Source organism: Pseudomonas syringae group sp. 26L6 (assembly GCF_032587815.1).
GTDB lineage: Bacteria > Pseudomonadota > Gammaproteobacteria > Pseudomonadales > Pseudomonadaceae > Aquipseudomonas > Aquipseudomonas amygdali.
On the sequence record NZ_JAWHPJ010000009.1, the window covers coordinates 57,672 to 288,357 of the forward strand.

The following is a 230,686-nucleotide window of genomic DNA, read 5'->3' on the forward strand; positions in this document are numbered from 1 at the left end:
TAACCGGTCCCCTGACCATGAACAATAATAAAGAGGTGCATATGTCTACCGAATCCAGCCTGCAGGCTCCCCGTCAGGGCATGAACCTGCGTCGTTTTGCCGATGACTGGGTGATGCTCCTGGCTGCCGTGGGAATCTTCCTGCTGTGCGCCGTGTTCATCGACAACTTCATGTCACCGCTGAACATGCGGGGGCTAGGCCTTGCGATTTCCACCGTGGGCATTGCTGCCTGCACCATGCTCTTTTGTCTGGCGTCCGGGCACTTCGACCTTTCGGTCGGTTCGGTGCTGGCCTGTTCCGGGGTCATCGCCGGGATTGTTATCCGCGACACCGACAGCGTGTTTCTCGGTGTTTCTGCCGCGCTGGCGCTGGGGCTGGTGGTTGGTCTCATCAATGGCATCGTGATTGCCAAGCTGCGCATCAATGCCCTGATCACGACCCTGGCGACCATGCAGATCGTGCGCGGCCTTGCGTATATCTTCTCCAACGGCAAGGCCGTCGGCGTCTCCAACGAGGATTTCTTCATCTTCGGCAATGGCCAGATATATGGCGTGCCGGTGCCGATCCTGATCACCATCGCCTGTTTCATATTCTTCGGCTGGTTGCTCAACTACACCACCTACGGGCGCAACACCATGGCCATCGGTGGCAACCAGGAAGCTGCATTGCTGGCGGGTGTGCATGTCGATCGCACCAAGATCATCATCTTCGCGGTTCACGGGCTTGTCGGGGCACTGGCTGGCGTGGTGCTGGCTTCGCGTATGACCTCCGGGCAGCCAATGATCGGTCAGGGCTTCGAGCTGACCATTATCTCGGCTTGCGTACTGGGCGGTGTTTCGCTGAGCGGCGGCATCGGCATGATCCGCCATGTAATCGCTGGTGTGCTTATTCTGGCGATCATCGAGAATGCGATGAACCTGAAGAATATCGATACGTTCTACCAATACGTGATTCGCGGCACGATTCTGTTGCTGGCGGTGATCATCGACCGACTGAAACGTCGCTGAACCTGTTGGCCGCTGTTATGGCATTGCTGTTTAGTCGCGAGGGCATGAGCGACATGGATGGAGATGCAAGTAGCGGCTGAGTTCAGGGGGCTGATCACTTGCAGAGTGGACAGGTAACAACGCTATTGTTCTATAACAGTGCAGCCGCAAAGTGACTACTTTGCGGCTGTTTTTAACCGGTGCTTTTAGCCGCGAGGAGGGCAAGGGAGGCCGGTATCGTCACAGGCGTTGTTGATACGGAAGCCGTTTTTCAGCCTTGTCGCTACTTGCAGTGGTGCAGATGTGGTGCGGGTGGCTTCAGTCTTGCCGGCCTCTTGCACGAGCGCATGTTTGCCATCGACAGCTGGTGCGGTTTGTATACCGGTGGCGGCAAATGCCGTGCCCTGCAGGCCGATGATTGCAATGGTTGTCACAACGAGAGCTTTCAATGCGGACTTTGCTGTTACTCGGTTCATGATGTTTTCTCTGCGTGGCTTAATGATGGGGTGGCTATAAATAACTGCATTAAAGTTGCTGAATAGCAGGTTATTGGCCACGTGAATAATGTATATTTTTTTTATGACGGTAAGGCTGTTTTTTGGCCTGTGAAAAAAATTTAACTTAGCGTGCTTATTAATAGTGTCGCACCGTTAATCTCATGATGTTTCTCATGCCATTCATGACGCTGAAGTTATAGAGGCTTGCTGTCGAATTTACCGGTACTGCACTAGCCGAGTCCGGAAATCCAGCTCCGCTCTGGTGCCTAGCGTCGGCATCGACTCCAGGGTCAGCGTCCACCGAAATCGTTCGCAGATGCGCCGCACCAGAAAAAGCCCCAGGCCTTTCCCGGTGCCCGCTCTGGTCGAGTTTCTCAGCAGAGACAGGTAATGGAGGGACGCCTGCGCAGTGTCGAAGCCTTCGCCCGAGTCGGTCACGCTCAATACACCGTCCTTGAGGCGCACGGTGATTGTTCCGTCATAGGTGTTTTCGGCAGCGTTACGCAACAGGTTGCCGATGGCAATGCGTAACATCGCCTCGGGCACTTGCAGGCAAAGCGTCTGGTGGATGTGCACCGAAAACTGCACGGGTTTGCCGTCCAGAAGGTGTTGGTGGTCCTTGACCAGGCCTGGCAACAGGCGGTCCAGCTCGACGGGGTCGTCCGGCGCTGAGGACATGGGCTCGCGCGACAAATACAGCAGCGCGACCATGATCTCGGTCAGGTTATCCACGGTTGCCCGCATGCGTTGAATCGGTGGCGCTGCACACGCGGGTAGCGCTTGCCTGGCCAGCACATCCAGCGCGCCGCTGATCACCGCGATCGGCGTACGAAACTCATGACTGGCCTGATCGAGAAGGGCGCGTTCCCGGGCCATGAATTGCTCGACCCGTTCCAGATGTGCGTTTATACCGCAGGCAATGTCTTTGAGTTCTTCCTGGTCGTATTGCACTGGCAGGCGTTGCGAAAGGCTTTCCGGATCGAGTTGCTTCATGCCTAGCGCAAGCGCCTGAACCGGGCGGTGCAGGCGCACGTATAGCCAGGCGATTACGGCAATGATCAGTATCAGGTTCATGATCAGAAAAATGCCACCGATCAGCGCGATGAGGTTCTGCTCCTGCTCCAGATCACTGATGTCGATTGCTGCTACCAAGCGTTCATTGCCCAGCGACGTCACCAGCACGGCATAGTCGGGATCGGTGAAACTCGAAGCCCTTCGATCCATATCGCCCTCGTTGTAGAAGCCTGGGGCGAGTGAAGCCAGTAAGGGCGGCATGCCGGGCGCGGGCGTTTCGCCCGACAGTCTCCAGACCTGAATCCTTCCGGCTTTCTGTGGCGCTGGCTGCAGCGAGTTTTCGAGAGCATTGTTTGTCGCAGTTTCAAGCAGCTCTTTCCAGATCGGGTGATCGACGAGTTCCTGGCTCATGAACGCCTGAGTGGTCAGGCCGATGGTCATCAACAGCCCGAAGCCGAGCAGAATTGCACTGATCAGGCGATGCAGGCTGCCTCGACGACCGGGAAGATTGATCATGGGCACACGCACAGGCGAAAACCGACGCCCGGCACCGTGTGGAGTAGCTTTTGCCGGTTGACCCGGTCGCCATCGATGGTCTTTCTGAGTAAATGCATGTGCGAGCGCAGCAGGTCGCCGTCGGGCACGCTGTCGCCCCAGATGAGCGACTCCAACTGTGCGCGCGTCACGACGTTTGGAGAGTTGCGCATCAGAACTTCCAGCAGGGTTCGTCTTATCGGCGAGAAGGGTAACGGGACGCCGCCACGCATGATGGTTTGGGTGCTCAGGTCGAAGCACAGATCGGCGACTTCCAGCACCTGCCGTACATCCGAGCGCTTGTGGCTGCGTGCGGCCAGCACCCGCAAACGAATTTCCAGTTCAGGCAGAGCCAGTGGTTTGACGATGTAATCGTCCGCGCCCGATTCAAAGCCTTGCAGCTTGTCGTCCAGTTGATCCTTGGCGGTCAGCAACATCACCGGCACCGGATTGCGCAGTTCAGTGCGCAGATGACGCAGGAGACTGATGCCGTCCATACGCGGCATCATCCAGTCCAGCACAATGACGTCGTAATGGTTTTCGGTAATCAGGCGCATCGCGGACTTGCCGTCGGGTGCGGCATCCAGAGTGTGTCCGCATGCTTCCAGGTAGTCGAACATGTTGGCGGCCAGCGCCAGGTTGTCTTCGACGATTAATACACTCAGTGACCGTTCGATCATAATGGGCTCACAGTGAGTCAACTCCAGGCGCTGCACAGACAGTTTTCGGCATCAGAACTTTCTCGAAATACCGATGAACATCGAGGTAGAGCTGTCGGTATCATGCTCTACCAGCGGGCTGTCGCTCAGTTCATCCGGCAGGGCGCTGTAGCGCAGGTTACCCGAGACTTCCCACTGTTTGCCCAAGGGTTGGGAAAAACCCAGACCGACATAGGAAACCGTAGCGCTGCCAGGACGGTATCGGGCAATCCCGCGTTGCTCTTCTTCTTTCAGCGTGCCGTAATAGTAATCCACCAGGTTGCCGGACATATGGGTAACACCGATGTTGGGTTTGAAGCGCGTTTGGCCCCAGTTGAAGGGGTACGCATATTCGAGGTTCATCGAGTAGCCGTCGCTCGCACCGCTGATGTCGTTTCTGGCGACCGCTTCAAGCTGCCCTGCAGTGCCACGCAGTTTGGCTACCAGCCCTGCGTCGATACCATTGTCGCGGTCTTCCAGCAGATCGCTGTTGATGCCGTTTCTGGCCAGTTCGCGGCGACCAAAGTCGTCACGGTCAATGCCGTCCATCTGCAAGGCGAGAATGGCATCCAGGGAGAACGATCCGGTGTTGATCAGGTGGTAACCCGCGGTTACACCTTTCACGTAAAAGCGCTCGCCTTCATAGTTGATCAACGGGATCGGATTGACCTGTGTACCGACACCGGCATAAGGGCTTTTGCTGATTGCAGCGCCCAGGCCCAGGCTGAAATCACCCGGCTCGGCATGGGCGAACTGCAACGACAGGGCAGGCAAGGCAACAACGGTCAGCGCGGGAAGGAAAAGCGGTTTCATGGCGGCGGCTCTCTGAGTGATCTTTCTGACGTGCATCAGTGTGCGATGGCGTGTGTCGTCTGCATGTCGCTGTCGGTGATCTGGCCACGTGTAACGCTCATCCTGCTCAGACAGCTCTCTATTGCCGCACCTTTGCTTTAGCCGGGCAGGCGCTGAAAAATGCTGGCTATGCGTCGAAAGCTGGTATTCATTCCTGCCATCATCTATCAGTTGGCGCGGCCCACTTCCTTGCAATCAGGCCTGAAAAGATAGTTTTCAAGCAAAGTCACTACCTCTTGAACGAATCCTGGTTGTGCGAGGAGCTTCGGCCGATCAGCTGTGACAGTGTGGATAATTGCGTGTACAGCGATACCCATCAGATAGATCGAGAGATCCGGATCAGGAACATTCTTCATAAATGGCCTTAGCACCTGAGCAAACTGGTGTTGTAGAGCATCCTTATCGTCCTCCAGCTGCCGGATCGTACGTGGCAATTCCTCATGAATAGCCTTGTGCAGGGCCGGCGCAACACGATGCTCAGCGACAATCATCTCGATGATCATGGTCAGTGCCTCTCGAAGCGACGGCTGATCAGGCAGAACCTGTAACGCGTTGAGCAGATCTGTGCGCGTGTCGGCGGCGTGCCGTCTCTGTAATTCAGCGATGACTGCTTCTTTGTTCGGGAAAAACTGGTACAGCGAGCCGATGTTCACGCCTGCGCGTTCAGCAATCGCGTTGGTCGTCAGTCCCTCCCAGCCGACCTTGGTCAAAATGTAAGTCGCCGCTTGAATAATTGCGTCAACTGTCGCGCGAGAACGCGCCTGAGCCGGGATTTTCCTGGGGTTGACGGGTGTTCGGCTTTTACTCACGGGCAGCTCCAGAACATGAGTTTTTAAAATATAAGCTTTAACTTACGATTTGAATTGTGACAACACAACGTTGATCACGAATCGAGAACTCATGACCATGAACACACAGGAATATTTACTTCCCTGGGATGGCTTTCAGGCAGCCAATCGCTTTCGCCGGGCCATACGCAAATTCAACTCGAACCCCATTGTCCCTGGCGACATTCAGTTGCTGCTTGCAGAAGCAGCCTATGCCCCCTCCAGCGGGAACATGCAGCCTTATCAACTGCACTGGGTCCGCGATCCTGGGCTCAAAGCGAATTTGGCGGTCGCTTGCAACGGCCAGAAAGCTGCAGCATCAGCGGCCGAGCTCATCGTGATCGTGGCGAGTCCTGCGCTGGGGCTGCGTACAGCCAACGCACAACTTGACCACGTTGAAGGTTCGTCTGTGTTGGGAACAGATTCGAAGGCCTACTACCGCAAACAGATAGGTATGTTTCAGAAGGTTCTCGGAGTGGGATCTTCTGTCTTGTGGTCGCCGATTGTTGCGCTTGCAGCGCTGATCCGACCGACCCTCTCGCTACTCCCCATCGGCCATATCGGCGGTCGGCAATGGGCGGCACGCAATGCCATCTTCGCAGCTCAAACCATCATGCTTGGCGCAGCCGCGAAGGGCATCGATACGTGCCCGATGGAAGGATTTTCAGGCGCGAAAGTTGCCAAACTTCTCCAGCTGCCACGTGGTGCCGTCATACCGCTGGTTATCGCTCTTGGCTATCGAGCAGACGATGCAAGAATCGAAGAGCGGTGGCGCAATCCGATTTCAGACATCGTCGTTACACACTGAAGTAAAGCCTGACTCACGCGCGTGGCATGCATCACAAATGCCGTTCAGCGCGGGTGTGAAACCAGCACTGAACTGCCTAATCGGGTCAGTCCATAAAGCGCGGCTCCGACAGCGAGCATCATGCCGGCACGCAACCAGGTTTCAGGGCCTTGCTGGGTCAGCAAAAGCAGGCAGGAAAGAATCGCCAATACCGGAATGACCCAGTGAACCTGAAAATGGCCGGCTTCGACCTTGTCACGCTTGAGCACCAGAACCGCGATATTGACGCTGAGAAACACGAACAGCAGCAATAACACCACGGTTTCAGCGAGCGTGGTGAGGGTGCTGGTAAAGGACAGCGCGATGGCAACCACTGTGGTTGCGAAAATGGCCACGCCGGGTGTGCGCCGTTGAGGCAGAACCGAACCCATCACCGCGGGCAACAGTCCTTCACGAGCCATCCCGAAGGTCAGTCTGCTGGCCATGATCATGGTCAGCAGTGCGCCATTGGCAACTGCAATCAGCGCGATCACCGCGAACCATGGGGCAGGTATCCCCAACCCTGAAGCACTGACGACATCCATCAGCGGGGCCTGCGAAGCTTTCAACTGTTCGACGGGCAGCACCATGGCCGCGCCCACGCCGACCAGCATGTAAACCACGCCTGCAATGAGCAGTGCACCGAATAGCGCCCGTGGATAAACCCTGCGCACATCCTTGATCTCTTCGGCCAGGTTGGCAGACGTTTCAAAGCCCACAAATGAATAAAATGCCAGTAGCGATGCGGCAAGAATCGCGGTGGCGGGTGAGGTAGTGTCCAGTTCGAATACACGTTGCGGCACACCATTGCCCTGACTGACAAACCAGACTGCGGCCGCAATCACCATTGCCAGCCCGCTCAGCTCAATCAGGGTCATTACCAGATTGGCCGACAACGACTCCTTGATGCCACGCGCATTCAACAGCGCGACAATCACCAGAAAGCCCACACATACCCACTGTGCGGGCCAGCTTACCAACGCCTGGAAGTAGTCGCCGGCAAACGCGACCGCCAGCCCGGCAGCACTGGTGACACCTGCCGCCACCATGGAAAAGCCGACCAGAAACGACAGCAGTGGCTTGCCAAAGGCTTTTTCGGCGTACACCGCCGCACCGCCCGCACGAGGGTATTTAGTCACCAGTTCCGCGTAGGATGCAGCGGTCAGCAAGGCGAAGCACAGGGCAATCAGCAGGGGTGCCCAGATGGCTCCGCCGACACGTCCGGCGATGGTGCCTGCCAATGCATAGACGCCAGCACCCAGCACGTCACCGAGGATGAACAGTGTCAGCATCGGTGCCGTGATTGCCCGGCGCAGCGACGGAGTTTCGGGAGGAGTGGCCATGGTGAAAGAATCCTTTCTCGGCAGTTACAGGAGGTCTGTAAGGAAGATCGTGATGGTCCGGGTAAATTCAACGTGATCGCGAGAGGCCCGGATCAGCGGTGCTTTTTGCCGGAACAGGCATTTGAATAACCACTGCACCTGAACATGCAGCATGAACCAAGAGGCTTTTTCAGGGTCCTATTCGGGCCTTGAAATTCATGGCGTGCCTTTTCCTTTTCGAGTCTGTGTTCATGCCTGAATCGCACCGTTATTTCTGGCGCATGTGCGTGTACCTCGTGCCTCTGCTGCCCATGTACGCCAGCCATGCCAGTGCCAGTGACGAGCGACAACTGGTCCAGGCCATTAACGATTTTCGGGGGCAACCTCAGCGCTGCGAAGCACGGATGACAAAAATCTCCAGGGCGCTGACGCTCAACACCAGCGTAGCGTTGCCGATCAATTTCGCTGGCAGTTCACGTGATGCGCTCAAGGCATCCGGTTACCAGGCGGTCACCGTCCGGACCATACGACTTGCGGGTGCGCAGAGCGCTGGTGAGGCGTTCGGCATGCTCGAAAAACGCTATTGCGGCGCTTTGCTTGACCCGCAATACGCCGACATCGGTATCACTCGCGAGCGTGGCGACTGGCGTGTGGTATTGGCGAAACCGTTGATCGACGAAAGCCTGGAAGATGCACGCTCGGCTGGCCGCATACTTCTGGCGCAGGTCAATGCCGCGCGAGCCAAGCCGCGCATGTGTGGCAAGCAGCCGTTTCCTTCGGCCAGACCGTTGAGCTGGAACACGACCCTGGAAATGGCTGCACAGGGGCACAGCCAGTCGATGGCCAGCGAGAATTACTTCACGCATCGCGGCTTTGATAACGACTCACCGGCAGATCGCGCCCGTGCGGCAGGTTACGGCGGACGGCAGATCGGTGAAAACATCGCAGCAGGGCAGAGCACCGTCAGCAAGGCAATGGCCAGCTGGCTGGCCAGCCCGGGACATTGCGCCAACCTGATGAACCCGATGTTTACCGAGGTCGGCGCGGCCTATGCGACGGCTACCAACGCCGATTACGGTGTGTACTGGACCATGCTGTTTGGCGCTCCCTGATCAACCGAAAAGCCGCCTGAACGGCGGCTTGTCGAACATGCATGAATGGCTCAGACCTTCGAGCCGCTCCAGCGCGGTGCTTCTCTCAATTCGTCACGCTTCTGTTGATCCGGCGATTTGTGTGGCTCGCCGTATTCCACGTGTAACGTGTCATCAAGGCGGTTGGTGGAAGAGCCGCCTTCCTGCGGCGTTTCGTCGAAATGCTTCCACTCGGCACTCTGGAAGCGGAACAGGCTGTCGTCTTCAGGCGCTTCGCGTTCGCGATAGTGGTGGATCGAGTAGTGTGCATATTCGACCTTGTCGCCCCAGTCGGACTGCAGCAAACCGTCTGCCGCCAGATCGCGATACCAGTCGTTTTCCTTTTCGGATGCTTTCTGCTTTTTGTTATGGTCGACGAAATAGCCAATGATCCCGCCAACGACAGCAATCACAACGCCGACGAGGAAGAATGGCCCGGCCAGCGCGGTGGCCGCCGCGCCGCCTGCACCCACCAGCGCCGCGGTTCCCAGTACGCCGGCTGACGCGCCGAAGGCACCGCCGGCAATCTGCAGGCCGCCTGCGGCCTGAGCGAGCTTGTCACCTGACTTCACGCCGTCCTTGATGGTGAATGCACCCAGTACGATATCGGCAAAACCACCAGCCAGATCCGTTGCAGGCCCCAGCACTTTGACGACCGAGCCTGCGATTTTATTGGCAGTTCCAGAGGGCAGCTTGGCCCCTGAAGCCTGCACGGCGTCATCCAGCCGCTGGGTGATGCCGCCCATGGCCTGGCGTTCCGCTTCTGCACCGCCAGCCATGTCGCCCAGCGTCGAATTGAGCCGATATTCATCAGTCGCATCCAGTGCGGTGCGGATCTCGCTCAGGTTGCTTGCGGAAATGCCGCTGACCCTGACTTCCTTGGCCTTGCCAAAGCTTTCCTTGCCCCAGATCTCCGGTAACGTCTTGTCCAGCCCCAGCATGTCCACCAGGCCGCCTTTGCCCATCAGGTCGCCAACCTGATCAGCCAGACGTACAAAATGGCTGGCACCGCCGGCAAAGCTCAGAAAGTCCTTGGCAATGCCCAAGCGCTGAATCGGTGTCTCGCCTAGCTTGCCGCCGTTACCGACCAGTTGATAAATCGCCGAGAACAGCGACACGCCTGCTGCAACGGAGCCCATGACGCCTTTGCTATTGAGCGTATTGAAGATTTCGCCCAGTTTGCCGCGATCAGCGACCGGTATGTAGGGTTTGGAAAGGGCTGTCTTGATGTCTGCCTCGCTGACCTTGCCGTTTTTCTGATAGGCATCACCGACCTCCTTGAGCGCCTTTGCGATGTCTGCGGGCTTGGCGTTGCCCACGACACCTTCCTGAAGGAATTTTTCGAAGGTGGGCTGCAGGAAGCGCGGCATATCGACCAGAAAGCCCTTGAGCTCTGCCTTGAGCAGGCCGAACAGGTCCTTGGTGGCGAGGGCGTTATTCTCGTCGCTGATCTTCGACGGATCGGCGACCAGATCGTTGAGATCGCTGGTCAAACCGTCGGCCTGAATAGACTGTGCCGCCTTGCTGGCGCCTTCTGGATCGACCAGCGCAAGTGAGGACAAGGTGTCGCTCAGGTCTTTCTGCGCCTCTTGGCCAAGGCCCTGCTTTTTCAGGTCCTTGAGGTAAAGTACGTAATCGGGATTGGCGGTGAGGTCGAGCAGCTTCTGCTTGATTTCGTCCTTGTTGGGCACTTTGCCCAGTGCATCGGTCATCTTGCTCTGGTAGTCCTGCTGCACGGTAGGATCAGAGAACAGTGTGGTCAGTTGTTCTTGCAGCTTGCCGCCATCAATGATGTCGTGCATGTCGGCCGAACTGAGTTGGGTCTGTTTGCTGTCGAATTCGCGCCAGGTGCCGCCGAAAGCGCCTTTGGCCTCTTCATAACCGGTCAGGCCGCGACCGTTGTCATAAGCAGCCTGCGCCTCGATTGCCCTGACCAGTTTTGCGCGAGGGTCATCCTTGGCAATATCCCCTTTGTTCACACCGTCGCGGTATTGGTCGAGCAGTTCCTTGGTCGCCAGTTCGCCGACGTTCAGCTCTTCGGAATTCTCGTCATCCTTGTCGGCTTTCACGCCGGTTTTCTGCCCCATCAGATCCAGCTCGGCCACGGGCGGCAAGTTATGCCGACTGCGGGTTTCACCGATATTGCCGGTGCCCAGCTCATTCCATTTTTCCACCACGTCATCGTACAACTGCGGGCTGGAATCCTTGGAGACGATGAACTTGCCATCGCCGTTCTCGAAACGAATCAGACCCGCGCCTAATTCGTCCGGTGAACCGATGGTTATGTCCTGATTCTTCAAAAAGTCATGAGGCTCTGCCAACGTGTAACCTTCTTCCCGGCTGCTGTTGATCTTGTTCCAGGCGTCATGGAGGGTGGTTACTTTGTCGAATAGTTCAGGGGTCAATGCTTCAGTGACGACAATCCGCTCACCGCTCTGATTCTGATAGCTGATCTGGCTTCCTTCCTGGCCAGACACCCAAGTGAACTGTGTAATGTCGTTCAAGCTGGGAATGGGGGTGTTGCGGTCAGCAAGAATCTGCCCTTCGTTGACTGCTGTTTCCATCGCAGCTCTTTTTTGCGGGTCCGACACTATGGTTTGCAGCGCTGCCAGATAATCGAACAACTTCGGATTGTCGTCACGGGTGACCACGACCTTCTCTCCGTTGTGCTCATAACGGATAGTGTCCGGGCCGACCTCATTCAACGGGCCGACGGTGGTGCCGAATACGGGTGGCCATACTTCGGTGTCACCCGCCCTGCGATAACCTTGCGCTTCGCTCGTGTTCAGCCCGGTCAGGGTATTGAAAGCGTCTTTGGCCGCGCTGTACAGCTCAGGATTGTCGCTCTTGGCCACGACAATTTTATTGCCGTCACGGTCGACATAACGCATCACGCCCGGCCCGACTTCATCCACCGGGCCGACCACTGCAAAGCCTGCAATGTTTTCCGGCGGCTTTTCGTCCGCGCCTGCCACCCTGTAGCCTTCGCGCTGACTGCTGCCTACGCCGGATAGCGATTTGAACTCCGATGCCACCTGTTTGAAGAGTTCCGGGTTCTGTTGCTGCGAAACGATGACCTTGCTGCCATCGGCGGCTTCATAGCGAATCAGCCCCGGCCCCATTTCGTCCGGTGCTCCGATACGGGCATAGCCGCTCAGCGTCGCTGGCGCGGCAGCATCAGCCTTCGCTGGGGAGTAGCCAGCAGCCACACTGGCCCTGAAGCCTGCCACTCGGGGTTGGTCTTCGACGACCTGACGATAGAGCTCCGGGCTGGTGGATTTGCTTACCAGTACCTGATCGCCTTCCTGGGTGATGTAGCGCACTGTGTCAGCCGCCACAGTGCCGGGCTTTTCTATCGATGCGTAACTGCCCAGCGCAGGTGCCTTTTCGTCTGCGCCCGCTGGCCGGTATTGGCCGCCATTGCGGTTGCTGGTCTGCAGCACCTGGTTGAATCGCGTTCGGGCATTCGCGCCCGGTGCGGGGGGCGGAAGAGGGCCAGGCGCCGGGCTGATCGTGGACGTCGACATAGCATATAACTCCTGTTGTTAACCGCTGGACGTGGAGCAGGCGACTCAATAATTGAGTGCCGCGAGGCGAACGAAACCCTGTGTTCAATGACGAACTCTTTATTCGTGTGAATAGTTTGAACGGCGTCTCGTTTTCAAATCAAAAGAACAGGGCTTATGGGCCGACACTATCATTCCGACAAGTGAAGTGGCGGATCGCTAATCTCTTTTCACAACAATTCACACGCGTCGATAAATAATAACGGCTCTGGCGAACACCCCGTAAACGTTGGAGCCCCGTCTCGTGGTACATAAAAAATTAATATCACCAGAAATAAACCAGAAATAAATATCACTTTGATATCACCTTGGATTTACGGTATTAATTCGTTGTGAAATCTGATTTCACAACGTTTCACAGCATCGAACAAGTTTCGCTGATTACTATTAATTGGCAGCGCGGCAATTAGCTTAGTGTCTCTGCACCGTGTTGTGTAATGGCACATTGACCTGCTCTTGAGCCGGTTGTTAATCAGCAGATAGATCCCTACTCGAAGCAAGGAGAAACAACATGAGTTCGACTCCACCCGTAAGCTCCGGCAATTCAGACGCAGCAATCGATAAAATGTCGGCGACCTTTGATATGGCTATCGAGAAATCGGCCAAGATCACTGAAATCTCCACTGCCAAGAAAGCAGAGCTGGATGCTACCAAGCAACGTCCACAGAACTGACGTTGTCATGCAGGCAGCGCTACAGCTGCCTGCATTCACTGCGCATCGAAATTCTTCCGATCGACAGTTTTGCCCGGCTTTGACATGCCGTTTCCGGTAGATCACACGGTGGTGACTCGATCATGACAGCCTTGATCTCATTGAGCGGAACGCCCGACGCTGCTGTGCAGGAAAGCGGCGTAGCCCGGCTCGAAATTCTTCATGGTTTGCATCAGGGCGTTTCGCTGCTCCTGGACAATCCTGTCTATGTGATTGGCAGTGCTGTTCCGGCCGACCTTGTGCTGGGCGATGCTGATGTGGCCGAGCAACATGTTCGTCTGCGATTCTCCGTCGAACACGTCGCAATAGAAGCCTTGGGCGACGATGTGACGGTTTTCGACAGCCTTGGCCAACGTCGGGTTGTCAACGTCGGCCATGGTCAGCGCATCTCCTTGCCTGTCGAGTTGCTGGTCGGACAGAGCAGGCTGTGCTTGCGCAGCACACGAAGTGCCCGACCCATCCCCGCTGTGTCCCGCCGCCTGGCGCTGCTTAAATGGCCAGCACTGGCTGCACTTTTGTTGCTGGTGACATGTGCCACTGCATTTGCCTTTCGTGCACCTGCCGAGTCGGTCCGGCACTCCATTGCAGATTCCGTCCCTGGTTCGTCAGTGCCCGGCAAGAACGCCCCTACACTTAGCCAGGCCCGAAGCTGGCTTGAGGGTGCGCTACAGGACGCCAGGCTCACGCAATTGCGGGTTGAGGAACGGGGCGGGCAGCTCAATGTTGAGGGCGCTTTTCCCGCTGCCCAAAAAAGCAGTTGGCTGCAGATTCAACAGGCCTTTGACACTCGGTTTGGCCAGCATATTGTCTTGACGCCCAACGTGCAGGCAAGCACGGCGCTTGCGGCACCTCGCGTGCGTTTTCAGGCGGTGTGGTTCGGTCGCAATCCCTACGTGATCGATGAGCATGGCAAGCGTGTCTACCCCGGCGCACTGTTACCAGACAACTGGAGGCTGGAGAGTATTGAGGGCAATCAGGTCCGTCTTGTACGCGGTGATGAACGGTTTGCCTTCACCTTATGAAAGTCGATCTGCGGCCCGTAGCGCCGCCTTCAGCCGACTCTTTGCCCGCTGTCGAGCGTGTTGCTCCGGCGCAGCCGCGTCAGGGAACCCGTTTCGAAGCGCTGCTTGATCAGCGCGAGCGCAAGGTTCGTCGGTCGTTGCGCGGCGAGCTGGAGCAGACCGGGCAGGCTTCTGGTGTCAATGCGCAGCTTTTTGGCACAGCGCGTTCGCTACAAGTACTGCGCTATGTGCTGGACGAAGTGTTACCGGCACTGGACGCCGAACCGGAGATCCGCGAACTCGCCGAAGACGTGATTCGTGAAGAGATCGACATGCGGCTGCTATTGGAACAGCAACGCGCCGAGGTGCAGTCATGAGCATCAGTCAGGATCGCGAATGCATAGAGTTGCTCCACGGTATGGGTGATCTGTACCGGCGCAGTGGCCAGCCACAACGTGCACTGGTGATGTTGCTGATTGCGATACAGCTGGCACCGACGAACAGCGCGCTGCTGCACAGCCTGGTGCTGGCGTTCACCGACAGCGGAGACACCGACCGGGCCATTGCGGCACTGGACAGGCTGGTCGAGCAGCAAGGCGAGAGCGCCGCGCTGCTTCTGTTGCGTAGCCGCGCGTTGTGGAAGGCCGGCCGCAAGGACGACGCGCGGCAATGCTTCAGACGCTACCTGGAAGCCCGGAGGGCTGCGCAATGACCCTCATGAATGCTCTGAATCGCCTGGCGGTAACTGCGTCTAAACGCACCGATGTGATCATCGTTGCGTTCATGCTGATGGCTATCGCGATGATGATCATTCCGATGCCGACCTATTTGGTGGACGCGCTGATCGGAGTCAACATCGCCCTGAGCCTGCTGATTCTCATCGTCGCGTTCTACATCAACCACTCGGTGGAGTTTTCCGCGCTGCCGCCGCTGATCCTGCTCAGCACGCTGTTTCGTTTGTCGCTCTCGATCACCACCACTCGCCTGATTCTGCTGGACGGCAATGCTGGTCATATCGTCAAGGCGTTCGGTGATTTCGTGATTGCCGGTCAGGTCGTTGTGGGTCTGGTCGTATTTCTGATCATTACGGTTGCCCAGTTCGTGGTCATTACCAAGGGTGCTGAGCGGGTCGCTGAAGTCGCTGCGCGTTTTACCCTGGATGCGATGCCCGGCAAGCAGATGAGCATTGATAACGACTTGCGCAACGGTGACATCGACCAGTTCGAGGCCAGACGTCGTCGTTCACGCCTGGAGCGTGAAAGCCAGATGTTCGGAGCTATGGACGGCGCCATGAAGTTCGTCAAGGGTGATGCCATTGCCGGGTTGGTGATTTTGTTCGTCAACCTGCTGGGCGGCATGATGATCGGCATGGTCCAGCGCGGTATGCCGTTCGCCGAAGCCGCGCATGTCTATTCGTTACTGACCGTCGGTGACGGGCTCATTGCGCAGATCCCGGCACTGTTGATTTCCGTAGCCGCAGGGACCGTGGTGACCCGCGTCAACAGCGACGGCGAAGAGCGTGACCTGGGCACCGAGATTGTCAGGCAACTGAGCGCCAGCCATCGTGCGCTGGGTCTGACTGCGCTGATCCTGCTGGGCGTAGGCATGCTGCCGGGGTTTCCGTTGCTGGTGTTTGTCGGTCTGGCCGCCGTGCTGGGCGGCAGCGCGTTTGTGCTCTGGCGCCGGGATCGTCGTGCCGCCCGGTCACTGGTCAAGGACGAGCTGCAAGAGCATGAAACGATGGCCGAGCCCGGGGCATCCTCTGGAGCTTCCGGGGCTTCGAACGATGCCGCGGAAGATGCCTTGGAAAGCGCCGAGCGGCCACGCGACAGCCAGGTGCTGCTGAGTATCGGAACCGGATTGGCCGAGGCCGCCCCGTTGCAGCCCCTGCGTCAGCGTATCGAAGCGTTGTGTCACGACATTCGTATCAATCTGGGTGTCGAGGTGCCGCTGCCCGAGGTTTATCTGGACCGCAGCCTGCCAGCCGATCGTTTCCAGGTCGAGCTTGAAGGTGTACCCGTCAGTGAGGGCGAATTCAGCGGCATGGCGCTTTTGCTGCAGGACGATCCGGTGCATGCACAACTGGTTTCTGTCGAAACCTTTGAGGCGCCTTCGCCGATCGGTTCCCGTCCCGGCCGCTGGGCAGGGCGCGAGCATGCGGAACGTTTGCAGGATGCCGGTATTGGTTTTCTGTTCGCCGATGAAGTGTTGCGCGAAGTACTGGACCGTACGTTGCGCCGTTATGCCGCCGACTTTCTGGGTATTCAGGAAACCCGCCTGATGCTGGAACAGCTTGAGGGTAAGTACGGTGAGCTGATCAAGGAAGTGCTGCGCATTCTGCCGCTGCAGCGTATCGCAGAGGCCTTGCGTTTGCTGGTCTCTGAAGGGGTATCGATACGCAATCGTCGCGGCCTGCTGGAGTCGATGGTGGAGTGGGGCAGTATTGAATCTGACGCGGGCAGACTGACCGAGCATCTGCGCGCAGGACTTGCGCGGCAGATCAGTCATCAGTATGCCGATCGCAACCGGGTGATCAGCGCCTTTGTACTGGCACCTGCGCTTGAAGAACAACTGCGCGCCACGCTGGCTCGCCAGGAAAAGAGCCGTGATTCGCTGCCCGATGACATCGGCCGGACCGTACTGGTACAGCTGCGTCGCCTGTGCGACATGCTGCCGGAACATGATTTGACGGTATTGCTTGTACATTCGGAGCTGCGTCGGTGTATGCGCCGTCTCATCGTGCGCGGCGAGCTGCAACTGGCGGTTCTGTCCTTTCGTGAACTGGCCAGTGAATACAACCTTCAAGCGGTCGGCACTGTCAGCCTGACCGATGTCCTTGCACGCCCGGCATCCAGGGCCGGTGCTGTCACTCCTCTGGCGACTGCCTCATGACCTCAGTAAGCGTAATCCGGATGTTTCTCGTGGGTGTGGGCGCGTTGCTCATGGGCACAGGTTCGTTTGCCGAAAACATTGCCAAAGGAGCCAAAGGCACAGTCGATCTGGCCATCGGTGAAGGCCGCGTTCTGCATTTTTCAGCCCCCGTGGACTCGGTGATGGTGGCCGAGCCGGGTATTGCCGACTTGCAGGTGGTGTCACCCGGCGTGATCTACGTGTTCGGCAAGGCCGCAGGGCAGACCAGTCTGATTGCCCTGGACAGCGAGGGCCGGGAGACCGCTGCGTTGAGTCTGGCGGTAAGCAGCGGCACTGCTGCTGTGACACGCCCGCTCAAGGCGTTGCACCCGCAGAGTCAGGCGCGGATCAATGCCTCCGGCAGCCGGGTGATTGCCAGTGGCTCCGTGCAGGATGTCGGTGAAGCAACCGATCTTAATGCCTTGCTGAGCACCGAGGGGCAGAACTTTCAGTCGACGGTAAACAGTGCCACTTACGCAGGGTCGGCGCAGGTGAATATCCGCGTGCGTTTCGCCGAAGTCTCGCGCTCCGAACTGTTGCGCTATGGCGTGAACTGGAATGCCTTGTTCAATAACGGCACTTTTTCATTCGGCTTGCTGACGGGGGGCGCTTTGGCCGCCGATGCAGCGGGCGGCGCATCGAACGTAATCAGCGCCGGGCTTGCGTCGGGCAATGTCAACATCGACGCGATGCTGGAGGCGCTGCAAAGCAACGGAGTGCTCGAAGTTCTGGCCGAGCCGAACATTACCGCCATGACCGGGCAGACTGCGAGCTTTCTGGCTGGCGGTGAAGTGGCGGTGCCGGTGCCGGTCAACCGTGAAGTCGTCGGTATCGAATACAAGCCTTACGGCGTGTCGTTGCTGTTCAGCCCGACGCTGCTGCCCAACGGGCGCATTGCGTTGCAGGTGCGTCCCGAGGTCAGCAGCCTGATGAGTACCACCACACTGGACGTTAACGGCTATCAGGTGCCGTCGTTTCGGGTACGGCGTGCCGACACTCGTGTGGAAGTCGGCAGTGGTCAGACGTTTGCCATTGCCGGGCTGTTCCAGCGTGAAAGCAGCCAGGACATGGACAAAGTGCCGATGCTGGGCGACATGCCGATTCTGGGCAATCTGTTCCGCTCCAAGCGCTTTCAGCGCAACGAAACCGAACTGGTGATTCTGATCACTCCGTATCTGGTCGAGCCGGTCAAGGATCGCGTGGTGGCGACGCCGCTGGACAAACAGCGCGCCGCCAGCACCGCGTCGGCAGGTCCGCGCAGTGGTGGCGCATTCGGCTTTTACATGAACTGAAAGGGAATGGCCATGAACCTCATCTGCGCTATGTCACGCCCGCCGGTTCTGATGCTTTTGTGTCTGCTGGCAGGCTGCAAGACCCACCTCGACCCAGTGAGCTATTCACCGGATTATGCAGCGATCACCCGTGCCGATGGCCGTGTGGAGCTGGTGCCCCAGGCCTGTGTGCAACCGGCTGCACAGGACGAGATCGGTGTAGGTGAGGATTTTCAGCCATTGTTGCCGCCGGGCTGTGCCAGCAACCTGATTCTGCTGCAAATGGTCGAGCAGCGCGCAGATGTCATGCACGGCCGTGACACCGGGCCTGTCATGGCTGCACCGGTCGGGCGCGCCGCGCAGGTTTACATCGACGGGTATGACCGCGAAGAGCTGCGTCGGCGTCAGGCAGAGCAACAGGCCAGTACTGACACGCAGGAGGCCCGATGACCTCAGTTAGCGTCAATCAGCCCCAGTTCACGAGCCTGCTCGGCGCGGTCCGGTATGGCCTTGACACGCCGGGCTTCGGCGATCAGCTTGCCGCGTTCGGCCTTGGTGATATCGTCGAAGGTCATGTTTTTGAGATCTTTCTCTTTTCCGGCCAGGACCATGACCAGCAGCTGGTTGCGTTGATGCCGCGGTTGCGCAAGGGGCGACTGGCTGACGCTGCGGATGGTCTCCAGGGCCTTCTGGTCGTCATCGCCCAAGGCGTATGCCAAGGCCAGATTGCATCGGGTGTCGAGGTCGTTCGGGGCCAGTCGCAGGCTGGTGCCGAAGGCGCTTTGAGCAGCGTCGGCCTGGCCACTCAGAATGTGCGCGATGCCCAGACGGTTCCAGGCCTGTGGCTGCTGCAACGCGTCGGCGGCCTGGGTCAGCGCAGTGATGGCGCGTTCCAGCTTACCCTGACGCAACTGCGCAGTACCCAGGCCCAGCAGCGCATCCGGGTCGTCGGCTTTCAGCTCAAGCGCCCGCTGATAAGCGCGCTCTGCGCCACGCGTGTCGTTGCTGACGAGCAGGGCTGCACCGAGTTTGCGCCACGCCTCGACACCCGCTTCGGGCTGCTGCGTGGCGCGCTGGTAGAACGACGCTGCCGTCGTCGAGTCGCCGCGTTTCTCCAGGTCGGCGGCCAGTTGCATGAAGCGCTCGTAGCTGGCGTCGGATTTGGGCTGAGTCGAACACGCCGCCAGACTCAGGCAGCCGAGCAACAACAACGTGGGGACGGAACGAGGTGGCATGGGCAAGGCTCTTGTGAAAGGGGGCGGGGCGAGGCGTATCAGCCGTCGACAGCCTTTGAGGGCGAGCGCCATTTTATAGCCCCTGCGCTGAATAGCGACCGTTTTCTGAAGCCTGTCTGCCAGCGGCCGTCGCATTGTCACGGAGGGCGCCATGAAGCACTTCAGGGCTGACCCGCCAGTTTCAAAATTGCTGATGCTGATCCTGCTGTGCCTGTTATCCGGCGTGCTTAAGGCCGCCTCGGAACGTCAGCCCGACTGGTTCTCAGAGCCTTACGCCTACGTGCTGGTCGACCAGGATATTCGCGGTGCGCTGACTGAGTTCGGTCAACACCTTGGCCTGATCGTGGTGTTTTCCGAGAAGGTCCGGGGCAACGCACGAGGCACGGTACGTGGCGAGGATGCCGGTGAGTTTCTCACCCGCTTGTGCGATGCGAATCAACTGAGCTGGTACTTCGACGGCAACGTACTGCACATCGCCGGTGCCGATGAGGTCACCACCCGTGTGTTCGACCTGCAAGGGCCGCGGCTTGAAGAGTTGCAGCGTTATATGGCGCGGCTGGAAGTGTCCGGCCAGCCGATGTCCAGCCGCGTCAGCCCCGATAGCGACAGCCTTTTTGTTTCAGGGCCGCCAGCCTGGCTGGCGCAGATTCAGCACCATGTGGATCGTCAACCTGCCGCCGAGGTCGCGCCTGTAGTGCGTGAACGCGGCGTGCGGGTGTTTCGTGGCGGTGTCGTCACTCAAGTCGCTACCGACCGTCAGTAAACCGAAGAAGGAGCACTACCCATGTCCATCAACGCCGTAGACAGCAATGTAGACATCAATGTTTCCAGTCAGGAATCGCGCTTCAACGCCGCCGTCGAAAATGCCGAGCAGGCTGCCAGCGACAGTGAGTTCAACGATGCCCTGATTACCCAGGCGGTCACCATTGGCGGGCAGTTCATTATCATGCCGCGCGCTCAGGAAATGCTCAACGAAGCCCAATCTGACGACGACTCTGAATAGGTTCCGACCATGACCGTCAATCCAGCTGCATCACCGGCGGCGGCTGCCTTGCCTTCGCCGGGAGGAGGCGGGGTTCCGCAGGCTTCCCAGAACCTCTTCGAACACATGGCCGAGACTTCCAAAGGCATGCCGCAGGGTGCCAGCCCGCATCAGATCGGTAGCAACCTGATGGAGCGACTGGATGGTTTTATTGACCGCTCGCGGCAGTTCTCAGAGCGGGCCGATGCGCTGACCCAGGGTAATGCGCTGCAGTCCGCCAATCATGCTCCGAGCCCAGCCACCAGCGCTGTCCAGGCGCCGGGCAAGGTAGGTGAGCCGCAGGTCGATCGCATCGTCCAATCGCTTGGACGGATGTTCGATTACTCCATCGAAACCCAGATGGTGGTACGCGGGGCAACCCAGATATCCGGCTCTGCCAACACCCTTCTAAAAGGTCAATGAACCATGCCCAAACGCCGCCGTGTCTTGCGCCTGTTGATAGTGGCGACGCTTGCAAGCCTGTTGCAGGCCTGCGATATCGATCTTTACACCAACCTCGGCGAGCGTGAGGCCAACGCCATGCTGGCGGTGCTGTTGCGTGATGGCATCCCGGCGTCACGCAAGGTTCAGGACAACGGTCAGCTCAAGGTGATGGTCGACGAAAAGCGCTTTGTCCAGGCGATGGCGGCGTTGGACGACGCAGGCCTGCCAGGGCAGAGCTTTTCCAATATGGGAGAGATTTTCAAAGGCAATGGCCTGGTGTCCTCGCCAGTGCAGGAGCGCGCGCAGATGGTGTATGCGCTGAGTGAGGAGCTGTCCCATACCGTTTCGCAGATAGATGGCATTCTGTCCGCGCGGGTGCATGTGGTGCTGCCTGACAATGATTTACTCAAACGGGTGATTTCGCCGTCCTCGGCATCGGTGCTGGTCCGTTTTGACCCGCGAACCGACATCAATGTGCTGATCCCGCAGATCAAGACGCTGGTTGCCAACGGCATCTCCGGGCTGGGCTACGACGGTGTTTCAGTCACGGCGATCAAGGCAGTCATTCCCGACAAGGCCAGTGCCCAGCCGCAGTTGGGCAGTTTCCTGGGCCTGTGGATGCTTGAAGATGACCTGCCAGCGGCACGCTGGTTGTTTGGCACTCTGCTGCTGGTTGCGCTGGTGCTTGCCGGACTGCTGGGCCGACAGTTCTGGCAGCGACGCCGGGGCGAGGGCTCATACGTGTTGAGTGAAGCGTCATGAATACGGCGCTGACCAGCCAGTGGCACGCACTGGCCGAACGTCCCTTGGCCTTTGTCCGCGAGCGCTGTCTGGCCGAATGCCTTGAACGTGACATTGATGCTGCCCGACTTGCAGCGTTACGCGATTCACCGCGCTTTACCGCACGCCTTGAACAATTGCTGACCGGACATTTCAAGCTACAGCCGCTGGCGCAGTTGGACCTGCCTGCGGAACAGGATCTGGCTGTACTGCTGCTGAGCGAAAGCGATTTTTCGCGTTTGACACGCCTGTGTGGTGCGGTCTGGCACGCAGCAACGCTGAGTCGGGAAATTCGTGGCGAAGTGGTCAGCGAGTACCGTCGTCTGCTGGGTAACGACACATTTTCGCTGGCCCTCACTCATCGGCATCTGGCCGGTGCGGCCAATCTATTGCGTACACCTGCCGAGTTGCTCCAGGCCATCGATCGCGATGGTGCTGCCTGTGTGGCCGCCTGGCTACAGTCCTGTCCTGCACAACTGCAGGCCTGGCTGCGGCTGCGTCTGGCTGAACCTGTGCACGCTGCACCGGATGATGCGAAACAGGTGACGGTGGTGCAAACCGTTGCTCGACACCTGACGGAGATCAGCAGCCATGAGTGATCTGCCAACACGACCAGGCTCCCGGGTGTTGCGTGCTGCCGACGCCGCTCGCTGGATCGACGGATTTGCCTTCATCGAAGCCGCGCATGAAGAGGCACGTTGCGTGCGGGAAAACAGCGCGCGATGGCTCGAACAGGCTCGCGCCGAAGGCTTCGAGCATGCCAGACAGGAGGGCGCCGAACGGGCCGCTGCATTGCTGGCACAGACCAGCGCCGAGGTCGACCGCTACCTTGCCGGCCTGGAAACTTCGTTGGCTGAACTGGCACTGGGTATCGCCCGACAGGTACTGGGAGAGATTGACGAGCGCGAGCGGCTGTTACGTTGTGCTGCGCAGGCGTTGGCAGCGTTTCGTCAGGATCAGGCGTTGACTCTGCATGTACCCGGCGCTGAAGTCGAAGGTCTGCGCCAGCACCTGGCCCATGCGCCGCTGCCCCTGCATTCGCTGAGTATCGAAGGCGATGACCAGCTCGAAGCAGGGCAGGCGCGGTTGGGTGGCCCGGCGGGGTCCGTGGAACTCGGGCTGGAGGCCCAGCTGGATAATCTGCGCCGTGCGTTGTTGCCGCTGGCAGAAGGTGATACGCGATGACTGAGGCTCTGACGACGCTGCTGCCCAACCTCGGGTTGCGCTTGCAATTCGCCCAGCCCAGGCCCATGCGTGGGACGCTGCGCAGTATTCGTGGCGTGTTGCTGCGCGCCAGCGTCGCCGGCGTAGGCATCGGAGAGTTATGTGTGCTGCGCGATCCGGGTAACGGCCGAGAGCTGTCGGCGGAAGTTATCGGCTTCGATGAAGATGACGCGATCCTGTCGCCTATCGGCTCGATGGAGGGCCTTTCGACGCGTACCCAGATCATCGCCACAGGCCAGGCGCTCGGCGTGCAGGTTGGCGATGCCTTGCTGGGTCGTGTGATCAGCCCTATGGGCGAGTTTCTCGACGGGCCTGCGCCGACTGCCACGCTCGGGATGCAGCATTATCCGTTGCATGCAGAACCTCCGGCGCCCTTCAGCCGCCAGCGAATCGTCAAGCCACTGTCATTGGGCATACGAGCTATCGACAGCCTGTCGACCCTCGGCCAGGGGCAACGCATGGGTATTTTCGGCGAGCCGGGGGTGGGTAAGTCTTCCTTGTTGGCGAGTATCGTTCGCAATAGCGATGCCGACGTGATCGTCATCGGGCTGATCGGCGAGCGTGGCCGTGAAGTACGCGAACTGCTTGAAGGGCAACTCGACGCCATGGCCCGTGCACGTACCGTGGCGGTGGTTGCCACCTCTGACCGGCCCGCCGCCGAGCGGGTCAGGGCGGCTTACGTAGCGACCACTCTGGCTGAGTATCACCGTGATCAGGGGCGCAATGTGCTCTTGTTGATGGACAGCCTGACCCGTTTTGCCCGTGCCCAGCGCGAAATTGGTCTGGCAGTGGGGGAGCCGCCGACCCGGCGCGGTTATCCGCCTTCTTTTTTCTCGGCATTGCCGCGCCTGCTGGAGCGCGCCGGCCCTGGCCCGCAGGGCAGCATCACGGCGCTTTACACCGTATTGACCGAAGGTGATGCGGCCATGGACCCGGTGGCCGAGGAGACTCGCTCAATCCTTGATGGCCATATCGTGCTGAGCGCCGAACTGGCGCAGCGCGATCACTTTCCGGCAATCGATGTTTTACGCAGTCGCAGCCGCTTGATGGACCACATTGCGACTGCCGAACACAGGCACCTGGCATCACGGCTGCGTGAGTTGATTGCCCGCCGTCAGGAAATCGAACTGTTGATTCAGGTGGGTGAGTACGCGGCTGGCAGTGACCCGATAGCCGACGAGGCAATTGCCCGCCATTCGCCGATCGAGGCATTTCTGCGTCAGCCGCCCTCCGAACATGACAGCCTTGCGCAAACTCTGGCCCGCCTGCGCAAGGTGCTGGCATGAGCCCGTTTTTCGATTCGGCTCCTGATTCACTCTACGACTCGACGCCGATGGGTCTTTGCTATGGAAAAAAACGATGAAGAAGGCCGACCTGTACAGCCTGCAAGCCTTGCGTCTGTTGCGTGAGCAGCGCGCTGCCGCTCATCTTGGCGCTCAACGGGAGCGCTGCCGTGATAGCCACACCGAGCTGGATCAGGCACGGGAAAAGTTACGCCTGCACCGGGAACAACTGGCTCGGGAGGCCGAGCAGGCGGTCGGCCAGCTCGGCGAGGGCCTGTCGGTCAGCGAGTGGAAGGTCGTTCAGGAGCGCTTGAAGCAACTGCATGACGAACGCAAGGCATTGCAGGCCGATGCCGATAATGCGGTGTTGAACCTTGAGACTGAAGAGCAGGCACGCAAGCGGCTCAGGCAGGCGCACCTTGAACAGCTGAAAAAGTCCCGAGCCTGGCAGAACCTCGTCGAACAGCGTATGCGCAACGATGCGCGGGCCAGTGAGCAGCGCGATGAGGCCGATCAGGCAGACCTGCCCGTCAAAGGGTCCCCACCTGGAGACGAGCAATGACGGTGTGCGTACAGCCAATGCCTTCGCCTCCAGGCATTGGTTCAGTCCGAAGCCGACTTGCCCGGTTCGATGCTGATCTGCTGAGTTTGCATAACCTGTTGCATCGCCAGACAGCATCGTGGCGGATCGTTCTTGGGCAGCGCGTCATGCACGTGAGCTTGGCCAGCGCAGGTGGCGAGTGTCGCCGACCGGTGAGGGTGGCCATCAGGTTCGGACAGGCCTACCTCGAACTTGTTGTTCCGTCGCGTCTTTTCGAGCTGTCAGGGCTGGGCTGGCTGCCAGGTGCGTCAGTCGATACCCAGACCGACACCTTGTTACTGGAGCAGGCCTGGCTGAGCTGGATCGAGCCTCTGGAAACATTATCGGACGAGCCTGTTCAGGTGCTCCCGTGGCCTGCACATCCGCTCGAAAATCCACTCAGGCTCGCGTTGGAAGTGCGGCCTGATGAGGGGCAGGCACAGACGCTGGAAATACATTTGAATGCTGACAGTGCCCGGCACGTCATCGCGCTGCTCGACCGTAACGCTGTTACAAGACCGCAGCCGCTTGATGCATTGGTACTCACGCTGAGTGTCGAGGCCGGGCAGGCACCATTAACCACCGCAGAGCTGCACAGTCTGGTGCCGGGCGATGTGGTCATGCTCGACACCCTGGCCGACACCCAGGTGCTGCTGCGACTGGGCAAGCGCTACCGGACGGTTGCCAGGCACCAGGGTGAAACCCTCGAATGGCTGGGTCCTCTGCGCACCGTCAGTCCCCATTATGTTTCCCACACTTTCAACAGGAACGATTCGATGAGTGAAATGACCGACGGTTCCGATCTGGATACTTCGCTGGATGAGCTGCCGCTTACGCTGGTCTGCCAACTGGGCAGCGTTGAACTGACGCTGGCGCAACTGCGCGAGATGGCGCCGGGCAGCCTGTTGCCGCTGGCCGGTTCGAGGCACGATGAGGTGGACCTGATGGTCAATGGCCGCCGTATAGGCCGTGGCGAGTTGGTGAGTATCGGCGACGGTCTGGGTGTGCGACTGCTGGGTTTCACTGCCTCATGAACGGTTACCAGCCGAACCTGATCGAAATCATTCTGGTCGTCGCTACTATCGGTTTGATTCCACTGGCCGTCGTGACGCTGACAGGATTCATGAAGATATCCGTGGTGCTGTTTCTGATCCGCAATGCGCTGGGCGTGCAGCAGACGCCGCCCAATCTGGTGCTTTACGGCATTGCGCTGATTCTGTCGGTATACGTGACCACGCCGCTGATCGGTGACATGTACCGGGAGGTGCAAGGCCGCGATCTGAGCCTGCAGAATGTCCAGCAACTGGAGGAACTCGGCAGCGCCTTGCGCCCGCCATTACAGGCGCACCTTTCGAAGTTCGCCAATGAAAGCGAACGCGGTTTTTTCGTCCAGGCCACTGAAACCATATGGTCGCCCGAAGCGCGAGCCGATCTGCGCGATGACGATCTTGTCGTGCTGATTCCGGCGTTCGTCAGCTCTGAACTGACCCGTGCCTTCGAGATCGGTTTTCTGCTCTATATCCCGTTTCTGGTCGTCGATCTGTTGGTCTCCAATGTGCTCATGGCGATGGGCATGTCGATGGTCTCGCCCACCTTGATTTCAATTCCGTTGAAGATTTTTCTGTTTGTGGCGCTCAGTGGCTGGTCACGACTGATGCACGGTCTGATCCTGAGCTACGGAGGCTGACGCTGTGGGCCAGGATGTTTTTCTCTCGCTGATGAACAAGGCGCTGATGACTGTCTTGCTGCTCTCCGCTCCGGCATTGGTCGTGGCCATTGTCGTCGGCCTTAGTGTGGGACTGTTACAGGCGCTGACCCAGATTCAGGACCAGACACTGCCGCAAGTGGTCAAGCTGGTAGCGGTATTGCTGGTGATCGTGTTTGTCGGGCCGTTGCTGGCCGGGCAGGTGGCAGAGCTGGGCAATCAGGTGCTGGACAACTTTCCCTTGTGGACCCGATGAGTCGTCATGGGCGCTGATCTGACCAATGCGTTCATCGAAATCGCTTATCCGGTGATCAGTTCCGCATCGCTGGCAGCTTCGCGGGCGATGGGTGTGGTGATCATTACCCCGGCATTCAATCGTCTGGGCCTGACCGGCATGATCCGTGGCTGCGTGGCAGTGGCGATCTCGGTGCCGATGATCTTGCCGGTGTTCTCGGCGTTTACTTCTATGCCCGAGCACAGCGGTTTTTTCCTCGCGGGGCTGATGATCAAGGAGTTGCTGATAGGGCTGCTGATCGGCCTGTTGTTCGGCATACCGTTCTGGGCTGCCGAGGTGGCTGGTGAACTGATCGACCTGCAACGGGGTTCGACCATGGAACAGCTGGTCGACCCTTTGGGGCAGGGGGAAGCGAGCGTGATGGCCACGCTGCTGACCGTCATGCTCATTACACTGTTTTTCATGTCGGGCGGCTTTATTCTGATGGTCGACGGTTATTACCACAGCTATCAGCTCTGGCCAGTTACCGAGTTCACGCCGTTGTTCAGCAGCGCTGCTCTGACCTCCATTCTGGCCATTCTCGACCAGGTGATGCGCATTGGCGTGCTGATGGTTGCGCCCTTGCTGATTGCGATGCTGATCACTGATCTGATGCTCGCTTACCTGTCGCGCATGGCACCCAGCCTGCATATTTTTGACCTTTCACTGCCGGTCAAAAATCTGTTTTTTGCGGTGTTGATGGTGGTTTATATCGGGTTTCTGATTCCGGTCATGATTGACCAACTGGCGCAATTTCGAGGAACGGTCGAGGTTCTGAAAACGCTGGCCAGCGAGGGCCCGGGATGAGTGAGTCAAGCGAGGAAAAAAGCCAGCCGGCCTCGGACAAGAAGCTACGCGATGCACGCAAGAAGGGGCAGGTTGCCAAGAGCCAGGACCTGGTGTCGGGCATGGTCATCCTGATGTGTACCTTGTGCATCTCGGTGCTGCTGCCCAAGGCACGTGCGCAGGTCGAGGCACTGATAGATCTGACCGCACTGATCTATATCGAGCCGTTTGCAGAGGTCTGGCCACGGCTGCTCGATCATGCCGAGCAGATTGTCATCGGCATTACAGTGCCAGTGGTAGCCGTGACTGTCAGCGCGGTGATCCTGACCAACATCGTGACCATGCGCGGCGTGGTGTTTTCGATCGAGCCGATTCAGCCGGATATCAAACGTATCAACCCTACCGAGGGATTCAAGCGCATTTTCGCGATGCGCAACCTGATCGAATTTCTGAAGGGGCTGGTCAAGGTTGTGTTACTGGCGCTGGCATTCTATGTCGTCGGCCGCCAGGCGCTGCAGGCCCTGATGGAGTCATCACGATGCGGCGAAGGCTGCATCGAGTCGACGTTCTATCTGGTCCTCAAACCACTGGTATTCACCGTGCTTGCAGCGTTTCTGCTGGTCGGCGCGGTAGATGTGCTGATGCAACGCTGGCTGTTCGGCCGTGAAATGAAAATGAGCCATAGCGAACAGAAACGCGAACGCAAGGACATTGATGGCGACCCCATGATCAAGCGCGAACGCCAGCGCCAGCGTCGCGAAATGCAGGCACTGGCCACAAAGCTTGGGTTGGGGCGCGCCTCCTTGGTGATTGGCGACAGCGGAGGCTGGGTGGTGGGCGTACGCTATGTGCGCGGTGAGACACCGGTGCCGATAGTGGTCTGTCGTGCCTCCTCACAGGATTCGAGCACCTTGCTGGCAGAGGCCTTGTCGCTGGGCATTGCCCGCTGGCCCGACGCAAGTCTCGCCGAAATGATCGCCCGGCGCAGCGTAGCTGGTGATCCGGTGCCGGAAAATACGTTTCAGGCAGTGGCCGATGCGCTGGTGGCGCAGCGGCTGATCTGACGCCTGACGCGGTGTTTCAATGCACCGCCGGGCAATGGCGATGGGCTGGTGTGCCGGGGGCGATTTTCAGCCGGTTGAGGTCAGCGTTGATGCGCCACGCCCAGAAATGTGTACCGTCCTGCCGAGCGATGTCCAGTGCCTGGGTCAGCATCTTGCGTACGTCTTCCAGCGCATGAATGTGTGGTTGACTGAGCATCAGCTGTGCCTTGACTCTCATGATCTCCGGCAAATACCAACGATCATGGTGTTCAACAGCGTTGGTGTGAATTTCATCCAGCGTTTCCAGCGCAAGGGGTTCAAGCCGTAGCGCGGCCAGACCTGATACGTACTCGGTATGCAGCATTGAACACAGCGGCGTTTCCACATGGTTGCGCAGCTGTTGAAGCGCTTCTCCCAGCAATGGCACGCCTGCTGCCGGGTCGCCTTCACGAATCAGCAGGATACTCTCATAGCAACTGGTCAACTGACGCCAGATATGCAGCGGTTGCCGTTCGCTGCTTTTTTTAAGCACATCCAGAAAGTGACGTGTCTTGTGCAACGTGCCTGCAATCAGCGTTGCGGGGATCGCACTGATGGCCAGGGTATACCAGAGCGTCGCGGGGTGACTCAGGGCAATGGCCTGCTTCACGTTGGTGTCCAGGGCAACCATCGCCTGGCCGGTATTGCCAACCAGCAACTGTACCTGGGCACGCAATGATTGTGCGGCAATTCGCTGGTCGAAATGCATGTCGATGATATGTGACGAAGCAGACCTTGAAGCGCCCAGAGCTTCTTCGATCGCCTGCCCGGCGGTTTTCATATCGCCCATGTAAAACGCGCTGGTGGCGCGCATTCGCCTGCCCAGCAACTGGCAGTCGGCGATTCTGTAATCCTTGCCCAGCGCGAGGAATCGCAAGGCTACTTCCTTACCCTTGCTGTGCCTGTTGCTGCAGGTGTGGTCGTTCCACTGGCCCCACAAAGCGCGCAGGCGGTACTCGGAGTCGTTGAGCTCTTCGGCATCCTCACTGACCTGTTGCCAGACCTCGCGCATTTTCTGCCCGGCACCGTAGGTAAGCATCAAAATACTGCCGGACATGGTCAACAAGCGCATACGCTGACGACGATCCATCTGTGCCTTTTCTTCGACGTGGCGCGGTGTACCGAGGCTGACCCAGTCCTGGTACTCGCGCACCAGTGACAGCCTGAGCCACAGGGGCGAGCTGCTCAGGGTCAGTTCTACACCAAGTTGTCGATCACCCTCGGCTGAAAAGGCCCAGGTCAGTGCTGCGCGAATAGTGTCGATCTCTGCGGCGTAGCGCTGGGTCCAGACGTCTTGTGTCAACTGATCGAGATCGAGTCTGGCCTGGTTGAGCAGGCGCAGTGCCCACTGGGCGTGGGCGCGGCACAAACGCGGCACATCATCGAGCTGAACGAGCTTGTCATGAGCATATAGACGCGTGGTTTCCAGCAGCCGAAAGCGCTTGCCCTGGCTGTGGTCAAAGGTTCCGAGAAGGGATTTGTCGAGCAGGCTTTCCAGCATCGGTAGCGTCATGCGTACATCCGGCAAGCCGATATTGACGATTGCCATGACGCCATCAAGCGTGAATGAGCCGTTGAAAATGGACAGTTGACGCAGGAGTGCCTGCTCGTGCCCGGTGAGCATGCCGTATGTCCAGTCCAGCGTGGCGCTTAGCGAACGCTGACGCGGTAACGCGGTGCGCAGCCCGGTCATCTGCAAGCGAAAACTGCCGTCCAGCAGCCCGACCAGATCGGCAATGCCGAATGTCCTGACGCGTGCAGCGGCCAGCTCGATTGCCAACGGATTGCCGTCCAATTTGCGGCAGATGGCTGAGACCGCTTCGGTATCGTTGTCAGTCAACACAAATGCGGGGTCCTGCTCTCGGGCACGTGTGACAAACAGTTCCACACCCGAGTAGGCAATGGCAGTCTCGGCGCTGACAGTCTGGTTTTCGTCCGGTACTTGCAGGGGGCTGAGTTCATGCACCCATTCGCCTTGTACGCGTAATGGCTCACGGCTGGTGACCACTACGCAGCACAGTGGGGCATTGGCCAATAATGCTTCTACGGCAGAGGCGGTTTCATCAAGTACATGCTCGCAGTTATCCAGTACCAGCAATTGCGGCCGCTTTGCCAGTGAGGACGGGATGTCACGCAGTGGCTGTTCGTTTTCAGTGCTTAAACCCAGGGCGAAGGCAATGCTGCCCACGACAGGCTGAGCGCAGGTGACCGGCGTCAGGTCAACGAACGCCGTGCTCAACGAGGCATGTGCAGCCAGGCTATCTGCCAGCGCCAGCGCCACAGTGGTCTTGCCCACGCCGCCAGGACCGGTCAAGGTCAGCAAGCGACGCTTCAGCGTCAGTTCATGCAACTGCCGGACCAGCGCGTCACGGCCAAGCACCTGGCGCTTTATCGCCGGTGCCGCAGCAAATGTGTCTTTTGCAGGTGCAGGTGCAGGTGCAGGTAGCGCAGGAGCGGTTGCTGGTTGAACGCTCACCGGGGCGCTGAATCGATAACCCCTGCCTGGCACGGTGACGATATAAGTGAAATCGTCCTGCTCTTCCAGCGCTCTGCGCAACGTCACGATCTGAGCGCGCAGGTTGCATTCTTCCACCACCGCCTTGGGCCAGGCCAGTGTCAGCAATTCGGCCTTTTCCAGCAGTTCGCCGGGGCGTGTTGCGAATGCCACCAGCAGAGACATGGCGCGACTGCCCAGCGGTACCGGCTGCGAGTGCCTGAACAACAGCTGCTGTTGCGGGTGCAGCACAAAAGAGCCGAAGCGGATAGCTTCCTGCCCTTGGAGAGCGTCACGCGTTCTGATATCGACCATTGTACCCGGGCCGCCTGTTTCAAAATCCATGCTTAGACCTGTATCAGAAGTAACAACTGTGCTACCGCACCTTGCAGGAGCATGAAGTATTGATCTTTAAACGGTTTTTTTGATCTGCTTACATCCCGTAACGTCAGCTCGATGAGCTAGACGCGGCTGTTCGGCTGGGACGCTGAATCTTAATTAGCTGATGTGACCGTTTAGTTAGCTATGCATAAACCACGCCCGTAGTAATGGACACCATTTGCCGGTCAACCCGAGTACCGTCTGTCGACTGAGCGATAATTTTCTACAACCCTCATAAAGCGTCTCGGTGAGTTCGACGACTTCGGGCCCTGGGCCGTTGAGATATTCATGCGAAAAACCGGCAATGTGCTGTATTTGCCGTGCCTTCAAGGCTGTATGACTTGTCAGCGTGTCATCAGAAGTAAACCGTCTTGTTACCCGTAACGCGCTGCGTAATGAGGGCGCTGAGACAGCTGTTCGAGGTAACTTTCCGGTCTGTGTCATCCCTTCTTAACGCAAGTCCGATTTAATCGAGTGTGATCGCGGATGCCTGGTCTTTGATCAGGTCCCGTGCCTCTGCCTTTTAGTCAGGCCCAGCTCGCACCAGTCTGACTCATGGCGCAGCTCGTTCTTTTGCGCGGGCAGCAGTTGTCGCTGTGATTTTTCTGGTGACCAATGGAAGGATAAAGACAATGACCTCCGTCAGCAAAATCACCACTGAAAAGCCAAAAGACCCGTTAGACGCCAAGGCCTGGGAGCAGGCCGTGCAGCAGTCCAGGGATGCCGGTATCCAGTGGGAGTTACCTTCAGATGACAAGCGCTCTGCACAGGAAATCATTGACGACAACCCGTTGCTCAAAAGTCTGGGCGGACGAGGCGACCGTGGCGAAGCCAAACAGAACCTGATCGCTCAGGTGGGCGATTACACCAAGGATTCGAGCGCCGCATTCCGAGCTGTGCAACTGCTTGAACACATTGAGACCTTTGACGCCAATGGTAACCGTCTGGCCAGTAACGACATCGGCAATAATCGCATCGACGGGTATACCAGCAGCAGCGACGCGAAGCATGGCAGCGAAGCGGGTCGTTTGAAGGATTTCGGCAAGTTCGGTTTTTCCAGTCTGAAAGGCAAACTGCATGAGGTGCGATCCCCGGCTGACGACCCTGCCATCCGTGAGCAGGCCGAGAAACTGGGCATTCAGTGGGAGCGACCGAAAGGCGACGAGCGCGACGCGCAGGCCATAATCGACAGCGACCCGTTGTTGAAAAATCTGGGTAACCAGAGTGACGTCAAGGACATGCTCAAGGAGCAGGTCGGCGATTTCGAGCGCGATGCCGACGCAGCCTATCGCGCGACCCAGGTGCTGGCTCACATCGAACAGTTCGATGGCAACGGCGTGCGGATTGTCGGTAGCGATGTAGCGAACGGTAGCATCAACGGTTTCACCAAGAGTGGCGAGGCGAAGAACGGTACTGAAGCCGGTCGCCTGCAGGACTTTGGCAAGGACGGGTTTGCAAGCCTCAAGGGCGAGATGACCAATGTGTCATCAGTGGGTGACAACAAGGAAGCACGTGAACAGGCCGAGAAACTCGGTTTTTTGTGGGAGTTGCCCAAGGATGACAAGCGTTCGGCCGAAGAGATCATCGACGCTAATCCGTTGTTGAAAAATCTGGGAAATCAGAGCGGCGTCAAGGACATGCTCAAGGAGCGGGTCGGCGATTTCGAAAAAGATGCCAATGCCGCGTTTCGTGCGGCTCAGGTGCTTGACCGAGTGACCCTGTACAACGAGAAGGGCGAGGCTCAGTCAGGTGGCCAGGTGTTCAACAGCAGCATTGATGGCTTCACCAAGGGCGCCGAGGCAAAGCATGGCACCGAGGCCGGACGGTTGCAGGATTTTGGCAAGCTGGGCTTCGCCGCGCTGCCCGAGCTGAAAAAGACCGAGGAGATCGGTAGTTACAAGGATTTTCTCAAGGCCAACCCTGACGCCGATGAGGCTTCAAGGCAGATCGCCAGATATGCGGTGATCATCGACGAAAATTACGACGCGATCAAAGGCAAGACCGGCTCTTCGGATTTCAACGCTGAAGCACTGACAGCCTACAAAGAGAAAAACCCTCAGTTGAGTGATGAGGTCAAGGAAGCGTTGGACTTCTGGTCGCAACCCGGTGCCTTTGCGTTGCTCGACAATGCGAAGAGTCCCCTGGAGCAGGGCACAGATGGCAAGGCCAGCCGCGGTGACATTCAGGCCTTCATCAGGACGGCTTCGCCGAAGGACGTCGGGGCGGTAGGTACATTGCTGGAAGCCGTTGCCGAAGGCAATCTGCTGGACAAGGTCAACACCGACCCGCTCAACAAGGATGTGTTCGATAACCCGCAAAATTACAGCGCAGAGCAGAAGGCTGCCGTACTTCAGGAACTCAAGGCTGCACAGAGTCTGATCGTGCAGGGCAGCGGTGCCGGGATGTGGAAGGACGACAAATCCAAGGTCCAGATCGCCAACAATGTACGCAGTCATCCCGATGCGCAGAAGCTCCTCGATGATGTCAACAAACATGTAGCGATGCTTGAAAAGGATGCCGCAGTAGTCAAGTTCTATAACGAGAATGCCACCAGCGAGGCAAGCAAGGTGCTGGAGGGCAGCGACGGGCTCAAGCGCGCGCTGCAAAGTACTTACGACAACGATATCAAGACCGGTGCTGCGCTGGACAAGCTGTGGGACGCCAATACCAAGGATGGCAAGACCGACCAGCAGACAGCGCTTGCTCAGTTCTACAGCTCGGCGCAAAGCGTTCAGGGCGCGCTGGGTTTCAGCAAACCGGGCGAAATTCAGGAAGCAGTGCAGAAATCCTCGCATAACAAGGATTTCGAGGCCTTCTATGAAAAATCGCTGGTGTCCGGTGAGCGCCTCAAAGAGCTGCTGAAAACTGAAAGCTTTGAAGTGGCGACCAGCCAGTTCAGCATGGAAGTGGCGATGTACAACGCCGCGCTGAACCCAGAGTTCACGGGTAAATACGACGACAAGCTGACAGAGAACTACACCGCGATTGCTCAGGAGAACGTCTTCAACGATGCCAGCTTCGAGGACCTGAAAAAAGCGTTCGGCAAGGAAGGCAGTGAAGCGCTGGATGAGGAGAAGGTCAAGGCACTGATCGATGAGATCAGCAAGAGCAACCCCGAACTGCTGATGCATGCCGATGGCAAACCCGCTACGTCTGACCAGATTCTTGGCGTTTTCAGAGGCAATTGGGATTTGCTGCGTCAGGGCACCAAGTCCATTTCCGAGCTGGGCCTGTTCAGCGATAACTCGTCGATAAAGGCCGCTTCCGGTGCCGGAGTCCTGCATGGCGTCAGCGGCCTGTTCATGGCCGGTATCACCATTGCTAAAGGCGCAAATGGCGCGGGGGGCCTGACTGATCGGCAAATCGTCGACATCACTACCGGTTCGGTACAAAGCGCAACGTTGCTGGTCGAGGGCGGCATCAAGAACGTCACGACCATGTTCAAGGACATCAAGGACGTATTGGAGCCGGACGTTTACAAGGACATCACGACTAACCTGTCGAAATTGGAAAACGCTGCGAAGGGGCTCGGTGGACTTGCCGGTGTGGCTGCGGGTGCTTACGGCATCTTTGATGGAGTGAAGTCGATCAGAAGAGGCGAGCTGGTTGCCGGTGGCATGAGCATCACTGCCGGATCTCTTGGCGCTATGGCAGGTCTGGCATCTGCAGCTGAAGGCGCTGCGGGCGTTCTGCAACTGACGGGCAGCGTGGTCCGTGCCTTGCCGCTGCTCGCTGGCAGCCTTGGTATTGCCGCAGCCGGCGTGGGCGCTCTGGCGTTGCTGATTCCCGGTCTGATCGAGGAGGGCAAGCAGGAAACGCGCGTTAACCGCTTCTCCGATCACCTCAGGGACTACCTGACCCAGTACGAGATCGACGGCGTCGAGAACGGCGACATCTATGATGTGCCGGACAGCGAGTGGCCCGGCCCAGAGGAAACCACGATCGCTTCGTGATGTGAGCAGGCTGGGGTAACCCGGCCTGTTTTTTTATGCGAATCCCTGCCTGCTTCAATCAGTTTTTCATTTCGGCCTCACACATTTCAAACATCTGGAGCCTGATCATGGCGACATTCGCGCTCTGCGAAACACGCCTTTATTGATCATCCAGGTAGACACAATGAACAAGCTGCCCCAGATAACCCTGGCCTTCTGGATCATGAAGATCTGCGCGACCACACTTGGTGAAACAGCGGGCGACTTATTGTCGATGACGCTTGATGTCGGGTATGCGATCAGCTCTCTGATACTGATAAGCCTGTTTGTAGCCACGCTCGTGACACAGCTCGCCGCAAAACGTTATCACCCGATGCTTTACTGGTTGGTCATTCTTTCCACCAGTACCGCAGGCACCACGATGTCGGACTTCATGGACCGGACACTCGGGCTTGGCTACGCAACGGGTTCTGCAATTCTGATTACCCTGCTGATGGTCATTTTTTGCGCGTGGTATGTCAGCGAGAAATCGTTGTCGGTAGACAGAGTCTCAACGCTGAAAGGTGAGCTTTTTTACTGGTTCGCGATTCTCATCTCCAACACGCTGGGCACAGCGCTCGGCGATTATCTGGCCGACGACTCGGGGCTCGGTTTTGCCGGGGGGGCAGTGCTGATCGGTGCTGCGATAGCGTTGGTCGTCGTCCTGCATTTCACTACCAGACTGTCCTCGATCATGCTTTTCTGGATAGCCTTTGTGTTGACGAGGCCATTCGGGGCAACGCTGGGTGATGTGCTGACCAAGCCCTACGAGAAGGGCGGGCTGGATTTCGGCACGATAGGGTCGTCCGCAGTGCTGCTCGCGGTGTTGCTGGTGCTGGTGGTGGTGGCGACTTACCGTGAGCGTAAACCTTCGCCAGCCGATAACAGGCTGATTGAGAGCTGACCCGGTCAGGCCTGAAGCAGTTCGCTCAAGGCCTCATTCAACTGCTCTGCACTGAACGGTTTGGCGACGCAGCGCCGGTCAACCCATACCTCGGGGATGCCCAGTCGCCCATACCCGGAGCAAAACATGAAGGGTATGCCGCGATGGGCAATGGCCGCTGCTATCGGGAACGAGTTACCGCCGATGATATTGATATCCAGAATGGCGAGGTCATAGTCGCCGTTGCGAGCATATTCAATGCCTTCGCCAAGCGAACTGGCGTGGTAGGCGGTAGCGAACCCCAGGTCCTCAAGCATCATTTCCATCAGCATTGCGAGCATTGTCTCGTCCTCGACCAGCAGCACTTTGGGGAGCGAGGTATGGTCGTCTGATTCTGAACTCATAAGCTGCCTTCCGGTTTGTCTGGCCAAGGGATCAGCATCGACCAGATAATGCCTGTGCTGGCGAACTGAATGTCGACCTTGCCTTTGAGTTCTCGTTCGATACTGCGGCGTATCAAGCGAAAGCCAAAGCCTTTTACCGTGCTTTCGGCAATCGGCGGGCCGCCTGTTTCACTCCATTCGATCTTCAGCGTGGGAAGATTGTGCCCGGCATCCAGGGTGGAGATCACCGTCACCTGGCCTGCTGCTGATGAAAGTGCACCATGCTGCACCGCGTTAGCCATCAGTTCGTGCAGAACCATTGAGAGCGTCAATGACACGCGCGGCTCCAGAGTTACCGGATTGCCTGTGAAGCTGATCTTGTGCGCCCCCGCGTTTACCGCTTGAAGTTGCTCGATCAGGTCGACCAGTTCAGTGGATATCCACTCTGCCCGGGCCAGGGCATCATGCGCCTGGCTCAGTGCAAACAGACGTGCATCGAAGCTTTTGCGAAAGGACTCCAGTGAGGCAGAGCTGTTGACCGTGAGAGAGGCGATGGCCTGAACGGTTGCCAGGGTGTTTTTGACCCGATGGTTCAGTTCGTTCTGCAGCCCCGCGCGGGTCAGGCGATCTTCCAGTTGCTGGCGCTCCAGTTTGCTGGAGATCGATTGCGCCAGTCGATGAGTCGTGCCGCTCTGTTTTAAAAACGTCGCCTCGCCAATGACATCCTGCCCCTGATGCATAGGCAGCGTGAAGGAAAATACACTTCCCGAATCGAGTGAGCTTTCGGTCCACAAGCGTCCACCGTGGGCGGTGATAATACCCTGGCATATATAAAGACCCAGGCCGTTGCCTCGCGGGTTGCCTTCCTTGACAGACCAGTAACGCTGGAAAATATAGGGCAAGTGTTCCGCCGGGATACCTATCCCGTCATCACTGACCTTGAACAGGACTTCATTTTCACTGGCGACCGCATTGATGTTGATTCGGCCACCTTTGGGGGTGAACTTAATGGCGTTACCCACTAGGTTGGAAAGCACCTGAAAGATTCGCTCCGGATCCGCATTGATGACCAGACCCTGCGCGGCTGTGCAATTGAGTTCGATATTCTTTTCAGTGGTCAGCATGACCAGAAGGCTGCATGCCTCTTCAAGCAGACTGGTGACACCCAGCGGCAAGCGTGAGAGCTGATAACGGCCTGCTTCAATCTGTGCGGTATCGAGCAAGTCTTCAAGAAGACTGTTCATGCGGGTTGTCGCTTTCTCGATGGTGCCCAGTGCGCGCCGGATGTTGCGGTTTTCAGAGTGTGTATCGCCGATTGCCCATCGCTGCATCATGCCGCACTGCATGATGATGATCGACATCGGGTTGCGCAGGTCATGGGACACCACCGCGACCAGCTCATCGCGCAAACGCACCGCCTCCTGCTCGCGCTGAACCTGGCGCTCCAGGTCGTTCTCCAGCGCTGAGCGGCGTATGTCTTCAGCACCATAAAGATCGCCCCGCGACCAGGGGCTGGCGATGCCTGTGACCTGCTGTTCCCACGCGTCGAAAGACTGTCTCGGGCGCAAGCGGTGGCGTGCGGAGCCTTCCGGGCTGGTACTCACATGGTGGGCCGGGTTTCCGCTCCAGTTCATTGTCGAGGTGAGCTGAGCACGAAACCACATGACCGCGTTATCAATCGGCTTGGGCAATGTAAAGGCAATGACGCCGCTCGCGACATCTCTGTAGGCCGCGCTTTCGGGATACTCCTTGTGCATGGAGTGGGTATGAAAAACACCCAGACCCTGCAAGCCTGTCGTTCGCTGCGTCGACCGCTGGCGTGCCAGCCCTGTGTCCCGAATCCAGAGGTACAGCGCTTGCACCTGCTCGGTCGTAGGGCATACGCCGAACAGGTGAACCCGGTCGTCAATCAGAACCGCGACGCCGTCCGCCAGTGTCAAGGACTGAAGCAGTTCGGGTCGGCTCACCAGGCCGTCGAGGATTTCATGGTCGGCGCGACTCATTGCGTCTGCCAGTTGCCCGAGCAGGACAACTTTCTCTTCCCGTTCGCGCTGAATATCAGTTGCAACAATTGCGGAAATTTTTACCGACAACAGTTGCCCGATCATTGCACAGGCATCGCGCAGCTCTCTGGACACCAGCAGCGGTTCAGGATGCCCACAGGCGATAAGACCCCAAAGTTCGCCGCCGTCCAGCAGCGAGATGCTCATTGATGAGCGCACGCCCATGTTCTTGAGGTATTCGCAGTGAACAGGGGACACGCTACGCAGCGTCGAGAAGCCCAGATCGAGTGGCTGGCCTGTTGCAGGTCGCAGTGTCGGTATCAGGGGGACGGGAACGTAGGTTGCGTCCGGAATCACCCGAATCCAGTTCAAACGATACAGCTCTCGCGCCTGGGCAGGAATATCCGAGCCTGGGAAGTTCAAACCACTGTAACTGGGTAATAGCCCGGTCAACGCCTGGGCAACGACTTTGCCATGCCCCTCGGGCTCGAACCGGTAAATCATCACCCGGTCGTAGCCGGTAAGTGCCTGAATCTCGTGAACACTGATATCGAACAGCGTTTCCAGCGTGGTCGCTGCCTGCAGGTTGCGCAACACACGGGTAATGATTCTGGACTGTTCGTGGCCGGCTTCGACGAAGGGTTCCAGTTCGATAATCAGCACGTCATCGGTACGGTGCAGCGAAGCACTGTAGTGAGCGCTTCCCAGCGTCAGTCGTATCGGATCAATGTGTGGAGCAGCAGGGTGGTGGTACGCATTTTCGATAATCGTCGCCTGCTCGGGCGATAACAGCAATGACAGGGGCCTGCCCAGCAACGCGTCGCTGTCCAGCCCAAGCTCATTTGCGCAATTGGCGCTGACTTGTTCGATACACAGCGGGTTGCCTGCAACGCTCAGCAGCACGCCATGAGGCTGGATTGCGCCGGGCACCCGAATCGGTTCACGGGCACACTCGGCAAGCGCGGCTTCAAGCGCTGCATCTGGGCCTGTAGCCAGCATGGGCTCGATCATTTGCGTGAACTCCATAGGGTATTTCAACCGGAAACAGCCTGCCGCTGCCTTGGTACGACATGCAGTCGTTAAGCACAAAGAGCGATTCGGATAGTTTTTGTCAGCCGCGACAAAACTTTGAGCGACCAACAGCCCGGATGGACAGCGCAAGAAAATGCGAGGTTGCCGCGAAGGTGCGGCGTGGAGACCTGGATAATACAGCTCTGCTGATACAAGCCAGAGAGTGAAGGAGGTGTGCCACCATAACAGGTGCCAAGAGGACGCGTGGCTTTAACTGTTTTTTCGGCCAGAAGGCGCCAATTACAAAAAAGCCCCGCCAGACATTGTCTGGCGGGGCTTTGCTTCAAGCTGTGAAAGCCTTAGAGCGCCATGTCACTGGCTGGATTGCTTTTCGCTGGCTGTGCAGCAGGTGCAGGTGTTGGAGCATTACCTGTCTTGTTCACCGGCGGCGGCGGAGTCAGTTGCAGGACTTCGGCTGTGTAAGCCCATTCCTCGGCAACGCGATCCGGGTTGTTGTTCAGCTTGGTGCCGTAGCTAGGCACGATCTGGCGCAGTTTTGCCTGCCATTCCGGAGTCGCTACCTTGTCCTTGAAGACTTTCTCAAGCACGCCCAGCATGATCGGCGCTGCAGTCGAAGCACCTGGCGATGCGCCCAGCAGACCGGCGATGGAGCCGTCCTTGGAAGCAACGATTTCGGTACCCAGCTTCAGAACGCCGCCTTTCTCTTCGTCACGCTTGATGATCTGCACGCGCTGACCGGCTTGCATCAGGCGCCAGTCTTCTTTCTTGGCGTTCGGGAAGTACTGCTGCAGAGCAGCGAAGCGATCGTCGTCAGACATCATTACCTGACCTGCCAGGTATTCGATCAGCGGGTACTGTTCGATACCAACGCGAGTCATCGGCCACACGTTGTGAGTGGTGGTGCTGGTCAGCAGATCGAAGTAAGAACCGTTTTTCAGGAACTTGGTCGAGAAGGTCGCGAACGGGCCAAACAGGATCACGCGCTTGCCATCCAGAACACGGGTGTCAAGGTGCGGAACCGACATGGGTGGCGCGCCAGTCGACGCGATACCGTAGGCTTTGCCCATATGCTGCATGGCCAGAGTCTGGTTGTCGGTGACAAGCCACGAACCGCCGACCGGGAAGCCGCCGTATTCTTTGGCTTCAGGAATACCGGATTCCTGCAGAAGGTGCAGGGCAGCACCGCCAGCGCCGATGAACAGGAACTTGGTGTCGGTCTCGGTGACAGTACCGTCTTTCAGGTTCTTGTACTTGACGCGCCAGGTGCCGTCGTCGTTGTGATTGATGTCTTCGACTTCGCTCGACAACTGCAGATTGAAATTCTGCTTGGCTTTCAGATTGGCGACGAACTGGCGGGTGATCTCGCCGAAGTTGACGTCGGTGCCAATCGGGCTCCAGGTCACGGCCAGCTTCTGCGCCGGGTCACGACCTTCCATCATCAATGGAACCCACTTCTTGATCTGCTCGTGGTCTTCGGAGTACTGCATGCCGCTGAACAGCGGGCTGGCCTGCAATGCTGCGTAACGCTTGCGCAGGAACTGGATGTTGTTGTCGCCCCACACGAAGCTCATGTGCGGCGTGGAGTTGATGAACGAACGCGGGTTCTTCAGAACGCCGGTCTTGACCTGCCACGACCAGAACTGACGGGAAATCTGGAACGCTTCGTTGATCTCGATGGCCTTGGAGATATCAACGTTGCCGTTCTTGTCTTCCGGGGTGTAGTTCAGCTCGGCCAGGGCCGAGTGGCCGGTACCGGCGTTGTTCCAGCCGTTGGAGCTTTCTTCGGCCACGCCATCGAGGCGCTCGACCATTTCCATCGACCAGCTCGGCTCCAGCTCGTTGAGCCAGACCGCAAGCGTTGCACTCATGATGCCGCCGCCGACGAGCAATACGTCGACTTTCTTGGTTTCAGCCGCCTGCACGGGCATCAGGCCCATGGAAATGGCCAGACCCAGCAGGGCCGTGTTCACTTTTTTAAACATTCTGTCATCCATCTGATAAACGCCATCCGCCGACTACTCCTGAAGAAACGGCCTGTCACATGCATCGAAGCCTGCGACAAACGCTCGCACCCACAGGGACTAGAGGTGGACATACAAGGCCAATATAATACCGCTCGAGACCTCAATTTATGTCCTGCTGCGCTGACTTCTTATCATCATTGGATTCAGCGTCATGAGTGACATTTGCTCTGTTGGTGTGCGGCGACGCCCGGGAATATCACCCCTCGGCATCCTCCAGAAAACACACCTGGTCAGCCTGTTCACGGAGTCTGAGACGCCGCATCGGGGCATGGAGGCACGCCTGATGTGCAATTTAATGCACGCGTGCTGCGACATTCCCACGGTGGCATACCGGCAAAGACGCGGCATTTTCGCATAATGTGCACCTCGGTTGCGAGATGCCATCATCAAATCGGGCGCGAATGCCTTGATTTAGACGCTTCACAGCCTGCCCCCCATCTATATCGTCGTTTATGCGCGGGTCTTTAGCCGCTTGCCAGAATGTGGCAATCCGCCGGACCCCGTCGCACGCGCACATTTTTAACTGCCGCACGGCATTCATGAGCTAGTTTCACAAGAGTGTGTGGATTTGCCTGGCTAATCAGCATCCCGACCACCTGCTAGTGTCAATACACGACTGTGGTGTGTGGTGGCTGCAATCTCCGGATACAGACGCCCGTCAAACAGTTGGAACTTTACCAGCGCTGGCCAGTTAAACACTTAACCGGTGATAGCGTTTTGGCTCTGATCACCCATGAAAGCCCGATGAAAGATCAAGGCAGCACGCCGTTGAGCAGGAGTACGCCCAGGCGGCTGACCACACAATAACGCCCGACGCTTTACAGCAGCGTCGGCTATTACCGAGTGACCCTGATGAGTGAACCCAAAAAGCACAAGGATTCTGCTGTGGACAGCAGTGCCGTGCAGCCTTCGCGCCGAAACTTTTTGAAGTTCGGTGCTTCCGGCATTGCTGCGGCCACGCTGTCTACCTGGATACCCTCCGACGGCATGCTGCAGGCAGCCCCGGTGGCTCCTGTAATCGAAGACAGTGACGCGCCTGCAGCGGGCGAGCAGCGCATCCAGTTGAAGGTCAATGGCCAGGTTCATACCCTGAACGTGCCGGCCAACGCCGTTCTGCTCGATGTGCTGCGTGACCGCCTGCAACTGACGGGCACCAAAAAAGGCTGCGACCATGGCCAGTGCGGTGCTTGCACGCTGCTGGTCAATGGCGTGGCGATCAATTCCTGCTTGTCCATTGCCGTCCAGCATCAGGGCGACAGCATCACCACCATCGAAGGCCTGGCCGAGAACGGCAAGCTGCACCCGGTACAGGAAGCCTTCTGGGAACACGATGCCTATCAATGCGGTTATTGCACGTCTGGACAGATAATGAGCGCGGTCGCGATTCTCCAGGACCCGAACATCCCTTCCGATGACGCCAGCGTCAGAGAAGCCATGAGCGGCAATATCTGCCGCTGCGGCGCCTACAAGAACATTCTCTCGGCCGTGCAGTCTGCGCGTTCGAAGATGGGAGGAGCTGCCTGATGCGAACGTTCGATTACGCTCGGGCTGCATCGCCCGCGCAGGCATTCAGCACTGCGTCGGGTGAGGGGCAGCGCTTCTATCTGGCAGGTGGCACCACGTTGCTTGATCTGGTCAAGCTGGATGTGATGCAACCGCAGCAACTGGTGGACATCAATCATCTGGCGTTGAAACAGGTCGAGTCGCTGCCCGATGGGCGTCTGCGCATCGGCGCGCTGGTGAGCAACACTGATCTGGCCAGGCATCCACTGGTGCAGCAGCGCTATCCGGTGTTGTCTGAAGCGATTCTGGCAGGTGCTTCGACCCAGTTGCGCAATAAGGCCACCACCGCTGGCAATGTCATGCAGCGGGTGCGCTGCCCGTATTTCCGCGATGGTATTTCAGCCTGCAACAAGCGCCAGCCGGGCTCCGGTTGTGCAGCTATCGGCGGCATGAACCGCAGTGTGCATGCGGTGCTGGGCACCAGCGATCACTGCATTGCAACGCATCCTTCGGACATGTGCGTCGGCATGGCGGCCATCGGCGGGCAGGTAACCGTTCAGGGGGCCAATGGCTCGCGAGATATTCCTTTTGCCGACTTTCATCTGCTGCCCGGTGATACGCCGCAGCGTGAAACTGCGCTGGCGGCCCACGAGCTGATCACCCACGTGACGCTGGATGCACCGCTGGCAGGTGGTCGTTCTTCTTATCTCAAGCTGCGCGACCGTACCTCTTACCAGTTTGCCCTGGCGTCCAGTGCAGTGATTCTGGTGATGGACGGCAAGCGAATCACCGATGCGCGTATCGCGCTGGGTGGCGTGGGTACCAAGCCGTGGCGGGCCGTGGAGGCTGAACGTGCACTGATCGGTCAGCGTGCTGACATGGACACCTTTGCGCGGGTCGCAGCGCTGGCTATGAAGGGCTCCCGGGCCTATGAACATAACGCCTTCAAGATCCCGCTGGGTCAGCAGGTCATTGTCCGCAATCTTCGTGACCTCACGGCCTAGGAATCTCTCATGAGCGAAAACATCATTGGTGTGCCGCAGCGTCGTGTCGACGGCGGCAAGAAAGTCAGTGGTCAGGCGCGCTATGCCGCAGACCATCCGATGGGCAAGATGCTGTATGCCTATGGCGTCTACAGCACCATCGCCAACGGGCGCGTGGTTGCCGTAAAGGATCAGCAGGCCAAGGCGATGCCTGGCGTTGTCGATATCTTCCATCATGGCAATTTTCCTGCTTTGCACCGTACTCCGAACACCAAGCTGAGCTTCGCCAAGATGCTTTCGGCCAGCAAGGCGGACGAGCATCGCCTGCCGTTTGAAGATGACCGTATCTATTACCCCGGCCAGTTTGTCGCTCTGGTGGTTGCCGAGAGTTTCGAGCAGGCGAGGGCGGCTGCCCACCGCGTGACGGTCGAGTATGACGAGCGCCCGGCGGTCAAGGACCTTGACGAAGGCATGCGGGTCAATGGTGCCCGTGATGGCGGTGCCGGGCACAACCGGGGTAAGCCGGACAGCGCGTTTGACAGTGCAAAAGTCAAAGTCGATCAGACTTACACCACGCCGGTTGAAGTGCATAACCCGATGGAGATGCACGCCAGCACGGCGTGGTGGCAGGACGGTAAGCTGTTTGTTTACGAAAGCACTCAGGGCGTGGTCAACCACCGCAACCTGCTGGCCAACGTTTTCGACCTTTCGCCCGACCGCGTTGAAGTGCGCGCACCGTTCATAGGCTCGGGCTTTGGCGGCAAGCTGTGGCCATGGCCGCACTCCGTGGCAGCCTGCGCCGCGGCCAGGGTTACCGGTCGCCCGGTGCAACTGGTGTTGCCACGCGCGCAGATGTTTACCACCGTGGGCCATCGTCCGGAGACCCGCCAGCGCTTGCGTCTGGCCACCGATGCCAGCGGCAAGCTGGTGTCGATCCGTCACGAGTCGTTCAACAACACGTCGATGCTGGATGATTACACCGAAAACTGCGGTGGCGTGACCAAAAGCCTGTATGCCTGCGACAACGTGCTGGTCAGCCACAAGATCAGCTCTATCAACCGGGGTACGCCGACTTCCATGCGCGCGCCGGGTGCGGCACCAGGACTGTTTGCGTTGGAGTCGGCCATTGATGAGATGGCGTTGGCCAGTGGCATGGACCCGCTGGCATTTCGCAAGCTGAACCTGGCCGACAAGGATCAGAGCGTCGGCTTGCCGTGGTCCAGCAATCACCTGCCGGAAGCTATCGACAAAGCCGCCGAGCGATTCGGCTGGCACGCGCGCAAGGCCGATATCGGCTCGATGCGCGAAGGCGATGAAATCATTGGTTACGGCATGGGCGCCTGCAACTGGGAAGCCTATCAGGTGCCCACCGATGCGCGGGTCATTCTGCGTTCTGACGGTACGGCGCTGGCCCAGTGTGGCTTGCAGGACATTGGCACCGGCACATACACCATCGTGGCGCAGACTGTCAGCCAGTTGACCGGCATTCCCGTTGAGCGTGTTGAAGTGGAGCTGGGCAGTTCGTCATTTCCGGCCGGCCCCGTTTCCGGTGGTTCATGGGTGACCGCCAGCGTAATGCCGGCGATTGCCGGGGCCACGCGTGAAGCGTTGCAGAAGCTGCGCCAGTACGCTGTCAGCAAGGATGCGGTGTTCGCCGGGCAGGACGCCGAGTCGATCAAGGTCGAAAACGGGCAACTGGTGATCGGCGAACAGCGCGCCAGCTTTGTCGACGTGCTGAAGGGGCAGCGCCTGTCGCGCGCTGAGGGTAATTTTCAAAGCGGCATGCCGGAGGCGGGCAAGTATTCCTTCCGCTCGTTCGGTGTGCATTTCGTCGAAGTGCGCTGGGATCCGGGCATTTCCAGCCTGCGCGTCTCGCGGGTGGTCAGTGCCATTGACGTGGGCAAAGTGGTCAACCCGCTGGCAGCACGCAATCAGGTGGAAGGCGCAATCGTGATGGGTATCGGCATGGCGTTGTTCGAAGCCGGTGAATATGACCCGCGCAGTGGCATGCCGGTCAATAACAACTATGCCGAGTACGTCGTGCCGGTGCATGCGGATCAGCCGGATATCGACGTCTTGCTGCTCGATTATCCGGACTACAACCTGGGTGAGTTCGGTGCGCGGGGCATCGGCGAAATCGGTGTGACCGGGCTTGCAGCTGCCGTGGCCAATGCGGTGTATCACGCGACCGGCAAACGGGTGCGCAGCCTGCCGATCAGCAAGGAAAAACTGATGGCGGGGTTGTAGCAATGAAACAGCTCGATTTGCAGGTGGTGCAACAGGCTCGTGACTGGCTGGCTGGCGGCAAAGCCGTCTGGCTATGCACGGTTCTCTCTACGTTCGGCTCGGCCCCACGCGGGCCCGGGGCAATGCTGGTGGCGCTGAGCAGCGGTGAGCATCGCGGTTCCCTGTCTGGCGGCTGTGTGGAGGAGGACTTTCTCGAACGGGTCGCTGCAGGGCAGTTTCAGCCCGTCAATCAGGTCGTTCGCTACGGCGACGGCGGCTTCGCACCAACGCGGGCCCTGCCGTGCGGTGGTGTGCTGGATGTATTGATCGAGTTCATTGCACCGAGTCCGCAAGCGGATGCACATCTGGGGGCTATCGAGCAGGCGCTTGCCGGACGCGAGCTGGTCAGCAGGCACGTGCAGTTGGGCGGTGGGCAGAGAGAAATCGGACCTGCAACGATGGGCGAGGCGCGGGTGCAGGTGGACGGCGAACGCATCAGCATTCGTATGGGGGCGGTGTATCGCGTGCTGCTTGCCGGGCTATCGCCGGTGGCGGAGTTCTGCGCCAGCTTTGCCGTCGCGATGGGCTATGAAGTCATCGTCTGTGACCCGCGTGTCGAGGTCACCTCAGGGTTTTCGATGCCGGGTGTCGAGGTGCGCGGTGTATTGCCTGCGGTGTTCATTGCCGAAGGTGGCTGTCACAGTTCGACGGCGGTACTGGCGTTGACCCATGATCCGAAACTGGACGATCTGAGCATGCTCGAAGCCGTACGCACTGAGGCGTTCTACATAGGCGCGATGGGTTCGATGCGCACCAGCAGCAAACGTCTGGAGCGTCTGGGCCGGATCGGCGGGCTGGATGCCAGGGTGCTGGAGAGAATCCATGCCCCCATCGGCCTGAACCTGGGCAGCAAGACGCCTTCCGAAATCGCCATTGCGGTGATGGCTGACATCCTGCGCGTGGCCAACGGTGTCAGTCGTGCCGAGGTTTAAGGTATTGCGCACAGGCTTGCGCCAGCGCTGACGGAGTGTCGGCGTCGCGCAGAATGCCTGGGTCATCGCAATTCAGTACGTCACACACCTCCGGGTTGTTCATGATCAGGGCTTTAGCGCCCTGATCGCCTTCCAGCGTCAGCAGTGTCGGCCAGAACTGCCGACCAATGATCACCGGATGGCCGCGCTGGCCGCCATGCATTGGCACGGCAATGCGTTGAGGATTGGCCATTGCGGCCAGGTCACGCAGGGTCTGCGGCTTTATCCAGGGCATATCTGCAAGCAGAATGGCGACGGCCTCGGCAGCGGATTCCATTAAGGCGGCAATGCCGCTGGCGAGACTGTGGCCCATTCCCAGGTCGGCATGTTCGCTGCGGATGATTGTTACGTGTGCGGGAATACCCAGTGCTTCAGCGTCATCGTCCGTACGCAGTACCAGCCCCACATTGCAGAATTCGTTTCTAGCGTTTTCAAGACTTGCGGTCAGCAAGGTACGTCCACAGGGCAATGCTGCCTGTCGTTTATCGCCACCAAAACGCCTGCTTCGGCCTGCCGCCAGTACCAGGGCGAACACTTTGGGGTTCTGGCTGTCTATGCTGCTCAATCCGATGCCTTATGAGTCGTGAGAGGGTTCGCGTGCAACCACACCATGCAGTACGGCTGGTGTACGCAGAATGCCTTATTTCGCTGCTCTGCCGGTAGCGGTACGAATCATGTTTTCGAGGGTTTCAAGTGGACAATCACATTCGTCCTGTCGAGCTGGAAAAAGCCTACCGTCTGCTCAATCACGGCCCGACTGTGCTGGTGTCCTCCAGTCATGAAGGCACTCACAACGTCATGTCTGCAGCATGGGCCTGCGCGCTGGATTTCTCGCCGCCCAAGGTGACCCTGGTGATCGACAAGATGACCAAAACCCGCGGGCTGGTGGAGAAGAGCGGTTATTTTGCGTTGCAGGTGCCCAATCTGGATCAATTGCAGATGACCTTCGACGTCGGCACCCAGAGCAAGGTCTTCACCCCGGACAAGCTTGATAAAGCCAATGTCGACCTGTTTCTGATTGAAGATCATGTCACGCCGCTGGTTGTCGGTTGCTCTGCCTGGCTGATCTGCAAGGTCATCCCGGAGCCGCACAATCAACAGACCTACGACCTGTTCATTGGCGAAGTCATCGGCGCCTGGGCTGACACCCGTGTGTTCAACGACGGGCACTGGGAATTCGAAAAGGCCGACCCGAAATGGCGCAGCCTTCATTACGTGGCGGGCGGGCATTTCTATACGATTGGTGAGCCTGCGGTGGTGGAAACGGGCGAGGAGTAATCGCCCTGGACGCTTGGAAGACTGGACGCAGAGCGTCCAGAACGGCATGCCGACGCAGAGCGTCGCACGATAGTTGAAGTTCACGCACCCAGAGGTTCTTGTGGGAGCGAGCTTGCTCGCGAAGAGACCCGCATGACCGCCAAAGATTTATGCTGATGTGAGTCCGCCTTCGCGAGCAAGCTCGCTCCCACTGGGACATGTGTACTGGTGTTTCCCAACCCTCAGTGCCGATCGCGCCATACGGTCTGTGCATTGCAGAACTCGCGTACACCGAAGTGCGAGAGTTCACGGCCAAAGCCGCTTTTTTTCACGCCGCCAAACGTCACGCGCGGGTCTGAAGCGCTGTAGCCGTTGATGAACACACCACCGGTTTCCAGTTCTTCGGTCATGCGCTCTGCCAGTTGCAGATCACGTGTGTAGACCGTCGCGGTCAGGCCGAATTCGCTGTCATTGGCCAGCTCCAGAGCGTGCTGCGCGTCGCGGGCGGTAATGATTGATGCTACCGGGCCGAACAGCTCCTGCCTGAAGGAAGTCATCTGGTCGGTCACGTCGCCCAGTACGGTCGGCTCGTAGTAGTTGCCTTGGCCATCAGCCTTCTTGCCGCCCAGCAACAGTTTCGCGCCTTCGGCAAGGGTGTCCTGAACCTGAGCATCCAGTTCATCGCGCAGATCGAAGCGTGCCATCGGACCAATGTAGGTCTCGCCGGACAACGGATCGCCGATCACCAACTGGCGAGTCTGCTCAACGAACCTGCGCGTGAACTCCTCGACCACACCTTGTTCGATGATCAAACGCTTGGCCGCGGCACAGACCTGCCCAGTGTTCTGGAAACGACCGATGACAGCCGCTTTCACAGCCTGATCCAGGTCTGCGTCATTGAGCACGATGAACGGGTCGGAACCGCCCAGCTCCAGCACGCACTTCTTGAGCGCCGCACCGGCCTGAGCACCAATGGCCTGGCCAGCGCGAACACTGCCGGTCAGCGTGACGGCCGCAATGCGTGGGTCGGCAATGGCCTTCGAGACGCCCTCGGCGGTCACGTTGATGACTTCAAACACGCCCTCCGGAAAACCGGCACGCTTGAAAGCTTCCAGCATCAGGTAAGCGCAACCCATAACGTTGGGTGCATGCTTGAGCACGTAGGTATTGCCTGCCAGCAATGTCGGAATTGCGCCGCGCAATACTTGCCAGATCGGGAAATTCCACGGCATCACCGCAAGAACAGGGCCCAGCGGACGGTACTCGATGCGTGCCTTGTCATGCTCGACCTGAGTCGCCTCGGCCATCAGCATTGCCGGGCCTTGCGCTGCATACCAATCGCATAACTGCGCGCATTTCTCGACTTCGCCTCTGGCCTGCGTCACAGGCTTGCCCATTTCCCGGCTGATCATCTGGGCAATGTTTTCGGCGTCGTCGCGCAGGGCCTGGCCCATGGCGATGATCAGTTGCGCACGTTGCTGGACAGGCGTGCGCTTCCAGCCTGCAAAGCCGGCCGTCGCACGCGACAGGCTGCGATCCAGCATGGCGTCGGATTCGAAGGCGTAGTGGCCGATCTGTTCGCCTGAGGCGGGGTTGATCGAGATTGCGTGGGTGTTGCTGGTGACAGTAGTCATTGCGCCATCCTGTTGAGGTGGGAAGTGGGACCAGAATATAGGCGTGCAATGCTTTCTAAAACTGAATAATAATGATCGCATCGTTCATGATTGGAGAATGAAATGGATCTGGTTCAGCTGGAGATGTTCAAGGCGGTGGCTGAACACGGCAGCATCAGTGCCGCCGCGCAGCACATCCACCGGGTGCCCTCGAACCTGACCACGCGCATCAAGCAGCTGGAGCAGGATCTGGGCGTCGACCTGTTCATTCGCGAGAAGCACCGCTTGCGCCTGTCTCCCGCAGGCTGGAATTTTCTCGACTACACGCGACGCATCCTGGATCTGGTGCAGGAAGCGCGGCTGGCGGTTTCTGGCGAAGAACCACAAGGGCCTTTTTCACTTGGCTCGCTGGAAAGCACGGCGGCCGTGAGGATTCCGGCGTTGCTGGCGGTCTACAACCAGCAAAACGCCAAGGTCGAACTGGACCTGTCCACCGGGCCGTCCGGCACCATGATCGACGGTGTGCTTGCCGGGCGCCTGGTTGCCGCGTTTGTCGACGGGCCGGTGCTGCATCCATCACTCGAGGGTGTGCCGGTATTCGAAGAGGAAATGGTCATCATCGCGCCACTCAACCACGCGCCGGTCAAGCGCGGGCGGGATGTGAGCGGTGAAAGCATCTACGCGTTTCGTGCCAACTGCTCGTACCGGCACCACTTCGAACGCTGGTTTACCGAGGACGCCGCAGTACCGGGCAAGATCCACGAAATGGAGTCTTACCACGGCATGCTGGCCTGCGTCAGCGCCGGTGCCGGGTTGGCGCTGATGCCACGCAGCATGCTGGAAAGCATGCCCGGTTGTGCCATAGTCAGTGTCTGGCCCTTGTCCGAAAAGTTTCGTTACCTGCACACCTGGCTGATCTGGCGTCGAGGCACCGTATCGCGCAGCCTGACCCGCTTCGTGGAGTTGCTGGAAGAACAGGCCAGACCGCCGCAAGCCGGATGAGGTAACGTCAGCACTACTGCGCGGCAGATACCCGTCCGGCAATCGCTGCACCCACTTCCTGGGTCGAACGCATGCCGCCCAGGTCCGGTGTGACGTCGCCACTGGCAATCACTTGCTCGATAGCAGTGATGATCTCGTCATGAGCCGCCGTGAAGCGTTCATCGCCCTGGCCGAGGAATTCCAGCATCAGCGCGCCGGACCAGATCATCGCAATCGGGTTGGCGATGTTCTTGCCGAAGATGTCGGGCGCCGAGCCGTGCACCGGTTCGAACAGCGACGGGAAGTTACGCTCCGGGTTGAGGTTGGCCGACGGCGCAATGCCAATGGTGCCGGCACACGCCGGGCCGAGGTCGCTGAGGATGTCGCCGAACAGGTTGGATGCCACCACCACGTCGAAGCGCTCGGCTTGCAGCACGAAGCGCGCGCACAGAATATCGATGTGTTGCTTGTCCCAGCTGATGTCCGGGTACTGACTGGCCATCGCCTCGGTGCGCTTGTCCCAATAGGGCATGCTGATCGCCATGCCGTTGGATTTGGTCGCGGAAGTCACGTGCTTGCGCTCGCGTTTGCTGGCCATCTCGAAAGCGAACCTGAGAATACGGTCCACACCGCGACGGGTGAACACAGATTCCTGCAACACGAACTCGTTTTCGGTGTTTTCAAACATGATCCCGCCCAGCGACGAGTATTCACCTTCGGTGTTTTCCCGCACCACGATGAAATCAATGTCGCCCGGTTCGCGATTGGCCAGCGGGCAGGGCACGCCGGGAAACAGGCGCACCGGACGGATGTTGGCGTACTGATCGAACTCGCGGCGAAACTTGAGCAATGAGCCCCAGAGAGAGATGTGGTCTGGCACTTTTTCCGGCCAGCCCACGGCACCGAAAAAGATCGAGTCGAAGCCTTTGAGCTGTTCAAACCAGTCGTCCGGCATCATCTTGCCGTGCTTCAGGTAGTAATCGCAGCTGGCCCATTCGAAGTATTCGAACTCCAGCTCCAGACCGTACTTCGCGGCGGCAGCCTGAACCACGCGTACGCCTTCGGGCAGTACTTCAAGGCCGATGCCGTCACCGGCGATGGCAGCAATACGCAGTTTCTTGTTGTTCATGTCGGGCACTCTTGTCGGACGGCTTGTCAGGGATGAGTCACACAGGCCATCCATGCTATAAGCACACGATATAAAGATAATCAGTCGATTAATGGATTAAGAAAATACGAATCGTGAATTATCCAAACCTTGATGACCTGAACGTGTTCATCCACGTTGCTCGACGCTCGAGCTTCGTGGGTGCTGCCAATGAGCTGGGCATGTCCGCTGCTTATGTCAGCAAGCGGGTCAAACTGCTGGAGCAGAATATGAGCGTGGTGTTGTTGCACCGCTCAACGCGGCAAGTGTCGATTACCGAAGACGGCGAGCGAGTCTATGAGTGGGCTAAAGGCATTCTGGAATCGGTGCAGCAGATGGGCGACGAAGTTGCCGCGCTGCACGGCGAGCCCAGTGGCTTGCTGCGAGTGGTCAGCAGCCAGGGCTTCGGTCGCCGTTTCGTAGCGCCTGCCTTGTCGGAGCTGGCGGCGCTTTATCCGAAGCTGGATATACGTCTGGATATCCAGGACCGGCTGGTCGATCTGATCGAGGAGGGTGTCGACCTGGACATCCGCGTCGGCAACGAAATTGCCCCGCACCTGCGTGCAAGACACCTGGCCAGCAACTGGCGCGTGTTGTGCGCGAGCCCCGCTTACCTGAAAGATCATGGGGTGCCATTGAGTATCGGTGAGCTGGCCAACCACGATTGCCTGGTGATCACGGAGCGCGACCGTCCGTTCGGCATATGGCATCTCAATGGGCCGCAAGGCGCTGAAACCGTCAAGGTAACCGGCAGCCTGTCCACCAACCACGGCGAAATCGCCCGCCAGTGGTGCCTGGACGGGCGCGGTGTGTTGCTGCGTTCGCTCTGGGATGTGCGCACTGACCTGGCCGAGGGTCGGCTGGTCCAGATGCTGCCGGAATACCGTCAGGATGCAGACATCTGGGCGGTGCATACCTCGCCGCTGATGAGTTCGGCCAAGGTCCGCGTCACGGTGGAGTTTCTGCGTGACTACCTCGCGCTGCATCCCTCACCGGCGAACCACTGACGCGTGCTCACCGGCGTCAGTGCGCTCCCGCTGCCTTGTTCAGGTCGCTGTCCGTCCATTCAGTGTAGATACACGCGTCGGCAGCGGCCCAGCGTACCCGCACCGGTTCGCCAGCCCTGAGCCGCATGCCGGTCGCTGAAAGCGCTTTGACAGTCATGGCAGTACCGCCTGTGGTGACCACCGAGCAGGTCTGGCTCTCGCCGAGAAAAAGCACCTCATTGACCTTGGCACTCACTTCGTTCCAGCCTGCTTCCAGTGGTGTGCCAGCAGCCTGTTCAACGCTCAGCGCCTGGGCTTTCTCCGGGCGAACCATCAGCAGAACGTCCTGATCGGTCTTCAGGCCCGGGGTCAGGCGAATCGCCAGCGCAAGGCCTTCAAACGTAGCTACGGCGTTGCCCTGTGCTTTGAGCCTGAGGAAGTTCGAGTTGCCGAGAAACGACGCAACGAAGGCATTTGGCGGGTCCTGATACAGGTCATAACCCGAGCCCAGACCGACGATTTTGCCGTGGCTGAAAATCGCGATGCGCTGGGACAGGCGCATGGCTTCTTCCTGATCGTGGGTCACATAGACGATGGTGATGCCCAGCCGACGATGCAACTGACGCAGTTCGTCCTGCAGGTCTTCACGCAGCTTCTTGTCCAGTGCGCCCAGCGGCTCGTCCATCAGCAGGATGCGTGGCTCGTAGACCAGCGCCCTGGCAATGGCGACTCGTTGCTGCTGGCCACCGGACAGTTGCGAAGGGCGGCGGTGAGCAAACTCTTCCAGCTGGACGAGCTTGAGCATCGCATCGACTTTCTTTTCGCGTTCGGCCGCAGGCAACTTGCGGATCGCCAGCGGGAAAGCAATGTTGTCGCGTACCGACAGGTGCGGGAATAGCGAGTAGCGCTGAAACACCATGCCGATGTCGCGCTTGTGCGGCGGCACATTGACCAGCGATTTGCCACTGACCAGAATCTCGCCCGAACTGGGCGTCTCGAAACCGGCGAGCATTGACAGCGTGGTGCTTTTACCCGAGCCACTGGAACCGAGAAAGGTCAGGAATTCGCCGTCCTGAATATCCAGGGAAATGTTGTCGACGGCGGCGAAATCACCGTAGTGCTTGTTCAGGTTGCACAGGCTGACCAGCGTTTTCTGATCCTGATGGGCGGGGTCTTTGATCACGGCACTCATGAAGTACTCCTGGCTTCGTTGCGGCGACGCAGGGTCGCGGCGATGAACATGATCAGCACCGACAGGGCGATCAGCAGCGTTGAGGCAACAGCGATGACCGGCGTCAGGTCCTGACGCAGGGTGGTCCACATTTTTACGGGAAGGGTTTGCAGGGTCGGGCTGGCCATCATCACGCTCAGCACCACTTCGTCCCACGAGACCAGAAACGCGAACAGTGCGCCAGCCATCATGCCCGGACGGATGCCGGGAAAGGTAACTTTGTAGATCGCCTGCAGGCGTGACGCGCCACAGATTACCGCGGCATCTTCAATGGACTGATCGAACAGTTTCAGCGAGTTGATGATCGAGATGATGGTGAACGGCAAGGCGACGATCACATGGCTGACGACGAAGGAAAACAATGTGCCGGTGTAACCGAGTTTGAGAAACAGGGCGTACACGGCAACAGCGATAATCACCAGCGGCACAATCATCGGCAAGGTGAAGACGCCGTACAGGAAATCGCGCCCGGGGAAACGGCCGCGCACCAGCGCGAAAGCGGTGGGCAGGCCCAGCGCCACCGAGGCAATGGTGGTCAGAATCGCGACCTTGAGGCTGGACATGGCGGCGGCTATCCAGTCCGGGTTGGAGAAAAACTGCTGATACCACTTCAGTGTCCATCCGGGTGGCGGAAATACCAGCCACTGTGATGAACCGAATGACAGCAGTACGATGAACAGGATCGGCAGCAACAGAAACAGCGCGATCAGGCCAGTGGTCAGGTACAGACCCGTACGCAGGCCTGGGCTCATGGCATTGGGTGTCAGGAGCATGGCGGTTTACCTCGCGTTACTGGCACCGACCGGCGATTCCGGCTGGAGCTTCAGGTAGAAGTAGAACAGCACCAGCGTAATCAGCACCAGCAACGCAGCGGCGGCACTGGCCAGCCCCCAGTTGAGGAACGACTGCACCTGCTGGACGATGAATTCGGGCAGCATCATGTTCTGCGCGCCACCCAGCAGCGCCGGGGTAACGTAGTAACCGAGCGACATGACAAACACCATCAGCCCCCCGGAAAACAGTCCCGGACGGCACAGCGGCAGGAATACCCTAAAGAAGTTGGTCCATGGGCTGGCACCGCAGATCGAGCCGGCCTGCAACACCATCGGATCGATGGCTTGCATGGTCGCCTGCAACGGCAGGACAATGAACGGAATCATGATGTAGCTCATGCCGATCACCACACCGGTCAGGTTGTGCACCATCTCCAGTGGCTGATCGATGATGCCCATCGCCATCAGCGCCTTGTTGACCACCCCGGACGCCTGCAACAGCACCAGCCACGAGTAGGTGCGCGCCAGCAGGCTGGTCCACATCGACAACAGCACAATGTTCAGAATCCAGCGTCCCCAGCCACGCGGTACCAGGGTGATGACCCAGGCCAGCGGGAAGCCCAGCAGCAGGCTGAACAAGGTCACCAGACCAGCGACGGAAAAGGTATTGAGCAGCACCCGCGAGTAAGCCGAGTTGGCGAACAGTTGTTCGTAGTTGCCAAGGCCCGGCACCGGCTCAAGCACACCGCGCAGCAGCAGGCCGATCAACGGGGCGAAGAAAAACAGTCCGAGAAAGATCAGCGCCGGAAGCAGATTGCGGCTGCCACGCCAGCGCTGAGCGAGGGAAGGGGATCGCTGCATGCTCGTCGCCTTGTCGTGTGCCGCACCGGCGGTGCGCGGAGCACCACCGGCCGGGATGGGTTGACGAGGAGCGACCGCTGTCATTTTTACTTGACCAGCCATTCGTTCCACCGTGTCGCAATGTCTGCGCCATTCTTGGCCCAGTATGCGAAGTCGAGAGTGATTTGATCGGCAACATGGGCGGTCGGCAGGTTAGGTGCCAGTGTTGAGTCCAGGCGCGCAACGCTCTGAGTGTTTACCGGGGCATAGGCACTGAGGTTGGAGAAGTCTGCCTGGCCTTTGGCGCTGGTTGCATTGGCGATGAATTTCATCGCGGCATCCTTGTTTTTTGCGCCTTTTGGCACGACCAGAAAATCAGCCATGACCAGGTTTTGTTTCCAGCTCACACCCACCGGTGCGCCGTCCTGTTGCAGCGCATAGACCCGGCCGTTCCACATCTGGCCCATCGCCACTTCGCCAGAGGCCAGCAGTTGTTGAGACTGTGCGCCGCCGCCCCACCAGACGATGTCCTTCTTGATGGTGTCGAGTTTCTTGAAGGCGCGGTCGAGGTCCAGCGGGTAGAGCTTGTCGGGGGCTACGCCGTCGGCCAGCAGGGCCAGTTCAAGCACGCCGGGGCTTGGCCATTTATACAGCGAGCGTTTGCCGGGGTAGGTTTTGGTGTCGAACATGGCGGCCCAGTCGACGGGTGGTTTGGCACCCACTTTGCTTTCGTTGTAGCCAAGCACGAAGGAGAAGAAGAACGAACCGGCACCGTGGTCGGTGACAAAGCGCTTGTCGATCTCGTCGCGTTTGATGGTGTTGAAGTCCAGAGGCTCCAGCAGGCCTTCGCTGGCGGCACGCAGGGCAAAGTCGGCTTCGACATCGACAACATCCCACTGCACGTTACCGCTTTCGACCATGGCCTTGAGTTTGCCGTAGTCAGTGGGACCGTCCTGTACGACCGTGATCCCGCTGGCCTTGCTGAACGGAGCTGCCCAGGCTTCTTTCTGGAAGTCCTGGGTGGAACCGCCCCAGCTCACGAAGTTGACGCTCTCGGCGGCGCTCGCGGCGACACTCGAGAGAGCCAGCACGCCGGCCGCCAGAACTGCTGCTGCACGTTTGTTCAACACCATTTTCACGCCCTCATTTGTTGTGTTTTGAGCGGGCTTTTCTTGCCCGCGTAATCGGGAGCAGTAGGTCCAATGGGCCTTGAAACCTGGTACAGGTCAGGAGCTGTTATTAGTGCTGTCCCTTGGCGGGCGCGCCTGACTAAATCGTGTTTTTATGGAATGTCATATTATGGTATTCCAAACTTTCTGCAAGCGTTTTGCCCTGTCAAAATGCCTTCATCGAGTGTTTTTGCGGTAAACCCATGCGGTTGCCGAGCGGAGGCCGTGGGGCGTGCCCGTGGTACTTTTGCCGGTCAGCCGGGAAACGGAATATTTTCAATCACTTCCAGATCGTAGCCGGTCAAACCTGCGTATTTCAGTGGCGGGCCGAGGTGGCGCAGTTTGCCGACACCCAGATCCTGCAAGATCTGAGCGCCAGTACCGACCTCGGAATAGATACGCGATTGCGAGCGAGTGTATTGGCGCGGCGGCTGGGTAAGTTGCGGAATTCGCTCCAGCAACGCCTGTGAGGACTCGTGATTGGCCAGCACCACGACCACGCCGCGACCTTCTTGCGCCACCCGTTGCAGCGCGGCCCAGAGCGTCCAGTTCGACGGGCCGGTGTATTCGGCACCGACCAGGTCGCGCAACGGGTCGACCACATGCACGCGCACCAGAGTAGGGTCGTCGCGGCGGATATCACCCATCACCATGGCCATGTGTACGCCACCTTCGATGCGGTCTTCGTAGCTGAACAGGCGGAAGGTGCCGTGTACCGTGGGCAGGTCGCGCTCCCCAATTCTGACGATGGTGTGCTCGGTGCTAAGCCGGTAATGGATCAGGTCGGCGATGGCACCGATACGGATTCCGTGTTTCTCGGCGAACAGTTCCAGATCAGGGCGACGCGCCATTGTGCCGTCGTCATTCATGACCTCGACAATCACCGAGGCGGGGGAAAAACCAGCCATACGTGCCAGATCGCAGCCCGCTTCAGTGTGCCCGGCGCGGGTCAGAACACCGCCGTCACGCGCGCGTAACGGGAAGATATGACCCGGCTGCACCAGGTCTTCCGGTACTGCGTGCGGGTTGACGGCGGCCTGAACGGTACGCGCACGATCTGCCGCGCTGATGCCGGTGGTCACGCCCGTTGTCGCTTCAATGGACACCGTGAACGCGGTGGCGAAGACACTGCCGTTGCTCGGTACCATTTGCTCCAGGCCCAGACGCTGACAGTGTTCATCGGTCAGCGTCAGGCAGATCAGCCCGCGTGCTTCGCGAGCCATGAAGCTGATTGCCTGTGCTGAACAGCAATCAGCGGCAAGCAGCAGATCGCCTTCGTTTTCCCGGTCTTCGTCATCAACCAGCAAAACCATCTTGCCCAGGCGGTAGTCTTCAATAATGTCTTCGATGCGGTCGAATGCCATGTTCAGTATCCCGGTTTTATGGGTAAACGAATCGTGGTATACCATAAGACAGAATATTTCACAGATTCCCCATCATTGAAACAGTGAGATCAAGATGAAGGCTTATTGGATTGCACACGTCGATGTAACCGACCCTCAGCAGTACACTGAATACACCCAGCGTGCCCCCGCAGCGTTCGTGCTGTTTGGTGGCAAATTTCTGGCGAGGGGCGGGCGTTCCGAAGCGCTGGAAGGGCGTGCGACGCCACAACGCACGGTGATTATTGAATTCGAGTCGTACGAGCAGGCAGTTGCCTGCTATCACTCGCCGCAATACCAGAACGCCATGAGCCATCGACAGGGCGCAGCCAAGGCCGAAATCGTGATAGTCGAGGGGCAGCCTTGAGCAGCAGACAAAATCCAGGTGCGGCCCGGACTGCTTCGCCTGGAGCTGCACTTAACGAATAAAATGGACCTTGCCGGTGTCGTCGTTGCCGATGTAGATGCCATACACCCCCGCCTGACGCTCTTCGATATAGCGTTCCAGTATCTGGCGGATGGCGGGGTAATAGATGCTGTCCCACGGGATGTCTTCAGGGGCGAAGAATTGGTAGTCCAGGGTTTCCGGGCCGAACTGGCCGGTGACTTCCAGGGCGATGGCACGGAACACGATGTAGACTTCGCTGATCCGCGGCACGCTGAAGATGGAATAGGGCGAGACGATTTCGGCACGCACTCCGGTTTCTTCCCAGACCTCACGCAGCGCCGCCTGCTCGGTGGTTTCGCCGCTTTCCATGAACCCGGCAGGCAGTGTCCAAGTGCCGGGGCGCGGCGGTATGGCGCGTTGGCACAGCAGATATTTGCCTTCCTGCTCGATGATGCAGCCGGCAATGATCTTCGGGTTGACGTAATGAATGTACTGGCAGCCGCCGCATATCAACCGCGCGTGGGTATCGCCCTCGGGGACGCGCTGAGCCAGGTCAGCGCATCCGCATTGAGGGCAGAAGCGCGGTGTGACCATGTCAGCGCCCTATGCGGGGTTCTTTGAGTGCCACGGGCGCGATGATTTCGCGGACTTTGGTGTCTTCGTCCTGCTTGGATTTCAAATATTCCAGTGCCACGCGTGCGGCGTTGCGCACGTGATCGACCGAGGCCTGATGCGCGGCCATCGGGTCGCCGCTCTTGATGGCCTCGACCATCAGTTCCATTTCCTTGTTGCTCGCACCGCGGCGGTTTTCCTGGGAGACCGATGTGGCGCGTAGATAGCTGATGCGCGCCTGCAACTGACGCAGCTGTGTTGCGGCGACGTGATTACCGGAGCCTTCCAGCAGCACGTCATAGAAACCCTGAACCGAATCGATCACTTGCTGCAGCTCGCCTTCCTTGAGCGCCTGGCGATTTTCCTCCAGAGCTTTTTCCAGGGCGCGAATGTCCTTGGGCTTGGCGCGCAGGGTGAACAGCTGAACAATCAGGCCCTCCAGTACGCACCGCAGCTCGTAGATATCGCACGCGTCTGCCAGGGTGATAATGGCAACGCGCGGGCCCTTGGCATCGGCGAACTCGACCAGGCCTTCGGATTCCAAATGGCGCAGCGCCTCGCGCACTGAGGTGCGGCTGACGCCCAGACGGTCACACAGATCACGCTCGACCAGACGATCGCCCGGCAGCAGCTGAAAATTCATGATCGCGCTGCGCAGCTTGTCCAGCACAATCTCCCGCAGGGTGACGGGGTTGCGGTTGACCTTGAAGGTGTCATCGAGTGGCAGGCGTTTCATCGGGTGTGCTCGGAATGGGGCTGTCAAAGTAAAAACGTGACTGGAAACCGTGGCTGGAAACAAAGTCTCGCTCATGTCGGCAGCCCACGAACCACGCGGGCTGCTGCATGGCCCGGACGGATGAACCCGGGTCGCGGCCGAGTTTATCACGCCGATGCCTGCAACCACCAAAACCGCCCGGCGCAGCCTCAGACGATGGCTGGCAGTGCGCCCATCTTGCCGCGGTGATAAACCATTGGTGTGACTGGTACAGCGGGCAGGATCAGGTTTTTCACTGCGCCGACAATGATTGCATGATCGCCACCGTCGTATTCGCGCCACAGCTCGCATTCAATGATAGCGGTTGCCTTGCCCAGCAGCGGGTTGCCCAGCTCGCTCAAGTGCCACTCGATGCCTTTGGTCTTGTCCTTGCCCTTGCTGGCGAACGCATAGGCTTCGACCTGCTGGTCGGCAGACAGCAAGTGAATGGCGAATTTTTTGCTGTCGCGCAGCACCGGGTAAGTGTCCGATGCGTAGTTGGGGCAGAACAGCACCAGCGCCGGGTCGATGGACAGCGCACTGAACGCACTGGCGGTGATACCGACCAGATTGCCCTCGGGGTCCAGCGTGGTAACAATCGTGACGCCTGAAGGAAATGACGCCATGACTTCTTTGTAGATACTCGGTTCGATCATCGCAGCGGCCTCGTTAACGCATGACAAATGGATCAGGCATGGGCGCCTGCGAAAGGTTGATCCACACCGTTTTCAGTTCGGTGTAGGCCAGTACGGAGTCTATCCCGCTCTCGCGGCCGTAGCCGCTGTTTTTGAAACCGCCGATAGGCGCCATGGCCGACACGGCACGATAGGTGTTGACCCAGATGATACCCGAGCGAATATCCCGCGCCAGGCGATGCGCACGGCCCAGGTCACGGGTCCAGATTCCGGCAGCCAGGCCGAACTGTGAGTCGTTGGCAATGGCCAGCGCCTCCGCTTCGTCCTTGAAACGAATCACCGATGCCACCGGGCCGAACACTTCTTCCTGCATGATTTTCATCGAGTTGCGGTCGCATTCTAACAGCGTAGGTTCATAGAACCAGCCTTTGCTGTCCAGCCTCGGGCGCTTGCCGCCCAGACGCAGGCGTGCACCTTCGGCCAGCGCGTCCGCCACCAGGCCTTCTACCACGGCCAGTTGCTGGGCTGTGGCCATCGGCCCCATTTCGGTAGTTTCATCCTGCGGATTGCCGATCCGGATACGACTGGCGCGCTCGGCCAGGCGTTCAATGAACTCATCGTAGATTTCGTCCTGCACCAGCAGTCGCGAGCCGGACACACAGCTTTGCCCGGACGCTGCATAGATGCCTGCGACCGCACCATTGATGGCACTGTCCAGATCGGCGTCGGCGAAAATGATATTCGGTGATTTTCCGCCGAGTTCCAATGACAGTTTGGCGAAATTCTCGGCGCTGCTGCGCACCACGTGGCGAGCCGTGGCCGCGCCACCGGTAAAGGCAATCTTGCGCACCAGCGGGTGGCGGGTCAGTGCAGCGCCTGTTGTCGGGCCGTAACCGGTGATGACGTTGACCACGCCGGGCGGGATACCCGCTTCAAGCGCCAGCCGCGCCAGCTCAAGCACGGTGGCCGAGGCGTGTTCCGATGGCTTTAGGACGATGGTATTGCCAGCCGCCAGCGCCGGGGCCAGCTTGATGGCGGTCAGGTACAACGGGCTGTTCCACGGAATGATTCCGGCGACCACGCCCATCGGTTCATGCACGGTGTAGGCGAACAGGTCCGGCTTGTCGAGGGGCAGGGTGCCGCCCTCGAGCTTGTCAGCCAGCCCGGCGGTGTAATGAAAGAACTCCGGCAGGTAACTGACCTGACCACGGGTTTCGCGAATCAGCTTGCCATTGTCGCGGCTTTCCAGCTGCGCCAGATTCTCTTTGTTTTCGGCGATCAGGTCGCCCAGTTTGCGCAGCAGCTTGCCGCGTGCCGTGGCAGTAAGGCCTCGCCACGCTGGGCCCTCGAAGGCTTTCTGAGCAGCCTGCACAGCACGTTCGACATCGGCTTCGTCGGCGTCGGGCAGTTGCGCCCACGGTTCAGCCAGCGCCGGGTTGAGGCTGTCGAAAGTCTTGCCGGACAACGCATCGACCCATTGGCCGTCGATGCACATCTGAAAGCGGGTAAGGCTCATGCAACTATCCCCTTGATCGAGTTGTGGGCAGTCGCCAATTTGTCGAGACCGGTTTTTTCAAAGAAGTCGAGTAACACCTGGTTGACCAGGCGCGGCGACTCAACCGGCATCATATGGCGTTGATCGGGCAGTATCGCGACTTCGGCACCGCTGATGCGCATGGCCAGCTCACGGGCCATTTCCGGCGTTGATCCAGGGTCAAGTTCGCCAGTGGCAATCAGGGTCGGTGCGCGAATATCGCCCAGATCTTCGGCGCGGTACATATCCTGGGTAGCAAACAGCTTGTAGGTAGTCAGGTAGCCTTGCGGATCGTTACTGGCCAGATTCTGCCGAATGGCCGCAATCTGCGCCGGGTTGGCCGCCTGATACTCACGGCTGAACCAGCGTGACAAAGCTTCGCCTGCGTTGGCGTCCGGCCCGTGCTCGGCGGCCTGGCTGGTGCGCGCAATGACGCCTGCACGCTGTTCAGGGCTGCGGTTGAACACGCTGTTGAGAATCACCAACCCGGCGAGAAGCTGCGGAAACTCCAGCGCGAATGCCCTAGCCACCAGCCCGCCCATCGAGAAGCCGACGACCGTCGCCTGGGGCAGTTGCAAATGCTCGAGCAACTCACGAAGTTGCTCGGCATAGCCCGGAAGGCCAGTGTCCGGGTCCGGACGCGGGCTGGCACCATGGCCGAGCATGTCATAAGCGATTACCTGATAATGCGTAGCCAGGCCAACGATCTGGCCGCCCCACATTTCCTTGTTCAGGCCCACCCCGTGAATCAACACCACGGGGTGACCTTGGCCGGTAGCCAGATAGCTGGTACCCGCCGGGGTGTGTTCAGCGGTGAGCTGAATCATGGATCGCTCCTGCGCAGAGGTTGGAAGATTGATCGCAGCTTTTATGGATTACTGAGCCTTTTCGGCGGCCAGTTCTTCCAGGTCGATATAACGATTGCCGATCCGCGGGTGCAGGCGTCCGCCGTTGGCGGCACCGAGGACTACGATGATTTCGTCGGCACGGGGCGAATCTTCGATGTGCATCTCCAGCGTGATGTAGTGCGAGCGCAGGCCTTCATCATCCTTGTGCATCATCGGAATCTGGATGGACGTGCCTGGGCCACCGCGCTTATTGGTAAAGCTCAGGTAGCTCTTGGCCTTGACGGCTTCACGGTAATGATTGCCAAAGCGCAGGGTATGGATCACCGCCGAAGCGTGTTCGATTTCGCCTTCCGCCCCGACCACTGCAGCCTTGCCATAGGCCTCGATGTTCTGCGCGCCGCCAATCGCATCGGTGAGGCGCTTGACCATCAACTCGCCCAGTGCGGAGCAGTTGGCGCGAATCTCCGGTTTCAGGTCTTCGACGAAACCACGGCCCAGCCAAGGGTTCTTGATCACGGCCGCCAACCCGATCATGGTGACCGGCTTGTCGGCGGCCTTGCCGCCCTCGATAAAGGTTTCTTCGGTGTACGTGACGATCTTGCGAATTTCAAAACTCATGAACGACTCCCGGAGTAAGTGCTTTTGTATTTCGTATGATGGTATACCATAAGATTGGGTGTGCAAATGCTTTCTTTGCAGTGAATACAGGGGCCGGGACTCATTTCATATTCCCGGATCAATACGCACGAACCGCTCTGGCTCGCGCTCATCAATGACCACTCGTCAGGTATGAAGGCAATCACTTTGAACAGGCGTCTTCTGGTCGTGACAGATATTCGGTGAGCCTTAAAAAGCCCTACCGAATTTTTCACCTAAGGAGACTCAGAACATGAAAGCCATCGTCTATGGCGGTCCGCGTGACGTCAGTGTCAAAAACGTACCGGATGCGAAGATCCAGAAGCCAACAGATGCTCTTGTCCGAGTGACCTCCACCAACATCTGTGGCTCGGACCTGCACATGTACGAAGGCCGCACGTCTTTCGAGACCGGGCGCATTTTCGGCCATGAGAATCTCGGCCAGGTGATCGAAGTCGGCGCCGGCGTCGACCGCATCAAAGTGGGCGACTGGGTGTGCCTGCCGTTCAATATTGGCTGCGGCTTTTGCGAAAACTGTGAGAAAGGCCTGACCGGTTATTGCCTGACCGCCAACCCGGGCAGCGCGGGTGCGGCTTACGGCTTTGCCGACATGGGCGATCATGAAGGTGGCCAGGCCGAGCTGTTGCGCGTGCCGTATGCCGACTTCAACTGCCTGCTGTTGCCTGAAGATGCTGCCGAGCGTGAAGAAGACTACGTCATGCTCTCGGACATCTTTCCTACCGGTTGGCATGCCACCGAGCTAGCCGGCCTGCTGCCTGGCGAAAGTGTTGCCATTTACGGTGCCGGTCCGGTTGGTCTGATGGCTGCGCACTCGGCAATGATCAAGGGTGCTTCGCAAGTCTTCGTGGTCGACAACCACCCGGATCGCCTGGCACTTGCAGCGAAAATGGGCGCGACGCCGATCAATTCGCTGGAGCAGGGTGCGGTGGATCAGATTCTCAATCTGACCAATGGCAAAGGCACTGATCGTGGTTGCGAGTGCGTGGGTTATCAGTGTTGCGACCGTCATGGTCATGAGGCCAATCACGTCACCATGAACAACCTCGTGGCCTCGACCAAGGCCACTGGCGGTATCGGTGTCGTGGGTGTTTTCGTGCCACAGGACCCGGGCGCGCATAACGATCTGGCGAAGGAAGGCAAAATGGCCTTCGATTTCGGCTCGTTCTGGTTCAAAGGCCAGCAGATTCGCACCGGACAGGCCAACGTCAAAGCCTACAACCGTCGCCTGGCCGAGCTGATCCACCATGATCGGGCCAAGCCTTCGCAGATCATTTCCCATCGTCTGAAACTTGAGGAAGGTCCTGCGGCCTATCAGCATTTCGACGCGCGCGATGAAGGCTGGACCAAAGTGGTTCTCAAGCCGAGTGCCTGATTGCTGCAACTGATCAACCCCCTTGTCGCCTTTGGCCGTGCCCGGCGACAAGGGGCAGCGCTATTTTTATTCAGTCAGTTTTTATTGAGCCAGGGAGATTTATTCAGATGAACGAAGAATACCCAAAGCCACCGTTTGCCAGTCAGCCGCAAGAGGTTCCAGGGTTGCAGGGTAAGATGGACCCTTATCCGGATTGCGGCGAAAAAAGCTACAAGGGCTCCGGGCGCCTGCAGGGCAAGATTGCATTGATCACCGGTGCCGATAGCGGCATCGGTCGCGCTGTCGCCATAGCCTTTGCACGAGAAGGCGCGCAGGTTGCAATCTCGTACCTGAACGAGCATGAAGACGCGGAAGAAACCAAGCGCTGGGTCGAAGAGGCCGGTATGAAGTGTCTGCTGTTGCCGGGTGATCTGGCTCAGAAGCAACAGTGCGAAGACATCGTGAGCAAGACGGTGGCTGAATTTGGCCGTATCGATGTGCTGGTCAACAACGCCGCGTTCCAGATGAATCACGAGACGCTGGAAGAAATCTCCGACGAAGAGTGGGTCAAGACCTTCGATATCAACATCACTGCGATGTTTCGTATCTGCAAGGCCGCGGTCCCGCATATGCCGAGGGGTGGCTCGATCATCAACACCAGTTCGGTCAATTCGGACATGCCCAAACCGACGCTGCTGGCGTATGCGACCACCAAAGGCGCGATTGCCAATTTCACCGGTGGCCTGGCGCAGTTGCTGGGCGACAAGGGTATCCGCGTGAACAGCGTGGCCCCCGGCCCGATCTGGACCCCGCTGATCCCGGCGACCATGACCGACGAAGACGTCAAAAGCTTCGGCAGCGAGACCCCGCTGGGCCGTCCAGGTCAGCCGGTGGAAGTTTCGCCCATCTACGTTTTGCTGGCCTCGGACGAAGCCAGTTACATTTCCGGCTCGCGCTATGCAGTGACGGGCGGCAAGCCGATTCTGTGAATTCATAGAACGTTAGTGCGGTTGAAGCGGTGCCTGGAGGGTGCCGTTTCTCCCGCATCAGGCGTGATATTTCTGGCGCGATGTATGGTCCGGTGCCACTGCGGATACACACCTTTCCGGGTTTGAATAGGCATTGAAGCCTGTCAGTAAGCTGAACGGATCCAACTGTTGCAAGAAATTTCAATGCGTTAGCGGTGTCCATGTAAGACATCCCGTGTTCAGGCAGTTGTTAATGAAGTTCTCCAGATTTTCTCAATCCCTTTCGAAATGGGCCGGCAGCCCGGCCACTTTTGCTTCAGCAGTCGTGCTTATTTGTCTCTGGGCATTCACCGGTCCGTGGTTTCACTACAACGATACCTGGCAGTTGATCATCAATACGTCGACTACCATCATTACCTTCCTTATGGTGTTCTTGATCCAGAACACGCAGAACCGTGACAACGACGTCCTGCACCTGAAAGTCGACGAGCTGTTGCGCGTGACCAAGGATGCGCAGAACTCGTTGCTGAACCTCGACGGCCTCACGCAGAAGGACCTCAGGGCCCTGCGCAAGAAATACGAAGCCATGGGCGGCGAGCACGATATCGAGGCCCCTTTGCCAATGGCTGGTGCCGAGCAGCGAGTCTGATCGCTCAGTAACGCCGTTTTTTCAATTACCTATGGAGATTTTCATGTATCCAGACGTACAGCTTTATATCGATGGCCAATGGCGCGCGAGCCGCGATGGCCGTTCCATTCCGGTCATAGACCCTGCAACCGGCCAGTCGCTGGGCAGTGTTGCACATGCCGGTATCACCGACCTTGACGAAGCCCTGGCGGCGGCCGAGCGTGGCTTTGCCACCTGGCGCGCCACCTCGGCCTATGATCGCTACAAGCTGATGCAGAAAGCCGCGAACCTGATTCGCGAGCGTGCCGACAACATTGCCCGGATCATGACCCAGGAGCAGGGCAAGCCCTTGGCCGAGGCGCGGATGGAAACCCTTTCTGCCGCTGATGTCATCGACTGGCTGGCCGAGGAAGGGCGTCGCAGCTATGGCCGTATCGTGCCTTCGCGTGGCGTGGCCATTGAGCAGAAGGTCGTCAAGGAGCCGGTCGGTCCTGTTGCGGCGTTCACACCGTGGAATTTTCCGATCAATCAGGTGGTGCGCAAGTTGTCGTCTGCACTGGCAGCCGGGTGCTCGATCATCGTCAAGGCTCCGGAAGAAACTCCGGCGTCGCCTGCCGAGCTGATTCGGGCGTTTGCCGATGCCGGTGTTCCGGCAGGCGTGATTGGTCTGGTCTACGGCGATCCGGCTGAAATCTCTGGCTACCTGATCCCGCATCCGGTGATTCGCAAGGTCACGTTTACCGGTTCGACACCGGTCGGCAAGCAACTGGCTGCACTCGCCGGAAAACATATGAAGCGGGCAACCATGGAGCTGGGTGGTCATGCGCCGGCGCTGGTGTTCGATGACGCTGATATCGACCTCGCTGCGCGCGTGCTGGCCACCGCGAAGTTCCGCAATGCCGGACAGGTCTGCGTATCGCCGACGCGGATTCTGGTGCAACGCAAGGTGCTGGATGTGTTCACCGAGAGATTTGTGGGCCTGACCCGCGAGATCAAGGTCGGCAACGGTCTGGAGGCGGGCACCACGATGGGGCCGGTAGCCAACGAGCGACGTATTCCTGCGCTGGTCGATCTGATCGAAGACGCTGTGCGTGGCGGTGCAACCCTGTCTGCCGGAGGCAAGGCTGTCGAGGGGCCGGGCTATTTCTTCGAGCCAACCGTATTGAGTGGCCTGACACCGCAAATGCGCATCATGAACGAAGAACCTTTCGGGCCGGTTGCGCTGCTGGTGCCGTTCGACACGGTTGAAGAGGCTATTGCCGAATCCAACCGGGTGCCGTTCGGGTTGGCGTCCTACGCGTTCACGACCTCGATGAAGACTGCTCAGGCGCTGAGTACTTACATTGAGGCGGGCATGCTGTCGATCAACCATCAGGGTATCGGCTTGCCGGAAGTCCCGTTCGGCGGGATCAAGGATTCCGGTTACGGTTCCGAAGGCGGCACCGAGGCCATTGAGGCGTACCTGAACACCAAGCTGGTCACTCAGTACAACTGAGTGCGCAACGGGTAAATAAAAACGGTCGCGATGTGCAAGCATCGCGACCGTTTTTTTGTTGCACGTACCCGTCAGTCTTTGGCTTGAATACCGGTCTGTCTCATGACCAGATTCTTTTCTTTCTTGTACTGCAGGGCAACTTCAGGTGCCGGGCCGCTCTGGCCCGTTTCCATCCACTTGCGTATACGGCTGGCGTCAGCGAAGTGGGTGTACTTGCCGAAAGCATCGAGAATAACCACGGAAACCGGACGATTGGCCATGCTGGTCAGCAGCACGAGGCAGTGGCCGGCCTGATTGGTAAAGCCGGTTTTGGTCAGTTTGATATCCCAGTTGTCCTTGCGCACCAGGTGGTCGGTATTGCTGAAACCCAGGGTGTAGGTCGGTTTGCGGAACGTCACCGTCTTTTGCTCGGTGGTGCTCAGTTCACTGAGCATCGGGTATTTGCGTGCCGCCATCACCAGCTTGGTGAGGTCGCGTGCGGTGGATACGTTGTAAACCGACAGGCCGGTAGGTTCGACATAGGCGGTATGTTTCATGCCCAGTGCCTTGGCCTTGGCATTCATCGCCAGAATGAACGCGGGATAACCACCGGGATAGCTGTGCGCCAGGCTCGCCGCAGCGCGGTTTTCCGACGACATCAGGGTGATCAGTAACATGTCGCGGCGGTTCATTTCACTGCCGAGTTTGACCCGGGAGAAAACACCTTTCATTTCCGGGGTCTGGGAGATATTGACCGGTATGACTTCGTCCATCGATTGTTTGGCATCAAGGACTACCATCGCGGTCATCAGCTTGGTGACGGAGGCAATCGGCACAATCACGTCCGGGTTGCTGGAGTACAGGACCTTGTCGGTTTGCAGGTCGATGACCATTGCGCTGCCTGAGGCGAGGTGCAGATTGGAAGGATCACGATTCAGAACAGCGGATTCGTTTGCCAGCGTGGTAGTGGAAAGCGCCGGGCCGGTAAGTACAAATAATAGGCCCAGAAGAGACAGACGAATTTTCAAGAGCAAGGCTCACTCGATAAAGGTGGTAATGGAAGGGATCGCGTCAAAACGCTGCATTTTATGAGCAGACTTTGCGGTATGTCGATGGGTGTCGTAGGGCGTTTCATTAATAAATGCAGGAAACGGGATTTCGTTAAGTTGCGGTTAAGTGGCTTTTTGCTCTCAAACCTGTTTAAAACCGAACCACAATTGAATAGTCGTGGTGTGAAAGGCCTGCACCGATTAGCATTCCATGCCATTCAGGTCACCGATTCAAGGAGTCATGCAATGCTCAAGGGGTTTGTCAGCAAGGATTACGCAGTACTGGTGATCATCGCTTCGCTGGTTGTCATCCTGCTGCTGGGTGTCGGCTTTACATCGCGCCCCAGTGACTGGGCAGGCTGGATGCAGGCCATCGGCCTGATCGTAGGCTTGATGGTTGCCGTGGCTGTACCCGCCATTCAGCGCAAGCAGGAAGCGGAGCAGGCGCGCAAGCAGATACGCGACCGCGAAGTAGGCTATGCCCGGCGCATGCAGTATCTGTGTGGCGAATTGAGCGAATTGCAGGGCCGTATCAGTCTCAACCTGACGCATCTACGCGCCACTGACCGGCACAGCTTGAAATACACATTGCAGGACTACCTGCATCGTTTGTTCGAGTCTCACAAACAGGACCTGAACGATGATCGCGTGGTGCTGGCTCATGAGCTGCGTCAGGTTGCCAATGACCTGATCGATGAACTCGACAGTGGTCGTACCGATCGTGTGGTGTTCATGGCACTGGAAAAGCGCCTGCAGAAGCTGGCGCATCGTTGTCAGGTCAATGCCGCTATGGCCGAGCGCAGCTGAGGCGGATCGTCTGCTTTCCCTGGCTCAAAAAAAGCCCGCCTTCAAAGAGGCGGGCAAGGGGATGTGCGGAGCAACGCACGAGGTTCGCAGAAAAAATCAGCTGTTGAGGGGCTGGCACTGCATTTGCCGGGACAACTCTTCGGCGACAGGCAAAGACGCCAGAGGGCCGCTGACCGGCTCGCCATCCTGAATCAGGTACCAGCAGGCCAGCAGACCTCGCTCTCTGAGCGGCGCTGGAACTGCACTGCCGACGACGGACATGATGTGTACCTTGGTCATAACTGCCTCCTCAATCCATGCCGCTACTGTAGAGGCCGATCGGGAAAGGTAGAAATCGACACTCTCAATAGTGGTCATTGATAACAACGAGGGTCGGGCACATTGCATCGGCAGGCGATAATGTGAGCACACCAATGAAAAACCCGCCTGAAGAGGCGGGTTTTTTGTTCGGTTACCAGCGGCCGCGTGGCGGGCCGTAGTAATAGCCCGGGCCTGGTGGTGGCCCGTAGCGATGGTAGTAGCCTGGCGGTGGAGGCGGTGGGTAGCGCTCGACAACCTGGTAGACCGGGGCCGGCTGATAATAGACCGGTGGTGGTGCGTAGTAGACCGGCTGTTGTTGCACATAAACCGGCTCGCGCTCTACGTACACGGTTCTATCGCGACTTGAAGATACCGCCGCCCCGACAACGGCAGCGCCTACGATAGCACCTACCACGGCAGGGCCACCCCAGCCACGGTCAGCATTCGCCTGGCCAGCAAGGGCCAGGGCACCTACAAACAAGGCGATCTTGGGGATTTGACGAATCATGATTGTTCCTCGCTCTCAACCCGTTGTCGCGCGCCTGCATCACTCTCAAGCACTGCCACGGGATAACACTATGACATCGAAATTGTAAGAATCTGCGAAAGTGCTGAGTAAATTTTATGTAAGGTGTGCGGCGCGTGTCCTCGCATTCACTGGTGCGTAGCATACGCTTTTATCGAATATTCAAGCCATTACCGTCTGGAGGAAACCCATATGCCCATTACTGCAAACAGAGACACATTGTTGTGCATGTCCATGGCCGCCCGTCCCGGCAACTTTGGCGTGCGTTTCCACAATCATCTTTATCAGCAGTTGGGCCTTAACTTCTATTACAAGACCTTCTCACCCAATGACCTTGCCGCTGCCGTGGCGGGCATTCGGTCGCTGGGGATACGCGGCAGTGCGGTTTCGATGCCGTTCAAGGAAGCCTGCATTGAACTGGTCGACGAACTTGATGCTTCCGCCGCCGCCATCCAGTCGATCAATACCATCGTCAACACCGACGGGCATTTGAAGGCGTTCAACACGGATTACATCGCGGTTGCGCAGCTAATGGAGAGCCACGCCGTCCCTCGTAGCGCATTTGCCCTGCGCGGCAGCGGGGGCATGGCCAAGGCGGTTGCGTTCGCGTTGCGCGATGCGGGTTTCACCGATGGCCTGATCGTGGCCCGCAACGAGCAGGCCGGTCGACGCCTGGCCGAGGCGTGTGGCTTTCGCTGGCAGGCGGAGCTGGGAAGCGTGCGACCACCTTTACTGGTCAACGTTACGCCGCTAGGCATGCAAGGTGCCCAGGCTGACGAGTTGTCGTTTGACTTGCAGGCCATCGATGCGGCCGAGACGATTTTCGATGTGGTGGCTACCCCTGCCGAAACGCCGCTGATCCAGGCTGCACGTCGCCTGGGCAAGCGCGTCGTGAGCGGCGATGAAGTCGCGGCGATCCAGGCACTGGAACAATTTGTGCTGTATACCGGCGTCCGCCCGACCGATGAGCAGTATCAACAGGCTGCGGCGTTCGCCAGGGCTGTATAGCCTTAGCCTGAGCGCCGGGCCGGACGGGGAACGCCGGGCATCACTCCAGTCTGGCAAGGCGCTCTTCAAGGGCCGCGACGCGCGCTTCCAGCTCGTCAAGACGCTGGCTGGCAGCCGGGTTTGCCGCATTACGCTCAGGCGCGTGTTGACGGGCTGCAAGCAGCTCTTGCAGATCATCCGGGTCGCCCAGCAGGTGCATGTAACGATCTTCCCGTTGACCGGACTGGCGGGGTACGAGCATCGCCAGGCCTCTGGCGATGAGCCGTTCCAGTTGATGGATGAGTTGCTCGCTGTCCTCGAAATCGTGCATACGGTGACTGCGCGTGAGCAGTTCGCTGACGGTTTGCGGGCCGCGCAGCAGCAAAAGGCCGGTCAGTATCACCTGCGCGGGGACCAGCTCAACGGCCTTGTCGACCCGGTGCTCCCAGCGATCAGCGCGACTGCCCATCACCAGACGCGTCAGGCCTCGACCCTCAAGAGCGCGCAGGCTCTGACCGACCTGGCCTTGAGTCAGGTTCATGACCGGATCGCGACTGGTCTTCTGGTTGCAGGCAAGCACCAGTGCATTAAGGGTCAGCGGGTAGGTTTCCGGGTTGGTCGCCTGTTTCTCGATCAGGCAGCCCAGAACACGCACTTCAGTGCTGTTGAGTTGCAGGGTCTCGGCATTCGGGGAGGATTCGGAGGAGGGCGATTCAATGGACATGACGCTTCCCTGAGTGATGGCGGTGGATCAGCGTAGGGCGTGGCGCACATTATTGCCAGTGTCTGTTGCGCTGATCTGCAGGGTCGCTGAAAAGTGTCACGGTGTTTGCCGTCAGGTGGGTCTATAATTGCGCCTTTCTCAATCAGGATATGTCATGTCTATTTCCCTGTACGCCGCTTCCATTCCTGTCTTTCAGCAAATGCTCAATGCGCTGAGCGATGTTCTGACCAAGGCCGAAGCCTACGCGACCGAGAAGAAAATCCAGCCGCCAGCACTGCTGCAGGCGCGTCTGTTCCCGGACATGTTGCCTTTTACCCGTCAGGTGCAGATTGCCGTCGATTTTGCCAAGGGTGCTTCGGCCCGCCTGGCAGGCGTCGAGATCCCGCAATACGATGACACCGAAACCACCTTTGCCGAACTGCAGGCACTGCTTGCCAAGACGCTTGCGTTCATCGGCAGCATCACGCCCGAACAGGTCGACGGCAAGGAGGGTATCGAAATCGTCCTGCGCCCCGGCACTGAAAAGGAAAAGCGCCTGAACGGTCAGGCTTATCTGCTCAGCTACGCCTTGCCGCAGTTCTTCTTCCATGTCACCACCGCTTACGACCTGCTGCGCCATAACGGCGTTGAAATCGGCAAGCGTGACTTCATGGGCAAGTTCTGATTCTGAAACGTGCGGTGCTGAAGCCTCGCTGATGTACTCGTCCCTCGGCGTTATGCGCAAATCCAACTGACTATCATGCCAATGCTCCGCATTGGCATGCATTGGCTGACGCAGAGCGTCACGAAATGCATTACCACGCGGAGCGTGGGAGCGAGAGTTGTTGGGGTGTCAGCCCTGTTTTTCGGGCTGTAGTGTTGTTCTGGAGTATTCATGTTGTTGCCCATACTTCTGTTGTCGGCCGCCGGTTTTACCGTGCTGACCACAGAATTCGTCATTGTCGGTCTTTTGCCTGCGGTTGCCCGCGATCTGGATGTCACGGTTTCGCAAGCGGGGCTGCTGGTCACCCTGTTCGCATTCACGGTTGCAGCGTTCGGTCCTTTTCTGACCGCTTATTTCTCGCGTTTCGAGCGCAAGCGTCTGTTCATCAGCATTCTTGTGCTATTCGGCTTTTCAAATCTACTGGCAGCGCTGGCACCCAATATTGCCGTGATGGGGCTGGCGCGGCTGATTCCTGCGTTGGGGCTGCCGGTATTCTGGGCGCTGGCCAGTGAAACCGCCGTGGACATCGTCGGGCCGCAGTTCGCTGGCAGGGCGATTGCCAGAATCGGTTTCGGCATCGTTTGCGCCACTGTGTTCGGCATCCCCATAGGTACTTTGATTTCCGATGCTTTCGGCTGGCGCAGTGCGTTTCTGGTGCTCGCCGGTCTGGCATTTGCCAAGGCTCTATTGCTGGCGGTCTATCTGCCACGGGCCGCGGCGAAGAAAAACCCGGTGTCGATCCTCAACCAGTTCGGTATTTTGCGCAGCCGGATGATGCAGGGGCATGTGCTGCTGTCGGTACTGGTATTCAGCGGCATGTTCACCGCCTACACCTATCTGGCGGACATGCTGGAGCGTCTCGCCGGGTTCGATGGCAGCCTGGTGGGCTGGTGCCTGATGGGGTTTGGCGCGGTCGGCTTGCTCGGCAACTCGCTGGGCGGGCGCATGGTTGACCGGCATCCGCTGATTGCCAGCCTGGTATTCTGCGCCTTCATGGTGGTCGGCATGGTCGCTGTGGTGCCCAGCATCCACTCGGTGTTCGCCTTGCCAGTCGCGCTGGCAATATGGGGTATCACCCAGGCAGCCTTGTTTCTGGTCAGTCATGTGCGGTTGATCAAGGCCGCGCCGCAAGCACCTGCGTTCGCGGCGTCGCTTAACATCGCCGGAGCGAATCTTGGCATCGGGATTGGTGCGATGATCGGTGGCAGGGTCATTGATCACCTCGGTCTGGGTAACGTCGGTTTCGCCGCCGCTGGCATTATCGCTCTTGCGATTGTGCTGGCAGTGCTGCTGATCAGACGTGATTCCGGCCCGCTTGCCGCCTAATTTGCGTCGGTAAACAACTGGTTTCGTGCGCTTTCGGCGATGGCGACAACGCCAGGGTGTTTGACCTTGCGCTCTACGGTGATGGCGTAGAAGGATTCGGTCACCGCATCAGTGTGGCCTATCAGTTGTACGCCATACTGGTTCTGCACCTCATCGGCGATGACGCTGGGCGCAACAAAGACACCGCTGCCGGATTTGCCAAACGCCTTCATCAGCGCACTGTCATCGAACTCGCCGATGATGCGCGGCTGGATGCTCTGTTCGGCAAACCAGCGCATCAGCCTGCCGCGAACGACGGTTTCCTGGCCTGGAATCAATAGCGGCGCACCGTGCATGCACTGCGGAAAGCCACTTCCGATACGTTCTGCCACTTCACGGGTCGCAAAAAAGCTGACCCCGCATTCTCCCAGTTTCTGGCTGTAGCCCTTGATATCCAGGTGCTGCGGCATGGGGCTGTCCGAGATCACCAGGTCCAGACGCTGAATTGCCAGGTCTGCCAGCAGCCTTTCCAGTTTATCTTCCCGGCAGGTAATGCGAATGGACTCACTGAGGTTCATGGTCGGGGCAATCAGCCGGTACACGATGGACTTGGGCACCACATCAGCGACCCCGATGCGCAACAGCAGTTGCTGTTCATCGGGCTGCGAGCGCAGCAGGTTTTCCAGATCATTGCCCAACTGAAACATCTGTTCGGCGTAGGGCAGGGCCAGGCGACCCGCTTCAGTCATTTCCAGTTGCCGGCCTACGCGCTGGAACAGATCGACACCCAGTGATGCCTCCAGCAGGCTGATCTGCCCGCTGACGGTCTGCGGGGTGAGATTCAACTGCTCGCAGGCGCGCACGATGCTGCCGGTTTTGGCTACTACCCAGAAATAGTGAAGCTGACGGTAATTGAGCATGATCTCTGCCGATTCGGTAAAACCGAAGTATAAGCCTTATAAAATCGAATTTTCCGTATGTTTCAAAATGTCTAGAATCTGCTTCCAACGCCGGGCTGAACACGCCGCCCAGCCTTGCTTAACGAGGAAGCCATGAATAAAACTCTTTACGCTGCACTGCTGGGCTGCTCGCTGCTGGTAATGTCAGGATGCGATCAGATAGAGTCATCCACCAAGCATGTGGTGAATGCAGCAGCCGACACTGCAAAACAGGCGATTGACGAAACACATCAAGCCGCAACCAAGGCCATTGATGAGGCAAAACAGGAACTTTCGGTGCAGCAGCCACCACAAAGCTCGGCTGAAACCGAAAATACGACCGATAAATAAATCTGACTTACAACTAATATTGGCTCAGGCAGGGCAGTGATCTATGGAATACCTATTGGAACTCGCAACAAGTCCGGCAGCCTGGATCGCGCTGGCAACACTGGTGGTCATGGAAGTCGTATTGGGTATCGATAACCTGATCTTCATCTCGATCATCACCAACAAGCTCCCTGAGCACCAACGAGAAAAGGCCCGCAAACTGGGTATCGGTATGGCGCTGGTGATGCGCCTTGGATTGCTCAGCACCGTGGCGTACATCGTGCAATTGACAGAGCCGGTATTCGAGGTATTCGGCCAGGCGTTCTCGTGGAAGGACATGATTCTGATCGCTGGTGGCCTGTTCCTGGTCTGGAAAGCGACGACGGAAATTCACCACAGCATGGACGTCAAGACCGAAGAAGAGAAAGCCCTGGGTTCGGTCGTGGCATTGAGCATGAGCGCGGCCATCGTGCAGATCCTGATGCTGGATCTGGTGTTCTCCATCGACAGTATCATCACTGCCGTGGGCATGACCGAACACTTGCCGATTATGGTCATTGCTGTAATTACTGCCGTCGTCGTGATGCTTGTTGCCGCCAACCCGCTGGCGAAGTTCATCAACGATAACCCGACGGTGGTCATGCTGGCCCTGGGCTTCCTGATCATGATCGGTATGACGCTGATCGCCGAAGGCTTTGGCGCTCATGTGCCCAAGGGCTACATCTACGCTGCCATGACCTTCTCGGCAGCCATTGAAGGCCTGAACATGCTGGTACGCAGAGCAAGACGCAAAAAGGCTGCTGCTCAGGTGTCCGCGCACTGATAGCAGGCCAGGCTGAAAAAAGGTCGACCCGGGTAACCGGGTCGACCTTTTTTGCATTTCCACTGCCGACAACTTTATTCGAGCGGCACAACTAACTATCAGCTGGCCACAGCAGCAGGTACTTTGACAGCCTTTACCAGGCTCGGCCGTTTTGCCGCAGGTGACGCTGCACTGTGCGGCTGGTGATGGCGACGGGATATGCGCATTACGCCCCACAGCATTGCACTGGCTACAGCAAGCCACGAAGCGAGCAGCATCACGATTGTCAGTTCCAGGCTCATAAGTGCCTCCACATTCCTGCTTTTGTTGCGGTCTTGATAACTGACAGTCTAGTACGGGGCATGTTTCGGTTAATTGACCAGTGGCGCAGGGCTATGAACTATTTTCTCCATTCGGCCCGATGAGCCGCAGTGCCTGACTATACCCTGAACCCCCAGAGCTCTATGATCGGTGTCCAGGCCGGGTCGTGGGTTGCCCGGCATCAGTTGAAGCGAGTGAACATCTTGTCGGTCTCTTTCTATTCCGGTACTGCCGGTGCATTACGTTCATGGCTGGTTTTAGCCTTGCTCACGGGTCTTGTCGGCTGTTCTTCAATGGTCACGCCCGAGATGAAACGCCTTCCGGACCGGGTCGAACTGACGTCGGTGCCTTTCTTCCGTGGGAACGCCTACCAGAGCGGACCAATGGTGCTGGCAAGCATGCTGGCCAACCAACAGGTACAGACCACGCCCGGCTTGCTCGACAAGCCGCTGCAACTGCCAGGTGCCGAAGACCGGCTCGAACAGAATATGCAGAAGGTTGCGCGGGAATACGGGTTCATGGTCTATCCGCTTGATGGTCAATTACACGACCTGCTGACTCAAGTGTCGGCGGGCTATCCGGTCATGCTGCGCTTTTCCCAGGGCTCTGCACTGTGGAAGAGCCCACGTTATGCCGTGTTGATTGGTTACAACCGGGTAAAGGAGACGGTGTTGTTGAATGCAGGCATGGATCGTCGCTATTCAATGAGTTTCAGCCGCTTCACATCGGCGTGGAAAGAGGCCGGCAGTTGGGCGGTGCTGGTTCAGTCGCCCCGGCAGCTGCCCGCCAACGTCGATCAGCAGCGCTGGTTGCAGGCCGCTGAAGCTTTATCGAAGTCCGGACAGGAGCAGGCGGCGGGCGAGGCGAAACGAACGCTGGCACGCGGCGTTAAATGAAATAAACGCGGCACAAACAAAAACGGCACCGATAAGGTGCCGTTTTACTGTCAGCGAACTTAAAAACCCAACCTGTCACGCAGGCTGTAATACCAGGCACCCAACGCAGTAAGCGGGGTGCGCAGCATCTGCCCGCCAGGGAAAGGATAGTGGGGCAGGTCGGCGAACGCATCAAAGCGCTCTGCCTGACCGCGCAACGCCTCGGCCAGTACCTTGCCCGCCAGATGCGTATAAGTCACGCCGTGTCCGCTGCAACCCTGCGAGTAATAGATGTTGTCGCCAAGCCTGCCAACCTGAGGCAGGCGAGACAGGGTCAGCAGAAAGTTGCCGGTCCATGCGTAGTCGACCTTCACATCCTTGAGCTGTGGAAACGCCTTGAGCATCTTCGGCCGGATAATGGCTTCGATGTTGGCGGGATCTCTGGCACCGTAGACCACGCCGCCGCCGAAGATCAGGCGCTTGTCGGCGCTGAGGCGGTAGTAATCCAGCAGGTAATTGCAATCCTCGACGCAGTAATCCTGCGGCAGAAGTGTTTTGGCCAGTTCATCGCTCAGCGGCTCTGTGGTGATCACTTGAGTGCCACAAGGCATCGACTTGGCAGCCAGCTCCGGAACCAGATTGCCCAGATAGGCGTTGCCGGCCACGATGATGAATTTCGCGCGGACCTTGCCTTGCGCCGTATGGACCACAGGGCTGGCACCGCGCTCGATGCGAATGGCCGCCGACTGCTCGTGAATCGTGCCGCCCAGGGTCTCGACCGCGGCCGCTTCACCCAGCGCCAGATTGAGCGGGTGAATATGGCCGCCGGTCATGTCCAGCAGCCCGCCGATATATTGATCACAGGCAACGACTTCGTTGATCCGGCGCTTGTCCATCAGCTCAAGGCCGGTGTGGCCGTAACGCTCCCACAGTCGCTGCTGGGCTTCCAGATGCGCCAGTTGCTTCCCGGTCAGCGCTGCAAATACACCGCCATCCTTCAGGTCGCACTGGATACCGTAGCGGGAAACCCGATCACGAATGATGGATGCGCCCTCAAAGGCCATCTGCCCCAGCAACTGCGCCTGGCGTGGCCCGACGGTTCGCTCGATCACATCAATGTCACGGCTGTAACTATTGACGATCTGCCCGCCATTACGCCCCGACGCGCCAAAGCCGACTTTTGCCGCTTCCAGCACCGTGACCCGGAATCCATTCTCCAGCAGGAACAGCGCACTCGACAGGCCTGTATAGCCAGCTCCGATGACGCACACGTCGGTTTCGACTTCACCCTGCAACGCTGGACGTTCCGGGGCGGCATTGGCTGAAGCGGCGTAGTAGGACTGCGGATAGGGCGTATTTGCCATCCTGAGACTCCGTTTAATATTCTTGACGATGTGGCGATCGTACCCGAGAACCAAAAGCTCTGCCAGCAACAGGCGAAAAGTGTCATTCCCTGCCAACGGGCAAAAAACGCTGTAATTCATAGGCTTAGAGAAAAAACAGATTGACAGGTATCTGAATATCCGTAGAATGCGGACCCACAGCAGGCACGTAGCTCAGTTGGTTAGAGCACCACCTTGACATGGTGGGGGTCGTTGGTTCGAGTCCAATCGCGCCTACCAGATAAAATCCGCTCTGCTGGGCGGTAAGAAAAGGGTCAGCCGAAAGGCTGGCCCTTTTTTGTCTATGGGTGCTGAACCCCAAGGTAAAAATTTCGCGTATTCAGAGAGTTACTGCAAAAAAGAATTTGACAGGCATTCGAATATCCGTAGAATGCCGACCCACAGCAGGCACGTAGCTCAGTTGGTTAGAGCACCACCTTGACATGGTGGGGGTCGTTGGTTCGAGTCCAATCGCGCCTACCAGATAAAATCCGCTCTGCTGGGCGGTAAAAAAAGGGTCAACCGAGAGGTTGACCCTTTTTTGTTGCGTCTGTTTCACTCGAAGCCAGTGCCTGCTCTTATGCCAACGCAGAGCCTTGGCACAAGAGGGCAAGCAGCTTCAGGGAATCAGTCGGTCACGGCGCAGCTTTTCAAATACCTCGAAAAACGCATCGTCACTCGCCTGGAACGCCGTGAAGCCCAGTTTGCGACTTTTCGACATATCCGTAACCACTTCGATCGGACGGCCCAGGTCGGCGTCGGTGTGCCATGGCGAAATCAGGCGATTGATATCACCTTCCTTGAGTTGATGCTCGCGGACAATATCGGTCCAGGCAGCCTGATCATCGGCCATCTGCGTTTCCAGCGGGGCTGGCTCGCTCGGAAAATCGGCTGGCTGCAGGTCGAAGTACTCGGCGATCTGCCCCCACATCCAGCTCCAGCGGAATACGTCGCCATTGGTGATGTTGAACGCCTGATTTGCCGCAGCAGGCGTCGTGGCGGCCCACAGTTGCTGATGGGCGAGCTGACGTGCATCGGTCATGTCGGTCAGACTGTCCCACTGCACGCGTGAGCCCGGAAACACGAAAGGTCGGCCGGTTGCCTTGCAGATCGAGGCATAGACGGCGAGGGTGGTCGCCATGTTCATCGCATTGCCGACCGCGACACCTGTCACGGTGTGCGGGCGATGGACGCTCCAGGTAAAACCGTCTTTCTCGGCGGCAGCGAAGACTTCATCTTCCTGCGCGTAATAGAAGTTCTCGATATCCAGGCGCGCTTGCGTCTCCCTGAACGGCGTTTGTGGCAGCGTGCCCTTACCGTAGGCTTCGAACGGGCCAAGGTAGTGTTTGAGCCCGGTGACCAGCGCAACGTGTTTCACACTGCCAGCGGGCCGTACAGCATCCAGCACATTGCGCACCATCGCAGCATTGACGCGGATGTTCTCTGCTTCAGTGGCCTGACGCGACCATGTGGTGATGAAAACGTGGGTGGGCTTCAAATCAGCCAGGGCCGCACTGACGGACTCCGGGTTCTGCAGGTCTGCAGCCACTGGAATTACGCCGGGCCGCGCTGACGGACTACGGGAGAGGGCGGCAACCTGCCAATCGTTTTCCAGTAACAACTGTGTGATTGCACTGCCGACAATGCCACTTGCGCCAACAACCAGGGCGGTCTGAGTCATAGGGGATCTCCTGAGACGGGGATGAAGGTAATGAACCGTCTGCTCTCTCAGAACAGCTTCAGGCCTGACCGTTCAACCCGATCTGGCTGATCACCCTTTGGCGTTGCGCCAGATGCTCGAAATGCTCTCAGGCCCGCTGGGCATATGACTTGACGATGGTCTTGGTCGCACTGCTGGCCTTCAAGTCTGCGAGTTTCTTCGGAGCCAGCCATTTGCAAGCGGCAATCTCATTCTGTGGCGAAGGCTCGCTTGAGGCCGGGACCTGCGTAGTGAACACGTAGTGAGTAACCTGATCTTTCTCATAAACCTCGAGATAGAGCAGATCAAGATTTTTCAGGCCTGTTTCCTCGCACAATTCACGCATGGCGGCCTGAGCAGGCGTTTCACCAGCCTCGATCTTGCCACCAGGCAATGCCCAGCGCGATTTTGGTTTGCGCACGTAGAGGACCTGGCCGTCGCGTTTGCAGATGACTGTCGCTCGTTGTTTCATGATTTGTTCACCTGTTAAAACGTCCGTTGACATGAGTATCTGCAAGGACTTCGTGAACTTGAGACCCAAAGGCAGTCAATGATAGTCACTAAAATGTAATAAATAGTTCATTTTTCTGGCCAGGACAAGCTCATGCCAGCATGAAGCAGGGTGGGCCAGGCGCAAGTGCGGGCTTCAAGCCGTTACCGACACTTACAGTGAGTATGAGTATCAGTGGGTTATTGTCTGTAGTCAGTTCATGCCTTGCGACGTACGGCATGTCTCGTGCGCGCAGCCATCCATGGCAGCGCTAGGCTCTTCAGGTGCATTCAGCCCGCATCATGCGGCGTTTGAGTCAGCAGGAATTTCCTGCTTGAGGCTGGCCATGTCGATGACGAAACGATATTTCACGTCGCCTTTGAGCATCCGCTCGTAAGCCTCGTTGATGTCCTGCATGGCGATCATTTCAATGTCTGAAACGATGCCGTGTTCGGCGCAGAAGTCCAGCATTTCCTGGGTTTCCTGAATGCCGCCGATCAACGAGCCTGCCAGACTGCGGCGTTTGAAGATCAAATTGAAGACTGCCGGAGACGGGTGCGGCTCTGCCGGTGCGCCGACCAGCGTCATGGTGCCGTCACGCTTGAGAAGGGACAGAAATGCATCCAGATCATGCGGTGCTGCGACTGTATTGAGGATGAAATCCAGGCTATTGGCCTGGGCTGCCATCTGCGCAGCATCTTTGGATACAACAACTTCGTCGGCACCCAGCCGCAAGCCATCTTCACGCTTGTCGGGCGATGTCGTGAACAGCACCACATGAGCGCCCATGGCGTGCGCGATCTTGACGCCCATGTGGCCGAGCCCTCCGAGCCCGACAATGCCCACTTTTTTGCCCGGGCCGACCTTCCAGTGGCGCAATGGCGAGTACGTGGTGATACCTGCGCACAACAGCGGCGCGACGGCGGCCAGATTGGCGTCGTGAGAGATGCGCAGGACGAACTTCTCCTTGACCACGATCTTGTCGGAGTAGCCCCCGAAGGTGTTCTCGCCGCCAAATACCGGGCCGTTGTAGGTGCCTGTGAAGCCGCTCTCGCAATATTGCTCGTCACCCTCTGCGCAGGGTGTACATTGCTGGCAACTGTCTACCATGCAGCCGACACCCGCGAGGTCGCCGACCTTGAAATGTTTGACGTCTGCACCGACTGCCGTTACCCGGCCAACGATTTCGTGGCCCGGAACCGAAGGATAGAGTGTGTTGTGCCACTCATTGCGTGCGGTATGCAGGTCCGAGTGACAAACGCCGCAGTAGAGAATGTCGATCTGAACGTCTTCGGCACCGGGTGAGCGGCGTTCGAACTGATACGGTTTGAGCACTTCCTGAGCAGACTGCGCTGCGTAACTGTAAGTCTTGACCATGACTGTCACCTGTTCAGTGGGGGAAGAATATGTAACGCCGCGAGCAAGCATAGCCGAGCCCTGCTCATTCACCTTGGCGGTCTCGCGACACACCTGAATCTGACCCGTATGGCAGCCGTGTAGTGCCCCATGTCACATGGATGTCATCTGACAGGCAAAGGGTCTGCCAAAAAGGTATGAACTTTGCAACAATGCAGCAGCACACTTGTTACCTTTGGTCATGGTTTTTACGGATGACCGTCGTCGGCTCATGCATCTGGTGTTTCCATGACAGTCTCACATCTGGCCACGGGTATATGCCCGAGCGTAGCGTTCAGTCCAGACACCACGTTGGCTGCCAACCATGACCGATTCGCCGGTCACGCGCCCATTGACGCACTTTTGAGCGCTGCACGGGAACAGATACCGGATATCGCCTGGGCAGCCTACGCTGCAGGCGAGCTGAAATGTCTGCTCGGGCAGGGCGACCCTGCAGTCGTCTGGCCTGCGCACATCGCTGCTGAAGACTTCGACACATACTGTGCTCAATCGCAGCTTCATTGCCGAGTCGCCGGGCAGGGCGAGGGCGTGTTGGGCTGGGTGCTGGCGCCAATGGCCGAAAAAGACCATCCCGCGCTGGTGGATCTCGCTGCCAGACTGGGTTCACTGTTGCAGACCGCTGCGTTGATCCGGGCGCAGAACACCCAGCGGGTTCTCTATGAAATCAGCCTGCTGGCCAGCTCCACGCTGGATCGTGGGGCTTTTCTGCAGGGTATTCATGAGCAGTTGAGTGCGCTGATCGATGCCGAGAACTTCTACGTCGCGCTGTATGACCAGCAAAGCCGCAAGATCACTTATCCGTATTACATCGACCGTTTCGATGACGAAGCGATGGGCCACGAGACGTTCGAATTCATCGACGCCGATCGAATGTCGCTCACCGGGTATGTCTTGAGCACCGGGCAACCCTTGTTTCTGGAAGCAGCCTGTATCGAGCGGGCAAAAGCCGAAGGTCGTTTTTTCTGGGTGGGGCGTCTGCCAGAGTTCTGGATGGGCGCGCCCCTGAAAAACGCCTCGGACGAAGTATTCGGCATGGTTGCGATGCAGGTCTATGACGTGTCCCGCGTCTACAGTGCTCAGGATCGCGCGTTGTTTTCCGTGGTGTCACGGCATGTGGCGATGGCCTTGGACCGACTGCTGCGCCGTACCGACCTGGAGCAGATTGTGGCACTGCGCACACAACAGCTTTCGGCAGCCAATGACGCCCTGCGCCAGGAAGTGCGCGACCGTGAACGCGCCGAGCACTTGCAGAGTGCTCTGTTCCAGATTGCCGAGCTTTCCAGCCAGCCGGGCGATATGAATGAGCTGTTTCGCAGCCTGCACATGATTGTCGGCGAGCTGCTGGTAGCACTCAATTTCTACATCGCCCTTTACGACAGCGCTACAGGCGAAGTGACCTTTCCTTATTACATCGACGAATTCCAGCCCACGCCGCCACGTTCACGGCGTGGGCAGCGCGGCTTTACCGAGTATGTGATAGGCCAGCGGCGACCGTGCCTGATCGATTACGACGATGCCCGCAGGCTGGAAAGCCTGGGCGAAATCGAGGTGCAAAAAAATACCGGTCGTTCTTCTTCCTGGCTGGGTATCCCGCTGTTCGATGGCGAGGAGGTGCGCGGCGTGCTGGTGGTGCAAAGCTATTCGAAGGATGTCAGCTATACCTTGCGTGATCAGGAACTGCTGACCTTTGTCTCTCGCCACATCGACACGGCACTGTCCCGGCGCAGCGCGGCAGAGGCGATCCACACCGCCAATGTGCTCCTCGAAGCCCGGGTTCGCGACCGGACCCGGGAGCTGGATCAGGCCAACGCCAGATTGCAGCATGAAAACTCCCACGACTCGTTGACCGGACTGCCTAACCGCAGTCACTTGCAACATCGCCTGAAACAGGCGTGGCAGGACTTTTGCCTGAACGGCCAGCAGCTGATTGTCATGTTCATCGATCTGGATCGTTTCAAGATGATCAATGACAGCCTTGGCCACCACTGCGGCGATATCCTCCTGGTGCAGGCCGCCGAGCGGCTGCGCAGTTGCATGCGTGAAGGGGATCTGCTGGCCAGGCTTGGAGGTGACGAATTTGCGGTGCTAAGCATCGATGCACCGTTACAGGCCGGTACGGATATAGCCCAGCGGATCCTGACCGCGTTCGAGCAACCGTTCGTGATTGACGATCACAGCGTCTTTTCTTCTTGCAGCATCGGCGTGGTGGGTGCTGACAGCCGCTTCCATCAGGAGCCGGCGGACCTCTTGCGTGATGCCGACACCGCCATGTATCGGGTCAAGAATGGTGGGCGTGACAGCTTCGCCGTGTTCAATCAGGCTCTGCGTCGGGAGGTGTCGGATCAGGTCGAGCAAGAGGGAGCGTTGCGCACGGCCCTGAAGCGTACTGATCAACTGATCCCCTATTTTCAGCCGGTCATCTGTGTCAGGACCGGAGAGTTACTGGCGTTCGAAGCGTTGATCCGCTGGCGCATGCCGGATGGACGGATCGTCGGGCCGGAAAGCTTTTTGCCCGCGCTGGAGGGTTTGCGCCTGATTGGTCGTCTGGATATCTACATGCTCAAATGCGTGGTGAACATCCTGGCGCAACCCGAGAACGGCCACTGGCCGCCAGTGCATGTGAACTGCTCCAGCTACAGCATCACCCGCCCGGCATTCGCTGCAGAAGTGCTGGCGATGCTTGCTGAACAGAATGTTGCGCCCTGGCGTCTGTGCCTGGAGCTTACGGAGGGGGCATTGGTGGCCGACCCTGAGCAGGCACGCCTGTCAATGAAGCAACTGGCCGAGCAGGGCATGTCGGTCATGCTGGACGATTTTGGCGCGGGGTTTTCTTCGCTCAGCTATGTGCATCAGTACCATTTCAGCGGCTTGAAAATCGACAAATCGTTTATCTTCGGACTGGCCTCCAGCATACGCAGCCGGGCCATCGTGCGGGCCATCGTACGCATGGCCGAATCCCTTGATCTGAACGTCGTCGCCGAAGGTGTCGAAGATCTGGAAACACTCGAGTTGCTGCGCGAGATCGGCGCGACCCAGGCGCAGGGTTACTACTTCTCTGAACCGTTGCCGATCGAGCTGTTGAACGTCAATACCGGTCGTGCGGCAGGCTGAAAGCAGCCTGTGTCGGCGAATGTTTGCCGCAAACGGCAGAATGTATGGGTTTTTTTGACAGTGCCGATCTTTAGCTTTTGAATTTAAGTTATAAAAATCAGTAACTTATGGATTTACTGTGCACTTGGCACTGGACTTGCTGTTGAACCTGAGCAACAGGTTCATCAGGAGGTGAAAGATGATTATTGGCACGAGTGCGCTTGAGCAGCTTGTTTCCCGGGCTGTGGTTGGGCGCAAAACCGTAGATGAGGTGTCTCAGGACGCATTCAGCTCGGTTGCCGCAGCTGGCCTGACATCAGGTTCAGCACCGGTTACCACGCCGGTCAGCAATTCAACATCGCAAGACAGCAAGCAGGACAACAGCGGTTACAACGAATCCTTCGCGCGGATGATGATCAATCTCAAGTCTGCCGGTGATTCGTCACTGTCGGAAAAGACGGCTGATCGCGACAACGGTGTCATCGGTTCAGGGGCCAGCGCCACCAGCACCACTGACACTGCGTCGACGGGTTCGGTAGAACAGAAGTTCATGGACTCTCTGAAGCAGACAGCCGAAGAGAAAGTGCGCGAGAAGCTGACGGGCGTCACCCAGAAAGACTACGACGCCATGGCACCTCAGGACCAACTGGCCATTGACCAGAAAGTCCAGGACGCGCTCAAGGACAAGCAGAACAACGTTGCAGATGACATCAACACCCGCATCAGAGGTATCAAGGCCGGCATGCTGGCTTGACCGGGCAGTGGGTTCAGTTGCTTGTTCGGCGACTGTAATGGCTCTTTCGTGAGCAAGCTCACTCCCACAAATGGAATGCTTTCCAAATGGGAGTGAATCCTGAAACTTCTCCCGCTTGGAACAGGTTCGGAATGTGGGAGTGAGCTTGCTCACGAAGACTTTAGTTCATGCGTTACATGTTGCGGATGTACCGCTGTTTTTGTTTCTCGTCGAAAACTGAATCACCCCAACTGATGCCGATACGGCAGATCCGGCCCGACCTTTGTGCAGGTCAGCGCGGCTGCGCCGACGGCAAAATTCAGCATCTCGTCCAGGGTTTCCCGTGACAGCGTCGACAAGCCTTGTGGCGTATCGAGCTGACGCTCGCTGAGGAAGGTCAGCAGCGCCGCCTGAAAAGTATCCCCGGCCCCGACGGTATCGGCGGTGACCACCGTTTTTGCCGGCACTGACCAAGTACCATGCTGCCGGGTAAAGACGCTGGCACCTTGCGTGCCGCGGGTGACGATGACCAGTTGCGTACGCTTGCCGAGCCAGCCTTCGGCGATTTTTTGTGGGTCACTGTCCGGGTACAACAGGTGCAGGTCTTCGTCACTGACCTTGATCAGGTGCGCATGTTCGGCGAACGCTGCGACCTGGCTGCGCCAGCGCTGAATGTCCGGTGCCGGGTTGAGGCGCACGTTGGGGTCCAGTGAAATCAGGCGTTTCGTACTTTCGCGGGCGACCAGCGCCAGCAGTGTGTCGGCAATCGGCTGCACCACCAGCGAAAAGGAGCCGACGTGAATGCCGCGTACCTGCGCATCGAGTTCCGGCAGATGTTCAAGGCGCAACTGCCGGTCCGCGCAGCCGTCGCCGCGAAAGCTGTAAGTCGGCGAGCCGTCGCTGCCCACGGCGACCATGGCCAGTGTCGTGGGCGCGTCGAACTCAACCAGGTGATCGGTATTGACCGTTTCCTTTTCCAGCACGGCACGCAGACGGCGGCCCAGGTAATCGGTGGACAGCCCGGCAAAGAAGCCTGCCTCCACACCCAGGCGGCGCAGTCCGATCGCAACGTTGAATGGAGAGCCGCCGGCAATCGCATCAAACCCCAATCTGTTCAGGGAACCGCTGTCATCAGCGCGGGTAAAAATATCGAACAGTGCTTCGCCACAAACCAGAAACATAAGTGCTCCATGAAAAAACGGTTCAAACCTTGCGCAGTTGCGCCTGATAACGCTGATAGACCTGCTGATAGGCGGCCACATTATGCACCACGGGGTGCGTCTCACTGCTTTGATCGAGACTTACACAGCGTTCGCACAGTTGCTGCAGGCCCTCAGCCTTACCGTTGGCATGCGACCAGCACCATGCGGCCTGAATGGCCGCGCCCAGCGCGGCGGCTTCTGCGTGGTCGGTGCAGATCACCGGAGTATTCATGATGTCAGCTACGATCTGCCGCCATACCGCACTTTTGGAACCGCCGCCAATCAGGCGGATTTTCTCGCTTTTGATACCACTGTCGCGCAGCAGGTCCAATCCGTAGCGAAGGCCGAAGGTGGTGCCTTCGACCACGGCGCGGGACAGGTTGGCCTGGGTCAGATTGGTGCTGTCCAGGCCGACGATGCTGCCGGTGGCATCGGGCAGAGCGGGCACACGTTCGCCGTTCAGAAAAGGCAATATCAGCACGCCTTCGGCCCCTATCGGTGCCTGGGCGACGGCCTGGTTGAACCCGGCGATATCCAGAGCGAACAACTCACGAATAGCCGTGGTCGCATTGGTCAGGTTCATGGTGCAGATCAATGGCAACCAGCCACCGGAGGATGAGCAGAAGGTAGCGACCGACTCATGTTCGCTGACCCGCGCCTCATCGGCGTAGGCATAGACAGTGCCTGACGAGCCCAGGCTCATGGTGATCAGACCGGGCTGGATATTGCCCGTGCCAATGGCGCCCATCATGTTGTCGCCGCCACCACTGGACACCAGTGCTGCGGGGTTCAGGTCCAGCAGTCGGGCGATTTCAGGACGCAGCACGCCAACCGCTTCGTGTGCTTGCACCAATTGCGGCAGCGCCTTGCCCAGACGGCCGCTCGGGTCGATGTGCGCGAGCAGCGGCAGGTCCCACTCACGGGTGCGCACATTGAAATAACCGGTGCCCGATGCGTCTCCGAATTCAGTGCAGCAGCGGCCGGTCAGCCAATAGTTGAGGTAGTCGTGGGGCAGCAGCACCTTGTCTATACGCTCAAACAGCTGCGGGTACTGTTCCTTGGTCCACAGCAGTTTGGACACGGTATAGCCCGGCGCAATGACCAGACCAAGGCGTTGCAGGGAACCCTGCGCGCCGCCCAGGTAATCCAGCAAGCGCTGGTTTTCCGGGGCCGATTCAGTGTCGCACCACAGTTTGGCCGGGCGCAGCACCTCACCTTGAGCATCGAGTAGCACCAGACCATGTTGCTGGCCCGATACGCCGATGCCGAGAATCTGTTGCCCCGACACGCCAGACTGTGCCAATGCATCGCGGGTGGCCTGTTGCAGCGCGTTCAGCCATTGCCCTACGTCCTGCTCGCGGCGGCCGTTATGGTCGCTGATCAGGCTATGCGAGGCCGAACCCTCGCCCAGCACAGTACCGCTTTCGGTATCGAGCACCAGCACCTTGGTGCCCTGGGTGCCGCAGTCAATTCCAAGAAACATGGGCGCACCTCAAAGGCGGTTGGCCAGAAGTTTTTCCAGCGTGCCACTGACGCCCAGCGTGCGCAGGTCATTGAGGTTCTGCTCGAACGCTGCGACAAACTCGGCTGATTTCGGAATGGCAACGCCAAATATTTCCTCAACCTGCAACAGCCGCCGGGTAATCAGCTCGTCGTCGACCACCAGTGCCTGACAGAACTCGGCGCGCGGGTCGGGAATTTTGTAGGTCGTGCCGTTCTCGTCGACACCTTTCAGATACAGCGCCCACGCGGCAACGACCAGCGAGGCGCGCTCGACATTGCCCTGATCGACGATCAGACGATTGATCGTCGGAATGGTGAATTTGGGGAATTTGGACGAACCGTCCGAACAAACCCGCTCCAGCTGATCGGCGATCGCCTGGTTGGAAAAGCGCTCGATCAGCGTGTCTTTATAGCCTTCCAGGTCGATGCCCGGCACCGACGCCAGCTGCGGCGTGACGTCCAGGTCCATGTAAGCACGGATGTAGCGCACGAACAGCGGGTCATTCATGGTTTCGTGGACAAAACGATAACCCTTGAGGAAGCCCAGATAGGTCAGGGCAAGGTGGCTGCCGTTGAGCAGCTTGATCTTCATTTCCTCATAGGGCGTTACATCATCGGTGAACTGCACGCCGACCTTTTCCCAGGCCGGGCGACCGTTGACGAACTTGTCTTCCAGCACCCATTGCACGAACGGTTCGCAGACCACCGGCCAGGCGTCGTCGATGTGCTTCTCGTCCGCCAGCTTCAGCCGGTGAGCCGCGCTGGTCATGGGGGTGATGCGGTCGACCATCGCGTTGGGGAAGCTGACGTTGTCTTTGATCCAGTCGTGCAGGTCGGCATCGCGCAAGGTGGCAAATGCCAGCAGCGCCTTGCGAGTGACTGCGCCATTATGCGGCAGGTTATCGCAGGACATCAGGGTAAAGGCTGGCGTACCTTCGGCACGGCGGCGCGCCAGTGCCGCGCAGAGGAAGCCGAATACCGTCTTTGGCTGGTCCGGGTGTGCCAGGTCATGCTGGATCTGTGGCAGATGCGCCATGAACTGGCCATTGCTGTCGTCGATGCAATAGCCGCCTTCGGTGATGGTCAGCGAGACGATGCGGATGTCCGGGCTGGACAGCTTGTCGATCAACGCCTGAGTGCTGTCGTCGGCCAGCAGCATGCCGCTGATCGAGGCAATGACGCGGGTTTCGGTATCTGGCGTGTCGCCCAGTTCGTAGAGCGTGTACAGATAGTCCTGCTGCGCCAGTGCGTCACGTACGGCTTTGTCTTCAGGGCGCAGACCGACGCCGCAGATGCTCCATTCAAAGCCTTCGCCGCTGTTCATCAGTGCATCGGTGTAAAACGCCTGATGCGCCCGATGGAAGCCGCCAACGCCGATATGGGCAATGCCCTGGCGAGTGCTTTCGACGGTGTAGGCTGGCAGGGCAATGTCGGCGTCCAGTCGGGACAGATTGTTTTTGGTCAGTTTCATGAAGGGCTCTCCGGAACTCAGGCGGCGACAGTCTGCAAGGCTTTGGCAATCACCAGACCTTGAGCGTCGAACAGGTGGCATTGGGCACTGTCCAGGTGCAGGTTCAGCGTCTCGCCGTACTGGCTGGCCAGGTCGCCACGAATACGCATGGTCAGCGCCTCGCCCGACCGGGTGCGCACATGGCAATAGGTGTCGCTGCCAAGACGTTCGCTGACATCGGCGATAACCTGCAACTGGCAATCGCTGTTCTGGGCAAGATTCAGGTGTTCCGGGCGAATGCCCAGCGTTACCGGTGCTCCGACACTCAACCCTGCGCCGTCGACCGGCAGGCTGATGCGGGTTCCGGCATCCAGTTCGACTTCACAGCTGGCGTTGTCCACTCGACTGATCTTGCCCTTGAGGAAGCCCATTTTCGGCGTGCCGAGAAAGCCTGCGACAAACAGATTGGCAGGGTGGTGATAAAGCTCCAGCGGCGAGCCGACCTGCTCGACCTTGCCGCCGTTGAGCACGACCACCTTGTCGGCCAGGGTCATTGCCTCAACCTGGTCGTGGGTCACATAGATCATCGTGGCTTGCAGCTCTTTGTGCAGGCGCGACAGCTCCAGGCGGGTTTGCACGCGCAACGCGGCGTCGAGGTTGGACAATGGTTCATCGAAGAGAAAAATCTTCGGATTGCGCACGATGGCCCGGCCAATCGCAACACGCTGTCGTTGTCCACCGGACAACTGCTTGGGTTTGCGTTCCAGCAACGGCCCGAGCTCCAGAATACGCGCGGCTTCATCGACCTTCTTCTTGATCTCGGCCTTGTCGCCACCCGCCAGGTCCAGCGCGAATGACAGGTTCTTGCCTACCGTCATGTGCGGGTAAAGCGCGTAGGTCTGGAACACCATCGCCAGATCGCGTTTGGCCGGCGTGACTTGGGTAATGTCGCGGCCATCGAGTTCGATGGTCCCCGAGGTGACTTCCTCAAGCCCGGCGATGAGCCGCAGCAGGGTGGATTTGCCACAGCCCGAAGGCCCGACAAAGACCACGAACTCGCGGTCATTCACGTCCAGATCGATACCCTTGATGATTTGATGACCATCAAAGCCTTTTTGCAGGTTGCGGATGCTCAGGTTAGCCATGTTGGATTCCTTCTTGTTCTTTGAGGCGGACTATTTGACAGCGCCGAACGACAGGCCGCGAACCAGCTGTTTCTGACTGATCCAGCCGAAAATCAGGATGGGCGCACATGCCAGGGTCGAGACCGCCGACAGCTTGGCCCAGAACAGCCCTTCGGGGCTGGAGTAGGAGGCGATCAGTGCCGTCAACGGTGCCGCTGCGGACGAGGTCAGGTTCAGTGACCAGAACGCTTCGTTCCAGCACAGGATCAGCGATAGCAGTGCTGTAGAGGCCAGCCCGCCCTTGCAGATCGGCATCAGCACGCGAAAGATCTCCTGGCGGGTGCTGGCTCCGTCCAGCCGTGAGGCCTCAAGGATCTCACCGGGAATATCCTTGAAATAGGTGTAGATCATCCAGACCACGATCGGCAGGTTGATCAGCGTGTAGATGATGATCAGCGCCAGCCTGGAATCCAGCAGGCCAAAGGTCTTGGCCAGCAGGTAGATCGGCATCAGCACGCCCACTGGCGGCAGCATCTTGGTCGAGAGCATCCACAGCAGGGTGCTTTTGGTGCGTTTGGTTTCGAAGAACGCCATGGAATACGCCGCAGGAATGGCGATCAGCATGGCCAGGGCGGTGGCGCTGAAGGAAATCAGCACCGAGTTCCAGGCAAAGTGGAAGTAATCGCTGCGCTCCTGAATGTGCAGGTAGTTTTCCAGCGTTGGGGTAAAGAACAATTGCGGCGGCGTCGCAAATGCGTCGATCTCGGTCTTGAAGCTGGTCAGCACCATCCAGAAGATCGGGAAGAACACCAGCGCAGCGATCAGCCAGGACAGGCTCCCGAGCAGCAGGCTTTGCAGGCGGCGTGATTGTTTGAGGGTCATCATGGCAAGGTCCTCATGACTTGTCGGTGAGGTTTTTGCCGATCATCCGGATCAGGATGATCGCCGCGATGTTGGCGATCACTACGGCGATCAGTCCGCCCGCCGAGGCCATACCGACGTCGAACTGCAGCAGCGCCTGGATGTAGATCAGGTATGCCAGGTTGGTCGAGGCAAAGCCCGGCCCGCCATTGGTGGTAGTGAATATTTCAGCGAACACCGAGAGCAGGAAGATCGTCTCGATCATGACCACCACGGCAATCGGACGTGCCAGGTGCGGCAGGGTCAGGTGCCAGAAGATCGCGATGGGGCCGGCTCCATCCAGACGTGCCGCCTCTTTCTGTTCCTGGTCCAGCGACTGCATGGCGGTCATCAGGATCAGAATCGCGAACGGCAGCCACTGCCAGGACACGATGATGATGATCGACAGCATCGGGTAATGGGCAAACCAGTCAATGGGCTGCGCACCGAAGAACTTCCACACCGCCGCGAGTACGCCGGACACCGGATGGAAAATCAGGTTTTTCCAGATCAGCGCGCTGACCGTGGGCATGATGAAGAACGGCGAGATCAGCAGAACGCGGACGATGCCGCGGCCGAAAAACTCACTGGCTTCGAGCAGCGCCGAGATCAGCACGCCGAGGATTACACTGATCGCCAGCACGCTGCCGACCAGCAGCAGGGTGTTACCGGCACCGGGCAGAAAGCCGCTGTCGGTGACGAAATACTGGAAGTTCTCCAGCCCGACGAACTCGTTTTCGCCAGGTGACAGCAGGTTGTAGCGGATCAGCGAGAAATAAATGGTCATGCCCAGCGGCACGATCATCCACACCAGCAGAAGCGCCACTGAAGGACTGACCAGAAACCAGCCCGGCTTGAATCGACGGCTTTTGAGCGGTTGCTGTTCGCCGGACAGGTCCGTGCGTTCAGGGGAGGCTGAGGTATTCATGGGGAGCTCCGAACCGGATTGCACCAGAGTTGTTGCGCAGGTGAGCGGCAGGGTGAAAGCGTACGCCTTCACCCTGGTACAGGACGGTTACTTTTTCGGGTAACCCGCTCGTTTCATGTCACGTGCAGTCGCTGTTTGCGCATTCTGCAAGGCTTGATCCACAGTGGACTGACCTATGAGTGCTGCGGAGAACTGCTGACCGACGCTGGTGCCGATGGCCTGGAACTCGGGAATGGTGACCAGTTGAATGCCGACGTAAGGCACGGGCTTGAGGGTTGGCGACTTGGGATCGACCTTTTTCAACGACTCAAGCGTGATGTTGGCAAACGGCGCTGCCTTTTTGTACTCGTCGGTGTAGGTCGAGGCGCGGGTGCCCGGCGGTACGTTGGACACACCGTCGGTATCGGCAACCAGTTTGGCGTACTCTTTCGAGGTGGCCCACTGGGTGAACTCGGCAGCATCCTTGGTGTTCTTGGCGCTGGTCGGGATCGCCAGCGACCACGAATACAGCCACGACGAGCCCTTGTCGGTTACTTCATGCGGTGCGTAGGTGAAGCCGACGCTGTCGGCCACTTTGCTCTGCTTCTTGTCGGTCACGAACGAACCGGCAACGCTGGCGTCGACCCAGATGGCGCACTTGCCGCTGTTGAACAGCGCAAGGTTTTCGTTGAAGCCATTGCTGGAGGCACCCGGAGGGCCGGACTGCTTCATGGTGTTGACGTAGAAGTTCAGCGCATTCTTCCACTCTGGCTGATCGAACTGTGGCGTCCACTGCTCATCGAACCAGCGTCCGCCAAAGGCGTTGGCCAGCGTGGTGATCAGCGCCATGTTCTCGCCCCAGCCAGCCTTGCCGCGCAGGCAGAGACCGTACTGTTCCTTGGACCTGTCAGTCAGTTTGCCAGCGAATTCGGCAATCTGTGTCCAGGTTGGGCGTTCGGGCATGGTCAGGCCGGCGGCCTTGAACAGGTCGGTGCGGTAGTAAGTGATCGAAGCTTCAGCATAGAACGGCAGGGCGAACAGTTTGCCGTCCACAGAAAGGCCGTCACGCACGGAAGGGAACACATCGTCCAGCTCGTAACTGGCAGGCAGGTCTTTCATTTCCTGCAACCAGCCTTTCTGACCCCAGAGTGAGGCTTCGTACATGCCGATGGTCAGCACATCGAACTGACCGCCTTTGGTGGCGATGTCGGTGGTCAGGCGCTGACGCAGGACGTTCTCTTCCAGCACAACCCAGTTGAGTTTGATGTCAGGGTGTTTTTCTTCGAAAGTCTTGGAGAGGCGCTGCATGCGAATCATGTCACTGTTGTTGACCGTGGCGATGGTCACGGTCCCCGCTGTGGCACTGCCACTGAACACGAAACAGGTACTGAGGACGGAACTGGCGAGCAGAAGTTTTGCTGAGTTCTTCATTGATCACTCCTCTTCCACGCCCAGTGAGCAGTAGAAGGATGGTTATTGTTTTTTTCTCTTCCGGAGGTGAGGAAGATGTGGATTGATTACACCGGCGTTCGGTCGGAAAGACAAATCCTGCGCCGCACTCTGACTGATACTTTTTTGCACTGATGCACGAAAGGCCGATAGAGCCGAATCGCCCATAGGCTGGCTTCGCCGCAACTGCAGCGTAGACGATAGGCGCAAGGGCAGGGTGAATCAGTACAGGTTTTGTTCGGTCAGGCGCTGCACGGCCAGGCGGCGATAATGCGAAGGCGTCATGCCCTTGAGTTGCTGGAAGCGCCGATTGAAGTTGGAGATATTGTTGAACCCGGATTCAAAGCACACATCAGTGACCGGTTTGTCGCCATCAGCCAGCAATTCGCACGACTTGCTGATGCGCAGTCGATTGACGAACTCTACAAAGCATCGCCCTGTGGCCTGCTTGAACACTCTGGAAAAATAGGTTGGCTTCATGCCCAGATACTCGGCCACTTCCTCCAGCGGCAGCTCCCGGCCATAGTGGGCAAAGATGTAATCCACCGCCCGGTTGGTGCGATCGACGCTGTGCTCGTCAGCTGTATGGGCGACCGCAGTGCCAGAGAGCAACTGATAGTCGTCGCTGGCTGCCAGCAACTCGAGAAGAATGAAGAAATGACCCAGGCGGGTGATGCCCCGTGAGTCGGCAATCTTCTGCATCAGCTTCATGGCCTGACGAATCGTACGTTTGCAGCGAAATTCGATGCCGTAGCGGGCGCGCTCCAGTAATGGCGTCAGGGTTTTTAGTTCGGCAAACACCTGATTGCCACTTTCCAGCAGTTCATCGGTGAAGTTGACCAGCATGTCGCGTTTGGCCACAACTTCACCCTCATCGATCTGGCTGATCCAGTTATGCGGCAGGTTGGGACCGGTCAGAAACAGGCTGGCAGGGTTGAAATTGCCGATGTAATCGCCGACAAATACCTTGCCTGAGCTGGCCACAATCAAATGCAGCTCGTATTCCTTGTGAAAGTGCCAGCGCACCAGCGGACAGGGGAATCCGTGCTCGCGATAAATGATCGACAGCCCGTTGTGGTCGTCCATCAATTCGTAGGAAGGGTCGGCGATTCTTGTTGTTTTACTCATGGCTATGTCGTGTTCAGCAGTTGCCAGAACGATAATGTGCCTGATTTTCAGCTTCAATGCCCGGTCGCTGACAAAAATCACCTACGATCAGGCGTCTCACATGATTTGCCACAGTGGAGTGGTTATCCGATGAAACAGATCCTGCTGATTGGCATGGGGGCCGGTGATCCCGAGCAGATTACCTTGCAGGCCATTGCTGCGCTGAACCGTGCCGACGTGATCTTCATTCTCGACAAGGGCTATGTCGACGATGAGCTGCTGCGCCTGCGCAAAGCGCTTTGCCAGCGGCATATCACTCATCAGGACTATCGTCTGGTACAGGTTCAGGACCCTCGGCGCGATGGCGACCCTGATGCCTACGAGCGGGGTATCGAAAGTTGGCACGAGCAGCGCGCTGCATTGTTCGAGCGGCTGTTGACCGATGAGCTTGGCGCAGATCAGGTTGGTGCATTTCTGGTCTGGGGCGATCCGTCACTGTATGACAGCACCATGCGCATCCTTGACCGCGTATTGGCGCGCGGCAGGGAAACATTCGAATATCAGGTGATTCCCGGCATCACCAGTGTCCAGAGCCTGGTGGCGCAACACCGGATACCGCTCAATCGTATTGGTGAGTCGATTCACATCACCACAGGGCGACGCCTGGCGGCCGCAGCGCTTGAGCAACACAGCAATGTCGTGGTGATGCTGGATGCACAGTGCACATTCGAGCGTTACGTCGGGCAGGGGCTGGATATCTATTGGGGCGCTTATCTGGGCACCGCGGACGAGATACTGGTGTCTGGCAGGCTCGATGACGTGTGTGAGCAGATCAAGCTGTTGCGCGCCGAAGCGCGCGACCGCAGGGGATGGATCATGGATACTTATCTGTTGCGCAAACCAGCTTAGACCGTATCTTCAGCCTTGTTACGGTTCTTGGCTTCGATCCACTGCGCCATGTACTTGGTGCTCTTGTGGTGATGATGGCGAAGCATGGCGCCGGTGAAGTTCGCCAGACGATGCTCGGGCAACTGGTTACGAAGGGTCTGAATGCGCTCGATCAGGCTCGCACAGTGTTGCCGATGCTGGTAACGCGCCTGCAGCAACGCCAGCCCGGCGTTCTGCGCCTCTAGCCAGCGGGTCTGGTCTTGATAGAGTCTGACCGCAGCATCAGCGATGTCTTTCGGGTTATCGGCGATGACGCCAGGCCACGGCAGCCCGCCGCTCATGGCTTCTGCGCCGATCACAGTGGTGATTGACGGAGTGCCGCAGAGCATGGCATCCATCAATTTGCCCTTGATGCCGGCACCGAAACGCAACGGCGCAAGACAAATGCGTGCTGATGACATGACCTGCAACGCATCTTCAGCCCAGTGCTTCACATGAAACCCTTGAGCGCCATTGTGCAGCGCTGTTGCCTTGGGTGGCGTGTAGGCACCGTAAATATGCAGCTGCGCTTCAGGCAATTGATGACGGATCAGCGGCCAGATTGCGGTTTTCATCCATAGCACCGCATCCCAGTTGGGGGCGTGACGGAAATTACCGATGCTGAGGAAGTGCGCGCGCTCTGCAAAAGGCCGAACGCTGTCGGGAACGCCGTCAATCATTAGCGGACACCAGTGCAGCAGCGAGGCGGGCAGCCCAAAGGAACCGGTCAGTAATGCCATTTCAACGTCGGATGTCATCAGGTTCAGGTCGCAGCGATACAACGATGCGACCTCGCGCTGCGCCAGCTCGCTGGAGGCGATCTGCTTGAAAAGCCCCGGCGTTGAAGTGTCGCAAATATCGCTCGGATCACCCGCGGAATCGCTGTTCAGCAAGTCCTTCAACATCTGATGGCGTGCATGGCGCAGGCTTTGAAAATCCGACGTTTCCAGAATGCGCAGGGCGTCGGGGCATTGTTGCTCGACGCGCCAGCCGAACTGCTCTTCGATCATGAACTGATCAAAAACAACGATATCGGGCTGCAATTTACTGACAAACAGGTCAAAACTGCTGTCATTGAGCGCGATTCGTACTTCCTCGATGCCCAGGCTGACCAGATCGGCCCTATGTTCACCTTCAGTGGCAGGGCTGGCAAAGGTAATCTGCCAGTTCTGCTCGAGGAAGCATTGGATCAGTTGCATCATGTGCCCGCTGGCAGCCGAAGAGCGTGGCTCGGGCCATACGTAGCCGATGATCAATACACGTGTACTGGCGTGCGTGTCGGTGTGACTGAAAGCAGCTTTGATGTCAGTCAAGGATGCTTTTTACCTTGTCACGCAACTGGTCGATCGAAAAAGGCTTGCCGATCGAATGCATGCCTGGCGGCACATCGATGTTCTCGGAGTAACCGCTGGCGAACAGTACCGGCAATTGAGGCCGCAGTTCGATGACCTTTTTAGCCAACGCGGTGCCCTTCATGTCGGGCAACCCCTGATCAGTCATCAGCAGGTCGATGTGCCTGGTATCGTCAACAACGAAAGTCAGGGCTGAAGTGGCGTCCTCGGCTTCCAGTACCTTGTATTCCAGCTCTTCGAGCACGTCGACAATCAGCATGCGCACAATGGCGTCGTCTTCGACCACGAGAATGGTGCGGGCTGTGTCCGGCATTGTTGACTCCTTAAACCTGAAAAATGGTGATAGCGCAGACAGCATGGAATGCCATGCTTCCTTTTCCGGCAGCTCAGCGTAACCGAGCGCGGTCCTGTCCACTGTTGATACTGTCCCTGTATCAGTAAATAAAAACCGGGTGGAAGTTCAATCGGCGCACAAATACGGTGAATTGTGAGGGTGATTGATGGCTTTACGTCATGAACGCGATATGTGCGTGAGCTTATCACCGATTTATGTGTGAAATTTCAATCCTCTATGTCAGAAATAAGAGTGTTTTTCGTGGGTTTACGGCAAACTCTACGGTTTTGATCCACTCGTCAGGGATATTTCATGAATCGGACGTCTGTTGTCGATGAGCAACGCTTTCGAAAACTGCTGGGGCGTAACGTCGGCTTGCCATTGGGTGTGGGGGTACTGAGCGCCGTTTTCTTCATTTTGCTGATCAGTTATCTGCTCACGGCCATACAGTGGGTCGAGCACACTGACCGGGTGATCAATAACACCAACCGTTCGATGAAACTGTCGATAGACATGGAAACTGGCATGCGCGGTTTTCTGCTGACCGGCGATCAACACTTTCTCGACCCCTATGAAATCGCCAAACCGTTGCTGGTTGCCGAGCTGGAGGGACTCAAGAGTCTGGTCGAAGACAACCCGACGCAACAGGACCGGTTCAGGCGTCTGTCCACGATGCAGCAGGAGTGGAATGCGTTTGCTCAGGAGATGATCAATCTGCGGCGCAACAACGGCGACTATCAAACTGCTGTGCTGGCCGGACGTGGCAAGCGAATTACTGATCAGATCCGCACCGAGTACGATCAGGCTGTCGAAATGGAACAGCAACTTCGGTTGACCCGCAACGCAGAGGTCACGCGCAGTACCATTCTTTCCGTCTGCCTTTATCTGATATTCGTGGTGATTGTCAGCGCTATCCTGGCGTATATCGGACGACGTGATTTGCTGTCGCTTTCGGCCACCTACAGCGAAAACCTCAGGCTGCAGGAAATCAATGCCGAGCGTCTGCAAAAAGTCGCCTGGTTGCGCAACGGTCAGAGCGAACTGGCCGAACAGGTACTGGGTCAGCTGACACTCAATATGCTGGGTCGAAACATCCTTCAGTTTCTGACTCAGTATCTGGGCGCGTCGGTGGCGGCGGTCTATATTCGCCAGGATCACGGCGGCTTGACGCGTGCTGCTTCCTACGGTTTTTCTCGCGAACAGGAGCAGCAGGAGCAGACCATTCATAGCGATGAAGGCATTGTGGGGCAGGCCGCACAACAGGACCGGATCATCACGCTGGATGAACTGCCCGAAAATTACTTCAAAGTGGCTTCCGGTTTGGGTGAAGGCTCGCCGCGCAGCATAGTGGCACTGCCTACCAGCAATGACGATCAGGTCAACGGGGTGATCGAGTTGGGCTTTCTGCGCCCGCTTACCGAGCAGGATCTAGAGTTTCTTGAGCTGATCGCGGACAACATTGGCACTTCGATTGAAGCGGCCCGTTATCGCCAGCGTCTGCAAGAGGTGCTGGCCGAGACCCAGCAACTCAACGAAGAATTGCAAGTGCAGCAGGAAGAATTACGCACGGCCAACGAAGAGCTGGAAGAGCAGTCGCGTATTCTCAAGGAGTCTCAGGCACACCTGGAAACTCAGCAGGCCGAGCTGGAACAGACCAACGAGCAACTGGCCGATCAGAGTCAGGCACTGGCCGATCAGCGTGATGCGTTGGACCGCAACAACGAGGAACTGAGCATTGCTCAGGCCGAGTTGCAGGCGCGTGCGGACGAGCTGCAGCGCGCCAGCAAGTACAAGTCCGAGTTCCTTGCCAACATGTCCCATGAGCTGCGCACGCCGCTCAACAGTTCGCTGATCCTGGCCAAGCTGCTGGCCGAAAATCCTGGCGAAAATCTGACCGCCGAACAGGTCAAGTTTGCCGAGTCGATCTATTCGGCGGGTAATGACCTGTTGAACCTGATCAACGACATTCTGGATATTTCCAAGGTTGAAGCCGGCAAGCTCGAAATGCGCCCGGAAAACAGCAGCGTATCTCGTCTTGTCGAAGGCCTGCGCAGCATGTTCCAGCCGCTTGCCGCCGAGAAAAAGCTGGCGTTCACGGTCGACATACAGGCAGGCGCGCCGACCATGCTGTTCACGGACCGCCAGCGTCTTGAACAGATTCTCAAGAACCTGCTGTCCAACGCGATCAAATTCACCGAAGCGGGCGCCGTCAGCATGGTCGTTTCGCGCCAGCCGGGTGCAGGCATCGTGTTTATCGTGCGCGACTCGGGCATCGGCATCGCCGAGGAGCATCAGCAGGGTATATTCGAGGCATTCCGTCAGGCAGATGGCACCACCAACCGGCGTTATGGCGGTACCGGGCTGGGGTTGTCGATCTCCCGCGATCTGGCGGCATTGCTGGGCGGCTCCATCAGTGTGACCAGCGCGCCAGGGCAGGGCAGTATTTTCAGCCTGGTGTTGCCGGAAAGCTATGTCGAGCAAGGCCCTCAAGAGCCAGGCAATGAGTCTGCGGTCATGCTTGAGCCTCCCGCGCCATCGTTGCCGGTTCCTGCCGCGCCGGTCATCCAGCAGTCGGCCCCGGTGCCGGTGGAAACACCTGTAGCCGTGTTTGCCGATGATCGTGACAAGGCACCGTTTCAGCGGCGCTGCATTCTGGTCATCGAAGATGAAGTGCGCTTCGCTCAGATCCTATTCGATCTGGCCCATGAGCTGGGCTATGACTGTCTGGTCGCACATGCCGCGGATGAAGGGTTCAACCTGGCGTCACGCTACACGCCGGACGCGATCCTGCTGGACATGCGCCTGCCGGATCACTCGGGCCTGACCGTGCTTCAGCGTCTCAAGGAGCTGGCACCTACCCGACACATTCCGGTGCATGTAATTTCGGTCGAGGATCGCCAAGAAGCTGCGCTGCACATGGGCGCCATTGGCTACGCCGTCAAGCCGACCACCCGCGAAGAGCTCAAGGATGTATTCGCCAAGCTGGAGGCCAAACTGACCCAGAAGGTCAAACGCATCCTGCTGGTCGAAGACGATGCGCTGCAACGTGACAGCATTGCTCGCCTTATCGGCGACGATGATATTGAAATCACTGCGGTGGGTTTTGCCCAGGAGGCATTGGACCTGCTGCGCGAGAATGTCTACGACTGCATGATCATCGACTTGAAACTGCCGGACATGCTCGGCAATGAGCTGCTCAAGCGCATGTCCACGGAAGACATCTGCGCCTTTCCGCCGGTGATTGTCTATACCGGGCGCAACATGACCCGTGATGAAGAAGCCGAGCTGATGAAATATTCGCGCTCTATCATCATCAAGGGCGCACGCTCGCCTGAACGCCTGCTGGACGAGGTCACGCTGTTCCTGCACAAGGTCGAGTCGCAACTGTCCAACGAGCGACAAAAGATGCTCAAGACCGCGCGCAGCCGTGACAAGGTCTTTGAAGCGCGCAAGATCCTTGTGGTCGATGACGACGTGCGTAACATCTTCGCCCTGACCAGCGCCCTGGAGCACAAGGGGGCAGTGGTGGAAATTGCCCGCAATGGTCTTGAAGCGATTGCAAAGCTCAATGAGGTCGAAGACATCGATCTGGTCCTGATGGACGTGATGATGCCTGAAATGGACGGTTACGAAGCGACCATCGAGATCCGCAAAGACCCGCGCTGGCGCAAGCTGCCGATCATCGCCGTTACTGCCAAGGCCATGAAAGATGATCAGGAGCGTTGTCTGCAGGCAGGTTCCAACGATTACCTGGCCAAGCCCATTGACCTGGATCGACTGTTTTCACTGATTCGCGTCTGGCTGCCGAAGATGGAGCGCATTTGAATGAGGGCTCAGTGGCCGTGCTTTCCGGGGCGCAAAAACGGATGGCATCATGCACCTTGATCGAAGCATAGAGATCGAGCTGCGCCTGCTGATAGAGGCTATCTACCTCCAGTACAGCTACGATTTCCGCGACTATTCCGGTGCGTCGATCAAGCGCCGCGTGATCCATGCGTTGCGTCAGTTCGATTGCGCGACCATCTCGGCCCTGCAGGAGCGTGTGCTTCATGACCCGGCAGCATTCATGCAGCTGTTGCAGATTCTCACCATCCCGGTGAGTGAGATGTTCCGTGACCCCTCGCACTTTCTGGCGATCCGCAACGAGGTCGTGCCGGTGCTACGCACTTACCCGTCGATCAAGGTGTGGATTGCCGGTTGCAGTACGGGTGAGGAGGTTTATTCAACGGCTATTCTATTGCGCGAAGAGGGGCTGCTGGAGCGGACCATCATTTATGCGACCGATATCAATCCCAGCTCTTTGGAGAAGGCCAAGCAGGGCATCTTTTCCATGGATAACCTGCGCACCTATACGGAGAACTACCGTAACTCGGGAGGGCAGCGCAATTTCGCCGATTACTACACGTCTGCCTACGATTACGCGATCTTCGACAAGACACTGTGCGAGAACGTCACTTTTGCCGATCACAGTCTGGCTACAGATAGTGTATTCTCCGAAACGCAATTTGTTTCCTGCCGTAACGTACTGATTTACTTCAACAAAAAACTTCAGGATCGAGCTTTCGGGTTATTTCATGACTCGCTGTGTCATCGCGGCTTTCTGGCGCTGGGCAGTAAGGAAACCCTGGATTTCTCTGCCTACGGCGGGGCGTTCGAGACGCTGGTGAAACCCGAGCGGATCTACCGGAAATTATGAGAACCACCTTTGACGATGACCTGTCCTGCGGCCCGTTGCCCGTGGTCGATGCTATTGTCGTAGGCGCGTCAGCGGGGGGTGTAGAGGCCCTGCTGAAAATATTCAGAAATCTGCGGCCGGGTTTCAGTCTGCCTATATTGATGGTGTTGCATTTGCCCGATGACCGGCGCAGCCAGTTGGCCCATGTATTTCAGAATCGCTTGGCGATCCCGGTCAAGGAAGCCGATGACAAGGAAGATATCGTGCCGGGCACTTTGTACGTTGCGCCAGCGGGTTACCACGTCTCGGTGGAGTCTGACTTTTCACTGTCATTGAGTCAGGAAGACAGGGTGTTTTACTCAAGGCCCAGTATCGACATTTTGTTCGGTTCGGCCGCGGATGCCTACGGCCCGCGACTGGCTGGCGTATTGCTGACTGGTGCCAATAATGACGGCGCACAAGGTTTGCTGCAGATCAAGAAGTATGGTGGTTTCACGGTGATTCAAGACCCCTCGCAGGCCCAGGCGTCGACCATGCCCGAAGCGGGCCTGGCGTTGCACTCGCCGGATTACCTTCTTTCCCTGAACGATATTGGCCGCTTGCTGGTCGAGTTGGAACGAACCGCATGTTAAGTGAAATTCAGGCAAAACTGCTCATCGTTGATGATTTGCCGGAAAACCTGCTGGCCCTCGAGGCGCTGATCAAGCGCGGTGATCGACTCGTCTACAAGGCACTCTCGGCGGACGAAGCGTTGTCACTGCTGTTGCAGCACGAGTTCGCGCTGGCCATCCTCGACGTCCAGATGCCTGGAATGAACGGGTTCGAGCTGGCCGAGATGATGCGCAGCACCGAGAAGACCAAGAGCATACCGATCGTTTTCGTCAGCGCTGCCGGTCGCGAGCTCAATTATGCCTTCAAGGGCTATGAAAGTGGTGCCGTGGACTTCCTGCACAAGCCGCTGGATATCCATGCGGTAAAGAGCAAGGTCAATGTTTTCGTTGATCTGTATCGGCAGCGCAAGGCCATGAAACTACAGGTCGAAGAGCTGGAGCGCAGTCGCCAGGAGCAGGAAGCCTTGCTCAAGCGTCTGCAGTCGACCCAGGGCGAACTGGAGCACGCGATCCGTATGCGTGATGACTTCATGTCCATCGTTTCCCACGAGGTGCGTACGCCGCTCAACGGTCTGATTCTGGAGACCCAGCTGCGCAAACTTCACCTGGCCAAAGACAACGCTTCAGCGTTCACCATGGAAAAGCTGCGGGCAATGGTCGACCGCGACGAGCGGCAGATTCAGAGCCTTATCCGCCTGATAGAAGACATGCTTGATGTCTCCAGAATTCGTACCGGCAAGCTGTCGATCAGGCCGAGCCCGTTTGACTTGAGCGAACTGGTCTGTCAGTTGCTGGAAAGCTTTGCCGCACAGATTGCCGCCGCCGATTCGACGGTCACCCGGTTTGCCGAAGAGCCGGTGATCGGCGTCTGGGACGAGTTCCGTATCGAGCAAGTGGTTGCCAACCTGTTGACCAATGCGCTGCGCTACGGTGCGCGCAAACCGATTGAAGTGCATGTGTACAGCAGGGAGGGCGAAGCCTTCATTGAGGTTCGGGATCAAGGCATCGGTATTACTGCTGAAAACCAGAAGCGCATCTTTCAGCAATTCGAGCGAGTATCGAGCAATCACGCTGTTGCCGGGCTTGGCTTGGGGTTGTTCATTTCCGATCAGATCGTCATGGCTCACGGCGGTCGTATCGAGGTGGAGAGCGAAGAAGGCAAGGGTTCGGTCTTTCGTATCTGCCTGCCTTTATAGATGACAGCTGCTGTCGATACAGGTGACAGCCGTTGGCGATGTAGGTGATAGCCACTGGCAATCAAGTTTAATCACACATCGGCGCAACCTCCCATGCATGCCGTGGTCGTAATGGCAGCTATTTATAAGATCAAAGGCAGTTCAATGAGCGCTGATGCAGAAAACGTCGTATTAATCGTCGAAGACGAACCCCTGATCCTGATGCTCCTGGCCGATTATCTGTCTGGTGAGGGGTATCGAGTCCTGAAAGCCGAGAATGGTGAGCAGGCTTTCGAGATTCTGGCGACCAAACCCCACCTTGACCTGATGATCACCGATTATCGATTGCCGGGTGGTGTCTCGGGTGTACAGATTGCCGAGCCTGCGGTGATGCTTCGACCGGAGTTGAAAGTGATCTTCATCAGCGGCTATCCGGCGGAAATACTCGATTCGGGCAGCCCCATTGCGCTGAAGGCACCCATTCTCGCCAAACCGTTCACCATGGAAACGCTGCATTCGCGTATTCAGGAACTGCTGGCCTGACAACGCGCTTTAACCGTCGAGTGAGCAGGCCGCCTTTCAGGCAGGAGTCGTGCACAGCCTGAGCGTTTCTCAGGCTTCTATCATTTCCCGCACTTTCGAGGTCAGGTGATCGAACGCAAAGGGTTTGGTGATCAGTTGCATACCGGTGTCCAGAAAACCTCCGCGAACCGCGGCATGTTCTGCATAACCTGTGATGAACAACACTTTGAGTCCCGGTCGCAGCTGCCTTGCGATTTCTGCAAGCTGCCGGCCATTCATGCCCGGCAGCCCTACATCGCTGATCAGCAAATCAATACGCTGGCCTGATTCCAGTATCGGCACGGCATCCAGTGCTTCGCCGGCCTCGATGAAGGTGTAACCCAATTCGCTGAGCACCTCACTGACCAGCGTCCGGACAGCAGGGTCGTCTTCGACAATCAGCACGGTTTCGCCATTTTCGGCGTAAACGGCATTGCTCTGGAAACTCTGCTCGGCTTCATCTGCAAGCCCCTTAAAGCGCGGCAGGAACAGCTGTACGGTAGTGCCTCGGCCTACTTCACTCTTGATTGAAACATGACCATGCGACTGTTTGCTGAAACCGTAGATCATTGAAAGACCCAAGCCGGTGCCCTGGCCGATAGGCTTTGTGGTAAAGAACGGGTCAAACGCACGGCTGATCACTGTTTCCGGCATGCCGCAGCCATTGTCACTGACGCTCAGCACCACGTAATCACCGGGCAGCAGGTTCTCATGGGCATTGGTAAACGATCTGTCCAGCTGCTGATTGAAGGTTTCGACTACCAGCGTGCCGCCGTCGGGCATTGCATCGCGTGCGTTGAGCACCAGGTTGAGCAGGGCGCTCTCCAGCTGGTTAGGGTCCGCTTCTGCAGTCCACAGATCGCTGGCCATGCGCAATTGCAAATGAATGCTCTCGTTGACACTGCGCTGCAACAGTTCGTCCATGGCATTGACCAGATGGTTCATCTCCACCGGCTTTGAGTCCAGTGACTGGCGCCGCGAGAATGCCAGCAAGCGATGGGTAAGTGCTGCGGCGCGATTCGCCGAGGTCACACCCAGGTCGATCAGGCTGTTGAGGTCCTCTATATTGCCGCGCGCCAGGCGTCTTCTTATCAATTCCAGGCTGCCGATGATCCCGGTCAGCATGTTGTTGAAGTCATGCGCAATACCGCCGGTCAATTGGCCGACTGCTTCCATTTTCTGTGACTGACGAAGAATGTCTTCCTTGTGGCGCAACTGCGAGGTGCGCTCTTCGACCTGTTGCTCCAATGTTTCATTGAGACGCCGCAATTGCGACTCGGCTTGCTTGCGTTCGGTGATGTCAGAGGTCACGCCTGCCAGAGAACTGACCAGACCGTTCTTGCCGCAAATGGCGCGGGCGCGCACATCCACCCAACTGAGTGAGCCATCCGGCCAGACGTTGCGGTATTCGATGATCAGATCAACACCGGTGTCCAGGCTGCGCTGAAGCGCCGACTGCATTCTGGGCTGATCTTCGAAATACACAGCAGCGAGCCAGTCGTCGTAATTGAACGTGTCCTGTTCGTTGCGGCCATAGTGACTTTTAGTAATATCCGAACAAGTCAGTTTGAGGTATTCCGCTTCCAGCAACCAGGAGCCCAGCCTGCCGGCCTTGAGCGCATTCTGCAGACGGCCTTCACTTTCGTGCAGGTCCTCCATGCGCGCTCGTGCTTCATACTGACGTCTGCGCCCGCGCACGGCCGTGACGACCAGGCTGACCAGAGTCGCAGGATGGAAGGGGCGTTCGAGAAAGGTCACATTGCCCAGTAGATTACCCATCCGTGCAGACGGATTGTGATCCGGACCGCCATGATGAGTCATCAGGACGATCGGCAGATCCGACCACGCTGGCTGACGACTGATGAGGTCCAGCAGCGGTTTAATGTCACTGTTGCGCAACGCCTCATCGGCGATGATTGCCAGGCCAGCGCCCGAGCTCAACTCTTTGACCAGTTCGAACAAGTCATGGGCCACCGTTGCCAGGTAGCCGGCTTCATCGAGGATCCGCATAGCGATCTGACTGTCTCGACCTCTGGGCGCCAGAATGATTGCGCGCTCCGACAACAGTCCTGGAATACTCACAGGTCGTCATCCTCAAGCAGCGGTTTCTTGTCGCCAAAGTATGACGGCACCCCGCGCAGTACGCCTTGGAAGGCTTCAAGCGGCTTGCCGATCTTCAGACCGTTGGCACTGATGCGGTATTCACGAATAGTGGACTCGTGAGTGCCCGTGCGCTTCTTGATGATGGATATCGCGCGACGCACCTGACCCAAAGCTTCGAAATAACGCAACAGAATAACGCTGTCGGCAAGGTAGGTAATGTCGACCGGTGAGCGCATGTCACCGACCAGCCCGTGTTGTGCAACGGTCATGAAGGTCGATGCGCCCTGGCGATTGAGGTAGAGCAGAAGCTCATGCATGTGCAAAACCAGTGCGCTCTCTTCCGGCATTGCCGCCTGATAACCGTTGATGCTGTCGATGATCACGGTCTTTATCTGCTTACGGTCCACTGCGCGCCTTACGCGGTGCGCAAACTCGCCAGGAGAAAGCTCAGCCGCGTCGATCTGCTCGACCACCAGATTGCCGGTCTCCTGAAGCGCCCGCAGGTCAATCCCGAGCTTGAGCATGCGCTCGAACAGCAGGCCCATTTCTTCATCGAATATGAACAGCCCCACGCGCTCGCCACGTGCCACTGCCTGTGCCGCGAAAACCAGTGAAATAAGCGATTTACCGGTCCCGGCAGGGCCCAGAATCAGCGTGCTGGAGCCGCTTTCTATGCCGCCGCCCAGCAGGTCGTCCAGTTCTGTGATGCCGCTGCTGACCTGAGTGCGGGCGTAATTGGAGCGGTGCTCGGCCGCTACAAGACGTGGGAATACATGGATGCCGTTCTCGGCGATGGTGAAGTCGTGGAAACCGCCGCGGTATTTCTGGCCGCGGTATTTGACGATCTTCAACCGTCTGCGCTCGGCACCATAGGTGGGTGTCAGCGCTTCAAGACGGATAACCCCGTGGGCCACACTGTGTACGGTTTTATCCAGCGCTTCGGTGGTCAGGTCATCGAGCAGCAATACCGTCGCGTTATAACGCGTGAAGTAATGTTTGATGGCTAGAATCTGGCGTCTGTAGCGCAATGAACTTTGCGCCAGAAGACGAATTTCCGAGAGGCTGTCGATCACCACGCGAGAGGGTTTGACCCGCTCCACCACCTCGAATATCTGCCGCGTCGCTTCGCCCAGCTCCAGATCCGAGGAGTACAGCAGGCTTTGATGATGATCCGCATCAAGCAAGCTTTCAGGCGGCGTCAGCTCGAAAATATTGATCTGCTCGTCAAGCTCCCAGCCGTGTGAGGCAGCACCCGAGCGTAGCTCGCTTTCAGTCTCGGAAAGGGTGATGTACAGCGATATTTCACCCGCTGCTGCGCCTGCCTTCAGGAACTGCAGTGCCACAGTTGTCTTGCCGGTTCCGGGTTCTCCTTCAAGGAGAAAAACATGACTGCGTGAAAGACCACCCGCAAGGATGTCATCCAGACCTTCAATCCCGGTTGCCGCTTTTGACGTATTCAAGTATCGCCCTCTAATAACCCATATAGGTTTTGCTATCACTGATTACTGGACCTCCCGGCATTCTGACCGTTCACACTATTTAACGGTAGCGGGTACAGCGAATATATAAACGCGGCTGGCGGTCGGTCCGGTAAATGTCACTTAAGCCCGGTTACGATGATTGCGTCGCTGTTGTTATAGTCCAGCGCCTGAATACTCAACATGCCCTGAGGATCACGTCGTGACCGATTATCAAAGTTTCCGGGTCGAGCTGGCTGACAGCATTGCTCACGTACAGATCAACCGGCCTGAAAAGCTCAACGCAATGAACGAGGCGTTCTGGACTGAAATAATCGGCATATTCGACTGGATTGAGCGCAATGACGAAGTGCGGGCAGTCATACTCAGCGGAGCGGGTAAACATTTTTCGTCGGGTATCGATCTGGCATTGCTGGCTTCTGTTGCCAACCAGATGGGCAAGGATCCAGGCCGTAATGCCCGGCTGTTGAGGCGCAAGATCCGTGACATGCAGGCTTCGTTCACTGCAGTGGCAAATTGCCGAAAGCCGGTTCTGGCTGCTATTCAGGGCTATTGCCTGGGTGGTGCCATAGACCTGATTTCGGCCTGTGACATGCGTTACGCCGCCGCCGACGCCCAGTTTGCCATTCGCGAGATCGACATGGGCATGGCGGCGGATGTAGGAACCCTGCAACGTCTGCCGCGAATCATCGGCGATGGCGTGCTGCGTGAGCTGGCTTATACCGGGCGTACCGTGGGAGCTGAAGAGGCGCAGAGGATCGGGCTGGTCAATCGCACCTTCGATGACCTGGAAGGTCTGTTGCAGGGCGTCTTCGCGGTGGCCCGGGAGATAGCCGGCAAATCACCCATTGCCATCGAAGGCACCAAGCAAATGATCAGCTACATGCGCGATCACCGAGTGGAGGACGGCCTGGAACACGTTGCCATCTGGAACGCAGCCATGCTGCAATCACCTGACCTGAAGCTGGCGATGGTTGCGCAGATGAACAAGCACAAGCCGGTCTTCGATAATTGATTCATGATAGAGCTCGAATCTGAGCAAAGGAGTTTTTCCATGGCGCACCCGGAGCGTTGGACAACTGCAGTTCTGGATGTCGAGGCCGATGGAGGTTTGGCTGTGGTCCAGAGTGATCAGGGTTTTTTGCTGGATACCAATGGGGCAATGTTCCCCAGAGGCTGGCTGGCGGGGCTGGATTTGCCAGTGCAGAGCGAGCACGGCATCGGCTATTTTGAGGGTGAGTCTGTCTACCTGCTGGTGCTTGAGCGCTCGGTTGCGGTCGAGGGCTGTTCGTGGCAAGGCTTGCGTCAGTTCATGCTGGAAGGCGATTTTGCGGTCTTCCAGATGCTCGGCTACGCCGCGCAAGTCAGTACGTGGGCCAGAGAACATCGCTTTTGCGGAGCCTGCGGTCGTGCGACGGTGCAGATCCGTGGAGAGCGGGCGATGTTCTGCGAGCACGACAACCTGCGTCTGTACCCGCGTATTTCCCCGAGCATGATCGTGCTGGTCACGCGGGGCGATGAAATACTGCTGGCCCGCTCACCACGGTTTGTCACCGGCATGTACAGCGCGCTGGCAGGGTTTGTAGAGCCGGGCGAGTCTGCCGAAGACTGCGTGCACCGCGAAGTGATGGAAGAAGTGCAGGTGCGCATCAAGAACCTGAAATACATGGGCAGCCAGTGCTGGCCGTTTCCGCACTCGATGATGCTTGGCTTCCATGCCGAATATGATAGCGGCGACATAGTGCCCCAGGCGGAAGAAATCGAGGACGCACGCTGGTTTCATGTTGATGACTTGCCGCCGTTACCGGCCAACCGTTCTATCGCCCGCTATCTTATCGAGGCGTATCTGGCCGAGCGCTCAGGCGCCCCCGAACCAGTGCTGCCAGGCTAGGCGCACGGTCAGGCCCAATACCACGGTGATGAACACAGGGCGGATGAATTTGGCACCGCCCTTGATTGCAGTGCCTGCGCCGAAGTAGGCACCCAGCATTACCGCAAGGCCCATGCTCAGGCCGATGATGTAGTCCACCTGGCCAGAAAATATGAATACCGAAAGCGCCACGGCATTGCTGACGAAATTCATGCTGCGTGCCACGCCGCTGGCCTTGACCAGATCCACCGGGTAGAGCAGCAGTGTGCTGACCGTCCAGAAGGCGCCGGTACCGGGCCCGGCAACACCGTCATAGAAGCCCAGCCCCAGCCCTTGTGGCAGTTGCCATTTCTTTTTGATCGGAGCATTGCTATCCAGTGGTGCCTTGGGCGTGCCGCCAAACAGCAAGTACAGCCCGCAACCGAACACAATGACCGGCAACATCTGGTTCAGCCATTCGGCTGGCAGGTAATGAGCAATGATCGCGCCGGCTGCAGCACCCACCGCAGTGCCGACCACTGCGTGTATCCACTGTCTGGGGTGAAACAGTTTGCGGCGATAGAACGTGAAACTGGCGGTTGCCGAACCGAACGTCGAACTGAGCTTGTTGGTGCCCAGCACCAGATGCGGTGGCAGACCGGCTGTCATCAGGGCGGGTGTAGTAAGCAGTCCGCCACCACCGGCGATGGCGTCTATAAAACCCGCGATGAACGCAACGACAGCAAGAATGGCGAGGGTGGTCAGGTCGACGCTGAGTTCAAAAGGCATGGTGGCAAGCGTGCTTATAGGGGAGGCGGGAGGGGGCAGAATGGCTGCCTGAATGTGGCCCATTCTACCCCCTTGCCAAGCGTTGCAGGAAGTCAGATATCGCTGAGCGCGACCCAGCGCTGCTCGGCGGCGGCGAGGCGAATGGCAGTCGCCAGACGCTCGATCTGCCAGGCTTCTTCGAAGTCCGGACCACGGCTGCCCTTGCCGCATACCGCAAGAATGAGTGCCTGTACCTCAAGTGCCTTGAGTTCGTTGTAACCCAGCTGATGGCCCGGTGCCGGGCAGAATGCCGCGTAACCGGGTTGCGCAGGGCCTGCCAGAAGACGTTGAAAACCATCGCGCCCAGCTGCGCCAGTGCGGTAAATGCGCAGTTCGTTAAGGCGTTCCTGATCGAATGCCAGTGTGCCCTTGGTGCCGCTGATTTCGAAACTCAGGTGGTTTTTGTAGCCGTGTTTCAGCCAACTGCTACTGAAGGTTCCGCGCGCACCATTGGCAAAACGCAGCAGTGCGTGGGTCTGGTCATCCACTGCGATGCTGCGCATTTCCTGGCTTTCGTTACTCGCAGGGCGTTGGCGGTGTACGGTGCTGGAGTCAGCGCAGACCGCTTCGACATCGCCCAGCAAATGGCGAGCCATCGCCAGCAAGTGGCTGCCCAGATCAGCCAGCGCGCCGCCCGCATGCGCCGCTTCGCAACGCCACGACCAAGGGGACGACGGGTTGCCCATGAAGTCCTCGCAGAACTCACCCTGAAAACTGACGATATCGCCCAGTTCGCCCGCGTCGATCATTTCCCTGGCAAGGCCGATCATAGGGTTGTGCTGGTAGTTGTAGCCAACCTGAGTAACAACCCCGGCGGCCTTGGCGCTACGGCGCATGTCGTCGGCTTGGGCGAGGCTCACCGCCAGCGGTTTTTCGCAATACACTGCCTTGCCTGCGGCGATGGCGGCCATGGCCATGGGGAAATGCAGGTGATTGGGCGTTGTGATCGCCACGATCTGCACCTGCGGATCACTGATCAGGTTCTGCCAGTCAGCGTGGCTGTGATCGAAGCCCCAGGCGCTAGCGCACTGCTCGGCCCTGACGCTGTCCGCATCCGCCAGGGCGGTCAGCCGAATGCGTGCCGGCAGATCAAGGGCGGCATTGGCATTGCCGAAGGCCAGGGCGTGGGCACGGCCCATGAAACCGGTGCCGATCAGCCCGATGCCCAGTTGCGCCAGCGACGTAGAAGGGTTTTCCCGCATGACATTCTCCAGAGAGGATTGTTGTTATGCGGAAAATATATTCCATAAATATAAAATATGGAAAATTAATTCATTTTTCAGCGTGGCATTCAGTTCCAGACATCAGGATAAAAATCCGCCGTCGACATTAAGCGCAACGCCGGTGGTGTAACTGGACGCTGCGCTCGCCAGATACAAGACCGCGCCAGCCATTTCGCTGGGCGCTGCGACGCGTTTCAGCGGAATCTGTGCCAGGGCCATATTGAGAATCGCATCGTTCTTGACCAGCGCCGATGCAAATCGCGTATCTGTGAGACCCGGCAGCAAAGCGTTGCAGCGAATTCCGAACTCGGCGCATTCCTTGGCGAACACCTTGGTCATGTTGACCACCGCCGCTTTGGTCATTGAATAGACACCTTGATAGGCACCCGGCGACACCGCATTGATGGATGCAACATTGATAATGCTGCCACCGCCGCCTTCGCGCATCAGCTTGCCGGCTTCCACCGACATGAAGAAATAGCCGCGAATGTTAACGTCGATGGTCTTTTGAAACGCGCTGAGGTCGGTGTCCAGCACATTGCAGAACTGCGGGTTGGTGGCTGCGTTGTTGACCAGTATATCCAGGCGCCCGAATTGCTCGCGAATCTGGGCGAAAACGCTGGTTATCTGCTCCATCTCGCCAATATGGCAGGCAATGGCTGTGGCCTTGCCGCCCTCGCTGATGATGGCGTCGGCAACCGCCTGACACCCGTCGAGCTTGCGGCTCGACACAACAACGTGCGCGCCCTGTTGAGCGAGCAGCCTGGCAATGGCTTCACCGATTCCCCGGCTCGCACCTGAAACAAAAGCAACCTTGCCATCAAGGTCGAAAAGCTGGGTTCTGGACATGTCGTTTCCTTGTCTTGGCGTTGGCGGTCAAAGGCTGGATTTGGTGATTACATTCAGGCTCATCTGCTCCAGTAGCCTGTTCATGTCAATGAACCGGGCAAAGCGTTTGTCCTGAGTCTGTCCATGGAAAAAACGGTAGTAAATCTGTTGCACGATACCGGCCAGACGAAACAGGCCGTAGGTGTAGTAGAAGTCGAAATTGTCGATACGGATGCCCGAACGTTCGGCGTAATAGTCGACGAACGCCTGGCGCGTCAGCATGCCGGGGGCATTGCTCGGCTGGCGACGTGTCAACTGAACCGGCAGCGGGTCGTCAGCCTGGACCCAGTAGGCGAGGGTATTGCCCAGGTCCATCAGCGGATCACCGAGCGTGGTCAGTTCCCAGTCCAGCACGCCGATGATGTTCATCGGGTTATCCGGATCGAGGATCACATTGTCGAAGCGGTAGTCGTTATGCACGATGCTGGAGGTGGGCGAGTCGGCGGGCATTTTGTCTGCCAGCCAAGCCTGGACCTGCTCCCATGCCGGGGCGTCCGGGGTTCGCGCTTTTTCATAACGCTCCGACCAGCCCGAAATCTGCCGTTGCACGTAACCCTGGGGTTTGCCCAGATCACCCAGGCCGCACGCTTGGTAATCAACGCGGTGCAAGTCCACCAGTTTGTTGATGAAGCTCTTGCACAGGTCTTCAGTCTGTCGTGCATCCAGCGCCAATTCGGGCGGCAGGTCAGAGCGCAGGATGATCCCCTTGACGCGCTGCATCACGTAAAACTCCGAGCCGATCACCGACTCATCCGTGCAGTGCAGGTACGCTTGCGGGCAATAGGGGAAGGCATTCCTGAGCTGATTGAGAATGCGGTACTCACGACCCATGTCATGTGCCGATCGCGCCTTGTGTCCGAACGGCGGGCGCCGCAGCACCAACTCGCGCTCTGGGTACTGAATCAGGTAGGTCAGGTTCGATGCGCCTCCGGGGAACTGACTGATCGCCGGGGTGCCATGCAGATCCGTCAGATGCGCCTTCAGGTACGGATCTATCAGGGAGGAGTCCAGTTCTTCGCCGCTGCGAATCCCGGTGAACTGGTCAGTCAGTGCCATACGTATACCTTGTGTTTATTATGGTCAGCTCAAACTATTGACTAATCTAATGATCGTCTGAACCACGAGCAAGCTCGCGGCAGCGTTATAGACTAGCGTGTTGCCGGGCAATCAGCGGCTCTGATTGCTGCTTTGTACAGAGCGGCACAGACAAAAAAACCGAAGCCGGCGGGGCTTCGGTTTTTTGGGTGCAGCTTGCAAAGCGTCAGGTGTTTAAACCGGGAACAGTTCGCTGAGCTTCATGGCCAGCATCATGTCGCCTTCGGCGCGCAGCTTGCCGCCCATGAATGCCTGCATGCCATCGGTCTCGCCGCTGACAATGCCCTTGAGGGTTTCGCTGTCCATGACCAGGGTCACGTTGGCGTCCGGGTTTTCGCCTTCCTGCAATTCGCAGGTGCTGTCCTTGACGATCAGGGCGTAGTGCTTGTCTTCGTCGGTAATATGGAAACCGAAGACCAGGTCCAGACCGGCAGCAGCAGCCGGGTTGAACTTGTTCTTCATGGTTTGTACGGCGTCTGCTACTGAGGTCATGTCTTGATCCTTTTGTGGTGAGTACTTGCGTCCGCAAGGACGCGATTGGCCGGGCTCAGCGATAGGTAATGAGCGCCGGCGTCTTCAGCAGTTGCAAGTGTGTGTAACCGTTGAAGGAAGCCAGGGTAACGTCGTTGCCTTTGAATTTGAGCTGATGCAGCGAAGTGTTGACGATATGCCAGTGCAGCTCCAGTGCCTTTGCTGCAGGCATTCCGGTAACGAGGTGGAGCAGGGCAGTAATGGTGCCTCCGGAGGTGAACACGGCAATACGCTCATGCGGACCTGCGTCCTGAAGAATTCTGTCCAGGCCTGCCTTGACGCGGTCTACGAAACCTTGCCAGCTTTGCAGCCCCGGTGTGTCGTGCTCGCCACTCAGCCAGCGTTCGGTAATCAGGTTGAACAACCGATGAAACCCTGCGGGGTTGCCAGCGACGTCGCGCAGAATATCCAGTGCTTGCGGTTCATCGACAAGCATCGCCGGTATCAGCGCCCTGATCACGCCTTCAGCGTCGAATTCATCGAAGGCGCTGTCGAGCTGTACGGGAGGCGTTTCAATACCTGCTTCTGTGTACTGGCCCAGCACATGCTGTGCCGTGTCTTTCTGGCGCAGGAGCTCACCGGATACACACCGGTCAAAGGTCATGCCCGACTGCGCGAGGTGAGCCCCCAGCACTTGTGACTGACGAATGCCCATGGGCGACAGGACGTCGTAATTGTCTGCACCAAATGAGGCCTGGCCATGTCGTATCAGATAGATGCTGCCCACGTCCGTGTTGTCTCGGTACGTTGAAGGTGGGTCGAGGTTATGAGGGATGCCGGGCGACTGTCAATGAAAAAACATACGCTCGTTTGAAATCATCGTTTTAATGGTTTGTAACGGCTCGATAGCTGGTGCGTCGCACGGGGCGTCGGTATGCTGCATTTATTGCGGCCCTTGATTGGTAAGGGCCTGACGCAAATGAGGGATATTCGTGGATTTCGTTGTCGATTACGCAAGTTTTCTGGCCAAAACCGTGACGCTGGTGATCGCCATCGTGGTGGTGCTGGTTGCCATTGCGTCCATGCGTGGCAAGGGGCGTCGCAAAACGGCCGGGCAACTGCAGGTCACCCGGCTCAATGATTTCTATAAAGGCCTGCGTGAGCGGCTCGAGCAATCCTTGCTCGACAAAGAGCGCCTCAAGACGCTGCGCAAGGAGCAGGGCAAGGCCCTGAAAAAAGAAAAAAAGCAGGCCGAGCCAAAATCCCGCGTCTATGTGCTGGATTTCGACGGTGACATCAAGGCCTCGGCTACTGAAAGCATGCGTCATGAAATTACCGCTCTGCTGACGCTGGCCACCGACAAGGACGAAGTGGTCCTGCGTCTGGAAAGCGGTGGCGGCATGGTGCACAGCTATGGTCTGGCGTCCTCGCAACTGGCACGCATTCGGCAGGCCGGTATTCCACTGACCGTATGCATCGACAAGGTTGCGGCCAGTGGCGGGTACATGATGGCCTGCATCGGCAACAAGATCATCAGCGCACCCTTCGCCATCCTCGGGTCCATCGGCGTCGTGGCGCAGTTGCCGAACGTCAATCGCTTGCTGAAGAAGCACGACATCGATTTTGAAGTGCTGACCGCAGGCGAATACAAACGCACCCTGACGGTGTTTGGCGAAAACACCGAGAAGGGTCGCGAGAAATTCCAGCAGGACCTGGACATCACCCACGACCTGTTCAAGAACTTCGTTTCCAGCTACCGCCCGCAGTTGTCCATCGACGAAGTGGCGACGGGTGAGGTATGGCTGGGCATGGCAGCGGTCGACAAACTGCTGGTCGACGAACTCAAGACCAGCGACGAGTACCTGGCCGAGCGCGCCAAGGATGCAGACGTGTTCCACCTGCACTACGTGCAACGCAAGAGCCTGCAAGAGCGCATGGGCATGGCTGCAGCCACCTCGGCGGATCAACTGGCCACAAAGTGGTGGGGACGTTTGACTCAGCAGCGGTTCTGGTAGGCATTGTTTAAGGGGGTAACGACTTGCGCCAATGCTCCGGTGCGAGCGATAACCTCAACTATCGTGCGACGCTCCGCGTCGTCACGCTGTCTCGTGACGCTCTGCGTCACAATTGGGCTGCCGCGCAACGTCATGCCTTGCCCGTAATCACGGCACATAAACCAAAGCGCTTTTTATCACGATGGCACTGGCGACGCAGAGTGCGACGTTAGTGACAGGGTGCCTGATCTCGCAGGACGACCATGTGACGCAGAGCGTCACGAAAGACATTACCACTCGGGGCGTGGGAACGATAATCTGAGCCGAACGCCAATCACCTGACACCACAGAACCACGAACTGCATGCCTACGCGGAGCGCAGGCACGATAGTCATCTCAAGTGAGCGAAGGGACGATGGAGCAGGTCGCCTGAATCAGCGGCGCCGGAACAGCGGTAGCGGCTCGTCGGTTGCAGCCTGATAGGTCACCGAAAAGTCCTTGAGGCCTTCCAGCGCCTCGTACGGGTCCTTGTCGGCACGCACTGCAAAGGCGTCGAAGCCACAGCGGCGCATGTAGAACAACTGATCGCGCAACACGTCGCCGATGGCACGCAATTCGCCCTTGTAGCCAAAGCGATCACGCAACAGGCGGGCGTTCGAGAAGCTACGACCGTCAGTGAAAGCCGGAAAGTTCAGGGCGATGACCTGAAACTGGTCCACATCTGCGCCAATCTCTTCGGCTTCTTCATCACTGTCCAGCCATACGCCCAAACCGCCATCGCGTGCCTTCAATGCATGCGCGTGTTCGCGCCACAGTGCCAATGGCACGATCAGGTCGTCGCAGTTCGACAGGCTGTCAAAGGTGGTTTCCTTCGGCAGCAAGTGCCAGGTTTCATCAATGACTTCGTTGTTCTTAATGATTCGCTGCATAGACGCGCTCCTTGAAAGGGTCAATGCCAATACGTTGGTAGGTGTCGATAAAGCGCTCGTCTTCGGTACGTTTTTCAACGTAGACGTCGATCAGCTTCTCGATCACGTCCGGCATCGCCTCCTGGGCAAAGGAAGGGCCGAGGATCTTGCCGAGGCTCGCATCACGGCTGGCACTGCCGCCGAGTGAGACCTGATAAAACTCTTCACCTTTCTTGTCCACGCCCAGCACGCCGATATGGCCGACGTGGTGGTGGCCGCAAGCATTCATGCAGCCGGAAATATTCAGGTCCAGCTCGCCGATATCGAACAGGTAGTCCAGATCGTCGAAGCGGCGCTGGATGGATTCTGCAATCGGAATCGACTTGGCGTTGGCCAGCGAGCAGAAATCACCGCCAGGGCAGCAGATGATGTCGGTCAGAAGACCAATGTTCGGTGTGGCAAAACCATTGTCGCGCAGCTCGTTCCACAGGGTGAACAGCTCGGCCTGCTCGACGTCGGCCAGGATGATGTTCTGCTCGTGGGAAGTGCGCAGTTGACCAAAGCTGTAGCGATCAGCCAGATCGGCGATGGCGTCCAGCTGCTTGTCGGTCACGTCGCCCGGCGCAACGCCGGTGGGCTTGAGCGACAGGGTCACAGCAATGTAGCCAGGCTTTTTGTGGGCCAGCACATTGCGTTGACGCCAGCGAGCGAAACCTGGGTGTTGAGCGTCCAGTGCTGCCAGTTCGGCGTGCTGGTCGCTGAGAGCCTTGTATTGCGGGTCGACGAAGTGCCGGGAAACGCGCTGCACTTCGGCTTCGGTCAGGGTGGTCTGGCCACCACGCAAGTGCGCCATTTCGGCGTCGACCTTGGCGGCGAACACCTCAGGCGTCAGTGCCTTGACCAGAATCTTGATCCGCGCCTTGTACTTGTTATCGCGACGGCCATAACGGTTGTAGACCCGCAGAATGGCGTCGAGGTAACTCAGCAGGTCCTGCCACGGCAGGAACTCGTTGATGAAGGCACCTACAACCGGCGTACGGCCAAGGCCGCCACCCACCAGGACACGAAAGCCCAGCTCGCCGGCTTCGTTGCGCAACGGTTCAAGACCGATGTCATGTACTTCGATGGCGGCGCGATCACTGGTCGAACCGTTGATTGCGATCTTGAACTTGCGCGGCAGGTAGGCAAACTCCGGGTGGAACGTGGTCCACTGACGGACGATTTCGCACCATGGGCGTGGGTCCACCAGCTCGTCTGCAGCAACACCGGCAAACTGGTCGGTGGTCACGTTGCGCAGGCAGTTGCCGCTGGTCTGGATCGCGTGCATCTGCACGGTCGCCAGTTCAGCGAGAATATCCGGTACATCTTCAAGCGCAGGCCAGTTGAACTGTACGTTCTGGCGAGTACTGATGTGCGCGTAGCCCTTGTCGTAGTCACGGGCAATTTTGGCCATCATGCGCGCCTGACGCGAGGTCAGCTGGCCGTATGGAACCGCCACACGCAACATCGGCGCAAAGCGCTGCACATAAAGACCGTTTTGCAGGCGCAACGGTCGAAACTCTTCTTCGCTCAGTTCCCCGGCAAGGTAGCGTCGGGTCTGATCCCGGAACTGCTTGACGCGGTCCTCGATGATCTTCTGATCGTAATCGTCGTATACGTACATATAGGTCCTGTTCTCAGGCTTCGTCATGAAGCAGGGCAGTTGCGTCAGTCCGGGCACACGCCCGTCACTTGCGGTAGCCTGCTTCATCTGGTCAATTCTGCGCGCACGGCCGCGCACTCCGTCGGGAGCGAAGGCGACGATAGCAGTTTGCAGATATCGATAAAAGTGATGTTTATATATATGCAAATCACTAAAAGCGATAAGCAAAAAGGCGTTCGGTCATATCCCTGCTTGCCGTGTGGGCAAGACTCGACTTAACTGTGAATTGACCGATGCCGAATGAGTGTCGTAACCCTTCCTTTCATATGCAATCACCCATAAGACCGACAAGAGGCGATGCGATGAGCAAGCACCCGAAAGTAACCAAGCCGGGCAGATCCGTGGACACCTGGGCCATTCTATTCATTGTCGTACTGGCCGTGGGCGCCGCGATGTTCTGGGCCAGCAGCCAGTGACAGGCTGAACAAAGAATTTGCCGGAGTCTCCAGAACCTTGCTGTAGCAGCCGATAACTCGCGTGTAGCGATAAATTCCTGCTACCTCAAGGTTCGTTGATATGAAGGCGCTATTTGTTGGCTGGCTAATGCTATTCGGCCTTTGGTGGGCCGGATCCGCATGTGCCGCCTCGGTGGTATTTCTGAGTCCCGGTACAGAAACCGATGGCTATTGGCAGAGCCATGCCCGGGTGATGCAGACGGCCGCCGATACCACCGGTATGTCACTCAAAATTCTCTATACCGATCGCGACACCCGCAAGTTGCTGGCCATGGCGCGCGATACGCTGCAAGGGTATGTGCGTCCGGACTACCTGATGTTTTCCAATGAGTTGAATGTCGCCCCTGAAATCCTGCGTATGTCTACAGGCAGCGGGGTCAAGCTGTTCGCCGTCAACAATACACTGACGGCGGATCAGATTCGTATTCTGGGTGATCTGCCGTCGCGCTATCCGGATTTCATTGGCAGCCTGGTCGGCAACGACGAGCAGGGTGGTTACCTGACGGCGAAAAGGCTTATCAGCCTTGCGCACCCGGTCATGGACGGGCAGGAGGTTGAAATGCTCGCGTTCTCGGGCACCAACACCACGCCTGTGTCCCTGTTGCGTGAAAAAGGCATGCTGCGCGCCTTGTCAGAGCACCCGGAGGTGCATTTGCGGCAAATTGCGCTGGGAGGATGGCGTCGGGATCGCGCACTCGAGCAGGCGCGCGTGTTGTTCAAACGCTACCCGCAGACACGCCTGGTATGGGCTGCCAATGAGCAAATGGCGTTCGGTGCGATGGATGCATTGCGGGAAAAAGGCGGTAAACCGGGTGAAGATGTGTTGTTCAGTGCCATTAATGGCACCTCGCTTTCATTGCAGGCCCAGCTCAATGGCAACCTGAGCGTGGTTGCTACCGGGCATTTCACCCTTGGCGGATGGGCAATCATCCTGTTGCACCGCTATGACACTGCCCAGCGGCAAGCCCGGCAACAGGTCGGCGCGCGCACTATCGATGTACTGCACCTGGTCGAGCCGCAGGACACGCAGCGCTTTCTGAACGCAACCCGTGAGGAGCGCTACCGGCTTGATATTCAGGCATTCAACGTGGGGGCTTTTGGCGAGGACTCACCGTTTTCCCTGAAAAACATGTTGCCGCCTGATCGCCCAGGCGGCAAGTAGCCGGGTCAGTGCTTACTCGTCATAACCCAGGTTCGGTGCCAGCCAGCGCTCGGTGACGCTCAGGTCCTGGCCTTTGCGGGCGGTGTAGCTTTCGACCTGATCCTTATCCACCTTGCCTACCGCAAAGTACTGCGCCTGAGGATGGGCAAAATACCAGCCGCTGACGGCCGCAGCCGGGAACATTGCGTAGTGCTCGGTCAGGAACACGCCGCTTTTGCCGGGCGTATGTTCGGGTGTGCCTTCCGGCAGTGGATCGAGCAGGGCGAACAGGGTGCCTTTTTCGGTGTGATCCGGGCAGGCCGGGTAGCCGGGAGCCGGACGAATGCCCATGTATTGCTCCTTGATCAACGCCTCGTTGTCCAGCGCCTCGTCTTTCGCGTAACCCCAGTATTCCTTGCGCACCTGCTGGTGCAGCCATTCGGCACAGGCCTCGGCCAGACGGTCGGCGAGCGCCTTGACCATGATCGAGTTGTAGTCGTCGCCCTTGTCCTGATACGCCTTGGCAACTTCTTCGGCACCAATGCCGGCTGTGGTGATGAAGCCACCGATGTAGTCGGTCAGGCCACTGTCTTTCGGCGCGACGAAGTCGGCCAGCGAGAAATTCGGCTTGCCGTCAGGCTTTATGGTCTGTTGGCGCAGGTGATGCAGCTTCGCCAGCGGCTTGCCGTCGTCGCCATAGACTTCCAGATCATCATCGTTGACCTGATTGGCTGGCCAGAAGCCGAATACTGCACGGGCGCTGATCAGTTTCTCGTCGATCAGCTTGCGCAGCATCTGGGTGGCGTCCGCATACAGCGCGGTGGCCGCTTCACCGACCACTTCGTCGGTCAGGATGCGCGGGTATTTACCGGCCAGATCCCAGGAGATGAAGAACGGTGTCCAGTCGATGTATTCGGCCAGCACGTTCAGGTCGATATCCTGCAGAACCCGGGTGCCGGTGAAGGTCGGTTGGGCAGGGGTATAGTTTTCCCAGTCGAACTGCGGCTTCTTCGCCACCGCCGCGCCATAGCTCAAACGCTCGGTGCGCGCACTGCGTGCCGAGGTACGCTCACGTACTTCGACGTATTCCAGGCGGGTCTTTTCGATGAAGGCCGGTTTCAGTTCTTTCGACAGTAACTGGGTCGCCACGCCCACCGCACGTGAAGCGTCGGTGACGTAGATGACTGCATCATTGCTGTATTTAGGCTCGATCTTGACCGCAGTGTGGGCTTTGGAGGTGGTCGCGCCACCGATCATCAAGGGCAGATGGAAGTCCTGACGCTGCATTTCCCGGGCAACATGGACCATTTCGTCCAGCGACGGCGTGATCAGGCCTGACAGACCAATGATGTCGCACTTTTCGTCGCGCGCCACCTGAAGGATTTTCTCGGCAGGCACCATCACCCCGAGATCGACGATGTCGTAACCGTTACAGCCCAGCACCACGCCGACGATGTTCTTGCCAATGTCATGGACGTCGCCCTTGACCGTGGCCATGAGGATCTTGCCCTTGGCTTCGGGCTTGTCGCCTTTTTCCAGCTCGATGAACGGGATCAGGTGCGCAACTGCCTGTTTCATGACCCGTGCGGACTTCACCACCTGAGGCAGGAACATCTTGCCTGCGCCAAACAGGTCACCGACCACGTTCATGCCCGCCATCAATGGGCCTTCAATCACTTCGATGGGGCGGGTGAATGCCAACCGCGACTCTTCGGTGTCCTGCACGATATGAGTGGTGATGCCCTTGACCAGCGCATGCTCCAGCCGTTGATTGACCGGCCAGCTGCGCCATTCCTCGGTTTCCGCTTCCTTGACGCTGCCATCACCCTTGAACTTGTCGGCAATTGCCAGCAGTGCGTCGGTGCCTTCGGCGTTACGGTTGAGCACCACGTCTTCGACGCAGTCACGCAGTTCAGCAGGGATCTGGTCGTAGATTTCCAGCTGGCCGGCGTTGACGATGCCCATGCTCAGGCCGTTGCGGATCGCATGCAGCAGGAACACCGAGTGAATCGCCTCGCGCACCGGGTTGTTGCCGCGGAACGAGAACGACACGTTGGACACGCCACCCGAGGTCAACGCATACGGCAGCTCGTCACGGATGTAGGCGCAGGCGTTGATGAAGTCCACGGCATAGTTGTTGTGCTCTTCAATACCGGTAGCGATGGCGAAGATGTTCGGGTCGAAGATAATGTCTTCCGGCGGGAAGCCCACTTCGTTGACCAGAATGTCGTAGGAGCGCTTGCAGATTTCCTTCTTGCGCGCCTCGGTGTCGGCCTGCCCCTGTTCATCGAAGGCCATGACCACCACGGCTGCACCATAGCGCTTGCACAGGCGGGCGTGATGAATGAACTGCTCGACGCCTTCCTTCATGCTGATGGAGTTGACGATGCCCTTGCCCTGGATGCATTTGAGGCCGGCCTCGATCACTTCCCACTTGGACGAGTCGATCATGATCGGTACGCGGGAAATGTCCGGCTCGCCTGCGATCAGGTTGAGGAAGGTCACCATGGCCTTCTTCGAGTCGAGCATCCCTTCGTCCATGTTGATGTCGATCACCTGGGCACCGGCCTCGACCTGCTGCAGGGCGACCTCCAGCGCTTCGGTGTAATTGTCTTCACGGATCAGGCGGGCGAAGCGGGCAGAGCCGGTGATGTTGGTACGCTCGCCGACGTTGACGAACAGCGACTGGCGATCGATGGTGAAAGGCTCAAGGCCCGACAGACGGCAGGCCTTTGGAATGTCCGGAATTTCGCGTGGCGCGTAGCCCGAGACTGCCTCGGCAATCGCCTTGATGTGCGCCGGGGTGGTGCCGCAGCAGCCGCCGACAATGTTCAGGAAACCGCTCTGGGCGAACTCTTCGATGATCTTCGCCGTCTGGCTCGGCAGTTCGTCGTATTCGCCAAAGGCGTTGGGCAGACCGGCGTTGGGGTGCGCAGATACATGGGTGTTGGCCTTGTTGGCCAGCTCTTGCAGGTAAGGGCGCAGCTCGCTGGCACCCAGCGCGCAGTTCAGACCGACCGAGATCGGTTTGGCGTGGCTGATCGAATTCCAGAAGGCTTCTGTGGTCTGTCCCGACAGGGTACGTCCCGAAGCGTCGGTGATGGTCCCGGAAATCATGATCGGCAGTTCAAAACCCACTTCTTCGAACACGCCCTGCACGGCAAAGATCGCCGCCTTGGCGTTAAGTGTGTCGAAAATGGTTTCGATCAGGATCAGGTCGGCACCGCCCTCGATCAGCCCCTTGGTGGCTTCGCTGTAGTTCTCGACCAACTCGTCGAACGTGACGTTGCGATAGCCAGGGTTGTTGACGTCCGGCGACAGCGAGCAGGTGCGGCTGGTAGGGCCCAGCACGCCCGCCACGAAGCGCGGCTTGTCCGGCGTTTCAAGGGTTTTGGCGTCTGCGACCTTGCGTGCCAGGCGCGCGCCTTCCAGGTTCAGCTCGTAGACGATCGACTCCATGCCATAGTCGGCCTGGGAGACCTGAGTGGCGTTGAAGGTATTGGTTTCGAGAATGTCGGCACCGGCATCCAGATAAGCCTTCTCAATGGCGCCGATCACGTCAGGCCGGGTCAGGATCAACAGGTCGTTGTTGCCCTTGACATCGCTTGGCCAATCGGCGAAACGCTTGCCCCGATAATCGTGCTCTTCAAGCCTGTAGCTCTGAATCATGGTGCCCATGCCGCCATCGAGGATCAGAATCCTCTGTTTCAGAGCAGTGAGAAAGGCTTGATGGCGGGCGCTGCGGTCAGACATGGGGGCTACCTTGAGAAGGTCGATACTTTAAAGGACGGGATGATAGCAAACCGGAACGGTTTTGGTGGTGCTGCGGCTTTTGCATGAAAATCATTCATGTTGGAGGCAATGACGGCCTAGTAGAATTGTGCCATTTTTAATGACAGAGCCTACGGGATATGCCGCACCGTTTGTTGGCAAGCATCGCCTTGCTTTTTATCTGCTGTGCTGCACAGGCCCAGACACCCTCAGCCACACCCGCAAGCCCGGCTATTTCCTACGTAAAGGATATTCAGCCGATCCTTACCGAGAAATGCGTTGCCTGCCATGCCTGCAACGACGCTCCCTGCCAGTTGAACCTGGGCAGCGGGGAAGGCGTGAGCCGTGGTGCCAGCAAGATCCCGGTTTACCAGGGCGAGCGCAGTGAGGCGGTAGCGCCGACCCGACTGTTTTATGATGCGCGTGATACCGAGGCGTGGCGCGGCAAGGGTTTTTACTCTGTGCTGGAGGCCCAGGGCAGTCAGGCAGCCCTGATGGCGCGCATGCTCGATCTGGGGCGCAGCGCGCCTTTGCCAGCCAACAGCAAAATTCCGGACGAGATCGCACTGGGCATCAATCGCGAAAATGTCTGCCCGCTGCCCGGCGAATTCAACGCCTATGCCGCAGCTCATGCGCAACAAGGCATGCCACTGGCGGTGGCTGGCCTGACCGACGCCGAATACCAGACGCTGCAACGCTGGCTGGCCGCCGGTGCCCCGGTCGAGCAGCAGACCATTACCCCGAGTGTCACGGAAACGGCGCAGATCAATGCCTGGGAGGCGCAGCTCAACGAGCCTGGCGCGAATCAGGCGCTGGTCGGTCGCTGGCTGTTTGAGCACCTGTTTCTGGCACATATCTATTTCGAGGGCGGCGAAGCCGGGCACTTCTTTCAGTGGGTGCGCTCGCGAACCCCAAGCGGCAAGCCTGTGGACCTGATCGCTACTCGTCGCCCCGACGATGATCCGGGCAGTGACTTCTATTATCGATTGATTCCTGTGCAGGGCGTGATCGTTCACAAGACCCACATTACCTATGCCATGAGCCCGCAGAAACTGACGCGGGTCAGGCAGTTGTTCTATGGTAACGACTGGAAGGTCAACGCACTGCCTGGCTATGGCCCTGGCCATCGGGCCAATCCGTTTCTGACCTTTGAAGCCATCCCGGCAGCGTCGCGCTATCAGTTCATGCTCGACAATGCCGAGTATTTCGTCCGCACCTTCATTCGCGGACCGGTCTGTCGCGGGCAAATCGCGACCGATGTGATTCGCGATCAGTTCTGGGTGCTGTTCCAGGACCCGGCGCACGATCGCTACATCACCGATGCGACTTATCGCGGGGAGGCCACGCCATTGCTGGCCATGCCGGGGCAGAACGATGACGTGGGCAGCGTGCTGAGCCTGTGGCTGTCCTACCGCGACCGGCGCAATGAGTATGAAGACCTGCGCCGCGACAGTTACGCGAAAATGCCAGCACCGGGGTGGAGCACGCTGTGGGCTGGCAACGACAATGCCTTGCTGACCGTTTTCCGTCATTTCGACAGCGCTTCGGTCAATAAAGGCCTGATTGGCGACGTGCCGCACTCCATGTGGTTGTTCGACTTCCCGCTGCTGGAGCGCACCTATTACCAGTTGGCGGTGAACTTCGATGTCTATGGCAACGTTTCACATCAGGCACAGACCCGGCTGTATTTCGATTTGATCCGCAACGGTGCCGAGATCAACTTCCTGCGCCTGATGCCAGCCGATCGCCGGGAAGACATACTCAGCGATCTTTATCAGGATGGCGGCAAGATCAAGATGTGGCTGGATTACCAGAAGATCGATGACGATACGCCAACCGGTATCAAACTCGATGAAAAGGCCCCGCAGCGTGACTTTGCGTTCAAGCTGATCGAGCGTTCCGGCAGCCTGAATGCCGCGCCTGATCCAATCAACCGCTGTAGCGGGGCGTATTGTTCTCGGCCGAACCTCGACAGCAGTTTTGCCCAGGCGGAGCAGGCACTGAGCCGTTTGACCTCACGCCCGGCGGCAGGCCTGAAAGTCATCGATCAATTGCCGGAAGCAAGCATGCTGCGCATCGAGGGCAGCGACGGCAAACGCATGATCTACAGCATGCTGCGCAACCGTGCACACAGTAACGTCGCGTTTCTGCTGGGCGAGTCTTATCGCTATATACCGGGGCTGGACACACTGACCGTCTACCCGGGCGTGCTCAGCAGTTATCCGAATTTCATCTTCAATATTCCGGTCGCACAGGTGCCGGCCTTTGTCGATGCCATGCAGCAGAGCAAGGATCAGGCGAGTTTCGAACAAATCGTCCAGCGTTGGGGCATCCGTCGTACTCATCCACTGTTCTGGAGTTACTTCCACGATCTGAATCGCTACGTTCAGGAAACTGAACCACGCGAAGCGGGTGTGCTGGACATGAATCGCTACGAGAACCTCTGAAAAACCAGGGCTTCACGCCGCAGGCCCTTGTGCAACATGGCCTGCGGCCATCTTTACTTCCTGAACGAAATGTATCTCGCGCGATCTTTTTTCCAAAAAGGTGGTCCGAAATGGTGCGCGTCATAGGCCGTTTTATCAAACGACCCATGATTGAAAGTCAGGCAGTAGAGGTTTTTTGTGATGTTGATTTCAGTTCAGGCGCTACGGGCGTTCGCAGCGTGGGTCGTGGTGTGTCATCACTTCATGCAGATTTTTTTCGATTTCAAGGCCAGCGGCCCGGTGGGACAATTCTTTGTGTCGAAGGGCGCGGTCGGCGTTGATATCTTCTTTGTCATCAGTGGTCTGGTTATCTTTTTGTCGACGCAGAACAGCGATATGCCTGCACGGCGCTTCATCCTGCATCGTCTGATTCGAATTGTTCCGGCCTATTGGCTGTATACCGCCGCCATGGCGTTGTTGTTGCTGATTGCAGCACCAATGCTCCCGCACCAGGTCATCGGCTGGCAGAACTTCCTCTTGTCACTGGTATTCATTCCTTCCGAAAACCCCGGTGGTTATGGCCTTTACCCGACGCTTAACGTCGGCTGGACGCTCAACTATGAGATGTTTTTCTACCTGCTGTTCTCGGTGGTATTCCTCTTTCAACAGCGTCACAGGCCGCTGATCATTGCCGCAGCGCTGTTTGCGGTCAGTGAGGTTCTGGCCCGCACCGGGCTGATCAGCCGCTTCTATGGCAACGACATTATTTACGAATTCCTGCTGGGTATCGGCATCGGCATCCTTTATCGCCGTGGCTGGATCAAACAGGCGCTATGGCTGCCGCTGGCGGGTATTGCGGTAGGGCTGTATGCGATCAATCACCTGACCAATGAGCAGCGTCTGCTCAACTGGGGCCTGCCGAGTGCCTTGATCGTGCTGTCGTGCATCTCGCTTGAACCGTATTTCCAGGGCAACAGGTTGCTCAAGGTACTGGGCGATTGCTCGTACTCGGTCTACCTGCTGCATGTCTTGGTGCTGTACGGCGGGTTGCTGATGGCGCAGCGCTTTGGCCTCAGTCCTTATGTGGTGTTCGCGTTCTGCGTGCCGATTATCGCCATCGGTGCCTGGGTCAGTTATGAATGGATCGAGAAGGGCCTTTACCGAAGGATGAAGAGCTGGCTGGACGGACGCCGAGCGGTCAGCCGGGCGCAGGCATTAACCTGACAAAAATACTAGGACTTTGTGTGACGGTGCCGATTGGCGTAAACTGCTGGCACGTCTGCGAGGAATTTTCATGACCGCTATCACTATTACCGATGCCGCCCACGATTATCTGGCCGATCTGCTGGAAAAGCAGAACACCCCGGGCATTGGCATCCGCGTATTTATTACTCAGCCCGGCACCCAGTACGCCGAAACCTGCATTGCCTACTGCAAGCCGGGTGAAGAAAAGCCGGAAGACAAGGCTATCGGCCTGAAGAGCTTCACCGCCTGGATCGATGGTTTCAGCGAAGCCTTTCTGGATGATGCCGTAGTTGATTACGCCACTGATCGCATGGGCGGCCAGTTGACCATCAAGGCACCAAACGCCAAGGTGCCAATGGTCAATGCCGACAGCCCGATCAACGAGCGCATCAATTATTATCTGCAAACCGAGATCAATCCGGGCCTTGCCAGTCACGGCGGTCAGGTCACGCTGATCGATGTGGTTGAAGAGGAGGCGAAAAATATTGCTGTTCTGCAATTCGGTGGCGGTTGCCAGGGTTGCGGTCAGGCTGATGTCACGTTGAAGGAAGGTATCGAGCGTACGTTGCTTGAGCGCATTCCCGAGCTGTCGGGCGTTCGCGATGTGACCGACCATACGCAGAAAGAAAACGCTTACTACTAAGCCGTTCTCTGCTGTGCAAAACGCCCTGACTGTTCAGGGCGTTTTCATGTGCGGCCGTCGCTGGTGGTCAGGTCAGTTCCACCAGTACTGCGCCTTCGTTGACCATCTCTCCCTCATGGCAGTAAAGCGCTGTAACGACTCCGGCACTGGCTGCGCGGATGCTGTGTTCCATCTTCATGGCCTCCAGCACCATCAGTTGCGCGCCGGACTCGACCGCCTGACCCACTTCAACCAGCACGCGCACGATGCTGCCATTCATGGGTGCGGTCAGGCCGCCATGCTGGCTATCGCTGACGTCGGCCTGCGCGATGGGGTCCAGTCGCGTGATGGTGTGCAGGTCGCCTTGCCATTTGAGGTAAAGCGTACCGCCACGGCGTATCGCCAGATGCGAGCGGCGCACGCCGTTGTGTTCGACAGTCAGATGCTCGTTGCTGAGTTTAAATGGTGAGTCGCTGCTGTTGCGCAGGTAGACGGTTCGGGTTTGACCATTGCAGCTCAGCCGCAGATCCCTCTCCGCAGGCAGGCCTGCACGAAAGCCTGCCGTGACCGCCCAGGGCGAGTGCAGGTCGGCTTGATCGACACGTGCCGGTTCGCTCTGGCTGAAGGCCTCGGCGGCGGCCTGCCAGAGTTCCTCACACAGTTCACCCGTTTGCGGCAGCAATTTATCCTGATAGCGGGGGATGAAGCCGGTGTCCAGTTCCGCGGCGGCAAACGCTGGATGGGCGATGATTCTGCGCAAAAATGCGAGGTTGGTTCTGACACCGCCCACTGCAAACTCATCCAGCATAGCGAGCAGGCGCAAACGGGCCTGCTCACGGTTTTCGCCCCAGGCAATCAGTTTGCCGAGCATGGGGTCATAGAAGGGTGAAATGTTGTCACCCTCGCTAACGCCACTGTCCACACGCTTGCCGGGGCCGGACGCGGATTCTCTGTAGAGTTCCAGCGTGCCGGTCGCAGGCAGAAAATCGTTGGCCGGGTCTTCGGCGTATAACCGGACCTCAATGGCGTGACCGATCAGTGGCACTTGTTCCTGAGTAATAGGCAACGGTTCGCCTCTGGCCACCCGAATCTGCCATTCCACCAGATCCAGGCCCGTGATGTACTCGGTCACCGGGTGCTCGACTTGCAGGCGGGTATTCATCTCCATGAAGAAAAACTCGCCGCGCGCGTCCAGCAGGAATTCCACCGTGCCTGCACCCACGTAGCCGATTGCCTGTGCGGCCTTGACCGCCGCTTCACCCATGGCCTTGCGCAGTTCGGGTGTCAGGCCGGGCGCAGGTGCTTCTTCGACGACCTTCTGGTGTCGGCGCTGAATGGAGCAGTCGCGCTCATTGAGGTAGAGACAGTGACCATGGCGGTCGGCAAACACCTGAATCTCGACGTGGCGTGGGGTGAGGACGTATTTCTCCACCAGCATTCGCGCGTCGCCGAACGATGAGAGCGCCTCGCGTTGCGCAGAGGCCAGCGCTTCGGCCAGTTCGCCGCTGTGCTCCACAACCTTCATGCCTTTGCCGCCACCGCCTGCCGTGGCTTTCAACAGCACGGGGTAACCGATGCGTTCAGCGGCGCTGCGGAACGTCTCGATGTCCTGTGCGTCGCCGTGATAGCCAGGCACCAATGGCACGCCAGCTTGATCCATCAGCGACTTGGCGGCAGATTTGCTGCCCATGGCGTCGATGGCCGAGGCGGGTGGGCCGAGGAAAATCAGCCCGGCCTCTTCAATGGCACGGGCAAAGTCGGCATTTTCGGACAAAAAACCATAACCGGGGTGAATCGCTTGCGCGCCGCTTGCCCTGGCCGCATCGATAAGCTTGTCGATCGCCAAGTAGCTTTCTGCTGCCTTGCTGCCTCCAAGGTCCACACGGATATCAGCCTCACGGCTATGCCGTGCGTCACGGTCAATGGCACTGTGCACGGCGACTGTGGTGAGCCCCATGGTTTTCGCGGTACGCATGATACGACAGGCAATTTCACCACGGTTGGCGATCAACAGCGTGGTCAGCTCGGGGGTGCTCATGATTGCGAGTCCTTCTGTGATTCTTGCCGGGCTGCAAGCGCTGCTGGCGTTTGATCGCCGTGTGGCTGCCAGCCGGGTGTACGTTTTTGCAGGAAGGCGCGCAGGCCTTCCTGGCCTTCGGCGCTGGTGCGGATGCGCGCGATGGCGCTTTCACAGTAGCGACGCAATGCGGGTGTGAGTTCGCCGCTACCGACTTCGCGCAGCAACTCCTTGCTGACTCGCATGGCCTGCGGGCTGTTGAGCAGCAGGTTGTCGATCCACTCCTGCGTGCGGGCTTGCAGGTCGGCAGCCGGGTAGCACTCAGCTATCAGCCCCATCTGCTGCGCTCGCTGACCATCGAAACGCTCGGCGGTCAGGGCGTAGCGCCGCGCGGCGCGTTCGCCGATGGCCTGTACCACAAACGGACTGATAACCGCTGGAGCCAGACCTATGCGTACTTCTGACAGGCAGAACTGCGCATCTGCCGTCGCAATGGCCATGTCGCAGCAACTGATCAGGCCCAGCGCGCCACCGAATGCTGCACCTTGCACCACCGCAAGCGTCGGGATTTTCAATTTGGCGAGGCTGTACATCAGCTCTGCCAGTTCACGGGCATCGTCCAGATTGGTGTTGTAGTCCAGCTCTGCGGCCTGCTGCATCCAGGCCAGATCGGCACCGGCGCTGAAATGCCTGCCACGCCCGCGCACCAGCAGAAAGCGCAGGCCGGCATCACTTTGCACCTGGTCCAGCGCGAGGATCAACTCGCGAATCATCTGCGCATTGAAGGCATTGTTCTTGTCCGGTCTATTTAGCCACAGCGTGGCGAAACCACGTGGGTCGGTGATCAACTCTATGGTCGCGAACGAGGTCGAAGTCATGGTCATTTCCCGCCTCACATCCGGAACAGGCCGAAGGTGGTAGGTTCGATGGGCGCATTGAGCGAGGCGGACAGGGCCAGCGCAAGAATGTCGCGGGTTTGTGCCGGGTCGATGACTCCGTCGTCCCACAGTCGGGCGCTGGAGTAATAAGGATGCCCTTGATGCTCGTACTGATCGAGAATCGGCTGCTTCAGTTCGGCCTGCTGCTCGGCGCTGAAGGCCTGGCCGGCACGTTCCGCCTGCTCGCACTTGACCTGCACCAGCACGCCCGCTGCCTGCTCACCGCCCATCACGCCGATTCTCGCGTTGGGCCACATCCACAGGAAGCGCGGGTCGTAGGCGCGGCCGCACATGCCGTAATTTCCTGCGCCGAAACTGCCGCCGATGATGACCGTGAATTTAGGCACCTTCGCGCAGGCCACGGCGGTCACCAGCTTGGCACCATGCTTGGCGATGCCCCCCGCCTCATACTTCTGACCTACCATGAAACCGGTGATGTTCTGCAGAAACAGCAGGGGAATTCCCCTTTGGCAGGCCAGTTCGATAAAGTGCGCGCCTTTTTGCGCAGCTTCTGCGAACAGAATCCCATTGTTGGCTAGAATCGCGATCGGGTAGCCATGCAGACGAGCGAAGCCGCAGACCAGCGTGGTGCCAAACAACGCCTTGAATTCATCCAGTACCGAGCCATCCACCAACCGCGCGATGACTTCGCGTACGTCAAACGGCTGCTTTGTGTCGGCCGGGATAATGCCGTACAGGTCATCGCTTGCGTACAACGGCGCAATCGGTGTGACAGTGTTCAGTTGACCCTGCTTGCGCCAGTTCAGATTGGCGATGCTGCGTCGCGCCAATGCCAGCGCGTGCTCGTCGCTGTCGGCATAGTGATCGGCCACCCCTGAGGTGCGGCAATGCACATCGGCACCGCCCAGGTCTTCAGCGCTGACTATTTCTCCGGTGGCAGCTTTTACCAGTGGCGGGCCTGCGAGGAAGATGGTGGCTTGCTGACGCACCATGATCGCTTCGTCGGCCATGGCCGGAACATAGGCCCCGCCTGCGGTACAGGAACCCATGACCACGGCAATCTGGGGAATGCCTTGTGCGCTCATGTTGGCTTGATTGAAGAAGATTCGCCCGAAGTGTTCGCGGTCCGGAAACACTTCGTCCTGGCGCGGCAGGTTGGCACCACCGGAGTCCACCAGGTAAATGCACGGCAGGCGGTTTTGCTGGGCGATGGTCTGCGCGCGCAGGTGCTTTTTGACGGTCAGCGGGTAATAGGAGCCACCTTTGACCGTCGCGTCGTTGGCGATGATCATGCACTCGGCGCCCTCGACCCGGCCAATACCGGCAATTACCCCTGCGGCTGGAACCTCTTCGCCATACACCTGATGGGCGGCCAGTTGGCCGATTTCCAGAAACGGCGAGCCGCTGTCCAGTAGACGGTTGATACGTTCGCGCGGCAGCAGCTTGCCGCGTGACGTATGACGCTCCTGGGCCTTGGGCCCGCCGCCTTGGCGAACGATGCTCAGCAACATACGGAGCTCTTCGACCTGCTTGAGCAGCGCGGTGCGATTAAGGGCAAATTCCGGCGAGCGGGCGTTGATGCGAGTCTGCAGAATGGTCATGGTAGCTCCGCAATCAACGGGTTTCGTTGAACAGTTCGCGACCGATGAGCATGCGCCGGATCTCGCTGGTGCCTGCACCGATCTCGTAGAGTTTGGCGTCGCGCAACAGTCGACCGGCCGGGAATTCGTTGATGTAGCCATTGCCGCCCAGAATCTGGATGGCATCCAGCGCCATCTGCGTGGCGCGTTCGGCGCTGTAGAGGATCACGCCCGCTGCGTCCTTGCGCGTGGTCTCGCCACGATCACAGGCTTGGGCGACGGCGTACAGATAGGCCCGGCTGGCGTTAAGCTGGGTGTACATGTCTGCGACCTTGCCCTGAATCAGCTGGAACTCGCCGATGCTCTGGCCGAACTGCTTGCGGTCGTGAATGTAGGGCACCACCACGTCCATGCAGGCCTGCATGATTCCGGTCGGCCCGCCAGAGAGCACGACGCGTTCATAATCGAGGCCGCTCATCAGGACTCTGACACCACCGTCCAGTACGCCCAGCAGGTTTTCCTCAGGCACCTCTACGTTGTCGAAAAACAGCTCGCAGGTATTGGAGCCGCGCATGCCCAGCTTGTCGAACTTGCTGCCGCGCGAGAAGCCTTTCCAGTCACGCTCGACGATGAATGCGCTAATGCCATGCGCAGCCTTTTGCAGATCGGTCTTGGCGTAGATCACGTAGGTATTGGCGTCAGGCCCGTTGGTGATCCAGGTCTTGCTGCCGTTGAGTACGTAGTGATCGCCGCGCTTGTCGGCGCGCAGCTTCATCGATACCACGTCCGAGCCTGCATTGGGTTCGCTCATGGCCAGCGCGCCAATGTGCTCGCCGCTGATCAGCTTGGGCAGGTATCGGGCTTTCTGCGCCGGGCTGCCATTGCGGTTGATCTGATTCACGCACAGGTTGGAATGTGCGCCGTAGGAAAGTGCCACCGATGCCGAGCCACGGCTGATTTCTTCCATCGCCACGACATGCGCCAGATAACCCAGGCCTGCGCCACCGTATTCCTCGCTGACCGTGATGCCGAGCACGCCCATCTCACCGAATTTGCGCCACATGTCGACTGGGAACAGGTTGTCCTTGTCGATCTGCGCGGCGCGCGGGGCAAGCTCTGCGGCGACGAAGGATTGCAACTGGTCGCGCAGCATGTCGATGGTTTCGCCCAAGGCGAAGTTCAGGCTGGGGTAACTCATGGGTAGCGTTCCTGTTTTATTCTTGGAGATGATTCTTTGCGGATTGGCTATGACCTTTACGTTAACGTAAACCTGCGGATGTGTGCTGTCAATCAGGCTTGTGCGCAGAGGGTGGGGGAGAGTCGGGAGGCAAAAGCAAACGCTGGAAAGCACGAAGGGGAGCCTGGGCTCCCCTTCAAGGTATGTCTCTATGCTCTTTTTTGTTTTTCGGGTGGCCTGTTGTTGTTTTTGGCGACCTGGCCCTTCACTGCTTTTTTGAGCGGTCCGCATGCGGGACCAAGAGCAAACGTATTTTTTTGAGCGCTGATCAAGCTTTCATCATGTGATCCAACCAGTTCGGGAGCTGCCTCAGGGCAGTTTTGTTATTCTCTGTCTGGCTGCAGAACGACTTGCAAGGCAAGCAGTTCAGAAAAGCTGTCCACTTCAAAAAAATCTGTTAGCTACGTCTCTGTCCGTGTTGTTCTTGTTGTGTCAGAGCCGGTACGTGTTGTTTTTATTGGGTTGCTGCGTGTTTTTATTTTTGTTGTACAAGTGATATAGCAGGACCCGTGCCAGTTTTTTAAAAGCCCCGTAATACCGGGAGCTGAACGTCTTTTTCGGGCATCGGGCCATCTGATTCAGTGGCCGAGTGTTTCTGTGTTACCCGTTTGTCTCGACTGAACGCGGGGCAGGGTAACACTGTGTGACAAGTTGTCGCACCCTGTTACCGACAGGTGACAGTCGTTACGCAGACAGCCGGGCCCTGGCCACGCGCGAGCCATTGCTGCGTTGCAGTACGTCGCAGATGCGCTGGCCTGCGGCGATGACCTGGTCCAGATCTACCCCGGTTTCAATGCCCATGCCCTGCAACATGTACTGCACGTCCTCAGTGGCAACATTGCCGCTGGCACCCTTGGCGTACGGGCAGCCGCCCAGGCCTGCCACGGAACTGTCGAAGACCTGGATACCTTCCTCCAGGCTGGCGTAGATATTCACCAGCGCCTGACCGTAAGTGTCGTGGAAGTGCCCGGCAAGCTTGCCTCGCGGGATCTGCGCAGAGACGGCGTTGAACAGCGCTCGCGTGGCCCCCGGCGTGCCGGTGCCGATGGTGTCGCCCAGCGAAACTTCATAGCAACCCATCGCGTAGAGTTCGTTGGCGACGGCTGCGACCTGCTGCGGCGAGACACTGCCCTCATAAGGGCAGCCCAACACGCACGACACATAACCCCGAACCTGCACACCATGCATCTGCGCCGCCGCCATGATGGGCGCAAAGCGCTCCAGGCTTTCGCTGATCGAGCAATTGAGGTTACGCCGGGAGAACCCTTCGGTTGCCGCTGCAAACACCGCGACCTCTCTGACGCCGGCCGCCAACGCATCTTCGAACCCGCGCAGGTTGGGTGCCAGGGCAGAGTAGATAACGCCTTCACGCCGCTGGATATTTTCGAACACCTGGGCGGAGCCAGCCATCTGCGGCACCCATTTGGCCGAGACAAAACTGCCGACTTCAATGTGGCTCAGTCCGGCTGCCGTCAGGTCATCCACCAAGCGCACCTTGTCGTCGATACTGATCGGTTGTGCTTCATTCTGCAGGCCGTCACGCGGGCCGACTTCAACGATATTTACCTTTTGTGGAAGAGACATGGCAGTGCCTTTTGGTGGTCAGTGTGAAGTGGCAGCAGTTTTATCGAGCGCAGCCCGGCAACGCTCTTCGGCGGTGTCCAGCTCCAGTTGCATTTGCCGGATGTCCAGCAATTGTTGTTCGAGCTGTTCACGGCGCTCGGCGATCTTGCCGAGCATGGTCTGCAACTGCTTCTGGTTATCACCGGCAGGGTCGTACAGCGAGATCAGTTCCTTGCATTCAGCCAGCGAAAAACCGATGCGTTTGCCGCGCAGGATCAGTTTCAGGGTGACTTTGTCACGGGCGGTGTAGATGCGCTCCAGTCCCTTGCGTTCAGGGCTGAGCATGCCTTGCTCTTCGTAAAAGCGGATCGCGCGGGTGGTGATATCCAGCTCACGGGCGAGCTCGGAAATGCTGTAAGTCTGACTGCTCATGGTGTCGCTCAAAGAGATATTCAGCACTCAACCTACGGCGTGCTTTACGTAAGCGTCAAGCAGAAGTCGTGTTGTCAAGGCGCGCCAAGCCGCGCCTGCCAAATTAGAAACGACTTTAACAAATTTAAATATTTAATTTAAAAACAATGGCTTGGTGTTTTTATCTCATGCTTTCTCGAGGCTTTGTTCCTGCGCCACGACCCGCTGTGAAAGCTCGATGATCTGTTCGCGCATCCAGCGGTTGGCTGGGTCCTGATCAGTGCTTTCATGCCAGTACAGATGGGTTTCGACCGAAGGCACATCGTTGACCGGTAAGTGGACATAGTGCAAATCGTTACGGCGGGCGAAGCGTTCCGGTATGGTCATGACCATATCAGTCTGCTGCAGGACCTGTGTCGCCATCAGGTAATGCTGCGAGCGCAACGCAATCCTGCGCTGAATGCCCATCTTGCCCAACGCCAGGTCCACGTGCCCCAGTCCGCTACGCCGACTGGAAATATGGATGTGTGCCTGGCTCATGTAATCATCCAGCGTCAACGTGGCCTTGTTTGCCAGCGGATGCGTCTTGCGCATGCCGCACACATAGCGGTCTTCCATCAGTTTGACGTGGCGAACCTGCGGGTCGGTATTGAGCGGTGCATCCACGGCGAAGTCGAGGCGCCCGGCAGCCAGCTCCTTGGTGGTTTCCCGACGCTTGGACAGAAAGCTTTCGATGGTCACTGCAGGCGCAAGGCGTCGCAGCCGCTGGAACAGCGTCGGCAGGATCACGGCCTCGGTCAGGTCGGTCATGCTGATGCGGTAATTCTTGTTGGCCTGCAACGGGTTGAATATACGGCTTTCCTGCACTGAGACCCTGAGCAATGAGAGTGCACTGCGCACCGGGCCGATGATGTTTTGTGCCATCGGTGTCGGCACCATGCCTTGAGCCGTGCGCACAAACAGTGGGTCGTTGAAGGTCTCTCGCAGCCGCGCCAGGGCGTTGGACACCGCAGGCTGGGTAATGCCGACGATCTGCCCGGCCCGGGTCAGATTGGCTTCGGTGTAGATGGCGTCGAAGACAATGAAAAGATTGAGATCGACCTTGCTCAGGTTCATTGATGAGCGCCTCGTGCTGTTATTTTGATTCGCTGTTCGGCAGGCTGGGGACGCCGCAGCGGTGATGGATCATATATCGGTTATGAATGTTTATACACGCCGAGAATAGATTAGATAAATGTATGGCGTTTCTCTAGCATCAGGATCATGCATTCGACACCCTGATCGAGAAGGTAGTGGCCCATGGATTTCGCGTATTCCCCAAAGGTGCAGGCATTGCGTGAGCGCGTCACCGCGTTCATGGATGCATACGTTTATCCGGCCGAGCCGGTTTTCGAACAGCAAGTGGCCGAAGGCGACCGCTGGCAGCCCACCGCGATCATGGAAGAACTGAAAGCCCGTGCAAGGGCTGAGGGGTTGTGGAACCTGTTTTTGCCGGAGTCTGCGCTCGGTGCTGGCCTGAGCAATCTGGAATACGCGCCGCTGGCGGAAATCATGGGGCGTTCGATGCTGGGCCCCGAGCCGTTCAATTGCTCTGCGCCTGACACCGGCAACATGGAGGTGCTGGTTCGCTATGCCAGCGAGGAACAGAAAGCTCGCTGGCTGGAACCGTTGCTGCGCGGCGAAATTCGTTCTGCTTTTGCCATGACCGAGCCCGAGGTGGCGTCATCGGACGCCACCAATATGGCCGCGCGCGCCGAGCACGATGGCGACGAATGGGTGATCAATGGCCGCAAGTGGTGGACTTCAGGTGCCTGCGACCCACGCTGCAAAATTCTGATTTTCATGGGCCTGAGCAATCCTGACGGGCCGCGCCATCAGCAACACTCGATGATTCTGGTCCCGGTCGACACGCCGGGCGTGAAGATTGTCAGGCCGCTGCCTGTGTTCGGCTACGACGACGCGCCCCACGGGCATGCCGAAGTGGTGTTCGATAACGTCAGGGTGCCGTTTGAAAACGTCTTGCTGGGTGAGGGGCGCGGCTTTGAAATCGCTCAAGGCCGGTTGGGACCAGGCCGCATTCACCACTGCATGCGCTCCATCGGTATGGCTGAACGGGCACTTGAGCTGATGTGCAGGCGCTCCGTAGACCGGGTTGCCTTCGGCAAACCACTGGCCAGGCTGGGGGGCAATATCGACAGGATTGCCGATTCGCGCATGGAGATCGATATGGCCCGCCTGCTGACCCTGAAGGCTGCCTACATGATGGACACAGCAGGCAACAAGGTCGCCAGAAGCGAAATCGCGCAGATCAAGGTGGTAGCGCCGAACGTGGCGCTGAAGGTCATCGATCGGGCGATCCAGATGCACGGCGGTGCGGGTGTTTCCAATGATTTCCCCTTGGCCTACATGTATGCCATGCAGCGCACGCTGCGTCTGGCAGACGGCCCGGATGAAGTACACCGCGCCGCTGTCGGCAAGTATGAACTGGGCAAATACCTGCCGGCAGACAGGGAGCGCAGCCAGTCCTGAACTGGTAGTCGATAATTGCGCCCAGGCTACTGCACCCAGACTTCGACCCGACGGTTCTTGATCCGGCCGTCATCGATCTCATTGGTGGCTACCGGCATCTCATCTCCCAGGCCAACGATGTCGCGAAATGTCACGCCGCTTTTCAGCAGCTCGCGGCGCACTGCCATGGCGCGCAGCCTTGAGAGCAGGGCTGCGCGAGCCGGGTCGCTTTTGGCATCACCAAAGCCGACCAGCGTGACATGTTGATTGAGCTTATCGCTGGTTTTCAGGTACTCCGCTACCCGCTTGAGGTCCTGCTGCGCCTTGTTGTCCAGCCTCGCGCTGCCCTGGGCAAAGCGAAAGTTGACCGACAGCCGTTCGGCCTTGCGCGCCAGTGCCTGATAGTCCGCAGGCATCTGCGCGGTAGGCTGCACCTTGAGTGCCTGCACGGTCTGCGCGACAAAGCCGCTCTGTGCGACGATGGCCTGACCCTCGGCGCTCTGCGCGAAACGGACCAACGCCTGCGCCCAGCGTTGATGAGTTGAGGTGGGCACATAAAAGTAGAGCCGTCGCGACAGAGGATAATCCTCGGTGGCAATCAGACTGACAGTCGGGAGCATCGGTCTGGAGTCACCATCGGCAATGGCCACCGCTTTGGCACGCCTGATGGATGGTAGCCCGATAAAACCGATGCCATTGATGTCCTTGCTGACGTCGTCGGAGAGCTGTTCGCTGGACTCAAAGCGCGCGGCTGTGCCGGACAGGTTCTTGCCGTACTTTACAAGTATCAGGTCCTTGAATGTTTCATAGGTGCCGGACTTCTCATCGCGAACATAAAGATGAATCGCTCCCGGATTTCCACCCACTTCGGCCCAGTCCCTGACTTCCCCGCTGAAAATGCGCGCCAGCTGCAGCGTATCCAGCTGTCTGACCGGATTGCCTGGATGCAGAATCACAGCAACGCCATCGATGGCAATGGTTTGCTCGCTTGCTGCGCTTTTCAGGTCGCCCAGGCCAGCCAGGTCCTTGGCTTCCTGATCCTTGATAGGTCGTGAAGAGGCGGCAATATCGGCGTTACCTGCTTTGAGCGCAGTAAACCCGGTGCCTGAACCATGTGCGGCGACTTCGATACTGACCGTCTGCCCTGCGGCGGTAGTACCGACGACGCGCTGTTCATTCATGACACTGCCGGCAACAGTCTGCACTGATTGCAGGCCTTGCTGGCGCATCAACCCTTCAGCCAGTGCGGGGCCCAATTGGGCATTGATGGTATTTGAGCCTTGAATGCGCAAGGCCGGTATTTCACCCGCGGGCAGCGGCAGTGCCGCCAGCGCAAGGGCGGGCAGGGTGGCGCTCGACAGAGTCAGCGCCGTTAGCAAAGCGCGCAACATCGGCGTCACCATGAGTCACGGGAGGGTGCCGGGAGAATAAGACAGAAAGATTTCCGGAATATGACGATTGCTCGACCAATGCGCGCGCGACCCGTTTATGCATAAAGCCGGATCGCACGATAGGGCGCTTTTTCAGTTCAGTTCCAGCCAGATCGGCGCATGGTCCGACGGCTTTTCCATGCCGCGCAAATCGTAGTCCACCCCGGCCGCCTTGATGCGTGGCTGCAGGCCGGTAGAGGTCATGATCAGGTCGATGCGCAGGCCGCGCTTGGGTTCGTCTTCAAAGCCGCGGCTGCGATAGTCAAACCAGCTGAATCGGTCGACGACTTCAGGGTACAGATGACGGAAGCTGTCCACCAAGCCCCAGTTTTTCAAGCGTTCCATCCACTCGCGCTCTTCGGGGAGAAAGCTGCACTTGCCGGTCTTCAGCCAGCGCTTGGCGTTGTCGGCACCGATGCCGATGTCGCAGTCCTGCGGAGAAATGTTTACGTCACCCATCACGATAAGCGGCTGCTCGTTGCTGAAATGGCTCTCCAGCAAGGTCTGCAGATTCTCGTAAAAACGCTGTTTGGCTGGAAATTTGGTCGGGTGATCACGGCTCTCGCCCTGCGGAAAGTAGCCATTCATGATGGTGACCGGCTGCCCATTGCTGTCGGCATAAGTGCCCCAGATGAAGCGCTTCTGCGATTCCTCGTCGTCGCCTTCAAAACCCTTATGCAGGGCCAGCGGAGGATTGCGTGATAGCAGGGCAACACCGTAATGGCCTTTCTGGCCGTGGAAATGCACGTGATAGCCCAGCGCTTCGACTTCCGCGTGGGGGAACTGCTCGTCAGAAACCTTGGTTTCCTGAAGGCCGATTACGTCAGGCTGATGTTTGTCGATCAGCGCCGCCAACTGATGAGGTCGAGCGCGCAGACCATTGATGTTGAACGAGACGATTTTCATAAAACGGCGGTCCTGAGCAAAAACAAACAGCGATGCTAGCTGACCTGTGGTTTCAGGACCAGCACCGTGTAAGGCACCGCGCAAACACAGGCCCGGACAAATCGTTGGAACTGTTATCAAGTGCCATCACTCGAAAGCCTGCTTGCCAAAACTGCTGCGCCAGACGCAGTTCCGTTAACACGAGGCCCTTTATGTCCCTACCTGCTGCCATCACGGGTGAAGTTCGTCAACTCGACAGTGGTTATTCCCGTGAAACCCGCTCCTTGCTGTTCAGGGCCTATCGGCACGATCCGACGTTCGCCTATCTGTTCAATGCCGAGCGCGAGGGATATGAGCAACGCGTATTGGCGACCATTCGCCAACTGGTCAAACAACACTTCCTGCAGGACCAGCCTGCACTCGGTCTGTTTCTGCAGGATCGGCTGGTCGGCGTAGCGCTGATCGCGCCACCGCAACGTCGTCTGGGCGTCACTGAAAGCTGGGCCTGGCGTCTGCGCATGGTGATGGACACCGGCCTTGGTTGCACCCAGCGTTATCTGGCTTATTACAACGCGGTGCTGGCCTGTGTTCCGTCCGAAACCGTGCATGTGCTGCCGTTGATAGGCCTGGACCCGGAATTTCAGGGTCAGAAGCTGGGGCAGGATTTGAGTGAACAACTGCTTCGGGCGCTGCACGATTGGTGCGCGGTGGATGAGCACTCTCAGGGCATCGTCGTAGACACGGGAAATCCTCGTTATCTCGAGTTCTATAAGCGACAAGGCTATGAGGAAATCGGCGAGATTGCAGTAGGACCTGTCCGAGAGCATGTGTTTTTTCACCCTAATCCTCAGGTTTCACTGCCGGTCCCTGACGTAACGGTCTGAATCTCCGACAATTCGTGGGCTTCCAGTGCGGCCCGTCGATCGTGTTAGCATCTACGCCCATGAAGCTTTTCAGACTATTCAGCAGCCTGTTTCTGATGACCATGAGTGCAGCGGCGCTTGCACAGGCCCGCCTCGACGTCAGGATCAAGCCCGCCAACCCGGAACTCAAGGCCAACGTCGAAGGGTATGTGGGGGACCTGGGCGAGCGTGACGTTCAGGCGTTGCGTAACTTCAGCCTGGGTGCCGAACAGCAGGCAGAGAAAGCGGCTCAGGCGCTTGGCTATTATCAGGCGCAGATCGACAGCGAGATCAAGGACGCTGACCAGCCGCGCCTGGTGATCAATATCCAGCCGGGCGAGCCGATTCACCTGCGCAATGTGGTAATCCGCGTCGAGGGTCCGGCAGCATCGCTGAAAGCCTTTCGGGTACCCAAAAGCGACGCGCTGAAAACCGGCGCGGTGCTCAATCATGGCAACTATGAGGATGCCAAACGCCTGATCCAGAATCAGGCGTCGCGTTACGGCTTTTTCAGCGGCCACTTTACCAGCCAGCGCCTGGCTGTTGACCCGCGAGCCGGGCTTGCCGACATCGAGCTGGTCTATGACAGTGGTCCGCGCTACTCGCTGGGCAAGGTCATGTTCAGTGGCAATGCGCCCTTCGATGAAGATTTGCTCAAGCGCATGGTGCCGTTCAAGGAAAATACTCCTTACGATTCACAACTGATCGCCGAATTGACCCAGGCCATGCAGGGCAGTGGCTATTTTGAAGGCGTGCGGGTCGATGCCGCGCCTACCGCAGCTGACCATCAGGTCATTCCGGTAACCGTTCAGCTTGAAACCCGTAAACCCCGAACCATGGGCCTTGGCCTGGGGTACTCAACCGATGTCGGTCCGCGTGGCAAAGCCAACTGGACCCGACACTGGGCCAATCCACAAGGGCACAGCTACGGGTTCGAATCGGAAATATCCGCGCCTCGGCAGAATGTCGGCCTGTGGTACGACGTGCCGCTCGATCCGCCGTTGACCGATAAACTGCGTTATGCCGGTGGCTATCAATACGAAGAGATTGCTGGAACCGACAGCCTCAGCAAGCTGCTGACTGCCGGGCCCGAATGGCACAGCAAACTGCCCAGCGGCTGGGAACGGGTTATCTCACTGAAATGGCAGCGTGAAGAATACCGGCTGGGCGACGATTCGGGTCTGAGCACGCTGCTAATGCCCGGCATCAGTTATTCGTACCTGCGCAGCGATAACAGTATCGATCCCCACCAGGGCTACCGTTTACAGTTCGACACCCAGGTGGCCAAGGAGGGCATGTTGTCGGATGCCAATCTGGTGCATGCCAATGTGCTGCTCAAAGGGCTGACGACAGTCGCTCAGAACCATCGCTTTCTCGGGCGCGTGCAACTGGGTGGCAACCTGACTGACGGTTACACCTCGATACCGCCGTCGCTGCGTTTTTTTGCCGGTGGCGATCAAAGCGTACGAGGGTATGACTACCAGAAACTGTCACCGACCAACTCGGACGGCGACCGCATTGGTGGGCGTTACATGTTTGCCGGGAGCGTCGAGTACCAGTATTCCATTGCGGATAAATGGCGGCTCGCGACTTTCATCGATCAGGGCAACTCATTCAACAGTCTGGACAAGCCAGACCTGAAAACCGGCGTCGGTTTTGGGGTGCGCTGGGTATCTCCGGTGGGTCCGCTGCGTCTCGATCTGGCGCACGCGCTGGATGACGACGGTGGCATTCGCCTGCACTTCTCGATGGGGCCGGAACTTTGAACAGGATGAACATCAGGCGTGGTGCAACGATTGCCGGACTGAGCGTGATCGCATTACTGCTGCTGGTGATCGTCAGCGTCGGGGTGCTGCTTGGGACCCAGGCAGGCAGCCGGTGGGCGCTGGCTCGCGTGCCCGGCGTGCAACTGGAAAACTTTCAGGGCCGCCTGGGCGGGCAGTGGAGTGCCGAGCGCCTGGTGTGGCAGCAAGGCGCAGACCGTGTCGAGGTGCATTCTGTCGATTTCGCCTGGACGCCAGCCTGCCTGCTGAAGATGACCTTATGCATTGATCGCCTGCACGCGGGTCAAGTACTGCTGCGCTTTCCTCCAAGCAGTGCGCCGAGCGACGAAAGCCCCATGAATTTGCCAGCCGTCAAGTTGCCGCTCGCCCTGCAACTGGGTGATATACAGCTGGGCAGCCTCCAGCTGGATGGCGTCGAACAGCTGCGCGACCTCAAGCTGGAGGCGCACTGGACCGCCGAAGGCTTGCAAATCGACAGCGCGCACCTGCAACGTGATGCGCTGGTGCTGGACCTCAATGGTCTGCTGAAGCCCGAGGGCGACTGGCCATTGAGCGTAAAAGGTCAGCTGCAACTGCCGCCACAGGACGGTCAGCCCTGGACGCTGGCGCTGGATATTCACGGTGACGTGCTCAAGACCCTGCAACTCAAGGCGGACAGCAGCGGCTATCTACCAGGGCAACTGACCGGTGAGCTGCAACCTTTGACCGAGCATTTGCCAGCACGATTGAAACTGACGGCAGAACATTTCAAACCCAGCGCAGCATTGCCCGATACCCTGCAACTCGACCAGTTGCTGTTGACGGCCGAAGGCGATCTCGACTCGGGTTACCAGATCAACGGCACTGCCAGCCTGCCCGCAGAAAAAGGCCCTGTAGCGTTGTCGTTGCAGGGGCGTGCGGATGCCAACGGGGCAACCATTGCAGCGCTTGATCTGGCCGCCAACGATCAACAGCGTCTGGCCATCAACGGCACGTTGAACTGGCAGAGTGGTTTCTCGGCTGATGCGAGCATCGACTGGCTGGATTTCCCCTGGCAGCGTCTGTATCCGCTGGCGTCCGAACCGCAAGTGTCGTTGCACGCCTTCAAAGGTGAGATTTCCTACACGGACGGCAATTATCTTGGCAATTTCAACGCCAGCCTCAAAGGACCTGCTGGTGCGTTCACGCTGATCAGTCCCTTCAGCGGCAATTTGCAGGAAGTCCATCTGCCGCAACTGGAGCTGGTCGCAGGGCAGGGTAAGGCCAGCGGTTTTCTGAACCTGCAATTTGCCAATGGCTTCGGCTGGGACACTGCACTTGATCTGAGCGCGCTGGACCCTTCATTCTGGGTTGCCGAATTGCCCGGCACACTGGCAGGGCCCTTGCGCAGCAAAGGTCAACGGGTCAACGAGAAGCTTGAACTGACTGCCGACCTGGACCTCAAGGGACGTCTGCGTGGCCAGCCTGCGCTGCTGCAAGCCAAGGCTGACGGTCGTGATCAGCAGTGGAATGTCAGCAATGTGAACATTCGATTGGGTGACAACCGGGTTCAGGGTAATGGCAGTTTGCAGGAGCGTCTCAAAGGGCAGCTGGATCTTGACCTGCCGCGTCTGGCTCAGTTGTGGCCGCGCTTGCAGGGGCAGGCCAAAGGCAGGCTCGACCTGACAGGAACGCTTCAGGCACCGCAAGGGCAACTGGCATTGCAGGGCAGTCAGCTCGCCTTGCAGGACAATCGTCTGCAAAGCCTGACTCTCAATGCCCGCCTGGATCAATCGCAGCGCGCGACCATCAACCTAAAGGGCGTTGGCATTCAGGCCGGCGACACCGGGTTGGGTACGTTGCTGGTGGACGGTCAGGGTACGCTCAAGGCGCAACAATTGAAGCTGGACCTGCAAGGGCCGTTGCTCAAGCTTGCGATCGCATTGGACGGCGGCCTGGACAAGGGCGACTGGCGTGGTCGGCTGGCCAGCGGCACCGTACAGAGCGGCGGACAGAACTGGCGTTTGCAGCAACCGGCGAAGATTGAACGCCTGGCTGATGGTCGGCTGAACTTCGGTGCGCATTGCTGGCTGTCCGGTGCCTCCAGCCTGTGCGGTGGCGATCAACGACTGATGCCGGAGCCACGTTTGCGCTATCAGCTGAAGAACTTTCCGCTCGACAGCCTGGCGCAATGGATGCCAAAGGATTTTGCCTGGCAGGGCGCGCTGAATGCCGACGTTCAGCTTGATCTTCCCGCAGCGGGCCCCTCCGGCAAGGTTACGATTGATGCCGGAGGCGGCACGCTGCGGGTGCGCAACAAAGACCAGTGGCTGGACTTTCCGTATCAGGCACTCAAATTCAACACCACACTGGCACCCAGACGTATCGATACGCGTCTGGATTTCGAAGGCGGCAAGCTGGGCCGGTTACTGCTCAATGCGCAGATCGATCCACTGGCCAGAGACAAGCCTCTATCAGGCGATTTTAGTCTCTCCGGGCTGGACATCTCGGTGGCACGACCCTTTGCGCCAATGGTGCAGAAACTCAATGGCCGCCTGAACGGCAATGGCCGATTGTCAGGCAGCTTGCTGGCACCTCTGGTCAACGGCGGCGTGACACTTGAAGGTGGTGAAGTGGCGGGTGCCGAGTTGCCGATGGAACTGCATGACCTCAAGGTGCAGGCGTTGATCGCCGGAGAGAGCGTACAGCTCACCGGTGGCTGGAAAAGTGGCAGCACCGGGCAGGGGAGCATCGGCGGTCAGGTGGCCTGGGGGCAGAATCTGAACGTTGATGTCAGCCTCAAGGGCGCGCGTCTGCCTATCAATGTCGAGCCCTACGCGGAAGTGGAGGTGGCGCCTGACCTGAAAATTTCCATGCAGGGTGAGCGGCTGGCCATTTCTGGCAAGGTGCTGGTGCCTAAGGGAGCTATCACCGTGCGTGAGCTGCCGCCTTCTACGGTCAAGCTCTCGGGCGATACGGTGATCGTCGGGCAGCAGACCGAGGAGGGCGCGCCACCGCTGGCAGTGGCCATGGATATCGATGTGGAGGTTGGTCAGGAAAAGCTCGCCTTCAGCGGTTTTGGGCTTACTGCCAATCTGGTCGGAAGGGTGCACATTGGCGACAACCTGGACACCCGTGGTGAGCTGAACCTGAATGATGGCCGTTACCGTGCCTACGGGCAGCGGCTGACCATCCGCAAGGCGCGCCTGCTGTTTGCAGGCCCTGTGGACCAGCCCTATCTGGATATCGAGGCCATTCGCCAGACAGATGACGTGATCGCAGGCATTCGTCTGACCGGCAGTGCCGAGCAACCCACCACCGAAGTGTTTTCCGAACCCGCGATGAGCCAGGAGCAGGCGCTCTCCTATCTGGTCATGGGCAGACCGCTGAGTACCTCGGGCGAAGACAACAACATGGTCGCTCAGGCTGCACTGGCGCTTGGCGTTGCCGGTAGCTCGTCGACCACCGGCAAGCTCGCGGACAATCTGGGTATCAAAGACTTCGAACTGGACACCTCGGGAACCGGCGACAAGACCAATGTGGTTGCCAGCGGCAAAATCACCGAGAAGCTCAGCCTGCGTTATGGCGTCGGTGTGTTTGAACCGGCCAATACCATTGCGTTGCGCTATCTGCTCAGCAAGCGCGTGTACCTTGAGGCTGCAAGCGGTGTTGCCAGTTCGCTGGATATTTTCTATAAAAGAGACTTCTGAATACTGGCCTGCGGCTGTAATGGCGCTGGCCTGCGTTCAACCGGTTTACCCTGTTAAAACAGTGTGACCCTTCTCACGCTCTCTCTATTCAGGCTGCCGGTAATCATGGATCGATTCAACGCCATGCGCGTATTCACCCGTATCGTCGAGCTGGGCGGTTTCGCCAGGGCGGCCGAGAGCCTGCATATGCCCCGTGCATCCGTGACGATTCTGATCAAACAACTGGAAGCTCACCTGGGCGTGCAGCTCTTGCAACGCACTACGCGTCAGGTCAGCACCACGCCTGACGGCAAGGCCTACTACCAGCGCTGCGTAAGCCTGCTGGCCGATCTGGATGACGCCGAAGCTTCCTTCTCTGCGGCAGGTGCCGTGCCCAAGGGGTTGCTGCGTGTTGACCTGCCAGTGAGCCTGGGGCGCATGATCGTGATACCCGCGTTGCCTGAATTTGCCCGGCGCTACCCGCAGATCCGGCTGGAAATCGGCATGAGCGACAGACCGGTCGACCTGATCCGCGAGGGCGTGGACTGTGTCTTGCGCGCCGGAGCAGCATTGGACGAAACGCTGGTCGCCAGGCCGCTGGGCAGCCTGACCCAGATCACTTGCGCCAGTCGCGATTACCTGCAGCGATACGGTACGCCGCTGAATCTGCCGGACCTCGCGCAACATCAGGTCATCGAATATTTCTCGACCAGCACGGGCAAGCGCTATGGTCTGGAGTTCATGGCCGGTGGCGTGGAGGTCGATCAAGCGTTGGCCTGTTCTATTTCGGTCAACAGTGCCGACGGTTATGTAGCGGCTTGCGAGGCGGGTTTCGGCCTGATACAGGTGCCGCGTTACCATGTCGCCGCACAATTGCGCAGCGGCATACTGGTCGAGGTGCTGCGGTTGCATCGTCCGCCGCCGCTGGCGTTGACGGTGCTTTACCCACCTCATCGCCAGCTGTCACGACGGATCAGGGTATTCGTCGATTGGCTGGTGGAATTATGTGCCCACCCAGATATCAGGGACAGACTGGTTTCCTGAGAAAATTCGGAATTATCCTATATAGGACACGGCACACTTTCGTGTTTAACTTCCGGTTCTTTTATTCATCTCAAAAAAGGAATGTGTTTCATGGCTCAAGTAACCCTCAAAGGCGGCCCTGTTCAAGTCAATGGCAAGCTGCCTGAAGTCGGCAGCAAGGCACCTGCCTTCACGCTGGTGGGTGAAGGTCTTGCCGACAAGACCCTGGCTGACTTCGCTGGCAAGCGCAAGGTGCTGAACATTTTTCCGAGCGTCGATACACCGACCTGTGCAACGTCGGTACGCAAATTCAACGCCCAGGCAAACGAGCTGAGCAATGCTGTTGTTCTGTGTATCTCTGCTGACCTGCCGTTTGCCCAGTCCCGCTTCTGCGGCTCCGAAGGTCTGGAAAACGTCAAGAACCTGTCTTCTTTCCGCGCTGCCGATTTCAGCGAGCATTACGGCGTTGCAATTGCAGACGGTCCACTGAAAGGTCTGACCGCTCGTGCGGTGGTTGTTCTGGACGAAAACGACAAAGTGCTGCACAGCGAACTGGTAACAGAGATCGCTAACGAACCCGACTACGACGCTGCATTGGCTGTGCTTAAGTAACTTTCCGCAACACTTCGACGGCCTGAATCCGCTCAGGCCGTTTTTTTGTTTGTGCTTCATACGTTTATCGAAAGTAAGTGCTTGGTAAAGGCGCTTTGCTTGTAACGCATCTGTGCTTATTGTTCAGCCTTCTGAAGAAGCCCCCACCTGTAATGGTTGATTTATTCATGCAATCGTCTGGCTCTCGTAAATCCCGTCGCTGGTTGATCAGTTTGTTGATCCTGTTGGTCATTGTTGCCCTGTGCTGGTGGCTCTGGCCTGCCTCCACTCCCGGCAAAGGGGCCGAGAGCAAGAAGCATGGTGCAGGTGGCATGGCGCGGCCTGGCTTCGGTGCATCGGCTGTCGCTGTCCCGGTGCGGGTCGCCCCGGCAACCGAAGGCGATTTCCCTATCTACTACAAGGCGCTTGGCACGGTAACGGCGATGAATACCATCAATGTGCGCAGCCGTGTGGCGGGAGAGCTGGTCAAGCTTTATTTCCAGGAAGGGCAGATGGTCAAGGCGGGTGACCTGCTGGCGGAAATCGATCCGCGCAGCTATCAGGTGGCATTACAGCAGGCCGAAGGTACGCTGGCCACCAATCAGGCGCTGCTCAAGAATGCTCAGCTCGACGTACAGCGTTACCGTGGGCTTTTTGCCGAGGACAGCATTGCCAAGCAGACCCTCGACACTGCCGAGTCGCTGGTCAATCAGTACAAAGGCACGATCAAGACCAATCAGGCTGCCGTGGCTGACGCGAAGCTGAGCCTGGACTTCACACGCATTCGTGCGCCTATTGCAGGTCGTGTCGGCCTCAAACAGCTGGATGTCGGCAACCTGGTTGCCGCCAACGACACCACGGCGCTGGTGGTGATTACCCAGACCCAGCCCATTTCGGTCGCCTTCACGCTCCCGGAAAAGGACCTGTCGAAAGTCATTTCCCGATACCGCACCGGCGACAAGTTGCCCGTCGAAGCCTGGGACCGTGGCGATACGAAAATGCAGGCTTCCGGTGTACTCGCCAGCCTCGATAACCAGATCGATGTGACGACCGGCACACTGAAGTTCAAGGCCCGTTTCGATAACGGTGACGAGATCCTGTTCCCCAACCAGTTCGTCAATGTGCGTCTGCGCGCCGATACGTTGAAACAGGTGACACTGGTGCCAACGGCTGCCGTGCAGTTCGGCACCGACGGGACCTTTGTCTATGTCCTGGACGGTGACAAGAAGGTCAAACTCAAATTGTTGAAGACCGGCCCGAGCGACGAGACATCGACGGTGATCACCGAAGGTCTGGCAGCCGGCGAACGGGTCGTGCTTGAAGGCACTGACCGTCTGCGCGACGGCGCTGAAGTCGAGGTCGTCAACGACAGCAAGGATGTACCGGCGGGTCCGGTTCAGAAGCTGCAGGGCAAGCCTGACAGCAAGACTGACAAGTCGGCAGCACTCGGCAAGGTGGAAAAACCAAACGTATGAACATGTCGCGCCTGTTCATCCTGCGTCCGGTTGCCACCACGCTGAGTATGCTGGCAATCGTCCTGGCGGGTCTGATCGCCTACACCTTGCTGCCGGTGTCGGCGCTGCCTCAGGTCGACTATCCGACCATTCGGGTGATGACGCTGTATCCCGGTGCCAGTCCGCAGGTCATGACCAGCTCCGTCACTGCGCCTCTTGAGCGTCAATTCGGGCAGATGCCCGGTTTGACCCAGATGGCCTCGACGAGCTCGGGCGGCGCGTCGGTCATTACTTTGCGTTTCAGCCTCGAAATCAATATGGATGTGGCTGAGCAGCAGGTCCAGGCCGCGATCAACGCGGCCACCAACCTTCTGCCTACCGATCTTCCGGCACCGCCGGTCTATAACAAGGTCAACCCGGCAGACACGCCGGTTCTGACCCTGGCGATTACCTCGAAAACCATGCTGCTGCCCAAGCTCAATGATCTGGTCGATACACGCATGGCGCAGAAAATCTCGCAGATCAGCGGTGTCGGCATGGTCAGCGTTGCCGGCGGCCAGCGTCAGGCTGTGCGGATCAAGGTCAATCCGGAAGCGCTGGCCGCCAACAGCCTGAACCTGTCTGATGTGCGGACCCTGATCGGCGCGTCCAACGTCAACCAGCCCAAGGGTAACTTCGACGGGCCAACCCGGGTTTCGATGCTGGATGCCAACGACCAGTTGAAGTCTCCAGAGGAGTACGCCAACCTTATTCTGGCCTACAAGGATGGCGCTCCCCTGCGTCTGAAGGATGTGGCCGAAATCGTCGACGGTGCCGAAAACGAACGTCTGGCGGCCTGGGCCAATCGGAGTCAGGCGGTGCTGCTGAACATTCAGCGCCAGCCGGGCGCCAACGTGATCGAAGTGGTCGACCGGATCAAGGCATTGCTGCCGTCAATCACCGAGAACCTTCCGGCCGGCCTCGACGTCGTGGTCCTGACGGACCGCACTCAGACGATCCGCGCGTCGGTGACCGATGTTCAGCACGAACTGTTGATCGCGATTATCCTGGTGGTGCTGGTAACCTTCCTGTTCCTGCGTCGTTTCAGCGCGACGATCATTCCCTCTATCGCCGTCCCGCTGTCACTGGTAGGCACCTTCGGCGTCATGTACCTGGCGGGCTTCTCGGTCAACAACCTCACGCTGATGGCCATGACCATCGCGACCGGTTTCGTTGTTGATGACGCCATCGTGATGCTGGAAAACATCTCCCGGCATATCGAGGAGGGCGAAACACCTCTGCAGGCCGCCCTGAAGGGCGCGAAACAGATCGGTTTCACCCTGATTTCCCTGACCCTGTCGCTGATTGCAGTACTGATCCCGCTGTTATTCATGGCTGATGTGGTCGGGCGGCTGTTTCGCGAGTTCGCGATAACCCTGGCAGTCGCCATCCTGATATCGCTGGTGGTATCGCTGACCCTGACGCCCATGATGTGCGCGCGGTTGCTCAAGCGCGAGCCAAAGGAAGAAGAGCAGAGCCGTTTCTATCGTGCCAGCGGTGCCTGGATCGACTGGCTGATCGATATCTACGCGGGCGGGTTGCGCTGGGTGCTCAGGCATCAACCACTGACCCTGTTGGCGGCATTGGCCACTCTGGCACTGACTGTGCTGCTGTACATCGTTGTGCCCAAGGGCTTCTTTCCGGTGCAGGACACCGGCGTGATCCAGGGTATTTCGGAAGCGCCACAGTCGGTCTCCTTTGCTGCCATGAGCCAGCGTCAGCAGGCGCTGGCTGACATCATTCTCAAAGACCCTGCAGTGGTCAGTCTGTCTTCCTACATTGGTGTTGACGGTGATAACGCAACGCTCAACAGCGGGCGTCTGCTGATCAACCTCAAGCCCCACGCAGAGCGTGACCTCACCGCATCCGAGGTGATCCAGCGCCTGCAGCCAGAGGTAGACAAGCTTTCGGACATTCGTCTGTTCATGCAGCCGGTGCAAGACCTGACCATTGAAGACCGGGTCAGTCGTACTCAGTACCAGTTCAGCATGTCATCGCCCGACGCCGAGCTGCTGACGCTGTGGAGCGAAAGGCTGGTCGAGGCGCTCGGCAAACGGTCCGAGTTGACGGATGTGGCCAGCGACCTGCAGGACAAGGGCCTGCAGGTATATCTGAACATCGATCGTGATGCGGCCAGTCGGGTAGGGGTCACCGTTGCAAATATTACCGATGCGCTGTACGACGCATTCGGTCAGCGACAGATTTCCACCATCTATACCCAGGCCAGCCAGTACCGCGTGGTGCTGCAAGCCGCGTCGGGCAGTGAGCTCGGTCCTGCCGCACTTGAGCAGATCCACGTCAAGACCACCGATGGCGCACAGGTAAAACTGTCGAGCCTGGCACGCGTCGAGCAGCGTCAGGCGCAGTTGGCCATCGCTCACCTCGGGCAGTTTCCGGCAGTGATGATGTCGTTCAACCTTGCGCCCGGCGTTGCATTGGGCAAGGCCGTGCAGGTCATCGAACAGGTTGAGCAGGACATCGGCATGCCGATTGGTGTGCAGACCCAGTTTCAGGGCGCTGCCGAGGCATTTCAGGCATCGTTGTCGAGCACGTTGCTGCTGATTCTGGCGGCTGTAGTGACCATGTACATCGTGCTGGGCGTGCTCTACGAGAGCTATATCCACCCGATCACCATCCTCTCGACACTGCCGTCGGCAGCAGTGGGTGCCTTGCTGGCCTTGCTGATCAGCGGAAATGATCTGGGGATGATCGCGATCATCGGTATCATTTTGCTGATCGGCATCGTCAAGAAGAACGCGATCATGATGATCGACTTCGCGCTCGACGCAGAGCGCAACCGGGGTGTTGCACCGGAAACGGCGATCTACGAAGCGGCGCTGCTGCGTTTCCGGCCGATTCTCATGACCACCCTGGCAGCATTGTTCGGCGCCATTCCGTTGATGCTTGCCAGCGGCTCCGGCGCAGAGTTGCGCCAGCCACTGGGGCTGGTGATGGTCGGCGGTCTGCTGGTCAGCCAGGTACTGACGCTGTTTACCACGCCGGTCATCTATCTGTATTTCGACCGGCTTGGCCGTCGCTGGAGTCGCAGGCCTGCCGACCCGGACCGGCTGGAACGGGCTGACGCATGAACCTGTCCGCACCGTTTATCCGTCGCCCGGTTGCGACCGTACTGCTGAGCCTGGCGATCCTGCTGCTGGGCGCGGTCAGCTTCCGCTTGTTGCCGGTCGCGCCGTTGCCGAATATGGACTTCCCGGTGATTGTGGTGTCCGCCAGTCTGGCGGGTGCCAGCCCCGAGGTAATGGCCTCCACTGTGGCCACTCCGCTGGAGCGTTCGCTGGGCAGTATTGCCGGGGTCAATACCATGACCAGCAATTCAAGCCAGGGCACGACACGGATCATTCTGCAGTTCGATCTCAATCGCGACATCAATGGCGCGGCGCGGGAAGTGCAGGCGGCAATCAATGCTTCACGCAACCTGCTGCCCAGCGGTATGCGCAGCATGCCGACCTACAAGAAGGTCAACCCGTCCCAGGCGCCGATCATGGTCCTGTCTATGACGTCGACGGTGCTGGAAAAAGGTCAGCTTTACGACCTGGCATCCACCATCCTGTCACAGAGCCTGTCGCAGGTTTCCGGGGTCGGCGAAGTGCAGATCGGCGGCAGTTCGCTGCCAGCGGTGCGTATCGAGCTGGAGCCACAGATGCTCTCCCAGTACGGCGTATCGCTTGACGACGTGCGTACCGCGATTACCGGTGCGAACGTGCGGCGGCCAAAGGGTTTTGTGGAGGATGATCAGCATAACTGGCAGGTTCAGGCCAACGACCAGCTGGAAACCGCAAAGGACTATGCGCCGCTGATCATTCGCTACAAGGATGGGGCGACCTTGCGCCTCAAGGACGTCGCGAAAGTCAGCGATGCCGTGGAAGATCGCTACAACAGCGGGTTTTATAACAATGACCGGGCGGTGTTACTGGTCGTCAACCGCCAGGCGGGTGCCAACATCATTGAAACCGTGGCGCAGATCAAGGCGCAATTGCCAGCCCTGCGGGCCGTGCTGCCTGCCAGCGTGAGCCTCAACGTCGCGATGGATCGCTCGCCGGTGATCAAGGCGACGCTTCACGAGGCAGAGATGACCCTGCTGATTGCCGTGGTTCTGGTGGTGATGGTGGTATTTCTGTTTCTCGGCAGTTTTCGCGCATCGCTGATCCCCACTCTGGCGGTTCCGGTATCGCTGGTAGGCACCTTTGCGATCATGCACCTGCTCGGTTTTTCCCTGAACAATCTGTCGTTGATGGCCTTGATCCTCGCCACCGGACTTGTGGTGGACGATGCAATCGTGGTGCTGGAAAACATTTCCCGGCACATTCACAACGGTCTCGACCCCATGAAAGCGGCCTTTCTGGGGGCCAAAGAGGTGGGCTTCACCTTGCTGTCGATGAACGTCTCGCTGGTGGCGGTGTTCATTTCCATTCTGTTCATGGGTGGGCTGGTCGAAAGTCTGTTTCGCGAGTTTTCCATTACCTTGTCGGTGTCGATCGTCGTCTCGCTGATCGTATCCCTGACCCTGACGCCGATGTTGTGCGCGCGCTGGCTCAAACCCCACGATTCGGGCAAGGACAATGCCTTTCAGCGCTGGAGCGAGCGGGTCAACGACCGCATGGTCGCTGGCTATGACCGCTCGCTCGGCTGGGTCATGCGGCATCGCAGGCTGACACTGCTCAGCCTGCTGATTACCGTTGTGGTGAATGTCGCGCTGTATGTGGTGGTGCCCAAGACCTTTCTGCCACAGCAGGACACCGGGCAACTGATGGGTTTTGTACGCGGTGACGACGGTCTTTCGTTCTCGGTCATGCAGCCGAAAATGGAAATCTTTCGCCGTTCGATTCTGGCAGACCCTGCGGTGGAGAGCGTTGCCGGTTTTATCGGCGGTAGCGGTGGCACCAATAACGCCTTCATGATCGTACGCCTCAAGCCGATTGCCGAGCGCAAGCTGTCTGCCGAAAAAGTGGTCGAGCGCCTGCGCAAGAACATGCCGCATGTGCCCGGTGGCAGACTATTTCTGGCGCCTGATCAGGACCTGCAACTGGGGGGTGGTCGCGAGCAGACCAGTTCGCAGTATCAGTACATTGTGCAAAGTGCAGACCTGAGCAGCCTGCGGCTGTGGTATCCGAAGATCGTTGCGGCGCTCAAATCGATTCCGGAGCTGACGGCCATTGACGCCAGGGAAGGGCGTGGGGCGCAGCAAGTGACCCTGGTGGTCAATCGTGATACGGCCAAACGGCTGGGCATCGATATGAACACGGTCACGGCGGTGCTCAACAATGCCTACAGCCAGCGTCAGGTCTCGACCATCTATGACAGCCTTAACCAGTACAAGGTGGTGATGGAGGTCAATCCCAAATACGCTCAGGACCCGGCGACGCTCGAGCAGGTTCAGGTGATTACTGCCGACGGGCAGCGCGTGCCGCTGTCGAGCATTGCTCATTACGAGCGCAGTCTGGCGAATGATCGGGTTTCGCATGACGGTCAGTTCGCTGCCGAAAACATTTCCTTTGATCTGGCCGAAGGTGCCAGCCTCGACAAGGCGACGGTGGCTATCGAGCGCGCAATTGCCGCCATCGGACTGCCGTCCGACATCATTTCCAAGATGGCCGGGACCGCCAACGCCTTCGCCTCAACCCAGAAAAGCCAGCCCTGGATGATTCTCGGTGCGTTGCTGGCGGTGTATCTGGTGCTGGGGATTCTTTATGAAAGCTACATCCATCCATTGACGATACTCTCGACACTGCCATCGGCAGGCGTGGGTGCATTGCTGACGATCTATGTGCTTGGCAGCGAATTCAGCCTGATCTCCCTGTTAGGGCTGTTCCTGCTGATTGGCGTGGTTAAGAAGAACGCAATCATGATGATCGACCTGGCCCTGCACCTTGAACGTGATCAGGGAATGACGCCGCAAGAGTCGATACGCAGTGCATGCCTGCAACGCCTGCGCCCCATTCTGATGACCACGATGGCCGCCATTCTGGGTGCATTGCCGCTGCTGCTAAGTACCGCGGAGGGCGCTGAAATGCGCAAGCCGCTGGGCCTGACCATTATTGGTGGGCTGATCTTCAGCCAGATCCTGACCCTCTACACCACCCCGGTGGTTTACCTTTATCTCGACCGTCTGCGCCATCGTTACAATAAATGGCGTGGCGTGCGTACCGATGCTGCTCTGGAAACCCCGCTATGACCGAACGCCTGGCCTTTATATCCCGCCCGACAGGGCTGATTCGTCCACTCGCGCTGGGGCTCTGCGTTGTGCTGCTCAGCGCTTGCGCTGTTGGTCCGGATTACCAGAAACCGTCGATGGCCGCGCCTGCGAAGTTCAAGGCCGCTGAAGGCTGGCGTGCAGCTACACCCAGTGATGCGATGGCCAAAGGTGCGTGGTGGGAGGTGTACAGGGATCCGCAACTGAATGCGCTGGTCGAACGGCTCAACACCTCCAACCAGACCGTCGCCCAGTACGATGCGCAGTACCGGCAGGCACAAGCACTGGTGCGTAGCTCCAGAGGCGCATTTCTGCCGACACTGGATCTGACCACCGGCAAGACCCGCTCGGGGCAGGGCACAGGCACATCCAATACCGGTACGAATACCGGCGCCTCGGGAATTCGCAACAGTTACAACGCTCAACTGGGCGTCAGTTGGGAAGCCGATGTGTGGGGCAAGTTGCGCCGTGGGCTGGAGGCTGACACCGCCAGTGCGCAGGCAAGTCTTGCGGACCTGGCAGCGATGCGCCTCAGCCTGCAATCGGAGCTGGTGCAGAATTATCTGCAATTGCGGGTCATTGACGAACAGAAACGTCTGCTGGAATCCACTGTGGACACCTATCAGCGCTCTCTGACCCTCACCCAGAATCAATACCGCGCCGGTATTTCAGGAAGTGACGCTGTCGCCCAGGCGCAGACACAGTTGAAAAGCACTCAGGCCGACCTGATCGATCTGGCCTGGCAGCGTGCACAATTCGAGAACGCCATAGCCGTGCTGATGGGTATGGCGCCCGCTGACTTCAATCTGCCGGCCAGCACTTCGATTCCGCAATTGCCGCAGATCCCGCCAGGGCTGCCGTCACAGTTGCTTGAACGCCGACCGGACATTGCCGCGGCCGAACGCTCGGTCATGGCGGCCAATGCCAACATCGGCGTCGCCAAGGCCGCTTACTACCCAGACTTCACGCTGAGCATGAGCGGCGGTTACAGCAGCAGTACGTTCGCCAACTGGATCAGCCTGCCCAACCGCTTCTGGTCGGTAGGGCCGCAACTGGCGTTGACGTTGTTCGACGGTGGCAGGCGGACGGCGGAAGTTGATCGTACCGAGGCCGTGTACGACCAGACTGTCGCCCAGTACCGGCAGACCGTGCTGAATGGTTTTCAGGAAGTCGAAAATTACCTCGTTCAACTCAAGGTCTACGAGCAGGAGGCCGCCGTGCGCCAGGAAGCGCTGGTATCGGCTCGCGACTCGTTGCGCCTGACCAACAACCAGTACAAGGCCGGGCTGATCGGTTATCTTGACGTCGTCAACGTACAGGCCACTGCTTTGAGCAATGAACGCAGTGTGCTGAACGTCCTGCAAAGTCGCTTGATTGCCAGCGTTCAGTTGATTGCCGCATTGGGTGGCGGCTGGAATGCCGAAACAGGTTTGACCCTCAGGGAGTGAGTGCTTCACGGAGCAAAGGCGTTTTTTCTTGAACTGTTCGTGATAAATGAAAAATCAATAGCTAGTTGCCATCTTTTCGACCAGATACCGCGACATTTGGCAGCTATTGCGTACAATCATCCCCCGCAGTATCGGCATGGACGCGCTCATTGGGCTCCAGGTGCGTTTATGTTGATTGGCAGCTACACCCCGTCGCTCGTCGTGGTCTCCGTTCTCGTCGCAATTGTTGCTGCGTACACTGCTCTCGATCTGGTTGGCCGTATTGTTTCGGCCAGGGGCCGCGCCGTTTATGTATGGATTGCGGGCGGCGCATTCGCAATGGGCGTTGGCAGTTGGTCGACGCACTTCATCGGTATGCTGGCATTCGTCCTGCCTATCGACGTTGGCTATGATGTGCCGTTGGCGCTGTTGTCCTTGCTGATCGCAATACTGTCTTCCGGTTTCGCGCTGTGGCTGGCCGCCCGGCCGCTGTTATCCGCCGCGCAGATTGGCCTGGGTGGGTTGTTGCTGGGGCTTGGCATCAGCGCCATGCATTACACCGGCATGGCGGCAATGCGCATGCAACCCGGCATCGAATACACGCCCTGGTTGTTTGCGCTTTCCCTGGCGATCAGCATTGCCGCCTCTGCGGCGGCGTTATGGATAGCGTTTCGTCTTCGCCAGCAAAGGCCCAGGGTATACCTGATGCGTGCGGTAGCGGCAATTCTGCTGGGAACGGCCATCATCGGTATGCATTACACCGGCATGGCGGCGGCCACCTTTGCCGATGGCAGCTTTTGTGGTGCGTTGCCCGATGGATTGAGCAGCAATGGACTGGACAGGATTGTTCTGGTCGCCAGTCTTTCGATACTGGGTATCGCGCTGTTCAGTTGTATTCTCGACTCCCACCTCGAGACACGTACCGCTGTCCTGGCCAATTCCCTGACTGAAGCCAATCAGGAGCTTACCCACCTGGCTCTGCATGACAACCTCACCGGGCTGCCGAACCGTGTGTTGTTGACGGATCGCATCGAGCAGGCGATGAAGAAAGTCAGCGAAAGCGGCGGCTGCTTTGCGTTGATGTTCATGGACCTGGATGGTTTCAAACCGGTGAATGACGCATTCGGCCACCATACCGGGGACTTGCTGTTGCGGCAGGTCGCTTTGCGTCTTCGTAACAACCTGCACCGGCACGACACGCTGGCAAGGATCGGTGGTGATGAATTCGTGCTGCTGGTCGAACTGCATGACCCGCAGGATGCGTTGGCTGTCGCAACGCGTCAGGTCAATGAAATAGGCAATCCGTTTACCATCGGCGAGCATCAATTGCAGATCTCGCTGAGCATCGGCATCTGCATGTACCCGGGCAATGGCAATACCCAGCACGAACTTCTGATCAACGCCGATGCCGCCATGTATCACACCAAAGCGGCCGGCAAGAACGGCTACAGCTTTTTCGATGCGTCGATGAACAGCAACGCACGCAATCAGCTGCAGATGTCTCAGGACTTGCGTAAGGCGATCAAGCACAGGCAGTTCTGTATCTATTACCAGCCCAAGTTCGACGCTTTGACCGGATTGCCCCTCGGCGCAGAAGCGCTATTGCGCTGGAACCATCCGGAACAAGGCGTTATGGGCCCCGATCAGTTCATCGCCATGGCAGAGAAAACCGGGCTGATCATTCAGATCGGCGAGTGGGTACTGGATGAGGCTTGCCGACAGATGCGTGAGTGGTACACCCAGGGCTACGCGCACTGGCGCATTGCGGTGAACCTGTCAGCGTTGCAGTTCTGTCATGCCGGGCTGGTCACTGCGGTGGCGGATACCCTGGCCAGACATCAGCTCCCGGCCAACTGCCTGACCCTGGAAATCACCGAGACTACGGCCATGCATGACGCCGATGCCAGCCTGGCGGTGTTGCAAAGGCTGTCGGAAATGGGCGTGGATCTATCGATTGACGATTTTGGCACCGGTTACTCCAGCCTTATGTACCTGAAGCGCCTACCCGCCAATGAAATCAAGATTGATCGAGGTTTTGTGCGTGACCTTGAGCATGACACCGACGATGCCGCCATCGTGTCGGCCATCGTTGCGGTAGGGCAGGCGTTGAACCTGCGGATCGTCGCCGAAGGCGTAGAAACAGCGGTTCAGAAGCGCTTCCTGACGCACTTGGGATGTCACTCCCTGCAAGGCTTCCTGCTCGGTTATCCTTTGCCGGCTGAGCAATTTCTCGACGAAATTCGCGCCGCCGAGGCGAAAGTGGCAATCGACGTGCCCGATGTTGGGCAACCGGCTTTCTGAAGCGCATGGATGGCGCTGGACGGCAAAGGCTGGCACGATCAGAAACGTCTGGCTAACCTGCGGGTGTTAGCTGCGCCTTGATGCTGGCTTCAGAGAAAAATCATGGAAAAAGTCCTCATTATTACCGGTGGCTCGCGCGGAATCGGCGCAGCCACTGCGCGTCTGGCCGCTGTACAGGGCTATCGGATCTGTATCAATTATCTGTCTGACCATGCCGCAGCCGAAAAGACGGCAGGTCAGGTCAGGGCCTTGGGTGCTCAGGCGATCACCTTGCAGGCCGACGTCAGCAACGAAGACGAGATCATGCGCCTGTTCTCCAGGGTCGATTCGGAACTCGGCCGCGTTACCCATCTGGTCAACAATGCAGGCACGCTCGCTCAGGCTTCTAGAGTCGAGGACATGTCCGAATTCCGCATGCTTAAAATGATGATGAGCAACGTCGTCGGGCCGATGCTGTGCAGCAAACATGCCTTGTTACGCATGCTGCCGAGTCACGGCGGGCACGGTGGCAGCATCGTCAACGTATCCTCGCTCGCGGCCCGTCTGGGCTCGGCAGGCGAATATGTAGACTACGCGGCTTCGAAAGGCGCGCTGGACACGTTCACCATCGGGCTTTCCAAGGAAGTGGCCGGGGAGAACATTCGCGTCAACGCAGTGCGGCCAGGGTTCATCTTCACCGACTTTCACGCCCTGAGCGGCGATCCGTTCCGCGTCAGCAAACTCGAGGGCGCACTGCCAATGGGCCGTGGCGGTACGGCGGAGGAAGTGGCCGAGGCCATTCTCTGGTTGCTGTCGGACAACGCGTCGTATGCCACTGGAACGTTCATCGATCTGGCGGGCGGGCGCTGAAGGCGTGCATGATCTGGCAAGCGCCTTCAGACACCGCTTACTGATCCGTCACACTGTTACAGGTGGCGCATTGGCGGGCGGATCGCCTACCGGCGTCTGATTGGGTGGCGGCGTTGAGGGCGGTGGCTCCTGCTCGGGTACTGGCTCGGGCAGAACAGGGTCGTCGATGTTTGGATCAGGTACTTCTACAGGATTGGGTAGAGTCATGGTTGCTGCCTCCTTGTTGACCCTTTTTACGACCCCCCGGCCTGATTGATGATTCAATTGATTTGAACCGGATAACCCTTGCCCGATTGTTCTGCCCTGCGTTTGGCTCATGTTCAATGCGCCCACCTGACAACCTCAAAACCTTTGAACTTTACCTTCGTTGACCGCTCGGAACCTAGGCAGCTGAATTCGACGAGTCTTCTGCATTTCGCGATTGTCCGCTGCCATACCGTCAATTTTTCCATTGCATGGAATGCACAGGAGCGTCCCTGGGGCGTGAGGAGTGATGCTCGATGAGTGAACAGCCATACGGTCCGGATTCCCTGGCCACCGATGTACCGCACCCAACCCAACCCTTGTCACTGACCCAGGCGCTGCAATTGCCCCGCATCGTGATCGAAGACACGTTGCCAGTGATCGACGGTGGCCTGTTTGCGGCCAAGGCGATCATCGGGCAACCGGTCACCGTGACCAGCAAGGTCTACGCCGACGGGCACGACAAGATGGCGGTCAATATCCGCTGGCGTGCTGCCGATGAGGACACCTGGCATAGCGCGCCAATGCACGAACTGGGCAATGACAGCTGGGTCGGTGAGTTCACCCCGACTTCGGTCAGTCGCTATGTGTTTCGCCTTGAAGCCTGGATCGATCAGTTCGGCAGCTATCGTTATGAACTGGACAAAAAGTTCGGCGCTGGCGTGCCTGTCGACCTGGAACTGGAAGAGGGGCGCATTCATCTGGTGCATGCCGCTGAGCGCAGCCAGCACGAGCAGCGCCAGCAGATTGAAAGCCTGCTAGGTCAGCTGGAGCAGGGCGATAAAGACGAGAAAGTCGCGTTGCTGTTGCACAGCGAAACCGCAAACCTGATGAAGCTGGCTGATAATCAGGCCTTCCTGAGTCGTAGCGTTGAATTTCCGCTGGATGTCGAGCGTGAGCTGGCGCAGTTCGCCAGCTGGTACGAGCTGTTTCCTCGCTCGATCACTGATGACCCTGCGCGCCACGGCACCTTCAACGATGTCCATTCGCGTCTGCCGATCATCCGCGACATGGGTTTCGACGTGTTGTACTTCCCGCCGATTCACCCTATCGGCCGTGCCCATCGCAAGGGGCCGAACAACTCTCTGACCGCAGGGCCGGATGATCCGGGCAGCCCGTACGCAATTGGCAGCGAGGATGGCGGCCATGAAGCCATTCACCCGCAGTTGGGCAGCCGTGAAGACTTCCGTAACCTGGTGAAGGCTGCGGCCGATCACGGGCTGGAAATCGCACTGGACTTCGCCATTCAATGTTCGCAGGACCACCCTTGGCTCAAGCAGCATCCGGGCTGGTTCTCATGGCGTCCGGACGGCACGATCCGCTATGCGGAAAACCCGCCGAAGAAGTATCAGGACATCGTTAACGTCGATTTCTACGCGCCTGATGCCATTCCTGGTCTGTGGCTGGAATTGCGTGACATCGTTCTGGGCTGGGTGAATGAAGGCGTGAAGATTTTCCGCGTCGATAATCCGCACACCAAGCCGCTGCCTTTCTGGCAGTGGATGATTGGCGAGGTGCGCAATCAGCATCCTGAGGTCATGTTCCTTGCCGAAGCGTTCACCAAGCCTGCCATGATGGCGCGGCTGGGCAAGGTCGGTTACAGCCAGAGCTACACGTATTTCACATGGCGCAACACCAAGGCAGAGCTGTCCGAGTATTTCACCCAGCTAAACGACGTGCCTTGGCGTGATTGCTATCGCCCGAACTTTTTCGTCAACACACCTGATATCAACCCGCGCTTCCTGCACGAGTCTGGCCGTCCTGGATTTCTGATCCGTGCAGCGCTGGCCACCATGGGCTCCGGGCTGTGGGGCATGTATTCGGGGTTTGAGTTGTGTGAAGCGGCACCGATTCCCGGCAAGGAAGAGTATCTGGACTCGGAAAAGTACGAGATTCGCGTTCGGGACTATGCCGCACCGGGCAACATCATTGCCGAGATCGCCCAGCTTAACCGCATTCGCAGGCAGAACCCCGCGCTGCAAACGCACTTGGGCTTGAAACTGTATAACGCGTGGAATGACAACATTCTGTACTTCGGCAAGCGTTCGGCGGATGGCAGCAACTTCATTCTGATTGCCGTCAACCTTGACCCCTTCAACGCACAGGACGCAGATTTCGAGCTGCCGCTGTGGGAAATGGGCCTGCCGGATGACGCGGCGACGTCGGGTGAAGACCTGATGACCGGACACCGCTGGACCTGGTACGGCAAGTATCAGCACACGCGTCTTGATCCATCACAACCGTTTGGAATCTGGCGTATCCAGGCTGCGCAATAACACTCCCAAGGAGTCAATAATGGCCAAGAAGCCCGGTGACGCGACATTCATCAAAGACCCGCTCTGGTACAAGGATGCGGTGATTTACCAGGTTCATGTGAAATCGTTCTTCGATTCCAATAACGACGGGATCGGCGATTTCGCGGGCTTGATCGAAAAGCTCGACTACATTGCCGCGCTGGGGGTCAACACCATCTGGTTGCTGCCGTTCTACCCGTCGCCGCGCCGGGACGATGGCTACGATATTTCCGAATACCGCGATGTGCATAGCGATTACGGCACCATGGCCGATGCCAAGCGCTTCATTGCCCAGGCGCACAAGCGTGGCCTGCGGGTGATCAGTGAGCTGGTTATCAACCATACGTCCGACCAGCACCCGTGGTTTCAGAAAGCGCGTCATGCCAAGCCCGGCTCCAAGGCACGGGATTTCTATGTCTGGTCGGACACCGACCAGAAATACGACGGCACGCGGATCATTTTTCTCGACACAGAAACGTCCAACTGGACCTGGGACCCGGTCGCCGGTCAATACTTCTGGCACCGTTTTTACTCCCACCAACCAGACCTGAACTTCGATAACCCGCATGTACTTGATGCGGTGCTTGAAGTCATGCGCTTCTGGCTGGACCTGGGCATTGACGGTTTGCGTCTGGACGCTATCCCGTACCTGATCGAACGCGATGGCACCAATAACGAGAACCTTCCGGAAACCCATCAGGTGCTCAAGCGTATTCGCGCCGAGATCGATGCGAACTACCCGGACCGCATGCTGCTGGCCGAGGCCAATCAATGGCCGGAAGACACCCAGCTGTATTTCGGCGACAGCAAGGGGCCGGATGGAGACGAATGTCACATGGCGTTTCACTTCCCGCTGATGCCGCGCATGTACATGGCGCTGGCGCAGGAAGACCGCTTTCCGATCACCGATATTCTGCGCCAGACACCGGAAATTCCGGAGAATTGCCAGTGGGCGATTTTCCTCCGCAACCACGACGAGCTGACCTTGGAAATGGTGACGGATCGTGAGCGTGATTACCTCTGGAATTACTATGCCGCTGACCGCCGCGCGCGGATCAACCTGGGTATTCGTCGACGCTTGGCACCACTGGTTGATCGGGACCGCCGCCGGGTCGAACTGTTGAACAGCATGCTGTTGTCGATGCCCGGCACGCCGACGCTGTATTACGGCGACGAGATCGGCATGGGCGATAACATCTACCTGGGCGACCGGGACGGTGTGCGCACGCCCATGCAATGGTCGATCGACCGCAACGGCGGCTTTTCGCGGGCCGACCCGGCCAGCCTGGTATTGCCGCCGATCATGGACCCGATGTACGGCTTTCAGTCGGTCAACGTCGAAATTCAGGAGCGTGACCCGCACTCGCTGCTGAACTGGAATCGACGCATGCTGGCGGTGCGCAAACAGCAGAAGGCATTCGGGCGTGGCACGCTGAAAATGCTCTCGCCGTCGAACCGCCGCATTCTTGCGTATACCCGCGAGTACACGGCACCCGATGGTCACAGCGAAGTGGTGTTGTGTGTTGCCAACGTTTCCAGCGCCGCTCAGGCTGCAGAGCTTGAGCTGTCGGCTTACGCAGGCACAGTGCCGGTGGAAATGCTCGGTGGCAGCGCATTTCCGCCTATCGGGCAGTTAAGCTATTTGCTGACGCTCCCGCCGTATGGTTTTTACTGGTTTTTACTGGCTTCGGAGAATCAAATGCCCAGTTGGCACGTTGAACCCGCGCAGAGCATGCCGGACTTCCCGACTCTGGTGCTCAAGAAGCGCCTTGAGGAGTTGCTCGAAGAGCCGCTGCGCAGCACCATGGAAAAAACGTCACTGGCTGTTTACTTGCCAAAACGCCGCTGGTTCGCAGGCAAGGGCAAGGACATAGAGCAGGTCAATATCGCGTATGCGGTGCGTTTCGGCGATGAGGCGCACCCTGTGTTGCTCAGCGAAATAGAAGTGACTGCAGACGGCCAGACCGATCGCTATCAGCTGCCATTCGGCTTGCTCGCCGAAGACGACATCAGCAGCGCGTTGCCACAGCAACTGGCACTTGCCAGAGTGCGGCGTAATCGTGATGTAGGGCTGATCACCGATGCGTTTACCCTGGAAACCTTCATTCGTGCAGTGATTCAGGGCATGCAGTCGGATACGGTCATCCCCTGCGCTGACGGCGAGTTGCGTTTCGAGCAAAGTTCGCAGCTGGCACCGCTCGCCCTCACCGCAGAGTCGGAAGTGCGCTACCTGTCTGCCGAGCAGTCGAACAGCTCGGTGGTCGTCGGTGGCAGCCTGGTGCTCAAACTGATTCGTAAAGTCAGTGCCGGGACGCACCCGGAGCTGGAAATGGGTGCTTTCCTGACCAACGCTGGCTTCAAGAATATCTCGCCGTTGCTGGGCTCTGTGGTGCGTGTCGGCAACGACGGAAAACCGAATCTGCTGATGATTGCCCAAGGCTACCTGAGCAATCAGGGTGACGCTTGGGAGTGGACACAGAACAATCTGGAACGCGCAGTACGCGATGAGTTGGCGCATGGCGTTTCCGGCCAGGAACAGCATTACAATGCGTTGCTGGAGCTGGCGGACTTTTCGCGTAGCCTTGGTCAGCGTCTCGGTGAAATGCACCAGATTCTGGCGTCGCCTACCGACAATGCAGACTTCGCTGTTGAAGTCACCAGCAGTCAGGACAGCAAGGCCTCCGGAACCAGCGTCAATGCTCAGCTTGAGCGCGCCTTGCAACTGCTTGAGCAGCGCAAGGGCGATCTGGAACAGGACGATCAGCAACTGGTCAGCGATTTGCTTGCACAGCGCAAGCAGATTCGTCAGCGCGTCGAAGGTCTGGCCAAGCGCTCGGCAGGTGGCCTGCGGATTCGCGTGCATGGTGACTTGCACCTCGGGCAAGTGCTGGTGGTCAAAGGCGATGCCTACCTGATCGATTTCGAGGGTGAACCGGCCCGCGCACTTGAAGAACGCCGTGCCAAGCACAGCCCGTTCAAGGATGTCAGCGGTGTTTTGCGCTCGTTTGACTACGCTGCCGCCATGGCAGTACGCAGCGCACAAAGCGTCGATACCTCGCCTGAGGCTGCCGGTGCTCGCAAACGTGTCGCCGAGACCTACCTGGCGCAGGCGCGGGAAGCCTTTATCGAAGGTTATCGCTCGGCAACGAGCGGAATGGCTCATGCCTGGAAAGATGCAAAAGGGGAGGACGCCGCACTGGAATTGTTCACTCTTGAAAAAGCTGCTTATGAAGTGATCTACGAAGCCGAGAATCGTCCAGCCTGGTTGGCCGTTCCCTTGCAAGGCTTGCGTGGGTTGCTGCAACCGTCTGATGGAGAGCCAATATGAATGCGCCTCACAAAACCGGCACAGGCCGCCGCGCGATTCCCGCTGCTGCGGACCTCGACGCGCTGATCCGCGCGGAACACCGTGATCCTTTCTCGATCCTGGGTCCGCACGGTGACGGCGGCAGCGGGCAATACGTTCGTGCCTATCTGCCCGCTGCGTTGAGCGTGCGTCTGCTGGCCAAAGATGATGGTCGCGAGCTGGGCGAGATGGAAATGAGCGAGGTGCCGGGGTTTTTCGTCGGTCATCTCGAGCAGCCACAGCCTTACCTGCTGAAAATCCAATGGGCTGGCGGCGAGCAGATCACCGAGGACCCTTACAGCTTCGGTCCGCTGCTGGGCGAGATGGACCTTTATCTGTTTGCCGAAGGCAACCACCGCGACCTGAGCAGTTGCCTGGGCGCGCAAGTGACCAACGTCGATGGCGTCGACGGTGTGCGCTTTGCGGTCTGGGCGCCGAATGCCCGCCGTGTGTCGGTGGTCGGCAGTTTCAACAGCTGGGATGGTCGTCGTCACCCGATGCGCCTGCGTCACCCGACCGGCGTATGGGAGATTTTCGTTCCGCGTCTGCAGCCCGGTGAAGTCTACAAATACGAGATCCTCGGTGCCCACGGGATTCTACCGCTGAAAAGCGACCCTATGGCTCTGGCCACTACGCTGCCGCCCGACACCGCGTCAAAGGTCTCTGCGCCACTGCAATTCGAGTGGAACGACCAGGAATGGCTGCAATCACGGACAGGCCGCCACGATGTTGCCGCGCCGCTGTCGATCTACGAACTGCACGCAGGCTCGTGGCAGATGGAGCAGCACGAAGACGGTCAATGGCGACAGTACAACTGGCGCGAGCTGGCTGACCGCTTGATTCCCTATGTGAAGGAACTCGGCTTCACCCACATTGAGCTGATGCCGATCATGGAGCACCCGTTCGGGGGGTCATGGGGCTATCAGTTGCTGGCCCAGTTTGCACCGACTGCTCGCTACGGTTCGCCGGAAGATTTCGCCGCGTTCGTTGACGCCTGTCATCGGGCTGAAATAGGCGTGATTCTTGACTGGGTGCCTGCGCATTTCCCGACCGATACCCACGGCCTGGCGCAGTTCGACGGCACCGCGCTGTACGAGTACGCCGACCCCAAGGAAGGCTTCCATCAGGACTGGAACACGCTGATCTACAACCTGGGGCGCACCGAAGTTCACGGCTTCATGCTGGCTTCGGCGTTGCACTGGCTCAAGCATTACCACATCGACGGTCTGCGCGTGGATGCGGTGGCGTCAATGCTGTACCGCGACTATTCGCGTAATGCAGGCGAATGGGTGCCAAATCGCTTTGGCGGACGCGAAAACCTCGAGGCAATCGACTTTCTGCGTCATTTGAACGACGTAGTTGCGCTGGAAGCCCCAGGGACCATGGTGATTGCGGAAGAGTCGACCGCGTGGCCGGGTGTCAGCGAGCCGACCCAGCAGGGTGGGCTGGGCTTCAACTACAAGTGGAACATGGGCTGGATGCATGATTCGCTGCAGTACATGGAGGAGGACCCGATCAATCGCGGACACCACCACGGCAAGCTGAGCTTCGGCCTGGTGTACGCGTGGTCAGAGCGCTTCGTACTGCCTATTTCCCATGACGAAGTGGTACACGGCAAACATTCGCTGATCGACAAGATGCCGGGTGACCACTGGCAGAAGTTCGCCAACCTGCGCGCTTATCTGTCGTTCATGTGGACGCACCCGGGCAAGAAACTGCTGTTCATGGGCTGTGAATTCGGTCAGTGGCGTGAGTGGAATCACGACCGTGAACTGGACTGGTACTTGATGAAATACGCTGAACATATTGGCGTGAAGAAGCTGGTCAGCGACCTGAACCGAATCTATCGTCAGGAAAAGGCGTTGCACCAGCGCGATGCTGATCCAGCGGGCTTCCAGTGGCTGATCGGCGACGACCAGGCCAATAGCGTGTTTGCCTACCTGCGCTGGAGCAATGATGGCGAGCCGCTGCTGGTGGTGGCCAACATGACGCCAGTGCCGCGCCTGGATTATCGTGTCGGCGCGCCGGTGTCAGGTGCATGGACTGAGTTGCTGAACAGCGACGCGGAAACCTACGCAGGTTCTAACATGGGCAATGGTGGGGAAGTGAACACCGAAGACGAGCCAGCACATGGGATGGAGGCTTCACTGAAACTGAACCTGCCGCCGCTTGCCGTGCTTATCCTCAAACCGAAGAAAGACTGACCAGGGTGCATCCCCGCGCTGACGGTCGCATTACCACACCAGCCTGAAACCCAGGCTGGTGTTTACTCCCTCCGTTCCTTGTTCGCCCAGATCAACAAGGTAATCAGCGCTCCAGTGCAGACTGGCCTTGCTGCTCAATGTCGCTATCATCCCGGCGCCGATACTGCCCGTCGTTGATCGATGCTCGGTTCTTATCTGATCTGCATGATCGAATGTCAGCGTGTCATGGCCGTCTTTGGTGTGCCAGAGGTTGGCTCGCAGATAAGGCGCTATCGGTACGCTACTGAATTGATAGCGCCCCTTGAAACGTATGCCGATGCGCCCTGTGGTGTAAGACTGACTGTCGAATCCGAGATGGGCAATGCCGTCATGCTGATCCTGAAGGTCTATGCGTTGGTAGATGATCTGTAGCTGAGGCTCTGCAACCCAGCGCTGTGAGAGTGGCAGCGGATACCCGGCCTCTGCAGACAGGCTCATCACATGGCCTTCAATGTCGACGCCTGTGCCCCTGACGGAGCGGCTGCGGCCGTCCAGGCGAGTGCCCATCGCGACTGCGTCAACGTACCCGCCACCGGGTGTCGTCAGCGTCCAGTAGGCGCCCAGGCTTTCCCCGTTCAGTTTCAGATGGCCTGTTTCGTAGTTTCTGAAACCTTCAGCAAAACCCTTCACCTTGCCATCCAGACGGTTATGCGCGACGAACAGCCCGACGCGCTGGCTCCACCCGTTTTCCAAGTGCCAGGCATACAGATCATGGCCGATCTGGTAGCCCTTGAATGAAGCGTCCAGGCTTGGGCTCACGTCTCCAGACCAGCGTTGCCTGAAGTCGCTGCCAAACACACGTGCCCATCCGGCAGGCGCCATGCCGTATTGGGCCAGTAGCGCCTGATCACCCTGGCGCTCATGAAAGGTGCCCAGTGAACTCTGGGTCAGTAATGCTGCTACGGGCGTCACTACCGAGTAATTGGCGACCTCGGGGCGATACAGGGCAATCGGCGCTGCGCCGCGAACAGGTTGCGGTAATGGCGGGGTTCCCGGGGCGGGTACTGGCAATGTAGCTGCGGGCAGGGAAGGCACCGGGCTGACCGGTGGATTGGGCGGTGCGGGCTGAGGCGCAGGCTCGGAGGTTGTTGGTGGCTCGGCTATAGGCTCAGGTTCAGGTGTCGGGATGGGTGACGGTGAAGGAGACGGTACTGGTTCAGGTGCTGGCTCGACAGGCGAGGGCGCTGGCTGCGGCGGAGAAATCATGGCAGAGCGCAGGAACCAGCTATTCTCTGAGCCGGCAGAGGCTCCTCCCTTGAACAGATAATATTGATAGGCACCAGCGGACAGTGGGTCTTGCAACGAAAACGCTGCATTGTCGCTGCTGGCACCCTCGATAGCTTGCACCACTTCGATGCCATTGCCTTGAGTCAAGGCACCCAGGCCGCCCGAACGGCTGACGGTTATCCGGGTTGAACCACTGATATGTCCCTGTGCAACTACCAGCGTGTCGCTGGCAGATGCGTCATCGCCAAGCGCCGACTGCAACAGCAGTCTCCCATCGCGACCGGTGTAATTGCCTCTCACAGTCAGTGTGTCGGTGAGCGAATGACCTGCGCCGATCAGGGCCAGCGTTCCGGCATTATCGAGCGTGGCTTGGGATGCCGGGTTAAACGGGACGACACTGCCGGAGGTTGAGGTCAGCCTACTGCCCGCGTCGATATTCAGCGCACCTGTATCGCTTGTGCTGTCGCCCAGCACCAGCGCCCCGGCCAGATCCAGCTGCGAGCCGTTGCTCAGGTTGACGGTCTCCCAGTTGCCATAGCGACCCGGCTGCAAAGACACAGTGTTATCAAACGTCAGCACGTCATTGCCAGGGCCGCCGTCAAGCAGCGGGTTGGCGCTCAGGTAATATTCGCTCAGGTTGTACAGCCGCGCCGCATCATCGCCGTCGGCCATCAACACACTGTTGCGGGCGTAGCCACCGTTCAGCCAATTGAAGCTGTCATTACCGGCGCTGGCACGAACTTCACCACGAATATCGCCACCGCTGAGGGTGATCAGGTCGTCGCCGCCGCTGACGCTGACATTGCCGCCCACAGAGCCGCCCAAGAGGGTGATCGTATCCCTGCCAAAGCCGGTTACCAGGTTGTTGATGATCGTGCCACCGGACATCTCGAACACGTTGTTGTCGAGCTTCATGTCAACTCGGCCAATGCTGCCGCCGGTCATCACCGCAACGTCGCCGTCCTCGAACGCACGAGTGATGGTGCCTCCGGTCATCAGAAAGGTATCTCGCCCGTCGCCCTGGGCCAGCGAGCCCAGCGTACCGCCGCTCATGAAAAAGTCGTCGGGATCGTCGCCCTGGTTCAGGCCGCCGCTGATCTCGCCCGCCGACAACGTGAATGAGTCGATTCCGGCACTCTGGGTGACGTTGCCGAGAATACGGCCTGACTGCATATCAACGCTGTCGATTCCTGACCCATAGCTGATATCGCCGGCGACCGTGCCTGTTCCGCCTTTGGGAAATATCAGAATGTGATTGCCGCTCAGACCGATAAATGGGCCGCTGGTGTCACTGTCGCAGACTTGAACGCCGGACGACGTCGAGGACCCAAGTGCGCAGGCTCCCTCCGCACAGGACGGGATAATGGCCAGCATAATGAATGGCAGAACATTACGGGTGTGGTACAGATGAATACAACGGATTTTCATGACAGCTCTCCCGGCCAGGCAGGCAGCAGGGAGGCAATCGAAACGGATCAAGGCGCCAGACTGCCACGCTCAGTGACGTCGCCCCAAGGCTGGCGACGGTCGCTTTGCGGGCCTGTTTTCAAGGCCCGCAGTACGAAGTCAAGAGGTCGTTGGCCGATGCGTCAAGAAGTTGACCGACCGGTGGCGAGATTTAAACTTTTTCTACCAACTATTGGAATTACAAGTAAAAAACTTATGCGCTAAAAGTAGTGTTCATGCTGGATATGTTTGGTTGGCGGTGCGGCGTGATAACCAGATTGTCAGCGCCAGCGCGCACACCGACAGCAACGCCGCGTAAAAAAATATCCAGTCATAGCCCTGACCCAAGGCAATAGCCCCCATTACAGGGCCGGCAATTGCCAAGGCCAGATCGAAGAACACAGCGTAGGCACTCAGGCCTGCGCCTCGGCTGGGGGTAGGTACGCTTTTGATCGCTTCCACGCCCAGCGCCGGGTAGACCAGTGAAAGCCCCACACCGGTTAGTCCGGCCCCAGCCAGAGCAATGCCGCTGCTCGGTGAAAGCCAGAGCATCAGCAGTCCGCAGATCTCCACAGCCATGCAGACGATGGCCGCGTTGTAGCCGCCGAGGCGGTTGATGGCACCGATGAACAGCAGGCGGGCGAGGATAAAGCACACGCCAAACATGCTCAGGCAATAGGCCGCACCTTCCCAGCCGCGGCTTAGATAAAACAGGGTGATGAAGGTGGTCAGCGTGCCGTAGCCGATGGAGGACAACGTCAGTCCCAGACCATAAGGCGCGATCCGGCCGAACACTGACCAATAGGGCAGGCGCTCACCGACTACGACCGGTACCGATGGCTTGTTGCGGATCAGCCAAAGTGCCAGCCCTGCCATCACGATCAAGGCGATCCCCAGGCTGTTGAAACCCACGGCATCGATGACAATCACGCCCAGCGGTGCACCAATGGCTATCGCACCATAGGACGCGATGCCGTTCCACGAGATTGATCGGGCCGTATGTTCTGCGCCGAGTTTGCCGATGCACCAACTGATAGTGCCAACTCCGATAAGCCCTTGGGAAACGCCGAGAAACAGTCGCGCAACGATCAGAATCAACAGGCTCAACGTGGCGAACTCCTGAAGCAGCGTTGCCAGTAACGTCATGCTGCCACTGATGACGATGCCCCACAGTCCGAACACGATAGAGCGCTTGCTGCCCAGCGTGTCGGTCGCCCGGCCGGCAAAAGGTCGACTCAGCAGCGTTGCCAGGTATTGCGAGGCAATGGTCAGGCCTGCAATCAACGGGCTGAAACCCAGCTGGTCGTGAACATAGCCGGGCAGCACCGCAATAGGCAGGCCGATGCACAGGAAGGCGATGAAGGTGTATAAAACGATGGAAACGATCTGCAGGGTAATCGTCATGGAACCGGAGTGTGCGGCAGGCATTGGGCTCTTCGCTGGCAGGCGGTGGGAGTGCCTCATCATGGCGTGCACTGTGACTAAAAGAAAGCAGGCTAACGGTTTTATGGGGGCTGATTATCAGGCAGTTGCTGTTCTGTAGATATGGTCATAGGATGACTGATCACACCACAATAATAAAAAGGTTCACCATGAGAAATATTCTATTGCTGGCCGCTGCAGTCGGTTGTTCGTTTGGCCTGCCTGCCCAGGCAGCCACGTTTGCTTACATTTCCAGTCCCACTGACGGCCTTATATCCCAATACCGTCTGGATGAGCAGAGCGGCGCGCTCAGCCTGGTCGAGCAGACCAAAGCCGGAGACCAGGTCAATCCGATGGCCATCTCACCGGACGGCAAAGCGTTATTTGCAGCGCTGCGTTCCAAGCCTTATCAAGTGCTGAGTTTCAGCATCGAGCCTGCAACAGGGCATCTCAAGCCGCTGAGCCAGGCACCATTGGCCGAGAGCCTGGCCTATTTGTCTACCGATCGCAGCGGGCGCTTCCTGTTCGGCGCATCCTATGGTGCCGATTTGCTCAGCGTACAGCCCATCGATGCGCAACACCGCCCAAGCGACAGTATCCAGACCTACAAGACCGGCATGCATGCGCATTCGGTGCGCACCGACCCGAGCAACCGTTTTGTATACGCCGGTAATCTTGGCGTTGATCGTGTTCTGCAATACCGGCTGGAGCCAAAAGACGGCAAGCTTGTTCCCATTGGCGAGGGCTACGTTGCGGTTGCCGAGAATACCGGCCCGCGCCACTTGGCATTCTCTTCCGATGGCAAATTTCTGTACGTGGTTGGCGAAATGAGTGGCACCGTCACTGCCTTCGCGATCAACCAGAAAACCGGTGCGTTGAAGCAGACAGGCGAGGCGGACGGTATCCCGAAACGCTTGAACCTGGCGCAGGGGCAAGCCCGCGATGCACGCAACAACGATCTCAAGGACGATCCTACCCCGCGTATCTGGGCGGCAGACATTCGCCTCGCGCCGAATGGCAAGTGGCTGTTTATCAGCGAGCGCACTACCAGCAGCGTGTCGGTGTTCAAGGTCGAGCCTGCCAGTGGCAAGGTGACGTTTGTCGAAAACTATCCGGTGCAGGAAAAACAGCCACGCAACATTGCGGTGTCACCCAATGGGCGCTGGTTGCTGGTGAGCGGTGAGAAAAGCGACAAGGTCGGTAGTTACGCCATTGCGGCGAACGGTGCCTTGCAGCGGGTCAGCGAAGCGCCCTCGGGCAAGGGTGCGCTGTGGATTGAAATGCTCAGCCAGCCGGGCCAGTAGCGGTTTTGAAAATAAAAAGCCCTGTCACAAGACAGGGCTTTTTGCTGTAGCAGCCTGACAGGCTTAGAACGAAACGCCCTGGCTGCGCAGGTAGTCGTCGTAGGTACCGCTGAAGTCGATCACGCCGCTTGGGCTGAGTTCGATGATGCGGGTTGCCAGCGAGGACACGAACTCGCGGTCGTGGCTGACGAAAATCAGGGTGCCCGGGTAGTTTTCCAGCGCAAGGTTCAGCGCTTCGATGGATTCCATGTCCAGGTGGTTGGTCGGTTCGTCCATCACCAGCACGTTCGGTTTTTGCAGGATCAGCTTGCCGAACAGCATGCGGCCCTGTTCACCACCGGAAATCACTTTGACCGACTTGAGGATCTCGTCATTGGAGAACAGCATGCGGCCCAGAGTGCCACGTACCATTTGCTCGCCGCCTTGCGTCCACTGGCCCATCCAGTCGAAGAGGGTAGATTCGTCTTCAAAATCGTGAGCGTGGTCCTGAGCGTAGTAACCGATTTCCGCTGCTTCGGTCCACTTGACCGTGCCTGCATCGGGTTGCAACTCGTTGACCAGGGTGCGCAGCAGGGTGGTCTTGCCGATGCCGTTCGGACCGATGATTGCAACACGTTCGCCGGCTTCGACCTGGAAGCTGAAGTCCTTGAACAGTGTCTTGCCATCGAAGCCTTTGGCCATGCGATCGACAATGACCGCCTGACGGTGCAGCTTTTTGGTTTGTTCGAAACGAATGAACGGGCTGACACGGCTGGACGGCTTGACCTCGGCCAGCTGGATCTTGTCGATCGCCTTGGCTCGGGACGTTGCCTGCTTGGCTTTCGATGCGTTGGCCGAAAAGCGGCTGACGAACGATTGCAGCTCGGAGATCTGTGCCTTCTTCTTGGCGTTGTCGGACAGCAATTGCTCGCGGGACTGGGTCGCGACGGTCATGTACTCGTCATAGTTGCCCGGGAACAGGCGCAACTCGCCGTAATCCAGGTCGGCCATGTGCGTGCACACGCTGTTCAGGAAGTGACGGTCGTGGGAGATGATGATCATCAGGCTGTTGCGCTGGGTGAGGATGTTTTCCAGCCAGCGAATGGTGTTGATGTCCAGGTGGTTGGTCGGTTCGTCGAGCAACAGCACTTCCGGATCGGAGAACAGTGCCTGCGCGAGCAGCACGCGCAGTTTCCAGCCGGGCGATACTTCGCTCATAGGACCGTTGTGCTGCTCGATGCCGATACCCAGGCCCAGCAGCAGTTCGCCGGCACGGGACTCGGCAGTGTAGCCGTCCATTTCCGCAAACTCGGTTTCCAGCTCGGCCACGGCCATGCCGTCGTCTTCGCTCATTTCCGGCAGCGAGTAGATGCGGTCGCGCTCGGCCTTGACCTTCCACAGCTCTTCATGGCCCATGATCACGGTGTCGAGCACCGTGAATTCTTCGTAGGCGAACTGATCCTGGCGCAGCTTACCCAGTCGTACGTTCGGCTCCAGCATCACCTGACCGCCCGAAGGCTCGAGGTCGCCACCGAGGATTTTCATGAAGGTGGACTTGCCGCAGCCGTTCGCGCCAATAAGGCCGTAACGGTTACCGGCGCCAAACTTGACCGAGACGTTCTCGAACAAGGGTTTGGGGCCGAACTGCATCGTGATGTTAGCTGTGGAGATCAATTACTTTACCTATCAATAACTTGGGCAATAACTGGGGAGCGCTGGTGTCAGCGGGTGTCGGGTTTTAGACCCGACCGGAGCTGTTCAGCCTGCTCCGCCTGAGCATGAGCTGATCCAACGGGCATACGTCTACAGCAACGGCAGCCTGCCATGGCCGCGTTGCCGGGATATGAATGTGGGGGTTCATGCCAGACATTGGCGCGCATTGTCGCATAGGTCGGGCGGCAGTGACATGGTGGACGGTGCCGGATTGCCGAGTTGTCCACGTTCCGGCCTGCTCAGGAGCCTGTTGGGTAGCCTTGCTCAAAGCGTGTGCACAAGGCAGAGGCAGGCGCGATTTCAAAAGAAGTCGCAGAAGAAAGATACTGAGTCGTCACATTGCCTGATCGGGAGGTCGTTTACGTTCGGCTAGCGCTGTAACGGGCAACGCTCACTTTAAGTCGGGCCTCATCAATGCTCAACTTGGGAATGACTTCATCCGGAACTCGCGAGCTGTCGGATAAATTGAACACTTGAAAATCATCCCCGACTACATGCTTCGACATAAGTTCCAGTGACGGGAGAATTCTTGATTCGTAGTGCTGGTCCAGTCCACAAGGCGAGCACACATCTGTCGACGATTCATAGAATCGGCCTGCAGACTGGTTCATATCAAAGCCCACAAGAAAGACGCTATCAAAACCAAGGTGATAAGACAATTGCAAGGCGAGATACATGACCGTGCGAGCGTCGAAAAACCCCAATTCCAGGTTTTTGCTGAAGCCGATATCCCTGCTTCTATGACTCCATAAAGACACTTTTCTGACCAGTGCGTCGTCTCGTGAGCAGAGCGCCGCAACCGTGGATAACCTCGGTGATTTCTTCAGCGCATAGGCGCGCCCGGAAGGCCTGGGAATGCCGGAGCTGAACTGGTCTTCCCAGAGGCCGACATTCTCGCTCTCGCGCATTGCCGCGGCGAACAGCTCGGGCTGCTGATTGGGAAAGTCCCGGTCAGTACACACGTAGAACAATGGTTTGATGTTCGTTTCTGCAAACATCGAGAACGCCCCGTTCATGGTAATCATAGGGACGTCCGAAAAATCTTGAATCGGGAAGTTTCGGGCAGATTGACCTGAGCCAATCAGAAGAACCGGGCCTTTTCTGGTGCCTCTACATTTGCCGAAATCAAGTACGCGGGTCGGCTTCGGAATGTGGTCTTCAGCCGATTTGCGAAGATAAGCAGTCGCATTGATGGATTGACTAGTCATGACTACCCTGTAAGCACTAGTGGCAAATTAGTTGGGACATTTTGCGCGCAATACTACTGGCTGGTGGCCATTAGTTCAACATCAAAGAGTTTCGAAAGCGTATCATACTGGAAACATCACGCCACAGATTGATGGCTCATTTTTGAGAATTTGCCATTTCTTTACAATGTTCTCGGATGTAAGGCATGGCGCGCGGCGTTGTTTAATGTTAATTGGCTAGTATCAAACTAGTGGTTAATGCTCCTGTCGCTAGATGCACTTAACGCAACAATACTGTGTATGCACACAGTCTTGGCGCTGTGCGGGGGAAGGAAGGCGCGAGAGGGTGAGGCTGCAAGGCCCGGCTATTACCGGGCCTCCTTGTTGTGACGAATTTGTTGGTGGCTAATCGGATTTCCGTTCCTGCCGCTTCCTCCTGAACCAGCTCCCCAACGCGTGGAAAGGGTGAATGAACATCGCAATCGCTCCGAGCAGAAAGACGATGGAGACAAGGATCAGGCCAAGGCCCTCGTGTGCAAACATAGTGATTGACTCCTGTTGTTCACTTTGTCGGTCCGCTGAAGACTAGCCGCTGAAACGTTTCACCTCATGAAGAAAAGTTAATGAACTTTCCAGGCGGGCGCCGCGAGGCGAGCTTTTGCCTGGCTAGTGCTGTCGCGCCGAAGCTATGAAGTACTCGCGTTTGTTGACTCAAATAGCTGAGAAGGAGCGGATTTTCCGTGAGCCGGTCTGGGGACGGGACTTCTCAAAATTCACCTGTCGCGGAACTAGATGAGGTGACGACGAGACTATAAGCACGCTCGCGTTCATCGGGCCGTGCCTATGAGCGCGCATTCTCATCACCCGGAGGTTCCTGACATGAAGTCCCTTTTCCGTCCAGTCTTGCTGCTGGCTGTTGCTTTACCCCTGTTGCTGACTGGCTGCGGGGATAAGGAGCCCGAACAACGCACTGCGTTCACTCAGTTTCTGCAAACCCGAATTATCGACAAGCCAGGTGTGCACGTTCCCAAACTGACGGACGATGAAAAGAAAGCCTTTGGTGACTACAGCTCGCACTATGCCGTTATTTCCGACTTCGGCGCGGGCATGGACACTGCAGTGCAGCCTCTCGCTGGCTTGATGCAGAAAGGATCCTTTCGCTCGGTAAGCGATGTCATTCAACGTCGCGCAGACCTGGCTGCCGTGCAGACAGGTCTGGATGAGGTCGGCGAGAAGTTGACCATCGAGCAGGGCAAGGCCGATGCGGCACATGCCAAACTCAAGCAGCCCGATGACTTGAAAGTCGTTTACGACAAGGCTTATGACCGGACTGTGAGCGTGCCCGCCAACACGTTCCGTGAAGTCTTGCCGCAAATAAAGGGCACGTTTTCGAGCGGTCTGAAGGTTGCCGATTATGTGGACGCGCACAAATCGCAAATCGATATCTCCGGTTCGGCGATAACCGTCAAGGATCCGGTCGTACAGGCTGAACTCAACAAATTGCTGCAAGAGCTGAACGAGCAGGGCAAAAACGCTCAGCAGGCTCAGGCTCGCCTGCAATCGCTCATGACCGGTCGCTGAGACTGATCTGGCAGCTTGCCCCGGCCTTGTTGCCGGGCCAGGCCGTATGTCGGGTATGATTCGCGTGTCTGTTTGCCTGACCCGGGGCCTGCCTGTTTGATAATCAAACCTCTCTTATCGACGATTGCCCTGCGTGAAGCAGTGCCCGCTGACGTTATATGCCTGAGCGCGCTGGGCATGCAGGTCTTTCTCGACACCTACGCAACGCAGGGCATCCGTGAGTCCATCGCACGCGAAGCCCTCGACGCATTTTCCCCGCAGGCGTTTGCGCATCTGCTTGGCGCATCGGAAACGCTCATTATCGTGGCTGAATCTCTTGGGCATCTGATCGGCTTCGCTCAGGTAACGCTGTGCGTCGATCACCCGATGCTCGGCGTATCGACGGCTGCCGAGTTGCAACGCCTCTATGTGCAGGAACGCTTCACTGGATGTGGAGCAGGGCGACTGTTACTCGAAGCCGCCGAGCAGCGCGCTACGGCCAGAAAGGCGGCGTTGATGTGGGCGACTGTCTGGGTTGGCAACCCGCGCGCGTTGGGGTTTTATCCGCGGCAGGGTTATGAAGTAAAAGGTTCGCCACGTTATGAGTTTCAGGGCGAAACGCATGAGAATAGGCTATTCGCCAAACTGCTCGGCGGGTCAAATCTGACGCGGAATTCTGTTTGATCAACGATTGCAGATGTGTGTCCCTGTGAGCGCAGCGGAACTCCGTGACGCCTCACAAGACTCGCGTTTATCCTTGCGCATCATTCTGAGCATTGTTGCCTTCAAGGAGTCGTTGCAGTGACCACCATCAAAATTACCGCGGGCGGATACGAGTTTCTGGCCGAAGCCAATCCGGATGCGCCGCAAACGGTGGAAGCGTTTCTCAAGCTGCTGCCTTATCGGCAGAAATTCATTCATGTGCGCTGGAGTGGCGAAGGCTGCTGGGTGCCGCTGGATGATTATCAACTGAAGCTGAATGACACGTTGATCGGTTTCGAGAACGCAACGAGTCATCCTTCTGTGGGCGACATTCTGTTTTATCCGGGTGGTTACAGCGAAACCGAGATTATCCTGGCGTACGGTTCGTGCTGTTTCGCCAGCAAGATGGGGCAACTGGCCGGCAATCACTTTCTGACCATCACTCAAGGCAAGGAAAACCTTCGCAAACTGGGCGTCAAGACGCTTTGGGAAGGCGCTCAGGATGTGGTTTTCGAGCTGGCCTGAGCCTGCGGTTATTGCGCAGTAGTCATTTGCCAGCATTTCTCGGAACTGCTGATCTTCGCCAGGGGTCTAGTCCACAATGCTTCCAGCTCCCGGAAGCCGACCTGGAGACAAGACCTTGAATATCTTTGAAGCATTGCGTGAAAGCCATGATCGTCAGCGCGGTTACGCCGACGCACTGATCCAGACCAGCGGCGACAGTGTCGAACGGGAAAAAGCCTACAAACAGCTCAAGGATGAGCTTCAAGCTCATGAGACAGCCGAAGAGCGGTTTTTCTACATTCCCCTGATGGCCCACGACAACGGCGTGGACCTCAGTCGCCATGCCATTTCCGAGCATCATGAAATGGACGAGATGATGGAAGAGCTCGATGAAACCGAGATGTCGAGCCCGGCCTGGCTGGCGACTGCGAAAAAGTTGTCGGAAAAAGTGCATCACCACTTGAAGGAAGAAGAGCAGAAGTTCTTTCAGATGGCAGGCAAGTTACTTGATGAAAAGCAGAAAGAGAGCCTGGCTGGTGAGTACGTGAAGGAATACGAAGAGCAATTGGCTGAGGGGTAACAGGCCCGTGCAGTGCTAGAATCGGCTTTTTTATCAGCTAAGGCACGACATGAAGCTTCTGTTTTTGACGAGCGCAACGGTGATTGCGGCAACGGTTCTGGCCGGGTGCGCAGCGCCTTCAAACTCAGCACGTGCGGCAGGGCCATTCAAGGTCCTGTCGAGTGCCAAGCAGGATGCCGCCGTTGCCCAGTGCATTCAGGTGACCTGGCAGAACGAAGCGATGTTTGGCACATCTTCAGATGTGTTCCTGCATGATCTTTCCGGTGGCGGCTTCACCGTGTTCACTACCGAATCCAGGTATTTCGCAGACGTACACGCCAAAGGTCCTGCCACTGCTGTCGAGTTCTACGCCCCGCAGGGCGATACCCAGGCCGCCTTGCGATCTGCTGCGATTGCTACCTGCCTCTGACTGAATCTCTTGCCAATGCTCCCGCATTGGCAAGCAGTTCGTGGCGCTTTGCCTCCTATCTTCACTGCGGCGCGACCATTGCGCCTGCACCAGTACTGCGTACTCGATAGCGCGCGCGCACAAGAGTGGGGCCTTACCACTCAAACGTGACAAATGGTAGCGATGTCCTCAAGCCGTAATATCACCCAGCCATCAACTCTTTCATCTCCAGCCTTTTGATTTGCCTCGACATTTTTATGCGGTGTTTTTCGCAGGCCTCGTATGGCACACTTTCTGCTGTCTATTCCGTTGTTACATACCATTGTCCGCTATAGCGGAATAAAAATACTTCGGCGGAGTCTATGTCATGCATCGCGGACCTTCTTTTGTGAAAGCTTGTGCGTTTGTCCTTGCAGCCTCATTCACGCTGGCCAACGCGGCTCAGGCCGCCGAAGGCAGCAAGCTGGATGCAGTATTGAAACGTGGCAATCTGGTGGTGGGTACAGGCAGTACCAATGCCCCGTGGCATTTTCAGGGAGCGGACGGCAAGTTGCAGGGTTTCGATATCGACATCGGCAGGATCATCGCCAAGGGCCTGTTCAATGACCCGAGCAAGGTCGAGTTCGTGGTGCAGTCCTCGGATGCGCGAATTCCCAACCTGCTGACCGACAAGGTCGACATCAGTTGCCAGTTCATCACCGTTACCGCCAGTCGTGCACAGCAGGTGGCGTTCACCTTGCCGTACTACCGCGAAGGCGTAGCGTTGTTGCTGCCTGCCAACAGCAAATACAAGGAAATAGATGACCTTAAAGCCGCAGGCGACGGCGTGACCGTTGCCGTGCTGCAGAACGTATATGCCGAAGAACTGGTGCATCAGGCACTGCCCAAGGCCAAGGTCGATCAGTACGACAGCGTTGACCTGATGTACCAGGCGATCAACTCGGGGCGCGCCGACACGGCAGCCACCGATCAGTCTTCAGTGAAGTACCTGATGGTGCAGAACCCTGGGCGCTACCGCTCGCCGGCTTTTGCCTGGAGCCCGCAAACCTACGCTTGTGCCGTCAAACGTGGCGACCAGGACTGGCTGAACTTCGTCAACACCGCGTTGCATGAAGCCATGACCGGTGTCGAGTTCCCGGCTTACGCCGCCTCGTTCAAGCAATGGTTCGGTGTCGATCTGCCGGTGCCTGCAATCGGTTTTCCGATGGAATACAAATAAGTCCACTCTGACCTTCAAGGGCAGGGCAGGCCTTCGGGCTTTCCCTGCCAGGTACGGGCAAGCATGAATTATCAATTGAATTTTGATGCCGTATGGCGTGACTTCCCCAGCTTGCTGGCGGGATTGGGCCTGGGGCTGGAACTGGCCCTGATCTCGATCGCTATCGGTTGTGTGATCGGGTTGGCAAATGCATTTGCGCTGTTGTCACGTTACAAGGCACTGCGCATTGTCGCGTCGATCTACGTCACCGTGGTGCGCAACACGCCCATTCTGGTGTTGATCCTGCTGATCTACTTCGCCTTGCCCGGGCTGGGCATTCGCCTGGACAAACTGGCGTCGTTCATTGTCACGCTGTCGCTGTACGCTGGCGCCTATCTGACCGAAGTTTTCCGTGCCGGTTTGCTGAGCATCCACGAAGGTCAGCGCGAAGCAGGGTTGGCCATCGGTCTGGGCGAGTGGCAGGTGAGGGCATACATCATCGTGCCGGTCATGTTGCGCAACGTGTTGCCAGCGCTATCCAACAACTTCATTTCGCTGTTCAAGGACACTTCACTGGCAGCCGCCATTGCGGTGCCGGAGCTGACCTACTACGCGCGCAAGATCAACGTCGAAAGCTACCGGGTGATCGAAACCTGGCTGGTGACTACTGCACTCTATGTAGTGGCCTGCTATGTGATCGCCATGCTCTTGCGCACCCTCGAACAACGTCTGGCGATTCGCCGCTAGGAGGCTGTCATGTATCAACCCCCTGGCTGGTTGCAGGAATTGTGGACCGCGCGAGAAGTGCTCTGGTCCGGCTTTTTGACCAGTATCCAGTGCTCGGCGCTGGCGATTGCTGCGGGCACGCTGATCGGCATGCTGGCCGGTCTGGTGCTGACCTACGGCGGATTCTTCGCACGGTTGCCGATCCGACTCTATGTGGATCTGATACGCGGTACGCCGGTGTTCGTGCTGGTACTGGCAGTCTTTTATATGGTGCCAGCGCTGGGCTGGCAAATCAGCGCGTTTCAAGCTGGCGCAATAGGCCTGACGTTGTTCTGCGGCTCTCACGTATCGGAAATCGTGCGCGGTGCCCTGCAGGCCATTCCCGCTGGCCAGCTGGAGGCTGGCAAGGCGATCGGGCTGCGTTTCAATCAGTCGCTGCGCTATGTGTTGTTGCCGCAGGCCATGCGCCAGATCCTGCCGACGTGGGTCAATTCCTCGACCGAGATCGTCAAAGCTTCGACACTGCTTTCAGTCATCGGTGTGGCTGAACTGTTGTTGAGCACTCAGCAGGTGATTGCGCGCACGTTCATGACCCTGGAGTTCTACCTGTTTGCAGGTTTTCTGTTCTTTCTCATTAATTACGCCATTGAGCTTCTTGGGCGGCAAATCGAAAAACGGGTGGCATTGCCATGACACAGACTCATAACGCAACCCCCGGCCCGGCGCTGCTCAGCATCGAAGGCCTGCACAAGTCCTATGGCGCAGTGGAAGTGCTCAAGGGGGTCGATCTGCGTATGCAGAAAGGCAACGTTGTTACCCTGATCGGTTCCAGTGGCTCGGGCAAGACCACCTTGCTGCGCTGCGTCAATCTGCTGGAAGAGTTTCAGGGCGGTCATATCCGGCTTGAGGGGCAGGATATCGGTTACAGCGACGTAGGCGGCAAGCGCACCCGTCATCCGGAGCGGGTTATTGCACAGCACCGGGCAATGACTGGCATGGCATTTCAGCAATTCAACCTGTTTCCGCACCTCAGCGCTCTGCAGAACGTGACCCTGGGCCTGCTCAAGGTCAAGAAGATGCCCAAGGATCAGGCCATTGCCCTGGCGGAAAAGTGGCTGGACCGGGTCGGGCTGCTGGAGCGCCGCAATCACTTCCCCGGCCAGTTGTCCGGTGGTCAGCAGCAGCGGGTCGCAATTGCCCGTGCCATTGCCATGAATCCCAGCCTGATGTTGTTCGATGAAGTCACTTCTGCGCTCGACCCGGAGTTGGTCGGCGAAGTGCTGAGCGTTATCAAGGACCTGGCCGAAGACGGCATGACCATGCTGCTGGTGACTCACGAAATGCGTTTCGCCTATGAGGTTTCAGACCAGATTGTATTCATGAATCAGGGGCGTATCGAGGAGCAGGGGCCACCCAAGACACTGTTCGAGCAACCGAAATCGACGCGCTTGAGCGAGTTTCTCAAGAACATCCGTTTTTAACGTTTCACGACGTCCAATGCTTCAAGACAAGGAAAAACTCATGACTATTACCCGTTATGGCGCAGGCAGCACCGCAGGGGGCGGCCAGCCACGTCCATTCGCCCGAGCAGTCGAGGCCGACGGCTGGTTGCACGTTTCTGGCCAGGTGCCTGCGCAGGATGGCGAGATTATCGTCGGCGGTATCGTCGAGCAGACCCACCAGACCATGCGTAATCTGATCGCGATCCTCGACGAAGCCGGTTATGCGCTCGAAGACGTAGTACGTGTCGGCGTGTGGCTGGAAGACCCACGGGACTTCTGGAGTTTCAACAAGGTGTTCGGTGAATACTTCAGCCCCGAGCATGCACCGGCGCGCGCTTGCGTGCAGGCCAGCATGATGGTCGACTGCAAGGTCGAAATCGACTGTATTGCTTATAGGCGCAAGTAGCAGCTTCAAGCCAGAAGCCTCGGGTTATCTGGCTTACAGCTCTACTTAAGGAATGAGCCATGACTGAAGACACAATCAAGCGCCGGGCACGTGGACTGGACCGGGCGTTCGATATTCTGGATTTCCTCAAGGAAAAGGCCAGACCCATGCGTCCCAACGAAATTGCCGGCGGAATCGGCAGCCCCAAATCGACGGTTTACGAGCTGGTGGCGTCGCTGCTGGAGCGGCGTATTCTGGAGACGGTCGGCAAGGACGGGCATGTCTACCTTGGCCGTCAGTTGTACTTCCTCGGTCAGGCGCACTTGCGCCACTTCGATTTCACTCGCGAGGCGGAAGTCTGCCTGGGCGAGATCGTCAGCCAGACGCGGGAAACCGCGCAGATGTGCCTGCTCAACGGCCGGAAATACACCGTTGCGCTGATGAAAGAGGGTGAGCGGCATTTCAGGATTTCCTCGGACATCGGTGAAAACGCGCCCATCCCGTGGACCGCTTCCGGGCGTCTGCTGCTCAGCCACCTCAGCGAACAGCAGATCATCGACCTGATTGATCCCGACGATTTCATCCTACCGGGTGGCGAGCGTCTGCCGCTGGAAACCTTTTTGCGGGAGATCCGTAAGGCAGGCGAAGAGGGTTTCTTCTCCTTCGATAGCGTGGCCGACACCTTCACGCACTGTTTCGCCGCGCCGGTGAAAAACGAGCACGGTCAGTGCATCGCAACCCTGTGCATTGTCGCGCCGCGTGCCGATGCCAAGACCCATTACGACGATTATCGGCGGGTGCTGATCGACAGCGCCAACGGCCTGGCTCGTCGAATCAACGAATAACTGCAGGAGATTACTGATGAGCACCGCCGTAATGGACAAGGGTATTGCGCAACCGGGTGACAGCCTGGTCACTGATGTCAGCCTGCCTGCACTGGTCATCCATCGTCAGGCGCTGGATCACAATATTCGCTGGATGCAACGTTTTGTCACTGACAGCGGTGCAGAGCTTGCACCGCATGGCAAGACCAGCATGGTGCCAGCGCTGTTTCGGCGACAGCTGGACGCGGGCGCATGGGGCATGACCCTCGCCACGGCGGTCCAGACCCAGGCCGCTTATGCGCATGGCGTACGGCGGGTGTTAATGGCCAATCAGCTGGTCGGCGCGCCGAACATGGCGGTGATTGCCGATCTGTTGGCTGACCCGATGTTCGAGTTTCATTGCATGGTCGATCACCCGGACAATGTCGCTGCACTGGGCCAGTTTTTCGCGGCACGCGGCCTGCGCCTGAACGTGATGATCGAATATGGCGTACCCGGTGGACGTTGCGGCTGCCGTACCGAAGAGCAGGTCGTGGCCCTGGCGGATGCTGTTCAGGCGCAACCGGCGCTGGCGTTGACGGGTATCGAGGGTTACGAAGGCGTCATCCACGGCGACCATGCCATCGATGGCATCAAGGCTTTTGCGGCGTCGCTGGTGCGCCTGGCTGTCGACCTGCAGGACAAGGGCGCATTCGCTTTGGATCGCCCGATTGTCACTGCATCCGGCTCGGCGTGGTACGACCTGATCGCTGAAGCATTCGATGCCCGGGCCGTTCGCGAACGGTTCCTCAGCGTGCTGCGCCCTGGCAGTTATGTGGTGCATGACCACGGCATCTACAAGGACGCGCAGTGCTGCGTCCTGGACCGACGTGCCGAGCTGAGCGAAGCGCTGCACCCTGCGCTGGAGGTCTGGGCGCATGTGCAGTCCATGCCGGAGCCGGGTTTTGCGGTGATCGCCATGGGCAAGCGCGACGTTGCCTACGATGCAGGGCTGCCCAACCCGCTGCTGCGTTACAAAGCTGGCGTGCAGCCTGCATCAGGCGACGACGTCAGTGCCTGCAAAGTGACCGCCGTGATGGATCAGCACGCTTTCATGACCGTCGCGCCCGGATGCGAGTTGAAAGTTGGCGACATCATTTCCTTCGGTACCTCACACCCGTGTCTGACCTTCGACAAGTGGCGTTCAGGTTGTCTGGTGGATAATGACATGCGAGTGATCGAGCCTTTCAGCACCTATTTCTAATTCCGGTATTGGCAGGAGTAATCGTCTCATGAGCCTTCCACGGGTCGCCCTGATCGGCGAATGCATGATCGAGTTACAGCAGCATGCCGACGGCAGCCTGCGTCAGAGCTTCGGCGGTGACACGCTCAATACGGCGGTTTACTTTGCCCGATTGTTGGGTGAGCGGGCCAAGGTGGATTACGTCACGGCGCTGGGTGACGACAGCTTCAGCGATGCAATGTGCCGGATCTGGGCCGATGAGGGCATTGGTCTGGGCAAGGTGCAACGCCTGCCGGGGCGTTTACCCGGGCTCTACTGCATTCAGACCGATGCCAATGGCGAGCGTCGTTTCCTCTACTGGCGCAACGAAGCCGCCGTGCGGGACTGTTTCATGACGCCTGCGGCCGAGCCGATCCTCGCGGCGCTGGCCAGCTACGACGTGCTGTATTTCAGTGGTATCACCCTGGCGGTACTTGGCGAGCAAGGCCGCGCCCGATTGCTGGAAGCACTGGACCGTGCTCGTCAACGTGGGGTCAGGGTTGCCTTCGACAATAACTATCGGCCTCGGCTGTGGGCCAGCGTGGAGCAGGCTCGCGAGGCCTATCAGGCATGCCTGCAGCATGTGGATCTGGCGTTGCTCACCGAAGACGATGAGCAGGCGCTCTATGGTTATGCCGACAGTGAGCAATTACTGGCGGCCTATCGAGGTCGCGGCATCGGTGAGATCGTCGTCAAGCGCGGCGCGCAAAGTTGTCTTGTGGAAGCCGGCGGCGAGCGTTTCGACATTGCGTCGCAAAAGGTCGAGCGTGTCGTCGATACCACTGCAGCAGGGGACTCGTTCAGCGCTGCCTATCTGGCCGCCCGGCTCATGGGGGAACACCCGCGACAGGCTGCCGAAGCCGGTCATCGTCTGGCCAGTGTGGTGATTCAACACCCGGGTGCGCTGGTGCCAAAATCGGTCATGCCAGTCTGATGGCACCTGCGACGGAACATGCAGTTGATCGGCTAACGCACTGACAGACAAGCATTTCGCTGGAACCTGCGCGCAAATCCGGCCACCATAGGCGACCTTTTTGCCTGCAAGCCATCCACCGGAGTCTGCGTGCCTGACGACCTTCCTTCTGCGCTTCCTCATGACCTGGATGTCGATCTCATGCCGCCTCGGCAACTGCCGTTTTTCAGGCGTCTGTTATCGCGCCTGATGGGCCGCGGCCTTACAGCGTTGGGCTCGCAGCACACGCCGTCGTGGTTCCAGGGCCATGCCGACGGCTATCTGAATGGGCACATAGAGGGCGTGCGCGAGGGTTATGCCGACGGCTACCTGGATGGTGAGGAAGCAGCGCGTCAGGTGCTGGTCATCAACGATACCCGGCCTGTCCGATATCGCGGCCCCAGAGTTGACGACCATCTGTTCGACGACTGGCGGCTGGCGCTCACGCCTGAACTGAAAAAGCGTATCAAGGCCGATGTCGCCGAAAAGCTCCCTGCGCATGCTCAGCCCAGCACGGCGCAGTGGAAGATGATTTTCAGCGATACGCCATCTACCTACGTCATTGCCGGGGCGGGCGCAGGCAAATCTACATCGCTGGTGCTGCGCATTCTGCTGTTGCATCACTACCTGGGCTTTGAACTGAATGCGATGACAGTCGTGACCTTCACCCGTGAGTCGCGCAAGGACTTCATCGGCAAGCTGATCGAGGTGATGGCCTTGTGGGGGCATGTGACGGGGCAGAAACAGGCTCGTGACCTGGTTCGCACCTTTCATTCGCGTATTCTGCCGCTGGTGCGCAGCCTGCCGGGTTTTGAGCAGCTCAGGGCGTTCGAGAACCTGAGCAGCCAGTCATCCGGCCTGGAAGAGGCGGACAGCAATCCTTTCGACCTGCGGATCAACGACGCGCAGCGTCAGCAACTCAATCTCTGCTACCGCGACCTGTACGCCGGCAATGAGCGTTTCCGCGAAGTCATGGCGCCGCTGTATCGCCATGCCTTGCAGCTCAAGGAACTGGATCGCGACCATCCTGACGTGCAGAAGCGTGTCGCGGTGACCGAGCTATCCTCGAAACGGGATGAGGAGTGGTGTGACACCGTCGAGGACTTGTGGATTCGCGCAGGAGCATGGCCTATAAAGGGCATTGAGCCTATGCGCCAAGCTGTTGAAATAAATGGATTTCCCTTTTATTTTCACGGCTATATTGCCGAGCTGGACGCCTGGGTTGTGCTGGGCCTGGACGCCAGTGAAGACCAGCAACTCAAGCGCCCGGGTGCCAAATTGCCAGTGTGGGCCGAGGGGGTCATAAAGCGCACCCTGTTTCAAGCTTTCTGCAGTAAGCCTTTGATCTGGCTGGATAACTATCAGTCTGCCAGCAAGCTATTGCAGTCATTGGCGGGCGACGCAGTTGCCGGGCCCGGATTCGACTATCGGGTCAAGGGTGAGCTCGGTGCTGCGCCGCTACTGGACTGTTTTGTCACCGCCGCCAGCTTCATCGAGAACCTGGGACTGGATGTACCCAATGCCGTGTCCGAGATGAGCTTTGCCAGCGACGACCCGGATCGTTTCTTCTTCGAAGCGCTGAGTCTTTTCTGGAAAGCTTTCGAAACGCACCTGCTGGCTCAGTCGCCTCCGATCATGACCTATAACCGGATGTTTGCGTTGTTCGGTGAAACATCGCCGGAAAACCTCAAACACGTCAGCGACCAGATGCTCAGACCGCTGTCGCATTTGATGATCGACGAGTTCCAGGATGTGTCGCCGCAGATCGTCTCATGGATACGCGCCAGCCTGCGCGAAATCCGGCGTCGTGGTCCCGCTCTGCATACAGGCCGGATCGCTCAGCATTCATCACTGCTGTGTGTCGGCGATGACTGGCAATCGATCTACGGCTGGCGCGGCAGCTCACCCAAGTATTTCATGGAGTTCGCCAGGGAGTTTTCGTCACCGGCGACCACCAGAGTCATGCTCAGTGACAACTTCCGCAGCCATCAGCACATTATCGATGCCGCAGAGCATATTGTCCGGGCAGCTCCGGCGATTGCGGGCAAGAAGGCTCGTGCCAGCGGCATGCCGCAAGAGTTGCTGCCGGTCACGGTGCTGGATCGTGACGAAGACGAACTGGCCGAGCGTGTAGCCGAGCACTACAACGACGGTGACTCGATTCTGCTGCTGTACCGCAAAGGCAGCGAGAAAAGCCGGTTCTCGGAGCGTTTGCAGGCATTGATCGATGCTGACGCGGCGATGGGCGCGCAAGGTCGTCGCATCAGGACGTTGACGTACCACAGTTCCAAAGGCTTGCAGGCGGATGCCGTGTTTTTGTTGGGCGACTGCCAGCATCTGACTGTCTCGCCTTACAAGAATCAGGTTTACCGTTTGGCAGGGCTGGGTGATGCGAGCGATCTTCAGCCCTTTGATACAGCGCAGAAGGATGAAGTCTTGCGCCTGGCTTATGTCGCCATTACTCGTGCGGCGCGGCATTGCTATTGGTATATCGATCAAGGCACCGGCGGCGGGGAAAGTGCCCAGATGCCTAAAGCTTCAGACAGAATTGCCCAGGACAAGCCTTTCTTCGAAGACTTGCGCGGTAAAGTCCGAACAGGCTGAGGCTGTCATCTCAGGAAAAACCGGCGACCTGTTGCTGCGTATGAGTGCCGAATAATTCCAGCTCATCCTCGATGGCTTCGATGATGCGCTCTACATCTGCGGCATTCATCACCGTGGAACACGGCAGGCCGGCGATGGCGACGACTGTCTCACCGCTGGCGCGGTCGAAAAGTCGTGCAATCATGCTGCCGGGAGCATCCATCGAGGCTTCAAAGCCTACCGGATGGAAGTGCCAGCGCATCAGTTGGCACGCATTGGGGAATGTGACTTTGTTCATGACAATGGCCCACCTTAATCAATCGAGCATTTCCCTTGCTCCAATGGGTAGGCAGACAGCCAGAATTCGTCCGGTAAAGCATGATGCCGAGAAGATAATCAGCGCAGCGGACTATCGGTCGGTCGGGTTGCTTTCCAGCAGGATCGCTGAGCGGTCTGACGAGTACTGAAAATAGCATTTGCCAGCACCGTTCTGGAAAAATTTTTTATGACGCAGCACAAAAAAATCAATTATATGGCTGTCATCATCGCAAGGTATCAATGGGCACGTTCCATGCATTTGTCATTCACCCCGGAGAAGGCCCCGTAGTGAACTGAATTTGCTTGACGAAGGTGGTTTTCATGCCCGGTCTGGGGCAAGCTATCGATATTGACCCGAGGAGCTGAAAATGCTGAGAAAATCCCTTGCTGCACTGATGTTGCTGGCCTCGACCAGCCATGCGGCGGAGACGGTCAATATCTACAACTGGACGGATTATATCGCCCCGGACACTCTGAAAAATTTTGAAGCGGCCACCGGTTTCAAGACCTCTTACGAGACTTTCGAAACCAATGAGACGCTGAACACAAAGCTGATTGCTGGCCATTCCGGGTACGACCTGGTCTTTCCGTCCATTCATTTCATGGGTCGACAGATTGAAAACGGCTTGCTCAAGACCCTCGACAAACGGCAGCTCCCCAACTGGAAAAACCTCAACCCGGTTCTGCTCAAGGCACTGGAGGGCAGTGATCCGGGCAACCAGCATGGGTTTCCCTACCTGTGGGGCAGCACCGGAATCGGCTATGACATGGCCAAGGTCAAGGCCATTCTTGGCAAGGACACACCGCTTGACTCATGGGATCTGGTGCTCAAGCCGGAAAACATGAAAAAGCTCGCCCAGTGTGGTGTCGCTTTTCTGGACAGCGCACCGGCGCTGATCCCTATCGCTATGAACTACCTCGGCCTGCCACCGCACAGCGAGGTGCCGGACGACTACAAAAAGGCCAAGGCGCTGCTGGATGAGGTACGGCCGTATGTGCGCAATTTCAGTTCAGCCGACTATATTGGCGACCTCGCTACGGGCAAGATCTGTGTGGCAGTAGGCTACTCAGGGGATATTTCCCTGGCGCAGGAGCAGGCCCAAAAAGCGGGCAACAACATCACAATCAGCTATGTGGTTCCAAAGGAGGGCGCGCCAATGTGGTTTGACATGATCGCCATCCCGGCTGATGCCCCTGATGTCAAAGGTGCCTACGCGTTCATGAACTACCTGCTGCGCCCGGAAGTGATCGCCAACATTACCAATACGGTGCATTACGCCAACGGTAACGAAAAGGCCGACGCCCTGATCAATCCCGGCCTGTGGACGGATACCACTGTCTATCCAGACGCCGACATGCTGAGCCGCTTGTTCGTGATGTCTCAGGTCCCTGTTAATATCGAGGCGTTGCGCCAGGGACTCTGGAAAGAGTTCAAGGCCGACAAGTAAGGCTGCGAGGCGACCGACGTCAAATGATATGCGCCTGATGCAGCTCGGTCAGTGCCTGAGCTTTCAGTCGAGCCAGTAACGGATCGCGGCGATCCCTTGGTGCTTGCAGCCCGACCGGCAGTTGCTGGGTGATCGTGCCGGGGCGGCTGCCCATCACTAATACCCGGTCGCTCAGGTACAACGCCTCGTCGACATCGTGAGTCACCAGCAACAGGGTGATAGCGTGACGCTCGGCCAATTGCAGCAGCAGGTCCTGAAGCTTCATTCGGGTAAACGCGTCCACTGCGCTGAAAGGCTCATCCAGCAGCAATACCGTAGGGTGCGAGTACAGACCGCGAGCAATGGCCACGCGTTGCGCCATGCCTCCGGACAATGCTTTTGGCAAGGCATCGGCGAAACCGGACAGGCCCACTTCTTCGATCAATTGACCGACCCATCTGCGGTCGTAGCCGGCATCGTCACTGAAGCCGATATTCTGTTCGACGGTCAGCCAGGGCATCAGGCGCGGTTCCTGAAACACAAACGCGACTTCTCCCTCAATGTTGTTCACCGAGCCACGAAAGTCCTGCTCCAGCCCGGCGACAATTCTGAGCAGCGTGCTTTTACCGCAACCGCTTGGCCCCAGCAGGCTGACGATCTCACCTGACTGTAATGACAGATCGATATCCTGCAGTACGGTATTGCCAGCGAATGCCTTGCGGTCTACGCGTATGTTCATCAACGATTCCGACATCTATCGACCCTCGCGGCTTTGACCGGTGAATGTGTCCCGCCAGGCCAGAAAGCGTTTTTCCAGGCCTGCCAACAGGCCGTCGCTCAACTTGCCCAGTGTCGCCAGAACGATGATGGCCGCCAGCACGATGTCCGGGCGCGAGGTTTCGCGTCCGTCACTGAGCAGGTAGCCCAGGCCTTTGGTGGCCGCGATCAGCTCGGCGGCTACCAGAAACATCCATGACAGGCTCATGCCGCTGCGCAAACCGGTGAACAGGCCGGGCAGGGCGGCGGGCAGAAGAATACGCCGGGTCAGGCGATAGCGACTGAAGCCATACATCTGGCCGACTTCCACCAGCTTTCGGTCAATGCCCCGAATTGCGGCCACGCCGTTGAGGTAGACCGGAAAAAACGCACCGATGGCAATCAGCACAATCTTGGATGTTTCGCCAATGCCCAGCCACAGCAGCAGAAGCGGCACCCAGGCCAGGCTGGGGATGGAACGAAGCCCGGCGAACGTCGGCTCCAGATACGCCTCCGCCTCACGACTGAGCCCCACCCACGCAGCAAATACCAAGGCCAGGCTCGCGCCGATCACAAAGCCGCTGAGCACACGCAACAGACTGGCACTTATGTGTTTCCACAACGCACCATCGGCCAGATCGCGCAGTGTCAGCACGATCTCGCTGGGTGCTGGCATCTGGTAGGAGGGCAGCCAGCCGATGCGCACGATAATTTCCAGCAAAACAATGATTACAGCGGGGACTACCAGGCCTTTGAGCGGCGTTTTGTAGCGCTGCCAAAACGTGCGCTGCGCCTTGTCAGGCAAGGCCGCCTGCGCACAGGCAGGCAGGGACTTGTCTGGGCTGGTCATGGCGTTGCGATCACGGCTTTGGAAAACTCTGGCGTGATCAACTGATCGATCACTTGTTCGACGTTCACGCCTTTGCGCACCAGGTCCTCGGACACCAGAATCGGTGCTGCGGACTTGGATGCTTCTACATCTTTTTCGCTCAGCTGCGGGTTGCTCAGGTCTGTGCGGGTCAATTGCAACCTGGCGACTTCCAGCGGCAGGCCTGACTCGGTCGCCAGCAGCCTGGCCAGCTCATCAGGATTTTTTACTGCCCATTCCCGAGCCTGCTCATAAGCGCTCAATACTGTTCTGATCGCCTGTGGATGCTCCTTGGCGTAGGTTTCCGTGACGCTCAGTACGCCATAGCTGTTGAAGTCCTTGTTGCGGTAAAGCAGGCGCGAGCCGGACTGTATTTCACTGGCAGCCATGTGCGGGTCAAGCCCTGCCCAGGCATCTACGTCGCCTTTTTCGAGGGCGGTGCGTCCATCGGGATGCTGCAGGTGCAGCAACTCGACATCATCCTTTTTCAGCCCGGCCTTCTGCAGCGCGCGCAAGGTGAACAGATAAGGGTCGGTGCCTTTGGTGGCGGCGATTTTCTTGCCTTTGAGTTCGGCAACCGATTGCAGGGGAGAATCCTTGCGCACCACCAGAGCCGTCCATTCTGCCCGGCTGTAGACATACACCGATTTGATCGGGCTGCCGTTGGCCCGGGCCAGCACCGCAGACAGGCTGGCCGACGAAGCAAAGTCGACGCTGCCACTGTTCAGGTATTCCAGCGAGCGGTTGCTGCCCTGGCTCAACACCCAGGTGACTTTCGCCTCCGGCAGGGCTTTCTCCAGCCAGCCAAAATGCTTGAGCGCCAGGCTGACCGGCGAATAATAGGCGTAATCCAGGCGGACTTCGGCAGGCGCGGTTTCAGCGGCCTGTGCTACTCCCTGCAGGCTAATCGCCAATGTGCAGGTCGTTACCATCCAGCGAACCAGGGCTCGCGGTGTTTGCAACCAAAAAGAAATAGGGGGTTGTGGCATAGTGAGCGTCCAGATCGGGGAGACAAGGGCTGCAAGACTGGTTTGCATATTTCAAAAACAGCAGTCCAGAGAGCATGAAATTCACAAATGGAATATTGCATGCTCTGTGCCAAGGGTCCGGGTGCTTGAACAGCAAGGTATCAGGGCAATTTTCCAGTGTGAGTGATGTTGATCTGGCAGCAAGGTGTTGAACTGTTGTTGCCTGGTAAACAGTAAGGCTCACGGCCTGTTTTTCGACGATTTTCTGACAGTTTTTCTGCTTTTCGGGTGATTTTTTTCGCCAGGTTTGCAACAGAATCGTTTTTTGACACTCCTAATCGTCCACATTCTTAATTTCGAAACATGTGAGCACTAAGATTCGCGCGTGATCCATGAGTGTGCGCCCACTGCGCCCTTGGTTGACTGATCCGCAGAAATTCTTGGGGCGAGCTGCATAAGCCTGCGTATTCGCACCAGCCAGATGGCTGATCCCTTTCAAATGCGCACCGGACTCAGAAAATAATGAATATGCCGAAAATGCCTTCGATCACCCGACTCCAGCGCCGCATCGCATGGTGCTTCTTCCCATCATTACTGGTGGCTTCTGCCCTGGCCCTGTTCACCATGGGCAAGGGGGTTCATGCCGAGCCCAAGAACGGCACGCAGACACTGGTATTTCTTCGTCATGCCGAAAAACCGGCCATGGGGCTGGGGCAACTGAACTGCCAAGGGCTCAACCGGGCCATCGAACTGTCGGAGGTCTTGCCCAGGGAATTCGGCAAAGCTGACTTTATCTTCGCCGCCAACCCCAGCCGACACGTGGAAGAGGGTGAGGGCGACCTGTCCTACAGCTACGTGCGTCCGCTGATGACGGTAGGGCCCAGCGCAATCAAACTGGGTCTGCCCGTCAACCTCGACTTTGGTGCCAACGACACCGCAGACCTGGCCGATGAGCTGATGCGGGACAAGTACCACAACGCAGTTGTCTACACCGCCTGGTCGCATGGCTACCTGCCGGAGCTGATCAACAAGGTTGCTGAAGAAGCGTCCGGCAAGAGCACTAACCTGCTTGATGACTGGACGAACGATGATTTCGACTCAGTGATTGTCGTCACCCTGAAATGGGTCGATGGCAAGGCCACGCTCGATTACAAGAATCAAAAACAGGGCCTCAACAACGGCACCGAGACCTGCCCTGAGGCGACCTGATCTCGAACCACAAACGTTTTCAGCCGTTGAGCGACTTCATCGACTCCGGGCTGTAACGCTCGCCCGACACGGCCCCTTGCGCCGGGAAGATCGCATCCAGTTGAGCCAGCTCATCGGTACTCAGCGTCAATGAAGCTGCTGCCACATTGCTTTCCAGGTACTTGCGCTGTTTGGTGCCCGGGATCGGAATGATGTCGTCGCCTTGAGCAAGTACCCAGGCCAGCGCCAGTTGCGACGCGCTGACGCCTTTGGCCGCAGCCAGTGCCTTGACCTTTTCTACCAGTGCCAGATTGCGTTTGAAGTTTTCGCCCTGAAAGCGCGGGCTGAAACGACGATAGTCATCGGCAGCGAAATCGTCCGGCGTGCGCAATGCGCCAGTCAGAAAGCCACGGCCCAGCGGGCTGTAAGCCACGAAAGCAATACCCAGGCGACGGCAAGTGGCGAGCACATTGTCGTGCTCCGGATCGCGTGACCATAACGAATATTCACTTTGCACGGCCGCCAGCGGATGCACGTTGTTGGCTCTTTCGATGGTTGCTGCACTGGCTTCGCAGATGCCTATATGGCGAACCTTGCCAGCCTTTACCAGCTCGGCCATGGCGCCGATGGTGTCCTCAATGGGCACATTGGGGTCGACACGGTGCTGATAGTAGAGATCAAGATAATCGGTATTCAGCCGTTTCAGGCTGGCATCGATGGATTGGTGAATGTACGCCGGGCTGCCATTCACGCCACGTGCATGCGGATCGTCGCCACGCACGATGCCGAACTTGCTGGCCAGGTAAATACCTTCGCGTTTGCCTTCAAGAGCCCGGCCGAGCAACGTCTCGTTGGTGTGCGGGCCGTACATGTCCGCTGTATCGAAAAAGGTGACACCCAGCTCCAGTGCGCGGTGCAAGGTGGCGATGGATTCCTTTTCGTCGATGCCGGTGGTGTAGAAGTCCGACATTCCCATGCAGCCCAGTCCGATGGCAGAAACCTGCGGACCGTGGTGACCCAGTTGGCGCGTGATCACAATGAACTCTCCTGATCGTTGAAAGAGCCATCAAGTCTCTACGCTTTGGCTGGCGCAATAAACCGGGTGTTTCTTATTTCACTGTTGTGAAAATCCGAATAATTAACGTTCACAAAGCGCGAGAGCGTGCGGCGTCAATCCGACAAACCGTACTAGTCATAAAATCACGAGTGGAGTACAAATGTACTCCATGAGCACATTATCTCCCCGTCGCAGCGCAATCCTTACCTTCATCCGCGATCGCATCGCGCAGCAAGGGCAATCGCCGAGCCTGGCGGAAATCTCCGAGGCTTTCGGTTTTGCTTCACGCAGCGTGGCGCGCAAGCACATTGTGGCCCTCACAGAAGCCGGTCTGATCGAGGTCGTAGCGCACCAGGCCCGGGGTATTCGCCTGCTCAACAGTGAGCCACGGCCCGAATTGCTCGAACTTCCGGTATTGGGGCGCGTAGCTGCGGGCGCACCTATCGGGCCGGACCTCGATATTCACACCACACTGCATCTGGACCGCAGCACGTTTACCCGTGTGCCGGACTACCTGTTGCGCGTGCAGGGCGACTCGATGATCGAAGACGGTATCCTTGATGGCGATCTGGTCGGTGTGCACCGTAACCCGCAGGCCAGTGACGGCCAGATCGTCGTTGCCCGCCTGGACGGCGAAGTCACTATCAAGCGCCTGCATCGCAGTGCCGATCAGGTGCGCCTGTTGCCGCGCAACCCGGCCTACGAACCGATCATTGTCACGCCTGATCAGGACTTCGCCATCGAAGGCGTATTCTGCGGGCTGGTCCGGCGCGAATGATGGGCGCGGTGGTCAGCCTTGACGCCTTGCTGGATGAGCGCAGGGTCTGGAAAGGCCGTCAGCAGGGCGCGCCGCAGGTCAGCCCGCACCCCAGTGGCCATGCGCTGCTCGATAGCGCCTTGCCCACTGGCGGCTGGCCTGCTGCCGCCCTGACTGAAATCCTCATCCCGGCCAATGGCAGTGGGGAATTGCGTCTGCTGTGGCCAAGTCTGGCAAGGTTGTCCGCGATCGGTGAGCGCATTGTGCTGATTGCACCGCCCTACATTCCTTACCCGCAAGCCTGGCTGGCCGCCGGGGTCGATCTGCGCCAACTGGTCGTCATCGAGGCCGGTCCCCGCGATGCCCTGTGGGCTGCCGAACAATGCCTGCGCTCCGGCAGCTGTGGCGCGGTCGTGTGCTGGCCCGGCATGGTCGATGACCGTGCGCTGCGACGTTTGCAGGTCGCTGCCGAAACCGGGCAGACCCTGGCGTTTGCCTGTCGCCCGCAGCAGGCCGCCGCCAACCCGTCACCGGCGGCCCTGCGCATCGCTGTCGATACCCGTCCTGCACAATTGCGGGTGCTCAAGTGCCGTGGCGGGCTTGCGCCGCCTTTCCCCATTCCATTTTCGACCGACGCCTGAGGTTCTTATGCTCTGGGCCTGTGTCTTGCTGCCGCAACTGGCGCTCGACGGCGTCATGCGTCGTCGTAACGATCCCGATGAACCTCTGGCGCTGATCAGCGGCAGTGCTCAACGTCGCGTGTTGCAAGCCGTCAATCCGGCGGCGCGTGCGCTGGGTTTGAAAGCCGGGCAGTCGCTGACGGCCGCTCAGGCGCTGGTGTCGAACTTCTCCACGGTCGAGCATGACCCGGCCGACATTGAGCGCTTGCAGCAACTGCTCGCGGCCTGGGCGTACGGTTTCAGCTCCAATGTCAGCCTCAAGTACCCTCGAGTGTTGCTGATGGAGATTGAGTCCAGTCTCAAGCTGTTCGGCCCCTGGCCGGTGTTCGAGGCACGCTTGCGTGAAGAGCTGACCACGCAGGGCTTCCGGCATCGCATCGTGGTTGCGCCCAACCCGATAGCCGCACGGATGCTGGCCAACATGCATGACGGGCTGAGCATTGATTGCCCGCAGGCGTTGCGCCGCAGCCTGGAGCATATGCCGCTGGAACGCATCGGTCTGAGCCGTGAAACCGCCACGGCCCTGACACGCATGGGGCTGCGCTCTGTGCGGCAGGTGCTGGCCCTGCCGCGCGATACACTGGCGCGGCGGTTCCCGGCCAGCGTGCTGCAGCATCTCGATACATTGCTTGGCGAACGACCGGTGGCACTGGAGTGCTACACACCGCCGGACTTCTTCGATGTACGTATTGAGCTGAATTTCGACGTCGAGTCGCATCAGGCCCTGTTGTTTCCGCTCAAGCGGCTGATCGCTGATCTGGCTTTGTTCCTGGCCGGACGCGACAGTGGTGTGCAGCGATTTTCCCTGCATCTGGAGCACGTTGAAGGTCCGGAGACTGTGGTGCCAGTCGGACTGCTGAGCGCCGAGCGCGATGCGTCGATGCTGTTCGAACTGGCCCGCGGCAGGCTGGAACAAGTGCTGGTGGCGTCGCCGGTACGTGCCGTGCGCTTGCTGGCGCAGGATTTGCCGGATTTTGTCCCGGCGCACCGCCAGTTGTTCGATGAGCGCGTGCAGCAGACCCTGCCTTGGGAGCAACTGCGCGAGCGCCTGCGTGCGCGACTGGGTGACGAGTCTGTGAATGGCTTGCGCGCCCAGGCCGATCACCGTCCTGAATATGCCTGGCAACCACACAGCACAAGCAAACCGGTCTTGCCGGCCAAAGCTTGTATGCGCCCGGGCTGGTTGCTGCGAGAACCCCAGCCGCTGCCACTTCATGCCACGCGCATCGTGGCGGGGCCCGAGCGAATCGAATCAGGCTGGTGGGACGGCGGCGATGTACGTCGCGACTACTATCTGGTCGAAACCTCCAGCGGCCAGCGCGCCTGGGCCTATCGCAGCGTGGGCGAGCAGGGTGAACTGCTGCTGCATGGCTGGTTCGCATGACCAGCGAATACGCCGAGCTGCATTGCCTGTCCAACTTCAGTTTTCAGCGCGGCGCCTCAAGCGCCCGTGAGCTGTTCGAACGTGCCTCGCGCCACGGCTATCAGGCGCTGGCCATCACTGACGAGTGCACGCTGGCCGGTATCGTACGTGCGTGGCAGGCGTCCATCAGCACCGGCCTGCCGTTGATCATCGGCAGCGAAATGCACATCGAGAACGGGCCGAAAGCCGTGCTGCTGGTGGAAAGCCAGACAGGTTATGAGGCGTTGTGCAAATTGATCACGGTGGCACGCCGCAGAGCCAGAAAAGGTGAGTACCGGTTGTTGCGTGAAGATTTCGAGCCGTCTCCGGACGGGTTGCTGGCCATCTGGCTGCCGGACATCGAAGGCGACGCGCAAGCCTGTCTGGCGCATGGACGCTGGTTGCGTGAGCGCTTTGCCGAGCGCCTCTGGCTCGGCGTGGAGTTACATCGCGGCGCGGATGACGAGCAGCGTCTGGCCGACTTGCTGGCGCTGGCGCAATCGTTGGGTATCCCGGCAGTTGCCAGCGGTGATGTGCACATGCACGCGCGCGGTCGGCGTGCCCTGCAGGACACCATGACTGCCATTCGCCATCACACGACCGTGGCCAAAGCAGGGCACCTGTTGTTTGCCAACGGCGAGCGCCATTTACGGCCACTGGATGCGCTTGCCGAGCATTACCCGGACTGGCTGCTGGCCGAATCGGTGCGTATTGCCCGGCGCTGCACGTTTGATCTCAAACAATTGAAATATGAATACCCGCACGAGCTGGTCCCCAAAGGCCAGACACCCACGTCGTGGCTGCGTGAACTGACCGAGCGCGGTGCCCGCAAACGCTGGCCGAACGGGCTGACGCCAGCCACCCGCGCGCAGGTCGAGAAGGAACTGGCCCTGATAACGGAAAAGAAGTTCGACAGCTACTTTCTGACAGTGCATGACATCGTCGAGTTTGCCCGCAGCCAGCACATCCTTTGTCAGGGACGCGGCTCGGCGGCCAACTCGGCAGTGTGTTATGCGCTGGGGATCACCGAGCTGAACCCGGAAAAGAGCAACCTGCTGTTCGAGCGCTTTATCTCCAAAGAGCGCAACGAGCCACCGGACATCGACGTGGATTTCGAGCACGACCGCCGTGAAGAAGTCATTCAGTACATATTCAGGCGTTATGGTCGGGGCAGGGCGGCGCTGACCGCAGTGGCCAGCACGTATCACGGCTCGGGCGCAGTGCGTGATGTGGCCAAGGTGCTGGGTTTGCCGCCTGACCAGATCAACGCCCTGGCCGATGCCTTCAGCCGCTGGAGCGATTCGCTGCCGTCGCCCGAACGCCTGCGCGAATACGGCTTCGATGCCGACATGCCAATCCTCAAGCGTGTGCTGGCACTGACCGGCGAGCTGATCGGCTTTCCTCGGCATTTGTCGCAACATCCGGGCGGCTTCGTGATTTCCGAGCATCCGCTGGAGACGCTGGTGCCGGTCGAGAACGCCGCGATGGCCGACCGCACGATTATTCAGTGGGACAAGGATGATCTGGACCTGGTCGGCCTGTTGAAAGTCGACATACTTGCACTGGGCATGCTCAGCGCCTTGCGCCGCACGTTCGATCTGGTGCATCTGCACCGGGGCAAGCGCTGGACCCTCGCAGACCTGCCGGGCGACGACCGTAAAACCTACGAAATGATCAGCCGCGCCGACACCATCGGCGTGTTCCAGATCGAGTCGCGTGCGCAGATGGCCATGCTGCCGCGCCTCAGACCGGAAAAATTCTACGACCTGGTCATCGAAGTCGCCATTGTCCGGCCGGGGCCGATCCAGGGCGACATGGTTCACCCATATCTGCGTCGGCGTAATAAAGAGGAAGCCATTACCTATCCGCCTAAACTAAAAAGCGTCTTTGAGCGCACCCTGGGCGTGCCGCTGTTCCAGGAGCAGGTCATGGAAGTGGCGATCATCGCTGCCGACTACACCCCGGGCGAAGCGGACGAGTTGCGCCGCGCGATGGCCGCATGGAAACGTCACGGCGGGCTCGAGCCACATCGCGAACGGCTGCGCACAGGGATGCTGAACAATGATTACGACGTGGATTTTGCCGACCGGATTTTCGAACAGATCAAGGGCTTTGGCAGTTATGGTTTCCCCGAGTCCCATGCCGCCAGTTTCGCCTTGTTGACCTACGCCAGTTGCTGGCTCAAATGCCACGAACCGGCAGCGTTCACCTGTGCGCTGATCAACAGCTGGCCGATGGGGTTTTACAACCCGGATCAATTGTTACAGGACGCCCGTCGCCACCACATTGAAATCCGCCCGGTGGATGTTCGCTACAGCGACTGGGATTGTTCGCTGGAGCCGCTCGATCATCCCGACAGCACGCGCAATCTGGCGATTCGCCTGGGGCTGCGCATGGTGCGTGGTTTTCGCGAGGATGATGCCCGGCGCATCGAAACGGCCCGCTCGAAACGGCTGTTCAGCGATGCCACAGACCTTACCCTGCGTGCCGGTTTGGACGCTCGCGCCGCTGAAGCACTGGCGGATTCCGGGGCCTTGCGTGGCCTGATTGGTCATCGGCACCGGGCGCGCTGGGAAGTGGCAGGGGTGGAAGCCCAGCGACCGTTGTTCAACGACTTGCCCAGCGAAGACACACAGGTAACGCTGCCGCTGCCGACGGTGGCCGAAGACCTGATGGCCGACTACGCCACTCTGGGTACCACCCTTGGTCCGCACCCACTGGCCTTGCTGCGTCGGCAACTGGCTGCCAAACGCTTTCGCAGCTCACAAGACTTGCTGAGCCTGGAAAACGACCGAACCCTCAGCGTGGCGGGGCTGGTCATCGGCCGTCAACGACCGGGCACCGCCAGTGGCGTGACCTTCGTGACGCTGGAAGACGAATTCGGCATGGTCAACGTCGTGGTCTGGCGCGACCTGGCCGAGCGACAGCGCAAGATCTTGGTGGGCTCGCAATTGCTGCAGGTGTTCGGGCGACTGGAATCGAAAAGCGGCGTACGGCACCTGATCGCCCAGCGGCTTTATGACCTGACGCCGCTGTTGACTGGACTGGATGTGCGCAGCCGGGATTTTCAGTAATCGGGCCTGTAATTTGCAGTAGCAATCGGTACATCCTGCCAACGAGAAGCCCTGTATGTACAAAGACTACCCAGCCGCTTACCAGGTCAGCAAAGGCGCGGCGCTGCAAGTGGATACGGCCTTTTACGAGCGTATCCGCACGAATGCGCAGCAGCGTAACCTCGTCGAGCAATTTGAAGTGCCGATCCGCACCGGACGGGCCTGGAAGGTCAAGGCCGGTCAGGTGTTTCGTGTTACCACACCGGTTGGCCCGCAGGTGGGCGATTTCAATCTGTGGAACGCCAACGACCCTCGGGAACGCCTGTGGGCGGCGCGCACGCGTCAGTTGCAGGGCGCGCATGTCAGCACCCATGACCGGCTGTGGTCGAACCTGCCGTTTTTACGGCCGCTGGTCACCATCACCGATGACAGCCTGGCCAGCTACGGGATCGACGAGCATGGTGGCCGCCTGCACGATTTGCTCGGCACGCGCTGTGATCCCTACGTCAACAAGATGCTGACCGGCGAAGACTTTCATCATCACTGCCATTCGAACCTGACCCGCGCAGTGCTGCCGCACGGGCTGACCGAATTCGATGTGCATGACGTGTTGAATATCTTCCAGTGCACCGGCCTGAACCATGACGACATGTACTTCATGAAAGCCTGTCCGGCGCAAAAGGGCGATTACCTGGAGTTCTTTGCTGAAATCGACCTGCTGTGCGCCTTGTCGACCTGTCCGGGTGGCGACCTGTCACTGCCGATGTGGGGGCCTGATGCGCAGGACCCGTTGAGCGTCTGCCGACCGCTGGGCGTCGAAATCTACGATCTCGACGCTGCGTTGCTGGAGGGTTGGCAGTCTCCCGAACGTGCAGCTTATAACGGTCAGCATGGCTTGCAGATTGCCAAGGCTGAATGGGAAAAATAACCGCTCAGGCTGCGCGAGCCATCTTGCGCAGCCCCCAGACCATCACCGCCCCCAGCCCGAGCATGGCCAGAAGCAGTGCCGGGTAGGCCACCCACCAGTGCAGCGGGGCGGTCATCATGCTGAATTCCGACATGCCGCCGATCCCGGCAATCAGGTTCAGGGGCAGAAACACCACATTGATTAGCGTCAGTTTGCGCAGCAGGGTGTTGGTGCTGTTATTGACCAGATTTCCGCGTGCATCCATCAACCCGGCGAACACCGTGGAATAGATCTCCGCCTGTTTGTAGCACTGGTCGTTCTCGATGATCATGTCGTCGATCAGCGCCAGGCTGTCGGCTGCGTATTGCCGGCCTTGCGCATGGTTGCGCAGACGCGTCAGGACCGCACCGTTGCTGTGGATGGCATTGATGTAATACACCAGACTTTCGCTGAGGTTGAACATCTGCAGCAAATGGCGGTTTTCCAGGGAAGAGTTGAATTTCTGCTGCAATTCCCGGGCGACCATCTTGATGACTTTCAAATGGCCCAGATAGTGATGAATATTGTTGAACAGCAGCTCCAGAAGGATATCCAGCGGCTGGTCCAACGGGCGGTGAGCCCCCAGCGCGCTCAAGGGTTGCTCGTCATCGCAGATCAGCACCAGCTGGTCCCGGCTCAACAGCACGCCAAAGGACGAAACGTCGAACGAGAAGCTGTCCTTGCCCGAATAGTTCTCGGGACGTTTCCAGATGACGAACAACGCATCAGGGTGAAACTCGATGCGCGAAATTTCGTCCGGGTCGAGTGCCGAGGCAACGGCATGCTCATCAAGGTGAAATCGCTCCAGCAATAATCTGCGTTCCTCGGCATCGGGTTTGCTGAACCACAGCACCTGAGCCTTTTGCGGGTCACATGCCAGCAACTGGTTGTTGTCGAGTTTCAGGCCCTGAATCATCGTTTCACCATGCCTGGCCGAGGCGCTTGAGCTCCAGACGGCGGACGAATTCTTCCAGCACCAGGCTGTACAGATCATCCTGCAGATAAGCGTCTTCGATGCCGGCATCCAGATTCGGGTTGTCGTTGACCTCAATCACCACCACTTGATCGCCTGACTGTTTCAGATCCACGCCATACAACCCGTCACCAATCAGGTTGGCAGTCTTGAGCGCCAGTTCGACCACGGCGCGCGGCGCTTCGTGCACCGCCAGGGTACGGCATTCGCCAATGACCTCGGCACCGATTGCCTTGTGGTTGTAGATCTGCCAATGCCCTTTGGACATGAAGTACTGGCAGGCGAATATCGGTTTGCGGTTGAGAATGCCAATGCGCCAGTCGTACTCGGTGTAGAAAAACTCCTGAGCCAGCAACAACACCGAATGCTCGAACAATTGGGCTGTCGCCGTATGCATTTCCTCGGGCGTACTGACTTTGATCACGCCTCTGGAAAAACAGCCATCGGGAATCTTCAATACCAGCGGGAAACCCAGGCGTGTGGCCACGTGCTGCAGTTCTTCCGGGCGATCCTTGTAGAGGATTTCCGTTCGCGGCATGCCCAGATCATGGCTTTTGAGCAGATCGGTCAGGTACACCTTGTTGGTGCAGCGCAGGATCGAGGTGGAGTCATCCATGACCACCAGCCCCTCGCTTTCGGCCTTCTTGGCAAAGCGGTAGGTGTGGTTGTCAACGCTGGTGGTTTCGCGAATCAGCAGCGCGTCGTACTCGGCCAGTCGGGCGTAGTCTTTCTTTTCGATCAGCTCGACATCGATGCCCAGGCGCTGACCGACGCGGATGAAATTGGCCAGCGCCTCGGTGTTGGACGGTGGCAGCGGTTCCTGCGGGTCATGCAGGATCGCCAGGTCATAGCGGGCCATGCGCCGGGAGCTGGGCTGGCGCCAGACGTTGCGGCTGAAGCCTTCCAGCGCCATGGCGAACTCATCCTGCTGATCATCGCGCAGGCGCGGCAGAGCGCCGGCCTTGATACCAGCAATGTGCCAATTGTCACGCTTGCGAAACTCCACCATCAGGATCGGGCAGGGGAAGACTTCAAACAATTGACGGGCGAGATCCTTCAACGGCTCAAGTGTGGTCTGGCCGAAGTGAAGTGTCAGGGTAAACCCTTCGGTGTCGTCATAAGGGTGATCCTGAAGTGCGGTTTCCAGCAACTTGTCCAGGTCATCGAGGGCTAGGCCGTAGAGTGACTTGCGGGTCAACTCGCTGATGGTCTTTACCGAGGGAATGACATTGTGCTGGCGTGCTTCGGCCAGCAGGGAACAGTAATAACCATGGCCCAGATATTTGTAGCTGCGGCACAGGTTGATGACTTGCACACGCTTGCCTGCCGTGGCTTTCAGCGGCTTTTCCAGATAATCCTGGGCGCTGATCAGGTTTTCGCTGGGGAAGTACGATGCCCAGTCTTCAAGCCGTTCGACAATAATCACCAGTTGCCTCTGCGCCGCAAAAAGCGTTGTGGGGTCTGCACGTCTGGTTGTTGCTGAAAGCGCAAGTTGCGCAGATACTTCGTTCATCTTCACCTGTGCCGCTGACATGTGTAATCGATCCGATGGGAAACAAGTCCTTTCTATTAAGCATGTGCTTTTTGAAATGTCCCGTTTCGTTACACAACTTTTACGGCGGTGCAGATGGACTTTATATTTCGCGATGCAGTTGAAACCGATGTCGACGAATTGCTGCTCTTGGAGAACCAGTGCTTTGACGGCGACCGCCTGACCGCGCGCAGCTTTCACTGGATGATTCGCCGCGCCAATGCCAGCCTGATCGTCGCCGAGCAGGTCGGAAAGCTCACCGGCTACGCGCTGGTGCTGTTTCATCGGGGCACCTCGCTGGGGCGTTTGTATTCGCTGGCGATTGCCGATGCGGCGCGGGGCAAGGGGCTGGGCAAGCAGTTGTTGCAACGTGCCGAGCAGCAGGCCGTGGGCCGCGACTGCGCTTACCTGCGCCTTGAGGTGCGCCCTGATAACCACGCGGCTATCGGGCTGTACGAACGCAACGGCTACCGGCGCTTCGCTCAGGTCGACGACTATTACCAGGACCATGCCCCGGCGCTGCGTTACGAGAAGCGCATCGTCGAGCATGCCCGGCTGGACAGTCGTTCAGTGCCTTACTACCAGCAGACTCTGGAATTCACCTGTGGCCCGGCCTGCCTGTTGATGGCGATGAAGGCTCTGCAACCTGCGCGTTTGATGGACCGCGCCGAAGAACTGCAGATCTGGCGCGAGGCGACCACGGTGTTCATGACCTCCGGCCACGGTGGATGCAGTCCTCAAGGGCTGGCGCTGGCTGCCCGGCGACGGGGCTTCGCCGTGAAGTTGCTGGTGTCGGTGGCAGGCCCGCTGTTTCTGGGCGGCGTGCGCAGCGACAACAAGAAACAGGTGATTCGCCTGGTTCACGAGCAGTTCTGTCATGAGCTGCGAACCTGCGGTGTAGAGACGCTGCCCAACCGCTCATTGAACCTGCCTCGCGTACTGGCCGAGGGCGGCAAGCCGCTGGTGCTGATCAGCAGCTATCGCCTGACACGCTCCAAGGCACCGCACTGGGTGATGGTCACCGATTGCGACAGCGATTTTGTCTACCTGCACGATCCTGATATTGATCACAGCCTGCATCGCCAGGCCATCGACTGCCAGCATATGCCGGTAAGCCATGCCGATTTCAATCGCATGAGTTGTTTCGGCACCGATAAACTGCGCGCCGCAGTGATTGTGTTTGCCGCGCCTGTGGATGATCATGCGTGCGCTTCCCAAGCGGCTTCAGCAGCCCGGCCACAGGATCCCGTACATTGATCAAGTCAGCCCTCAAGGCCCTTTGCGCACTGGCCATCGCCGCGAGCCTGTCGGCCTGCATCAGCGCGCCAGTCCCTCTGACGCCAAAAACTGCCGAACAGTTGCGGCAGCAGCCACCAGTGCGGTTCCTGCTGAGCTTTGATGACGGCCCCAGTGCGTCGACTTTTTACAACCCCAGTATCACCGTACTCGACAGCCTGGCCGACAATCCGTTGCAGCCGAACATCAAAGCCGTGTTCTTCGTGCAGACCGGCGCCACAGGCGCAGGGAATAGTGATCAGGGGCGGGCGATCATGCATCGTCAGCATGAAGAGGGGCATTTGCTCGGCTTTCATACCGCCACGCCGCACCACACCAATCATCGTTCGTTGACCGATGAGGAGCTGGAGCAGTCCCTGACCCAAGGCTGCGCCATCATCGCCTCGATTACCGGCGTGCCGACCACGTTGTTGCGCCCGCCGTTCTGGAACTACGACAAACGCACGTTCAGCGCCTACCAGCGTCATGACCTGCATGTATTACTGACTGACCTGAGCGCCAATGACGGCAAGATCTGGGGCTATAACTTCAGCCTGCGCCGCCGTTCGAACATGGTCAGTCAGCTCTCGCAAGTACGTGAACGCATCGCCGCCGGAGAGCTGCCTGCGGTGGACGGGGTGATTCCGGTGGTGGTGACCTTTCACGACCTGAACCGCTACACCGCGCGGCATGCGCGAGAGTACCTGCAGATACTGGTCGACAGCGCCCATCAGACCGGCGTGCGACTTGCCGACAAGCCGTTCTACGACGACAGCGCGCAGTTGCAGCGCGCTGCCCTGGCGCGCACGGTCAAGGACGCGGGGCAGCCTGTAAGGCTACCCGGCGCATGGAACTGGATCTGGGACCACAACGCTCACTGACGCCCGGTCAGACCAGGGTGTTCTTACGCACGTGACCGCCCTGAACAATCATCGCCAGATGCTCGCCCTGACCGACCAGGCAACCGATATCGCTCAGCGGGTCGCCATCCACCACCAGCAGATCGGCTATCGCACCGGCGCTGATGCAACCCAGTTCACCCTCGCGCTGGAGTATCTGCGCCGCAACACTTGTTGCACTGCGTAACGCCGCCAGATTACCGAGCAGTTCGGCGCGAATCTTCAGTTCGTGGGTCTGGTACTCATGCATTTCCCCCAGTAAATCCGAGCCATAGCCCATCGGTACGCCCGCTTCGGCGAACAGCAGCAGGGCGTTGCGGCCGGCCTGGCGCACATCCTCGATTTTGGCCACCGAGTCCGCTGGCAGGCCGAAGCGCTCGCCGTACTCGGCAAGCATTTCATAGGTGACCTGAGTCGGTACCGCAAATGCGCCTTTTTCGGCCATCAGTCGGGCGGTGTCGGCATCCACCAGGTTGCCGTGCTCGATGGTTCTTACGCCGCATTCTATGGCGCGCCGAATCGCTCGTGCGGTATAGGCATGGGCCATCACGTAGGTGTTCGCAGCGGCGGCTTCGTCAACGATGGCGCGAATCTCTGCCTCGCTGTATTGAGTGTTGGCAATCGGATCGGTTGGTGACGAGACGCCGCCCGAAGCCATGATCTTGATCTGGTTGGCGCCCTGTTGCAGCTCTTCGCGCACGGCCAGACGCACGTTATCGACGCCGTCCACTACGCGGGCGATGGCCCCGGCCCGAAAGCAGCACGAGCAAGGCTCGTTGAGCAGCAATTCGCCGCGTGCGCGCATGTCGCCATGGCCGCCGGTCTGCGACAGTGCTTTGCCCGATGCGAAGATGCGCGGACCTGGAATCAGCCCCATCTGGATCGAACGCGCCAGCGCCCAGTCGGCACCCCCGGCATCACGAACAGTGGTAAAACCGCGGTTGAGCATCGCAGCCAGAATCGGTAATGCGCGGTACATGATGATTGCGTTGGGTTGCAGGGCATTCATGCCCAGGTTGGCGTTGGAAGCCAGCACATGCACATGGCAGTCGATCAGGCCGGGCATCAGGGTTCTGCCGCCCAGATCGATAATCCGCGCGCCAACCGCGGCAGGCTCGCCTTCGGCACGCACGTCGATAATGCGCTCACCCTCGATCACGACTTCCTGGCCGGAAATCAATTGCCCTTTTTGCAGGTCCAGCAGGCGACCGTTGCGCAGGATCAGGCGTGTAGGATCAGCAATACTCATTGGAAAGCTCCAGACAGGGGACGATGGGCAGCAGGCGCACGGTCGCGATACAGCAGCGCACCAATACCGCTGACGACGGCCGCGAACATGATGTAGAAAGCGGGTGCCAGGTTGCTGCCGGTCGAGGCAATCAGCCAGGTGATGGTAAAGGTGGCAAAGCCGCCGAAAATGGTGACGGCAAAGTTGTAGGCCACCGAAAGCCCGGTGGATAGCACGTGGGTGGGCAGTAATTCGCCAAAGGCCGCAAGGATCGAACCGATGTAACCGGAAATCAGCAGGCCGAGTACCAGCTCAAAGACCAGCAGCGAAAACAGTCCCGGCATCTGGTTGATGAACAGGAACATCGGGTAGGCGCTGAAGAAGATGGCAATTGCCGAGCCCAACAACCATGGGCGATGCCCGCTACGGTCTGCCAGGGCGCCGACAATCGGTGTGGCGACGATCAGTACCGCGCCGCCCATCATGCCGGCGCTGAAGCCCATCCATGACGGCAGGCCGAGCACGCGCTGGGCGTAGGAGGGGATGTAAAACAGGATGGCATAGGTGCAGACGGTCCACAGCACGACCAGCGAAAAGCTGATCAGGGTCTGGCGCGGGTAGGTCTTGATGACTTCGCGCAGAGGCGACTCGACTGGTTTTGCGGCCTTGTAGGCAGGCGTCTCATCCACCCGGCTGCGAATATAAAAGCCGACCGGCCCGATCAGTGTGCCGATCAGAAACGGCACCCGCCAGCCCCAGCTTTCCAGCTGCGCCTGGGTCAGGTAACTGGACAGCACCGCGCCCAGCGCGGAACCCAGCAGCACCGCGACGCCGATGCTGGCCTGAATCCAGCTGGAGTAAAAGGCTTTTTTGCCCTCAGGCGCATGCTCGGTCAGGAATGCGGTGGCACTGCCCATCTCGCCACCGGCAGAGAACCCTTGCAGCAGTCGCGCCAGAACAATCAGCAGCGGTGCTAGATAGCCAATTTGCGCGAAGCTGGGCGTCAATCCGATGATCAGCGTCCCCAGCGCCATCAGCAGGATGGTCAGGGATAAAGCCGCCTTGCGCCCGCGCCTGTCACTGTAGATGCCCAGAACAATGCCGCCCACCGGACGCATGAAGAAGCCGACCCCGAAGGTCGCCAGCGCCAACAGGTAAGAGGTCAGCTCGCTGCCGGTGGGGAAGAACACTTTGGCAATGATCACCGAGAAGAAGCTGTAGACCGTGAAGTCAAACCATTCCAGGCCATTGCCGATCACCGTAGCGGTCACCGCGCGGCGTGTCTTTTGTTCATGGGTGCGTGAAGCAGAGGATCGTAATGTGCTCACTGAATAGGCTCCTGCATGCGATACACGCAGGGAGGCCCCCTGCAGTGGCTGCATTGATTAAGGGGCAGGGTTGATGTAAGTGCGGCTGAGTCAGGTCTTTTTGCCCGTTTCAGTCGAGAGTAGGTGTTGGGCCGATTTTAAGAAAACGCTTATTGCGCAGGTTTGCATGCGCCAGACGCATGCAAGCGTCAGGGGCAGGGTGTCAGCGTGGCTATTTCATCTGTCAGCCATTTCTCGAACGCTCGCGCAGCGCGCCGGGGCGTCTTGCCGCTGGGGGTCAGCAGGTAATAGCCGCCTATTGCACCCACACTTTTCTGGCAGGCCGGCACCAGCGCACCGGACTGCACGTGACGGTCAATCATCGGTTGCCAGCCAAGCACGATACCGTGCCCGGCGACAGCCAGGTCGACCAGCACCGGATACAGGTTGACGGTCATGCGCTTGCGGATCAGCGACGCATCAACGCCCTGACGGCCGAACCAGTCTCCCCAGGACAGCCACTGACGTTGCCCGTCTTCCAGCATCAGCAGGCAGTGGTCCAGCAACTGTGCAGGTTCCAGCAGTTGGCCGTTCAGGTAGTCTGGCGAGCAGTAGGCATTTACCGATTCGGCGAACAGCAAACGACTGTCGAGGCCCGTTGGTGATGTTTCGCGCAGGAAATACAGCGCCAGATCGAATTCCGCACGAATCAGCGAGTCCAGCCCGTCGACCACTCGCAGGCGGATATCCACGGCGGGGAAGGCATCGCGATAGCGTCCCAGCAAAGGGCCCAGCCACAGTGCGGCTACGCCGCTGGAACACGCCAGCGTCAGTTGTTGTTCGCCGCTGTGGGTAATAACTTGTGCCGTGGCCTCTGCACATAGGGTCAGTACGCGCTGGATCTGCTCGGCGTAAATCTGCCCGGCGACCGTCAGATGAATGCGCTTGTGCTCGCGACGAAACAGCGCGCGGCCGAGAAATTCCTCCAGTTGCGCGACCTGACGGCTGATCGCGCTCTGGGTGAGGTTCAGTTCGCTGGCGGCACGGGTAAAACTAGCGTGCCGAACGGCGGCTTCGAAGGCGATCAGGTTCTGCAAGGGTGGAAGGGGCTCGATACGCACAGCGGCTCCTGTTGCGGGCAGGTTTTACAAAGGGTCAGGAAACGGTGTCGATAGCAGCCAGTCCCTGAACACGCACAGCGATGGCAGGTTCTGAAAGCGCGTCGCGTACGCCAGGTAGTAATTGCGCCCACTGTCCAGCGGTTCGAACAGGGTGACCAGTTCGCCGCTGTTGATTTCGTCCTGCACCAGAATGCGCGGTACCAGTGCGATACCGATGCCCGCCGCCACAGCCTGGATCAGGTGCGAGGTCAGTTCGAAACTCGGGCCGGGGCGCATGATGTGGTGGTCCAGCCGATTACTGTCGAACCAGTCCGACCAGGCATTGGGCCGTGACACCACGCTCAGCAACGAATGCTGGGCAACCTGCGCCGGGGGCATCGCTTGGTAGCCGACAAGCGCAGCAGGGCTAGCAATGACCACCAGTTTTTCGCTGACCAGCGGGTGGGCGATGTAACCGGGCCAGTTGCTGCTACCCGCACAGATGATCGCGTTCATTTCGCTGGCTGCCGGCGTCAGGTCGGCATGCACGATGCGTGAGTGGATGTGCACCACATAGCCCGGATGCCGGGTGTAAAAATCATTCATCCGCGGCAGCAGCCATTTGGAGCCGAAGGTGGGCAGCACGGCCAGATGCAGCGTACCGCCCTCGGCCTTGTGCGCGATGGTTTGCAGGGTTGCACTGCGAATGCGGCCCAGCGCGGCGGCCAGCTCATGCTGGTACAACGCACCGGCAGTGGTCAGTTCGATACGCCTGCCATCACGCTTGAACAGCTCGACTTCCAGCTGGGCCTCCAGCGCCTGCACCTGGCGGCTGACGGCGCTCTGGGTCAAGGCCAGTTCGTCTGCGGCTTTGGTGAAGCTGCCATGCCGCGCGGCCGCCTCGAAAGCGAGCAACAAAGACATGGAGGGCGTCAGTCTTCTGGTGTTCATTCATAAAACTCATGGAAAAACGGCATCTTTTACGTTTGCACTGAAGCATGACACGCCGGAGAATCACGATAACCGTTGATGACGCCATGCATACGAGCGTTTCGTAGCATACGTGCTTTGCATATAAAACGCCTAGCCAGCCAGGAAGACCACCATGATTGCGCTGTTGAAACCGACCTCCGAGCAGGTCGGTCACTATGACCGTTTCCTCAATGCCTTGGTGGAGGGCGGCTTTCGCGGCGAAATAGCCAGGGACCTCGGCTCGCGTACTGTGCTGGCCACTGACAACTCCATCTACCAGCGCCTGCCGCAGGCTGCGGTGTTCCCGATGGACAGCCATGATGTGGCAATTGTCGCCCGCCTGGCAGCGCGGCCCGAGCACAAGCAGGTGGTGCTGACCCCGCGTGGCGGAGGCACAGGGACCAATGGGCAGTCGTTGACCGACGGCGTGGTGGTCGACCTGTCGCGGCACATGAACAATATCCTTGAAATTAACGTCGAGGAACGCTGGGTGCGGGTGCAGACCGGCGTGGTCAAGGACCAGCTCAACGCAGCGCTGAAGCCGCACGGGCTGTTTTTCGCGCCGGAACTGTCGACCTCCAACCGCGCCACGATTGGCGGCATGATCAACACCGACGCCAGCGGGCAGGGCAGTTGCACCTACGGCAAGACCCGTGACCATGTGCTGGAACTGACGACCGTGCTGCTCGGTGGTTCCTACGTCAACAGTCAGGCATTCAGCGCTGAGCAGCTGGCCAGCGAGCAAGCGCGTGTTGACCGTGCCGGCGATGTGTATCGCTGTGCGCAGCAGATCGCCGATACGCAGGCGCAATTGATCAAGGACGTTTTTCCGCCGCTCAACCGTTGCCTGACCGGTTACGATCTGGCGCACCTGCGTGAGGAAGACGGGCGTTTCAACCTCAACAGCGTGCTGTGCGGTTCCGAGGGGTCGCTGGGGTTTATCGTCGAGGCCCGACTCAACGTCCTGCCAATCCCCAAACATTCGATTCTGGTCAACGTTCGTTATGCCGGTTTCATGGACGCTCTGCGGGATGCCAAGGCGTTGATGGCGCACAAGCCGCTGTCCATCGAGACCGTGGACTCCAAAGTGCTGATGCTGGCCATGCAGGATATCGTCTGGCACGGCGTGGCCGAGTATTTCCCGCAGGACCCGGCCACGCCGACTCTGGGCATCAACCTGATCGAGTTCAGTGGTGATGAGCTGGACGAAGTGGAACAGCGCGTCCATGCATTCGTCGCTCACCTGCAAAAAGACACCTCGGTGGTGCGCCTAGGTCATACCCTGGCAACCGGCAGCGCTGCGGTAAACCGCGTCTACGCCATGCGCAAGCGTTCGGTAGGGCTGCTCGGCAACGTCAAGGGTGAAGCGCGGCCGCAGCCGTTTGTTGAAGACACGGCTGTGCCACCGGAAAACCTTGCCGATTACATTCAGGAGTTTCGTGCGCTGCTGGACAGCTACGGCCTGCAATACGGCATGTTTGGCCATGTTGATGCAGGCGTGCTGCACGTACGACCGATTCTGGACATGAAGGACCCGGCGCAGGCGGCACTGATTCGCCCGATCTCTGACGCCGTCGCCGCGCTGACCAAGCGCTACGGCGGGCTGCTGTGGGGCGAACATGGCAAGGGCCTGCGTTCGCAATACGTGCCTGAATATTTCGGCGAGTTGTATCCCGCATTGCAGGCCCTTAAGGCTGCCTGCGACCCGTTCAACCAGCTGAACCCCGGCAAGATCGCCACGCCTGCGACGGTGCCGGAATCACGCTTGACGCTGGTGGATGAAGTGACGTTGCGCGGTGATCTGGATCGCACTATCGATGAACGGGTCTGGCAGAGCTACGACAGCGCGCTGCACTGTAATGGCAACGGTGCCTGTTACAACTACGACACCGACGATGCCATGTGTCCGTCATGGAAAGCCACGCGTGACCGCATTCACTCACCCAAGGGCCGCGCTTCGCTGGTCCGGGAATGGCTGCGTCTGCAAGGCGAGCAGGATGTCGACGTCCTGACCGGCAGCGCCAGGGCGCGGAATGCCAATGTGCTGAAAAGCCTTGCCGAGCGAACTGTCAACAGCGTGGCCAGAGTAGCAGGGCAGAAGGATTTCTCTCATGAAGTCTACGATGCCATGGCCGGTTGTCTGGCCTGCAAGTCCTGCGCGGGGCAGTGCCCGGTCAAGGTCAACGTGCCTGAGTTCCGTTCGCGTTTTCTGGAGCTGTACCACAGCCGCTACCTGCGCCCGATCAAGGATTACCTGATTGGCTCGCTGGAGTTCAGCATCCCGCACCTGGCGCGGTTTCCCCGGTTGTACAACGCGATCATGGGCGCAAAACCGGTGCGTTACCTGCTTGAGCACGTCGCCGGTATGGTCGACAGCCCATTGCTCAGCCTGATGGACTTTCGCGCGGCCTGCGCGCGCTGGAATGTCGGCATTGCCACGCCGCAGCGTCTGGCCGCGTTGAGCGAGCAGGAGCGCAAACGTACGGTGGTGCTGGTTCAGGATGCGTTCACCCGATACTTTGAAACCTCGCTGGCAGCAGACTGGCTGGAGCTGATCTCGCGCATGGGTTATCAGGTTTATCTCGCACCGTTCGCACCCAACGGCAAGCCGCTGCACGTGCAGGGTTTTCTGGCCGCGTTCGAGAAGGCTGCCAGTTTCAACAGCCAGTCGCTTGGCAAGCTGGCAGGGTACGGCATTCCGCTGATCGGTCTGGACCCGGCCATGACCCTGGTCTATCGCCAGGAGTACAGCAAGACGCTGGGCAGCGAGAATGTACCCGAGGTCATGCTGCCGCAGGAATGGCTGGCTTCTGCGCTTGAGGAGCAGTGTGACGCTCCGTCAGGTGAGACGTATTACTTCCTGCCGCATTGCACTGAAAAGACCAACGAGCCCGCCAGTGTCGGCCTTTGGCAGAAAGCCTTCGCTCGCGCCGGGCTCAGGCTTGATGTGCTGGCCAGCGGTTGCTGTGGCATGTCCGGCACTTATGGGCATGAAACCCGAAACGCGAAAACCAGCGACACCATCTATCGTCAGTCCTGGCAGCCGCTGGTGGCCCGGCATGGCGTTGAAGGTCGACTGGTCGCCGATGGCTACTCATGCCGCAGCCAGGTCAAGCGCCAGGATGGCAAAGTGGTGCAGCATCCACTACAGGTACTGCTGGAACGGGTGAGGGCGCTATAGAGAGGACGCAGAGCGTCCAGAACGGCATGCCCACGCGGAGCATGGGCACGATAGTTACAAAACTATCGTTCCTCACGCTCCTGCGTGGGAATGCCTTGCGTGATGCTCCGCGTCACAGATCTGTGCCGCGCCGTTCGGCCAGAACTTAGACCAGGTACTTGTTGAACCACCCCAATGTGCGGTCCCAGGCCAGTTTGGCCGCGGCTTCGTCGTAACGCGGGGTGGAGTCATTGTGGAAGCCGTGGTTGGCGCCCGGATAGATGTACGTTTCGTACGTCGTGCCAGCCGCTTTCAGGGCTTTCTCGTACGCGGGCCATCCTTCGTTGATGCGGGTGTCCAGTTCGCCGTAGTGAATCATGACTGGCGCCTTGATCTTCACCACGTCTTCGGCGTTGGGCTGGCGGCCATAGAACGATACGGCAGCGCCCAGTTCCGGGTACGCCACGGCTGCAGCATTGGCCACGCCGCCGCCATAACAGAAACCGGTGATGCCGACCTTGCCGGTGCTCGCGTCATGCTTCATCAGCCACTCGATGGCAGCGAAGAAATCGTTCATGAGCTTTTCCGGGTTAACGGTCTGCTGGAGCTCCCGACCCTTGTCGTCATTGCCCGGATAGCCGCCAACCGAGGACAGGCCGTCAGGTGCCAGCGCGATGAAACCGGCTTTGGCCACACGACGGGCAACGTCTTCGATATAGGGGTTCAAACCGCGGTTTTCATGCACCACGACCACTGCCGGTACTTTGCCGGTGGCTTTTGCCGGGCGTACCAGATAGCCACGAACCTGACCATGCCCCTTGGGTGAGGGGTAGGACACATACTCGGCAACGATATCCGGATCGGTGAATTCCACCTGTTCGGCCAGCGCGTAGTTGGGGCTGAGGGAAGCGAGCAGCGCGCTGGCGGTCAGGCCGCCGAAGGTGAACAGCGCAGCCCGATCGAGAAACTCGCGTCGATTGATCCGGCCGTGCGCGTAGTAGTCGTAAAGCTCAAGCAATTCAGGGGCAAAGTCTTTTGCAGTGAGACGTTCCATCAGTACGCTTCCTTCTGAATCATTCAGGGCTGCCTGCGTGTTGGCGGGCTGATGGGCGCAGCGCGATCAACACAATGTCCGGTCCCGATAGTATTTCCAGAACACCGGGATCGCTACTGCAAATTGAAGAAAAGCCGTCATCCCTTACCGATCTCGCCAACGAGCCTGATGTGCAGGCCCGTGCCTGCTGCCAGTGGTTCAGGAAAATCAGGCATCTAATTGCACTACTTGCCATCAGTGATGTCCATTTGACTCCTCCGGCACATGCCACGGCGTTTGCGCTGTGCAAACCAACATATTATCGAGCCGCCGTATCAAGCAGCGTCGGTTCAGGCCGACAACACATCATGATCTTCACCCCACGCTCATGGTCATATTCCACCTGCATTTCGAGATAACGTGATGATGACCCTCCCGACGGAAGACCGCACCCAGCTGTTCAAGGACACGGCTATCCAGTTCTGGAAACACATCACTCCGATCGTGTATGTCGCGCTGGGCATTCACTGTGTCTTGCTGATGGTGTTCCTGGGGCTGGGCATGAAGGTCCTGTGGGTAGCGAACATCGTCAGCACGCTGCTCTACATCAACTGCCTTTACCTGATCCGCAGACAGCGCTATCGCCAGGCCGGACAGCTGATGTGTCTGGAAATCATCGGCCATGCACTGCTCGCGACATGGGAGTTGGGCTGGGAAAGCAACTTCAGCTTCTACCTGTTCTGCGTGATCCCGATCATTGCCTTTACCTTTCAACTGGTCGCTATCAGACGCATTGCCTATAGCCTGGCGATACTCCTGTCGCTGGTCGGATGCTTCGCCTTTCGCCGGCACATGGGCCAGGAATCAGGCCTTAGCCAGAACCTGCTTGATGCGTTCGGTATCGTCAATGCGCTGGTGGCCACTGTCCTGTCGATTTATGCCACCGCACTCTCGGTACGTTTCACGTCGTCGATGCAACTGAGCCTGTTTCATATTGCCAACCGCGACAGCCTGACCAATCTTTATACGCGCAGGAGAGTCCTGCATCGCATACGCGAGCTGGAGGCAAGGCGTCAGGGGTTCTCGGCTTCACTGATCCTGCTCGACATCGATCATTTCAAACAGATCAATGATCTTCACGGGCATGAGACCGGTGACGCGGTGTTGCAGCGGGTGGCCGAAGTCATCAGTTCAAGCGTGCGCAACAGCGATATGGCTGCCCGTTGGGGCGGTGAGGAGTTTTTGGTGCTGATGCCGGACACCGCGCCCGATGATGCACTGCGGGTGGCGGAGCGCATCTGGCGGCGTATTGCTGAAGAGGCCGGTCAGATCGATGAACGCAGCATTGCGGTCACCGCAACCCTTGCCATGGCAACCCTTGCCGCGGGCGAGACCTTTCAGATAACCCTCAATCGTGCCGACACGTCGCTTTATCTGGGCAAACAACAAGGCCGAAACCGGGTAATGATCGCCGGGTGAGGTGTTCATTCACCCAGTGCTCCATCAGCGTGTAGACTTTCGCGCTTTGAACAGAGGGCGCATTGCGTCGCGCTTCCTCATTGGCTATGTATCGATCAAGGCATGCTTATGGATTTGCGTCAGCTCGAAGCCTTCGCGGCGGTCATGTCGGCAGGCAGTGTCACTGCTGCCGGGAAAATGCTTGGCCGTTCCCAGCCATCGGTTACACGGGCTATTCAGGAGCTTGAGCAGGAATTGGGCTTTGCCTTGTTTGAGCGCAGCGGGCCGAAGGTCACGCCTACCCACAAGGCGTTCATGATGTATGGCGAAGTGGAGAGCGCGCTGCTGGGCGTGCGGAATATCCGCCAACGTGCGCAGCATATTGCCCAGGAAGAAAATCACCAGATCAAGCTGGTAGCGATCTCGGCCCTGGCGGCTGGTTTGCTGCCCACGGCCTTGTCGCGCTTGCCTGAACATCTGCGTCCGCAACAGATCCAGTTGCAGAGCATGTCCCCGGAGAATGTGGTTCAGGCTGTATTGTCGAAAACCATGGACCTGGGCGCGGTCAGCCTGCCGCTGGAGCATCGCGGCCTGGAAATCCACTGGATCGGCGAAGCGCCTTGCGTGGCGGTATTGCCTGCCGATTCTGCGCTCGCCACCCATGAAGTGCTGTCGATGGAGCTGCTGCGTCAGCAAACGCTGATCACCATGGCCAACCCGTATCGCTTTCGTCGACGCATCGACAAGGCGTTTCAGGACGCGGGCGGTCAGCCGCCGCGCATGCTTGACACCAATACGTCCCTGATCGCCATGCAAATGGCCAGAGTCGGGTTGGGTATTGCGCTGGTCGATCCTTTCACCGCCATCGGCGTGCCGTTGCAAGGTGTGGTGGTCCGGCCGATCGCCTGCAACATCCCGTTTTTCTTCGGTCTGATTTCAGCCTTCGCCAGCCCGTTGTCCGATGTGGCAAGCGCGCTGATCGATGAGATTGCCGACAGCGCAAAAACCCTGTTGCCGGCAATGATCATGCACGAAGCCAGCGCGCACGATGCCCTGTTGCAGAGCATTTATGCCGAGTGAGCGTGAGGTGCAATGCGTGTCGTGACGCTCCACGGCACCGCACGCAGAGCCCGTTAAAATTCCATTCAGTAATATCAATATGCTTTTTTGCGCATTGCGAGAATAAAAAGCGCCTCTTACTATTCGAATTAAGCATTCAAAGGCTTAAAGAATTCATTTAATGCGACATTGGAATGATTCTTGAAGTGTTTGAGTCACCGCTTGGGCTTGTGGCCCGAACATTTTTTCGAGTACCGATCAATGTCAGATGTAAATGCACCTGCCGGTCTGGCGGCCCTGGAAGCTCGTTTGCAGCAGGATCTGGCCTGGCTGGACCTGCCCGCCAGGCCCTGGGTCAAAGCCAGGATGAGCGCCGGGCAGGCAGTGCTTGATGTGGCGATCATCGGCGGTGGCATGGCTGGTCTTGCTCTGGCCGCAGAACTGCGCAACCTCGGCGTGGCGGCGGTGATTTTCGATCAGTCCCCGGCCGGTTTCGAAGGCCCTTGGGCAACCACCGCGCGAATGGAAACCCTGCGTTCGCCAAAGCAACTGACCGGACCGGCGCTGGGGCTGCCGGCGCTGACGTTCCGCGCCTGGTACGAAGCGCAATTCGGTATCGACGGCTGGGCATTACTGGACAAGATTCCACGCCTGCAATGGGCCGAATACTTGCGTTGGTATCGCAAGGTGCTGGCGCTGGACGTGCGCAACGAACACCGGGTGAGCCGGGTCGCACCCAGAGCGGACGGCCTGATCGAACTGGATATCGTGACGCCTGTGCAAACGCAATTCCTGCTGGCCCGGCATGTGGTGCTCGCCACGGGCCGTGACGGTCTGGGCGGCCCCTGGGTGCCGGATTTTGCCCGGCAGTTGCCGAAGCATTTGTGGACGCATTCGGCGGCGGGCCTGCAGGATGACTGGTTCACCGGCAAACGTGTGGCAGTCATTGGCGGTGGCGCATCAGCCATGGACAGCGCCGCCACTGCGCTTGAAGCGGGCGCAACGCGGGTTGACCTGCTCATCCGGCGTGCCGAGCTGCCTCGCATCAACAAAGGCAAGGGGGTCGGTAACCCGGGCATGGTTCACGGTTATTGGCGCCTGCCGGATATCTGGAAATGGCGTATTCGCCACTACCTGAACACTCAGCAAGTGCCACCGCCACGCGGCAGTACGCTCAGAGTTTCTGGTTCGGGCAAAGCCCGCTTCATGCTCGACAGCCCGGTGCTTTCAGTCGAACAGAACCCGGCTGGCGGCGTGTGGCTGAACACGCCCAAAGCGTGTATCGAGGCCGATTTTGTGGTGTTTGCCACCGGGTTTCGTACCGACTTCCGCCAGCGCCCTGAATTTGCCCCGTTTTCGTCGCAGATTCGCGTCTGGCAGGATCGTTTCGAAGCGCCGCAAGGCGAAACCGACAGCGAACTGGCGTTGCTGCCGGACCTGGGCAATTGTTTCGAGTTTCAGGAAAAGACCCCCGGCGGCTGTCCAGGGCTGAACCATATCCACTGCTTCAGTTACCCGGCAGCGCTGAGCTATGGCGCGGTGTCCGGGGATATTCCTGCCATCAGCGAAGGCTCCAAGCGTTTGGCCCATGCCTTGGTCGGGCAGCTGTTCAATGAGGACATCGCGCTGCATTTCGACACCATGCTCGATTACGCCGAGCCAGAGCTGCTGGGCGATGAGTGGGTGGCCAGCCAGCCGACCGCCGAAGAGCTGCGCCAATGATCGGCTGGGCGCTGCGCAGGCTCACTCAGTCGTTGCTGGTCATTCTGTTGATGACCGTGGTGGTGTTCGTCGGCCTCAATGCCATTGGTAATCCGATGGATATTCTGGTTGGTGAAGACCTCAATCAGGCCGAACGTCTGCAGGCCATCGCTCATCTGGGGCTGGATCAGCCGCTGTGGCAGCAGTACCTGATTTTTCTCAAAGGCGCGGTTCACGGCAATCTTGGGCAAAGTTTTGTGTACCACGAAGATGCCATGCGCCTGATTCTGCAGCGCTTGCCCGCGACCTTTGAGCTGGCGTTCAGCGCCTTGTTTCTGGCCGTAGTCATCGGTGTGCCGTTGGGCATGTTCGCTGGTATGTACCCCGAGCACCCGCTTTCCCGGCTGATGATGGCTGCCAGCATCGTCGGTTTTTCGCTGCCGGCGTTCTGGGTGGCATTGATGATGATCATGCTGTTCTCGATCACGCTGGGCTGGCTGCCGGCCAGCGGTCGGGGCGAAACCCGTGAGTGGCTGGGTGTGCAATGGTCATGGCTGACGCTGGACGGTTTGCAACATCTGCTACTGCCTGCGCTGAACCTGGCGCTGTTCAAGATTTCGCTGGTGCTGCGCCTGACCCGTGCCGGAGTGCGTGAGGTGCTGCCTCAGGAATTCGTCAAATTCGCCCGGGCCAAGGGCCTGTCGCCGATGCGTGTGATGTGCATGCATGTCATGCGCAACACCATGATCCCGGTGGTGACGGTGCTGGCCATGGAACTGGGTTCGACTATCGCCTACGCCGTGGTAACCGAGAGCATTTTTGCCTGGCCCGGTGCCGGCAAGCTGATCCTCGACAGCATCAACATGCTTGATCGCCCGGTGGTGGTCGCTTACCTAATGGTGGTCGTGGTGATTTTCGTGGTGCTCAACCTGATCGTGGATGGCCTGTATTACCTGCTGGACCCACGCGTACGCATCGAGGCCTCCCGATGAATGTCATTGAAAAAGCCCCGATCGGCAGCACGCTGTTGCAGGCTCAATCGCCATGGCGGCGGGTGCTGACCGAGTTCTTCAGCTCACCGACTGCGGTGACAGGCCTGATGGTCCTTTTGGTCATTGTGCTGGTGGCTGTCCTGGCACCCTGGATCGTGGTGCAGAACCCCTACGACCTGATGCAGCTCAACGTGATGGATGCGCGAATGCCGCCAGGCAGCCTCAACATGGACAGCGGCTATACCTATTGGCTGGGCACCGACGGACAGGGTCGCGATCTGGTCTCGGCGATTATCTATGGCCTGCGCATCAGCCTGTGGGTCGGCATTGGCTCGGCGCTGATTGCGGCAGTGATCGGCACGTTGTTGGGGCTTGTATCTGCGTATGTCGGCGGCTGGGTCGATGCCTTGCTGATGCGTCTGGTCGACTTGCTGCTGTCATTCCCGGTCATTCTAATGGCGCTGATGATTCTCGCCTGGCTGGGCAAGGGCGTCGGCAACGTGATGCTTACCCTGATAGTGCTTGAATGGGCCTATTACGCCCGTACAGCGCGTGGTCAGGCGCTAACCGAAAGCCGTCGCGAATACGTCGATGCAGCGCGCGGGCAGGGCGTTGGTCCGCTGCGCATTGTGATCGGCCACATTCTGCCCAACTGCCTGCCGCCGCTGATCGTGATCGGCGCTTTGCAAATCGCCCGCGCCATTACCCTGGAAGCGACCCTGTCGTTTCTCGGTCTGGGTGTGCCGGTGACCGAGCCTTCACTGGGGCTGCTGATTGCCAACGGCTTTCAGTACATGCTCAGTAATGAATACTGGATCAGCCTGTTTCCGGGGCTGGCACTGTTGATCACCATCGTGGCGATCAATCTGGTCGGTGACCGTCTACGTGATGTTCTTAACCCGAGGTTGCAGCGATGAGCCTGCCTGAAGTGTCATTCGCGTCAACCCCGGTTACACAGCCAACCCTTGATGTGCGAGGGCTGTGCACCTCGTTCCATACCCGCGCAGGCGTGCTGCCGGCGGTGCGTGATGTGTCCTTGAGCGTGCAGCCGGGGCGTATTCTCGGCCTGGTCGGTGAGTCGGGTTCGGGCAAATCGGTCACCGGGTTTTCGATTCTCGGCCTTGTCGATGAGCCAGGGCGCATCAGTGGCGGGCAGGTGCTGTTCAAAGGGCGTGATCTGACCAAACTGTCTGCCTCGCAACTGCGCGGCATTCAGGGCAACCGGGTGGCGATGATTTTTCAGGACCCGATGATGACCCTCAACCCGGTGCTACGGGTCGACACGCAAATGATCGAAGCGGTGCGCGCGCATAGCCCGCTCGGCAGGCGAGAGGCCCGTGAGCATGCCAGTCGTACTCTGGCGCTGATGGGCATCGCCAGCCCTGAAGAACGCCTGCGCGCCTATCCGCATCAACTGTCTGGCGGCATGCGCCAGCGAGTGGCGATTGCCATTGCGCTGCTGCACGCCCCGGACCTGATCATTGCCGATGAGCCAACCACTGCGCTGGACGTCACCATTCAGGCGCAAATTCTCAGTGAGGTGCAGAAGCTGGTACGTGAGCAGGGCACCTCACTGATCTGGATCACCCATGATCTTTCCGTGATTGCCGGGCTGGCTGATGACGTGGCAGTGATGTACGCCGGACGCATTGTCGAACAAGGCCCGGTCGCCGAGGTGCTGGATCGCCCGCAACATCCTTATACACAGGGGCTGATCGACAGCCTGCCAAGTCGCAACAAGCGTGGCCAGCGCCTGCGGCAGATCCCGGGCATGGCACCCGACCTGCTGTCGATGCCGGTCGGTTGTGCTTTCGCGGCGCGTTGCCCCAGAGCCTCGCAGGTTTGTGCGCAGGAGCCTCAACCCCACGAGGCACGACCGGGCCAGATGGTTCGCTGTTTTCACCCAGGAGCGGCCGATGCCCAGTGATCAGATTCCCCTCATCGAGCTGCATCAGGTCAGCAAGACCTTCGGCAAAGCCGTGGATAAGCGCTCCCTTCAGGGGCTCCTGCAACGGCTGCACCTTACCCGTGCAAAACCGCTGACCCATGCGGTGGATCGTGTCGATCTGCGCATCATGCGCGGTGAAGTGGTCGGGCTGGTGGGCGAGTCGGGCTGCGGCAAATCGACCTTGGGACGCATGGTTGCCGGGCTGCTGCCGGTCTCGTCAGGTGTCGCATCGGTGGACGGCAAGCCGCTCGACAGCCTGACCACGCAGGAGCGCAAGGCGCTGCGCCTGAAAGTACAGATGATTTTTCAGGATCCGTCGTCAAGCCTCAACCCGCGCCTGCGGGTCGACCGTATCGTCGGGGAGGGCGCGCTGCTGCATGGCCTGACCGACCGCAAAGGGGCTGATGATTACGTCAGTGCCCAGTTGCAACGTGCCGGGCTCAGCCCGCAGTTGCGCCAGCGTTATCCCCATCAATTCAGTGGCGGTCAGCGTCAGCGCATCGGCATTGCCCGTGCACTGGCGGTGCAGCCGGAACTGTTGGTATGCGACGAGTCGGTAGCAGCGCTGGACGTGTCGATTCAGGCCCAGATTCTCAACCTGTTCATGGACCTGCGCGACGAGCTGGGCCTGACCTATCTGTTTATCAGTCATGACCTAGGCGTGGTCGAGCATCTGTGCGACCGCGTGGTCGTGATGTACCTGGGCCGTGTGGTCGAGACCGCATCGGTCGATGACCTGTTTGCGCGTGCCAATCACCCGTATACCCAGGCCCTGCTGGCGCAAATCCCGCGCTTTGATATCCGCAGTACCCGTTATGACGCGATCAAAGGGGAAATCCCCAGCCCGCTGAACCCGCCAACCGGGTGTCATTTCCACCCTCGCTGTCCGCACGCCATGGCGCGCTGCCGCGAGGAAGTTCCAGCGCTGAGGGAGGTTTCGCCGAACCACCAGAGCGCGTGCCATCTGAATGATCAACGCTGAACGAGCGCCTGAAGCTCGTCACCCTCTGCCATTGCGTACAAGGAATCACCCATGAAACCACTCGTTCGTTCGTTGTTAGCGTCGGCCCTCGTTCTGGCCGCTGGCAGTGTCTCGGCGCAGGACTTGCGTATCGGTTATGCCGACCCGGTATCGTCGCTCGATCCGCAGCTCAACAACTATGCCGGCGACCGTTCGGTGGCGCTGCATGCCTTTGAATCGCTGGTCAGCCGCCGCGATGACAAGACCCTGCCGGGCCTCGCCAAAAGCTGGAAGGTCGTGGACGACACCACTTGGGAATTTGCCCTGCGCGATGACGTGAAATGGCAGGACGGCACGCCGCTGACCGCCGACGATCTGGTCTTCTCCTTCGAGCGCGCCCGCAGCGTACCCGGCAGTGTCGCGTCTTATGCAGGTGCCATGCGCACCGTTGAATCGGTCAAGGCCAAGGATGAGCACACGCTGATCATCAAGACTCGTCTGCCTAACGCCAACCTGCTGCCGGACGTCGATTCGATCTACATTGTCAGCCGCCATGCAGGTGCGACCGCCAGCAGCGCCGATTACAACTCGGGCAAGGCCATGATCGGCACCGGCCCTTACCGGTTTGTCTCATTCGTGCCGGGTGATCGCACGATCTTTGCCCGTAACGACAGCTACTGGGGCGCGAAACCAACCTGGGACAAGGTTGATTTTCGCTTCATCGCCAACGCCGCCAACCGTACTGCGGCCTTGCTGGCGGGTGATGTGGACGTGATCGACAAGGTGTCGCCCACCGATGTAGAGCGCCTGCGCAAAACGCCGAGTGTCAATGTCTTCGCCTATCAGGGCCTGCGTGCGCTGATCATTCAACCGAGCTTCCGTGCCGGACCGAATGAGTTCATTCGTGACAACGCAGGCAAGCCGCTGGCCGAAAACCCGCTGCTGGATGTGCGGGTGCGCAAGGCGCTGTCCCTGGCGATCAACCGCCCGGCCATCAATGAACGCATCATGCAAGGCACCGTCACCGAGGCCAATCAATGGATGCCGGCCAATACGTTCGGTTACAACCCGCAGATCAAGAACATTCCCTATGACGTCAAACAGGCCAAGGATCTGCTGGCGCAGGCAGGCTTTCCCGAAGGCTTCCAACTGACTGTGCATGTGCCAGGCGACCGTTATCCGCAGGCACCGGAGGTCATGCAGGCGGTGGCGCAATTCTGGACGCGGATCGGCGTCAAGGTCCAGCTGGAGGTATTGCCGTGGGCTGTGTACGCGGGCAAGGCCAACAAGAATGAACTCGCGATCAGTGTGATTGCCTGGGGCAACGGGACTGGCGAAGCGGCATATGCCCTGACCAACATTCTGACCACGGTCGACAGCAGCAAGGGGCAGGGCGCGTCCAACTGGGGGCATTACAGCAATCCGCTGGTAGACAAGGCACTGGCTGATTCGACCGCCGAATTCGACGAGGCCAAACGGCGCAAGATTCTTCAGGACTCGGTTCAGGTGGTCAGCGACGACGTCGGCATCATCCCGCTGTTCCACTACCAGAACATCTGGGCGGCGCGCAAAGGCCTGAAGGTCGAGCCGCTGGTCAGTGACCGCACGGCGGCAACCATGGTTACCGAACAGCCTTGATCTCCTTTCATTCACGTGCCGCTTCTTGAAGCGGCTGCGCGCATGCAACCACAGCATTGCAGGACCTGTCATGACATCGACCACTGAACATTCGACGCCTCCGGACACTCTGGATAGTCTGTTGGGCATCGCGCCAGCCAGCCCGTTGCACGCAATTCGGCATGCGCGGGACAAGGTCGCACTGGCGACCCAGGGTAGTCAGGATTTGTTTTTTGCCCCGACGCTGGAGCACAACCTGTCGTTGAACGAGCGTCTCTGGGTTGCCTATTACGCGACCCTGCTGAGTCTGCAACCGACCCTCAGCGAGCATTATCTTTCGCAATTGCAGGCGACTGGCGCGCAGGCAAGCGTACTGGCCGATGTGAGCGCCAGCCGAATCGACCTGCTGGAGGACCCGCGCCTGGCTGCGATCCTGCGCTTTACCCGCACCCTGATCGAGTCTCCGGTACACGGTGATCAGAGCGCGTTGCAGGCGCTGCAAAAACAGGGCCTGAGCACCGCTGAAATAGTGGTGCTGGCGCAACTGATCGCATTCCTGTCCTACCAGGTGCGTCTGGCCGCAGGGCTGGGTGCGTTAAAGTCTGCCGGAGCAGCCTGATGAGCGAACTGATTGAAATTGAAGGCTTCACCAATCAGGTACTGGGCTGGAAAGCCTGGCTGCCAACCGTGGACCTGAACAGCGCGACCGCCGGGCAGGTTGCGGTGCTTGAAGAAAGCCATCCGCAGGCCAAGACCTCGGATTACTACCTGACCCTGGCACATCACCCTGACATCCTTCGTCAGCGCTCACAGGCGTTCAACGCGATCATGTACGCACCGGGTGGCCTGTCGCGCGCCGAGCGGGAGCTGGCGAGCACTGTCGTGTCGCGGATCAACCGCTGCGTCTATTGCGCGTCAGTGCACGCGCAACGCTTCGAACAACTGGCCAAGCGCAATGATGTTATCGCCCAGGTATTTGCCGACCCCCATACGGCAGGTACGACCGCGCGTGAAAAAGCCATCGTGCAGTTCGCCATCGACCTGACGCTCGAGCCGGCCTCGCTCAACGC

General features: G+C 58.5%; 193 protein-coding genes, 2 tRNA genes and 1 pseudogene (1 of these 196 running past the window's edge). 112 read left to right on the plus strand and 84 right to left on the minus strand.

Going from position 1 to position 230,686, the window contains the following annotated elements; all coding sequences use genetic code 11:
• Positions 1-41 precede the first annotated feature (41 nt).
• Complete coding sequence (gene araH / locus RYA97_RS02860; RefSeq protein ID WP_004664988.1) at positions 42-1,007, plus strand: L-arabinose ABC transporter permease AraH; 966 nt, start codon at positions 42-44, stop codon at positions 1,005-1,007.
• Positions 1,008-1,192: 185 nt separating this feature from the next.
• Here araH and RYA97_RS02865 read toward each other — a convergent pair whose 3' ends face one another.
• The 5 genes from RYA97_RS02865 to RYA97_RS02885 all read right to left on the minus strand — a co-directional run bounded on the left by RYA97_RS02865 (position 1,193) and on the right by RYA97_RS02885 (position 5,390).
• Positions 1,193-1,435: a hypothetical protein gene (locus RYA97_RS02865; protein WP_057403681.1), complete on the minus strand. Its 243-nt coding sequence runs from the start codon at positions 1,433-1,435 to the stop codon at positions 1,193-1,195.
• 264 nt (positions 1,436-1,699) lie between these two features.
• Complete coding sequence (locus RYA97_RS02870) at positions 1,700-3,013, minus strand: sensor histidine kinase (protein ID WP_005777679.1); 1,314 nt, start codon at positions 3,011-3,013, stop codon at positions 1,700-1,702.
• Entirely contained in the window at positions 3,010-3,711 is a 702-nt protein-coding gene (locus tag RYA97_RS02875) for a response regulator transcription factor (protein ID WP_005744114.1), read from the minus strand. Before RYA97_RS02875 ends, RYA97_RS02870 begins: the two co-directional genes overlap by 4 nt.
• 51 nt (positions 3,712-3,762) lie before the next feature.
• Positions 3,763-4,542 carry a MipA/OmpV family protein gene (locus RYA97_RS02880; RefSeq protein ID WP_005777678.1) on the minus strand — a complete coding sequence of 260 codons (780 nt, stop codon included), beginning with the start codon at positions 4,540-4,542 and terminating at the stop codon, positions 3,763-3,765.
• A gap of 206 nt (positions 4,543-4,748) precedes the next feature.
• A complete protein-coding gene (locus RYA97_RS02885; RefSeq protein ID WP_005744111.1) occupies positions 4,749-5,390 on the minus strand; it encodes a TetR/AcrR family transcriptional regulator in 642 nt (213 codons plus the stop codon).
• Between the two features lie 91 nt (positions 5,391-5,481).
• Between RYA97_RS02885 and RYA97_RS02890 the strand changes: the two genes are divergently transcribed.
• Positions 5,482-6,216, plus strand: coding sequence for a nitroreductase family protein (locus RYA97_RS02890; protein WP_005744110.1), 735 nt, complete (start codon positions 5,482-5,484; stop codon positions 6,214-6,216).
• 44 nt (positions 6,217-6,260) lie between these two features.
• Here RYA97_RS02890 and RYA97_RS02895 read toward each other — a convergent pair whose 3' ends face one another.
• Positions 6,261-7,577, minus strand: a complete 1,317-nt coding sequence (locus tag RYA97_RS02895; protein WP_117139937.1) for an APC family permease — start codon at positions 7,575-7,577, stop codon at positions 6,261-6,263.
• 230 nt (positions 7,578-7,807) lie between these two features.
• Here RYA97_RS02895 and RYA97_RS02900 point away from each other — a divergent pair, with 230 nt between their 5' ends.
• The gene (locus RYA97_RS02900; RefSeq protein WP_394342688.1) at positions 7,808-8,668 is read left to right on the plus strand and encodes a CAP domain-containing protein; all 861 of its coding nucleotides are present in this window, start codon (positions 7,808-7,810) and stop codon (positions 8,666-8,668) included.
• A 50-nt stretch (positions 8,669-8,718) separates the two neighbouring features.
• Here the strand turns inward: RYA97_RS02900 and RYA97_RS02905 are convergent, their stop codons facing one another.
• On the minus strand, positions 8,719-12,213 hold the full coding sequence (locus RYA97_RS02905; protein ID WP_316891847.1) for a hypothetical protein: 3,495 nt from the start codon (positions 12,211-12,213) through the stop codon (positions 8,719-8,721).
• 550 nt (positions 12,214-12,763) lie between these two features.
• On the opposite strand from RYA97_RS02905, the gene RYA97_RS02910 reads away from it, so the two are divergent.
• From RYA97_RS02910 to RYA97_RS02940, 7 genes are all read left to right on the plus strand, one after another.
• Positions 12,764-12,925 (plus strand): hypothetical protein, encoded by a 162-nt coding sequence (locus RYA97_RS02910; RefSeq protein WP_004660836.1) that lies wholly within the window; start codon positions 12,764-12,766, stop codon positions 12,923-12,925.
• A 122-nt stretch (positions 12,926-13,047) separates the two neighbouring features.
• Complete coding sequence (locus RYA97_RS02915; RefSeq protein WP_029241021.1) at positions 13,048-13,986, plus strand: FHA domain-containing protein; 939 nt, start codon at positions 13,048-13,050, stop codon at positions 13,984-13,986.
• A complete protein-coding gene (locus RYA97_RS02920; protein ID WP_004660832.1) occupies positions 13,983-14,342 on the plus strand; it encodes a hypothetical protein in 360 nt (119 codons plus the stop codon). Before RYA97_RS02915 ends, RYA97_RS02920 begins: the two co-directional genes overlap by 4 nt.
• Positions 14,339-14,677, plus strand: coding sequence for a tetratricopeptide repeat protein (locus tag RYA97_RS02925; RefSeq protein ID WP_002553567.1), 339 nt, complete (start codon positions 14,339-14,341; stop codon positions 14,675-14,677). The genes RYA97_RS02920 and RYA97_RS02925 overlap by 4 nt, the downstream gene beginning before the upstream one ends.
• On the plus strand, positions 14,674-16,857 hold the full coding sequence (gene sctV, locus RYA97_RS02930; protein ID WP_016982093.1) for a type III secretion system export apparatus subunit SctV: 2,184 nt from the start codon (positions 14,674-14,676) through the stop codon (positions 16,855-16,857). Before RYA97_RS02925 ends, sctV begins: the two co-directional genes overlap by 4 nt.
• A complete protein-coding gene (locus RYA97_RS02935) occupies positions 16,854-18,167 on the plus strand; it encodes a type II and III secretion system protein family protein (RefSeq protein WP_057404010.1) in 1,314 nt (437 codons plus the stop codon). The genes sctV and RYA97_RS02935 overlap by 4 nt, the downstream gene beginning before the upstream one ends.
• A 12-nt stretch (positions 18,168-18,179) precedes the next feature.
• A complete protein-coding gene (locus tag RYA97_RS02940; RefSeq protein ID WP_057404018.1) occupies positions 18,180-18,596 on the plus strand; it encodes a hypothetical protein in 417 nt (138 codons plus the stop codon).
• A gap of 2 nt (positions 18,597-18,598) precedes the next feature.
• On the opposite strand, the gene RYA97_RS02945 is transcribed toward RYA97_RS02940, so the two are convergent.
• On the minus strand, positions 18,599-19,381 hold the full coding sequence (locus RYA97_RS02945) for a tetratricopeptide repeat protein (protein WP_016982090.1): 783 nt from the start codon (positions 19,379-19,381) through the stop codon (positions 18,599-18,601).
• Positions 19,382-19,532: 151 nt separating this feature from the next.
• On the opposite strand from RYA97_RS02945, the gene RYA97_RS02950 reads away from it, so the two are divergent.
• From RYA97_RS02950 to RYA97_RS03010, 13 genes are all read left to right on the plus strand, one after another.
• A complete protein-coding gene (locus RYA97_RS02950; RefSeq protein WP_057404009.1) occupies positions 19,533-20,144 on the plus strand; it encodes a hypothetical protein in 612 nt (203 codons plus the stop codon).
• A 21-nt stretch (positions 20,145-20,165) separates the two neighbouring features.
• Positions 20,166-20,384 carry a hypothetical protein gene (locus RYA97_RS02955; RefSeq protein WP_002553572.1) on the plus strand — a complete coding sequence of 73 codons (219 nt, stop codon included), beginning with the start codon at positions 20,166-20,168 and terminating at the stop codon, positions 20,382-20,384.
• A 9-nt stretch (positions 20,385-20,393) separates the two neighbouring features.
• Positions 20,394-20,825: a hypothetical protein gene (locus RYA97_RS02960; RefSeq protein WP_002553573.1), complete on the plus strand. Its 432-nt coding sequence runs from the start codon at positions 20,394-20,396 to the stop codon at positions 20,823-20,825.
• Positions 20,826-20,828: 3 nt separating this feature from the next.
• Entirely contained in the window at positions 20,829-21,608 is a 780-nt protein-coding gene (gene sctJ, locus RYA97_RS02965; protein WP_005733361.1) for a type III secretion system inner membrane ring lipoprotein SctJ, read from the plus strand.
• Positions 21,605-22,225, plus strand: a complete 621-nt coding sequence (locus RYA97_RS02970; protein WP_117139934.1) for a type III secretion protein — start codon at positions 21,605-21,607, stop codon at positions 22,223-22,225. Before sctJ ends, RYA97_RS02970 begins: the two co-directional genes overlap by 4 nt.
• The gene (locus RYA97_RS02975) at positions 22,218-22,811 is read left to right on the plus strand and encodes a FliH/SctL family protein (protein ID WP_005743515.1); all 594 of its coding nucleotides are present in this window, start codon (positions 22,218-22,220) and stop codon (positions 22,809-22,811) included. Before RYA97_RS02970 ends, RYA97_RS02975 begins: the two co-directional genes overlap by 8 nt.
• On the plus strand, positions 22,808-24,136 hold the full coding sequence (locus RYA97_RS02980) for a FliI/YscN family ATPase (RefSeq protein ID WP_117139933.1): 1,329 nt from the start codon (positions 22,808-22,810) through the stop codon (positions 24,134-24,136). The genes RYA97_RS02975 and RYA97_RS02980 overlap by 4 nt, the downstream gene beginning before the upstream one ends.
• A 73-nt stretch (positions 24,137-24,209) precedes the next feature.
• A complete protein-coding gene (locus tag RYA97_RS02985; RefSeq protein ID WP_057404005.1) occupies positions 24,210-24,695 on the plus strand; it encodes a hypothetical protein in 486 nt (161 codons plus the stop codon).
• Positions 24,692-25,747: a type III secretion system cytoplasmic ring protein SctQ gene (gene sctQ, locus RYA97_RS02990; RefSeq protein ID WP_057404004.1), complete on the plus strand. Its 1,056-nt coding sequence runs from the start codon at positions 24,692-24,694 to the stop codon at positions 25,745-25,747. Before RYA97_RS02985 ends, sctQ begins: the two co-directional genes overlap by 4 nt.
• On the plus strand, positions 25,744-26,400 hold the full coding sequence (gene sctR / locus RYA97_RS02995) for a type III secretion system export apparatus subunit SctR (RefSeq protein ID WP_004658168.1): 657 nt from the start codon (positions 25,744-25,746) through the stop codon (positions 26,398-26,400). Before sctQ ends, sctR begins: the two co-directional genes overlap by 4 nt.
• A gap of 4 nt (positions 26,401-26,404) precedes the next feature.
• On the plus strand, positions 26,405-26,674 hold the full coding sequence (locus RYA97_RS03000; protein WP_004665006.1) for an EscS/YscS/HrcS family type III secretion system export apparatus protein: 270 nt from the start codon (positions 26,405-26,407) through the stop codon (positions 26,672-26,674).
• Between the two features lie 6 nt (positions 26,675-26,680).
• Positions 26,681-27,499, plus strand: a complete 819-nt coding sequence (gene sctT / locus RYA97_RS03005; protein ID WP_004643252.1) for a type III secretion system export apparatus subunit SctT — start codon at positions 26,681-26,683, stop codon at positions 27,497-27,499.
• Entirely contained in the window at positions 27,496-28,542 is a 1,047-nt protein-coding gene (locus tag RYA97_RS03010; RefSeq protein ID WP_117139932.1) for an EscU/YscU/HrcU family type III secretion system export apparatus switch protein, read from the plus strand. The genes sctT and RYA97_RS03010 overlap by 4 nt, the downstream gene beginning before the upstream one ends.
• A 16-nt stretch (positions 28,543-28,558) precedes the next feature.
• Here the strand turns inward: RYA97_RS03010 and RYA97_RS03015 are convergent, their stop codons facing one another.
• Positions 28,559-31,399, minus strand: coding sequence for an ATP-binding protein (locus RYA97_RS03015; RefSeq protein ID WP_046832857.1), 2,841 nt, complete (start codon positions 31,397-31,399; stop codon positions 28,559-28,561).
• Between the two features lie 668 nt (positions 31,400-32,067).
• On the opposite strand from RYA97_RS03015, the gene RYA97_RS03020 reads away from it, so the two are divergent.
• Positions 32,068-35,388 (plus strand): type III effector HrpK domain-containing protein, encoded by a 3,321-nt coding sequence (locus RYA97_RS03020; RefSeq protein ID WP_117139931.1) that lies wholly within the window; start codon positions 32,068-32,070, stop codon positions 35,386-35,388.
• A 163-nt stretch (positions 35,389-35,551) separates the two neighbouring features.
• On the plus strand, positions 35,552-36,310 hold the full coding sequence (locus RYA97_RS03025; RefSeq protein ID WP_016982085.1) for a membrane protein: 759 nt from the start codon (positions 35,552-35,554) through the stop codon (positions 36,308-36,310).
• Positions 36,311-36,315: 5 nt separating this feature from the next.
• Here RYA97_RS03025 and RYA97_RS03030 read toward each other — a convergent pair whose 3' ends face one another.
• The 3 genes from RYA97_RS03030 to mqo all read right to left on the minus strand — a co-directional run bounded on the left by RYA97_RS03030 (position 36,316) and on the right by mqo (position 41,689).
• Positions 36,316-36,693, minus strand: coding sequence for a response regulator (locus RYA97_RS03030; protein WP_002553587.1), 378 nt, complete (start codon positions 36,691-36,693; stop codon positions 36,316-36,318).
• Complete coding sequence (locus RYA97_RS03035; RefSeq protein WP_029241017.1) at positions 36,690-39,686, minus strand: ATP-binding protein; 2,997 nt, start codon at positions 39,684-39,686, stop codon at positions 36,690-36,692. The genes RYA97_RS03030 and RYA97_RS03035 overlap by 4 nt, the downstream gene beginning before the upstream one ends.
• Positions 39,687-40,045: 359 nt before the next feature.
• Positions 40,046-41,689, minus strand: coding sequence for a malate dehydrogenase (quinone) (mqo, locus tag RYA97_RS03040; protein WP_002553589.1), 1,644 nt, complete (start codon positions 41,687-41,689; stop codon positions 40,046-40,048).
• Between the two features lie 894 nt (positions 41,690-42,583).
• Here mqo and RYA97_RS03045 point away from each other — a divergent pair.
• Genes RYA97_RS03045 through RYA97_RS03060 form a run of 4 tightly spaced genes read left to right on the plus strand, consistent with a single transcriptional unit; the run spans position 42,584 to position 47,435 of the window.
• Positions 42,584-43,255 carry a (2Fe-2S)-binding protein gene (locus RYA97_RS03045; RefSeq protein WP_005777646.1) on the plus strand — a complete coding sequence of 224 codons (672 nt, stop codon included), beginning with the start codon at positions 42,584-42,586 and terminating at the stop codon, positions 43,253-43,255.
• Entirely contained in the window at positions 43,255-44,238 is a 984-nt protein-coding gene (locus RYA97_RS03050; protein ID WP_005777643.1) for an FAD binding domain-containing protein, read from the plus strand. Before RYA97_RS03045 ends, RYA97_RS03050 begins: the two co-directional genes overlap by 1 nt.
• Before the next feature lie 9 nt (positions 44,239-44,247).
• Positions 44,248-46,464, plus strand: a complete 2,217-nt coding sequence (locus RYA97_RS03055) for a xanthine dehydrogenase family protein molybdopterin-binding subunit (protein WP_016982082.1) — start codon at positions 44,248-44,250, stop codon at positions 46,462-46,464.
• A gap of 2 nt (positions 46,465-46,466) precedes the next feature.
• Entirely contained in the window at positions 46,467-47,435 is a 969-nt protein-coding gene (locus RYA97_RS03060; protein WP_004658156.1) for an XdhC family protein, read from the plus strand.
• Here the strand turns inward: RYA97_RS03060 and RYA97_RS03065 are convergent.
• Positions 47,416-48,039 (minus strand): NTP transferase domain-containing protein, encoded by a 624-nt coding sequence (locus RYA97_RS03065; protein WP_117139930.1) that lies wholly within the window; start codon positions 48,037-48,039, stop codon positions 47,416-47,418. The two genes, RYA97_RS03060 and RYA97_RS03065, sit on opposite strands and share 20 nt — an antisense overlap.
• A 128-nt stretch (positions 48,040-48,167) precedes the next feature.
• Between RYA97_RS03065 and RYA97_RS03070 the strand changes: the two genes are divergently transcribed.
• Positions 48,168-48,752: a flavin reductase family protein gene (locus tag RYA97_RS03070; RefSeq protein ID WP_005777639.1), complete on the plus strand. Its 585-nt coding sequence runs from the start codon at positions 48,168-48,170 to the stop codon at positions 48,750-48,752.
• A 221-nt stretch (positions 48,753-48,973) separates the two neighbouring features.
• On the opposite strand, the gene RYA97_RS03075 is transcribed toward RYA97_RS03070, so the two are convergent.
• Positions 48,974-50,365: an aldehyde dehydrogenase family protein gene (locus RYA97_RS03075; protein ID WP_117139929.1), complete on the minus strand. Its 1,392-nt coding sequence runs from the start codon at positions 50,363-50,365 to the stop codon at positions 48,974-48,976.
• Positions 50,366-50,467: 102 nt separating this feature from the next.
• Here RYA97_RS03075 and ptrR point away from each other — a divergent pair, with 102 nt between their 5' ends.
• Entirely contained in the window at positions 50,468-51,346 is an 879-nt protein-coding gene (gene ptrR, locus RYA97_RS03080; protein ID WP_117139928.1) for a putrescine utilization regulator PtrR, read from the plus strand.
• Between the two features lie 13 nt (positions 51,347-51,359).
• Here ptrR and RYA97_RS03085 read toward each other — a convergent pair whose 3' ends face one another.
• Positions 51,360-52,454, minus strand: coding sequence for a tartrate dehydrogenase (locus tag RYA97_RS03085; protein WP_117139927.1), 1,095 nt, complete (start codon positions 52,452-52,454; stop codon positions 51,360-51,362).
• 113 nt (positions 52,455-52,567) lie between these two features.
• Between RYA97_RS03085 and RYA97_RS03090 the strand changes: the two genes are divergently transcribed.
• Entirely contained in the window at positions 52,568-53,479 is a 912-nt protein-coding gene (locus RYA97_RS03090) for a LysR substrate-binding domain-containing protein (RefSeq protein WP_316891858.1), read from the plus strand.
• 16 nt (positions 53,480-53,495) lie between these two features.
• Here RYA97_RS03090 and RYA97_RS03095 read toward each other — a convergent pair whose 3' ends face one another.
• From RYA97_RS03095 to ribBA, 5 genes are all read right to left on the minus strand, one after another.
• Entirely contained in the window at positions 53,496-54,650 is a 1,155-nt protein-coding gene (locus RYA97_RS03095; RefSeq protein WP_117139925.1) for an ABC transporter ATP-binding protein, read from the minus strand.
• Entirely contained in the window at positions 54,647-55,462 is an 816-nt protein-coding gene (locus RYA97_RS03100) for an ABC transporter permease (protein WP_016982079.1), read from the minus strand. Before RYA97_RS03100 ends, RYA97_RS03095 begins: the two co-directional genes overlap by 4 nt.
• 6 nt (positions 55,463-55,468) lie before the next feature.
• On the minus strand, positions 55,469-56,425 hold the full coding sequence (locus tag RYA97_RS03105) for an ABC transporter permease (RefSeq protein WP_005743539.1): 957 nt from the start codon (positions 56,423-56,425) through the stop codon (positions 55,469-55,471).
• Positions 56,410-57,435 (minus strand): ABC transporter substrate-binding protein, encoded by a 1,026-nt coding sequence (locus RYA97_RS03110; protein ID WP_005777631.1) that lies wholly within the window; start codon positions 57,433-57,435, stop codon positions 56,410-56,412. Before RYA97_RS03110 ends, RYA97_RS03105 begins: the two co-directional genes overlap by 16 nt.
• Before the next feature lie 290 nt (positions 57,436-57,725).
• The gene (gene ribBA, locus RYA97_RS03115) at positions 57,726-58,835 is read right to left on the minus strand and encodes a bifunctional 3,4-dihydroxy-2-butanone-4-phosphate synthase/GTP cyclohydrolase II (RefSeq protein ID WP_005743541.1); all 1,110 of its coding nucleotides are present in this window, start codon (positions 58,833-58,835) and stop codon (positions 57,726-57,728) included.
• Between the two features lie 94 nt (positions 58,836-58,929).
• Between ribBA and RYA97_RS03120 the strand changes: the two genes are divergently transcribed.
• Entirely contained in the window at positions 58,930-59,220 is a 291-nt protein-coding gene (locus RYA97_RS03120) for a DUF1330 domain-containing protein (RefSeq protein WP_004665021.1), read from the plus strand.
• Between the two features lie 51 nt (positions 59,221-59,271).
• Here the strand turns inward: RYA97_RS03120 and RYA97_RS03125 are convergent, their stop codons facing one another.
• The 6 genes from RYA97_RS03125 to RYA97_RS03150 form a co-directional block, all read right to left on the minus strand.
• The gene (locus tag RYA97_RS03125; protein WP_005733394.1) at positions 59,272-59,835 is read right to left on the minus strand and encodes an NUDIX hydrolase; all 564 of its coding nucleotides are present in this window, start codon (positions 59,833-59,835) and stop codon (positions 59,272-59,274) included.
• 1 nt (position 59,836) lies between these two features.
• Entirely contained in the window at positions 59,837-60,589 is a 753-nt protein-coding gene (locus tag RYA97_RS03130; RefSeq protein WP_002553605.1) for a GntR family transcriptional regulator, read from the minus strand.
• Between the two features lie 188 nt (positions 60,590-60,777).
• Positions 60,778-61,263, minus strand: coding sequence for a flavin reductase family protein (locus tag RYA97_RS03135; protein WP_002553606.1), 486 nt, complete (start codon positions 61,261-61,263; stop codon positions 60,778-60,780).
• 13 nt (positions 61,264-61,276) lie between these two features.
• Positions 61,277-62,758 carry an aldehyde dehydrogenase gene (locus RYA97_RS03140; protein WP_005743543.1) on the minus strand — a complete coding sequence of 494 codons (1,482 nt, stop codon included), beginning with the start codon at positions 62,756-62,758 and terminating at the stop codon, positions 61,277-61,279.
• On the minus strand, positions 62,755-63,603 hold the full coding sequence (locus RYA97_RS03145) for an alpha/beta fold hydrolase (RefSeq protein WP_117139924.1): 849 nt from the start codon (positions 63,601-63,603) through the stop codon (positions 62,755-62,757). Before RYA97_RS03145 ends, RYA97_RS03140 begins: the two co-directional genes overlap by 4 nt.
• 48 nt (positions 63,604-63,651) lie before the next feature.
• Positions 63,652-64,242 (minus strand): amino acid synthesis family protein, encoded by a 591-nt coding sequence (locus RYA97_RS03150; RefSeq protein WP_005757904.1) that lies wholly within the window; start codon positions 64,240-64,242, stop codon positions 63,652-63,654.
• A gap of 271 nt (positions 64,243-64,513) precedes the next feature.
• On the opposite strand from RYA97_RS03150, the gene RYA97_RS03155 reads away from it, so the two are divergent.
• The 4 genes from RYA97_RS03155 (at position 64,514) to RYA97_RS03170 (ending at position 68,723) form a co-directional block, all read left to right on the plus strand.
• Positions 64,514-65,653 carry a glutathione-independent formaldehyde dehydrogenase gene (locus RYA97_RS03155; RefSeq protein ID WP_002553610.1) on the plus strand — a complete coding sequence of 380 codons (1,140 nt, stop codon included), beginning with the start codon at positions 64,514-64,516 and terminating at the stop codon, positions 65,651-65,653.
• A 107-nt stretch (positions 65,654-65,760) separates the two neighbouring features.
• Entirely contained in the window at positions 65,761-66,621 is an 861-nt protein-coding gene (locus tag RYA97_RS03160) for a glucose 1-dehydrogenase (protein ID WP_005743546.1), read from the plus strand.
• A 232-nt stretch (positions 66,622-66,853) separates the two neighbouring features.
• On the plus strand, positions 66,854-67,249 hold the full coding sequence (locus tag RYA97_RS03165) for a low affinity iron permease family protein (RefSeq protein WP_005733403.1): 396 nt from the start codon (positions 66,854-66,856) through the stop codon (positions 67,247-67,249).
• A gap of 43 nt (positions 67,250-67,292) precedes the next feature.
• The gene (locus RYA97_RS03170; protein WP_005743548.1) at positions 67,293-68,723 is read left to right on the plus strand and encodes an NAD-dependent succinate-semialdehyde dehydrogenase; all 1,431 of its coding nucleotides are present in this window, start codon (positions 67,293-67,295) and stop codon (positions 68,721-68,723) included.
• Between the two features lie 71 nt (positions 68,724-68,794).
• Here RYA97_RS03170 and pbpG read toward each other — a convergent pair whose 3' ends face one another.
• Positions 68,795-69,730 (minus strand): D-alanyl-D-alanine endopeptidase, encoded by a 936-nt coding sequence (gene pbpG / locus RYA97_RS03175; RefSeq protein WP_002553614.1) that lies wholly within the window; start codon positions 69,728-69,730, stop codon positions 68,795-68,797.
• A 267-nt stretch (positions 69,731-69,997) separates the two neighbouring features.
• On the opposite strand from pbpG, the gene RYA97_RS03180 reads away from it, so the two are divergent.
• The gene (locus RYA97_RS03180; protein WP_005743549.1) at positions 69,998-70,558 is read left to right on the plus strand and encodes a hypothetical protein; all 561 of its coding nucleotides are present in this window, start codon (positions 69,998-70,000) and stop codon (positions 70,556-70,558) included.
• A gap of 96 nt (positions 70,559-70,654) precedes the next feature.
• On the opposite strand, the gene RYA97_RS03185 is transcribed toward RYA97_RS03180, so the two are convergent.
• Together RYA97_RS03185 and RYA97_RS03190 are read right to left on the minus strand one after the other, a co-directional pair.
• Entirely contained in the window at positions 70,655-70,837 is a 183-nt protein-coding gene (locus RYA97_RS03185) for a hypothetical protein (protein ID WP_005743550.1), read from the minus strand.
• A 172-nt stretch (positions 70,838-71,009) separates the two neighbouring features.
• On the minus strand, positions 71,010-71,366 hold the full coding sequence (locus RYA97_RS03190; RefSeq protein WP_002553616.1) for a hypothetical protein: 357 nt from the start codon (positions 71,364-71,366) through the stop codon (positions 71,010-71,012).
• 210 nt (positions 71,367-71,576) lie between these two features.
• On the opposite strand from RYA97_RS03190, the gene RYA97_RS03195 reads away from it, so the two are divergent.
• Complete coding sequence (locus RYA97_RS03195) at positions 71,577-72,392, plus strand: shikimate 5-dehydrogenase (RefSeq protein WP_044344002.1); 816 nt, start codon at positions 71,577-71,579, stop codon at positions 72,390-72,392.
• A 40-nt stretch (positions 72,393-72,432) separates the two neighbouring features.
• Here RYA97_RS03195 and RYA97_RS03200 read toward each other — a convergent pair whose 3' ends face one another.
• Positions 72,433-73,095 carry a YceH family protein gene (locus tag RYA97_RS03200; RefSeq protein ID WP_117139923.1) on the minus strand — a complete coding sequence of 221 codons (663 nt, stop codon included), beginning with the start codon at positions 73,093-73,095 and terminating at the stop codon, positions 72,433-72,435.
• A 154-nt stretch (positions 73,096-73,249) separates the two neighbouring features.
• Here RYA97_RS03200 and RYA97_RS03205 point away from each other — a divergent pair, with 154 nt between their 5' ends.
• The gene (locus RYA97_RS03205; protein WP_002553619.1) at positions 73,250-73,759 is read left to right on the plus strand and encodes a DUF1993 family protein; all 510 of its coding nucleotides are present in this window, start codon (positions 73,250-73,252) and stop codon (positions 73,757-73,759) included.
• A gap of 210 nt (positions 73,760-73,969) precedes the next feature.
• Positions 73,970-75,124 (plus strand): MFS transporter, encoded by a 1,155-nt coding sequence (locus RYA97_RS03210; RefSeq protein WP_117139922.1) that lies wholly within the window; start codon positions 73,970-73,972, stop codon positions 75,122-75,124.
• On the opposite strand, the gene nhaR is transcribed toward RYA97_RS03210, so the two are convergent.
• Complete coding sequence (nhaR, locus tag RYA97_RS03215) at positions 75,121-76,023, minus strand: transcriptional activator NhaR (protein ID WP_117139921.1); 903 nt, start codon at positions 76,021-76,023, stop codon at positions 75,121-75,123. The two genes, RYA97_RS03210 and nhaR, sit on opposite strands and share 4 nt — an antisense overlap.
• A 132-nt stretch (positions 76,024-76,155) precedes the next feature.
• On the opposite strand from nhaR, the gene RYA97_RS03220 reads away from it, so the two are divergent.
• The gene (locus tag RYA97_RS03220) at positions 76,156-76,392 is read left to right on the plus strand and encodes a hypothetical protein (RefSeq protein ID WP_057403989.1); all 237 of its coding nucleotides are present in this window, start codon (positions 76,156-76,158) and stop codon (positions 76,390-76,392) included.
• A gap of 43 nt (positions 76,393-76,435) precedes the next feature.
• Positions 76,436-77,194: a TerC family protein gene (locus RYA97_RS03225; RefSeq protein WP_002553623.1), complete on the plus strand. Its 759-nt coding sequence runs from the start codon at positions 76,436-76,438 to the stop codon at positions 77,192-77,194.
• A 98-nt stretch (positions 77,195-77,292) separates the two neighbouring features.
• Here the strand turns inward: RYA97_RS03225 and RYA97_RS03230 are convergent, their stop codons facing one another.
• Positions 77,293-77,475 carry a hypothetical protein gene (locus RYA97_RS03230; RefSeq protein ID WP_004658124.1) on the minus strand — a complete coding sequence of 61 codons (183 nt, stop codon included), beginning with the start codon at positions 77,473-77,475 and terminating at the stop codon, positions 77,293-77,295.
• A 219-nt stretch (positions 77,476-77,694) separates the two neighbouring features.
• On the opposite strand from RYA97_RS03230, the gene RYA97_RS03235 reads away from it, so the two are divergent.
• Positions 77,695-78,390 carry a peptidase C39 family protein gene (locus tag RYA97_RS03235; protein WP_044299218.1) on the plus strand — a complete coding sequence of 232 codons (696 nt, stop codon included), beginning with the start codon at positions 77,695-77,697 and terminating at the stop codon, positions 78,388-78,390.
• A 59-nt stretch (positions 78,391-78,449) separates the two neighbouring features.
• Here RYA97_RS03235 and RYA97_RS03240 read toward each other — a convergent pair whose 3' ends face one another.
• The gene (locus RYA97_RS03240) at positions 78,450-79,733 is read right to left on the minus strand and encodes an NAD(P)/FAD-dependent oxidoreductase (protein ID WP_005743559.1); all 1,284 of its coding nucleotides are present in this window, start codon (positions 79,731-79,733) and stop codon (positions 78,450-78,452) included.
• Between the two features lie 181 nt (positions 79,734-79,914).
• On the opposite strand from RYA97_RS03240, the gene RYA97_RS03245 reads away from it, so the two are divergent.
• Positions 79,915-79,991 (plus strand) — tRNA-Val (locus RYA97_RS03245).
• A 166-nt stretch (positions 79,992-80,157) separates the two neighbouring features.
• Positions 80,158-80,234 (plus strand) — tRNA-Val (locus RYA97_RS03250).
• Between the two features lie 136 nt (positions 80,235-80,370).
• Here RYA97_RS03250 and RYA97_RS03255 read toward each other — a convergent pair.
• From RYA97_RS03255 to RYA97_RS03265, 3 genes are all read right to left on the minus strand, one after another.
• Entirely contained in the window at positions 80,371-81,432 is a 1,062-nt protein-coding gene (locus RYA97_RS03255; RefSeq protein WP_005757221.1) for an SDR family oxidoreductase, read from the minus strand.
• 127 nt (positions 81,433-81,559) lie between these two features.
• Positions 81,560-81,922 (minus strand): NUDIX hydrolase, encoded by a 363-nt coding sequence (locus RYA97_RS03260; protein ID WP_005743561.1) that lies wholly within the window; start codon positions 81,920-81,922, stop codon positions 81,560-81,562.
• A 318-nt stretch (positions 81,923-82,240) separates the two neighbouring features.
• Entirely contained in the window at positions 82,241-83,317 is a 1,077-nt protein-coding gene (locus RYA97_RS03265) for an NAD(P)-dependent alcohol dehydrogenase (RefSeq protein ID WP_005743562.1), read from the minus strand.
• A gap of 267 nt (positions 83,318-83,584) precedes the next feature.
• Between RYA97_RS03265 and RYA97_RS03270 the strand changes: the two genes are divergently transcribed.
• Together RYA97_RS03270 and RYA97_RS03275 are read left to right on the plus strand one after the other, a co-directional pair.
• A complete protein-coding gene (locus RYA97_RS03270) occupies positions 83,585-86,467 on the plus strand; it encodes an EAL domain-containing protein (protein WP_162882914.1) in 2,883 nt (960 codons plus the stop codon).
• A gap of 178 nt (positions 86,468-86,645) precedes the next feature.
• A complete protein-coding gene (locus tag RYA97_RS03275) occupies positions 86,646-87,200 on the plus strand; it encodes a hypothetical protein (RefSeq protein ID WP_117139919.1) in 555 nt (184 codons plus the stop codon).
• A gap of 221 nt (positions 87,201-87,421) precedes the next feature.
• Here the strand turns inward: RYA97_RS03275 and RYA97_RS03280 are convergent, their stop codons facing one another.
• From RYA97_RS03280 to RYA97_RS03315, 8 genes are all read right to left on the minus strand, one after another.
• The gene (locus tag RYA97_RS03280; protein ID WP_057401403.1) at positions 87,422-88,360 is read right to left on the minus strand and encodes a carbohydrate kinase family protein; all 939 of its coding nucleotides are present in this window, start codon (positions 88,358-88,360) and stop codon (positions 87,422-87,424) included.
• Positions 88,361-88,382: 22 nt separating this feature from the next.
• The gene (gene xylB / locus RYA97_RS03285) at positions 88,383-89,864 is read right to left on the minus strand and encodes a xylulokinase (protein WP_117139918.1); all 1,482 of its coding nucleotides are present in this window, start codon (positions 89,862-89,864) and stop codon (positions 88,383-88,385) included.
• A gap of 9 nt (positions 89,865-89,873) precedes the next feature.
• The gene (locus tag RYA97_RS03290) at positions 89,874-91,355 is read right to left on the minus strand and encodes a mannitol dehydrogenase family protein (protein WP_005777586.1); all 1,482 of its coding nucleotides are present in this window, start codon (positions 91,353-91,355) and stop codon (positions 89,874-89,876) included.
• 17 nt (positions 91,356-91,372) lie between these two features.
• A complete protein-coding gene (locus tag RYA97_RS03295) occupies positions 91,373-92,479 on the minus strand; it encodes an ABC transporter ATP-binding protein (protein ID WP_016982065.1) in 1,107 nt (368 codons plus the stop codon).
• 30 nt (positions 92,480-92,509) lie between these two features.
• Positions 92,510-93,343, minus strand: a complete 834-nt coding sequence (locus RYA97_RS03300; RefSeq protein ID WP_002553633.1) for a carbohydrate ABC transporter permease — start codon at positions 93,341-93,343, stop codon at positions 92,510-92,512.
• Positions 93,344-93,353: 10 nt separating this feature from the next.
• Complete coding sequence (locus RYA97_RS03305) at positions 93,354-94,286, minus strand: carbohydrate ABC transporter permease (protein ID WP_002553634.1); 933 nt, start codon at positions 94,284-94,286, stop codon at positions 93,354-93,356.
• A gap of 87 nt (positions 94,287-94,373) precedes the next feature.
• Positions 94,374-95,696 (minus strand): ABC transporter substrate-binding protein, encoded by a 1,323-nt coding sequence (locus RYA97_RS03310; protein WP_005743571.1) that lies wholly within the window; start codon positions 95,694-95,696, stop codon positions 94,374-94,376.
• A 240-nt stretch (positions 95,697-95,936) separates the two neighbouring features.
• Positions 95,937-96,842, minus strand: coding sequence for an AraC family transcriptional regulator (locus tag RYA97_RS03315; protein ID WP_002553636.1), 906 nt, complete (start codon positions 96,840-96,842; stop codon positions 95,937-95,939).
• Positions 96,843-96,971: 129 nt separating this feature from the next.
• Here RYA97_RS03315 and cobF point away from each other — a divergent pair, with 129 nt between their 5' ends.
• A complete protein-coding gene (cobF, locus tag RYA97_RS03320) occupies positions 96,972-97,730 on the plus strand; it encodes a precorrin-6A synthase (deacetylating) (RefSeq protein ID WP_005777579.1) in 759 nt (252 codons plus the stop codon).
• On the opposite strand, the gene RYA97_RS03325 is transcribed toward cobF, so the two are convergent.
• A complete protein-coding gene (locus tag RYA97_RS03325) occupies positions 97,727-99,061 on the minus strand; it encodes a glycosyltransferase (RefSeq protein WP_005743575.1) in 1,335 nt (444 codons plus the stop codon). The genes cobF and RYA97_RS03325 overlap by 4 nt on opposite strands.
• Positions 99,054-99,413 (minus strand): response regulator, encoded by a 360-nt coding sequence (locus tag RYA97_RS03330; protein ID WP_002553639.1) that lies wholly within the window; start codon positions 99,411-99,413, stop codon positions 99,054-99,056. The genes RYA97_RS03325 and RYA97_RS03330 overlap by 8 nt, the downstream gene beginning before the upstream one ends.
• Before the next feature lie 333 nt (positions 99,414-99,746).
• Here RYA97_RS03330 and RYA97_RS03335 point away from each other — a divergent pair, with 333 nt between their 5' ends.
• From RYA97_RS03335 to RYA97_RS03355, 5 genes are all read left to right on the plus strand, one after another.
• The gene (locus RYA97_RS03335; protein ID WP_316891876.1) at positions 99,747-103,259 is read left to right on the plus strand and encodes a response regulator; all 3,513 of its coding nucleotides are present in this window, start codon (positions 99,747-99,749) and stop codon (positions 103,257-103,259) included.
• Positions 103,260-103,308: 49 nt separating this feature from the next.
• Positions 103,309-104,130: a CheR family methyltransferase gene (locus RYA97_RS03340; RefSeq protein ID WP_004658107.1), complete on the plus strand. Its 822-nt coding sequence runs from the start codon at positions 103,309-103,311 to the stop codon at positions 104,128-104,130.
• Positions 104,127-104,741 (plus strand): chemotaxis protein CheB, encoded by a 615-nt coding sequence (locus RYA97_RS03345; RefSeq protein WP_002553642.1) that lies wholly within the window; start codon positions 104,127-104,129, stop codon positions 104,739-104,741. Before RYA97_RS03340 ends, RYA97_RS03345 begins: the two co-directional genes overlap by 4 nt.
• On the plus strand, positions 104,735-105,916 hold the full coding sequence (locus tag RYA97_RS03350; protein WP_002553643.1) for a hybrid sensor histidine kinase/response regulator: 1,182 nt from the start codon (positions 104,735-104,737) through the stop codon (positions 105,914-105,916). Before RYA97_RS03345 ends, RYA97_RS03350 begins: the two co-directional genes overlap by 7 nt.
• Positions 105,917-106,060: 144 nt before the next feature.
• Complete coding sequence (locus RYA97_RS03355) at positions 106,061-106,438, plus strand: response regulator (RefSeq protein WP_002553644.1); 378 nt, start codon at positions 106,061-106,063, stop codon at positions 106,436-106,438.
• A gap of 69 nt (positions 106,439-106,507) precedes the next feature.
• On the opposite strand, the gene RYA97_RS03360 is transcribed toward RYA97_RS03355, so the two are convergent.
• Entirely contained in the window at positions 106,508-108,538 is a 2,031-nt protein-coding gene (locus RYA97_RS03360; protein ID WP_004665050.1) for a response regulator, read from the minus strand.
• Positions 108,535-110,019, minus strand: a complete 1,485-nt coding sequence (locus RYA97_RS03365; protein ID WP_002553646.1) for an ATPase domain-containing protein — start codon at positions 110,017-110,019, stop codon at positions 108,535-108,537. The genes RYA97_RS03360 and RYA97_RS03365 overlap by 4 nt, the downstream gene beginning before the upstream one ends.
• Before the next feature lie 220 nt (positions 110,020-110,239).
• On the opposite strand from RYA97_RS03365, the gene RYA97_RS03370 reads away from it, so the two are divergent.
• Entirely contained in the window at positions 110,240-111,052 is an 813-nt protein-coding gene (locus RYA97_RS03370; RefSeq protein WP_002553647.1) for a crotonase/enoyl-CoA hydratase family protein, read from the plus strand.
• 39 nt (positions 111,053-111,091) lie between these two features.
• Positions 111,092-111,928 (plus strand): NAD(+) diphosphatase, encoded by an 837-nt coding sequence (nudC, locus tag RYA97_RS03375; RefSeq protein ID WP_057403978.1) that lies wholly within the window; start codon positions 111,092-111,094, stop codon positions 111,926-111,928.
• Here nudC and RYA97_RS03380 read toward each other — a convergent pair.
• The 6 genes from RYA97_RS03380 to RYA97_RS03405 all read right to left on the minus strand — a co-directional run bounded on the left by RYA97_RS03380 (position 111,896) and on the right by RYA97_RS03405 (position 117,178).
• A complete protein-coding gene (locus RYA97_RS03380) occupies positions 111,896-112,675 on the minus strand; it encodes a TSUP family transporter (protein ID WP_057404017.1) in 780 nt (259 codons plus the stop codon). The genes nudC and RYA97_RS03380 overlap by 33 nt on opposite strands.
• Before the next feature lie 92 nt (positions 112,676-112,767).
• On the minus strand, positions 112,768-113,916 hold the full coding sequence (locus tag RYA97_RS03385; RefSeq protein WP_117139917.1) for a Gfo/Idh/MocA family protein: 1,149 nt from the start codon (positions 113,914-113,916) through the stop codon (positions 112,768-112,770).
• A 102-nt stretch (positions 113,917-114,018) separates the two neighbouring features.
• A complete protein-coding gene (locus tag RYA97_RS03390; RefSeq protein ID WP_005743582.1) occupies positions 114,019-114,786 on the minus strand; it encodes an SDR family oxidoreductase in 768 nt (255 codons plus the stop codon).
• Between the two features lie 27 nt (positions 114,787-114,813).
• Positions 114,814-115,881, minus strand: coding sequence for a phosphotransferase family protein (locus tag RYA97_RS03395; protein ID WP_117139916.1), 1,068 nt, complete (start codon positions 115,879-115,881; stop codon positions 114,814-114,816).
• A gap of 213 nt (positions 115,882-116,094) precedes the next feature.
• Positions 116,095-116,412 carry an SCP2 sterol-binding domain-containing protein gene (locus tag RYA97_RS03400; RefSeq protein ID WP_002553652.1) on the minus strand — a complete coding sequence of 106 codons (318 nt, stop codon included), beginning with the start codon at positions 116,410-116,412 and terminating at the stop codon, positions 116,095-116,097.
• Positions 116,413-116,467: 55 nt separating this feature from the next.
• Entirely contained in the window at positions 116,468-117,178 is a 711-nt protein-coding gene (locus RYA97_RS03405) for a histidine phosphatase family protein (protein WP_117139915.1), read from the minus strand.
• Positions 117,179-117,383: 205 nt separating this feature from the next.
• Here RYA97_RS03405 and sohB point away from each other — a divergent pair, with 205 nt between their 5' ends.
• The gene (gene sohB, locus RYA97_RS03410; RefSeq protein ID WP_004667577.1) at positions 117,384-118,406 is read left to right on the plus strand and encodes a protease SohB; all 1,023 of its coding nucleotides are present in this window, start codon (positions 117,384-117,386) and stop codon (positions 118,404-118,406) included.
• 413 nt (positions 118,407-118,819) lie between these two features.
• Here the strand turns inward: sohB and RYA97_RS03415 are convergent, their stop codons facing one another.
• A complete protein-coding gene (locus RYA97_RS03415) occupies positions 118,820-119,314 on the minus strand; it encodes a DUF934 domain-containing protein (protein WP_002553657.1) in 495 nt (164 codons plus the stop codon).
• On the minus strand, positions 119,298-120,956 hold the full coding sequence (locus RYA97_RS03420; RefSeq protein WP_002553658.1) for a nitrite/sulfite reductase: 1,659 nt from the start codon (positions 120,954-120,956) through the stop codon (positions 119,298-119,300). Before RYA97_RS03420 ends, RYA97_RS03415 begins: the two co-directional genes overlap by 17 nt.
• A 555-nt stretch (positions 120,957-121,511) precedes the next feature.
• Between RYA97_RS03420 and RYA97_RS03425 the strand changes: the two genes are divergently transcribed.
• The gene (locus RYA97_RS03425; RefSeq protein WP_005777561.1) at positions 121,512-122,612 is read left to right on the plus strand and encodes an ABC transporter substrate-binding protein; all 1,101 of its coding nucleotides are present in this window, start codon (positions 121,512-121,514) and stop codon (positions 122,610-122,612) included.
• Between the two features lie 12 nt (positions 122,613-122,624).
• On the opposite strand, the gene metH is transcribed toward RYA97_RS03425, so the two are convergent.
• A complete protein-coding gene (gene metH / locus RYA97_RS03430; protein WP_016982331.1) occupies positions 122,625-126,344 on the minus strand; it encodes a methionine synthase in 3,720 nt (1,239 codons plus the stop codon).
• A gap of 332 nt (positions 126,345-126,676) precedes the next feature.
• Between metH and RYA97_RS03435 the strand changes: the two genes are divergently transcribed.
• The 3 genes from RYA97_RS03435 (at position 126,677) to nfuA (ending at position 130,676) form a co-directional block, all read left to right on the plus strand.
• Positions 126,677-128,809: a fatty acid cis/trans isomerase gene (locus tag RYA97_RS03435; protein ID WP_029241044.1), complete on the plus strand. Its 2,133-nt coding sequence runs from the start codon at positions 126,677-126,679 to the stop codon at positions 128,807-128,809.
• A 180-nt stretch (positions 128,810-128,989) separates the two neighbouring features.
• Positions 128,990-130,012 (plus strand): acyltransferase family protein, encoded by a 1,023-nt coding sequence (locus RYA97_RS03440; RefSeq protein WP_005743590.1) that lies wholly within the window; start codon positions 128,990-128,992, stop codon positions 130,010-130,012.
• 70 nt (positions 130,013-130,082) lie between these two features.
• Positions 130,083-130,676: a Fe-S biogenesis protein NfuA gene (gene nfuA, locus RYA97_RS03445; protein WP_002553665.1), complete on the plus strand. Its 594-nt coding sequence runs from the start codon at positions 130,083-130,085 to the stop codon at positions 130,674-130,676.
• A 67-nt stretch (positions 130,677-130,743) separates the two neighbouring features.
• On the opposite strand, the gene RYA97_RS03450 is transcribed toward nfuA, so the two are convergent.
• From RYA97_RS03450 to RYA97_RS03465, 4 genes are read right to left on the minus strand one after another with little or no spacing between them, the layout of a single operon-like run.
• A complete protein-coding gene (locus RYA97_RS03450) occupies positions 130,744-132,693 on the minus strand; it encodes an acetyl/propionyl/methylcrotonyl-CoA carboxylase subunit alpha (RefSeq protein ID WP_044292901.1) in 1,950 nt (649 codons plus the stop codon).
• A complete protein-coding gene (locus tag RYA97_RS03455) occupies positions 132,690-133,550 on the minus strand; it encodes a gamma-carboxygeranoyl-CoA hydratase (protein WP_010202696.1) in 861 nt (286 codons plus the stop codon). The genes RYA97_RS03450 and RYA97_RS03455 overlap by 4 nt, the downstream gene beginning before the upstream one ends.
• A gap of 14 nt (positions 133,551-133,564) precedes the next feature.
• Entirely contained in the window at positions 133,565-135,172 is a 1,608-nt protein-coding gene (locus tag RYA97_RS03460; RefSeq protein WP_044292903.1) for a carboxyl transferase domain-containing protein, read from the minus strand.
• Positions 135,173-135,185: 13 nt separating this feature from the next.
• Positions 135,186-136,349, minus strand: a complete 1,164-nt coding sequence (locus tag RYA97_RS03465; protein ID WP_005743594.1) for an isovaleryl-CoA dehydrogenase — start codon at positions 136,347-136,349, stop codon at positions 135,186-135,188.
• Between the two features lie 182 nt (positions 136,350-136,531).
• On the opposite strand from RYA97_RS03465, the pseudogene RYA97_RS03470 reads away from it, so the two are divergent.
• Positions 136,532-136,789 (plus strand): annotated as a pseudogene (locus tag RYA97_RS03470) (hypothetical protein).
• A 283-nt stretch (positions 136,790-137,072) separates the two neighbouring features.
• On the opposite strand, the gene RYA97_RS03475 reads toward RYA97_RS03470, so the two are convergent.
• From RYA97_RS03475 to RYA97_RS03485, 3 genes are all read right to left on the minus strand, one after another.
• A complete protein-coding gene (locus RYA97_RS03475; protein ID WP_005777544.1) occupies positions 137,073-137,972 on the minus strand; it encodes a hydroxymethylglutaryl-CoA lyase in 900 nt (299 codons plus the stop codon).
• 18 nt (positions 137,973-137,990) lie between these two features.
• Positions 137,991-138,383 carry a MerR family transcriptional regulator gene (locus tag RYA97_RS03480; protein WP_005743596.1) on the minus strand — a complete coding sequence of 131 codons (393 nt, stop codon included), beginning with the start codon at positions 138,381-138,383 and terminating at the stop codon, positions 137,991-137,993.
• A 165-nt stretch (positions 138,384-138,548) separates the two neighbouring features.
• A complete protein-coding gene (locus RYA97_RS03485) occupies positions 138,549-139,478 on the minus strand; it encodes a LysR family transcriptional regulator (protein ID WP_057404949.1) in 930 nt (309 codons plus the stop codon).
• A 183-nt stretch (positions 139,479-139,661) separates the two neighbouring features.
• Here RYA97_RS03485 and RYA97_RS03490 point away from each other — a divergent pair, with 183 nt between their 5' ends.
• Positions 139,662-140,891, plus strand: coding sequence for an acyl-CoA dehydrogenase (locus RYA97_RS03490; protein ID WP_057404948.1), 1,230 nt, complete (start codon positions 139,662-139,664; stop codon positions 140,889-140,891).
• A 26-nt stretch (positions 140,892-140,917) separates the two neighbouring features.
• On the opposite strand, the gene RYA97_RS03495 is transcribed toward RYA97_RS03490, so the two are convergent.
• Both RYA97_RS03495 and xthA read right to left on the minus strand, forming a co-directional pair.
• Entirely contained in the window at positions 140,918-142,261 is a 1,344-nt protein-coding gene (locus RYA97_RS03495; RefSeq protein ID WP_057404947.1) for a substrate-binding domain-containing protein, read from the minus strand.
• Between the two features lie 132 nt (positions 142,262-142,393).
• The gene (gene xthA / locus RYA97_RS03500; RefSeq protein WP_004658827.1) at positions 142,394-143,206 is read right to left on the minus strand and encodes an exodeoxyribonuclease III; all 813 of its coding nucleotides are present in this window, start codon (positions 143,204-143,206) and stop codon (positions 142,394-142,396) included.
• Between the two features lie 191 nt (positions 143,207-143,397).
• Here xthA and RYA97_RS03505 point away from each other — a divergent pair, with 191 nt between their 5' ends.
• The 11 genes from RYA97_RS03505 (at position 143,398) to RYA97_RS03555 (ending at position 163,413) form a co-directional block, all read left to right on the plus strand.
• Positions 143,398-144,069: a GNAT family N-acetyltransferase gene (locus RYA97_RS03505; RefSeq protein ID WP_005743603.1), complete on the plus strand. Its 672-nt coding sequence runs from the start codon at positions 143,398-143,400 to the stop codon at positions 144,067-144,069.
• Positions 144,070-144,128: 59 nt separating this feature from the next.
• Positions 144,129-145,853, plus strand: coding sequence for an autotransporter assembly complex protein TamA (locus tag RYA97_RS03510; protein WP_005743604.1), 1,725 nt, complete (start codon positions 144,129-144,131; stop codon positions 145,851-145,853).
• Between the two features lie 5 nt (positions 145,854-145,858).
• Positions 145,859-149,539 carry a translocation/assembly module TamB domain-containing protein gene (locus tag RYA97_RS03515; RefSeq protein WP_117139914.1) on the plus strand — a complete coding sequence of 1,227 codons (3,681 nt, stop codon included), beginning with the start codon at positions 145,859-145,861 and terminating at the stop codon, positions 149,537-149,539.
• Between the two features lie 105 nt (positions 149,540-149,644).
• Positions 149,645-150,562, plus strand: a complete 918-nt coding sequence (locus RYA97_RS03520) for a LysR family transcriptional regulator (protein ID WP_005777537.1) — start codon at positions 149,645-149,647, stop codon at positions 150,560-150,562.
• Positions 150,563-150,652: 90 nt separating this feature from the next.
• Positions 150,653-151,153 (plus strand): thiol peroxidase, encoded by a 501-nt coding sequence (gene tpx, locus RYA97_RS03525; protein ID WP_005743607.1) that lies wholly within the window; start codon positions 150,653-150,655, stop codon positions 151,151-151,153.
• Positions 151,154-151,305: 152 nt separating this feature from the next.
• Positions 151,306-152,607 carry an MdtA/MuxA family multidrug efflux RND transporter periplasmic adaptor subunit gene (locus RYA97_RS03530; protein ID WP_010202672.1) on the plus strand — a complete coding sequence of 434 codons (1,302 nt, stop codon included), beginning with the start codon at positions 151,306-151,308 and terminating at the stop codon, positions 152,605-152,607.
• Positions 152,604-155,714 carry an MdtB/MuxB family multidrug efflux RND transporter permease subunit gene (locus RYA97_RS03535; RefSeq protein ID WP_316891882.1) on the plus strand — a complete coding sequence of 1,037 codons (3,111 nt, stop codon included), beginning with the start codon at positions 152,604-152,606 and terminating at the stop codon, positions 155,712-155,714. The genes RYA97_RS03530 and RYA97_RS03535 overlap by 4 nt, the downstream gene beginning before the upstream one ends.
• Positions 155,711-158,818, plus strand: a complete 3,108-nt coding sequence (locus RYA97_RS03540; protein WP_316887019.1) for an efflux RND transporter permease subunit — start codon at positions 155,711-155,713, stop codon at positions 158,816-158,818. Before RYA97_RS03535 ends, RYA97_RS03540 begins: the two co-directional genes overlap by 4 nt.
• The gene (locus RYA97_RS03545) at positions 158,815-160,284 is read left to right on the plus strand and encodes an efflux transporter outer membrane subunit (RefSeq protein ID WP_316887020.1); all 1,470 of its coding nucleotides are present in this window, start codon (positions 158,815-158,817) and stop codon (positions 160,282-160,284) included. Before RYA97_RS03540 ends, RYA97_RS03545 begins: the two co-directional genes overlap by 4 nt.
• Positions 160,285-160,452: 168 nt before the next feature.
• Complete coding sequence (locus tag RYA97_RS03550; RefSeq protein WP_117139912.1) at positions 160,453-162,564, plus strand: putative bifunctional diguanylate cyclase/phosphodiesterase; 2,112 nt, start codon at positions 160,453-160,455, stop codon at positions 162,562-162,564.
• 102 nt (positions 162,565-162,666) lie between these two features.
• The gene (locus tag RYA97_RS03555) at positions 162,667-163,413 is read left to right on the plus strand and encodes an SDR family oxidoreductase (RefSeq protein WP_005743615.1); all 747 of its coding nucleotides are present in this window, start codon (positions 162,667-162,669) and stop codon (positions 163,411-163,413) included.
• A 48-nt stretch (positions 163,414-163,461) separates the two neighbouring features.
• Here RYA97_RS03555 and RYA97_RS03560 read toward each other — a convergent pair whose 3' ends face one another.
• Positions 163,462-163,620, minus strand: a complete 159-nt coding sequence (locus RYA97_RS03560; protein WP_080164653.1) for a hypothetical protein — start codon at positions 163,618-163,620, stop codon at positions 163,462-163,464.
• A gap of 293 nt (positions 163,621-163,913) precedes the next feature.
• Between RYA97_RS03560 and RYA97_RS03565 the strand changes: the two genes are divergently transcribed.
• Genes RYA97_RS03565 through glgB form a run of 3 tightly spaced genes read left to right on the plus strand, consistent with a single transcriptional unit; the run spans position 163,914 to position 171,500 of the window.
• The gene (locus tag RYA97_RS03565; RefSeq protein WP_316891884.1) at positions 163,914-165,932 is read left to right on the plus strand and encodes an alpha-1,4-glucan--maltose-1-phosphate maltosyltransferase; all 2,019 of its coding nucleotides are present in this window, start codon (positions 163,914-163,916) and stop codon (positions 165,930-165,932) included.
• Positions 165,933-165,951: 19 nt separating this feature from the next.
• Positions 165,952-169,278, plus strand: a complete 3,327-nt coding sequence (gene treS, locus RYA97_RS03570) for a maltose alpha-D-glucosyltransferase (protein WP_005743618.1) — start codon at positions 165,952-165,954, stop codon at positions 169,276-169,278.
• The gene (glgB, locus tag RYA97_RS03575; protein ID WP_117139909.1) at positions 169,275-171,500 is read left to right on the plus strand and encodes a 1,4-alpha-glucan branching protein GlgB; all 2,226 of its coding nucleotides are present in this window, start codon (positions 169,275-169,277) and stop codon (positions 171,498-171,500) included. The genes treS and glgB overlap by 4 nt, the downstream gene beginning before the upstream one ends.
• Positions 171,501-171,530: 30 nt before the next feature.
• Here the strand turns inward: glgB and RYA97_RS03580 are convergent, their stop codons facing one another.
• Entirely contained in the window at positions 171,531-174,194 is a 2,664-nt protein-coding gene (locus tag RYA97_RS03580) for an autotransporter outer membrane beta-barrel domain-containing protein (RefSeq protein ID WP_016981267.1), read from the minus strand.
• Positions 174,195-174,446: 252 nt separating this feature from the next.
• On the minus strand, positions 174,447-175,640 hold the full coding sequence (locus RYA97_RS03585) for an MFS transporter (RefSeq protein WP_005743621.1): 1,194 nt from the start codon (positions 175,638-175,640) through the stop codon (positions 174,447-174,449).
• A 164-nt stretch (positions 175,641-175,804) separates the two neighbouring features.
• On the opposite strand from RYA97_RS03585, the gene RYA97_RS03590 reads away from it, so the two are divergent.
• Positions 175,805-176,938, plus strand: a complete 1,134-nt coding sequence (locus RYA97_RS03590; protein WP_016981269.1) for a lactonase family protein — start codon at positions 175,805-175,807, stop codon at positions 176,936-176,938.
• 63 nt (positions 176,939-177,001) lie between these two features.
• On the opposite strand, the gene RYA97_RS03595 is transcribed toward RYA97_RS03590, so the two are convergent.
• Both RYA97_RS03595 and RYA97_RS03600 read right to left on the minus strand, forming a co-directional pair.
• The gene (locus RYA97_RS03595) at positions 177,002-178,591 is read right to left on the minus strand and encodes an ABC-F family ATPase (RefSeq protein WP_002553692.1); all 1,590 of its coding nucleotides are present in this window, start codon (positions 178,589-178,591) and stop codon (positions 177,002-177,004) included.
• 398 nt (positions 178,592-178,989) lie between these two features.
• On the minus strand, positions 178,990-179,838 hold the full coding sequence (locus RYA97_RS03600) for a hypothetical protein (protein WP_005777524.1): 849 nt from the start codon (positions 179,836-179,838) through the stop codon (positions 178,990-178,992).
• An 858-nt stretch (positions 179,839-180,696) separates the two neighbouring features.
• Between RYA97_RS03600 and RYA97_RS03605 the strand changes: the two genes are divergently transcribed.
• The 14 genes from RYA97_RS03605 (at position 180,697) to RYA97_RS03670 (ending at position 193,003) form a co-directional block, all read left to right on the plus strand.
• Positions 180,697-181,398, plus strand: coding sequence for a DUF3053 domain-containing protein (locus RYA97_RS03605; RefSeq protein ID WP_005732846.1), 702 nt, complete (start codon positions 180,697-180,699; stop codon positions 181,396-181,398).
• Positions 181,399-181,494: 96 nt separating this feature from the next.
• A complete protein-coding gene (locus tag RYA97_RS03610; protein ID WP_016981270.1) occupies positions 181,495-182,061 on the plus strand; it encodes a GNAT family N-acetyltransferase in 567 nt (188 codons plus the stop codon).
• 117 nt (positions 182,062-182,178) lie between these two features.
• Positions 182,179-182,604 carry a DUF3830 family protein gene (locus RYA97_RS03615; protein ID WP_002553696.1) on the plus strand — a complete coding sequence of 142 codons (426 nt, stop codon included), beginning with the start codon at positions 182,179-182,181 and terminating at the stop codon, positions 182,602-182,604.
• 115 nt (positions 182,605-182,719) lie between these two features.
• A complete protein-coding gene (locus tag RYA97_RS03620) occupies positions 182,720-183,163 on the plus strand; it encodes a hemerythrin domain-containing protein (RefSeq protein ID WP_005743629.1) in 444 nt (147 codons plus the stop codon).
• A gap of 49 nt (positions 183,164-183,212) precedes the next feature.
• Complete coding sequence (locus RYA97_RS03625) at positions 183,213-183,572, plus strand: hypothetical protein (RefSeq protein WP_004665522.1); 360 nt, start codon at positions 183,213-183,215, stop codon at positions 183,570-183,572.
• Positions 183,573-183,918: 346 nt separating this feature from the next.
• Positions 183,919-184,770 carry a transporter substrate-binding domain-containing protein gene (locus tag RYA97_RS03630; protein WP_002553699.1) on the plus strand — a complete coding sequence of 284 codons (852 nt, stop codon included), beginning with the start codon at positions 183,919-183,921 and terminating at the stop codon, positions 184,768-184,770.
• Between the two features lie 63 nt (positions 184,771-184,833).
• Positions 184,834-185,496 (plus strand): amino acid ABC transporter permease, encoded by a 663-nt coding sequence (locus RYA97_RS03635; RefSeq protein WP_122322296.1) that lies wholly within the window; start codon positions 184,834-184,836, stop codon positions 185,494-185,496.
• Between the two features lie 9 nt (positions 185,497-185,505).
• Complete coding sequence (locus tag RYA97_RS03640) at positions 185,506-186,168, plus strand: amino acid ABC transporter permease (RefSeq protein WP_004665521.1); 663 nt, start codon at positions 185,506-185,508, stop codon at positions 186,166-186,168.
• Positions 186,165-186,956, plus strand: coding sequence for an amino acid ABC transporter ATP-binding protein (locus RYA97_RS03645; RefSeq protein WP_057404568.1), 792 nt, complete (start codon positions 186,165-186,167; stop codon positions 186,954-186,956). Before RYA97_RS03640 ends, RYA97_RS03645 begins: the two co-directional genes overlap by 4 nt.
• Positions 186,957-186,996: 40 nt before the next feature.
• Entirely contained in the window at positions 186,997-187,383 is a 387-nt protein-coding gene (locus RYA97_RS03650) for a RidA family protein (protein WP_002553703.1), read from the plus strand.
• Positions 187,384-187,442: 59 nt separating this feature from the next.
• Positions 187,443-188,207, plus strand: a complete 765-nt coding sequence (locus RYA97_RS03655) for an IclR family transcriptional regulator (protein ID WP_316891890.1) — start codon at positions 187,443-187,445, stop codon at positions 188,205-188,207.
• 16 nt (positions 188,208-188,223) lie between these two features.
• Complete coding sequence (locus RYA97_RS03660; RefSeq protein WP_057404567.1) at positions 188,224-189,429, plus strand: amino acid deaminase; 1,206 nt, start codon at positions 188,224-188,226, stop codon at positions 189,427-189,429.
• Positions 189,430-189,457: 28 nt separating this feature from the next.
• Positions 189,458-190,381, plus strand: a complete 924-nt coding sequence (locus RYA97_RS03665; RefSeq protein ID WP_316891893.1) for a sugar kinase — start codon at positions 189,458-189,460, stop codon at positions 190,379-190,381.
• A gap of 129 nt (positions 190,382-190,510) precedes the next feature.
• Positions 190,511-193,003: a UvrD-helicase domain-containing protein gene (locus tag RYA97_RS03670; protein ID WP_044299210.1), complete on the plus strand. Its 2,493-nt coding sequence runs from the start codon at positions 190,511-190,513 to the stop codon at positions 193,001-193,003.
• 10 nt (positions 193,004-193,013) lie between these two features.
• Here RYA97_RS03670 and RYA97_RS03675 read toward each other — a convergent pair whose 3' ends face one another.
• Positions 193,014-193,280 (minus strand): DUF1652 domain-containing protein, encoded by a 267-nt coding sequence (locus tag RYA97_RS03675; protein ID WP_002553708.1) that lies wholly within the window; start codon positions 193,278-193,280, stop codon positions 193,014-193,016.
• Positions 193,281-193,668: 388 nt separating this feature from the next.
• On the opposite strand from RYA97_RS03675, the gene RYA97_RS03680 reads away from it, so the two are divergent.
• On the plus strand, positions 193,669-194,748 hold the full coding sequence (locus tag RYA97_RS03680) for a polyamine ABC transporter substrate-binding protein (RefSeq protein ID WP_316891894.1): 1,080 nt from the start codon (positions 193,669-193,671) through the stop codon (positions 194,746-194,748).
• A gap of 19 nt (positions 194,749-194,767) precedes the next feature.
• On the opposite strand, the gene RYA97_RS03685 is transcribed toward RYA97_RS03680, so the two are convergent.
• Genes RYA97_RS03685 through RYA97_RS03700 form a run of 4 tightly spaced genes read right to left on the minus strand, consistent with a single transcriptional unit; the run spans position 194,768 to position 197,632 of the window.
• The gene (locus RYA97_RS03685) at positions 194,768-195,481 is read right to left on the minus strand and encodes an ABC transporter ATP-binding protein (RefSeq protein ID WP_316891896.1); all 714 of its coding nucleotides are present in this window, start codon (positions 195,479-195,481) and stop codon (positions 194,768-194,770) included.
• Positions 195,482-196,333: an ABC transporter permease gene (locus RYA97_RS03690; protein WP_058409355.1), complete on the minus strand. Its 852-nt coding sequence runs from the start codon at positions 196,331-196,333 to the stop codon at positions 195,482-195,484. It lies immediately after the preceding gene.
• A complete protein-coding gene (locus tag RYA97_RS03695) occupies positions 196,330-197,340 on the minus strand; it encodes an aliphatic sulfonate ABC transporter substrate-binding protein (RefSeq protein ID WP_316891898.1) in 1,011 nt (336 codons plus the stop codon). Before RYA97_RS03695 ends, RYA97_RS03690 begins: the two co-directional genes overlap by 4 nt.
• Positions 197,255-197,632 (minus strand): hypothetical protein, encoded by a 378-nt coding sequence (locus RYA97_RS03700; RefSeq protein ID WP_316891939.1) that lies wholly within the window; start codon positions 197,630-197,632, stop codon positions 197,255-197,257. Before RYA97_RS03700 ends, RYA97_RS03695 begins: the two co-directional genes overlap by 86 nt.
• 209 nt (positions 197,633-197,841) lie before the next feature.
• Between RYA97_RS03700 and RYA97_RS03705 the strand changes: the two genes are divergently transcribed.
• Entirely contained in the window at positions 197,842-198,528 is a 687-nt protein-coding gene (locus RYA97_RS03705; RefSeq protein ID WP_016981277.1) for a hypothetical protein, read from the plus strand.
• Positions 198,529-198,547: 19 nt separating this feature from the next.
• Here RYA97_RS03705 and RYA97_RS03710 read toward each other — a convergent pair whose 3' ends face one another.
• Complete coding sequence (locus tag RYA97_RS03710) at positions 198,548-199,543, minus strand: aldo/keto reductase (protein WP_005743641.1); 996 nt, start codon at positions 199,541-199,543, stop codon at positions 198,548-198,550.
• Positions 199,544-199,724: 181 nt separating this feature from the next.
• Here RYA97_RS03710 and lexA point away from each other — a divergent pair, with 181 nt between their 5' ends.
• The 5 genes from lexA to RYA97_RS03735 are packed head-to-tail and all read left to right on the plus strand — an operon-like array spanning position 199,725 to position 206,384.
• The gene (lexA, locus tag RYA97_RS03715) at positions 199,725-200,342 is read left to right on the plus strand and encodes a transcriptional repressor LexA (RefSeq protein WP_010202582.1); all 618 of its coding nucleotides are present in this window, start codon (positions 199,725-199,727) and stop codon (positions 200,340-200,342) included.
• On the plus strand, positions 200,342-200,962 hold the full coding sequence (imuA, locus tag RYA97_RS03720; RefSeq protein WP_316891937.1) for a translesion DNA synthesis-associated protein ImuA: 621 nt from the start codon (positions 200,342-200,344) through the stop codon (positions 200,960-200,962). The genes lexA and imuA overlap by 1 nt, the downstream gene beginning before the upstream one ends.
• 7 nt (positions 200,963-200,969) lie before the next feature.
• Positions 200,970-202,385: a DNA polymerase Y family protein gene (locus tag RYA97_RS03725; protein WP_316891900.1), complete on the plus strand. Its 1,416-nt coding sequence runs from the start codon at positions 200,970-200,972 to the stop codon at positions 202,383-202,385.
• Positions 202,382-205,477 (plus strand): error-prone DNA polymerase, encoded by a 3,096-nt coding sequence (locus tag RYA97_RS03730; protein WP_316891902.1) that lies wholly within the window; start codon positions 202,382-202,384, stop codon positions 205,475-205,477. Before RYA97_RS03725 ends, RYA97_RS03730 begins: the two co-directional genes overlap by 4 nt.
• Before the next feature lie 55 nt (positions 205,478-205,532).
• A complete protein-coding gene (locus RYA97_RS03735) occupies positions 205,533-206,384 on the plus strand; it encodes an urea carboxylase-associated family protein (protein ID WP_316891904.1) in 852 nt (283 codons plus the stop codon).
• A gap of 4 nt (positions 206,385-206,388) precedes the next feature.
• Here RYA97_RS03735 and RYA97_RS03740 read toward each other — a convergent pair whose 3' ends face one another.
• Both RYA97_RS03740 and RYA97_RS03745 read right to left on the minus strand, forming a co-directional pair.
• Positions 206,389-207,318: a magnesium transporter CorA family protein gene (locus RYA97_RS03740; RefSeq protein WP_316891906.1), complete on the minus strand. Its 930-nt coding sequence runs from the start codon at positions 207,316-207,318 to the stop codon at positions 206,389-206,391.
• Positions 207,319-207,322: 4 nt separating this feature from the next.
• Complete coding sequence (locus RYA97_RS03745; protein ID WP_316891908.1) at positions 207,323-208,909, minus strand: RimK family protein; 1,587 nt, start codon at positions 208,907-208,909, stop codon at positions 207,323-207,325.
• A 93-nt stretch (positions 208,910-209,002) separates the two neighbouring features.
• Here RYA97_RS03745 and RYA97_RS03750 point away from each other — a divergent pair, with 93 nt between their 5' ends.
• Complete coding sequence (locus RYA97_RS03750; protein ID WP_316891910.1) at positions 209,003-210,163, plus strand: GNAT family N-acetyltransferase/peptidase C39 family protein; 1,161 nt, start codon at positions 209,003-209,005, stop codon at positions 210,161-210,163.
• Positions 210,160-211,062: a polysaccharide deacetylase family protein gene (locus RYA97_RS03755; RefSeq protein ID WP_005743651.1), complete on the plus strand. Its 903-nt coding sequence runs from the start codon at positions 210,160-210,162 to the stop codon at positions 211,060-211,062. The genes RYA97_RS03750 and RYA97_RS03755 overlap by 4 nt, the downstream gene beginning before the upstream one ends.
• A gap of 7 nt (positions 211,063-211,069) precedes the next feature.
• Here the strand turns inward: RYA97_RS03755 and RYA97_RS03760 are convergent, their stop codons facing one another.
• The 4 genes from RYA97_RS03760 to RYA97_RS03775 all read right to left on the minus strand — a co-directional run bounded on the left by RYA97_RS03760 (position 211,070) and on the right by RYA97_RS03775 (position 215,666).
• Positions 211,070-212,329 carry a metal-dependent hydrolase family protein gene (locus RYA97_RS03760; RefSeq protein ID WP_010202549.1) on the minus strand — a complete coding sequence of 420 codons (1,260 nt, stop codon included), beginning with the start codon at positions 212,327-212,329 and terminating at the stop codon, positions 211,070-211,072.
• Complete coding sequence (locus RYA97_RS03765) at positions 212,326-213,636, minus strand: MFS transporter (protein WP_016981284.1); 1,311 nt, start codon at positions 213,634-213,636, stop codon at positions 212,326-212,328. The genes RYA97_RS03760 and RYA97_RS03765 overlap by 4 nt, the downstream gene beginning before the upstream one ends.
• A 188-nt stretch (positions 213,637-213,824) precedes the next feature.
• Entirely contained in the window at positions 213,825-214,736 is a 912-nt protein-coding gene (locus RYA97_RS03770; protein WP_005743654.1) for a LysR substrate-binding domain-containing protein, read from the minus strand.
• Positions 214,737-214,760: 24 nt separating this feature from the next.
• Entirely contained in the window at positions 214,761-215,666 is a 906-nt protein-coding gene (locus tag RYA97_RS03775; RefSeq protein WP_316891912.1) for a LysR substrate-binding domain-containing protein, read from the minus strand.
• A gap of 154 nt (positions 215,667-215,820) precedes the next feature.
• On the opposite strand from RYA97_RS03775, the gene RYA97_RS03780 reads away from it, so the two are divergent.
• Entirely contained in the window at positions 215,821-218,868 is a 3,048-nt protein-coding gene (locus RYA97_RS03780; RefSeq protein ID WP_316891914.1) for an FAD-binding and (Fe-S)-binding domain-containing protein, read from the plus strand.
• 145 nt (positions 218,869-219,013) lie between these two features.
• On the opposite strand, the gene yghX is transcribed toward RYA97_RS03780, so the two are convergent.
• Positions 219,014-219,901: a YghX family hydrolase gene (gene yghX / locus RYA97_RS03785; RefSeq protein WP_004665497.1), complete on the minus strand. Its 888-nt coding sequence runs from the start codon at positions 219,899-219,901 to the stop codon at positions 219,014-219,016.
• 402 nt (positions 219,902-220,303) lie between these two features.
• Here yghX and RYA97_RS03790 point away from each other — a divergent pair, with 402 nt between their 5' ends.
• The 10 genes from RYA97_RS03790 to RYA97_RS03835 form a co-directional block, all read left to right on the plus strand.
• Positions 220,304-221,359: a GGDEF domain-containing protein gene (locus RYA97_RS03790; RefSeq protein ID WP_046834925.1), complete on the plus strand. Its 1,056-nt coding sequence runs from the start codon at positions 220,304-220,306 to the stop codon at positions 221,357-221,359.
• A gap of 108 nt (positions 221,360-221,467) precedes the next feature.
• On the plus strand, positions 221,468-222,418 hold the full coding sequence (locus tag RYA97_RS03795) for a LysR family transcriptional regulator (RefSeq protein WP_002553730.1): 951 nt from the start codon (positions 221,468-221,470) through the stop codon (positions 222,416-222,418).
• Between the two features lie 240 nt (positions 222,419-222,658).
• On the plus strand, positions 222,659-224,119 hold the full coding sequence (locus RYA97_RS03800) for an NAD(P)-binding domain-containing protein (RefSeq protein ID WP_005743659.1): 1,461 nt from the start codon (positions 222,659-222,661) through the stop codon (positions 224,117-224,119).
• Positions 224,116-225,090 (plus strand): ABC transporter permease, encoded by a 975-nt coding sequence (locus RYA97_RS03805; RefSeq protein ID WP_002553733.1) that lies wholly within the window; start codon positions 224,116-224,118, stop codon positions 225,088-225,090. The genes RYA97_RS03800 and RYA97_RS03805 overlap by 4 nt, the downstream gene beginning before the upstream one ends.
• Positions 225,087-226,007 carry an ABC transporter permease gene (locus RYA97_RS03810; RefSeq protein WP_005743660.1) on the plus strand — a complete coding sequence of 307 codons (921 nt, stop codon included), beginning with the start codon at positions 225,087-225,089 and terminating at the stop codon, positions 226,005-226,007. The genes RYA97_RS03805 and RYA97_RS03810 overlap by 4 nt, the downstream gene beginning before the upstream one ends.
• On the plus strand, positions 226,004-227,017 hold the full coding sequence (locus tag RYA97_RS03815; RefSeq protein ID WP_005743661.1) for an ABC transporter ATP-binding protein: 1,014 nt from the start codon (positions 226,004-226,006) through the stop codon (positions 227,015-227,017). The genes RYA97_RS03810 and RYA97_RS03815 overlap by 4 nt, the downstream gene beginning before the upstream one ends.
• A complete protein-coding gene (locus RYA97_RS03820; RefSeq protein ID WP_005743662.1) occupies positions 227,007-228,020 on the plus strand; it encodes an ABC transporter ATP-binding protein in 1,014 nt (337 codons plus the stop codon). Before RYA97_RS03815 ends, RYA97_RS03820 begins: the two co-directional genes overlap by 11 nt.
• Positions 228,021-228,071: 51 nt before the next feature.
• Positions 228,072-229,637 (plus strand): ABC transporter substrate-binding protein, encoded by a 1,566-nt coding sequence (locus RYA97_RS03825; protein ID WP_005743663.1) that lies wholly within the window; start codon positions 228,072-228,074, stop codon positions 229,635-229,637.
• Positions 229,638-229,707: 70 nt separating this feature from the next.
• The gene (locus RYA97_RS03830) at positions 229,708-230,235 is read left to right on the plus strand and encodes a CMD domain-containing protein (RefSeq protein WP_005743664.1); all 528 of its coding nucleotides are present in this window, start codon (positions 229,708-229,710) and stop codon (positions 230,233-230,235) included.
• On the plus strand, positions 230,235-230,686 hold the 5' portion of the coding sequence (locus tag RYA97_RS03835; protein ID WP_005743666.1) for a peroxidase-related enzyme. 136 nt of this gene lie beyond the right edge of the window; the window shows 452 of its 588 coding nt (coding positions 1-452); its start codon is at positions 230,235-230,237; its stop codon lies off the right edge, out of view. The genes RYA97_RS03830 and RYA97_RS03835 overlap by 1 nt, the downstream gene beginning before the upstream one ends.

Coding starts and splice junctions, on each gene's coding strand:
- araH (WP_004664988.1), top strand. CDS start 42: ATGTCTACCGAATCCAGCCTGCAGGCTCCCCGTCAGGGCATGAACCTG.
- RYA97_RS02870 (WP_005777679.1), bottom strand. CDS start 3,013: ATGATCAATCTTCCCGGTCGTCGAGGCAGCCTGCATCGCCTGATCAGT.
- RYA97_RS02875 (WP_005744114.1), bottom strand. CDS start 3,711: ATGATCGAACGGTCACTGAGTGTATTAATCGTCGAAGACAACCTGGCG.
- RYA97_RS02880 (WP_005777678.1), bottom strand. CDS start 4,542: ATGAAACCGCTTTTCCTTCCCGCGCTGACCGTTGTTGCCTTGCCTGCC.
- RYA97_RS02890 (WP_005744110.1), top strand. CDS start 5,482: ATGACCATGAACACACAGGAATATTTACTTCCCTGGGATGGCTTTCAG.
- RYA97_RS02895 (WP_117139937.1), bottom strand. CDS start 7,577: ATGGCCACTCCTCCCGAAACTCCGTCGCTGCGCCGGGCAATCACGGCA.
- RYA97_RS02900 (WP_394342688.1), top strand. CDS start 7,808: ATGCCTGAATCGCACCGTTATTTCTGGCGCATGTGCGTGTACCTCGTG.
- RYA97_RS02905 (WP_316891847.1), bottom strand. CDS start 12,213: ATGTCGACGTCCACGATCAGCCCGGCGCCTGGCCCTCTTCCGCCCCCC.
- RYA97_RS02910 (WP_004660836.1), top strand. CDS start 12,764: ATGAGTTCGACTCCACCCGTAAGCTCCGGCAATTCAGACGCAGCAATC.
- RYA97_RS02915 (WP_029241021.1), top strand. CDS start 13,048: ATGACAGCCTTGATCTCATTGAGCGGAACGCCCGACGCTGCTGTGCAG.
- RYA97_RS02920 (WP_004660832.1), top strand. CDS start 13,983: ATGAAAGTCGATCTGCGGCCCGTAGCGCCGCCTTCAGCCGACTCTTTG.
- RYA97_RS02925 (WP_002553567.1), top strand. CDS start 14,339: ATGAGCATCAGTCAGGATCGCGAATGCATAGAGTTGCTCCACGGTATG.
- sctV (WP_016982093.1), top strand. CDS start 14,674: ATGACCCTCATGAATGCTCTGAATCGCCTGGCGGTAACTGCGTCTAAA.
- RYA97_RS02935 (WP_057404010.1), top strand. CDS start 16,854: ATGACCTCAGTAAGCGTAATCCGGATGTTTCTCGTGGGTGTGGGCGCG.
- RYA97_RS02940 (WP_057404018.1), top strand. CDS start 18,180: ATGAACCTCATCTGCGCTATGTCACGCCCGCCGGTTCTGATGCTTTTG.
- RYA97_RS02945 (WP_016982090.1), bottom strand. CDS start 19,381: ATGCCACCTCGTTCCGTCCCCACGTTGTTGTTGCTCGGCTGCCTGAGT.
- RYA97_RS02950 (WP_057404009.1), top strand. CDS start 19,533: ATGAAGCACTTCAGGGCTGACCCGCCAGTTTCAAAATTGCTGATGCTG.
- RYA97_RS02955 (WP_002553572.1), top strand. CDS start 20,166: ATGTCCATCAACGCCGTAGACAGCAATGTAGACATCAATGTTTCCAGT.
- RYA97_RS02960 (WP_002553573.1), top strand. CDS start 20,394: ATGACCGTCAATCCAGCTGCATCACCGGCGGCGGCTGCCTTGCCTTCG.
- sctJ (WP_005733361.1), top strand. CDS start 20,829: ATGCCCAAACGCCGCCGTGTCTTGCGCCTGTTGATAGTGGCGACGCTT.
- RYA97_RS02970 (WP_117139934.1), top strand. CDS start 21,605: ATGAATACGGCGCTGACCAGCCAGTGGCACGCACTGGCCGAACGTCCC.
- RYA97_RS02975 (WP_005743515.1), top strand. CDS start 22,218: ATGAGTGATCTGCCAACACGACCAGGCTCCCGGGTGTTGCGTGCTGCC.
- RYA97_RS02980 (WP_117139933.1), top strand. CDS start 22,808: ATGACTGAGGCTCTGACGACGCTGCTGCCCAACCTCGGGTTGCGCTTG.
- RYA97_RS02985 (WP_057404005.1), top strand. CDS start 24,210: ATGAAGAAGGCCGACCTGTACAGCCTGCAAGCCTTGCGTCTGTTGCGT.
- sctQ (WP_057404004.1), top strand. CDS start 24,692: ATGACGGTGTGCGTACAGCCAATGCCTTCGCCTCCAGGCATTGGTTCA.
- sctR (WP_004658168.1), top strand. CDS start 25,744: ATGAACGGTTACCAGCCGAACCTGATCGAAATCATTCTGGTCGTCGCT.
- sctT (WP_004643252.1), top strand. CDS start 26,681: ATGGGCGCTGATCTGACCAATGCGTTCATCGAAATCGCTTATCCGGTG.
- RYA97_RS03010 (WP_117139932.1), top strand. CDS start 27,496: ATGAGTGAGTCAAGCGAGGAAAAAAGCCAGCCGGCCTCGGACAAGAAG.
- RYA97_RS03015 (WP_046832857.1), bottom strand. CDS start 31,399: ATGGATTTTGAAACAGGCGGCCCGGGTACAATGGTCGATATCAGAACG.
- RYA97_RS03020 (WP_117139931.1), top strand. CDS start 32,068: ATGACCTCCGTCAGCAAAATCACCACTGAAAAGCCAAAAGACCCGTTA.
- RYA97_RS03025 (WP_016982085.1), top strand. CDS start 35,552: ATGAACAAGCTGCCCCAGATAACCCTGGCCTTCTGGATCATGAAGATC.
- RYA97_RS03030 (WP_002553587.1), bottom strand. CDS start 36,693: ATGAGTTCAGAATCAGACGACCATACCTCGCTCCCCAAAGTGCTGCTG.
- RYA97_RS03035 (WP_029241017.1), bottom strand. CDS start 39,686: ATGATCGAGCCCATGCTGGCTACAGGCCCAGATGCAGCGCTTGAAGCC.
- mqo (WP_002553589.1), bottom strand. CDS start 41,689: ATGTTTAAAAAAGTGAACACGGCCCTGCTGGGTCTGGCCATTTCCATG.
- RYA97_RS03045 (WP_005777646.1), top strand. CDS start 42,584: ATGAGTGAACCCAAAAAGCACAAGGATTCTGCTGTGGACAGCAGTGCC.
- RYA97_RS03050 (WP_005777643.1), top strand. CDS start 43,255: ATGCGAACGTTCGATTACGCTCGGGCTGCATCGCCCGCGCAGGCATTC.
- RYA97_RS03055 (WP_016982082.1), top strand. CDS start 44,248: ATGAGCGAAAACATCATTGGTGTGCCGCAGCGTCGTGTCGACGGCGGC.
- RYA97_RS03060 (WP_004658156.1), top strand. CDS start 46,467: ATGAAACAGCTCGATTTGCAGGTGGTGCAACAGGCTCGTGACTGGCTG.
- RYA97_RS03075 (WP_117139929.1), bottom strand. CDS start 50,365: ATGACTACTGTCACCAGCAACACCCACGCAATCTCGATCAACCCCGCC.
- ptrR (WP_117139928.1), top strand. CDS start 50,468: ATGGATCTGGTTCAGCTGGAGATGTTCAAGGCGGTGGCTGAACACGGC.
- RYA97_RS03085 (WP_117139927.1), bottom strand. CDS start 52,454: ATGAACAACAAGAAACTGCGTATTGCTGCCATCGCCGGTGACGGCATC.
- RYA97_RS03095 (WP_117139925.1), bottom strand. CDS start 54,650: ATGAGTGCCGTGATCAAAGACCCCGCCCATCAGGATCAGAAAACGCTG.
- RYA97_RS03100 (WP_016982079.1), bottom strand. CDS start 55,462: ATGCTCCTGACACCCAATGCCATGAGCCCAGGCCTGCGTACGGGTCTG.
- RYA97_RS03105 (WP_005743539.1), bottom strand. CDS start 56,425: ATGGCTGGTCAAGTAAAAATGACAGCGGTCGCTCCTCGTCAACCCATC.
- RYA97_RS03110 (WP_005777631.1), bottom strand. CDS start 57,435: ATGGTGTTGAACAAACGTGCAGCAGCAGTTCTGGCGGCCGGCGTGCTG.
- ribBA (WP_005743541.1), bottom strand. CDS start 58,835: ATGGCATTCGACCGCATCGAAGACATTATTGAAGACTACCGCCTGGGC.
- RYA97_RS03120 (WP_004665021.1), top strand. CDS start 58,930: ATGAAGGCTTATTGGATTGCACACGTCGATGTAACCGACCCTCAGCAG.
- RYA97_RS03125 (WP_005733394.1), bottom strand. CDS start 59,835: ATGGTCACACCGCGCTTCTGCCCTCAATGCGGATGCGCTGACCTGGCT.
- RYA97_RS03130 (WP_002553605.1), bottom strand. CDS start 60,589: ATGAAACGCCTGCCACTCGATGACACCTTCAAGGTCAACCGCAACCCC.
- RYA97_RS03135 (WP_002553606.1), bottom strand. CDS start 61,263: ATGATCGAACCGAGTATCTACAAAGAAGTCATGGCGTCATTTCCTTCA.
- RYA97_RS03140 (WP_005743543.1), bottom strand. CDS start 62,758: ATGAGCCTTACCCGCTTTCAGATGTGCATCGACGGCCAATGGGTCGAT.
- RYA97_RS03145 (WP_117139924.1), bottom strand. CDS start 63,603: ATGATTCAGCTCACCGCTGAACACACCCCGGCGGGTACCAGCTATCTG.
- RYA97_RS03150 (WP_005757904.1), bottom strand. CDS start 64,242: ATGAGTTTTGAAATTCGCAAGATCGTCACGTACACCGAAGAAACCTTT.
- RYA97_RS03155 (WP_002553610.1), top strand. CDS start 64,514: ATGAAAGCCATCGTCTATGGCGGTCCGCGTGACGTCAGTGTCAAAAAC.
- RYA97_RS03160 (WP_005743546.1), top strand. CDS start 65,761: ATGAACGAAGAATACCCAAAGCCACCGTTTGCCAGTCAGCCGCAAGAG.
- RYA97_RS03165 (WP_005733403.1), top strand. CDS start 66,854: ATGAAGTTCTCCAGATTTTCTCAATCCCTTTCGAAATGGGCCGGCAGC.
- RYA97_RS03170 (WP_005743548.1), top strand. CDS start 67,293: ATGTATCCAGACGTACAGCTTTATATCGATGGCCAATGGCGCGCGAGC.
- RYA97_RS03180 (WP_005743549.1), top strand. CDS start 69,998: ATGCTCAAGGGGTTTGTCAGCAAGGATTACGCAGTACTGGTGATCATC.
- RYA97_RS03185 (WP_005743550.1), bottom strand. CDS start 70,837: ATGACCAAGGTACACATCATGTCCGTCGTCGGCAGTGCAGTTCCAGCG.
- RYA97_RS03190 (WP_002553616.1), bottom strand. CDS start 71,366: ATGATTCGTCAAATCCCCAAGATCGCCTTGTTTGTAGGTGCCCTGGCC.
- RYA97_RS03195 (WP_044344002.1), top strand. CDS start 71,577: ATGCCCATTACTGCAAACAGAGACACATTGTTGTGCATGTCCATGGCC.
- RYA97_RS03200 (WP_117139923.1), bottom strand. CDS start 73,095: ATGTCCATTGAATCGCCCTCCTCCGAATCCTCCCCGAATGCCGAGACC.
- RYA97_RS03205 (WP_002553619.1), top strand. CDS start 73,250: ATGTCTATTTCCCTGTACGCCGCTTCCATTCCTGTCTTTCAGCAAATG.
- RYA97_RS03210 (WP_117139922.1), top strand. CDS start 73,970: ATGTTGTTGCCCATACTTCTGTTGTCGGCCGCCGGTTTTACCGTGCTG.
- nhaR (WP_117139921.1), bottom strand. CDS start 76,023: ATGCTCAATTACCGTCAGCTTCACTATTTCTGGGTAGTAGCCAAAACC.
- RYA97_RS03220 (WP_057403989.1), top strand. CDS start 76,156: ATGAATAAAACTCTTTACGCTGCACTGCTGGGCTGCTCGCTGCTGGTA.
- RYA97_RS03225 (WP_002553623.1), top strand. CDS start 76,436: ATGGAATACCTATTGGAACTCGCAACAAGTCCGGCAGCCTGGATCGCG.
- RYA97_RS03230 (WP_004658124.1), bottom strand. CDS start 77,475: ATGAGCCTGGAACTGACAATCGTGATGCTGCTCGCTTCGTGGCTTGCT.
- RYA97_RS03240 (WP_005743559.1), bottom strand. CDS start 79,733: ATGGCAAATACGCCCTATCCGCAGTCCTACTACGCCGCTTCAGCCAAT.
- RYA97_RS03255 (WP_005757221.1), bottom strand. CDS start 81,432: ATGACTCAGACCGCCCTGGTTGTTGGCGCAAGTGGCATTGTCGGCAGT.
- RYA97_RS03260 (WP_005743561.1), bottom strand. CDS start 81,922: ATGAAACAACGAGCGACAGTCATCTGCAAACGCGACGGCCAGGTCCTC.
- RYA97_RS03265 (WP_005743562.1), bottom strand. CDS start 83,317: ATGGTCAAGACTTACAGTTACGCAGCGCAGTCTGCTCAGGAAGTGCTC.
- RYA97_RS03270 (WP_162882914.1), top strand. CDS start 83,585: ATGACAGTCTCACATCTGGCCACGGGTATATGCCCGAGCGTAGCGTTC.
- RYA97_RS03275 (WP_117139919.1), top strand. CDS start 86,646: ATGATTATTGGCACGAGTGCGCTTGAGCAGCTTGTTTCCCGGGCTGTG.
- RYA97_RS03280 (WP_057401403.1), bottom strand. CDS start 88,360: ATGTTTCTGGTTTGTGGCGAAGCACTGTTCGATATTTTTACCCGCGCT.
- xylB (WP_117139918.1), bottom strand. CDS start 89,864: ATGTTTCTTGGAATTGACTGCGGCACCCAGGGCACCAAGGTGCTGGTG.
- RYA97_RS03290 (WP_005777586.1), bottom strand. CDS start 91,355: ATGAAACTGACCAAAAACAATCTGTCCCGACTGGACGCCGACATTGCC.
- RYA97_RS03295 (WP_016982065.1), bottom strand. CDS start 92,479: ATGGCTAACCTGAGCATCCGCAACCTGCAAAAAGGCTTTGATGGTCAT.
- RYA97_RS03300 (WP_002553633.1), bottom strand. CDS start 93,343: ATGATGACCCTCAAACAATCACGCCGCCTGCAAAGCCTGCTGCTCGGG.
- RYA97_RS03305 (WP_002553634.1), bottom strand. CDS start 94,286: ATGAATACCTCAGCCTCCCCTGAACGCACGGACCTGTCCGGCGAACAG.
- RYA97_RS03310 (WP_005743571.1), bottom strand. CDS start 95,696: ATGAAGAACTCAGCAAAACTTCTGCTCGCCAGTTCCGTCCTCAGTACC.
- RYA97_RS03315 (WP_002553636.1), bottom strand. CDS start 96,842: ATGAGTAAAACAACAAGAATCGCCGACCCTTCCTACGAATTGATGGAC.
- cobF (WP_005777579.1), top strand. CDS start 96,972: ATGAAACAGATCCTGCTGATTGGCATGGGGGCCGGTGATCCCGAGCAG.
- RYA97_RS03330 (WP_002553639.1), bottom strand. CDS start 99,413: ATGCCGGACACAGCCCGCACCATTCTCGTGGTCGAAGACGACGCCATT.
- RYA97_RS03335 (WP_316891876.1), top strand. CDS start 99,747: ATGAATCGGACGTCTGTTGTCGATGAGCAACGCTTTCGAAAACTGCTG.
- RYA97_RS03340 (WP_004658107.1), top strand. CDS start 103,309: ATGCACCTTGATCGAAGCATAGAGATCGAGCTGCGCCTGCTGATAGAG.
- RYA97_RS03345 (WP_002553642.1), top strand. CDS start 104,127: ATGAGAACCACCTTTGACGATGACCTGTCCTGCGGCCCGTTGCCCGTG.
- RYA97_RS03350 (WP_002553643.1), top strand. CDS start 104,735: ATGTTAAGTGAAATTCAGGCAAAACTGCTCATCGTTGATGATTTGCCG.
- RYA97_RS03355 (WP_002553644.1), top strand. CDS start 106,061: ATGAGCGCTGATGCAGAAAACGTCGTATTAATCGTCGAAGACGAACCC.
- nudC (WP_057403978.1), top strand. CDS start 111,092: ATGGCGCACCCGGAGCGTTGGACAACTGCAGTTCTGGATGTCGAGGCC.
- RYA97_RS03380 (WP_057404017.1), bottom strand. CDS start 112,675: ATGCCTTTTGAACTCAGCGTCGACCTGACCACCCTCGCCATTCTTGCT.
- RYA97_RS03385 (WP_117139917.1), bottom strand. CDS start 113,916: ATGCGGGAAAACCCTTCTACGTCGCTGGCGCAACTGGGCATCGGGCTG.
- RYA97_RS03390 (WP_005743582.1), bottom strand. CDS start 114,786: ATGTCCAGAACCCAGCTTTTCGACCTTGATGGCAAGGTTGCTTTTGTT.
- RYA97_RS03395 (WP_117139916.1), bottom strand. CDS start 115,881: ATGGCACTGACTGACCAGTTCACCGGGATTCGCAGCGGCGAAGAACTG.
- RYA97_RS03400 (WP_002553652.1), bottom strand. CDS start 116,412: ATGACCTCAGTAGCAGACGCCGTACAAACCATGAAGAACAAGTTCAAC.
- RYA97_RS03415 (WP_002553657.1), bottom strand. CDS start 119,314: ATGCAGCGAATCATTAAGAACAACGAAGTCATTGATGAAACCTGGCAC.
- RYA97_RS03420 (WP_002553658.1), bottom strand. CDS start 120,956: ATGTACGTATACGACGATTACGATCAGAAGATCATCGAGGACCGCGTC.
- RYA97_RS03425 (WP_005777561.1), top strand. CDS start 121,512: ATGAAGGCGCTATTTGTTGGCTGGCTAATGCTATTCGGCCTTTGGTGG.
- metH (WP_016982331.1), bottom strand. CDS start 126,344: ATGTCTGACCGCAGCGCCCGCCATCAAGCCTTTCTCACTGCTCTGAAA.
- RYA97_RS03440 (WP_005743590.1), top strand. CDS start 128,990: ATGTTGATTTCAGTTCAGGCGCTACGGGCGTTCGCAGCGTGGGTCGTG.
- nfuA (WP_002553665.1), top strand. CDS start 130,083: ATGACCGCTATCACTATTACCGATGCCGCCCACGATTATCTGGCCGAT.
- RYA97_RS03450 (WP_044292901.1), bottom strand. CDS start 132,693: ATGAGCACCCCCGAGCTGACCACGCTGTTGATCGCCAACCGTGGTGAA.
- RYA97_RS03455 (WP_010202696.1), bottom strand. CDS start 133,550: ATGACTTCGACCTCGTTCGCGACCATAGAGTTGATCACCGACCCACGT.
- RYA97_RS03460 (WP_044292903.1), bottom strand. CDS start 135,172: ATGACCATTCTGCAGACTCGCATCAACGCCCGCTCGCCGGAATTTGCC.
- RYA97_RS03465 (WP_005743594.1), bottom strand. CDS start 136,349: ATGAGTTACCCCAGCCTGAACTTCGCCTTGGGCGAAACCATCGACATG.
- RYA97_RS03475 (WP_005777544.1), bottom strand. CDS start 137,972: ATGTCTCTTCCACAAAAGGTAAATATCGTTGAAGTCGGCCCGCGTGAC.
- RYA97_RS03480 (WP_005743596.1), bottom strand. CDS start 138,383: ATGAGCAGTCAGACTTACAGCATTTCCGAGCTCGCCCGTGAGCTGGAT.
- RYA97_RS03485 (WP_057404949.1), bottom strand. CDS start 139,478: ATGAACCTGAGCAAGGTCGATCTCAATCTTTTCATTGTCTTCGACGCC.
- RYA97_RS03490 (WP_057404948.1), top strand. CDS start 139,662: ATGGATTTCGCGTATTCCCCAAAGGTGCAGGCATTGCGTGAGCGCGTC.
- RYA97_RS03495 (WP_057404947.1), bottom strand. CDS start 142,261: ATGTTGCGCGCTTTGCTAACGGCGCTGACTCTGTCGAGCGCCACCCTG.
- xthA (WP_004658827.1), bottom strand. CDS start 143,206: ATGAAAATCGTCTCGTTCAACATCAATGGTCTGCGCGCTCGACCTCAT.
- RYA97_RS03505 (WP_005743603.1), top strand. CDS start 143,398: ATGTCCCTACCTGCTGCCATCACGGGTGAAGTTCGTCAACTCGACAGT.
- RYA97_RS03510 (WP_005743604.1), top strand. CDS start 144,129: ATGAAGCTTTTCAGACTATTCAGCAGCCTGTTTCTGATGACCATGAGT.
- RYA97_RS03515 (WP_117139914.1), top strand. CDS start 145,859: ATGAACATCAGGCGTGGTGCAACGATTGCCGGACTGAGCGTGATCGCA.
- RYA97_RS03520 (WP_005777537.1), top strand. CDS start 149,645: ATGGATCGATTCAACGCCATGCGCGTATTCACCCGTATCGTCGAGCTG.
- tpx (WP_005743607.1), top strand. CDS start 150,653: ATGGCTCAAGTAACCCTCAAAGGCGGCCCTGTTCAAGTCAATGGCAAG.
- RYA97_RS03530 (WP_010202672.1), top strand. CDS start 151,306: ATGGTTGATTTATTCATGCAATCGTCTGGCTCTCGTAAATCCCGTCGC.
- RYA97_RS03535 (WP_316891882.1), top strand. CDS start 152,604: ATGAACATGTCGCGCCTGTTCATCCTGCGTCCGGTTGCCACCACGCTG.
- RYA97_RS03540 (WP_316887019.1), top strand. CDS start 155,711: ATGAACCTGTCCGCACCGTTTATCCGTCGCCCGGTTGCGACCGTACTG.
- RYA97_RS03545 (WP_316887020.1), top strand. CDS start 158,815: ATGACCGAACGCCTGGCCTTTATATCCCGCCCGACAGGGCTGATTCGT.
- RYA97_RS03550 (WP_117139912.1), top strand. CDS start 160,453: ATGTTGATTGGCAGCTACACCCCGTCGCTCGTCGTGGTCTCCGTTCTC.
- RYA97_RS03555 (WP_005743615.1), top strand. CDS start 162,667: ATGGAAAAAGTCCTCATTATTACCGGTGGCTCGCGCGGAATCGGCGCA.
- RYA97_RS03560 (WP_080164653.1), bottom strand. CDS start 163,620: ATGACTCTACCCAATCCTGTAGAAGTACCTGATCCAAACATCGACGAC.
- RYA97_RS03565 (WP_316891884.1), top strand. CDS start 163,914: ATGAGTGAACAGCCATACGGTCCGGATTCCCTGGCCACCGATGTACCG.
- treS (WP_005743618.1), top strand. CDS start 165,952: ATGGCCAAGAAGCCCGGTGACGCGACATTCATCAAAGACCCGCTCTGG.
- glgB (WP_117139909.1), top strand. CDS start 169,275: ATGAATGCGCCTCACAAAACCGGCACAGGCCGCCGCGCGATTCCCGCT.
- RYA97_RS03580 (WP_016981267.1), bottom strand. CDS start 174,194: ATGAAAATCCGTTGTATTCATCTGTACCACACCCGTAATGTTCTGCCA.
- RYA97_RS03585 (WP_005743621.1), bottom strand. CDS start 175,640: ATGCCTGCCGCACACTCCGGTTCCATGACGATTACCCTGCAGATCGTT.
- RYA97_RS03590 (WP_016981269.1), top strand. CDS start 175,805: ATGAGAAATATTCTATTGCTGGCCGCTGCAGTCGGTTGTTCGTTTGGC.
- RYA97_RS03600 (WP_005777524.1), bottom strand. CDS start 179,838: ATGACTAGTCAATCCATCAATGCGACTGCTTATCTTCGCAAATCGGCT.
- RYA97_RS03605 (WP_005732846.1), top strand. CDS start 180,697: ATGAAGTCCCTTTTCCGTCCAGTCTTGCTGCTGGCTGTTGCTTTACCC.
- RYA97_RS03625 (WP_004665522.1), top strand. CDS start 183,213: ATGAAGCTTCTGTTTTTGACGAGCGCAACGGTGATTGCGGCAACGGTT.
- RYA97_RS03630 (WP_002553699.1), top strand. CDS start 183,919: ATGCATCGCGGACCTTCTTTTGTGAAAGCTTGTGCGTTTGTCCTTGCA.
- RYA97_RS03635 (WP_122322296.1), top strand. CDS start 184,834: ATGAATTATCAATTGAATTTTGATGCCGTATGGCGTGACTTCCCCAGC.
- RYA97_RS03640 (WP_004665521.1), top strand. CDS start 185,506: ATGTATCAACCCCCTGGCTGGTTGCAGGAATTGTGGACCGCGCGAGAA.
- RYA97_RS03645 (WP_057404568.1), top strand. CDS start 186,165: ATGACACAGACTCATAACGCAACCCCCGGCCCGGCGCTGCTCAGCATC.
- RYA97_RS03650 (WP_002553703.1), top strand. CDS start 186,997: ATGACTATTACCCGTTATGGCGCAGGCAGCACCGCAGGGGGCGGCCAG.
- RYA97_RS03655 (WP_316891890.1), top strand. CDS start 187,443: ATGACTGAAGACACAATCAAGCGCCGGGCACGTGGACTGGACCGGGCG.
- RYA97_RS03660 (WP_057404567.1), top strand. CDS start 188,224: ATGAGCACCGCCGTAATGGACAAGGGTATTGCGCAACCGGGTGACAGC.
- RYA97_RS03665 (WP_316891893.1), top strand. CDS start 189,458: ATGAGCCTTCCACGGGTCGCCCTGATCGGCGAATGCATGATCGAGTTA.
- RYA97_RS03675 (WP_002553708.1), bottom strand. CDS start 193,280: ATGAACAAAGTCACATTCCCCAATGCGTGCCAACTGATGCGCTGGCAC.
- RYA97_RS03680 (WP_316891894.1), top strand. CDS start 193,669: ATGCTGAGAAAATCCCTTGCTGCACTGATGTTGCTGGCCTCGACCAGC.
- RYA97_RS03685 (WP_316891896.1), bottom strand. CDS start 195,481: ATGTCGGAATCGTTGATGAACATACGCGTAGACCGCAAGGCATTCGCT.
- RYA97_RS03690 (WP_058409355.1), bottom strand. CDS start 196,333: ATGACCAGCCCAGACAAGTCCCTGCCTGCCTGTGCGCAGGCGGCCTTG.
- RYA97_RS03695 (WP_316891898.1), bottom strand. CDS start 197,340: ATGCCACAACCCCCTATTTCTTTTTGGTTGCAAACACCGCGAGCCCTG.
- RYA97_RS03705 (WP_016981277.1), top strand. CDS start 197,842: ATGAATATGCCGAAAATGCCTTCGATCACCCGACTCCAGCGCCGCATC.
- lexA (WP_010202582.1), top strand. CDS start 199,725: ATGTACTCCATGAGCACATTATCTCCCCGTCGCAGCGCAATCCTTACC.
- imuA (WP_316891937.1), top strand. CDS start 200,342: ATGGGCGCGGTGGTCAGCCTTGACGCCTTGCTGGATGAGCGCAGGGTC.
- RYA97_RS03725 (WP_316891900.1), top strand. CDS start 200,970: ATGCTCTGGGCCTGTGTCTTGCTGCCGCAACTGGCGCTCGACGGCGTC.
- RYA97_RS03730 (WP_316891902.1), top strand. CDS start 202,382: ATGACCAGCGAATACGCCGAGCTGCATTGCCTGTCCAACTTCAGTTTT.
- RYA97_RS03735 (WP_316891904.1), top strand. CDS start 205,533: ATGTACAAAGACTACCCAGCCGCTTACCAGGTCAGCAAAGGCGCGGCG.
- RYA97_RS03740 (WP_316891906.1), bottom strand. CDS start 207,318: ATGATTCAGGGCCTGAAACTCGACAACAACCAGTTGCTGGCATGTGAC.
- RYA97_RS03745 (WP_316891908.1), bottom strand. CDS start 208,909: ATGTCAGCGGCACAGGTGAAGATGAACGAAGTATCTGCGCAACTTGCG.
- RYA97_RS03750 (WP_316891910.1), top strand. CDS start 209,003: ATGGACTTTATATTTCGCGATGCAGTTGAAACCGATGTCGACGAATTG.
- RYA97_RS03760 (WP_010202549.1), bottom strand. CDS start 212,329: ATGAGTATTGCTGATCCTACACGCCTGATCCTGCGCAACGGTCGCCTG.
- RYA97_RS03775 (WP_316891912.1), bottom strand. CDS start 215,666: ATGAACACCAGAAGACTGACGCCCTCCATGTCTTTGTTGCTCGCTTTC.
- RYA97_RS03780 (WP_316891914.1), top strand. CDS start 215,821: ATGATTGCGCTGTTGAAACCGACCTCCGAGCAGGTCGGTCACTATGAC.
- yghX (WP_004665497.1), bottom strand. CDS start 219,901: ATGGAACGTCTCACTGCAAAAGACTTTGCCCCTGAATTGCTTGAGCTT.
- RYA97_RS03790 (WP_046834925.1), top strand. CDS start 220,304: ATGATGACCCTCCCGACGGAAGACCGCACCCAGCTGTTCAAGGACACG.
- RYA97_RS03795 (WP_002553730.1), top strand. CDS start 221,468: ATGGATTTGCGTCAGCTCGAAGCCTTCGCGGCGGTCATGTCGGCAGGC.
- RYA97_RS03800 (WP_005743659.1), top strand. CDS start 222,659: ATGTCAGATGTAAATGCACCTGCCGGTCTGGCGGCCCTGGAAGCTCGT.
- RYA97_RS03805 (WP_002553733.1), top strand. CDS start 224,116: ATGATCGGCTGGGCGCTGCGCAGGCTCACTCAGTCGTTGCTGGTCATT.
- RYA97_RS03810 (WP_005743660.1), top strand. CDS start 225,087: ATGAATGTCATTGAAAAAGCCCCGATCGGCAGCACGCTGTTGCAGGCT.
- RYA97_RS03815 (WP_005743661.1), top strand. CDS start 226,004: ATGAGCCTGCCTGAAGTGTCATTCGCGTCAACCCCGGTTACACAGCCA.
- RYA97_RS03820 (WP_005743662.1), top strand. CDS start 227,007: ATGCCCAGTGATCAGATTCCCCTCATCGAGCTGCATCAGGTCAGCAAG.
- RYA97_RS03825 (WP_005743663.1), top strand. CDS start 228,072: ATGAAACCACTCGTTCGTTCGTTGTTAGCGTCGGCCCTCGTTCTGGCC.
- RYA97_RS03830 (WP_005743664.1), top strand. CDS start 229,708: ATGACATCGACCACTGAACATTCGACGCCTCCGGACACTCTGGATAGT.